The sequence below is a fragment of the Luteimonas pelagia genome (assembly GCF_054776035.1).
In genome coordinates this window covers 1-223,165 of sequence record NZ_BAAHCG010000002.1, presented here as the reverse complement: position 1 = coordinate 223,165, position 223,165 = coordinate 1, and the positions used below count along the sequence as shown (strand labels likewise).

Here is a 223,165-nt window from a genome sequence, read left to right as displayed (position 1 = left end):
CGCGCAGCGCTTCGCCGAGCGCCTGCTCGAGGAAGGCATCTACGCGATCGGCTTCTTCTTCCCGGTGGTGCCGAAGGGCCAGGCGCGCATCCGCACGCAGATGAGCGCGGCGCACACGCGCGAGCACCTGGACCGCGCGATCGACGCCTTCGTCCGGATCGGACGGGAACTGGGCGTCATCAAGGGCTGAGGGGCCGGCGAGCGCCGGCCGGCCGACCGCCCGCGCATGAAGCGCGGGAGGATCGACGCGAAATGCCGATCAGCGGGGCGGCGTGTCCGTGCCTTCCTCCGACGCGTCCTGCGCCTCCGCGTCGTCGGCGTCCGGCGCGACGTCCGTGGTCGGCACCGGCGTGGCCGGGACGGCAACCGACTCGGTCGCCGCGGCGGTCGATGCCGCGGTCGTCGCGGCCTGGGCCTCCGCCTGGGTCGCGGGCGTGGTCACGATGGTGGTCGATGCGCCAGCCTCACCCACCTGCCCCGCGGTCGCGGACGACCAGTTCGGCGGACGCCCGTCTCCGGTCGGGTTCTGGGCCGCGACCGGGCGCGCGGCGCCACGCGCGACGCGCACGCCCCGGGCCTCCATCCACGCGGTGAACTCGTCGGCCGTCATGCGCTTGCCGTCCTGCTCCATGTTGAAGCGCCACGGCGTGTTGTCGAATTCGGTCTTCGGCTGGTAGCTGGCCGGGTCCACCACGGCCTGGCCGGGCGGCGTGGTCGTCGCCATCGTTCCGGGTGCGGCCGGGACGATTGCCGACGCGGTCGCGTTCGCCGCCGCAGCCGCACCGGCGCCCGTCTCCACGGTGGCAGCGGGCATGGCCGGCGCGGCGACCGGGGTGCTGACCGTCGCCGCGGGCGCCACCGGCGCCACCGGCATCGCCGCGGCCGCGGGCGCCTGGACCGTGGTCGCCACCGTCGCGGACGCTGCCCCGCCCATCGCGACGCATTTCGACGCGGCCATCGCCTGGTCGAAATCCGGCTTCGTCGCTTCGGCCGCCGCCAGTTCAGGCGTGATCGGCGCCAGCGCGCCCTGCCCCGCGCCGGTCGTCGCGACGACGCCCTCGCAGGCGGCGTCGGGATTGGCGAACGCCGGCGCGCCCGCCAAGGCAAGCGAAACAGCGGCGGCTGAGATCAGTGGGCGCATCGGAACGTCTCCAGAAGTCTGGCCCGCAGTGTAGGTGCGCACCGGGTGGCCGACAACGGCCGGCACGCACACTTCGCGCGATGCGTGGACAGGGAGATGAATCCGTGCGGCACATGCCCGGATGCACGGACGTGCAATACGAAAAAACGAAGCCCGGCTTTCGCCGGGCTTCGCCTGTCACTCCGCGGGGATCCGTCGGGATCCCGCATCGAACGAACGTCAGTTCTGGACGTTCAGCTCGGTGCGGCGGTTGGTCTCGCTGCGGCACTCCGGATGGGTATCCGGGGTCATCTCGAGCGGACGGCTCTCGCCGTAGCCGTTCGGGCCGACCATGCGCGACGCGTCGATGCCGTTGCTGGTCAGGTAGTCGTACACCGCGACCGCACGACGCTCCGACAGGCCCTGGTTGTAGGCGTCGGTGCCGCACTTGTCGGTGTGGCCGGCCACCTCGACCCGCAGGTCGGGGTAACGCTGCAGGATCTGGACCGCCTCGTTCAGGATGGCGATCGCGTCCGGACGCAGCTCGTCGCGGTCGAAGTCGAAGTTCACGCCACGCAGGTCGATCGACACCGGCACCGGGCAGCCGTCCGGACCGATGGTCTGGCCAGCCTCGGAACCCGGGCAGCGGTCGTCGCAGTTGTTGACGCCGTCACCGTCGTCGTCCAGGTCCGCGCAGCTCGGCGCGACCGGGGCCGGGGCGACCGGGGCGACCGGCTCCGGACCCAGCGGGATGACCACGCCGATCGAGGCCAGCAGGTCGGCGAAGCTGTCGGCATCGTCGATCGAGCCGTCATAGGACGGGCTGACGGCGTTGTCGTCGAAGCTCACGCGGTAGGCCAGCTCGGTGCGGACGCCGACGCGACCCACGTCCGCCTGCAGGCCGACGCCGGCCTTGGCGGACAGGAAGCCGTCTTCACGACGCCCCGGGGAATTCGGGCTCGGGAAGTTGTCGAACTCCTCCTCGGCACGCTGGAAGCCGGCGCCGAAGACGATGTACGGCCACCAGTTGCGATCCACGCCGCGGAAATGGCGACGCGCGTCGAACGAGATGCCGTACTGCGACCAGGTCAGGTCGTTGTCGGCCGTCGGGTGGGTGTTGGTGTAGTTCAGCTCGCCGTCGATCGACCAGTACGGGTTGATGAACTTGCCGACGCCGACGTAACCGAACAGGTCATCCTCGGTGTTGCGGTCGTTGTCCTGGACGTTCCAGCCGCCGCCGCCGGTGATGTACCAGCGATCGTCGAACTCTTGCGCGGAGGCCGCCTGCGCAACGCACAGGCCGCTGACCAGCGCGGCGCAGAGGAGTTTCTTGTTCATGTATCAGCTCCTTGATCAGGGAAGAAACAGGTGTTGCGTGGTTGGGACGGCCGTTCCACACGCCATCTCGTCCAGAGTATGGGTCCCGGTGTGAAAGCCGTGTTAACGCTAGCATAACGATTTTGCCCCCGCCACAACGCGGGGGCACGCCTTTTTCGGGGCGGCCGGATGTTACACCCGGTACAGGTCGATGAAATCTGAAATCGACATGGCGTCCATCTCCTCCGGGGACGCTGCCAGGGCGACCAGGCGGTCCGCCTGGGCCGCGGGGAGGTGGGCGCGCAGGGCCTTTTCGGACTTCGCGAGCAGGACCGGAATCCCCTCGTCGCGGCGCTTGCGGTGGCCGATCGGATAGTCGATCGACACCAGGTCGGTCGAGGACCCGTCCTTGAAGAACACCTGCACCGCGTTGCCGATGTAGCGCTTCTCCGGATCGAAGTAGTCCTTCGTGAATGCGGGGTTTTCCCTGACGACCATCCGGTCGCGCAGGGCGTCGATCCGGGGGTCCGCGGCGACGTCGTCGTTATAGTCGTCGGCCGTGAGGCGGCCGAAGATCAGCGGCACCGCGACCATGTACTGGAGGCAGTGGTCGCGGTCGGCGTAATTCGCCAGCGGGCCGGTCTTGTCGATGATCCGCACCCCGGCTTCCTGGGTCTGGATCTCGATCCGCTCGATCTCGTCGATCCGGTCCTTCACCTGGTCGTGCAGGCGCAGGGCGGCCTCGACGGCGGTCTGGGCATGGAACTCCGCCGGGAAGCTGATCTTGAACAGGACGTTCTCCATCACGTAGCTGCCGAACGGGCGTTCGAACTCAAACGACTTGCCCTTGAAGGCGACGTCGTAGAAGCCCCAGGTCTTCGCGGACAGGGCGCTGGGATAGCCCACCACCTTCTTCCGGACCGCATTCAGGGCATGCGTGACCGCCCGGCGGCAGGCGTCGCCGGCGGCCCAGCTCTTGCGCGGGCCGGTGTTGGGCGCGTGGCGGTAGGTGCGCAGGACGCCGTTGTCGATCCAGCTGTGCGACACGGCGTTGACCACCTCCTCCTTGCTGCCGCCCAGCATGGCGGCGGCGACGGCGGTCGAGGCGAGGCGGACCAGGATCACGTGGTCGAGGCCGACCCGGTTGAACGAGTTCTGCAGCGCATAGACGCCCTGGATCTCGTGGGCCTTGATCGCCCAGCCGAGCACGTCACGCACCGTGATGGCCTGGCCTTCCTTGCGGCAGAGCCAGTCGGCCACCGCGAGGATCGCGCCCAGGTTGTCGGACGGGTGGCCCCATTCGGCGGCCAGCCAGGTGTCGTTGAAGTCCAGCCAGCGCACCAGCGTGCCGATGTTGAAGGCGGCCTGGACGGGATCGAGCTCGAACCCCGTGCCGGGGACCCGCGCGCCGCCGGGGATGTCGCCGCCATCGACCAGCGGGCCGAGGTGCTTCACGCACCCCTCGAACTTCATCGCGAGCATCGCGCAGGCCAGCGAGTCGACCAGCATGTACCGGGCGGTGTCGTAGGCCTCCTTGGAATCGATGGTGGCGTCGACGACGTAGTCGGCGATGTCGACCATCGGCTGGTCGGGGTCGGGACGGACGGCGGAACGGATGTCGGCGTGGCTCATCGGCGCGGGATCTCGTGGGGAAAAGGAAGCCGGCTATTTTGCCAGAGCGGACCGGCCGGGCATGGACCGGCTGGCGGTCGCGGCCCGGGCACGCGGGGCCTTTCCTGCCGATGGGATCAAAGCGGGGGCATGCGGCTGTTGCCCGCGCACACCGCCAACGTCCTTCCCTCCGGTTCGTCGCGGCCGCTGCCGGGCGTCCGTCGGCCGTCCTGCCCGGGACGAACAAGCTGGCGACCGTCGAGCCCGGCACGGTCGAGGCGACGGAGATCGGCATGCCCCGCGGGGACGCGCGCGCGCGGACAGCCCGCGGTTCGGCACCGACAGCAACACGCTGCCAAAAGGCAACCGTCCCAAGTGACATCACGGGCGTGAGAGCGCCGGCAATCCCGCGCCAGGGGTTCACGCTTCGTTTAGGTCCGTGTGGTACCGTGCGCGCCGATTTCCCGACGCCCCTTTGCGCGGGAACGGCCTTGGCCGCCGGTGGCAGCGCCCACCGACAGGTTTCGAGGCCCGGGCATCCAAGCGTGCCGTAGAGCCGCTGCCCTTCTTGCTGCAGACCACCGCAGCGCCCGGCCCCGCCGGTCGACGCCACCCGAGCAGTCAGTCGATCGCGATCCGCCGGACGACCCGCCATGCCGTTCGTTCCACGCCGTCCACCCGGGCGACGCGGGGACGCGCGGCGCAACGAGCAAGGAGCCGACCCGCATGAAACTGGCCTGGATCCTCTGGCTGTCGCAGGTGCTGCCGCAGCCGGCCGCAGACTCCCTGTGCCTGAGCACCACCCTGTACCTGGAGGCGCGGGACCAGTCCCTCGCGGGCCAGCAGGCGGTGGCCGAAGTGGCCCTGCGCCGCCGCGACAGCGGCCTGTGGGGCGACAACCTGTGCGACGTGGTCACCGCGCGCAGCCAGTTCGCGCCGGCGATCGTGTCCCCCAACACCCGGCTGCACAACACCGAGGCCTGGGCCGAGGCGGTCACCGTCGCGATGGAGGCCGGCCACAACTGGTCGCTTCCGGCCGGCGAACGCCGCGAGGTCGTGCCGGAGGCGAGCCACTTCTTCGCCCACAACCTGGTCAGCCCCACCTGGCGCAACGCGTACCGCGTCGCCGTGATCGGGGGCCACAGCTTCTATCGCGTGCAGAGCCTCGCGCCGCGCGGTTGACGCGACGCGCGCCGTGACGCCGCGTTGCGGCCACGGCGGCGACCATCCGGACGGGCCGGCGGGAAGACCGCCGGCCCGTCGTCGTTTCCACGCAAGCCCGACGGCTTCACCTTCTCCCGGCATCGAGGACCCTGCATGAAGCTCTATACGAAACCCGGCGCCTGCTCGACGGCGGACCACATCGCGCTCGAATGGACCGGCGCGCCGTACGACGTGGAGGTCCTGGACGCGGCCGCGATGAGAGCCGACGCGTACCGCGCCATCAATCCGGCCGGCGCCGTGCCCGCGATCGTCGACGAGGCCGCGGACGGTGGCCGCTTCGTGCTGACGCAGAACGCGGCGATCCTCGGCTACATCGCGGACCTGCATCCCGGGGCGCGCCTGGCCGGCGACGGGAGTCCGCGCCAGCGCGCCGAGGCCAACCGCTGGCTGGCCTTCGTCAATTCCGACGTGCACCCGGCGTTCAAGCCGATCTTCGGCCCGTCGGCGTTCCACCCCGACGAGGCCGAGCGCGACGCGGTCAAGGACGCGGCGCGCAAGCGCCTGCGCGGGCTGTTCGAGACGGCCGATCGCCAGCTGGCCGGCCGCGAGTGGATCGCGGGCTTCCGCAGCTATGCCGATCCCTACCTGTACGTGGTCACGCGCTGGGCGAAGAAGGCGGGCGTCGACCTCTCGGGGCTGGACAACCTCGAGGCGTTCTTCCAGCGCATGCAGGCGGACGCGGGCGTGCTCTCGGCGCTCGAGACCGAAGGCCTGCAGACGCTCTAGGCAGATGACCCCAGGGCTTGCGGATCGCCGCCGCACGCCGATGCCGGGGCATCGCTCTTCCCTCGGTCAGGGCATCCTGCCCTGACTCGGGCGCTGGCCATCCCTGGCCAGCTTGACGCGACGCCCCGGCATCGACGCACGGCTCCCGGGCATTTCGGCGACACGTCTTGGTCATTGACCGACAGCGTCGCCGTCGTCGCCTCTGGGGAAGCCGTGCCCGCGCGTCAGCGCTTGTCGATCGACACGTAGTCGCGATCTTCGGGGCCGGTGTAGTTCGCGCTCGGGCGGATGATCTTGCCGTCCTCGCGCTGCTCGATGACGTGCGCGGCCCAGCCGGTGGTGCGGGCGATCACGAACAGCGGCGTGAACATCGGCGTCGGGATCCCCATCATGTGGTACGCGCTGGCGCTGTACCAGTCGAGGTTGGGGAACATCTTCTTGGTGTCCATCATCAGCGTCTCGATGCGCTCGGACACGTCGAACAGCACCTTGTTGCCGCCGTCGTCGCACAGCTTGCGGCTGATCTCCTTGATGATCGGGTTGCGCGGGTCGCCGATCGTGTAGACCGGGTGGCCGAAGCCGATGATGATCTCCTTGCGCCCCATCCGCTCGCGGATGTCCGCCTCGGCGGCGTCGGCGGTGTCGTAGCGGCTGATGATGTCCATCGCCACCTCGTTCGCGCCGCCGTGCTTCGGGCCGCGCAGCGCGCCGATCGCGCCGGTCAGGCACGAGAACATGTCCGAACCGGTGCCCGCGATGACGCGCGCGGTGAACGTCGAGGCGTTGAACTCGTGCTCGGCGTACAGGATCAGCGAGCGGTCCAGCGAATCGGCATGCAGGTCGCTCGGCGGCTCGCCGTGCAGCAGGTGCAGGAAGTGGGCGGCGACCGAATCGTCGTCCGTCTCCGTGTCGATGCGGCGGCCGTTGCGGGTGAAGTGCCACCAGTACAGGAGCATCGAACCGAAGCTGGCGACCAGGCGGTCGGCGATGTCGCGGGCCTCGGAGGCCGGATGGCCCTCGCGCTCCGGCAGCACCGTGCCCAGCACCGAGCAGCCCGTGCGCATCACGTCCATCGGGTGCGCGTTGGCCGGCACCAACTCCAGCGCCTCCTGGACGATCGCCGGCAGGCCGCGCAGGCGGCGCAGCTTGGCCTTGTAGGCCTTGAGCTGCGAGGCGGTCGGCAGCGCGCCGTGCACCAGCAGGTGCGCGACCTCCTCGAAGGTCGACTTCGTGGCCAGGTCCTTGATGTCGTAGCCGCGGTAGTGCAGGTCGTTGCCGCTGCGGCCGACGGTGCACAGGGCGGTGTTGCCGGCGGCGGTGCCCGACAGGGCGACCGATTTCTTGGGCTTGGGCAGGGTGCTGGTCTCGCTCATCGTCTTACTCCTTGTCGTTGCCTTGCGCGAACAGGGCGTCGAGCTTGTCCTCGTAGGCGTGGTAGCCGAGGACGTCGTACAGCTCGGCGCGCGTCTGCAGCGCGTCGATGATGTGTTTCTGCGTGCCGTCGCGGCGCACCGTCTCGTAGAAGTGCATCGCGGCCTTGTTCATGGCGCGGTAGGCGCCGCAGCAGTACAGGGCGATGTCGACGTCGGCCGAACGCAGTTCGTCGACGGTGAAGAACGGGGTCGAGCCGAACTCGGTGAGGTTGGCGAGGATCGGCACCTTCACGGCCGCCTTGAAGCGCCGGTAGTCGTCCAGCGTCTTCATGGCCTCGGGGAAGATCATGTCCGCGCCGGCCTCGACGTAGGCCACCGCGCGCTCGATCGCCGCGTCGATGCCCTCGACCGCCGCGGCATCGGTGCGCGCCATGACCACGAACCCGTCGTCGGTGCGGGCGTCGACGGCCGCCTTGACCCGATCGACCATCTCGCCCGTCGGCACGACCTCCTTGCCCGGGCGGTGGCCGCAGCGCTTCTGGCCGACCTGGTCCTCCATGTGCACCGCCGCCACGCCCACGCGCTCGAAGGAACGGATGGTGCGCGCGATGTTGAACGCCCCGCCCCAGCCGGTGTCGATGTCGACCAGCAGCGGCATGCCGGTGGCGTCGACGATCCGGCGCGCGTCGGTGAGCACGTCCTCCATCGTGCTGATGCCGAGGTCCGGCATGCCCAGCGAATTCGCGGCGACACCGCCGCCGGACAGGTACAGCGCGCGGTAGCCGGCGCGGCGGGCCATCAGGCCGGCGTAGGCGGTGATCGCACCCATGACCTGCAGGGGCGACTCTTCCTGGATCGCGGCGCGGAACCGGGCGCCGGCGGCGTGGTGTGTCATGCGGATCCTCGGGAGCGGCCTCGGGGGCCGTCAGGCGGCGAAGGCGGCCGGAGCCGCCTTCGCACGTGTCAGAGCAGGTGGGCGACGCCGGCGCGCTCTTCCTCGAGTTCGGCCAGGGTCTTGTCCATGCGCTCGCGGCTGAAGTCGTCGATCGGCAGGTCGCGGACGATCTCGTAGCGGCCGTCCTTGGTGGTCACCGGAAAGCCGTAGATCACGCCCTCCGGGATGCCGTAGCTGCCGTCGGACGGCACGCCCATGGTCACCCATTCGCCGCCGCTGCCCAGCAGCCAGTCGCGCACGTGGTCGATCGCCGCGTTCGCCGCGGAGGCCGCCGACGACAGGCCGCGCGCCTCGATGATCGCCGCGCCGCGCTTGCCGACCTTCGGGATGAAGTCGTTCGCGTTCCAGTCGGTGTCGCCCACCTTGTCCGACAGCGAGGCGCCGCCGGCGGTGGCGAAGCGGTAGTCCGGGTACATGGTCGGGCTGTGGTTGCCCCACACGACCAGCTTGCGGATGTCGCCGACGGGCACGCCGGCCTTGTTCGCCAGCTGGCTGAGCGCGCGGTTGTGGTCCAGGCGCAGCATGGCGGTGAAGTTCTCCGCCTTCAGGTCCGGCGCCGACTTCATCGCGATGTAGGCGTTGGTGTTGGCCGGATTGCCGACGACCAGCACCTTGACGTCGCGGCTGGCGACGGCGTTCAGGGCCTTGCCCTGCTCGGTGAAGATCTTCGCGTTCTCGAGCAGCAGGTCCTTGCGCTCCATGCCGGGGCCGCGCGGCCTGGCGCCGACCAGCAGGGCGACGTCGGCGTCCTTGAAGGCGACCATCGGGTCGTCCGTGCCGACCATGCCGGCGAGCAGCGGGAACGCGCAGTCCTCCAGCTCCATCATCACGCCGCGCAGCGCGGCCTGCGCCTTGTCCATCGGCAGCTCGAGCATCTGCAGGATGACCGGCTGGTCCTTGCCGAGCATCTCGCCCGAGGCGATGCGGAACAGCAGGGCGTAGCCGATCTGGCCGGCGGCGCCGGTGACGGCGACTCGGATGGGGGATTTCATGGAACGACTCCTTGCGATGGATGGCCGGGCCGGGGGTTCGCCGGCACGCGGGAGAAGCAGGTCCCTCGCTGCGCTCGGGACGACAGGGGGTCAGGCGAGTTCGGAGAAGAACTCCTTGATGCGCTGCATGCCGGGGACCAGCTGCGGCGTCGGGCAGGTGTAGCTGATGCGCATCGCGCGCGGCTCGCCGAAGGCCGAGCCCGGCACGCAGGCGACGCCCTTGGCTTCGAGCAGCGCCGCGCAGAACGACACGTCGTCCTCGACCCTCAGGCCCGTCGGCCCGTGGGTGCGGCCGAACGCGCAGCTCACGTCCGGGAACACGTAGAACGCGCCCTGCGGCCGCGGGCACACCACGCCCGGGATCGACCGCAACACCTCCAGCACCTGGTCGCGCTTGGACTCGAACTCCGCGCACTTGGCCTCGGGCACGTCCTGCGGCCCGGACAGCGCCGCCACCGCGGCCGCCTGGGTGATCTCGGGGATGTTCGTGATGTGGTTCGAGTTGAGCGTCACCACCGCCTGGGCGACCGCCTCGGGACCGGCCATCAGGCCGACGCGCCAGCCCGGCATGCCGTAGGTCTTGGACAGCGAGTCGACGAAGATCACGCGCTCCTTGAGTTCGGGGCGCGCGTGCACGAAGTTGTGGTACCCGACGCCGTCGAACACCATCCGGTTGTAGATGTCGTCGGTGATGATCCAGGTGTCCGGGTGCTTCACCAGCACGTCCGCGAGCGCCGAGATCTCCTCGCGCGAATAGACCATGCCCGTCGGGTTGGACGGGTTGTTGAACAGGAACACGCGCGGCTTCTTCGCCAGCGCCGCGTCGAGCTGCGCGGGCGTGAGCTTGTAGTCCTGCTCGGGCGGGCACGGCAGCAGCTCGACCTTCGCGTCGACGATCTCGGCGATGTCGAGGTAGCTGGTCCAGTACGGCGTCGGGAAGGCGATCGCGTCGCCCTCGTCCAGCAGCGCCTCTGCGAGGTTGTAAAGCACGTGCTTGGCGCCGATGCCGGTGGCCAGGTTGGCGCGGGTGTAGCCCTCGAGCCCGATCTCGGCGATGTGCGCCAGGAACGCGTCGAGCAGCGCGTCGCTGCCGCGGTTGCTGCCGTACTGGCCGGAGTCGTGCTGCAGCGCCTCGCGCGCGGCGGCGTACACGTGGTCGCCCGGCAGGAAGTTCGGCACGCCGATCGAGAAGCTGATGATGTCGCGGCCTTCGGCCTTCAGGCGCTTGGCCTTCTCGGCGATCTGCATGATCGCGCTGGGCTTGGCGCGACCGATGCGCCGGGCGAGCTGGGACATGCTTGACCTCTCGGAAATGGAGCTGGACGGGACGTGCTGTGCCGGGGCGCGCCGGCCGCGCGAATCCGCTCGGCCGGCGGCCGTTCGCGATGCCCATCGGGCCGCGGTCAGCCGCGAAATTCTAGCATGCGGGCCCCGCGCGACCCGGACCCGGAAACGACGACGCCCGCGGCTGCGGGCGTCGTGGCGGCGCGTCGGGCGGCGGCCCTCAGGCGTTGGCGTCGAGCGTCCGGTTCCAGTCGGCCACGCGGTCGGCCTTCGCGGCGAGCGCGGCGTCCACGTCGCCCTCGATGGTGACCGAGCGGATCGTGTCGCCCTGCTCCACCTTGTCGACGACTTCCTGGCCCTCGAGCACCTTGCCGAATACGGTGTGCTTGCCGTCCAGCCACGGGCAGGCCACGTGGGTGATGAAGAACTGGCTGCCGTTGGTCGCCGGTCCGGCGTTGGCCATCGACAGGACCCCGCGCTCGTGCGAGAGGCCGTTGCCGGTCTCGTCCTCGAAGCGGTAGCCCGGGCCGCCGGTGCCGGTGCCCAGCGGGCAGCCGCCCTGGATCATGAAGTCGCTGATGACGCGGTGGAAGGTCAGGCCGTCGTAGAAGCCCCGGCGCGCGAGGTTGACGAAGTTGGCGACGGTCAGCGGCGCCTTGTCGGCGGCCAGTTCGATCCGGATGGGGCCGCGATCGGTCTGGAAGTTGGCGGTGAGGCTCATGGGGTCGTTCCTGAAGCGTGGGGGATCGCCCGTGCCCGGCGCCGCCCCGGGCGGCTTCCTGAACGGGGCCGCCAAGGATACCGCATGGACGGGGGCGGGCCGGCACCCGCGTCCGCGGACCGCTATAATGCGCGGCTTCCCTTCACTGCCTTCGCGCCCGCCGCGGCGCGCCGTCCGCATGTCCGCATCCCCGTCCGTCGAACGCCTCCGCAACATCGCCATCGTCGCCCACGTCGACCATGGCAAGACCACCCTCGTGGACCAGCTGCTCAAGCAGTCGGGCACGCTGAACGAGCGCGCGGTCGTCCCGGACCGCGTCATGGACAGCAACGACCTGGAGAAGGAGCGCGGCATCACGATCCTGTCCAAGAACACCGCGATCCGGTGGAAGGACAAGGACGGGGAGACCTGGCGCATCAACATCGTCGACACCCCGGGCCACGCCGACTTCGGCGGCGAGGTCGAGCGCGTGCTGTCGATGGTCGACTCGGTGCTGATCCTGGTCGACGCGATGGACGGCCCCATGCCGCAGACGCGCTTCGTGACCCAGAAGGCCTTCGCGATGGGCTTCAAGCCGATCGTGGTGATCAACAAGGTCGACCGCCCGGGCGCGCGCCCGAGCTGGGTGCTCGACCAGACCTTCGACCTGTTCGACCGCCTCGGCGCGACCGACGAGCAGCTCGACTTCCCGGTCGTGTACGCCTCCGGCCTGCAGGGTTTCGCCGGCCTGTCCGAGGACGTGCGCGACGGCGACATGACCGCGCTGTTCGAGGCGATCTGCGAGCACGTGCCCGCGCCGCCGGTCGATCCGGAGGGCCCGTTCCAGATGCGCGTCACGAGCCTGGACTACAACAACTACGTCGGCATCATCGGCGTGGGCCGCATCCAGCGCGGCAAGGTGCGCACCAACATGCCGGTGACGGTGGTCGACCGCGAGGGCGCCACCCGCCAGGGCAAGGTGCTGCAGGTGCTCGGCTTCATGGGCCTGGAGCGCGTCGAGGTGCCGCAGGCGCAGGCCGGCGACATCATCGCGTTCTCCGGCATCGAAGGCATCGGCATCTCCGACACGCTGTGCGACCCGTCCGCGGTCGAGCAGTTGCCGGTGCTGGCCGTCGACGAGCCCACGATCTCGATGACCTTCCAGGTCAACGACTCGCCCTTCGCCGGCGTCAAGGACCGCAGCGGCGGCAAGTTCCTCACCTCGCGCCAGCTGCGCGACCGCCTGACGCGCGAGACGCAGCACAACGTCGCGCTGAAGGTCGAGGACACGGGCGACGCCGACAAGTTCAAGGTCTCCGGCCGCGGCGAGCTGCACCTCTCGATCCTGATCGAGACGATGCGCCGCGAGGGCTACGAGCTGGCCGTCTCGCGCCCCGAGGTCATCATCCGCGAGATCGACGGCGTGATGCAGGAGCCGTACGAGCAGCTGGTCGTGGACCTGGAGGAACAGTTCCAGGGCGCGGTGATGGGCCGCCTGGGCGAGCGCAAGGCGCTGCTGCAGAACATGGAGCCCGACGGCAAGGGCCGCGTGCGCCTGGAGTTCATCATCCCGGCGCGCGGCCTGATCGGCTTCCAGACCGAGTTCCGCACACTGACGGCAGGCACCGGCCTGCTGTTCCACGTGTTCGACCACTACGGCCCGAAGGCCGAGGGCGACATCGGCCAGCGCATCAACGGCGTGCTGATCTCCAACGGCACCGGCCCGTCGCCGGCCTACGCGCAGATCGCCATGCAGGAGCGCGGCCGCCTGTTCATCGAGCCCGGCGAGGAGATCTACGAGGGCCAGGTGGTCGGCATCCACGCCAAGGACAACGACCTGACCGTCAACGCCCTGCGTGGCAAGCAGCTGACGAACTTCCGCGCCGCGGGCACCGACAAGGACGAGGGCCTGACCCCGCCGATCAAGCTGTCTCTGGAGCAGGCGCTGGAGTTCATCGACGACGACGAGCTGGTCGAGGTCACCCCGAAGCAGATCCGCCTGCGCAAGAAGCTGCGGACCGAGGTCGACCGCAAGCGCGCCAGCCGCGCCGCCTGACGCGGTGGCCGGCTCGCTGTTCGCGGGCTGGCGACCGGGGGCGGATGGCCGCGGCGTGCTCGCGGCCGTGTCCCAGGCCCTGGCGGCGGCCCGTCCCGCCGACGCGCCGCGCATGCGGTGGCGGCGGCCGGACCAGTGGCACGTGACCCTGTGCTTCATCCGCCGCGACGGCGACGCCGGCACGGCCGCCGACGCCGCGCGTGCGCTCGCACCGGTGGCGGGCATCCTCCCTGCGCACTCGATCGACTTCGAACGCGTGGCCTACTGGCCGCGGTCCGGCGCGGTCGTCGCCCTGCCCCGTCGCGACGCGCGCCTGCAGGTGCTGTGCGACGCGACCGCCGATGCCCTCCGGGCGGCCGGCATCACGCCCGAGGGCGCCACCACCGAGCCGCACGCCACCCTCGCCTTCCTGCCGCGCGGGTTGCCGCCGCAGGCCTGGCTGGAGGGCATCACGGTGGACGCTCGGCCCGTCCGCGTGGACGGGTTCGAACTTCTGTCGAACGTGGGCGGGCGCTATGCGCCGGTCGATGCGTGGCGGCTCGCGGACGAGGGCCCCGCCGGCGACGCGTGACGCCGCCGCGCCCGGCGCTTCAGCCGCCCAGCCGCGCGGCCGCCAGCTGACCCTGCTTGCGCACGATCAGCATCGCGGTTTCCAGCGCCTGCTCGTAGTTGAGCCGCGGGTCGACCGTGGAACGGTAGGCGCGCGACAGGTCGCGCTCGGTGAGCTCGCGCGCGCCGCCGAGGCACTCGGTGACGTCCTCGCCGGTCAGTTCCAGGTGCACGCCGCCCAGGCGCGTGCCGGCGGCGGCATGCAGGTCGAACGCCTGCTCCAGCTCGCGACGGATGTTGGCGAAGCGCCGCGTCTTGTAGCCGCTTGCCGTGCCCTCGGTGTTGCCATGCATCGGATCGCAGATCCACAGCACGCGCCGCCCTTCGCGCCGCACCGCTTCGAGCAGCGGCGGCAGCGTGTCGGCGACCCGGTCCGCGCCCATGCGGTGGATCAGCGCGAGCCGCCCGGGTTCGTCGTCGGGGTTGAGCACGTCGACGAGCCGCAGCAGCTGGTCCGGCGACACCGAGGGACCGATCTTGACCGCCACCGGGTTGCGGATGCCCCGGAAGTACTCCACGTGCGCGCCCTCGAGCGCGGCCGTGCGCATGCCGATCCACGGGAAGTGGGTGCTGAGGTTGAACCACCCCCACTGGCGCGGCACCTGCCGCGTGAGCGCCTCCTCGTACGGCAGCAGCAGCGCCTCGTGCGAGGTATGGAAGTCGACGCGGTTGAGGTTGTGCACCTCGCTGCCCGACAGCGTCTCCATGAAGCGCACGGCGTCGCCGATGCCGGCCACCATGCGGTGGTATTCGTCGGCGAGCGGCGAGTGCCCGACCCAGCCCAGGTCCCAGTACTCCGGGTGGTGCAGGTCGGCGAAGCCGCCGTCGATCAGCGCGCGGACGAAGTTCATGGTCATCGCCGAGCGCGCGTGCGCCTTGACCATGCGGCGCGGATCGGGCGTCCGGGCCGCCGCGTCGAACTCGGGCGCGTTGACCATGTCGCCGCGGTAGCTCGGCAACGTGACGCCGTCGCGGGTCTCGGTGTCCGCGCTGCGCGGCTTGGCGTACTGGCCGGCGAAGCGCCCCACGCGCACGACCGGCATGCGCAGCCCGTGCACCAGCACCAGGCTCATCTGCAGCAGCACCTTCAGCCGGTTGGAGACGACGGCCGAACTGCAGTCCGCGAAGCTTTCCGCGCAGTCCCCGCCCTGGAGCAGGAAGCGCTTGCCCTCCTGCGCCTCGGCGAGGTGGCGCTTGAGCGACAGGATCTCCCAGGAGGTCACCAGCGGCGGCAGGCCGCGCAGCTCGACGAGCGCCGACTCGAGCGCGGCCGGATCCGGATAGGCGGGCAGTTGCAGCGCCGGCCGCGCGCGCCAGCTGTCCGGGGCCCAGCCCTGTGGCAGGTGGACCGGTCGCGGACGGGCGTCTTGGCTTGCCATTGCGGGAGGCTCGGTGCGTGTCTGGCCCGCGCCGGGCGCGGGCCGGTCATCTTGGCGTGGCGCCGGCGGGGTCGCAACCGGCGCGGACGGCGCGTTCAGGCCCGCCGGAACGCGGCGACCAGGGCCCAGCCACCGAGCAGGACGAACCAGGCCAGGCTCCAGGCGGGCATCGACAGGCCCAGGAACGTCCAGTCGACCTCCGCGCACTCGCCCGAACCCGTGAGCACCTCGCGGACGACGCCGAACAGCGGCGTGGTCTCGAGCATCCATTCCAGGCCGGGACCGCAGGCGGGCACCTCGTCGGCCGGTAGCCCCTGCAGCCAGACATGGCGCCCCGCGATCGCCGCACCCACCAGCGCCGCCAGGCCGGCGAGCACGCCCCAGGCCCGGCGGCCGGCGGCGCCGCGCGGCGAATGCAGGCCGCCCAGCAGGAACACGATGCCCAGCGCGGCGAACGCCACCCGCTGGAAGATGCACAGCGGGCAAGGCAGCAGGCCGCCGTTGAACTGGGTGTGCAACGCGTACGCGATGAGCGCGGCACAGGCGAGCGCACCGGCGATGAAACGGGCGCGGAAGGAGGTCGGCATCGGGCGTCGGGTCATGCCGGCATTATCACCGGACGTCGCCGCGCTCGGGAATGGCCGGGCACGGGCGCCGGCAACGAAAAGGCCCCGCGTCGCGGGGCCTCTCCATCCGGTGCGACGGGAACGCGCGGGTCAGTCCGCGGCGTCCTCGGAGACCTCCGGGCGGTCGACCAGCTCGACGTACGCCATCGGGGCGTTGTCGCCGGCGCGGAAGCCGCACTTGAGGATGCGCAGGTAGCCGCCCGGGCGCTCGCGGTAGCGCGGGCCCAGCTCGACGAACAGCTTGCCGACCGCTTCCTTGTCGCGCAGGCGCGAGAAGGCCAGGCGGCGGTTGGCGACGCCGTCGGTCTTGGCCATCGTGATCATCGGCTCGGCGACGCGGCGGAGCTCCTTGGCCTTCGGCAGCGTGGTGCGGATCAGCTCGTGCTTGAACAGCGAGGCGGCCATGTTCGAGAACATCGCGTCGCGGTGCGCGCTGGTCCGGTTGAACTTGCGGCCGGATTTCTGGTGGCGCATGGCAGTGGTTCCTTATCGAAGAATGGTGGTGCTGTTGGACATCGTTGTCGCCATCCTGGCGCTGGAGCTTCGGACTGCGGATGGTCCTCGCCGGCCTGTGCTCCCTGGCCGGGCGGGCCGCGGACATCGGGGTCCGTCGGCGGGTGGGTGCTGCACAAGGCCGAAGCCGCGCGCGACACCACTCGATGGATCATGGCTGCCATCCATGGCGGTGCAACACGGGCTCCGGAGAGCCCTGCCCGGCCAATCCGTGGCCGGGCGTTCGCCGACGCGCGAACTGCCGATAGGGCAGTTCGCAAGCGCGTCGGCTTACCCCATCATCCCGTGCGAGGCGACGCCGGCCGGCGGCCAGTTCTCGAGCTTCATGCCGAGCGACAGGCCACGCTGGGCGAGCACTTCCTTGATCTCGGTGAGCGACTTCTTGCCCAGGTTCGGGGTCTTGAGCAGCTCGACCTCGGTCTTCTGGATCAGGTCGCCGACGTAGTAGATGCTCTCGGCCTTCAGGCAGTTGGCCGAACGCACGGTCAGCTCGAGGTCGTCGATCGGACGCAGCAGCACCGGGTCCACGCCCGCCGTCGCCGGCTTGGCGGCGCCGCGGTCGCGCTGGGTGAAGTCGCCGAAGACGCTCAGCTGGTCGGTGAGGATGTCGGCGGCGGTGCGCACGGCTTCCTCGGCGTCGATCGTGCCGTTGGTCTCGATGTCCAGGACCAGCTTGTCCAGGTCGGTGCGCTGCTCGACGCGCGCGGCCTCGACCGCGTAGGCGACGCGGCGGACCGGCGAGAACGAGGCGTCCAGCATCAGGCGGCCGATCGCACGGGTCTCCTCGTCCGGACGGCGGCGGGCGGCGGCCGGCTGGTAGCCGTAGCCGCGCTCGATCTTCAGCCGCATGTTCAGCGCCATGTCCTTGGTCAGGTGGGCGATGACGTGCTCGGTGTTGAGGATCTCGACGTTGTGGTCGGTCTTGATGTCGCCGGCGGTCACGACGCCCGGGCCGGTCTTCTTCAGCTCGAGCGTGGCGGCGTCGCCGGTGCCCATGCGGATGGCGACGTCCTTGAGGTTGAGCAGCACCTCGAGCACGTCTTCCTGCAGGCCCTCGACCGTGGTGTACTCGTGCAGCACGCCGTCGATCTCGACCTCGGTGATCGCGAAGCCCGGGATCGAGGACAGCAGCACGCGGCGCAGCGCGTTGCCGAGGGTGTGGCCGTAGCCGCGCTCGAGCGGCTCGATGACGACCTTGGCGCGGTTGCCGGCGAGGCGCTCGATCTGGGGGCCGCGGGGGCGCAGAACCTGGTTGGCGGTAACCGTCATGTTTGTCGCTTCTCCTGCGATGGCCCGCCCGGCGTGGCGCGAGGGCGGGTGGCGTATTCGCTGCTGGAACCCCTTGCGGGGCGTCCGGTCCGCGCGACGGACCGGCCAGTGGGGGATGGACGGGGGCGCGGCACCCGGTCGGGCGCCGCGGCCACCACGGCCATTACTTGCTGTACAGCTCGACGATCAGCGCTTCGTTGATGTCGGCCGGCAGTTCGCCGCGGTCCGGGACCGCCTTGAACACGCCGGCGAACTTCTTGGCGTCGACCTCGACCCAGGACGGCGACAGGTCCATCTGCTGGGCGACGTTGAGCGACTCCTGCACGCGCAGCTGCTTGGCGGCGCGCTCGGACAGCGCGATCGCGTCGCCCGCCTTGACCTGGTAGGACGGCAGGTTGACCGGCTTGCCGTTCACGGTGACGCCGCGGTGGCTGACCAGCTGGCGCGCGGCCGGGCGGGTCACCGCGAAGCCCATGCGGTAGATGACGTTGTCCAGCCGCGTCTCGAGGAGCTGCAGCAGGTTCTCGCCGGTGTTGCCCTTCCGGTTCGACGCCTTCTTGTAGTAGTTGCGGAACTGCCGCTCGAGCAGGCCGTAGATGCGCTTGACCTTCTGCTTCTCGCGCAGCTGGGTGGCGTAGTCGGACAGCTTGCCGCGACGCGCGGTCGGGCCGTGCTGGCCGGGCTTCTGCTCCAGCTTGCACTTCGAGTCGAGCGCACGGGCGGCCGACTTCAGGCCGAGGTCGGCGCCCTCGCGACGGGCGAGCTTGCAGGTGGGACCAATGTAACGTGCCATGTTCTGCTCCTCAGACCCGGCGCTTCTTCGGCGGACGGCAGCCGTTGTGCGGGATCGGCGTGACGTCGATGATGTTCACGATCTTGTAGCCGACGTTGTTGAGCGAACGCACGGCAGATTCGCGGCCCGGGCCCGGGCCCTTGATGCGAACTTCCAGCGACTTGACGCCGTAGTCGAGCGCGGCCTTGCCGGCCTTCTCGGCGGCGACCTGCGCGGCGAACGGGGTCGACTTGCGCGAGCCGCGGAAGCCCGCGCCGCCCGACGTCGCCCAGCTCAGGGCGTTGCCCTGGCGGTCGGTGATCGTGATGATGGTGTTGTTGAACGAAGCGTGGACATGCGCGATGCCGTCGGTGACGACGCGCTTGATCTTCTTCTTCGTCTTGGCTTGTGCCGGCTTGGCCATGGTCGGGGTTCCTTACTTCTTGATGGCCTTGCGCGGGCCCTTGCGGGTGCGCGCGTTGGTCCGGGTGCGCTGGCCGCGCAGGGGCAGGCCGCGACGGTGGCGCAGGCCGCGGTAGCAGCCCAGGTCCATCAGGCGCTTGATCGACATGCCGATCTCGCGGCGCAGGTCGCCCTCGACGACGTACTTGCCGATCTCGGCGCGGAGCGCCTCGACCTCGGGCTCGGACAGGTCGCGGATCTTGGTCGTCGGGGTGACCCCGGCGGCCTCGCAGACCTGCTGCGAACGGGTACGGCCGATGCCGTAGATGCTTTGCAGGCCGACCCAGACGTGCTTCTGGGCAGGCAGGTTGACGCCGGCAATACGCGCCATGACGCGGTCTCCAAACTGGTAGGCGGCCGGGGCCCGAAGGCGACCGGCGGAGTGAATCGGAAATTTTAACAGGGTCTCGGGTCGTCAGGAAGCCCCGGGCGCTAGCGCCCGTGGCCACGGCATGGGGAGCGTGCCCATGCTCCGGCGAAGGCCCCGGCCTGCCGGCCCGGCGGTTGCCCGCCGGCCCCGGCGCCCGCGCTCCTCAGGCGCGGGCATGGGTCCGGTGCCACCCGCGCGCGAGACCGCCGCCCGGGTCGCCCATTTGCCGTCCCGGAGCATGGCCGGGACTGGCGGTATCACCGCCCTCCCCTTCGGGAGGGCCCGCCCGGGCCTCGCCCGGACGGTCGGCGGGGTCAGCGCGTGCGCGCCCCGCCTTTCAGGTTGGCCTTCTTCAGCAGGCTCTCGTACTGGTGCGACATCAGGTGGGCCTGGATCTGGGCGATGAAGTCCATCACCACGACCACCACGATCAGCAGCGAGGTGCCGCCGAAGTAGAACGAGGTGCCCAGCTCCGCGCGCATGAACTCCGGCAGCAGGCAGACCAGCACCAGGTACACCGCGCCGGCCGCGGTCAGCCGCGTCAGCACGCCGTCGATGTAGTCGGCGGTCGCCCGGCCCGGACGGATGCCCGGGATCAGCGCGCCCGACTTCTTCAGGTTGTCCGCGGTCTCCTGGGCGTTGAACACCAGCGCCGTGTAGAAGAACGCGAAACCGGCGATCAGCGCGGCGAACAGCACCAGGTGCAGGGGCTCGCCCGGCGCCAGCGCCTGCGCCGCGCGCTGCATGAAGGTCGCCGAGCCGCCGCTGGCGGCCTGGCCGAACCAGGTCGACGCGGTGGCCGGGAACATGATGATCGACGACGCGAAGATCGCCGGGATCACGCCCGCCATGTTGAGCTTGAGCGGCAGGAACGAGGTCTGGTTCATGTACGCGTTGCGACCACCCTGGCGCCGCGCGTAGTTCACCGTGATGCGCCGCTGCCCGCGCTCGACGAACACCACGAAGTAGGTGAAGGCCAGCACGATCACCGTGATCAGGATCACCGCGAGCGGCGTGATGTCGCCGTTGCGCGCCTGCTCCAGCGTGCCCATCACCGCGCCGGGCAGCCCGGCGACGATGCCCGCGAAGATGATCAGCGACACGCCGTTGCCGATGCCGCGCTCGGTCACCTGCTCGCCGAGCCACATCAGGAACATCGTGCCGGCGGTCAGCGAGACGATGGCCGTCATGATGAAGCCCGGGCCCGGGTTGTAGACCACCGGCAGGCCGCTGCCCGCCGCCTGGCCCTGCAGGGCGGCCGCGATGCCCGCAGCCTGGAAGATCGCCAGGAACACCGCGCCGATGCGCGAGTACTGGGTGATCTTGCGCCGACCGGACTCGCCTTCCTTCTGCATCGCCTTGAGCGACGGGAAGATCTGCGCGCACAGCTGCATGATGATCGACGCGGAGATGTACGGGATGACGTTCAGCGCGAACAGGCTGAAGCGCTCCAGCGCACCGCCGGAGAACATGTTGAACATGTCCACGATGGTGCCTTCCTGGGCCTCCATCAGCTGCAGCATCGCCGCCGGGTTCACGCCCGGCACGGGGATGTAGCAGCCGATCCGGTACACCAGCAGCGCACCGAGCACGAACAGCAGGCGCTGCCGCAGCTCGGTGAACTTGCCGAGGCCGCCACCCAGGCCGGCCATCGTGCTCGCGCTCCGCGCCATCGAGCCCTTACTCCTCGACCGAGCCGCCGGCGGCCTCGATCGCGGCGCGGGCGCCGGCCGTCGCGGCCACGCCCTTCACCACGACCTTGCGGCCGATCTCGCCCTTGTTGACGAGCTTGGCGCGCTTGGCCGTCGACGGGACCAGCTTGGCCTTGCGCAGCGCGGCGAAGTCGATCGTGTCGCCCTCGACCAGCGCCAGCTTGTACAGCATGACCTCGGCGCAGTCCTTGGCGGTCTTCGAGCGGAAGCCGATCTTCGGCAGGCGCATGTGCATGGGCATCTGGCCGCCTTCGAAGCCGGGCTTGATCTTGCCCTTGCCCGAACGCGCGAAGCTGCCCTTGTGGCCGCGGCCGGCGGTCTTGCCGAGGCCGGAACCGATGCCGCGGCCGACGCGGGTGCGCTCCTTGCGGGCGCCGTCGGCGGGCTTGAGGGAATTGAGTCGCATGATGGTCACTCCTCCACGCGGACGAGGTAGTGGAGCTGGTTGATCAGGCCGCGAACCTGCGGGCTGTCCTTGAGCTCCCGGACGTCGTTGAGCTTGTTCAGGCCGAGCGCGCGGACCGACAGGCGGTGGCGCGCCTGGGTGCCGCGCAGGCCGCGCACCAGGCGCACCTTCACGGTCCCGGACTGGGCGGCTTCGTTCTTCTTAGCCATTGACCAGGTCCTCCACCTTCTTGCCGCGCTTGGCCGCGATGGACCGCGGCGAATGCATGCCGGCGAGGCCCTTGACCGTGGCGCGCACCAGGTTGATCGGGTTGCGCGAACCGACGGCCTTGGCCAGCACGTTCTTGACGCCGACCGCCTCGAGCACGGCGCGCATCGCGCCGCCGGCGATCACGCCGGTACCCTCGGACGCCGGCTGCATGTACACGCGCGCCGCGCCATGGCCGGCCTTGACCGGGTGCCACAGCGTGCCCTGGTTGAGGTCCACGCGGCTCATGTTCTTGCGGGCGTACTCCATCGACTTCTGGATGGCGACCGGCACCTCGCGGGCCTTGCCGTAGCCGAAGCCGACCTTGCCGTCGCCGTCGCCCACCACCGTCAGCGCGGTGAAGGTGAACTGGCGACCGCCCTTGACGGTCTTGCTGACGCGGTTGACGGCGATCAGCTTCTCGATCATGCCGTCGTCGATTTCCTCGCGGTTGCGGTTGCGATCCCGGTCGCGACCCCGCGGCGAACGATCCTCTGCCATTTCGATGTGTCCTGTAACGAAGGGAATTTGCGGCTTGGCCGCTTATGGTTGTGGTCTGTCGCGGGTGTTCCGCGCCACCGGGAACCCGGTGGGGCGTCCGGCACGGGCCGTGCCGGCGGCTGGCAAGGCGTGGGGCCTGCGCCCCGCGCCTTCAAGGCTCAGAACTGCAGGCCGCCTTCGCGGGCCGCGTCGGCGAGCGCCTTGATGCGGCCGTGGTAGCGGTAGCCCGAGCGGTCGAACGCGACCTTCTCGATCCCCGCGGCCCTGGCCTTCTCGGCGATCGCGCGGCCGACCTTGGCGGCGGCCTCGAGGTTCTTGCCGCTCTTCAGGCCGTCCTTGACGCCGGACTGCACGGTCGAGGCGGAAGCCAGGACCGTCGCGCCGTCCGGCGTGAAGACCTGGGCGTAGAGGTGCTGGCCGGTGCGAAGCACGGACAGGCGCGGCACGCCGAGCTCGCGGATGTGCGAGCGGGTGGACTTGGCGCGGCGCAGGCGGGCGGTGTTCTTGTTCATGGTCTGCTCTCCGGAAGCTGAAGCGCCCTCAGGCCTTCTTGGCTTCCTTGCGGATGATGGTCTCGCCGGCGTACTTGACGCCCTTGCCCTTGTAAGGCTCCGGCGGACGGAAGGCGCGGATCTTCGCCGCGACCTCGCCCACGCGCTGCTTGTCGGCGCCCGACACCAGCACTTCGGTCTGGGTCGGCGTGGAGATCGTGATCCCCTCGGGCGCCGGGAACACCACCGGGTGCGAGAAGCCCAGCGCCAGGCTGAGGTCCTTGCCCTGCATGGTGGCGCGGTAGCCGACGCCGACCAGCTCGAGCTTGCGCTCGAAGCCCTCGGTGACGCCCTTCACCATGTTGGCGGTGATGGCGCGCAGGGTGCCGGTCAGCGCGACCAGCTCCTCGTTGGCGGCGGACAGCACGGCGTGGCCGTCCTCGACCTTCAGGTCGATGCCGGCCGGCTTCGGCACGCTCAGCGTGCCCTTCGGGCCCTTGACGGAGATGGAGTCCGCCTGGACGTTGATCTCGACACCCTTCGGCAGGGCGATCGGCTTCTTGGCGACGCGGGACATGGTCGTTTACTCCCTTAGGCCACGAAGCACAGGACCTCGCCGCCGACGCCCTGCTGGCGCGCCTGCGCATCGGTCATGATGCCCTTCGAGGTGGAGATGATCGCGATGCCCAGGCCGTTGAGGACCTTGGGCAGCGCGTCCTTGCCGCGGTACTGGCGCAGGCCCGAGCGCGAGACGCGCTGCATCTTCTCGATGACGGGCTTGCCCTCGTAGTACTTCAGCTCGATCTCGAGCTCGGCCTTGGCGCCGTTCTCGGTGACGCGGGAACCGAGGATGTAGCCCTCGTCCTTCAGCACCTTGGCGATGGCCACCTTGGTCTTGGACGACGGCATCTTCACCGTCGGCTTGCCGACCGCGGCCGCATTGCGCATGCGGACCAGCATGTCGGCGATGGGATCAGTCATGCTCATTCGAATTCACCTTATGAGTCGCACCGATATCCGCTTTCGCGAAAATCCGTAGGGAGGCGTGCCGCGGACGGCCCGCCGGGGAAATCACCAGGACGCCTTGCGCAGGCCCGGCACGTCGCCGCGCATCGTCGCCTCGCGCAGCTTGTTGCGGCCCAGGCCGAACTTGCGGTACACGCCGCGCGGGCGGCCGGTCAGTTCGCAGCGCAGCGTCAGGCGCGCCGGCGACGAGTCGCGCGGCAGCTTCTGCAGCTTCACCACGGCCTCCATCTTCTCCTCGTAGGAGGCGGTGGGGCTCGAGATGATCGCCTTGAGCGCCTCGCGCTTGGCGGCGTGGCGCTTGATCAGCTTCTCGCGCTTCTTCTCGCGGTTGACCATCGAGGTCTTGGCCATGATGTGTTGTCCTGTCAGTTCCGGAACGGGAAGCGGAAGGCTTCCAGCAGCGCCTTGGCTTCGGCGTCGGTCTTGGCGGTGGTCGTGATGGCGATGTCCATGCCGCGGATCGCGTCGACCTGGTCGAAGTCGATCTCCGGGAAGATGATCTGCTCCTTCACGCCCATGTTGTAGTTGCCGCGGCCGTCGAAGGAACGGCCCGACACGCCGCGGAAGTCGCGCACGCGCGGCAGCGAGATGTTCACCAGGCGGTCCAGGAACTCGTACATGCGGTTCCGGCGCAGGGTGACCTTGCAGCCGATCGGCCAGCCGTCGCGGATCTTGAACGAGGCCACGGACACGCGCGACTTGGTGACCTGCGGCTTCTGGCCGGAGATCTTCGCCATGTCGGCGACCGCGTTCTCGAGGATCTTCTTGTTGGTGGCCGCCTCGCCCACGCCCATGTTGAGCGTGATCTTGGTCAGGCGCGGGACTTCCATCGGGTTCGAGTAGCCGAACTGCTTGGTCAGCTTCGGAACCACTTCGTCCTTGTAGAACTTTTCAAGCCGGGTCATATGGGCATTCCTCAGGCGTCGACCGCCTCGCCACTGGAGCGGAACACGCGGATCTTGCGTCCATCCTCCAGGATCTTCGTGCCGATGCGCTCGCCCTTGCCGGAGGCCTGGTTGAACAGCATCACGTTGGAAATGTGGATCGGCGCCTCGCGCTCGACCACGCCGCCGGGCTGGCCGGCCTGCGGGTTGGGCTTGGTGTGCCGCTTGACGATGTTGACGTTGGACACGACGACCTTGTCGCCGATGACGCGCACGACGTCGCCGCGCTTGCCCTTGTCCTTGCCGGTGGTCACGACGACCTGGTCGCCCTTGCGAATACGGTTCATATTCTGTTCCTCCGCTCAGAGCACTTCAGGCGCGAGCGAGACGATCTTCATGAACTTCTCGGAGCGCAGCTCGCGGGTCACTGGCCCGAAGATGCGGGTGCCGATCGGCTCCTGCTTGTTGTTCAGCAGCACGGCCGCGTTGCCGTCGAATCGGATCAGCGAGCCGTCCGGGCGGCGGACGCCCTTGCGGGTGCGGACCACGACGGCGTCGTAGACCTCGCCCTTCTTGACCTTGCCGCGCGGGATCGCGTCCTTGACGGTCACCTTGATGATGTCGCCGATGCCCGCGTAGCGGCGCTTGGAGCCGCCGAGCACCTTGATGCACATCAGCTCCTTCGCACCGGAGTTGTCGGCCGCCTGCAGGTAGGACTGCATCTGGATCATGGTCTGTCCTCCTTACTCGGCCGCGCGCGAAACGATTTCGACGACGCGCCAGTTCTTGGTCTTGGACACCGGCGCGGTCTCGGCCAGGCGCACGGTGTCGCCCTCGTTGCACGCGTTCTCCGCGTCGTGGGCGTGCAGCTTGGTCGAGCGGCGGATGTACTTGCCGTACAGCGCGTGCTTGACCTGGCGCTCGACCAGGACGGTGACGGTCTTGTCCATCTTGTTGCTGACGACCCGGCCCTCGACCGTGCGCAGCACCTTCTCGATCTTCTTCTCGGTCATGGCTGCCGATTACTCCTTCGACGCCGACTGGGACTGGCCCAGGAGCGTGTTGACGCGGGCGATCTCGCGGCGCACGCGGCGGGCCTCGTGCGTCTTGGCCAGCTGGCCGGTGGCCGCCTGCATGCGAAGCGCGAAGCGCTCCTTGTGCAGCTCGGTCAGGTGGGCCTTCAGCTCGTCGGCCGACTTCTTGCGCAGTTCGTTCGCGTTCATCAGCGCACCGTCCGGGTCACGAATTGGGTGGTGACCGAGAGCTTGGCGGCGGCCAGGCGGAACGCCTCGCGCGCGACTTCCTCGCTGACGCCCTCGATCTCGTAGATCATGCGGCCGGGCTGGATCTGGGCGACCCAGTACTCCACGTTGCCCTTGCCCGAGCCCATGCGGACCTCGATCGGCTTCTTGGTGATCGGCTTGTCCGGGAACACGCGGATCCACATCTTGCCGCCGCGCTTCACGTAGCGGCTGATGGACCGGCGCGCGGCCTCGATCTGGCGGGCGGTGAGCTGCCCGAACGCGGTCGCCTTCAGGCCGTACTCGCCGAAGCTGACGGCATTGCCGCTCCAGCTCAGGCCCTCGTTGCGGCCCTTGTGCATCTTGCGGTACTTCGTACGCTTGGGTTGCAGCATGGCTGGTTACTCCCTCGCCTCGCGCTCGCGGCGCGGGCCACGCGGACGGTCGCTGCGGTCACGGTCGCCGCGCGGGCCGTCGTCCTGCTTCTCCTGGCCGACCTGGCTGAAGTCGAAGACCTCGCCCTTGTAGACCCAGACCTTGATGCCGATGATCCCGTAGGTCGTCTTGGCCTCGGCGAAGCCGTAGTCGATGTCGGCGCGGAGGGTGTGCAGGGGCACGCGGCCCTCGCGGTACCACTCCGAACGCGCGATCTCGGCGCCGTTCAGGCGGCCGGCGACGTTGACCTTGATACCCAGCGCGCCCAGGCGCATCGCGTTGCCGACGGCGCGCTTCATCGCGCGGCGGAACATGATGCGGCGCTCGAGCTGCTGCGCGATCGACTCGGCGACCAGCTGCGCGTCGAGCTCGGGCTTGCGGACCTCGGTGACGTTGATGTGCGCCGGGACGCCCATCATGTCGCTGACTTCCTTGCGCAGCTTCTCGATGTCCTCGCCGCGCTTGCCGATCACCACGCCCGGGCGGGCGGTGTGGATCGTGACGCGCGCGTTGTTGGCCGGGCGCTCGATGACGATCTTCGAGATGCCGGCCTGCGACAGCTTCTTGCGGAGCATGTCGCGGACCTTGAGGTCGGCGGTCAGGTACTCGGCGTACTGCTTCTTGCCGGCGTACCACTTGGACGTCCAGTCCTTCGAGATGCCGAGGCGGATGCCGGTGGGATGAACTTTGTGACCCATGATTACTTGCCCTCGCCGACGACGACGGTGATGTGGCTGGTGCGCTTGAGGATGCGCGTGCCACGGCCCTTTGCGCGCGCCATGAAGCGCTTCAGCGTCGGACCCTCGTCGACCATGATGGTGCGGACCTTGAGCTCGTCCACGTCCGCGCCCTGGTTGTTCTCCGCGTTGGCGATCGCCGACTCGACGACCTTGCGGATCATGTGGGCGGCCTTCTTGTCCGAGAACTTGAGCAGGTTCACGGCGCGCTCGGCCGAAAGCCCACGCACCTGGTCGGCGACCAGGCGGGCCTTCTGGGGCGAGATGCGCGCGGTGCGCAGGATTGCCTTGGCTTCCATGGTCATCTCCTTACCTGCTCTTCTTGTCGCCGCCGTGACCCTTGAAGGTCCGGGTGAGGGCGAACTCGCCGAGCTTGTGGCCGACCATGTTCTCGTTGATCAGCACCGGGATGTGGTTCTTCCCGTTGTGCACGGCGATGGTGTAGCCGACCATCTCCGGCAGGATCATCGAGCGACGCGACCAGGTCTTGATCGGCTTCTTGTTGCTGGCCGCCGTCTCCACCTTCTTCTGCAGGTGGTGGTCGACGAACGGGCCCTTCTTGAGTGAACGTGCCATGGCCTATCAGCTCCTGCGGTCGCGCACGATGAACTTCTGGGTGCGCTTGTTCTTGCGGGTCTTGTAGCCCTTGGTCGGGACGCCCCACGGGGTGACCGGATGCGGGTTGCCCTGGCCGGCCTTGGCCTCGCCACCGCCGTGCGGATGGTCGACCGGGTTCATGGCCGCGCCGCGGACGGTCGGCTTGACGCCGCGCCAGCGCTTGGCGCCCGCCTTGCCCAGCTTCTCCAGGTTGTGCTCGTCGTTGCCGACCTCGCCGATCGTGGCGCGGCACTCCGACGGCACCCGGCGCATCTCGCCCGAACGCAGGCGGAGCGTAGCGTACACGCCTTCGCGCGCCACCAACTGGACGCCGGCGCCGGCCGCGCGGGCCAGCTGCGCGCCCTTGCCCGGCTTCATTTCGATGCAGTGCACCGTCGAGCCCACCGGGATGTTGCGCAGCGGCAGCGTGTTGCCGGTCTTGATCGGCGCGTCGCGACCCGCGATCACCTGGTCCCCGGCCTTCAGGCCCTTGGGCGCGATGATGTAGCGGCGCTCGCCGTCGACGTAGCACAGCAGCGCGATGTGCGCGGTGCGGTTCGGGTCGTACTCGATCCGCTCCACGCGCGCCGGGATGCCTTCCTTGTCGCGCTTGAAGTCGATGATGCGGTAATGCTGCTTGTGGCCACCGCCGATGTGGCGGGTGGTGATGCGGCCGTGGTGGTTGCGGCCGCCGGTCTTGCCCTGCTTCTCGACGAGGGCCGCGTGCGGCGCACCCTTGTGGAGGTCGGGCGTCACCACGCGGACCGCGCTGCGGCGGCCGGGCGAGGTGGGCTTGAAGGTCATCAGTGCCATGGGTCCGGATCCTCTCGTCAGGCCGTGGCCATCACGTCGATCGACTGGCCGTCGGCCAGCGTCACGTATGCCTTGCGCCAGTCGCCGCGACGGCCCTGGCGGAAACGGAAGGCCTTGTTCTTGCCCTTCACGTTCACCACGTTGACCGCCTCGACCTTGACGTCGAACAGCTTCTCGACCGCCACCTTGATGTCGGCCTTGGTCGCGTCCGTCGCCACTTCGAAGACGTACTGGTTGGAAACTTCCTGCAGCCGGGCGGTCTTCTCGGACACGCGCGGCGCACGGATCACGCTGTAGAGCTTGGCGTCGTTCATGCCAGCCACTCCTCGATCTTCTTCACCGCGTCGGCCGTGACCAGGACGGTGTCGGCGCCCACCAGGGCGACCGGGTCCAGGCCCTGCACGTCGCGGACCTCCACGTAGGGCAGGTTGCGCGCGGACAGGTACAGGTTCTCGCTCGCCTCCTCGGTGACCAGCAGCGGACGCTTGCCGGCCTCGAGCTCCTTGAGCTTGCCGATCATCGCCTTCGTCTTCGGGGCGTCGATCTCGAACGACTCGACGACCTTCAGGCGGCCCTGGCGGTTGAGCTCCGACAGGATCGCGGCGATCGCGGCGCGGTACATCTTGCGGTTGACCTTCTGCGCGAAGCTGCGCGGCTTGGCCGCGAAGGTCACGCCGCCGCCGACGAAGATCGGGGCCGTCAGGGCGCCGTGACGCGCGCCGCCGCCCTTCTGCTTCTTCGACTTCTTGGTGGTGCCGGCCACTTCCGAGCGCGTCTTCTGCGCCTTGGTGCCGGCGCGGCCCGCGTTGCGGTACGCGACCACGACCTGGTGCACCAGGTCCTCGCTGAAGTCGCGACCGAACACGGCGTCGGAGACCGTCAGCTTGTTCTTGCTATTGGTGATGGCGAGTTCCATCGTCATCTCCTCCTCAGGCCTTGCTCGACGGGCGCACGACGACGTCGCCGCCGGGCGCGCCCGGGACGGCGCCGCGCACGGCGATCAGGCCACGCTCGGCGTCGACCTTGACCACGCGCAGGCGCTGCGTGGTCTGGGTCTCGGCGCCCATGTGGCCGGACATCTTCTTGCCCGGGAACACGCGGCCCGGGGTCTGGCGCTGGCCGATCGAGCCGGGCGAGCGGTGCGAGAGCGAGTTGCCGTGGGTGGCGTCGCCCATGCGGAAGTTCCAGCGCTTGATCGTGCCCTGGAAGCCCTTGCCCTTCGTCACGCCCTGGACGTCGACGATCTGGCCTTCCTCGAAGATGTCGGCCTTGATCTCGCCGCCCACTTCGAAGTCGCCGATCCTGTCGTCCGCCACGCGGAGCTCCCACAGGCCGCGACCGGCTTCCACCTTGGCCTTGGCCAGGTGGCCCGACTCGGCCTTGCTCAGCAGCGAGGCGCGCTTGACGCCGGCGGTGACCTGCACGGCGCTGTAGCCGTCGGTCTCGACGGTCTTGATCTGGGTGATGCGGTTGGGCGTGGCCTCGATCAGGGTCACCGGGATGGACTTGCCGTCCTCGGTGAAGATCCGGCTCATCCCGGCCTTGCGGCCGACGATGCCCAACGAATGCTTCTTCGCGGTCATGGGGCCGTCCTCAGGTCAGCTTGATCTGGACGTCGACGCCGGCCGCGAGCTCGAGCTTCATCAGCGCGTCCACGGTCTTGTCGTTGGGGTCGACGATGTCGAGCACGCGCTTGTGCGTGCGGGTCTCGTACTGGTCGCGCGCGTCCTTGTCGACGTGCGGCGACACCAGCACGGTGTAGCGTTCGATCTTGGTCGGCAGCGGGATCGGGCCGCGCACCTGCGCGCCGGTCCGCTTGGCCGTTTCGACGATCTCGCTGGCCGAACGGTCGATCAGGCGATGATCGAACGCCTTCAGCCGAATCCGGATCTTCTGGTCCGCCATGACGGAATTCCTCGTAGAAAGAGCGACGGGCCGGACGGCTTGGGTGCGCCCGGCCCCGGTTTGGCCTGTTGCCTGGAATGGAGCCCCGCCAGGCGGCGGATCCGGCGGTCCAACGCCCCGCCGCGCGGGACCCTGAAAAACCGAAGGCAGGCCGGAGACCGGCCCGCCCAGAAAGGGAAATCGCGAACGCGCCGAAAGGCCCCGCCAGATGTGTCCCGGGAATTCCCGGAACGGACGAGGCCCTGCCGCGCGACATCTCCCTGTCTGGCGAAGACGAGGCGCATCCTGCACCTCATTTCGCTGGACCGCGGCCCCTGGAAGCCAGGAAGCCGCGGTGGTCGTGCATTCTAGCCGGGTTCGGAGCCCTTTCGCAACCCCTTCACCCAACGAATAACGGGGCGAGCCCCGTTATTCCTCCCCGGGGTTATCCGGCGCCGGGCGCCGGATCAACCGCGGGCTGCTTCCTGGCGCCGCCGGAGGTGGATCCCCGCCTTCGCGGGGATGACCTCCCGGCCGCGCCGGGAGGTCACTTGAGGATCTTCGCCACCACGCCGGCGCCGACCGTGCGGCCACCCTCGCGGATCGCGAAGCGCAGGCCCTCTTCCATCGCGATCGGGTTGATCAGCTCGACCTTCATCTTCACGTTGTCGCCCGGCATCACCATCTCGGTGCCCTCCGGCAGCGTCACCGCGCCGGTGATGTCCGTCGTGCGGAAGTAGAACTGCGGGCGGTAACCCTTGAAGAACGGCGTGTGGCGGCCACCCTCGTCCTTCGACAGCACGTACACCTCGCCCTCGAACTCCGTGTGCGGGGTGATCGAACCCGGCTTGCACAGCACCTGGCCGCGCTCCACGTCGTCACGCTTGGTGCCGCGCAGCAGCAGGCCCGCGTTGTCGCCCGCCTGGCCCTGGTCCAGCAGCTTGCGGAACATCTCGACGCCGGTGACCGTCGTCTTGGTCGTCGGGCGGATGCCCACGATCTCGATCTCGTCGCCCACCTTGATCACGCCGCGCTCGATGCGGCCCGTCACCACCGTGCCGCGGCCAGAGATCGAGAACACGTCCTCGACCGGCATCAGGAACGCCTTGTCGATGTCGCGCTCCGGCTCCGGGATCCAGCTGTCCAGCGCCTCCACCAGCGCGATGATCGACGGCACGCCGATCTCCGACTGGTCGCCTTCCAGCGCCTTCAGCGCCGAACCCTTCACGATCGGGGTGTCGTCGCCCGGGAACTCGTACTTGCTCAGCAGCTCGCGGACTTCCATCTCCACCAGCTCCAGCAGTTCGGCGTCGTCCACCATGTCCGCCTTGTTCAGGTAGACCACGATGTACGGCACGCCCACCTGGCGGGCCAGCAGGATGTGCTCGCGCGTCTGCGGCATCGGACCGTCAGCGGCCGAGCACACCAGGATCGCGCCGTCCATCTGCGCCGCACCCGTGATCATGTTCTTCACGTAGTCGGCGTGGCCCGGGCAGTCCACGTGCGCGTAGTGGCGCGACGGGCTCTCGTACTCCACGTGCGCCGTCGAGATCGTGATCCCGCGCGCCTTCTCCTCCGGCGCCGCGTCGATCGCCGAGTAGTCCTTGAACTCGCCGCCGAAACGCTCCGCGCCCACCTTCGTCAGCGCCGCCGTCAGCGTCGTCTTGCCGTGGTCAACGTGACCGATCGTGCCCACGTTCACGTGGGGCTTGGTGCGCTCGAACTTGCCCTTGGCCATTGTCAGTAACTCCGTGGTGCGTGATTGATGTTTCTTGTGTCTTCGAGGACGGGCCCGGGGCCCGTCAGTTCTTCTTGACCACGGCCTCGGCGACGTTGGTCGGCGCCTCGGCGTAGTGGTCGAATTCCATCGTGAAGGTCGCGCGGCCCTGCGACATCGAGCGCAGCGCGGTCGCGTAGCCGAACATCTCGCCCAGCGGGATCATCGCGTTGATGATCTTGCCCGACGGGCTGTCGTCCTGGCCCTGCAGGATGCCGCGGCGGCGGGACACGTCGCCCATCACGTCGCCCAGGTAGTCCTCCGGGGTGACGATCTCGACCTTCATCATCGGCTCGAGCAGCACCGGGCTGGCCTTGTTGAAGCCTTCCTTGAAGCCCATCGAACCGGCGATCTTGAACGCCATTTCGGACGAGTCGACCTCGTGGTACGAACCGTCGACCAGGCGCACCTTGACGTCCACGATCGGGTAGCCGGCCATGATGCCGTTGGCCACCGCTTCCTGGATGCCCTTGTCGACCGCCGGGATGTACTCCTTCGGCACCACGCCGCCGACGATGGCGTTCTCGAACTCGTAGCCCTTGCCCTGCTCGTTCGGCGAGATCTCGAGCCACACGTGGCCGAACTGGCCCTTGCCGCCCGACTGGCGGACGAACTTGCCTTCGGCCTTGACCGGCTTGCGGATGGTCTCGCGGTACGCGACCTGCGGCTTGCCGACGTTCGCCTCGACGTTGAACTCGCGCTTCATGCGGTCGACGAGGATGTCCAGGTGCAGCTCGCCCATGCCGGAGATGATCGTCTGGCCCGATTCCTCGTCGGTGCGCACGCGGAAGGACGGGTCCTCCTGCGCCAGGCGGCCGAGGGCCATGCCCATCTTCTCCTGGTCGGACTTGGTCTTCGGCTCGACGGCCATCGAGATGACCGGCTCCGGGAACACCATGCGCTCCAGGGTGATGACGTGGTCCTGCGCGCACAGCGTGTCGCCGGTGGTCACGTCCTTCAGGCCGACCGCGGCGGCGATGTCGCCCGCGCGCACTTCCTTGATCTCCTCGCGGTTGTTGGAGTGCATCTGCAGGATGCGGCCCACGCGCTCCTTCTTCGACTTGACCGGGTTGTAGACCTGGTCGCCGGAGTTGAGCGTGCCGGAGTAGACGCGGAAGAAGGTCAGCGAACCGACGAACGGGTCGGTCATGATCTTGAAGGCCAGCGCGGAGAACGGCTCGGTGTCGAGCGCCTTGCGCGAGTCGGCCTGCTCGTCCTCGTCCACGCCCTGCACGGGCGGACGGTCGGCCGGCGACGGCAGCAGCTGGACGACGCCGTCGAGCATCGCCTGCACGCCCTTGTTCTTGAACGCGCTGCCGCAGAACACCGGGATGACCTCGGTCTTCAGGGTGCGCTCGCGCAGGCCGCCCAGGACGTCGTCCTCGGACAGGTCGCCCTCCTCGAGGTACTTCTCCATGAGCTCCTCGGACGCCTCGGCGGCGGCCTCGACCATGAAGCTGCGCGCCTCGGCGGCGGCGTCGGCCATCTCGGCCGGGATGTCGCGGTACTCGAAGATCGTGCCCTGCGAGGCGACGTCCCAGTGGACGTACTTCATCTTGACGAGGTCGATCACGCCCTCGAACTGGTCCTCGGCGCCGACCGGCAGCTGCATCGGCACCGGGTACGCACCCAGGCGCGACTTGAGCTGCTCGACGACCTTGCCGAAATTCGCGCCGGTGCGGTCCATCTTGTTGACGAACGCCAGGCGGGGCACCGAGTACTTGTTGGCCTGGCGCCACACGGTCTCGGACTGCGGCTGGACGCCGCCGACCGCGCACAGCACGAACACCGCGCCGTCGAGCACACGCAGCGAGCGCTCCACCTCGATGGTGAAGTCGACGTGGCCCGGGGTGTCGATGATGTTGAGGCGGTGTTCCGGCATGGACTGGTCCATACCCTTCCAGAACGCCGTGGTCGCGGCGGACGTGATGGTGATGCCGCGCTCCTGCTCCTGCTCCATCCAGTCCATGACCGCGGCGCCGTCGTGCACCTCGCCGATCTTGTGGCTGACGCCCGTGTAGAACAGGATGCGCTCGGACGTGGTGGTCTTGCCGGCATCGATGTGGGCCATGATGCCGAAGTTGCGGTAACGCTCGATGGGAGTGGTGCGCGCCACGGTGCTGTCTCTCTGTTGAGTCCACGCGACGCCAGGGCGTTGCGCGCGGAGTGTCTGGATGGCCCGATGCCGCCTTGCGGCGGCATCGTGCTTCGGCCGGGGCCGGCCCGGCGTGCGTGGCGCCTGGCGCCACCCGGCCCGGTCAGGGGCCGGTGGACATCGCCGGGATTACCAGCGGTAGTGGGCGAAGGCCTTGTTGGCCTCGGCCATGCGGTGCGTCTCTTCGCGCTTCTTGATGGCGCCGCCGCGGTTCTCCGAGGCGTCGATCAGCTCGCCGGCGAGCTTGCTCGGCATGCTGTTCTCGCCGCGCTTGCGGGCGGACTCGATCAGCCAGCGCATCGCCAGCGCCATGCGGCGGGAGGCGCGGACCTCGACCGGGACCTGGTAGGTCGCGCCGCCGACGCGGCGGGACTTGACCTCGACGGTCGGCGACACGTTGTCGAGCGCCTTCTCGACCAGCTCCAGGGCGTTGCCGCCCTTCTTGTCCATGACCTCCATGGCGCCATAGACGATGCGCTCGGCGACGGACTTCTTGCCGCTCTTCATGATCATGTTGATGAAGCGCGCGATGGTCTCGCTGCCGTGCTTCGGATCGGGCAGGACGGCGCGCTGCGGGGCGGAACCCTTGCGTGACATGTTCGATTACCCCTGGATCAGGACTTCGGGCGCTTGGCGCCGTACTTGGAACGGGCCTGGCGGCGCTTGGTGACGCCGGCGGCGTCGAGCGAGCCGCGCACGGTGTGGTAGCGCACGCCCGGCAGGTCCTTGACGCGGCCGCCGCGGATCAGGACCACCGAGTGCTCCTGCAGGTTGTGGCCTTCGCCGCCGATGTACGAGATGACCTCGTAGCCGTTGGTCAGGCGCACCTTGGCCACCTTGCGGAGCGCCGAGTTCGGCTTCTTCGGGGTGGTGGTGTAGACGCGCGTGCAGACGCCACGGCGCTGCGGGCAATCCTGCAGCGCGGGCGACGTGCTCTTGTAGGTTTCCGGGCGCCGGGGCTTGCGCACCAGCTGGTTGATGGTTGCCATCGGATCGGGACTCTGGTTCGCGGGAGGGACGCGTGCCCCTCGTGAAAACGACGGCAGGCCGATGCTTCCGGCCTGCCGAGACGGAAAAGTATAGCCCGCGCCTCGACGTAGCGTCAACGCGCGGCACCCTTGTCATCCCGCCCTTCCGTGGGCCGAACACGAGGCGGATCCGTCCGCCTCATTTCGGGGTCTGTGGGCGGCCCGGGGGCCGCCCGTGGCGCGGATCACTCCGCCGCCTGGTCCTCGCCGTCCTGGGCGGCATCGCCGGCCTCGACCATGGCCGCCTCGGCGGTCAGGCCACCGGTCAGCGCGGCCATCTCGGACTCCGTGAGACCGGAGGCCGTCCGGCGGCGCTGCTCGTGGTACGCGAGGCCCGTGCCGGCCGGGATCAGCCGGCCGACGATCACGTTCTCCTTGAGGCCGCGCAGCGTGTCGCGGGTGCCGCGGACGGCCGCCTCGGTCAGCACGCGGGTGGTCTCCTGGAAGGAGGCCGCCGAGATGAACGACTCGGTCGCCAGCGAGGCCTTGGTGATGCCCAGCAGCACCGGGTCGAAGCGGGCCACGATCTCGCCCTTGCTCTCGTGGCGGGCGTTGTCCTCGATGACGCGCTGGCGCTCGGCCTGCTCGCCCGCGAGGAAGCGGCTGTCGCCGGCGTCGGTGATCTCGACCTTGCGCAGCATCTGGCGAATGATCACCTCGATGTGCTTGTCGTTGATCTTCACGCCCTGCAGGCGGTAGACGTCCTGGATCTCCTTGACCAGGTACGCGGCCAGCTCCTCGACGCCCTTCAGGCGCAGGATGTCCTGCGGACTCGGCTCGCCGTCCACCACGGTCTCGCCCTTCTCCACGTGCTCGCCCTCGAACACGATGATCTGGCGGTACTTCGGGATCAGCTCCTCGTGGTCCTCGCCGTCCGCGCCCTTGATGATCAGGCGCTGCTTGCCCTTTGTGTCCTTGCCGAAGCTGACGACGCCGGACTTCTCGGCCAGGATCGCCGGGTCCTTGGGCTTGCGGGCCTCGAACAGGTCCGCGACGCGCGGCAGGCCGCCGGTGATGTCGCGGGTCTTCGAGGCTTCCTGCGGGATCTTCGCGACCACGTCGCCGACGCCGACCGCGGCGCCGTCCTGCAGGTTGACGATCGACTTGGGCGGCAGCATGTACTGCGCCGGAAGGTCGGTGCCCGGGATGTTGAGGTCGTTGCCCTTCTTGTCGACGATGCGGACGATCGGGCGCAGGTCCTTGCCCGCCGAGCCGCGGCGCTTCGGGTCGGTGATCTCGCGCGAGGCCAGGCCGGTCAGCTCGTCGGTCTTCTCGATCACCGTGACGCCGTCGATGAAATCGACGAAGCGCACGAAACCGGCGACTTCCGAGACGATCGGGTGGTTGTGCGGATCCCAGGTCGCGACCGTCTGGCCGGCCTTGACGGCCGCGCCGTCCTTGACCTGCACGGTGGCGCCGTAGGGCAGCTTGTAGCGCTCGCGCTCGCGGCCGTGCCCGTCGAGGACCGACAGCTCGCCCGACCGCGACACCGCGACCAGGTGGCCGCCGGCGTGCTGCACGTGCTTGAGGTTGTTGAACTTCACCGAGCCGGTCGTCTTGACGGTGACGTTGTCGACCGCCGCCGCGCGCGACGCCGCGCCGCCGATGTGGAAGGTCCGCATCGTCAGCTGGGTGCCGGGCTCGCCGATCGACTGCGCCGCCACCACGCCCACGGCCTCGCCGTGGTTGACGATGTGTCCCCGGGCCAGGTCGCGGCCGTAGCAGTGCGCGCACACGCCGAAGGCGCTTTCGCAGGTGATGGTCGAGCGGACCTTGATCGCCTGCACGCCCGCGTCCTCGAGCTTCTGCACCCACTGCTCGTCGAGCAGCTGGTTGCGCGTGACGATCGGATCCTCGTCCTCGCCCGGCAGGTAGACGTCCTCGGCCACGATGCGGCCGAGCACGCGCTCGCGCAGCGGCTCGACGACGTCGCCGCCCTCGACGATGGGGGTCATCGTCAGGCCGTTGGCCGTGCCGCAGTCGTCCTCGGTGATGACCACGTCCTGCGCCACGTCGACCAGGCGGCGGGTCAGGTAACCGGAGTTCGCGGTCTTCAGCGCGGTGTCCGCCAGGCCCTTTCGGGCGCCGTGGGTCGAGATGAAGTACTGCAGGACGTTCAGGCCCTCGCGGAAGTTCGCGGTGATCGGCGTCTCGATGATCGAGCCGTCCGGCTTGGCCATCAGGCCGCGCATGCCCGCCAGCTGGCGGATCTGCGCCTGCGAACCACGCGCGCCGGAGTCGGCCATGATGTAGACCGAGTTCATCGACTTCTGGTCGACCATCTCGCCCTTGGCGTTCTCGACCCGGTCGGTGCCGATCACGTCCATCATCGCCTTGGCCACGCGCTCGTTGCAGCGCGACCAGATGTCGACGACCTTGTTGTAGCGCTCGCCGGCGGTGACCAGGCCCGACTGGTACTGCTCCTGGATCTCGTTCACCTCCGCCTCGGCCTCGTCGAGGATGCCCTTCTTCTCCGACGGGATGGTCATGTCGTCAATGCCGATCGAGACGCCGGCGCGGGTCGCGAACGAGAAGCCGGTGTACATCAGCTTGTCGGCGAACACGACCGTGTCCTTCAGGCCCAGGCCGCGGTAGGACGCGTTGATCAGCCGGCCGATGTTCTTCTTGGTCAGCTCGAGGTTGACCAGCTCGAACGGCAGGCCTTCCGGCAGGATCTCGGCCAGCAGCGCGCGACCGACCGTCGTGTCGACGATCGAGGTCTTCTTCTCGCGGGTGCCGTCCTCGTGGATCACCGTCTCGGTCACGCGGACCTTGCAGCGCGCGTGCAGCTCGACCGCGCGGTTGTCGTAGGCGCGCTTGACCTCGGCGACGTTCGCGAACGCCATGCCCTCGCCCTTCTTGTTCTCAAGGGCGCGGGTCATGTAGTACAGGCCGAGCACGACGTCCTGCGACGGCACGATGATCGGCTCGCCGTTGGCGGGCGACAGGATGTTGTTGGACGACATCATCAGCGCGCGCGCCTCCAGCTGGGCCTCGAGGCTCAGCGGGACGTGCACGGCCATCTGGTCGCCGTCGAAGTCGGCGTTGAACGCGGTGCAGACCAGCGGGTGCAGCTGGATGGCCTTGCCCTCGATCAGCACCGGCTCGAACGCCTGGATGCCCAGGCGGTGCAGGGTCGGCGCGCGGTTCAGCAGGACCGGGTGCTCGCGGATGACCTCCTCGAGGATGTCCCAGACCTCCGCCTCTTCACGCTCGACCAGCTTCTTGGCGGCCTTGATCGTGGTGGCCAGGCCGCGGCGCTGCAGCTTGGCGAAGATGAACGGCTTGAACAGCTCGAGCGCCATCTTCTTCGGCAGGCCGCACTGGTGCAGCTTGAGGTACGGGCCGACCACGATGACCGAGCGGCCCGAGTAGTCGACGCGCTTGCCGAGCAGGTTCTGGCGGAAGCGGCCCTGCTTGCCCTTGATCATGTCGGCCAGCGACTTGAGCGGGCGCTTGTTGGTGCCGGTGATGGCGCGGCCGCGGCGGCCGTTGTCCATCAGCGCGTCCACCGACTCCTGCAGCATGCGCTTCTCGTTGCGCACGATGATGTCGGGCGCGTTGAGCTCCAGCAGGCGGCGCAGGCGGTTGTTGCGGTTGATGACGCGGCGGTACAGGTCGTTGAGGTCGGAGGTCGCGAAGCGGCCGCCGTCCAGCGGGACCAGCGGGCGCAGGTCGGGCGGCAGCACCGGCAGGACGGTCATGACCATCCACTCCGGGCGGTTGCCCGACTCCAGGAACGCCTCGACCAGCTTGATGCGCTTGGTCAGCCGCTTGAGCTTGGTCTCCGAACCGGTGGCGGCGATCTCCTCCTTCAGGCGGAGCATCTCCGACTGCAGGTCGATCGTGCGCAGCAGGTCGAACACCGCCTCGGCGCCCATCGCGGCGTCGAAGTCGTCGCCGTGCTCCTGGCGCGCCTGCATGAACTGCTCCTCGTTGAGCAGCTGGCCGCGCTCGAGCGGGGTCAGGCCCGGCTCGGTCACGCAGTAGGCCTCGAAGTACAGGATCCGCTCGATGTCGCGCAGGGTCATGTCGAGCATCAGGCCGATGCGCGACGGCAGCGACTTCAGGAACCAGATGTGCGCGACCGGGCTGGCCAGGTCGATGTGGCCCATGCGCTCGCGGCGCACCTTGGCCAGCGTCACCTCGGTGCCGCACTTCTCGCACACCACGCCGCGGTGCTTCATGCGCTTGTACTTGCCGCACAGGCACTCGTAGTCCTTCACCGGCCCGAAGATGGCGGCGCAGAACAGGCCGTCGCGCTCGGGCTTGAAGGTGCGGTAGTTGATCGTCTCGGGCTTCTTGACCTCGCCGAACGACCACGAACGGACCATGTCCGGCGACGCCAGCGCGATCTTGATCGCGTCGAAGTCGAGGACGGGCCGCTGCTGGTTGAAGAGGTTGAGCAGGTCTTTCATGGGATTCTCCGGGAAGAGGAAGGTCTGGTTCGGGTGGTGCTACCGGCGGGCGGCGGCCAGGCCGCGCCCGCGTTCCCGCCTCAGTGCTCCTCCAGTTCCATGTTGATGCCGAGCGAGCGGATTTCCTTCACCAGCACGTTGAAGGACTCCGGCATGCCGGCCACCATCTCGTACTCGCCGTCGACGATGTTCTTGTACATCTGGTTGCGGCCCTGCACGTCGTCCGACTTGACGGTCAGCATTTCCTGCAGGGTGTACGCCGCGCCGTAGGCCTCCAGCGCCCAGACTTCCATCTCGCCGAAGCGCTGGCCGCCGAACTGCGCCTTGCCGCCCAGCGGCTGCTGGGTGACCAGCGAGTACGGGCCGGTGGAACGCGCGTGCATCTTGTCGTCGACCAGGTGGTTGAGCTTCAGCATGTGCATGTAGCCCACGGTCACCGGGCGCTCGAACGCCTCGCCGGTGCGGCCGTCGAACAGCCGTGCCTGGCCGCCCTCGGGCAGGTCCGCCAGCTTCAGCATCGCCTTGATCTCGGACTCCGCGGCGCCGTCGAACACCGGCGTGGCCATCGGCACGCCGTCGGTCAGGTTGCGCGCCAGCGCCAGCAGCTCCTCGTCGCTGAACTGCTTGAGGTCCACGCGCTGGCCGGCCATCGACGCATCGTGGTTGTAGATGTCGTCGAGCAGCTTGCGCAGCTCGGTGACCTTCGCCTGCGCCTCGAGCATCCGCTGGATCTTCCGGCCCAGGCCCTTGGCGGCCCAGCCCAGGTGCGTCTCGAGGATCTGGCCGATGTTCATTCGGCTCGGCACGCCCAGCGGGTTGAGGACGATGTCCACGGTCTCGCCGTCGGCCATGTAGGGCATGTCCTCGACCGGCACGATCGTGGAGATGACGCCCTTGTTGCCGTGGCGGCCGGCCATCTTGTCGCCCGGCTGGATGCGGCGCTTCACGGCCAGGAACACCTTGACCATCTTCAGCACGCCCGGGGCGAGGTCGTCGCCCGCGGTGATCTTGCCGCGCTTGTCGGCGAAGCGGCGCTCGAACTCGGCCTTGTGGACCTCGATCTGCTTCTGCGCGCGCTCCAGCGCCTCGGCCGCGTCCTCGTCCTTCATGCGCAGCGAGAACCAGTCCTTCCGGGCCAGGCCGTCGAGGACCAGGCTGGTGACGGTCTCGCCCTTCTTCACGCCCGGGCCGCCGCTGGCGACCTTGCCGAGCAGCTGGCCGCGCAGGCGGTCGTAGATCGCCGCCTCGAGGATCCGGAACTGGTCGTCGAAGTCCTTCTTGACGTCGCGGATCTCGGACTCCTCGATCTGCCGCGCGCGCTTGTCCTTCTCGATGCCGTCGCGGGTGAAGACCTGCACGTCGATGACGGTGCCGTCCATGCCCGGCGGCACGCGCAGCGAGCTGTCCTTCACGTCGGACGCCTTCTCGCCGAAGATCGCGCGCAGCAGCTTCTCCTCCGGGGTCAGCTGCGACTCGCCCTTCGGCGTGACCTTGCCGACCAGGATGTCGCCGGCGCGCACCTCGGCGCCGATGAACACCACGCCCGACTCGTCCAGGCGGCCCAGGGCCTGTTCGGACACGTTCGGGATGTCGGCGGAGATCTCCTCCGGGCCGAGCTTGGTGTCGCGCGCGACCGCGGTCAGTTCCTCGATGTGGATCGTCGTGTAGCGATCCTCCTCGACCACCCGCTCGGAGAGCAGGATCGAGTCCTCGAAGTTGTAGCCGTTCCACGGCATGAACGCGACCAGCATGTTCTGGCCGAGCGCGAGCTCGCCGATGTCCGTCGACGGACCGTCGGCCAGCACGTCGCCGCGCGCCACCACGTCGCCCACCCTCACCAGCGGACGCTGGTTGATGCAGGTGTTCTGGTTGGAACGCGTGTACTTGATCAGGTTGTAGATGTCGACGCCGGCGTCGGTGTCGCCGGAGATCTCGTCGTCGTTGGCCTTGACCACGATGCGGGCCGCGTCGATCTGCTCGATCACGCCGCCGCGCCGCGCGTTCACGGTCACGCCCGAGTCGCGCGCCACGGCGCGCTCGATGCCGGTGCCGACCAGCGGCTTCTGGGCACGCAGCGTCGGCACGGCCTGGCGCTGCATGTTCGCGCCCATCAGCGCGCGGTTGGCGTCGTCGTGCTCGAGGAACGGCACCAGCGCCGCGGCGACCGACACGGTCTGCATCGGCGAGACGTCCATGAAGTCGACTTCGCTCGGCGGCTTGAGCAGCGACTCGCCCTGGAAGCGGCAGGCGACGAACTGGGCGGTCAGGCGGCCCTTGTCGTCCTGCGTGGCGTTCGCCTGGGCGATGACGTACTCGTTCTCCTCGATCGCCGACAGGTACTCGACGTCGTCGGTGACCTTGCCGTCCACGACCTTGCGGTACGGCGTCTCCAGGAAACCGTACTGGTTGGTGCGCGCGAACACGGCCAGCGAGTTGATCAGGCCGATGTTCGGGCCTTCAGGCGTCTCGATGGTGCAGACGCGGCCGTAGTGGGTCGGGTGGACGTCGCGGACCTCGAAGCCCGCGCGCTCGCGGGTCAGGCCGCCCGGGCCGAGCGCCGAGACGCGGCGCTTGTGGGTGACCTCCGACAGCGGGTTGTTCTGGTCCATGAACTGCGACAGCTGCGAGGAGCCGAAGAACTCCTTGATCGCGGCGGCCACGGGCTTGGCGTTGATGAGGTCCTGCGGGGTGAGGCCGTCGGCCTCGGCCATCGACAGGCGCTCCTTGACCGCGCGCTCGACGCGGACCAGGCCCACGCGGAACACGTTCTCGGCCATCTCGCCGACGCTGCGCACGCGGCGGTTGCCCAGGTGGTCGATGTCGTCCACGGTGCCGCGGCCGTTGCGGATCTCGGTCAGCACCTTGATCACGTCGAGGATGTCGGAGCCCTCGCCGTACTGCTCGCGCAGGGCGACCGACTCCTCGTCCTTGCGCTCGGCGAAGTAGCGCTGGTCGTACAGCACCGAGGCGCCCACGGTTTCCTTGCGGCCGATGCGGCGGTTGAACTTCATCCGGCCGACCGACGACAGGTCGTAGCGGTCGAAGGTGAAGAACAGGTTGTGGAACAGGTTCTGCGCGGCGTCCTTGGTGGGCGGCTCGCCCGGGCGCATCATCCGGTAGATCTCGACCAGGGCCTCGAGCTGGGTCTTGGTCGCGTCGATGCGCAGGGTGTTGGACAGGTACGCGCCGCGGTCCAGGTCGTTCACCCACAGGGTGCCGACCGCGTCGATGCCGGCCTTGCGGAAGGCCTCGAGGTGGTCCTCGGTGATCTCGTCGTTGGCCGAGGCGACCAGCTCGCCGGTGTTCGCGTCGACCACGTCGTGCGACAGGATGCGGCCGACCAGGTACGCGTCGGGCACCGCCAGCGCCTCGATGCCGGAGGCCTCGAGCTGCTTCACGTGGCGCGCGGTGATGCGCTTGCCGGCCTCGACGATGACGTTGTCGCCGTCGGCCAGGTCGAAGTCCAGCGTCTCGCCGCGCAGGCGCTCGGGCACCAGCTCGAGCTGCACGCCCTCGGTCGGGTCGACGTGGAAGGTGTTGATCTCGAAGAACTCGTTGAGCATCTCCTCGTTGGAGTAGCCCAGCGCGCGCAGCAGCACGCTGACCGGCAGCTTGCGGCGGCGGTCGATGCGGGTGAACAGCGCGTCCTTCGGATCGAACTCGAAGTCCAGCCACGAGCCGCGGTAGGGGATGATGCGGGCGCTGTACAGCAGCTTGCCCGAGCTGTGCGTCTTGCCGCGGTCGTGGTCGAAGAACACGCCCGGGCTGCGGTGCAGCTGGCTGACGATGACGCGCTCGGTGCCGTTGACGATGAAGGTGCCGTTGTCGGTCATGAGCGGGATCTCGCCCATGTAGACCTCCTGCTCCTTCACGTACTTGATGGCCTTGCTCGACGACTCGCGGTCGTAGATCACCAGGCGCACGGTCACGCGCAGCGGCGCGCCGTAGCTCATGCCGCGCTGGCGGCACTCGCGCTCGTCGAAGGCCGGCTCGCCCAGCTTGTAGCTCACGTACTCCAGCGCCGCGTTGCCGCTGTAGCTGGAGATCGGGAAGACCGACTTCAGCGCGGCGTGCAGGCCACGGTCCTCGCGCTTGTTCGGCGCGGCGTGCTCCTGCAGGAACTCACGGTAGGAATCGACCTGGATCGCGAGCAGGAAGGGCACCTCGAGGATGGACCGGCGCTTGCCGAAGTCCTTGCGGATGCGCTTCTTCTCGGTGAGGGAATAGGTCGTGGACGCTTTGCTCATGGGGCTGCCGCCTCTCTAGTGCGGGGTACGCGCGTCCCTGGCGGACGGCCGGCGGTGGCCGGCGTGGACGAGCCGGCCGGTGGCCGGTCCTGGTGCCTGGTGTCGCGCATCCCCCGGAAGGGGAACTGTCAGTTGGAAGCCGCGGGTATTGCCGGCACCCGCACGCCCTCTGCCTCTGCTTCCAACTACCAACTCGGTTGGGTTTTCGTGACGCTCTGCAACGACCGAAGGCCGGGGGCATTCGCCCCCGACCCCGGTGGGCGCCGCCGGCGGATGCCGGCGGCGCGGGGACCGCTTACTTCAGCTCGGCGGTGGCGCCGGCGGCCTCGAGATCCTTCTTGATCTTCTCGGCGTCGGCCTTCGGCAGGCCTTCCTTGACGTCCTTCGGGGCGCCTTCGACCAGGTCCTTGGCCTCCTTCAGGCCCAGGCCGGTGACGGCGCGGACGACCTTGATGACCTCGACCTTCTTCTCGCCGGCGGCCTTCAGGACGACGGTGAACTCGGTCTGCTCCTCGGCGGCGGCGGCGGCGCCGGCAGCCGGGGCGGCGGCGACGGCGACCGGGGCGGCCGCGGAGACGCCGAACTTCTCTTCCATCGCCTTCACCAGCTCCATGACCTCGACGAGGGTCTTGCCGGCGATCGCTTCGATGATCTGCTCGTTGGAAAGGGACATCGTGATTTACCTCGGTTATCTGGATTGGATACGAATGATTCGGAAACGGTTGACCGAACTGGTGTCAGGCCGCCTTCGCCTGGCCCGCCGCGTTGATGACGCGGGTGACCTGCGAGGCCGGTTCGCTGAGCAGGCGCACGAGCTGCGTGGCCGGCTGCACCATGACGCTGAGCAGCATCGACAGCGCTTCGTCACGGGTGGGCAGCGACGCCAGGAAGTCCACGTGGGACCCCGGGTACATCTGCCCGCCCAGCGACACCAGGCGCGGCTTCAGCTTGTCGTTCGACTTGGCGAACTCCTTGATCAGGCGTCCGGCGGCGCCGGGGTCCTCCTGCGAGAAGGCGTAGAGCAGCGGACCGGTCAGCGCGTCCTTCACGACCGCGTAATCGGTGTTCTCCACTGCGCGCGAGACCAGCGTGTTCTTCGCAACCTTCAGGAACACGCCCGACTCGCGGGCCTTCTTGCGCATGTCGGTCAGCTGACCGACCGACAGACCCGCGTACTCCGCGGCGACCAGCGAGTGCGCCTTGCCGGCGACCTCGGCCAGTTCGGCAACGACTTCCTGCTTCTGGGTCAGATTGAGAGCCATTGCATTCCTCTATCGGATCCCGCCATCGGCACGCCGGCGGCGGGGCTTCCTTCGACGCCATCCCGGCTCCAGCCGGGATGGACCATGGGCGACGCCGTTCCTTCGGCGCCGGGATGCCCGGGGGCATCCCTTGCGGTGGCCGTTCCCGGATCCTTCGATCCCGGAGGGTGGGCACCATCTACGCAGGTCGTCCTCGCGGAGCGATTAAGCGACCCGGCTGGGCGGCGACGGCGGTTCCATGCCATTCCGAGCTTCCGTGCCCGTCGTCGTCGCGTCCGGACCGCACCTGCGGTCTTTGACGGCGATCGCGTCGGCGCGAGCCTCGGCGATGCCCTCAAAATTTTCCGTCCCGGTCATGGCGGCTGGCCGCCGGTGCCGGAACCCATCGAATGTCGTTCCGAGTGGAACGAAGAACCTGCTGTCGCGCTTGCCTGCGTTGGCCTAGCGCTGAAGCGGATCCCTCGCTTCGCCCGGGATGACCTCGCGTCGTCGCGAGGTCACTTGTTCAGCGAAAGGCTCGACTGGTCGATCGTCACGCCCGGGCCCATCGTCGAGCTCAGCGCGATCTTCTGCAGGTACTGGCCCTTCGCGGTCGCCGGCTTGGCCTTGACCAGGTCCGCCAGCAGCGCGTGCAGGTTCGACTTCAGCTTCTCGGCGTCGAAGTCGGCCTTGCCGATCGTGCAGTGGATGATGCCGGCCTTGTCGGTGCGGTAGCGCACCTGGCCGCCCTTGGCGTTCTTCACCGCCTCGCCCGGGTTCGGGGACACGGTGCCGACCTTCGGGTTCGGCATCAGGCCGCGCGGGCCGAGCACCTGGCCGAGCTTGCCGACCACGCGCATGGCGTCCGGGGTGGCGATCACGACGTCGTAGTTCAGGTCGCCGGCCTGCATCTTCTCGGCCAGGTCGTCCATGCCCACGATGTCCGCGCCGGCGGCCAGGGCCTCGTCGGCCTTGGCGCCCGCCGGGCAGAACACCGCCACGCGGACGGTCTTTCCGGTGCCTTCCGGCAGCACGGTCGAGCCGCGGACCTGCTGGTCCGACTTGCGCGCGTCCACGCCCAGGCGCACCGCGACGTCGACCGCCTCGGTGAACTTCGCCTTGCTGTTGTCCTTGATGATCTTCAGGGCCTCGTCGATGGCGTAGGCCTTGCCCGGCTCGACGGCCGCCTTGATCGACTTCTGTCGCTTGGTCATCGCCATCGTCTTAACCCTCCACCACCAGGCCCATGGAACGGGCCGAGCCCGCGATCGTGCGCACCGCTGCGTCCAGGTCGGCCGCGGTCAGGTCGGGTTCCTTCGCCTTGGCGATGTCCTCGAGCTGCTTGCGGGTGACCTTGCCCACCTTCTCGGTGTTCGGGCGCTTGGAACCGGACTGGATGCCCACCGCCTTCTTCAGCAGGATCGACGCCGGCGGCGTCTTGGTGACGAAGGTGAAGGTGCGGTCCGAGTACGCGGTGATGACCACCGGGATCGGCAGGCCGGGCTCGAGCTTCTGCGTGGCGGCGTTGAACGCCTTGCAGAACTCCATGATGTTCAGGCCGCGCTGGCCGAGGGCGGGGCCCACGGGCGGCGACGGGTTGGCCTGGCCGGCCTTGACCTGCAGCTTGATGTAACCGACGACTTTCTTAGCCATGTGATTGCTCCTGCGAGTGCTTGCGCCTGCACGCCATCGGCTGCGGGGCTCCTCGCGTCAGTGCCGTGGCGGGCGCTCCGCCCCGGCGGGTGTGCGGTCAGGCCTGCCCTTATCAGGCTTTTTCGACCTGGCCGAATTCCAGCTCGACCGGCGTGGACCGGCCGAAGATCAGCACCGCCACGCGCAGGCGGCTCTTCTCGTAGTTGACTTCCTCGACCACGCCGTTGAAGTCGTTGAACGGGCCATCGGTGACGCGGACCATCTCGCCCGGCTCGAACAGCACCTTCGGGCGCGGCTTGGTGACGCCTTCCTGCACGCGGTTGAGGATCGCGTCGGCCTCGTGGTCGGCGATCGGCAGCGGCCGGTCGGCGGTGCCGCCGATGAAGCCCATCACCTTCGGCGTTTCCTTGATCAGGTGCCAGCACTCGCTGTCGATGCGCGGGATGGCGCCTTCGTCATGCGTGGCGATCTGCACCAGCACGTAGCCGGGGAAGAACTTGCGCTCGGAACGGCGCTTCTGGCCGGAGCGCATCTCCACCACTTCCTCGGTCGGCACCAGCACGTCGCCGAAGCGGTCCTGCATGCCCTCGCGCGCGATGCGGTCGCGCAGCGCCTGCGCCACCGACTTCTCGAAGCCCGAGTACGCGTGCACCACGAACCAGCGCTTGCCGGCACCGGCGTTCGCGTCCTGCGGCATGTTGTCCTGTTGCGTTTCCATCGAACCCGCGTACTCCGTCAGCTGCCGAGCAGGGCCGACACGCCCAGCTTGATGAACCAGTCGAACACGCCCAGCAGCAGCGCGATCACCACCACCGCGATGATCACGACCCACGTCGTGCGCATCGCCTCCTGCCGGGTCGGCCAGACCACCTTGCGCAGCTCGAAGCGCGACTCGGACAGGAACTCGCGCGTCTGCGCGCCCTTGAAGCTGGTCAGGAAGACCGCCGCGCCGGCCACCAGGCCCGCGACCACGGCCACGACCCGCAGCGCCGTCGGCCACTGCTGGAACCAGTAGAACGCGAACAGGCCGCCGATCACGCACAGCAGCGCGACCGCGTACTTGACCGCGTCGCCACCGGGGGCGGCGCCGCCGGGCTGTTCGACCTTGCTGTTCATCCGTTCTCGCATTCCGGTGTGGCACGCCAGGAGGGACTCGAACCCCCAACCTGCGGTTTTGGAGACCGCTGCTCTGCCAATTGAGCTACTGGCGTACGTGTTCGGTTTTTCGTTTTCCCCGAAACGGCGACGGCGGCCTCCGCCGCCCTCGCCTGTTCCGGCACTCCCCCGGGGTTATCCTGCGCTCGCGCCGGATCAACCGCGGGCTGCTTCCTGGCGCCGCCGGAGGTGGATCCCCGCCTTCGCGGGGATGACCTCCCGGCCGCGCCGGGAGGTCACTTGAGGATCTTCGCCACCACGCCGGCGCCGACCGTGCGGCCACCCTCGCGGATCGCGAAGCGCAGGCCCTCTTCCATCGCGATCGGGTTGATCAGCTCGACCTTCATCTTCACGTTGTCGCCCGGCATCACCATCTCGGTGCCCTCCGGCAGCGTCACCGCGCCGGTGATGTCCGTCGTGCGGAAGTAGAACTGCGGGCGGTAACCCTTGAAGAACGGCGTGTGGCGGCCACCCTCGTCCTTCGACAGCACGTACACCTCGCCCTCGAACTCCGTGTGCGGGGTGATCGAACCCGGCTTGCACAGCACCTGGCCGCGCTCCACGTCGTCACGCTTGGTGCCGCGCAGCAGCAGGCCCGCGTTGTCGCCCGCCTGGCCCTGGTCCAGCAGCTTGCGGAACATCTCGACGCCGGTGACCGTCGTCTTGGTCGTCGGGCGGATGCCCACGATCTCGATCTCGTCGCCCACCTTGATCACGCCGCGCTCGATGCGGCCCGTCACCACCGTGCCGCGGCCAGAGATCGAGAACACGTCCTCGACCGGCATCAGGAACGCCTTGTCGATGTCGCGCTCCGGCTCCGGGATCCAGCTGTCCAGCGCCTCCACCAGCGCGATGATCGACGGCACGCCGATCTCCGACTGGTCGCCTTCCAGCGCCTTCAGCGCCGAACCCTTCACGATCGGGGTGTCGTCGCCCGGGAACTCGTACTTGCTCAGCAGCTCGCGGACTTCCATCTCCACCAGCTCCAGCAGCTCGGCGTCGTCCACCATGTCCGCCTTGTTCAGGTAGACCACGATGTACGGCACGCCCACCTGGCGGGCCAGCAGGATGTGCTCGCGCGTCTGCGGCATCGGACCGTCAGCGGCCGAGCACACCAGGATCGCGCCGTCCATCTGCGCCGCACCCGTGATCATGTTCTTCACGTAGTCGGCGTGGCCCGGGCAGTCCACGTGCGCGTAGTGGCGCGACGGGCTCTCGTACTCCACGTGCGCCGTCGAGATCGTGATCCCGCGCGCCTTCTCCTCCGGCGCCGCGTCGATCGCCGAGTAGTCCTTGAACTCGCCGCCGAAACGCTCCGCGCCCACCTTCGTCAGCGCCGCCGTCAGCGTCGTCTTGCCGTGGTCAACGTGACCGATCGTGCCCACGTTCACGTGGGGCTTGGTGCGCTCGAACTTACCCTTTGCCATGGCTGCGTCTCGATGTCGTTTGGGGCGGTGCCGCGGCGTGTGGCGATGCCGCGGCGGGAATGGTGCTCACGAATGGAATCGAACCATCGACCTCTTCCTTACCAAGGAAGTGCTCTACCGACTGAGCTACGTGAGCGTGTGTTGTGCCTGGCGGCGTCCGCGTCGCGGGATCAATGGAGCGGGAGACGGGAATCGAACCCGCACCATCAGCTTGGAAGGCTGAGGTTCTACCATTGAACTACTCCCGCGCCGCCCGGCTTGCGCCGGCGTGACCGCCTGGGTGTCGCGCCGTCCGGTTGGTGGGCCGGACGGTGTTGGAACTGGTGGAGGGAGGTGGATTCGAACCACCGAAGGCGTAAGCCAGCAGATTTACAGTCTGCCCCCGTTGGCCGCTTGGGTATCCCTCCGGATCGTCCTTCCCCGCCCTGCCTGGCCCGGATCGACCGGGGCATGGCTGCCGGAGAGAAACAGCCCGCGATTTTGGCGTGCCCCGCGATCCCTGTCAACGGCGCGCGACGGCCGGGGCACCGCGAGCGGCGTGCCCCGCCCCCTGTTCAGACGTTGAAGCGGAAGTGGAGGACGTCGCCCTCGCGGACGCGGTACTCCTTGCCCTCCAGGCGGAGCTTGCCGGCGTCCCGGGCACCCGCCTCGCCGCGGTAGCGGACGTAGTCCTCGAACGCGATCGTCTCGGCGCGGATGAAGCCCTTCTCGAAATCGGTGTGGATGACCGCCGCGGCCTGCGGCGCGGTCGAGCCGGCCTTCACGGTCCAGGCGCGGACCTCCTTCGGGCCGGCCGTGAAGTAGGTCTGCAGGCCGAGCAGCCGGTAGGCGGCGCGGATGACCCGGTTCAGCCCGGGCTCGTCCAGGCCCAGGTCGGCGAGGAACGCGTCCCGGTCGGCGTCTTCCAGCTCCGACAGCTCCTCCTCGATGGCGGCCGACACCGGCACCACCTCGGCGCCTTCGGCCTTCGCGCGCTCCCGCACCGCCTCCAGGTGCGGGTTGCCCTCGAAACCGTCCTCCAGGACGTTGGCCACGTACATGACCGGCTTGAGGGTCAGCAGGAAGAGGTCGCGCAGCTCCGCGCGGTCCTCGTCGGACAGCTCGAGCGCGCGCGCCGGGCGGCCGGCGTCCAGGCCCTCGCGGACCCGGCCGAGCACCTCGGCCCGGACCTTCGCGTCCTTGTCGCCGCTCTTGGCCGAGCGCTCGGCGCGGGCGAGCGCCTTCTCCACCGACTCCAGGTCCGCCAGCGCCAGTTCGGTGTCGATGGTGTCGATGTCCGACAGGGGATCGACCTTGCCCGAGACGTGGACGATGTCCCCGTGCTCGAAGCAGCGCACCACGTGGGCGATCGCGTCGACCTCGCGGATGTGCGCCAGGAACTTGTTGCCCAGCCCCTCGCCGCTGGCCGCGCCCGCGACCAGGCCGGCGATGTCGACGAACTCCATCGCCGTCGGGATGAGTTTCTGAGGCTTCGCGATGTCGGCCAGCTCGGCGAGCCGCGGGTCCGGCACGGGCACCACGCCCACGTTCGGCTCGATCGTGCAGAACGGGAAGTTCGCCGCGGCGATGCCCGCCTTGGTCAGCGCGTTGAACAGGGTCGACTTGCCGACGTTGGGCAGGCCGACGATGCCGCATTTGATGCCCATGGGGCCTTGCTCCATCGGGCGGGTCGGCCGGGGCCGCCCCGCGTGTGTGTCAGGCGCGCGGCGTGTGCAGCCGCTTCATCGCCTCGTTGAAATCGCCGGCCACCGCCAGCGGCAGCACCGCGAGCGCGTCGTCGACGGCGCGCAGGATCGCGGCCTCGTCGTCGCGCCCCGGGCGCCCGAGCACCCACGGGGTGACCCGGTCCTTGTGGCCCGGATGGCCGATGCCGATGCGCAGCCGGTGGAAGCGGCCGTGGCCCAGCAGGCGCATCGTGTCGCGCAGGCCGTTCTGGCCGCCGTGGCCGCCGTCGAACTTGAGCCGCGCCGCGCCGGGCGGCAGGTCCAGGTCGTCGTGCGCCAGCAGCGCCTGTTCCGGCTCGATCTTGAAATAGCGCAGCGCCGCGCAGACCGACTTGCCGGAGAGGTTCATGAAGGTCGCCGGCTTGAGCAGCCAGACCGGCCGCCCGCCGACGTCGACCTTGCAGGTCTCGCCGAACAGCTTCGAATCCAGCCCGAAGCGGCCGCCCTGCGCCTCGGCGAGGGCGTCCACAAGCCAGAACCCGGCGTTGTGCCGGGTCCTGGCATGCTCGGGGCCGGGATTGCCCAGCCCGACGACGAGTCGGAGTCCTTCCATCGCGGTGGGCCGGGCGGTGCGAGGGGTGTCCGTCGTGCCGCCGCGGGGGCCTGGGGGCCGTGCGGCGGCTGGAGCGGATCCCTCGCTTCGCTCGGGATGATCGTCCGCTAGCGGACGATCACTTCTCCTCGGCGTCCGACGCCGCGTCGCCCTCGCCCGCCTCGTCGGCGTCGACCTTGGCGGCCGGCACCTCGGCGGACGCGGCCTCGGCGGCCGGGGCCTCCTCGTCGGCCTCGACGCGGCCGGCCTTGGCCACGACCACGGCGACGTCGTGCTCCTTGCCCAGCTTCAACTCGGGGATCTCGACGCCCTTCGGCAGCTTCAGCTCCGACAGGTGGACGATGTCGCCCAGCTTGAAGTCGGCCAGGTCGATCTCGATGAACTCCGGCAGGTCCTTCGGCAGGCAGCTGACGTGGACCTCGTTGAGCTCGTGGGTGATGACCACGTCCGCGGCCTTGCCGGCCGGCGACTTGTCCTCGTTGAGGAAGTGCAGCGGGACCGAGGTGCGGATCGCCTGGTTGGCGTCCACGCGCTGGAAGTCCAGGTGCATGATCAGCTGCTTGTACGGGTGGCGCTGCATGTCGCGCAGGAGCACCTGCTCGGACTTGCCCTCGACGTCGAGCGTCAGGATCGACGAGTAGAACCACTCGTTCTGGCTGGCCAGCCAGGTCTTCTCGTGGTCGAGCTGGATGCTGCGCGGGTCGCCCTTTCCGCCGTAGACGACGGCCGGGATCTGGCCGGCGCGACGCAGGCGGCGGCTCGCACCCTTCCCCTCGTCGCTGCGGCCGGTGGCCTGGATGGTGTGTTCGGTTGCCATTGCTTGTTACTCGCTGTTGCTTGCTTGGGCCGCCTCGCGGCGGCATCGGTGACTCACCCGCGACCAGGTGAGCCGGTGGTCGCGCCGCGGGCCTGGGCCCTGCGGCGCGGATTCGGGGTCAGTCGACGTAGAGCGAGCTGACCGATTCGCCGAACGCGATCCGGCGGATCGTCTCGGCGAGCAGTTCGGCCACGCTCAGCTGGCGGATGCGGCCGCTGGCGCGCGCCGCGTCCGACAGCGGGATGGTGTCGGTGACCACCAGTTCGTCCAGCGACGAACCGGAGATGTTCTCGATCGCCTTGCCCGACAGCACCGGGTGGGTGCAGTAGGCGACGACCTTGGTGGCGCCGTGCGCCTTGAGCGCGCCCGCCGCGGCGCACAGGGTGCCGGCGGTGTCGACGATGTCGTCGACCAGCACGCAGGTCTTGCCGGCGACGTCGCCGATGATGTTCATGACCGTGGCCACGTTCGCCTTCGGGCGGCGCTTGTCGATGATCGCCAGGTCCGCGTCGTCCAGGCGCTTGGCGATCGCGCGGGCGCGCACCACGCCGCCCACGTCCGGGCTGACCACGATCAGGTTGTCGGTGCCGTGCGCGCGCCAGATGTCGGCGAGCAGCAGCGGCGAGGCGTACACGTTGTCGACCGGCAGGTCGAAGAAGCCCTGGATCTGGTCCGCGTGCAGGTCCACCGTGAGCACGCGATCGGTGTCCACCGCGGTGAACATGCTCGCCGCGACCTTGGCGGTGATCGGCACGCGTGCAGACCTCGGGCGGCGGTCCTGCCGGGCGTAGCCGAAGTACGGCACCACCGCGGTCACGCTGGCGGCCGAGGCGCGCTTGAGCGCGTCGATCAGCACCAGCAGCTCGACCAGGTTCTCGGCGCTGGGCGCACAGGTCGGCTGCAGGACGAACACTTCCTGCCGGCGGACGTTCTCCTCGATCTCGACCTGCACCTCGCCATCGGAGAAGCGGCCGACCAGCGCCTTGCCCAGTCGCGTGCCAAGCTGCTTGCACACGGCCTCGGCGAGCGGGCGGTTCGCGTTGCCGGTGAATACCAGCAGGTTTCGATCTTCGGGGATGCTCATGACCGCTGCGCTCTGACCGTGGCGGGGGGATGCTGCTGGGGTGGCAGGGGCGGCAGGATTCGAACCTGCGAATGCCGGGATCAAAACCCGGTGCCTTGGACCTCTTGGCGACGCCCCTCCGGTGCGGGCGCCCTCAACCGGGGAGCCGGTTCCCGCCGCCGGCACCCGCATCGAACGACGCGAGGGCGTCGAGCAATGGCGAGCGCGTGGCGCCGGCCGCAATCCATGCGTCGACGCCGCGCGGCAGGGCCGCGAGCGCCGATTCCGCCGCGTCGCGCGAATCGAACGCGACGAAGCATCCGCTGCCGGTGCCGGTCAGCTGCGGCGTGCCGACGCGCGCCAGGGCCTCGAAGGCGGCCTCGACGGCCGGTTCGCGGCGGCGCAGCAACGGCTCGAACGCATTGTCCGAGACGGCACCGGAAACGAAGTCCGCTATTGTCGCGGGGGCTGCATCCCGCGTCAATTCAGGGGTTTGGAACAGCGCACCGGTCGCGCTGTGCACGCCGGGATCGACCAGCAGGTACCAGGCCGGCGGCAGCGCGACGGGCCGAAGCACCTCCCCCACGCCCTCGGCCCAGGCGTTCCCGCCCCGGACGAAGACCGGCACGTCGGCGCCCAGCGCCAAGCCCAGGCCCGCGAGCCGGTCGACGCCGAGGCGGCAGCCCCAGAGCCGGTCCAGCGCGCGGAGCACGGTGGCCGCGTCGGAGGAGCCGCCACCGAAGCCCCGCCCGGCCGGAATCATTTTTTCGACGACGATATCCACGCCTTGGGGGCATTTCGCTTCCGATCGAAGCAATTCTGCGGCGCGCACGGCGAGGTCGTCCGCGGCCGCCACGCCGGGCGCGCCCGCGCCCACGCGCACGATCCGGCCGTCCCTGCGCACCCGCAGGCGAACCGTGTCGCCCCATTCGAGCAGGCGGAAGACGGTCTGCAGCCGGTGGTAGCCATCGGCCCGGCGGCCGACGATCCGCAGGAAGAGGTTGAGCTTGGCCGGGGCCGGCCACGTGCTCCAGCCGGCGCCGTCCCCCGCCGCGCTCATCGCGCCGCGCCGTCGCCCCAGGCGTCGACCAGCAGGCGCACGCGCGCCGCGCCCCGGGTGGCCTCGATCCGGTGGGGCATCGCCGGCCCGTCCGTTCCGCCGGGTGCGCCCTCCGGCAGGCCCCAGCGGTCGAACGTGATCCGCCAGCCCGCCTGTTCGAGCACCGCCAGCCGGCCGTCGGCGCCGAATTCCATCCGCGCCGGCTCGCCTTCGGCACGCACGCCGCGCAGCCACGACGGCAGGGCCTCGACCGGGATGTCCCAGCCGGTCGACTCCAGCAGCAGGCGCCCCGCGTCCGGCCCCTGGCGCGGCCCGCCTTCCAGCCCTTCGATCACGGCGCCCGACGGCCCGTCGCGCAGGCGCCAGCTCTGCCGGGTCACCGGCGCCGACAGCGCCACTTCGGCCGTGTCGCCGGCCTGCCGCCAGTCCAGCCGCCCGCTGCCGCCCCGCTCGCCATTGGTGAGCGCGACCCGCCCGGCCAGCGACCAGTCGCCGTCGGCGCGCAGGCCGGCCTCGCGGGCTGCCTGCCGTGCCTCGGCCTCGCCTGGGGCGACGGGCGGCGCCTCGCGAACCGGTCGTCCGGCGCAGGCCGACAGCAGCAGGACGAGGGCCACCGCGGCGGCCTTGGAAAGTTGCCATCGGGTCATGTCACGCTCCGGTCTGTTCGAGCGCGCGGCGCAGCGCGCGGTTCTCGGGATCGATGCCACGGGCGCGATCGAACCACTCCCGCGCCTCGTCGCGGCGCCCCAGGACCCAGAGCACTTCCGCCACGTGCGCGGCGATCTCGGCGTCCTTCTGCAGCGCGAACGCACGCCGCAGCTCGACCAGCGCGTCCTCGTGCCGCCCCAGCCGGTAGAGCACCCACCCGTAGCTGTCGATGATCGCGGCGTTGCCCGGTTCGGCGACGCGCGCGCGGTCGATCAGCTCGAGCGCTTCCTCGTGGCGGTCGGTGCGGTCGGTGAGCGTGTAGCCCAGCGCGTTGAGCGCGGCGACGTTGTCGGGTTCGGCCACCAGGATCCTGCGCAGGTCCGCCTCGGCGCGCGCGATGTCGTCTCGCCGTTCCCACGCCAGGGCGCGGCCGTACAGCAGCGCGCTGTCGTCGGGATAGGCGGCCAGGCCGCGCGCGTACGTCGCGATTTCCGCCTCGGCGTCCCCCGCGTCGCGATGCAGCTCGGCCTCGAGCAGGTAGGCGTCGCGGCGCGCTCCCTCGTGCGCCTCGGCATCCGCCTGCAGCGCGTGGAGCGTGTCCATGGCCTCGTCGGCACGGTCGAGTTCGTTCAGGACGTTCGCCGTCCGCAGCCGCGCCTGCAGGCGCTGGGGACCGCCCGCGACGCTGTCGTACCACCGCAGCGCCTCCCCGAGGCGCTCGAGGAATTCGGCGACCTGCCCGAGCAGCAGCCGGCGCTGCGGATCCGGGTCCGTCGATCCTTCCTGCAGCGTCGCGTAGAGATCGGCGAGACCGTCGCGATCCTCCGCCTGCGCCAGCAGCGCGGCGCGCAGGCCCAGCGTCGACTCGTCCTGCGGTCCGCGCGCCAGCACGGCCGCCGCCCTGCCGGGCTCGCCCAGGCCCTCGTATTCGGCCGCGAGCGACATCCGCAGAGACTCGGTGCCGCCGGCCGACGACTCCAGGGCCGCGAGCGTCGCCAGCGCGTCGTCCCGGCGACCGGCCTCGCGCAACTGGCTGGCACGCAGGAGCGCCACGCGCGGTTCGTCCGGGAAGCGCTCGACCACGATCGCCACGATCCGCTCGGCGAGCGCCGGCTGGTCGAGCTGCTGCGCCAGGCCGCCGTAGGCCAGCCAGGCCTGGAGCTGGTCCGGGACCGCGCGCGCCTCGACGATCGCGGACAGCACGCGCCCGGCGAGCGCCATGTCGCGGCTGCCGCTGCTCAAGGCCACCAGTGCGTGCCGCCAGCCGTCGTCCGGGCGGCGGACGAGCGCGAGCAACGCCCGCCGCGCGGTGGCCTCCTGCCCGCGCCGCAGCGCGAGGATCGCTTCGGCCGCCTGCAGGTGGATCGAATCCGGGGCGCGCGCCTTCCATAGCGCGACGGCGTCGGCCGCGAGCGCATCGTCGTCGGCGAGCAGCGCGATCCGGCTCGCGCGCGCGGCGAGTGCCGCGTCGCCTTCCGCGCCGCGCGCGGCGGCCAGGTACCAGCGCGCGGCATCGTCCAGCTTGCCCGCCTGGAGGGCGAATTCGCCGGCGAGGCCGGCCTCGATCACCGCCTTCGGGGCCGGCGCGGGCACGGGGTCGTCGGCGGCGCCGGCGAGGCCCGGCACGACCATGCACGCGGACATGAGCACGGCGGCCAGCGGCCAACCCGTCCGCGGGCGTGGCACCCGTGCGGGGCCGGTAGAATGGCGGTCCTTCGACATCCGGCCAGCTTAGCGCACGCCCCTGAACTGATGAGTGGCGCCCCCGCCAGCCTGGAGCCGTCCGGCTCCGACGCCCGCCGCGCCCGCCTGCACGTCCTCGGCATCAACCACCAGACCGCGCCTGTCGACCTGCGCGAACAGGTGGCGATCGCCGGGGAAGCCGTGCCGGTGGCGCTGGCGTCGCTGCGCGCGCTCGAGGGCGTGCGCGAGGTCGCGTTGCTGTCCACCTGCAACCGGACCGAGCTCTACGCGCTGGCCGACGCCGGCGACGTCGCGCTCGCCCGTTGGCTCGGCAACGCGGGCCGCCCCGGCGGCGACGCGTCCGCGCCCCTCGACGCGTATCTCTACCGGCACAGCGACGAGGACGCGGTCCGCCACCTGTTCCGCGTCGCCACCGGGCTGGATTCGCTGGTGCTGGGCGAGCCGCAGATCCTCGGGCAGGTCAAGGACGCCTGGCTCGCCGCGCGCGGCGCCGGCACGCTGGGCGGGCACCTCGACAGGCTGTTCCAGCACGCGTTCGCCACAGCCAAGCGCGCGCGCACGGCCACGCGGATCGGCGCCAACCCGGTGTCGGTCGCGTCGGCCGCCGTGCGACTGGCGCGCGAGTCGTTCGCGCCGCTGCCCGAGTCCACCGCCCTGCTCGTCGGCGCGGGCGAAACCATCGAACTCGCCGCGCGCCACCTGCGCGAGGGCGGCATCCGCCGGTTGCTGGTGGCGAATCGCACGCTCGCCCATGCGCAGGAACTCGCGTCCCGCCACGGCGGCGTGGCGCTGCCGCTCGACGCACTGCCCCGCCACCTGGAAGAGGCGGACGTGGTCCTTTCGGCCACCGCCAGCCGCGAACCGGTGATCGCCGCCGCCCACGTGGCCGAGGCCCTCGCCCGCCGCCGCCACCGCCCGATGCTGCTGCTCGACCTGGCCGTGCCGCGCGACGTCGAACCGGCGGTCGCCGGGTTGCGCGACGCCTTCCTCTACACGGTCGACGACCTCGAGCGCGCGGTCGAGGACAACCGCCGCGGCCGCCGCGAGGCCGCCGCGGAAGCCGAATCGATCATCGACCTGCAGGCGGGGCGGTTCATGGAATCGCTCAACGCCGGCCAGCGGCTCGCACCCCTGCGCCAGCTCCGTGCGCACGGCGAGCGCACGCGCGACGCCGTGCTCGCGCGTGCCCGCCAGCAGCTCGCGGCCGGTCGCGACCCCGCCGAGGTCCTCGACCAGTTCGCGCGCCTGCTGACCAACCGCCTGCTGCACGCGCCGACCACCGCGCTGCGCGACGCCGCGCTGCGCGGCGACGGCGAACTGGCCCGCGCCGCCGAACGCCTGTTCCCCGCCGATGCGGAGCAGCTCGACGTGCATCCGGCCGACGGCGCGCCGGATCCGGCCGCGGACGCGACCTTGGACGCCGACCGCCGGGATCCCCCGGCGTGACGCCCGGGCTTCGTCGCAAGCTCGAGGCGCTGGCGGAGCGCCGCGAGGAGCTCGAGCGCCTGCTCGCCGAGCCGGCCGTCGCCGCGGACGCCGAGCGGTTCCGCGCCCTCTCGCGCGAGTTCGCGCGCCTCGGCCCGGTGGCCGACGCAATCGCCGAGGAGACGCGCGTGCGCCGCGACCTCGCCGCCGCCGAGGCGATGCGCGACGACCCGGAACTGCGCGCGCTCGCCGAGGAGGAGATCGCGGCCGCGCGCACCCGGCTCGAGTCCCTGGACGCCGAGCTCATGGCGCACCTGGTGCCGCGCGACCCGCGCGACGACGGCAACCTGTACCTCGAGGTGCGCGCCGGCGCGGGCGGGGACGAGGCGGCCATCTTTGCCGGCGACCTGTTCCGGATGTATTCGCGGTTCGCCGAGCGCAACGGCTGGAAGGTCGAGGTCGAGTCCGCGAACCCCGGAGAGCACGGCGGGTACAAGGAGATCGTCGCCCGCGTGGTCGGCGACGGCGCCTACTCGCGGCTGAAGTACGAATCGGGCACCCACCGCGTGCAGCGCGTGCCCGCGACCGAATCGCAGGGTCGCATCCACACCTCGGCCGCGACGGTCGCGATCATCGCCGAGGACCCGAGCGAGGTCGCCGTCGACCTCAATCCCGCGGACCTGCGCGTGGACACGTTCCGCTCGTCGGGCGCGGGTGGCCAGCACGTCAACAAGACCGACTCGGCGATCCGCATCACCCACCTGCCCTCCGGACTGGTCGTCGAGTCGCAGACCGAGCGCAGCCAGCACGCGAACCGCGACAAGGCGATGAAGCGCCTGCAGGCGATGCTCGTCGATGCCGAGATCGCGCGGCGCGACGCGGCGCAGGCGGCGGAGCGCAAGCTGCAGGTCGGCAGCGGCGACCGCAGCCAGCGGATCCGCACCTACAACTTCCCGCAGGGGCGCATCACCGACCACCGCGTCGAGGGCCTCACCCTCTACGACCTGCCAGACGTCCTCGAGGGTGCGCTGGAGCCGCTGGTGGACCGGCTCGCGCGCGAGGACCAGGCCGACGCGCTGGCGCGCCTGTCCGCCGGGCAGTGAGCCGGCGGCGCGCCTACACTGCGGCGATGGGACCCGCGCCATGACCAACGACGCCGACACGGCCTTCCTCCCGCTCTCGCTGTGCGTGCTGACGGTGTCGGACACGCGCACCGTCGCGCAGGACACCTCGGGCGACTTCCTCGCCAACGCCCTGGTCGAGGCGGGCCACCACCTGCACGCACGCGCGCTGCTGCCGGACGACCGCTACCGCCTGCGCGCGGAAGTGTCCGCGTGGATCGCCGACCCGGCGGTGGACGGCATCCTGGTGACCGGCGGCACGGGCTTCACGGGGCGCGATTCCACCCCCGAGGCGCTGGTCCCGCTGCTCGACAAGCAGATGCCCGGATTCGGCGAGCTGTTCCGTGCGCTGAGCTTCGAGGAGATCGGCACGAGCACGCTGCAGTCGCGCGCGTTCGCCGGCCTGGCGAACGGGACGTTCCTGTTCGCGCTGCCCGGCTCCACCGGCGCGTGCCGCACCGCGTGGGAGCGGATCATCCGCGCGCAACTGGACGCGCGGACCCGGCCCTGCAACCTCGCGCAGCTCCGCCCGCGCCTGAAGGAATAGCGCCGGCGTCAGCCGGTCGAGAACCCCGCCGCGACGTCGGCCGGTTCGATGGCCTCGCGCGTCACGCTGTCCACCCGCGCACTCGGCGGCCCCTCGGCGAGCCAGGCCGCGAGCGCGTCGAGGGCGGCCGCGTCGCCGGCGGCGACCACCTCCACCCGGCCGTCCGGCAGGTTCAGCGCCCGGCCGCGCAGGCCGAGGGCCTGCGCCCGCTCGCGGGTCGAGGCGCGGAAGAACACGCCCTGCACGCGACCGGACACGAGGAAGCGCGCGCCCGCGTCCATCAGCCAGCCGCGGCTTCGCCCTGTCCGGCGGGAACCGCGGGCCCACCGGCCGCCGCGATCGCCGCCTCGACCTCGGCCGCCGTCACCGGACCCAGGAACCGCTTCGCCACCGTGCCGTCCGGCGCGAGGAGGTAGGTCATCGGCAGGCCGCGGGGCGTCTCGAAGTCGGCCGGCGGGTCGTACACGTCGACGATGGCGACGGGATAGACGACCGGTCGCGCCTCGAGGAACGCGCGCATCGCGGCGACGTCGATCTCCTCGTAGGCCAGCCCCACCACCACGACGTGCTCGCGCATCGCGTCGAGCGCCGAGAGTTCGGGCATCTCCTTCAGGCAGGGCGCGCACCACGTGGCCCAGAAGTTCACCACGACCCAGCGCCCGGCCTGGTCGCGCAGGTCGAACACGCCGTGGTCGAGCGTCTCCACGCGCAGCGCCGGCGGTGACGCGTCGGCCGCCGGCGCGTCCGCGGACGGCGCGGGCACGGTGGTGTCGGCAGGCGCGGCGGCGCCGGAGGCGGCCGCCCCGGCGGCGTCCTCCGTCGCGGCCGGGCGGTCGCCGCCGCATGCGGAAAGGACCAGCATGAGCAGCAGGAGTGGCGCCGGCATCCAGGGCTTCCGATCGGTCATGGCGTGGTTCCAAGGTCCTCGTAGATGCCGCCGACGCGGCGCTTGAGCAGTGTGCGCAGCGGCACGCGCAGTTCGTCCAGCGCCTCGACGGCGGCATGGCCGAGCGGATCGTTCCGGCACGGCAGGTGCGCCTCGGCGATCGGGATCCGCAGCCCGCACGTCTCGTACAGTTCCGCGAGGCTCAGGTCGTCCAGGTCGCGCGACAGGATCCACTCGCCCGACTCGGCGCGGCTGAGCAGCCGGATGTCCTCCAGCTGCGCCAGCAGCTGCTGGATCAGCGCGTCGGTGAGCATCGGCTCCATGCGCTGGATGTCGTCGCTGTGCAGGCCCTCGCCGCGCGCGCGCGCCTGGGAGAACCGGCCGAGCATGCGCAGGATGCCGTAGAGCTCGTAGCCCTCGGGCAGGCGCATGGTCGCCGGCTGGTAGCGGAAGGCCGACAGCGACGACGCCAGCGAGGCACCCAGCAGGATGACCACCCAGCCCAGGAAGATCCACAGCAGGAAGATGGGGATCGCGGCCAGCGTCCCGTACACCCTGTAGGCCGGGAAGTTGCCCACGAACAGCCCCAGGCTGCCCTTCACCACCTCGAACAGCACCACGGCCAGCAGCGCGCCCGCGAACGCGTGGCGCCAGTGCACCGTCCGGTGCGGCACGGTGCGGTAGATGGCGGTGAATGCGAGCAGTTCGATCGCGACCGGGGCGAACCGCAGCATCAGCGACTCGATGGCCTGACCCGGCTGGGTCGAGAACACTTCCAGCGCGAACAGCTGCGTGGACAGCGCGAGCGACGAGGCGGCGACCAGCGCGCCCAGGGTGAGCACCGTCCAGTACACGAGGAACCGGCCGAAGCTCGGCCGGGGCGCCCGCACGCGCCAGATGCGGTTGAACGCCGCCTCGACGCTGCCCAGCGTGATCAGCACGGACACCACCAGCGCGATCACGCCCGCGGCGGTCAGTTGCCCCCGCTTGCCGGGATCGATGATCGCGAAGATGTACTGCTCGACCTGGCTGGCCGAACTCGGCACGAAGTTGGAGAAGACGTAGGCGCTCAGCTGCGCGGCGAGCGCATCGAACGCGGGGAAGGCCGACAGCACGGCGAACACGACCATCGCCAGCGGCACCAGCGCGAACACCGTCGTGTAGGCGAGCGCACCGGCCGCCTCGAACAGGCGGTCGTCGAGGAAACGCGTCCAGAGGAAGCGGAAGAACGAGCCCGTCCGCGCGCGGTCGCGCGCGAGTTCGCTCCACCGTTCGATGAAGGGCTGGGGACGCATCGGGCGGAGGGTAACCGATGGTGCGGGCGCCGGGCGCAACGGTGCGCCGGCCACGCGGGCGTCGGCTATCCTGCCGCGATGCGCGAGATCCTCGTCCTGTACTACAGCCGCGGCGGTTCGGTGGCCAACCTGGCGCGCCACGTCGCGCGCGGCGTGGGCGAGGTCGAGGGGATGGCCGCGCGCGTGCGCACCGTCCCGCCGGTCGCCCCCGCCACCGAGGTCGCGGCGCCGCCGGAGCCGGAATCGGGCGCGCCCTACGTCCTGCGCGAGGACCTGGCCGAGTGCGCGGGCCTGTTGCTCGGCAGCCCGACGCGGTTCGGCAACATGGCCGCGCCGCTCAAGCACTTCATCGACGGCCTCGGCGGCGAATGGGCCAGCGGCACCCTGGTCGGCAAGCCGGCCGGCGTCTTCACCTCGACCGCGACCATGCATGGCGGCCAGGAGGCGACCCTGCTGTCGATGATGGTGCCGCTGCTTCACCACGGCTGCGTCATCGCCGGGATTCCCTACACCGAACCGGCGCTGCACCGCACCCAGGGCGGTGGCACGCCCTACGGTGCGAGCCACTTCGCGGGCGCGCGCGACGATCCGGAGCCCTCGCCCGACGAGGCCGTGCTGGCGCGCGCGCTCGGCCGGCGCGTGGCGATGCTGGCGGCGCGGCTGGCATGAGCGCACGCCCCGACGGCGAGCCGCCGCGCGGTCGCCGCGTGGCCGCCGCACTGGCGGCGCTGGCGGCCCTCTACGTCGCCTGGTTCGGGATGCGGTCGGACGTGGTGGCGATCGTCGTGTTCGCCCTGCCGCCACTGCTGCTCGCGGCGCGGACGGTCGCGCGGCGCGGCGCGGGCCGCGCGCCCTTCTGGGCGGCGGTGCTGTCGCTGGGCTGGTTCAGCCACGGTGTCATGGTCGCCTGGAGCCGCCCCGCCGAAGCACTTTTCGCGCTGGGCGCGGTCGCGCTGTCGCTCGCGGTGCTGTTCGCCGTGACCCTACCGGCGTTGCGTGCCCGCTCGCGGTCACGGGACGCGGGGCGGCGCGGCCTATAATCGCGCGCTCCCGCACACCCCGCGCACGCCATGGACCATCTCTGCGTCGTCACCACCGGCGGCACGATCGACAAGGTCTACTTCGACGACAAGTCCGACTTCCAGGTCGGCGAGCCGCAGATCGGCCGGATCCTCGAGGAACTCGGCGTCGCGTTCCGGTTCACGGTCGTCCCGATCCTGCGCAAGGATTCGCTGCACCTGGACGATGCGGACCGCGAGCTGGTCCGCGCGACGGTCGAGGCACAGGCGGCGCGCCACGTGCTGGTCACCCATGGCACCGACAGCATGGTCGACACCGCGCGCGTGCTGGCGACCATTCCCGGCAAGACCATCGTGCTGACGGGTGCGCTCAACCCGGCGCGCTTCCGCGGTTCGGACGCGGAATTCAACATCGGTACCGCGGTCGGCGCCGTGCAGACGCTCCCGCCCGGCGTCTACATCGCCATGAACGGCCGGATCTGGGATCCCGCCCGCGTGCGCAAGAACGTGGCGGCGAACCGGTTCGAGGCCACCGGCTGAGCCTGCCCGGGCACGACGCGGGCCGTCCCGCCGTCGTCACGCAGGAAAGAAAAAAGCGTGGCCCCCGGAGGGGCCACGCTGCCTGCTGCACATTGCACGTCCCTGTGGCAGGCGTCCTTACGGGCGGGTCAGCCAGAAGCTGTAGTTCCCGCTGCCCGAGTACGACTCCACGCGCCAGTAGTAGTAGCCGGCGCTGCCGTTGTAGCTGATCGACTCGCTCGATCCCGACGACAGCGAGCTGGCGACCTGGCTCCAGGCGGACCCGTTCCAGCGGTACAGCCGCAGGTCGAAGTCGGTGCCGGAGGCCCCCTCGAGCCAGCCCTGGTGCGTGCCGGACGCGCTGTAGTAGTAGTTCCCTTCGGGCTGGACGTCGTAGTCGCCGTTGCCCGTGAGCGAACCCGTGTACAGCGTGCAACCGGTGCACGGCGCGCCGCCGCCGCCACCACCGCCGCCGGCGGTGAAGCTGGCGGTCAGCGTCATGCCGGAGTAGCTGCTGTAGCCGCGCAGCATCACGTACCAGTCGCCGGACTGCGGCGTGGCGAACGTGCAGGTCTCGTTGTTGCCGCTCTTGTACGGGCGGCAGTCATAGGCGCTGGTGGTCGGCTGCGAGCCCTGGCGCACGTACAGGTCGGCGTCGCCGCTGCCGCCGCTGGTCACGATCGACAGGTTGGTGGCGCCGGAAGGCACGGCGATCTTGTAGAAGACCTCCGAACCCGATGCCCCGGACAGGCCGGAGACCGGTACGCCGTTCTGCAGGTCGGTGACGCCGCCACCACCGCCGCCGCCACCGCCACCGCCGTTGAACAGCGAGTTGAGCAGCAGGTTGGGCGAGCCGGAACCGGGGTTGGTCACCTTGTTCGGGGTCGCGCCGCCGAGGATGGCGGAGGTGACCTGCGTCGGGGTGGCCGACGGATTCGCGGCCAGGTACAGCGCGGCGACGCCCGCCACGTGCGGGGACGCCATCGACGTGCCGCTGATCGTGTTGGTCGCCGAGTTGCTGGTGTACCAGGCCGAGGTGATCGACGAACCCGGGCCGAAGATGTCCAGGCAGCTGCCGTAGTTCGAGAACGACGAGCGCGCGTCGGTGTTCGTCGTCGAACCGACGGTGATCGCCACCGCGGCGCGGGCCGGCGAGTAGCTGCACGCGTTGCCGCTGTCGTTGCCCGCGGCCACGACCACGGTGACGCCGGCGTTGTGCATGCGCGCGACCGCGTCGTCGGTCGCCTGCGAGGCACCGCCGCCCAGGCTCATGTTGGCCACGGCCGGCTTGACGTGGTTGCTGGCGACCCAGTCCATGCCGGCGATCACGCCGGAGTTCGAGCCCGAACCGGAGCAGCCGAGCACGCGGACCGGGTGCAGGGTGACGCCCTTGGCGACGCCCCACGTCGCGCCACCGACGGTGCCCGCCACGTGCGTGCCGTGGCCGTTGCAGTCGCTGGTGCCGTTGCCGTCGCTGATCGCGGTGTAGCCGTTGCCGACGCGGCCGCCGAAATCGTTGTGGCTGGCGAGCACGCCCGTGTCGACGATGTAGGCATGCACGCCCGAGGCCGTCGTGTTGTAGGTGTACGTCCCGCTGAGCGGCAGGTTCGCCTGGTCGATGCGGTCCAGGCCCCAGGTCGCGTTGCTCTGGGTCGCGTCGATGCTGACGAGGCCGTCCTCTTCGACGTAGGCCACGCGCGGATCGGCGAGCAGGCGCTCCAGGGCCCGGCCGTTGGCGCGTACCGAGAAGCCGCGCAGGGCGTTGCGGTACGCATGCACGACGGTGGCGCCGTGCGCGCGCGCCATGTTCCGGGCGACGTCCGGGACCTGCGCGCGGCTCACGCCGGCGTGGATCCCGTATTCATTGGCGAGTGCCGCGGCGTCCTCCTTCAGGACCACGATGTACTGGCCCTGGATCGGCGCGCCGCGCGCGCGCAGCAGTTCGGCCGCTTCCGCGGCGCTGGCGCCGAAGGTGGAAACAGCGACGACGCAGGCGGTGGCGGCGGCGAGCGGATGGCGCCGCAGCCACGACTGGCTGGCAGATGACATTGAGAAACCCCCACGAGTAGGTAAACGTCCAGTTGATGTGTCCCCGCCCCCCTGAGGGACCGCCTGCCGGCGGGTGCCGCATCCCCTCTCCTGGATGCCGGCCCCGGTCCCCGGCCGCGGACCTGGCGGAGCCGGACCGGCCGCACGGGGCGGCCCGGTCCTGCGTGCACGGTCCTTCCTGCGACCGTGTCCCCCCGGTGTAGGCGACAGTTCCACCGCGATGCTTCTCCGGGTGCCTCAAAAAAATCTCAAATGCGGCTCTTTTCGTGACGCATGTCACATTTCGAACGTCTGGCGCGTGCCCGCTCCGCGGCATCCTCACCGTTCCTGCATGCCGAGTCGGCCGTCCCCGGCCAACCGCGCTAGCATCCGGGCGGAGACTGAGGGGACTGCCGTTGAGCACGCCAACCCGACCCCGGTCCACGCCCCCCGGGGTGGACGCATCGCGCCTGCAGGTGGGCGACCTGGTGGTCGACCTGCGCTATCGGCGCGTGATCCGTCCGGACGGCCAGTCCGAACTCCCGCAGCGGATGTTCGACCTGCTGCAGCTGTTCCTCGAGGAACCACACGTGCTGCACGGCCGCGCCGACCTGTTCCGGCGCCTGTGGCCCGGCGTGGTGGTCGAGGACGCGAACCTCTCGCAGAGCGTGTGGATGCTGCGCAAGGCGCTTGGCCCGCAGCGACGCCACTGGATCCGCACCGTCTCGAAGTCCGGCTACGTCTTCGAGCCCCCGACCGCCATCGTCCCGCTCGCCGCGACGGGCGCCGGCAACGCGCCTGAAGGGCGCGTCGCAACGGCCACGCCCCGGACACCGGTCGACCGCGCTGCGGCCGACGGCGACGCGCCTGGCGCCACCCGCCCGGCCGAAGTTTCCCGACGTCGCGGGCAAGCCGCTCCTCGCATCCCGCGGATGGCCGCGGGCCTCGTCCTCGCGGGGGCGCTCTGCGCCGGCCTGGTCGGCCTCGCCTGGCGCGGCGGGCCGGAGGGCGGCACCGCCGCGGTCGCCGCGACCGCCCCCGCGGAAGTCGCGCTCATCGGCGTGGGGGACGATGCCGCCCCCGCCGACGACACCTGGCCCGCGCGCCTGCTCCATGCCTGGCTGGCCTGGAAGCTGGACCTCTCGCCCGGCGTGGTGCGGCTGAGCGAAGCGCACCTGGCCTCGGGCACGGTCGCGGGCACGCCCCACCTTGTGCTGGTGTCCTCCGGCACGGTCGCAGGCACGGGCGACATGTTCATCCGCGCGCGCGTCGGCCACGGCGCGCAGAGCCGCCAGTTCGAGCGCCGCGGCCCTCCGGGCGAGATGCCCGCGCTGGTCGACGCCCTCTCGCAGGCGGTCGTCGACGCGGTGGCGCCCGCCAGCGCCGCGGGGGCATGGGGGCCGCTGGACATCTCCCCCGATGCCGCGCGCACCTATGCGGACGCCTACGACGCCTACGAGGCGCGTGCCTGGCCGGCGGCGGCCGACCAGCTGGCCAGCGTCGTGCGGCACGCACCCGGTTTCCCGCCCGCCCGCCTGCAACTGGCCGACGCCCGGATGCGCATGGGCCAGAGCCTGGCGGCCCGCGACCAGGTCGACGCGATGGAGGCCGTGCCAGGGCAGGTCCCGGAGGCGGCCCGGCCCGTGCTCGCCGCCCAGCTGCTCGCGCTGGACCCGCGGCGCACGCTGTCGGCCGCCGAGGCCTTCGGCACGCTGTCGGCGGACTACCCGCACCGGCATGACTTCGCCCTGCGCATGGCCGCGCTGTTGGCCGACGCAGGCCGGTCGCAGGAGGCGCTCGACGTCCTCGCCCGCCCGGTCTGGCGTCGCCAGCCTTCGGCGGTGCGCATCGAGCACTACCTGGCGACCGCGCAGGGCCACTTCGGGCTGGGCGACCTCGAGCGCGCCCGGGAAGCGGCGGTGGGCGCGCTGCGACTGGCCAGGGAGGCGGGCCCGGGCTGGGCGCGCGAGCACGGCCAGGTCTTGCTGGCCCTGGCGCAGGTGGACCAGGCCCTGCGCGGCGAGCAGGCCGACGCGAGCCTGTTCGAACAGGCCGCGCGCCAGTTCGAACTCGCCGGCAGCCCGGTCAACGCGATGTTCGCCCGCTACGTCGGCGGGACCTACGTCGACCCCGCCGAGGCGGATGGCGACGTGCTGGAGACGCTGCTGGCCGAAGCCCGCGCGGGCGGCTACCTCGGGATCGAGATCGACCTGCTGCGCAACGCGGCCCTCGCCCACTACATGGCCGGCCGCCACGACCGCTACCGCGCGCGGCTGGAGGAGGCGGTGACCGTCGCCACCAAGGCCGAGAACCCGCTGTGGCTGGAGCAGCTCGGCCTGGACCTGCTCGCCGACGACGTGCTGGCCGCCGACCTGCGCAGCGCGGACGAGCGCATCCGCCAGCTGCGCGACGGCGCGCTACAGGGCGAGGGCGCGGTGCAGGTCGAGGAGTACGCCGCGTTCCTCGCCGCCACGCGCGGGGAGTTCGGGCGCGCCATGGCCCTGCTCGACGGCGCCGCGCGTGGGCCGGACGTGCCCCGCCTGACGGTCGCGCGCCTGGCGTGCGCGCGGGCCGACCTGCACGCGCAGCAGGGGCGGCTCGCGAAGGCACGCGAATCGCTTCGCACGTGCGGCGCGCCCGACCTGCCCGAGCACCGCGACATGGTGGCGCTCGGGACCGCCTGGATCGACCTGCTGGCCGGCGATCGCGCCGCGGCCCTCGCGCACCTGGAGCCGCTGGGGGAACGGACGGACGTGGCGGACGGACCGGACGCCTGGTGGACGACGCTGCAGCTGGGTTACCTGTGGTCGCGCGCGGGCGCGCCCGCGCGCGCCGAACCGCTCTTCCGCGCCGCGCGCGAACCCGCGCGGGCCGCCGGCTACCGGTGGATGGTCGCGCTGGCCGACGTCGGCCTGGCCGAGACCCGCACCGCGCGTGGCGACTGGGACGCCGCGCAGGCGCACCTCGACGCGGCCCGAGCACACACGCCGGAAGACGCGTGGCTGCTGACCAGTCGCATCGAACAGGCCGCCGCCGCCGTCGAGTTGGGGCGCGGGGACGCCGACGCCGCCCATGCGCGCTTGCGCGCGGTGCACGCGGCCGCGCATGCGCGCGGCGACGTGGTGGCGCAGGTGGAGACCCATGCCCTGCTGCCGCGCGAGGGCGATGACCGGCCATGCGCGCGCGACGGCCTGCTGGCGTCCCGCGGCCTCCGGGGCGCCAGCCTCGACTGGCTGTTCGATGCCGCATCGCGCGTGCGCGCGCCCCTGGCGCAGGCCGAGGTCGCATTGCCGGACTGACGCAGGCCGCGCCGCCTCGGCGGTCAGAGCATCCCGGTCTCGAGCCGCGCGGCCTCGGACATCATCGAGCGGTTCCACGGCGGATCGAAGACGAGTTCGACATCCGCCTCCGCCACGGTCGGGATCAGCTCCAGCTTGCTGCGGACGTCGTCGACCAGGATCTCGCCCATGCCGCAGCCGGGCGCGGTGAGCGTCATCCGGACTTCCACCATCCGCGCACCGTCGCGCGCCGCGTCCGGCTTCACCGTCGCCTCGTAGACGAGCCCCAGGTCGACGATGTTGATCGGGATCTCCGGGTCGAAGCAGGTGCGCAACTGCGACCAGACCAGTCGCTCGATCTCCGCGTCGCCCGCGCCCTCCGGCAGTTCGATCGGGGCCGGCGGCTCCTTGCCGATCGCGTCCCCGTCGCGGCCGGCCACGCGGAACAGGTTGCCCTCCACGAACACCGTCCAGCTGCCGCCCAGCGCCTGGGTGATGTAGCCGATGCTGCCCGCGGGCAGGGTCACGGCGTCGCCCTGCGGCACCAGGACGACGTCGCAATCGCGCTCGAAGCGCACCGGTTCGCTGCTGCGGGAATACATGGGGGACGTGCGCGTTTCGACGGGAGCGGGACGCATTGTAACGGGGCGTCCGTCCCCGCCCCGCGAGCCGGCGGCGGCGACGCACTATGCTGTGCGGCCCTTCGAGCCCACCCCCCCGGATGACCACTCCGCTCCCCCATCGCCCCCAGGGCCGGTTCGCCCTGCCGCTGCTGGCCCTGGGCGTGGCCGGCTTCGCGGCCGGATGGATCGCACTCGGCGCGCTCACGGGCCGGATGTGCGGCTGGATGGCGGTCCTGGCCGCGCTCGACGCGGCGCTGCTGCTGCGCCTGGGCGGGATGGCGCCCGGCTGGCGCCGGGCCGCCTGGGGCACGGGCGCGACCGTGCTGATGATCCTGCTGGCGAACTGGGGCATCGTCGCCACGCAGGTCGGCGTGCCGCTGGGCCTCGATCCGATCACCTCCGCGGCCAAGCTCGGCCCCTCGCTGGCCTGGCTGATGGCGCGGCTGGGCAACAGCGCGCTGGACGCGGGGTGGCTCCTGGCGGGCGTGGCGATCGCGGCGATCGCGTCGCGCTGACGGACATGCCGCCGCGGCTCAGTGGCCGCCGTCGAGCGCCTTGAGCTCCGACACCAGCGCCCCGGCCATCTCCGCGCCGTCGCCGTAGAGCATGCGGGTGTTGTCGGCGTAGAACAGCGCGTTCTCGATGCCGGCGAAACCGGTGCCCCGGCCGCGCTTGATCACCACCACGTTGCGCGCGTCCACCACGTCCAGGATCGGCATCCCATGGATGGGCGAGGACGGATCGGTCTTCGCCACCGGGTTCACGACGTCGTTGGCGCCGATCACCAGCGCCACGTCGGTGGTGGCGAACTCGGGGTTGATGTCGTCCATGTCCGCGATGAGGTCGTAGGGCACGCCGGCCTCGGCGAGCAGCACGTTCATGTGCCCGGGCATGCGCCCGGCGACGGGATGGATCGCGAACTTCACCTTGACCCCGCGCTCGGCCAGCTTCTGCGCGAGCTCCCAGATCTTGTGCTGCGCCTGGGCGACGGCCATGCCGTAGCCGGGCACGACGACCACGCGTTCGGCATAGGCCATCATCGCCGCGACGTCGCCGGCCTCGATCGGCTTCTGGCTGCCCTCGATGGCCTGCCCCTGCCCGCCCCCGCCGAAACTGCCGAACAGCACGTTGCGGATCGGCCGGTTCATCGCCCGCGCCATCAGCCGCGTCAGCAGCAGGCCGGCCGCGCCGACCATGGTGCCGGCGATCACCAGCGCCTCGTTGCCGAGCACGTAGCCCTCGAACGCGACGGCCAGGCCGGTCATCGCGTTGTAGAGCGAGATCACCACCGGCATGTCCGCGCCGCCGATGGGCAGCGTCATCAGCACCCCCAGCGCGAGCGCGGCGACCAGGAACCCGACGATCCACGGCATGCCGAGCGACTGCAGCGCGAACGCGCCGAGGGCGAGCGTGGCGAGGAACACCAGCGCGTTGAACACCTGCTGCCCGGGGAACGCGTAACGCTTGTCCATGCGCCCGTCGAGCTTCGCCCACGCGATGACCGAGCCGGAGAGGGAGACGGCACCGATCAGCGCGCCGAGCGCCGCCAGCACCAGCACCACGCGCGACGGCGCGGCCCCGGCGGCGGAGAAGCGCAGCAGTTCGACCGCACCGATCGCTGCCGCGGAACCACCGCCCATGCCGTTGTACAGCGCGACCATCTGCGGCATGTCGGTGATCGGCACGCGCTTGCCGGACACCCACGCGAGGACCGTGCCGGTCACCAGCGCGATCGCGATCAGGCCGAGATTGTGCAGCCCAGGCAGCGCGAACGTCGCGGCGGTGGCCAGCAGCATGCCCAGGCCGGCCCACTGGATGCCGCTGCGCGCCGTGCGCGGCGAGGCCATGCGCTGCAGGCCGAGCAGGAACAGCGTGGCGGCGACGAAATAGGCGGTGGCGACGAGCCAGGGCAGCCAGCCCCACGCCCCGCCGCTCATCGCGTCGCCCCCGGCCTGTTGGACTTGAACATCTCCAGCATCCGCTCGGTGACGACGTAGCCGCCCGCGGCGTTGCCCGCGCCCAGCAGCACCGCCACGAATCCGATCGCCTTCTCCAGCGTGGTGTCCGCGTGGCCGAGCACGACCATCGCGCCGACAAGCACGATGCCGTGGATGAAGTTGCTGCCCGACATCAATGGCGTGTGCAGGATCACCGGCACGCGCGAGATGATCACGTGGCCCGCGATCGCGGCCAGCATGAAGATGTAGAGCATCAGCAGCGTTCCGTCGGTCATGCGCCACCTCCTTCCGCGTCGCGCGGGGGCCAGGCCGTCGCGGCGACCAGGTCGTCGTTCCAGTCCACGTCGAGTCCGTCCGCGCCGAGCATCGGCAGGACGAAGTTCATCAGGTTGCGCGCGAACATCTCGCTGGCGTGCACCGCGCCCATCGACGCGAGGTCGCGCGGGCCGGCGACGGTGACGCCGTGCACCACGACCGTCTCGCCCGCGCGCGTGCTCTCGCAGTTGCCGCCGGATTCCGCAGCCAGGTCGACGACCACGCTGCCGGACCGCATGCCCGCCACCATCGCGTCGCTCACGATGCGGGGCGCCGGCCGGCCGGGCACGGCGGCGGTGGTGACCACCACGTCGACCGACTTCAGGTGCTCGGCGAGCGCGCGCTGCTGCGCGGCGCGCTCATCGTCGGTGAGCTGCCGCGCGTAGCCGCCCTCGCCCGCCGCGCTGACGCCCAGGTCGAGGAAGCGCGCGCCGAGCGACTCGATCTGCTCGCGCGTCTCCGGGCGCACGTCGAAGCCCTCGACCTGCGCGCCCAGGCGCCGCGCGGTCGCGATCGCCTGCAGGCCCGCCACGCCCGCGCCGACGACCAGGACCTTCGACGGGCGGATCGTGCCGGCGGCGGTCGTCAGCATGGGGAAGAAGCGCGGCGCCAGCGTGGCCGCGAGCAGCATCGCCTTGTAGCCGGCCATGCCCGCCTGCGAGCTCAGCACGTCCATCGCCTGCGCGCGCGTGGTGCGCGGCAGGCGCTGCAGCGGGAACACGGTCATCCCGCGCGCGCGGACCACCCCGGCGACATCGTGCGAGTCCCCGGGGTCGAACTGCCCGACGACGAGCGCGCCTTCGGCGGCACGCGCAAGGGCGTCGGCCGGCGGTGCATGGATGCAGAGCACGAGGCCCGCGCCTTCGAACGCGGTGGCGGCGTCCGGCACCAGTTCCGCGCCGGCCGCGGCGAGCGCGTCGTCGTCGATCGCCGCGCCTCGGCCCGCGCCTTCTTCGATGGCGATCCGCGCGCCTGCGGCGACCAGCTTCCGGCAGGTTTCCGGGGTGATGGGAATGCGGCGCTCGCCCGGCCGGCGCTCGCGCGCCACGCCGATCCGGACACCACCGGTGTTCGCTTCGTCCGCCATGCCGTTCCCCTCGCCGCCCGCCGCATCCTAGCCGAACGCGCGCGGGGGATGGGACGCGGGGTCAGTCCTGGCCCACCGCCCGGTCGAGGCGCGCGTGCACCGCCCGCATGGCCTCGTCGAACGGCGCGGCTTCCGCGTCGACGACGAGGCGGCCGGCCGCGGACAGCTCCGCGAGCTGCTCGGCCGATGCCACCAGCACGCGCACGCCCCGGCGGTTGACCAGCAGGAAGCGCGCGGTGAGCGGACTGATCCAGGCGATCTTGGCCGAGCTGGCTTCGCCCTGGGCATCGTGCAGCCGCACCCAGTCGCCGGGCACGAGCCGGCGCATGCGCTCGGCCACCGCGGGATCGTAATCCAGCGTGTCGGTGCCACCGGCGAGCGCCAGGTGGCCGGCATCCGGCTCGTCCTCGGCGATCTGCGGCCGCGGATTGTCGTGCCGGATGCGTTCCGCGTCCGGGTCGGCGAGCACGCGCACCAGGCCGGCGAACAGGTCGTGCGCGGCCTGTTCGTCCAGGCCCGAGCTGGCCAGGCAGTCCGCGAACGCGGGCTGCAATGCGATCAGGTGGTCAGCGACCGCGGCGCCGGGCGCCTGCGCCGCCGCGCGGTCGACGTCGACCAGCGCGTCTCCCAGTGCGAGTGCCTCGCCGTGGCGTTCGGAACCCAGGCCGTCGCGCAGCAGCACCTGCACCACGTGGTGCTGCCAGTGCTGCACGAGGAACTCGCCGACCGCGGCGGTCAGTGGCGCCGCACCCAGGCGGCGTCCCAGCGCCGTGGCCGCCTGCAGGCGCGCCTGCAGCAGTCGCTCGCGGCCGTGCACGGCCTCCGACGCACGGCGCTCCACGGCCTGCGCGCGGGCGCGGTGCTGGTCCAGCAGCGCATCGAGCTCGGCGTGCGCCAGCTGGAAGATCTCGAGGTCTTCCTGGTAGTCGGCGACGATCCGCTGCGAGGCCGCCGCCGCGCGCTCGAGCAGCTCGCGGTCGAGCGCGTTGATGCCGTCGTTCCCTTCGCAGGCCTCGGTGATCGCGTCCAGCAGCTGCCGCGCGGGGTGGTTCCGGCGCAGGAAGAGATCGTCGTCCTTCAGCGCGACCTTCAGGTAGGGCATGACCAGCCGCGCGTACAGCCGTCGCGACCGGTCGAGCAGCGCATGCGTCCTGAACAGCGACTCGAAGAGCATCGCGACCAGGTCGATCGCGTCTTCTTCGTTCTCGTCCAGCCGGGTGTGGTCCGGATCGATGCCGAGCCGGCGCGCGCCATCGGACAGCTGGTCGCGGATGACCTGCGCGAGCTGCCCGCCGCCCGCCAGGGCGCGCACGTAGGGCTCGGGTGGATCCGCCTGCAGCAGCGAGGCGACGCTCGCGACCTCGGCGGCGCCCAGCGCGCGGCGCTCGGGCATGCGCCGCGCCGGCGCGGCGTCGGCATCGGTCTGGCAGCCATCGAGCACGCCGTTGCGCCACGCGTGGAGCCGCTCGCGCAGTTCGCCGAGCGACCTTCGCGCGCCGGCATCGGGGGTGCCGTCGGCCACCATGCGCGAAGGGCCGGGCAGCACGGTGCGTTCGGCGGGCTGCTCGGTCCCGGTCGCGCGGGTGCCCGCGGCATAGCCGGCGGACGACAGCAGCGTGTTGACGCGCCCGTACAGGTCGCCGAGCACCACCGACAGCGCGTGCTCGTACTGGCGGAACAGCAGCGGGCGCAGAGACTCGGGCAGCTCGGCGTCGCGGAACGTGTTGATGAACACGCCCGCCAGGCGTGCGGCGCCGATCGGGTTCGAGGACGGCGGCTGGTCGAGCGCGCGCGACAGGCATTCCATGCGCGCGTCGAGCATCTTCAACGGCTGCTCGTAGCGCTTGCCGATCGATTCGGCGAGGCGCTGGCCGGCGAGGTGGTAGTCGAGCTGCCTGTCCTCGACCAGGCCGAGGGGCAGGCCGTCGGCGCGCGCGGACAGGGGCAGCGCGCGGAACTGGTCGAAGCCCTGCGCGACCAGCTGGCGGTAGCGCATGACGTACGCCGAGCCGCGCTGGCGCAGTTGGAGCAGTGCGGCGAGTTCGAGTTGCCGGCCACCGGCCTGGTCGTTGCGCGCCATCGCGTGCAACGCTTCCTCGATCGGCTGGAACAGCGCGCCGGGCACGGAGCCGAGCTGCTCGACCGCGAGCCGCTTGAGCTCGCCGAGCACCTGCACGGGATCCTGTTGCTTCACATGGAGTGTGTCGAGCACGTGGCCTGGCATGGGCGACCTCGATCGCGGCGCGTCCTGGCGACCATCCGCGGCGGGAACTGACAGGACTTGGAGGATAGTGGCAACTTTGGTCATGCAATGGGCGGTTATGCTCTTTTGTGACCGGATTCGCAGTCCGGGCGCGCAGGGGCGGCAGGATCGACCGCCCCCCACCCTCCACCGGAAGCCCCGCCTTGCCGCACCCCGACCCCGCCGCCAGCCTCCGGGCCCGACGTTCCACCCCAGCGCGCCAGCTGGGCGAGCCGGGACCCGACCATGCCACCCTCCTCTCGATGCTCGCCGCGGCGGTCCGGGTACCCGACCACGGCAGGCGCGTGCCCTTCCGTTTCATCCGCATCGCGGGCGATGCGCGGCATGCGCTCGGCGCGCGTGTCGCGGCGCGCAGCCTGGCGCGTGATCCCGCGGCCTCTGATGCGGTGCTGGAGAAGGCCCGTTCGCGGTTCTCCCATGCACCGCTCGTGCTGGTGGTGGTCGCCGCGACGGGGCCCGACGAGAAGATCCCGTGGACCGAGCGCTTCTCCACCGCGTCGTGCGTGTGCTTCGCCCTGCTCCAGGCCGCGCAGTCGTTCGGCTTCGGCGCGCAGTGGCTGACCGGCTGGGCGGCGTACGACGACGACATCCGCGCCACCCTGGGGATCGGGCCCGCCGAGCGGATCACCGGGTTCATCCATCTCGGCACCCCGTGCGTGGACGCGCCCGAGCGCGACCGGCCGGACCCGGCCACGCTGCTGTCCGACTGGACGGGGGCACGGGAATGAGCGCGGCGATGGCGCCCCCCGTCTACCTCGTCGACGCGAGCCTCTACGTCTTCCGGGCCTGGCACTCGCTGCCGGCCGACCGCTTCGTGGACGCGGACGGATGGCCGGCCAACGCGGTGCACGGCTTCGCCCGTTTCCTGCTCGAACTCATCGAGCAGGCGCGCCCCCGGCACGTGGCCATCGCATTCGACGAGGCCCTCGATTCGTGTTTCCGCAACAGGCTGTATCCGGCCTACAAGGCCAACCGGGAGAGTGCGCCCGAGGAACTGCGCCGCCAGTTCGCGCAGTGCCGGGCGCTGTGCAGGGCGCTGGGGCTGGCCGTGCTCGCCGATCGCGAGTACGAGGCGGACGACCTGATCGGCAGCGCGGTGCTGGCCGCGCGCCGCGCCGGGCGAAGCGCGGTCATCGTGTCGGCCGACAAGGACCTGTCCCAGTTGCTGGCCACGGGCGACGTCCAGTGGGATTTCGCGCGCGGGCAGAGATGGGACGCGGACGGCGTCCGGGGGCGGATGGGCGTGCGCGCCGACCAGGTCGCCGACTACCTCGCCCTGACGGGCGACGCGATCGACAACATCCCCGGCGTGCCGGGCATCGGCCCGAAGACGGCGGCCACGCTGCTGGCGCATTTCGGCACGCTCGACGCGCTGCTCGCGCGCATCGAGGAGGTGCCGTTCCTCCGGTTCCGCGGCGCTGCCCAGGCGGCGGCGCGACTGCGCATGCACGCCGAACAGGCGCGCCTGTGCCGCCGCCTGACCACCATCGCCTGCGATGCGCCGCTGGGCCCGTGGTCGGACGGCGCCTTCGCGCGCGGCGAATGCACCCACCCGCCGATGGCCGCGGTCTGCGACCACCTCCGCTTCGGGCCGATGACGCGCCGTCGCCTGCACGAGGCCGCGGGGCTGGCGTTCCAGCCCGCGTGACGCCGCGCGCGCCGCATCGACGCGGCGCGCGCTAGCATCGCGGCATGCACGACGACGCCCGCGACGACGGCCCGGCCGAGACCCTGTACGAAGGCAAGTGGCTGCGGCTGCGCCGCCGCGGCCGATGGGAGTACGCCGAGCGCACGCATGCGGACGGCATGGCGGTGATCATCCTGGCGATGACCCCGGCCGGCGAAGTCCTGTTCGTGGAGCAGGAACGCGTGCCCGTCGGCGCGCGCACCATCGAGATGCCCGCGGGCCTGGTCGGCGACCAGCCCGGCGAGGACAGCCTCGAGGCCGCCGCGCGCCGCGAGCTCGAGGAGGAAACGGGCTGGCGCCCGCGCGAGGTCGACGTCCTGCTGGTTGGCCCGACGTCCTCGGGCATGAGCAACGAGCGCGTCGCCTTCGTCCGCGCGCGCCACCTCGAGAAGGTCGGACCGGGCGGCGGCGATGCCTCCGAGGACATCACCGTGCACGCGGTGCCGCTCGCCCGCGCCCCGGCCTGGCTGATGGCGCGCCATGCCGAGGGCTATGCGCTGGACCTGAAGCTCTGGGCAGGCCTGTGGATGCTCGAGCGCGCGCCCGACGGCACGCCCCTGGCCGACTGATCAGCCGGCGAACGCGTCCGTCGCCCGGACCAGCGCGTCGACGTTCTCCGCCTCGAACGCGGAATGCCCCGAGGTCGGCGTGATGAGCAACTGCGCCTTGGGCCAGGCCTTGTGCAGGTCCCAGGCGTTGCGCAGCGGGCAGACCACGTCGTAGCGCCCATGCACGATCACGCCCGGGATGTCGGCGATCCGGTCCGCGTCGCGCAACAGCTGGTCCTCGACCTCGAAGAAGCCGCCGTTGACGAAGTAGTGGTTCTCGATGCGCGCGAAGGCCAGCGCGAAGCGCGCGTCGGCATGGCTGGTCGCGAAATCGTCGTCGATGCGCAGGAAGCTGGTCGCGCCCTCCCAGACGCTCCAGGCGCGCGCCGCGTCGAGCTGCGCGGCCTCGTCCCCGCCGGTGAGGCGGCGGTGGAAGGCGGAGATCAGGTCATGACGCTCGACTTCCGGGATGGGCGCGACGTAGCGCTCCCAGGCGTCCGGGAACAGGTTCGACGCGCCTTCCTGGTAGAACCATTCCAGCTCCCACCGGCGAAGCATGAAGATGCCGCGCAGGACGAGTTCGGTCACCCGCTTCGGGTGGGACTGCGCATAGGCCAGCGCGAGCGTCGACCCCCAACTGCCGCCGAATACCTGCCAGCGCTCGATGCCGAGGTGCACCCGCAGCTTCTCGATGTCCTCGACCAGATGCCAGGTCGTGTTGTCGACGAGGTCCGCGTGCGGCGTCGAGCGCCCCGCCCCGCGCTGGTCGAACAAGATGATCCGGTAGCGCTCGGGGTCGTGGAACCGGCGCATCTTGTCGCTGCAGCCGCCGCCCGGTCCGCCGTGCAGCAGCACGACCGGCTTGCCCTCGTGGTTGCCGCACTGCTCGTAATGGAGCTTGTGCCGCGAATCGACCTCGAGGACGCCGCTGTCGTACGGCTCGATCTCCGGGTAGAGCTTGCGCATGGGCGGTCCTTCGTTCGGAGCGGCCGCCCAGTCTAGCGGCCGTCAGCCCGGCATGCGGCCGAGCGTCACGCGGTCGCGCCCTTCCAGATCGCGGGCCGTGTCGACCTCGACGATGCCGCGCGCTTCCATCAACCGGCGGACCGCACCGCCCTGGTCGAAGCCGTGCTCGAGCAGGAGCCAGCCGCCTGCGACGAGGTGCGCGGGGGCGCCGTCGACGATCTCGCGGATGGCGTCGAGCCCATCCGCGCCCGACGCCAGTGCATCGCGTGGCTCGAACCGCAGGTCGCCGCGGTCGAGGTGGGGGTCGCCCTCGGGGATGTACGGCGGATTGCTCGCCACCAGCTCGAACCGGCGCGCGCCCAGCGGCCGCCACCAGTCGCCCTGCAGGAACGCGACGCGCGATGCGTCGAGCCCGAGCGCGGTGGCATTGCGCGCCGCGACCGCCAGCGCCGCCGCGCTCGCGTCGGTCGCGACCACGCGCGCCCGCGGCCGCTCGTGCGCGATGGCCAACGCGATCGCGCCGCTGCCGGTCCCCAGGTCGGCGACGTCGACCAGCCGGTCGGCGGGCAGCCGTTCGAGCGCCAGTTCGACGAGCCGTTCGGTCTCCGGCCGTGGCACGAGCGTCGCCGGCCCGACCGCCAGGTCCATCGACCAGAACCCGCGCCGGCCGGTCAGGTATGCGACCGGCTCGCCCGCGCGGCGGCGGCCCGCCAGCGCCTCGATGCGCGCCAGTTCACCGGACTCCAGGACCGCGTCGCCATGCGCGAACAGCCAGCCACGGTCGCGCCCGAGGGCATGCGCGAGCAGGCACTCGGCGTCCCCGGATTCGGGCAGTTCGGCGCGGAGGCGCCGCAGGACGTCGTCGAGACAGGGGTTCATCACTCGGGGGCGGGCAAGTCAGTCGGCGGCAGCAACGGATTTGAAGCAGGTCGATAGATGCCATCTATTCAATTAATGGAACCTATCGATTTGATCCAATCGATTCGTTTCCCTACCCTATGCGGACTTTCTTGGCCCGCCGGCGACGGCGGGCTTTCTTCACGCAACCCCACAGGAGTGCGCACCCCCATGATCAATTCCAGGATCAAGCCCTTCAAGGCCCAGGCGTTCCAGGCCGGCAAGTTCCGCGAGGTGTCCGAGGCCGACCTGCTCGGCAAGTGGTCCGTCGTCTTCTTCTACCCGGCCGACTTCACCTTCGTCTGCCCGACCGAGCTCGAGGACCTGGCCGACAAGCAGGACGAACTGCAGAAGATGGGCGTGGAGATCTACAGCGTCTCGACCGACACCCACTTCTCGCACAAGGCGTGGCACGACAGCTCGGAGTCGATCGGCAAGATCCGCTACACGATGATCGGCGACCCGACGGGCCTGGTGACCAACAACTTCGGCGTGATGCGCGAAGGCCAGGGCCTGGCCGACCGCGCCACCTTCGTGATCGATCCCGAGGGCGTGATCCAGGCGGTGGAGATCACCGCCGAGGGCATCGGCCGCGACGCCGACGACCTCGTCCGCAAGATCAAGGCCGCCCAGCACGTCGCCGCGAACCCGGGCGAGGTCTGCCCGGCGAAGTGGAAGGAAGGCGAGAAGACGCTGAAGCCGTCGCTCGACCTGGTCGGCAAGATCTGACCCCGACGCCGCGCGCGGAGCGATCCGCGCGCGGCACGGCGGTCTCCCCGGAGGCCGCTTGCACCAGCGGCCCGGGCCGCGTGCCGGCTTCCCGTCCCCCCACGGGCTCCACCGGCTCCCTCCCCCCGGTCCGGGCCGCTCCTGCAAGCGACTTCATCCCGCGATCCCCGCCCTTTCCCCCCGGAGGCATCGATGCCAGAGACGGAAATCCTCGACACGGAAACCAGGGCGCAGCTGCAGGCGTACCTGGAGAAGGTCGTCCAGCCGATCGAACTGGTCGCCTCGCTCGACGACGGCGACAAGTCGCGCGAACTCGACGCGCTGCTGCAGGCGATCGCCGGCATGTCCGCGCACATCGCGTACCGCCGGGACGACGACGCGGACGCGCGCAAGCCGTCGTTCGCCATCGTGCGCGAGGGCACCGACATCGACGTGCGGTTCGCCGGCATTCCCCTCGGCCACGAGTTCACCTCGCTGGTGCTGGCGCTGCTGTGGGTCGGCGGCCATCCCCCGAAGATCGACGACGCGCTGGCCGCGCAGGTGCGCGCCATCGAGGGCACGTTCCGTTTCGAGACCTTCATGTCGCTGTCGTGCCAGAGCTGCCCGGACACCATCCAGGCGCTCAACCTGATGGGCGTGCTGAACCCGAACATCCGCCACGTGGCCATCGACGGCGCGCTGTTCCGCGACGAGGTCGAGGCGCGCGAGGTGATGTCGGTGCCCACCGTGCTGCTGGACGGCAAGGCGTTCGGCACGGGGCGCATGACCGTCGAGGAGATCCTGTCGCGGATCGACACCGGGGCCGCGACGCGCCAGGCCGAGGCACTCGCCGGCAAGGCGCCGTTCGACGTGCTCGTCGTCGGCGGCGGGCCGGCCGGCGCATCGGCGGCCATCTACGCGGCGCGCAAGGGCATCCGCACGGGCGTGGTCGCCGAACGCTTCGGCGGGCAGGTGCTGGACACCATGGGCATCGAGAACTTCGCCTCGGTGCCGTACACCGAGGGCCCGAAGCTCGCCGCGCAGCTCGAAAGCCACGTGCGTGACCACGACGTGGACGTGATGCAACTGCAGCGCGCGTCGAAGCTCCTGCCCGCCGGGCGCGACGGCTTCGTGTCGATCGAGCTCGAGGGTGGCGCGACGCTGAGGGCGCGCTCGATCGTGCTCGCGACCGGCGCCCGCTGGCGCGAACTGGGCGTGCCCGGCGAGGCCGATTACCGGAATCGCGGCGTGGCCTATTGCCCGCACTGCGACGGCCCGCTCTTCAAGGGCAAGCGCGTGGCGGTGATCGGCGGCGGCAACTCCGGCGTCGAGGCGGCGATCGACCTGGCCGGCATCGTCGCGCACGTGACCCTGGTCGAATTCGACGACGCGCTGCGCGCGGACGAGGTCCTGCAGCGGAAGTTGCGCAGCCTGCCGAACGTGGAGGTGGTCACCGGCGGCCAGACCACGGAAGTCCTCGGCAACGGGCAGAAGGTGGAAGGCATCCGCGTCCGCGACCGCAAGGGCGGCGGCGAGCGGACGATCGCGCTGGAAGGCGTGTTCGTGCAGATCGGCCTGCTGCCGAACACGGAGTGGCTGCGCGGCGCGATCGACCTCTCGCCGCGCGGCGAGATCGTCATCGACGACCGCGGCGCGACCTCGATGCCGGGCGTGTTCGCCGCCGGCGATGCGACCACGGTGCCGTACAAGCAGATCGTGATCGCGATGGGCGCCGGCTCGACCGCGGCCCTGTCGGCCTTCGACCACCTCATCCGGACATCGGCACCCGCCGAGGCCGCGGTCGCCGAGGCCGCCTGACACCCCGCCACGCGAGGGCAACCACATGAACCTGCGCGACCTCCGCTACCTCGTCGCCCTGGCGGACCACCGTCACTTCGGTCGCGCGGCGGAGGCGTGCTTCGTCAGCCAGCCGACGCTCTCCACCCAGATCCGCAAGCTGGAGGAGGAGCTGGGCGTGACGCTGGTGGAACGCGCGCCGCGCAAGGTCATGCTCACGCCCGCCGGCCGCGACATCGCCGAACGCGCGCGGCGGATCGTCGCCGACGTCGAGCAGATGAAGGAGGCCGCGCGCCGCAGCCAGGACCCCGAGGCCGGCACCGTGCGCCTCGGCATCTTCCCCACGCTCGGGCCCTACCTGCTGCCGCACGTGGTCCAGCGCATCCGAGCGCGTTTCCCGCGCCTGGAACTGCTGCTCGTCGAGGAGAAGAGCCCGGAGATCCTCGCGCGCCTGCGCTCGGGCAGGCTCGACGCCGGCCTGCTCGCGCTGCCGCTGCACGACGACCAGCTGCACGCCGAGTTCCTGTTCGAGGAGCCGTTCATGCTCGCGGTGCCGCGCGGCCATGCGCTCGCCGACCGCGCGCACCTGCGGATGCAGGACCTGCGCGACGAGCGCCTGCTGCTGCTCGAGGACGGGCACTGCCTGCGCGACCAGGCCCTCGACGTGTGCGAACTCGCCGGCGCCACCGAGAACGCCGGCTTCCAGGCGACCAGCCTGGAGACCCTCCGCCAGATGGTCGCCGCCGACGTGGGCGTCACCCTGCTGCCCGCGCTCGCGGTGCGGCCGCCGGTGCCGACCTCCCCGGCCATCCGCCTGCTCGAATTCGAGGGGCGCACGCCCAGCCGGCGCATCGCCATGGTCTGGCGCCGCAGTTCCGCGATGGCGGGTTTCCTGGAGCAGCTCGCGGGCGTCTTCCGCGAACTGCCGCCCGAGCTGCTCGCCGTGCCCGGCCATCCGGTTGGCGCCGCGGCGTCGGATCGCGCCGCCGGCTAGGCGCCCGTGCCCACGGGGCACGACACCCCGGTGCCGCCCAGTCCGCAGTACCCGCCCGGGTGCTTCGCCAGGTACTGCTGGTGTGCGTCCTCCGCGTAGAAGAAGGGCGGCGCGGGATGGACGATCTCCGTGGTGATCGCGCCGAGCCCCGCGGCCGACAGGCGCGCGGCATAGCGGTCGCGGCTGGCGGACGCCCCCGCCTGATGGGCCGGCGTCGCGCAATGGATCACCGAGCGGTACTGCGTGCCGACGTCGTTCCCCTGCCGCATGCCCTGGGTCGGGTCGTGCCCCTCCCAGAACCGCGCCAGCAGGGTCTCGTAGCCGACGGCGCCGGGATCGAACACGACCAGCACGACCTCGGCATGTCCGGTCAAGCCCGAGCACACCTCGTGGTACGTCGGGTTCGGCGTCGCGCCGCCTGCATAGCCCACCGCCGTCGTGTGCACGCCGGGAATCGACCAGAACAGGCGCTCGGCGCCCCAGAAGCATCCCATCCCGAACACGGCGCGCGCCAGTCCCTCGAAGTCGCCCCGCAACGGCCGGCCGTGCACGAAATGCCGGTTCTCCAGCGGCACGGCATCGTGACGCCCGGGGAGCGCGTCGCCGGCGCGCGGCATGCGCTGCCCGTGCGCGCCGATGGACAGCAGTCGGTCCAGCATCGAGGCCATGGGGTCCACCCGTCGGGATTGCGCCGCCCGGCGCGGCGGCTCAATAGAACACGGCGGGCGCGACGCTGACGCGATTGCGACCGGCGCGCTTGGCCGCGTACAGGGCCTTGTCGGCGCGCTGCACCGTCGCGGCGGGCGCGTCCTCCCGGTCCAGGCGGGTCGCCACGCCGATGCTGGCCGTGAGCGGGATCCGGCGGCCCTCGCATTCGACCTCCTCGCGCTCGACCGCGCCGCGGATGCGCTCCCCCAGCTGCCTGGCCGCGTCGCCGCTGCGACCCGGCAGCACGACGATGAACTCCTCGCCGCCATAGCGGCCCAGGAGGTCACCGGGCTCGAGCTCGCGGCGCAGCGCTTCGGCCACGTGCCGCAGGCAGGTGTCCCCGCAGGCGTGGCCGAACGTGTCGTTGACCGACTTGAAGTGGTCGATGTCGACGAACAGCACCGCCAGCGCCTGGCCGTGGCGGTGCGCCTCGGTGAAGCTGCGCGCCAGCCACAGGTCGATCGTCCGGCGGTTGAGCGCGCCCGTGAGCGCGTCGAGTTCGGCCGAGCGCCGCAGGTTGAGCGCGGTGGCGGCTTCGTCCGCGTGCTGGATGGTCAGTCGGCCCAGTTCGCTGGCCAGCAGCAGTTCGTCGTGCGTGAACGGGTCGTCGCCGCGCCGTTCCAGCAGCAGCACGCCCCAGCCCGGCGCGCGGATCGGCAACGGGACCACCGCGTGGACGTGGCGTGGCGCCGCGCCCGCCCCGCCGCCCGGGGCGCCCTCGCCCGCCGCGGCCGGCCAGGTCCCCGCGGCCGGGTCAGCGTCGTCGAGCGGCAACTGCAGCGGCGCCCGGGTACGCGCCAGGCCCTTCATCATCCCGATCCGGTTCGACAGCAGCGCCGCGAACCGGTCCTTGCTCTTGAGCGGCTCGGCCAGCAGCAGGTCGAAACCGTGGTAGCCGTAGGCGATCAGCGACCCGGCCTCGAGCCGCAGCGTCGGGAGCAACTGGTCGAACAACGCGCGGAACGCCGCCCATTCCATGTCGCCCGGCGGGAGCTCGCGGAGCTTGTCGCGCAGCGTCTGGATGAGGTCCGCCCGCGCCGACTCGCGCTCCAGGCGGCGCTCGGTGTCGTCGCGCGCAAGGCGGTCGCGTTCGCCCGCGGCGCGGAACTCGGTGATCCGCCCGATGAGGCCGATGGCCAGGGTCACCGCGGTGGCGACGAACCCGACCTGGTAGGCATGCCGCACCCAGAACCCGCCGGGCAGCCAGCCGCGCAGCATCGCCTCGTGAGCCAGGCCCGCGCCCGTCAGCAGCAGGAGCACGACGAACAGCGGCAAGGCCATCCACGTGCCGCGCCGCACCGCGACGCCCACCGCGCCCAGGCAGGCCAACGCCGCAGCGATCCAGCCGATCCCCGCCAACGCCTTCGCCGCGTCGCCCCATCCGGGCGGCCGCAGCAGGCACAGCGCGGCGAACCCGAGCAGCACGGGGGCGAGGAAGAACAGGACGCGATCGAGCCGCGGCGCGTGGCGGGCGGATTGGGTGTACAGCTGGACCAGCCAGACGCCCGCCGCGGCCGTGGCGAGGATCAGTGCCCAGATCCCGAACGCATCCCAGAACGCGTAGCCGCGCAGCCACGGGATCGCGTAGAGATGGCCGTTCACCGCGGACAGCAGCAGCATGCCGCCAAGCAGGAACACGACAAGCGCGAGATAGGCCCGGTCGCCCGTCGCCATCGACAGCGACGCGGCGATGAGCACCAGCAGGCCGAGGCAGGCATACATCGCCCCGTAGACCGCGATCGCCCGGTGCTCGAGCATCATCGCGGCCTCGGCCGTCACCAGCACCGGACGGATCACGTAGGGCCCGATCGACTCGACCTCGAGCTGCACGCTGCGCTCGCCCTGCCAGTCGTGCGGCAGGGGGAAGTCGAAACTGCTCGGCAATGCCCCCTCCGCCTCGCCGGGTGCGAAGAACCGCAGCGTTCCCCCCGGCCATCCGGCCGACCAGGCCTGGATGCGCGTCAGGCTGTCGCGGTCGATCCGGAGGACCCACTGTTCGCCCGGACCCGCGGCCGCGGGCACGGTGAAGCCGAGCGTGGCGCGCGAAACGCCCTGGCCTTCGATCCGGAGCGCGCCACTGGAGGGGTCCGCCTCGACGTGCGTCGAACCGGCCGCGGCCTCGACGTGCACCGCGCGGTCGTCCGCCATGGGGAGGTCCCACGCGCGCGCCGGCAGCGCCTGCAGCGCGACCACGGCGACCGCGAGGAAGGCGGCGAGCCCCGGGCGCCGGCGCCGGATCGCCGCCTCAGGCGGGGACGGGCGCACCGTCGCTCCCCTGCAGGGGATCCCGTCCGGCCGACGCGCCGAGGTCGAGCGCCTCCACGACGGCGCGCGCCTCCGGCCAGGCCGCCGCCGGCACGAGCACGGCGACCAGGCCGCCCGCCGGCAGCTCGCCGATCCCGCCGACCAGCGCTTCCCCGCGCACGTGGGCCGGGATGCCGGCCGCCTCCAGCGCGTGCCTCACCAGGTGCGCATCGACCAGATGCGCGGCCTCGTACACCACCTGCATGCAACCCCCTGTCGTTGCGTGCGGTTCCGCCGGCAGCATACGACACGGTCGGTGCGTCTCGTCGGGCGGAACCTGCCGTCCAGCGGCTAAACTGCGATCCACGCCGCCTTTACCGCGCCCCGCATGCCCCCCGCCCACGAAATGCCGGCCGACGACGCCACGGTCGACGGTCGCCACCGCAACGACTTCATCCGCCAGATCGTCCGCGACGACCTCGCCTCGGGCCGCCACGGGGCGGTGAAGACGCGCTTCCCGCCCGAGCCCAACGGCTACCTGCACATTGGCCACGCCAAGGCCATCTGCCTGGACTTCGGCATCGCCCGCGAGTTCGGCGGGGTGTGCAACCTGCGCCTGGACGACACCAACCCGGCGAAGGAGGACCCCGAGTACGTGCGCGCGATCCTGGAGGACGTGCGCTGGCTCGGGTTCGAGTGGCACGACCTCCGCCACGCATCGGATTATTTCGAGGTGTTCTACCTGGCAGCGGAAAAGCTCGTCCGCCAGGGCGACGCGTTCGTCTGCGACCTGACCGCCGACCAGGTGCGCGAATACCGCGGCACGCTGACCGAGCCGGGCCGCCCCTCGCCCTGGCGCGACCGCGGGGTGGAGGAGAACCTCGACCTGCTGCGCCGCATGCGCGCGGGCGAGTTCGCCGACGGCAGCCGCACGCTGCGGGCGAAGATCGACATGGCCAGCGGCAACATCAACCTGCGCGACCCGGCCCTGTACCGGGTCAAGAAGGTGCCGCACCAGAACACCGGCGACGCCTGGCCGATCTATCCGATGTACGACTTCGCGCATTCGCTGTCCGACGCGATCGAGGGCATCACGCACTCGCTGTGCACGCTGGAGTTCGAGGACCACCGGCCGCTGTACGACTGGTGCGTGGACCGCGTCGACCTCGCCGGCACGCCGGACCTGCTGGCGCCACTGGCCGCCCGGGGCCTTCCGTTCGAAGCCGCGAAGCCGCGCCAGATCGAGTTCTCGCGCGCGAACCTCACCTACACGGTGATGAGCAAGCGCAAGCTCATGCAGCTCGTGCAGGCCGGCCTGGTCGAGGGCTGGGACGATCCGCGCATGCCGACCCTGCAGGGCATCCGCCGCCGCGGCTACACGCCCGCGGCGCTGCGCCTGTTCGCCGAGCGCCTCGGCGTCAGCAAGCAGAACTCGCTCATCGACTTCGCCGTGCTCGAGGGCTGCCTGCGCGAGACGCTGGACGACGCCGCGCCCCGGCGCATGGCGGTGCTCGAGCCGCTGCGCGTGGTGATCACCAACCTGCCTGACGACCATGCCGAGACGCTCGCCTTCCCGAACCACCCCAAGGTCGAGGCGATGGGCACGCGCGGGGTGTCGTTCTCGAACGCGCTGTGGATCGAGCGCGGCGACTTCGCCGAGGATCCCCCGAAGGGCTGGAAGCGGCTGGTGCCCGGCGGCGAGGTCCGCCTGCGTGGCGCCGGCATCTTCCGTTGCGACGAGGTGGTGAGGGATGCCGACGGCCGCCCGGTCGAGCTGCGCGGCACGCTGGACCCGGAATCCCGCCCCGGGATGGAGGGCGCGAACCGGAAGGTCAAGGGCACGATCCACTGGGTCGACGCCCGCACGGCGGTGCCCGCGGAAGTGCGCCTGTACGACCGGCTGTTCTCGGTGCCCGACCCGGACGACGCGCCCGCCGGCGGCAGCTTCGTCGACAACCTCAACCCGGACTCGCGCCAGGTCGTGCGCGCCTACGTCGAAGCCGCGGCCGCCGACGCGGCGCCCGAGGCGTCGTTCCAGTTCGAACGCACCGGCTATTTCGTCGCCGACCGGAAAGAACACGCGCCGGATGCCCCTGTCTTCAACCGCAGCGTCGGGCTGCGGGATACCTGGACGACGCGCTGAGACCGGTGAGGAGGGACACATGATGTTCAAGCGGACCCGAGCCGGGCGCACAGGCGCCCTCTTGTTCCTGGCGGCCGCGCTCGCGGCCGGCGCGGTGGGCTGTGCGGAGGGCGGTCCGGGTCCGGACGACCGCGCGACCGTCGCAACACAGGACGCCCCGCCCCCCGCCACCGCGGGCGACGCCTCCCCGGCGCCGGACACACCGCCCCCGTCGGACGCCCCTGCGCGCCCGCCCGCGGACCTCGTGCCGCCACGGATGTCCGATCCGCTGCCGCCCAGGCGCGTGCCCGGGCCGGTGGCGCTCGACCGCAGTTGCCGCACGGACGCCGATTGCACGATCAAGGACGTCGGCAACTGCTGCGGTGCCTATCCGTCGTGCGTGAACGTCGACAGCCCCACCGACCCCGACGCGGTCCAGGCCCAGTGCGCGGCCGAGGGCATGGCGTCGGTCTGCGGCTTCCCCGCGGTCACCGGCTGCAGTTGCGTCGAAGGCCAGTGCCGGGACATCACCGCGTCGGTGCCCGCGGCCGAATGACGCGCGCCCCCGCCCAGGTCCTGCTGTCGCTGCCGGCGTGGAGCCTCGAGGTCGCCCGGCCCGGCACCCGCATCCCCGGCGACGCGGCCAAGGTCGCCTTCGCGATCGAACTCTCGCGCCGCAACATCGAGGCCCGGACGGGCGGTCCCTTCGGCGCCGCCGTGTTCGGGCCGGACGACGGGCTCGTCGCGGTGGGCGTCAACCGCGTGCTGCCGGCGTCGTGCTCGGTCGCGCACGCGGAGACGATGGCCTTCATGCTCGCCCAGCAGGCCACCGGGCGCTCGCGCCTGAACCGCGACGACGCGACCGGCGCCCACCTCGGCGCGTATGTGCTCGCGACCTCGGCCCAGCCCTGCTGCCAGTGCTACGGGGCCTGCTTCTGGGCGGGCATCGACCGGCTGCTGGTGGGCGCGCGCAGCGAGGACGTCATGGCGCTGACCGAATTCGACGAGGGCCCCCTGCCCGCGGACTGGGCGGGCGAACTCGAGCGCCGGGGCATCGCGCTGGTGCGCGACCTCCACCGCGGACAGGCCCGCGAGGTCCTGCAGGCGTACGGCCGGGCCGGCGGCACCTTCTACTGACGTGGCGCCGGCACTGCTCTTCTATTGCCGCGCCGGGTTCGAGCCGGACCTGGCCGCCGAGCTGGTGGAGCGTTCGGCCGCCGCCGGCGAGCCGGGCCATGCACGGGCCGAACGCGGCAGCGGCCACGTGCTGTTCTCGCCTGCGGATCCGTCGCGGACCGATGCGCTCGACCGCGCCCTGCCCTTCGCCTCGCTCGTGTTCGCGCGGCAGAAGTTGCGCGTCGTCGCCGAGCTGCGCGAGCTGCCGCCACGCGACCGGATCTCCCCGCTGCTGGCCGCCCTCGAGGCCGCGCCAGGACTGCCGGACCGCTTCGGCCAGCTCTGGACCGAACACCCGGACGCCGACCAGGCGCGACCGCTCGCCGGACTGGCGCGGAGCTTCGGGAACGCGTTCCGCCCGGCGCTCCGCCGCGCCGGCCACCTTGCCGCCCGGGACGAGCCGCGGGCCCCGCGCCTGCATGCCTGCTTCCTGGCCGGGGACCACGTCCTGCTCGCGACGTCCCGGCCCGACGACGGCGCACCGTGGTTGATGGGGATCCCGCGCCTGCGACTGCATGCCGACGCGCCGTCGCGCTCGGCGCTCAAGCTGGAAGAGGCGCTGCTCGTGCTGCTGGACGACCGCGCGCGGGCCAGCCTCGCGCCGGGCATGCATGCCGCCGACCTGGGCGCGGCCCCCGGCGGCTGGACGTGGGTGCTCGTGCGCCACCACCTCCGCGTCGCCGCGATCGACAACGGGCCCATGCAGCCGGCCCTGATGGACTCGGGGCTGGTCGAGCACCTGCGCGCGGACGGCTTCACCTGGCAGCCTCCGCGGCCGCTCGACTGGATGGTCTGCGACATGGTCGAGCAGCCCCGCCGCGTGGCCGCGCGCATGGCGGACTGGCTGCGGAACGGGTGGTGCCGGCGCACGGTGTTCAACCTGAAACTGCCCATGCGCAAGCGCTGGCAGGAGACCCGGGACTGCCTGGCGGCATTCCGGGACGCCGCCGGCGGGCCCGTGGACGTGCGCGCCCGGCAGCTCTATCACGACCGGGAAGAGGTCACGGTCTTCGCGCGGCCCGCCGGATGACCGTTCAGCCGGCGTTGGCCCGGTTGACAAGCGCTTTACCTGCCGCGCACTAGCGTCGTCGACCTTCCCCACGGAGGTCCCCGCATGAGCACCACCCCGCGCACCACGCTCGCGATCGCCCTGCTCGCCGCCCTCGGCATGTCGGGCGTTGCTTTCGCCCAGGTCGAGGCCCCGCGCCCGCCGGCCGAGGAGTCGGCCGAGGAAAGCCGCGACGACGCCGTCGAGGCCGCCGTCGAAGCCGAGGCCGAAGCCGAGGCCGCCGCCTCCGCCGCCAACGTCGCCGAGGCCGTCGCCGAGGGCATTCCCGCCCCGACGGTGGAAGGCGAGGTCGCCGCCGAGGCGAACGCCGACGTCGCCGCGCAGGCGTCCGTCGACGCCGTGCAGGCCGCCCAGGAGGCCCAGGACGCGTCCGATGCCGCCCGCTCCGCGCGCGCCGCCGCCGAGAGCGGTTCGGATCCGACCAAGGCCGCGCTGGAGGCCGAGCAGGCCGAACGCATGGCCGAGCAGGCCAGCGCCGAAGCGGCGTCCGCCGCGATGACCGCGGAGGCGGCCGCCGGCGCGGCGCTCGACGCCGTCTCCCCGCCGCCGGTGCCCGCGCCGGCACCCGCCGCCCCTGCCGCTGCCGTGGCCACGACCCAGGTCGTGACGGTCAATTCGATGCCCAACGACCCGATCAAGGCGCACTTCGGCAAGACCGACGCGGACGGGGACGGCATGGTCACGACCGCCGAGGCGGCCGCGGAAGCCGAGCTGACCACGCACTTCGCGCGCTTCGACGCCGACGCCAGCGGCTCGCTGACGATGGCGGAGTACAAGGAATACCGGGACTGGAAGTGACGCGCTGACGTCAGCCCGCACGGGGTCCGGACCTCGTCCGGCCCCGCCATGGATGGCACGGTCCAACGACCACGACGCCCGCCTTGCGCGGGCGTCGTGCCGTTCGCGCATCACGCCATGCGGGAGGGATCGCCCGCGGCCTCGCGCAGCAGCAGACGCGCGAGCGGTGGCACGCGCCCGGCCAGGCCGAGGATCGGGCCGCGCAAGGCGGTCGCGACCGGATGGGTGTTTCCGAAAGTCCGTTCGACCAGGTCGAAGGCGTGGGCGGCCGTCGCATTGGCACTGCGCCGCGCACGTGCCCACCGCGCCAGGTGCACCGGCCCGTCCCACGCCCGCCCGGCGGCTGCGGACGCGCGCATCGCGGCGACCAGCGACGACACGTCCCGCAGCCCGAGGTTCACGCCCTGCCCCGCGAGCGGATGCACGACGTGTGCCGCGTCGCCGACGACGAGCACCCGCCCGCGCGCCTGCGTCTCCGCCAACTGCCGGCGCAGCGGGAAGGCGACGCGGCGCGACACCGGGACCAGCGCATCGAGCGTCCGGTCGAACGCCCGCGAGACCGCGTCGCCGAACGCCGCGTCCTCGAGCGCGAGGACCCGCGTGGCCTCGGCATCGGGCAGCGTCCACACGATCGAGGCGGCATGGCCCGGCGCGACCCCGGGCAGGTCGCCGCAAGGCAGCAGGGCGAGCGGACCTGTGGGAAGGAAGCGCTGCCAGGCGGTCGCGGCCATCGGCGCACCCGTCGCGACGTACGCCACGACGCCGCGCTGCCCGTAATCCCGGCCCGACGTCGCGATGCCCGCCGACGCGCGCAGCGGGGACGCGGCGCCGTCGGCGGCGATCGCGATGCGCGCGGCGATCGTGGATCCGTCCTCGAGCGCGACGCGCACCCTCTCCGCCTCCTCGACGACGCCAGTCACCCGGGCGGGACAGCGCACCTGGACCCCCGCGGCATCCAGCGCCTGCCAGAGGCGGTCGACGAGCAGGCCGTGTTCGACGATCCAGCCCAGTTCCGGTCGCGCCAGGGCGTCGGACTCGAAGACCAGTGGGTGGCCGCCGGCCGCATCCCAGACGCGCATGGTGCGATACGGTCGGGCGCGCGCCGCACGCACAGGCCACCAGGCGCCCACCCGGTCGAACAGCGCGGCGCTGTCCGGGGCGATCGCGTAGACCCGCAGGTCCGGCCGGTCCGGGGACCAGGCGTCGGGTCGCGCGGCCTCGACCAGCGCGACCTCGCGCCCCTCGCGCGCGAGCGCGAGCGCGCACGCCGCGCCGACCACCCCGCCCCCGGCCACGACCACGTCGATCGCGTCGCGGGAACGCGTGCGCGGGCGTCCGGTCACGTGGCCTCCGGGCGGCACAGCGCGGGCACGTCGGCGCGATAGCCCATCGCCCCGCCGACCAGCCAGCCCTGCAGCGTCGGGGCGCGATCGGCCGCGACCAGGCCGGCGGACCGCAATGCGGAAGCCATCGGCACGGGGTTGGCCGTCAGCGTCGCCAGTCCGTGCGAAAACGCGATCGTGCGCGCGCGGTCCTCCGCGCGGCGGGCCGCATGCGCGGCGAGCAGATCCCGGCCCCCCGGATCCGCCGAGGCGTCCTCCTTCCTCGCCTGCCCGATCAGTTCGGCGAGGGTGAGCGCGTCGCGCAGGCCGAGGTTGAATCCCTGCGCGCCGATCGGATGCAGCGACTGGGCGGCGTTTCCCACCAGCACGGCGCGCTCGGCGGTCAGGCCGGCGGCCACCTGCCGCGTCGCGGGATACGCGCTGCGCGGGCCGCTTTCCAGGAATCGCCCCGCGCGCCAGCCGAACACCGACTGCAGTCGCGCCAGCCAGTCGACGTCGTCCATCGCCTGCACCCGCGGCGCGTCGTCGCGCGCGACCGAGTGGATCGCGCCGAAGTGGCCGTCGGCGCGGGGCAGCAGCGCGTGCGGCCCATGGGCGTCGAACCGCTCCCACGCCGTGCCGTCCGGCGGCCTGGCGCAGCGCACGCGCGAGACGAACAGCGTCTGTCCGTAGTCGTGCGCCACGGTCCGGATCCCGAGCGCGTCCCGCACGCTGCTGGCCGCGCCATCGGCGGCGACCACCAGCCGCGCGCCGAGCACGAGGTCCCCGCCGTCCGCCGACAGCCGGACGCGTCGCAGGCCGTCGTCCACGGCGTCCAGTCCCAGGAACCGGGCGGGGCGATAGCGCACGAGGCGCGTGCACGCCCGCAGCCGGGCCTCGAGCGCGTCGCCGAAGTCCCGGGCCACGACCACCTGCCCGAAGGCCTCGCGACCGTACGCGCGCGCATCCAGGCGCACGCGCCCGAAGTCGCCCCGGCGGCTGACATGGATCCGCCGGATCGGCGCGCCGGGCGTGCGCAGCCGCGCGAGCACGCCCAACGCACCCAGCGCGTGGACCGTCGCCTCCGCGAAGCTGAGGTTGCGCTGGTCGAAGACCGCCGGGAGCGTGCCGTCGGGCGTCGCTTCCACCAGCGCCGCGTCGATGCCGGCGCGATCCAGCGCGATCGCCAGGCTCGACCCGACCAGGCCGCCGCCGACGACCAGCACGTCGTGTATCCGCTGCATGCCGGGATGATACGCGGCGCGCCGTCCACCCGGCCCCGCGCGGGCGCCATCCGTTAGACTCTGCGATCCGTTCCACCGACCTGCCGCGATGACCCCGAACCACGACGACTCCCGCTTCGCCCCCGGCCCCTGGGTCCTCGCCGGCATGATCGTGCTCGCGGCGCTGACGCGCGTGCTGCCGCATCCGCCGAACTTCTCGCCGGTCGAGGCGATGGCCCTGTTCGGCGGCGCCTACTTCGCCGCGCGCCATTGGGCGGTGCTGGTGCCCCTCGCGGGCATGCTCGTGTCCGACCTCGCGCTCGCCCTCCTGCACGGCGGGCTGTACATGGAGTATTTCCTCGGCGTCGGCTTCTGGCTGGTCTACGGCTGCATCGCGCTGACCGCGGTGATGGGCTTCGGCCTGCGCGGCCGCGTGGGCGGCGGCCGGGTGCTGGCGTATTCGCTGGCCGCATCCGTGCTGTTCTTCCTGGTCACCAACCTCGGCGTCTGGGCGGGCGGCACGATGTACCCGAAGTCGCCGGCGGGGCTGGGCATGGCCTACGTCGCCGGCATCCCGTTCTTCCAGTGGACGGTGCTGGGCACGCTCGCCTACGCCGCGCTGCTGTTCGGCGGCTTCTCGCTGCTGCGCCGCCGTTTGCCGGCACTGCGGCCGCAGACGGTCTGACGCAGGCGTCGACGGCCAGCGCCTGCGCATGGGCAACCGCCTGTCGAAGATCTACACCCGCACCGGTGACGACGGCACGACCGGCCTGGGCGACGGCAGCCGTGTCGGGAAGGACGCGGCGCGGGTGGTCGCCTACGGCACGGTCGACGAGGCGAACAGCGCGATCGGCCTGCTGCTCGCCAGCGAGCTGCCGGAGGGAATCCGCGCCCTGCTGACCTCGGTGCAGCACCAGCTGTTCGACCTGGGGGGCGAGCTGTGCATCCCCGGGCACGCGGCCATCGAGGACGCGGACGTGGACGCGCTCGAACGCGTGCTCGACGCGCACAACGCGGACCTGCCGCCGCTGAAGGATTTCATCCTCCCCGGCGGCGGCGAGGCGGCCGCGCGCTGCCACCTGGCCCGCACGATCGTCCGCCGGGCCGAGCGCGAGACGGTCGCGCTCGCGCGGCTCGAGCCCGTCCGCGCCCAGCCGATCCGCTACCTCAACCGGCTTTCCGACCTGCTGTTCGTGCTCGCGCGCGTGCTCGCGCGCGCCAGCGGACACGGCGAGGTGCTCTGGAACCACGAGCGGCGCAAGCCGCCCGGCTGAGCGGCACGTGGCGACGGTCCGCCTTCTCACGCACCCCGCGTGCCTGTCGCACGACACGGGCGCGGGCCATCCGGAACGCGCGGCCCGGCTGGACGCCGTGCTCGACGCCCTGGCCGTTGCGTTCCCGGACCTGGAACGCACCGAGGCGCCGAGGGCCACCCGTGCGCAGCTCGTGCGCGTGCACGCACCGGCCCTGGTGGACGGGATCCTCGACGCGCGGCCGGATGGGCTGCTCGCCCTCGACCCGGACACGATGCTTTCGCCCGGCTCCGCCGAGGCCGCGCTGCGCGCCGCCGGCGCCGGGATCGCGGCGGTGGACGCTGTCATGGCCGGCGACGCGCGACGCGTGTTCTGCGCGGTGAGGCCGCCGGGGCACCACGCGGTCGCCGACACGGCCATGGGGTTCTGCCTGTTCAACAACGTCGCCGTGGCCGCCGCGCATGCACTGGAGGCCCATGGGCTGGATTGCGTCGCGATCGCCGACTTCGACGTGCACCATGGCAACGGCACGCAGGCCATCTACCTGCGCGAGCCCCGGGTCTGCTTCGCCAGTTCCCAGCAGCTGCCCCTGTATCCGGGCAGCGGCCACGCGGACGAGCGCGGCGCGGGCAACATCTTCAATGCGCCCCTGCCGCCGGGCGCCGACGGCGCGGCCTTCCGTGCCGCCTGGCGGGAGGTGCTGCTCCCGGCAATCGACCGGTTCGCGCCGCAATTGCTGTTCGTGTCCGCGGGCTTCGACGGGCATCGCGACGACCCGCTCGCCGGCCTCGCGCTCGGCGAGGCGGACTTCGGTTGGGTCACCGGCGAACTGGTGCGGCTGGCCGGGCGGCACGCGGAGGGGCGGCTGGTGTCCCTGCTCGAGGGGGGCTACGACCTCGGCGCGCTTCGCGCCTGCAGCGTCGCGCATGTCGCGGCGCTGCTCGATTGACCCGGTCCCTCAATCCGCCGCGGGTTGGAAATCCAACGCGGCCGAGTTGATGCAGTAGCGCAGGCCGGTGGGCGCTGGACCGTCGGGGAACACGTGGCCGAGGTGGGATTCGCACCGGGCGCAGCGCACTTCCGTCCGCCGCATGCCGTGGCTTTCGTCCACGACCTCCTCCACGGCGGCCGGCTCGGCGGGCCGGGTGAAGCTGGGCCACCCACTGCCCGAGTCGTATTTGTCCCCCGAGTCGAACAGGCGTGCGCCGCAGGCGACGCACGCGTAGGTTCCCTCGGCCGCGTGGTCCCACCATCGCCCGGTGAAGGGCGGCTCGGTCGCCGAACACCTGCAGACGGCGTACTGGGCCGGCGTCAGGCGCGCGCGCCACTGCGCGTCGGTCTGCTCGATCCGGTCGGGTCGCGCCCCGGGGCCGGGGCCATGCTCGCGCTCGCTCATGGTTGCCTCCATCCCGGCCGGCGATCGGTCAGGTGCCGGATCCCGCGCCGGTCCGCGCGGAGTGTGGTCGCCTCCTGTTGCCGGCCGCGTGAAGCCGCCGTTCGCATTGCCGCCCCCGGGTACATGGGGCAAGCTAGCCGGCGTTTTCGCCCACGGACTCCGACGCGTGCGACCAGCCGTCCGCCTGCTCCCGCTTCCGATGTGCATCGCGCTTGCACTGACCGCCCACGCACAGGACGCGCCGCCGGACTACGCGCTGTGCCCGGTCGAGGACGCGATCCCCGCGTTCGGCGAGGCGCCCACCGCGCTGCCCGGGCCCGTCGATCGCGAGGACCTGCCCACCGACATCGAGGGCGACCGCTTCGCCGGCACGCGCGACGAGCACACCGTCTTCCAGGGCAACGTCCACCTCCAGCGGGGCGACCAGTTCCTCGGCACCGACGAACTGACCTACGACACGGAAACCGGGCGCTACGTCGCCGAGGGCAACATCCGGTACCAGGACGCGGGACTGCGCCTGGTCGCCGATCGCGCGGACGGCGACCAGCAGGCCGACAGCCACCGGCTCCAGGACGTGGAGTACCAGCTGGTGTCGCGCCGCGGCAACGGCCAGGCCGACGAGATCGCGCTGCAGGGCACGACCGGCCTGCTGCGCGGATCCACGTACTCGACGTGCACGCCGTCCGACCGCCAGTGGGAACTGCGTGCGCAGGAGATCGAGGTCGACCTCGAGGACGGCATGGGCACCGCGCGCAACGCGACCCTGCGCATCGGCAACGTCCCCGTGCTGTACGTGCCGTGGCTGATGTTCCCGGTCGACGACCGCCGCCGCACGGGCCTGCTGTATCCGTCGATCAGCAATTCCAGCCGCAATGGTTTCGACTGGAAGCAGCCGATCTACTTCAACCTGGCGCCCAACTACGACGCGACCCTCACGCCCCGCCTGATGACCGAACGCGGCCTGATGCTGGGCGGCCAGTTCCGTTGGCTGGTGCCGGGGGGGCGCGGCACCGTCGAGGGCGCGTTCCTGCCCGGCGACGACCTGGCCGCGCGCGAGCGCGACGAGGAGATCGCCGCGGGCATCCCCGAAGAGAACCGGCGGCGCGACGACCGCGGCCAGTTCCGGCTCAACGCGGTGCAGGCCCTGCATCCGAACTGGCAGGCGCGCGCCAACCTCAACTGGATCAGCGATCCGCGTTACGTCGAGGACTTCAGCAGCACGCTGGACAACCTCTCGCCGGTGTACCTGGCCAGCTCCCTCGGCGTGTTCGGGCAGGGCCCCACCTGGACGGGCGGCATTGCGGGCAACTACTACCTGCTGTCGGACTACACCCTGACCGAGGGCTTCCTGCCCCACCATCGCCTGCCACGTGCGTGGTTCTCCTGGGAGAAACCGCTGCAGGAATGGCTCGTCGCCGGCCTGGACGCCGAAGCGGTGCATTTCGAGCACGACACGCGTCCCGGCGGCACGCGGGTCGACCTCAAGCCGTGGATCAGCATGCCGCTGGAAGGCGCCAGCTGGTTCGTCAGGCCGACGCTGGCCTGGCGCCACACGACCTATCGCCTCGACGAGGGCTTCGGCCCCGGGGTCACCGACGACGCGCCCACCCGCTCGCTGCCCATCGCGTCGCTCGACGCGGGCCTGTTCTTCGACCGCGAGACCCGCCTGCGCGGGGAGCGCTACCTCCACACCCTCGAACCGCGCCTGTTCTACCTGAACGTGCCGTACGAGGACCAGTCCGGCCTGCCGCTGTTCGACACCCGGCCGATGACCTTCAGCTGGGGCCAGCTGTTCCGCGACAACCGCTATTCCGGCGCCGACCGCCAGGCGGATGCCAACCAGCTCACGGTCGCGCTCACGACCCGCCTGATCCGCGAATCCGACGGGCGCGAGAAGCTCTCGGCGAGCGTGGGCCAGATCCGCTATTTCGAGGACTCGCTGGTGACCGCGCCGGGCGAGGTCCCGGTGGAGAAGGGCGAATCGTCCTGGGTCGCCGACGCCAACTGGGCGGTGAACGACCGCTGGAGCCTGGGCGCCTCCTACCAGTGGGATCCGAAGTTCCGCCGTGAGGACCTGGTCTCGGTGCGCTCGCAGTACCTGTTCGGCGACGACGGCGTGGTCAACCTCGGCTACCGCTACCGCCGCGAGCTGCTCGAGCAGGCCGACGTGTCCTTCCTGTACCCGCTGTCGCCGACCTGGAGCGTGGTCGGGCGGTACTACTATTCGCTCGAGGACGACAAGCTGCTGGAGGCCATCGGCGGCGTGCAGTGGGACAGCTGCTGCATGGCGGTGCGCCTGGTGGGCCGCCGGTACGTCCGGAACCGCGATGGCGAGCTGGACAACGCGATCCTCCTGGAGATCGAACTGAAGGGCCTGGGATCGGCCGGCCGCGACGCAAGGGGCATCCTGCGGCGTGCTATCCTCGGCTACTACCGCGACGACCTCTACCTCGTGCCGCCGCCCGAAGTCGACGGCGGCGACGACAGCGCCCCGGACCCCTTCGAATGACCCCTCGCCTCCCCGCATTCCTCGCGGCCGCCCTCGCGCTGGCCGCCCTCCTGCCGGCCGCGCCGGCGCCTGCCCAGCAGTTGCAGCCCGTCGACGGGATCGTCGCGGTCGTGGACGAGGACGTCGTCCTGCGCAGCGAACTCGATCGGGCGATGCGGAACGTGCTGTCCCAGTACGCCGGGCGCGAGGCGCAACTTCCGCCCCGCGACGTGCTCGAGCGCCAGGTGCTCGAACGCCTGGTGCTGGTCAAGCTGCAGGTGGCGCGTGCGCGCCAGACCGGCGTGCAGGTCGGCGACGCCGACGTCGACCAGGCCACCGCGGCGATCGCGGCCCAGAACGGCCTGTCGCCCGAGCAACTGGCCGCCCAGCTGCAGGCCGACGGCGGCACCATGGCCGGCTTCCGCGAGACCCTGCGCGACGAGATCATGATCCAGCGCCTGCGCCAGCGGTTCGCGCAGAGCCAGGTCCGCGTCAGCGACGCGGAGGTCGACGCCGCGCTCGCGGCCGATGCCGCCGGCGGCAGCCAGTACCGCCTGGCGCACATCCTGGTCGCCCTCCCCGAGGGCGCGACCCCCGAACAGATCGCGCTGGGCGAGCAGAAGATCGCCGGCGTGAAGGCACTCATCGACCGCGGCGAGATGGACTTCGCGGCCGCGGCGGTCCGCTACTCCGACAGCCCCAACGCCCTCGAGGGCGGCGACCTGGGCTGGCGCAGCCTGGACGAGATCCCGGCAGCGTTCGCGCAGGCCGTGCGCCAGATGCAGCCGGGCGGGATGATCGGCCCGGTCCGCGGGCCGACCGGCTTCCAGCTGCTGCAGCTCCGCGAGGTCCGCGACGCCGCGCAGTCGTCCGCGCAGCCGGTGACGGAGTACCAGGCGCGCCACATCCTCATCCGCGTGCCCCAGGGGGCCGATCCGTCCGAGGCCAAGGCGCGGATCGACACCCTGCACGCCCGCCTGGCCGGCGGCGCCGATTTCGAGGCCCTGGCACGCGAACACTCCGAGGACGCCAATACCGCCAACCAGGGCGGCGACCTGGGCTGGTTCCCGGGCGGTGCGTTCGGTCCCGAGTTCGGCGCACAGTTGCCGGCACTGGCCGACGGCCAGTTCTCCGCGCCGTTCCAGTCCAGCGCCGGCTGGCACATCGTCCAGCGCCTGGGCACGCGCCAGGCCGACGCGGCCGACCTCAACCGGCGCGCCGCCGCCCGCGAGCGCATCGGCCAGCGCAAGCTCGAGGAAGAGTGGAACCGCTTCCTGCGCGAACTGCGCGGGCAGGCCTACGTCGATTCGCGCCTCGAAGGCGCCGACGAACCGGACGCCGGCGGCTGACGATGGCGTGTCCACGGCTGGCGCTGGTGCCGGGCGAGCCGGCCGGCGTCGGTCCGGAACTGTGCGTCCGCATCGCACAGGCCAACCCCCGCGACGATGCCCGGCTGGTCGCGTTCGGCGACCCCGGCTCGCTGCGTCGGGCGGCGACGGCCCTGTCCCTGCCGCTGCGCCTCCTGCCTGCGGAGTCCGCGCCCGAACGCGCGGGCGACCTGCCGCTCGTCGAGATCCCCCATCCTGCATCGACGGCGTTCGGCCAACCCGATCCCCGCAATGCCGCCTCCGTGATCGGCGCGCTCGAAGCCGCGGCGGATGCCTGCCTGCGGGGCCGGTTCGATGGCCTGGTGACGGGCCCGGTGCACAAGGCGACGATCAACGCCGGGGGCATCGCCTACACGGGGACCACGGAACTGCTCGCCCGGCAGGCGGGCACGCCGGTGGTGATGATGCTGGCCAACGACACCCTGCGCGTCGCCCTCGCCACCACGCACCTGCCGTTGCGCGACGTGCCCGCGGCAATCACCGACGCCGGACTCGAGCGGACGCTCGGGATCCTCCACGAGGCGCTGCGTGGCGACTTCGGGATCGACGCGCCCCGCGTCCTGGTCCTCGGGCTCAACCCCCATGCCGGCGAGGACGGCCACCTCGGCCGGGAGGAACTGGACGTGGTCATCCCGGTGCTCGAGCGACTCCGCGCGCGCGGCATGGACCTGCAGGGCCCGCTGCCCGCGGACACCGGGTTCCTGCCCGCCCGCCTGCGCACGGCGGACGCGGTGCTCGCCATGTACCACGACCAGGGCCTGCCGGTACTCAAGTTCAGCGGGTTCGAGCAGGCGGTGAACCTGACGCTCGGCCTGCCCTACCCGCGCGTGGCGGTCGACCACGGCACTGCGCTCGACATCGCGGGCACCGGGCGCGCCGACCCGTCAAGCCTGTCGGCGGCGGTCGCGACCTGCGCCAGGATGGCGAGCCGCCGCAGGGGAAGCGCGTCGTGAGCGGCGCCGCGTTCGACCCGCGCGCGAAGAAGCACCTCGGGCAGCACTTCCTGCACGAGCGCGGCATCGTCCAGAAGCTCGTGCTGGCGATCGACCCGCGCCCGGGCGATGCGATCGTCGAGATCGGCCCCGGGCAGGGCGCGCTGACCTTCCCGCTGCTGGAGGCGCACGGCGCGCTCACCGCGATCGAGTTCGACCGGGACCTGCTGGCGCCGCTCGCGGAGGCGGCGCGCGACATCGGCACGCTGGAGATCGTTCCCGGCGACGTCCTCGACGTCGACCTCGGTGCCCTGGCGCGCCGCGTGTCGCCCGACGGCCGGATCCGCCTCGTCGGCAACCTGCCGTACAACCTCTCCTCGCCGATCCTCTTCCACGCGCTCGCGCATGCGGACGCGATCGTCGACATGCACTTCATGCTGCAGAAGGAGGTGGTCGACCGGATGGCCGCCGGGCCGGGTAGCAAGACCTACGGACGGCTGGGCGTGATGCTGCAGGCGTACTGCCGCGTCACCCCCCTGTTCCGCGTGCCACCCGGGGCGTTCCGGCCGCCGCCGAAGGTGGATTCCGCCGTCGTGCGGCTGGTGCCGCGCGGCGCGGACGAGATCGGCGTCCGGGACCACCGGCGCTTCGCCGACGTCGTGCGCGCCGCGTTCGGCCAGCGGCGCAAGACGCTGCGCAACGCCTTGTCGGGCGTCGCCGGTCCTTCGCTCATCGAGGCCGCGGGACTGCGTCCCGACGCGCGTGCCGAACAGCTGTCGGTGGACGACTTCGTCCGCCTCGCGAACCTGCCCGCCGACGACGCATCCTGATCGTTCGCGCGCGCGTCGCGCCGTGTCCCCGGATTCACGCGCGCACCGTACACTCCACGCATGGACGATGCGCCCAGTTACGCCCTGTCGATCGACGTGGCGACCCGCTTCCTCGATGACCAGTCCGCGCCCGACGAGGACCGCTACGTCTTCGCCTACACGATCCGGATCCGGAACGACGGGAGCGTCCCGGCGCAGCTGCTCGCGCGCCACTGGGTGATCACCGACGGCAACGGCAAGGTCGAGGAAGTCGCGGGCGAGGGCGTGGTCGGCGAACAGCCCTGGCTCCGGCCCGGCGAGGCGTTCCAGTACACCTCCGGCGCGGTGCTGGAAACCGACATCGGGACAATGGAGGGCCGCTACGAGATGCTGGCCGACGACGGCACGCGCTTCGATGCCCCGGTGCCCGCGTTCACCCTGTCCATCCCGCGCACGCTCCACTAGCGACGTGGACCCGGCCACTTCCCGCGTCGAGACCGCCGCCGTCGCCTGCCCGGGGGCGTCGCCATGAGCGTCTGGGCGATCGGCGACCTGCAGGGCTGCCTGGATCCGCTGCAGCGCCTGCTAGAACGCATCCGCTTCGACCCCGCGGTCGACCGGTTGTGGTTCTGCGGCGACCTGGTGAACCGCGGCGGCGAGTCGCTCGAGACGCTGCGGCTCGTGCACTCGCTCCGGGAACAGTCCCACGTCGTGCTCGGCAACCACGACCTGTCGCTGCTCGCGATCGCGCAGCGCACCGAGGAGGAGCAGCAGCGCGTCAACCCGGACCTGCGGCGCGTCCTGTTCGCCGAGGACCGCGACGTGCTGGTGGACTGGCTCAGGCACCGCGAGCTGGTGCACGTCGACCGCGACCTCGGCTGGCTCATGGTGCACGCCGGCCTCGCGCCGAAATGGACCACGCGCATGGCCGAAGGGCATGCGCGCGAGGTCGAGGCGAAGCTGGCCGGCGACGGCCACGCGAAGCTGCTGAGGAACATGTACGGCGACCAGCCGGCGTGGTCGCCGCGGCTCGGCGGCACGGACCGGCTGCGGGCGATCATCAACGTCTTCACCCGCCTGCGCTACTGCTCGCCGAAGGGGCGGATCGCGTTCGAGGAAAAGGGCGTGCCGGGCACGCAGCAGGCCGGTCTGTATCCCTGGTACGCGGTCCCGGGCCGGGCCGAGCGCGACCTGAAGATCGTCTGCGGTCACTGGTCGGCGCTGGGGCTGTTCATCGGCCACGGCGTGCACGCGATCGACACCGGTGCCGTGTGGGGCGGCAAGCTCACCGCGCTCCAGCTGGACACCGACGAACTGCGGATCGTGCAGGTGCCGGGCCGCGACGTCCCCGCGCAGCCGCCCGGTCCGCGCCCGGGCCGTCGCCGCCGCCGGCCGCGTCGCCCGGCGGGAACGGCCTAGGCGCCGCCGTCGGGCCTGCGCACGTAGTCGACGAAGTCGAACGCGTGCGCGTGGCGCGTGTCGGCACGATGGTGCTCGCGCGCCACGACGCTCCAGTCGCGGGGGTCGAACCGCGGGAACCAGGCGTCGGCACCCTCCACCACCGTGTCGACCAGCGTCAGGTGCATCGCGCGTGCGCGTGGAAGGCAGAGCGCGTAGACCTCGCCGCCGCCGATCACCCAGAGCGTCCCTTCGCCGGACGCGATGTCGCGTGCGTGGTCGAGGCTCGGAACCGCCTCCATGCCGTCGAAGGGCACATGCCCGTGCCGCGTCAGCACGAGGTTGCGCCGCCCGGGCAACGCCCGTCCCAGCGACTCGGCCGTGCGCCGGCCCATCAGCACGGTGCCGCCCAGGGTGAGCGCCTTGAACCGCTTCAGGTCGTCGGGAAGCCGGAACGGCAGCGCGTTGCCCTTGCCGATCGCGAAACCGCGATCGATCGCGGCGATCAACGCGAGGTCGGGCATGCGCCCGCTCAGACCGCCACCGGCGCCTTGATCGCCGGGTGCGGGTCGTAGCCCTCGATCGCGATGTCCTCGAAGCGGAACGCGAACAGGTCGTCGACGTCGGGGTTCAGGCGCAGCGTCGGCAGGGGACGCGGCGTGCGCGCCAGCTGCTCGCGGGCCTGCGCCTCATGGTTGGAATACAGGTGCGCGTCGCCCAGCGTGTGGACGAAGTCGCCCACCCCCAGGCCCGTCACCTGCGCCACCATGTGCGTGAGCAGCGCGTAGCTCGCGATGTTGAACGGCACGCCGAGGAAGATGTCCCCGCTGCGCTGGTAGAGCTGGCAGCTCAGGCGGCCATCCGCGACGTAGAACTGGAACATCGTGTGGCAGGGCATCAGCGCCATGTCCGGCAGGTCGGCCACGTTCCATGCGCTGACGATGAGGCGCCGCGAATCGGGATTGCGCCGGATCTCGTCGACCACCCAGCGGATCTGGTCGACCTCGCGGCCGTCGGGCCCGGCCCAGCGCCGCCACTGCTTGCCGTACACCGGGCCGAGTTCGCCATCGGCGTCCGCCCACTCGTCCCAGATGCTCACCTTGTTGTCGCGCAGGTACGCGACGTTCGTCTCCCCGCGCAGGAACCACAGCAGCTCGTGGACGATCGAGCGCAGGTGCAGCTTCTTGGTCGTCACCAGCGGGAAGCCGTCGGCGAGCGGGAAGCGCATCTGCCAGCCGAACACGCTGCGCGTCCCGGTCCCCGTGCGGTCGTCCTTGCGCGTGCCCTGCTCGAGCACATGTCGCAGGAGGTCGAGGTACGCCTTCACGACGCGCCCCGGTCCGCGTGGCCGGCGGGGGCCGGCGCGAGCGTCGGCGCGCGGTGCGAGCGCCACAGCAGGAACAGGCCCAGTGCGACCAGCGGCAGGCTGAGCACCTGGCCCATCGTCAGCCACCCGAAGGCGAGGTAGCCGAGGTGCGCGTCGGGCTCGCGCACGAACTCGACCGCGAAGCGGAACAGCCCGTAAAGCAGCGCGAAGACACCGGACACCGCGTAGCGCGGGCGCGGCCGACTCGAGAACCACCACACGACGGCGAACAGGACGATGCCCTCGAGCACCACCTGGTAGAGCTGCGACGGATGCCGCGCGTAGGCGGCGAGCGCGCCGGCCTCGAACTGCGCGCGCAGGGCCGAGGGATCCATGCCGGCGAACTCGGCCGGCAGCGCGCGCGGGAACACGACGCCCCATTCGCCGCCTGTGGGCTTGCCCCAGAGTTCGCCGCCGATCCAGTTGCCCAGCCGGCCAAGGCCCAGGCCCGTCGGCACCAGCGGCGCGACGAAATCGACGGTGTCGAAGAAATGCAGCCCCTGGCGGCGCGACCACCACCAGCCCGCGGCGAGCACGCCCAGCAGCCCGCCATGGAAGCTCATCCCGCCTTCCCAGACGCGGAAGAGCATCAGCGGATCGCGCAGGAAGTCCCCGAACCCGTAGAACAGCACGTACCCGATGCGACCGCCGAGCACCACGCCCAGCATCCCGTAGAAGGCCAGGTCGCCGAACGCGGCCTCGTCCGTCCCGGGCAACCGTCCCGCGCGGATCCGGTGGCGGCCGAGGAACCACGCCGCCGCGAAGGCCAGCGCGTACATGATCCCGTACCAGTGGACCTGGACGGGACCGAGCGGGAGCGCGACCGGATCGATCTGGTGCAGGTACATGCGCGGGTCCGTGCGGGGCGACGCCCGGCATTGTGCCCGACCCGCGCCGCAGTGCGAGCTACTCCGGCTGGCGGTGCAGGCGCGCGCGGCGCTTGGCGAGCAGGTTCAGCACCTCCACCAGTGCGGAGAAGCCCATCGCCCCGTAGATGTAGCCCTTCGGGATGTGCAGGTCGAAGCCCTCGACCACCAGGTACAGGCCGATGAGCACGATGAAGGCCAGCGCCAGCATCTTGATGGTCGGGTTGCGGTCGATGAACTGGCCCAGCGGGCGCGCGGCCAGCAGCATGACACCCACCGCCATCAGGATGGCGACGACCATGACGGGCACGTAGTCGCCCGCCATGCCGACCGCGGCGATGACCGAGTCGAGCGAGAACACGATGTCGATCACCGCGATCTGCGCGATCACCATGCCGAAGGACGCCATGGGCTTGGTGTCGATGTCCTCCGCTTCCTCCTCGCCGGCGATCAGGTCGCGGATCTCCATCGCGCCCTTCACCACGAGGAACACGCCGCCGAGGATGAGCACCAGGTCGCGGACGGAGATGCCCTGGCCGAACAGCGAGAACAGGTCCGCCGTCAGTCCCGCCAGCCAGGCCAGCGTCAGCAGCAGGGCGATGCGCGTGATGCACGCCACCGCGATGCCGAACTTCCGCGCCTTCTCGCGCTGCGCGTGCGGCAGCTTGCTGACGGCGATCGAGATGAACACCAGGTTGTCGATGCCGAGGACGATCTCGATCGAACTCAGCGTGACCAGCAGGATCCACACCTGCGGGTCGGTCAGCATCTCCATTCCCATCGAATCGTCCGTCCCCCGCCGTCGCCGGCGCTGTTACAGGTAGCGGGGGCCGAGCACCAGCCCCCAGGTCAGCAGCACGTTGAGCATCGCCACGAACACCGCGGCCGATCCCATGTCCTTGGCGCGCCCCGAGAGCTCGTGGAACTCGGCGCCGTAACGCTCGATCACCGCCTCGATCGACGAGTTCAGCAGTTCCACGGCGAGGACGCCGAGGCAACTGCCCAGCAGCAGCGCGCGCTCCACGCCGTCGGCGCCGAGCCACACCGCGAGCGGGCCCATGACCGCGAGCAGGTACACCTCCAGCCGGAAGGAGGATTCGTGCAGCCAAGCCGCACGCAGGCCCTGGAGCGACCAGCGCGTCGCCTTCAGGATCCGCGCCGGCCGGCGCGGCAGGTGCCCGGTCTCGTCCGCCATCCGGGCCTCAACACACCGACGGCGGGACGATGACGGCGGCCACTCGGGCGGGCGTCTGGACGGGACGGGGCGGCGCGTGCATGCGGCGGGAGGCTCGGACTCGGATGGCCGGAAGGGTGGCGCGCGCCGGGCCGCCGAAGCGGCCCGGAAAGCGCGCCATTTTGCCACAGACCGGCGGCCCGGCCGTGCCTGGCCGGTCGTCGACCGTACGTGGGCGGATGGTCGGTTCAGGTCCCGTCGTCCCGGAAGATCGCGGTGCCGCGCCGGCCGTCCGGCCCGATCCACGCGCGGTACATCCCGGGCGTGTTGAAGGGCATGGCGATGTTGCCGTCGGCATCGAGCGCGATCGCGCCGCCGTCGCCGCCGAGCGACGGGACCACGCCGTTCACGACCGCCTCGGCTGCCGCCTGCAGGGTGTCGCCACGGTAGGCGACCCGGGCGCAGATGTCGTGCGCCACCGCGGCCCGGATGTAGTACTCGCCCCAGCCGGTGCCGGACACGCCGCAGCGCGCGTCCGCCCAGGTGCCCGCGCCGATGACCGGCGAGTCGCCGATGCGGTTCCACTTCTTGTTGGTCATGCCACCGGTGGACGTCGCCGCGGCGATGTGGCCGTGCGAATCGAGCGCGACGGCGCCGACCGTGCCGTAGTACGCGGCACCACCGGTCGGCGCGCCCGCCGTGCCCTGTTCCCGCGCCTGTGCCTGTCGCAGTTGCTCGAGGCGGCGCGGCGTGTCGAACCAGTCGTTGGGGACCCGCTCGATGTCCTGGCGCGTATCGGCGAACGCCTCGGCGCCGGCGCCGGCGAGCATCACGTGCGGGCTGTGGGCCATCACCGCGCGCGCCAGGCGCACCGGATGGCGGATGGTGGTGACGCCGGCGACGGCGCCCGCGCGCTGCGTGTGTCCCTCCATGACCGAGGCGTCGAGCTGGTGGCCGCCGTCGGCGGCGTACACCGCGCCGCGCCCGGCGTTGAAGCGCGGCGAATCCTCCAGCACGACGATCGCGGCCTCGACGGCGTCCATCGCGGTGCCACCCGACGCCAGCACCGCATGCCCCGCGTCCAGGGCCCGTGCCAGGTCCGCGCGCACCGCCCGCTCCTCGTCCGCGCCGAGCGCCTCGCGCTCGATGACGCCGGCGCCGCCGTGGATCACCAGCGCGGTACGGGGCGTGGCTCCAGCGGGCGCAGTGGCGGCAGGCGTGGCGGCGGCGGACATGGCGGCAGGCATGACGGCGGACAGGACGAGCAGGCAGGCGGCGAGTCGGCGCATCGTGGCATCCAATCGACGGGTGGCCTCGAAGCTTAGTCAGGGCCGGCATCGCACGCGACCCGCCCGCCGGTCAGGCGAGGCGGATGGTCGCGACGGTGCCTTGCCCGGGGGTGCTCTCGATCGACACCGGCCAGCCGAAGCGCTCCCCGAGCCGCCGCACGATCGACAGGCCCATGCCCTTGCCGCCGGCATCCGGGTCGACCCGGTAGAAGGGATCGAAGATGCGCTCGATCTTGTCGGCGGCCATGCCGATGCCCGAATCGCGCACCTCGATGCGGTCGCGTCCGACAGCGACCTCGACCCGCCCCTCGTCGGTGAAGCTCCACGCGTTCGCGAGCAGGTTGCCGAGCATCACCCCCAGCACGCGCGGCGGGGCATGGAGCGTCGGTCCCGCGTCGCCCGTGACGTCCAGGGCGACGCGATCGGACTTGGCGCGGAATTCTCCCGAGGCCCGGAGCTTCTCGACCTCCTCCATCACGACGTCCCGCGCGCGGAAGTCCTCCGCCTGCTGGCCGATGTCCGCCTCGCGCGCCAGGATCAGGAACGCGTCGATCACCTGCTCCATGTCATGTCCCGCACGCTGGATCCGCTGCAGCGAGCGCTGCGCGCGCTCCGGCAGGTCGGGATCGCCGATCAGCAGGTCGCTGGCGACGCGGATGACGGTCAGTGGGGTACGGAGTTCGTGGCTCGCATCCCGGGTGAAGTCGCGCTCGCGCGCCACGAAGGCCCGGACGCGCTCGCCCATCGCGTGGAGCGCGCCGGCGAGGTGCCGTGTCTCGATGTCCGCATCCTCGGGCAACCGGTCCGCGGCGAGGCTCGCCAGGTCGGGGTTCCGGGGGTCCCAGTGGCGCACCTCGCCGGCGAGCCAGCCGACCGGCGCCAGCAGCCGCTTGGCCATCCGGTACGTGAGCCATGCGCTCAGCACCACCGCGAGCAGCGCGAGCAGCATGGGCCCGAGCAGCAGCATCGCGGCCATCCACTGGATGCGGTTGCGCGGGTAGGACAGGTAGAAGCGTCCTTCGCGGCGTTCGTCCACGAAGACGTACTGGTCCTGCGGTTCGAGCAGGTGCAGGCCCGGGCCGAGCGTCCGGTACACGGCCGGCAGCATGGCCGCCGAGCCCCCCGGCGCCACGAAGTAGCCGCGGAACGCGAGCGAGCGCGGGGGCGGATGGGCCGGATCCGCGGCGCGCTGGTCCCAGAAATACGCCGCCTCGTCCTCCAGGGCCTGGAGGACGAGGCGTTCGGTCACCACCGAGCCGAGCATCAGCGCACCGGCGACGATCACGATGCTCGCGATCGCCACCTGCAGCAGGAACGCGACCTTGATCCGTCGCGGGAGTGCCTCGGTCATGGATCAGCCGGCCGGGGGCTGTTCGATGTCCGCGATGCGGTAGCCGGCACTCTGCACCGTGTGCAGCAGCGGCTTGTCGAATGGCTTGTCGATGGTCTTGCGCAGGTTGTACAGATGGCTGCGCAGGGTGTCCGAGTCCGGCAGGCTGTTGCCCCAGATCTCGCGCTCGATCTCCTGCCGGCTGACCACGCGCGGCGATTCGCGCATCAGGATCGTCAGCAGCTTCAGGCCGATCGGCGACAGCTGGAGTTCGGTCCCGCCACGGGTGACGCGCAGCGAGGCCGGGTCGAGCACCAGGTCGGCGACCTTCAGCACCTCCGCCCCCACCTGGCGGCGCTCGCGGCGGATCAGCGCGCGCAGGCGCGCCTCCAGCTCCTGGATGGCGAAGGGCTTGGTGAGGTAGTCGTCGGCGCCGGCCGACAGGCCGGTGAGCTTCTCGTCGAGGGTGTCGCGGGCGGTCAGCATCAGCACCGGGGTCGACTTGCGGGCCTCCTCGCGGAGGCGCTTGCAGACCTCGATGCCGTCCAGCCGGGGCAGCATCAGGTCCAGGACGATGACGTCATAGCTGTTTTCGGCCGCCAGCCGGTAGCCGTCCAGGCCGTCCGAGGCGAAATCGACCTCGAATCCCCGGCCTTCCAGGTACTCGCCGACCATCTCCGAGATGTTGCGGTTGTCTTCCACGATGAGCACCAGCCCCGCCGGTTCCTGTGCGCTGCGCATGTTGGCTCCTGCTTCCGATGTGAATGCGAGGAAGGCCGGCTTCACGACGCTGTCCGGACCTTCAGCTTTGTGAAAGGCTGCAGGGGCCGGGGTGCAGGGGCCGTGAAGGGGGTCGCGCGCGGGGCGAAGGGGTCAGGCGCGATTCAGCGTGTCGCGCGCCGGGACGTCAGGAGGGGACGCAGTGCGGGCCACACGTTGCGCAGCAGGCGGGGCTGGGCCTTCGCCGTGGGATGCACGCCGTCGGGCTGCATCAGCCCGGGTTCCAGGGCCACGCCGTCCAGCAGGAACGGGACGAGCGCCACGGACTCCGTGTCCGCCAGGTCGCGGTAGACGGCGGTGAACCGCCGGCGGTAGGCGCCGCCGTAGTTGGGCGGCAGGTCGATGCCCAGCAGCAGGACCCTGGCGCCGGCGTCCTCGGACAGGGCGATGATCCGGGCCAGGTTCCCGCGCAACTGCGCCGGCGGCAGGCCGCGGAGGCCATCGTTGCCGCCGAGTTCGACGATCACCACCGACGGCGCGTGCGCCGCGAGCAGCGACGGCAGCCGGCGCAGCGCCCCGGCGCTGGTCTCGCCGCTGATGCTGGCATTCACGACTTCCGGCGGTTGGTCGAGCTCGCCACGCAGGCGATCCTCGAGCAGGGCCACCCAGCCCGACCCGCGCGGCAGGTTATGTTCGGCGCTCAGGCTGTCGCCGAGCACGAGCAGCGGTCCTGCAGCCGCGGGAAACGACAGCAGCAGCCAGACGACGAGGACCTGGATGGACGAGGCGAGCGTGGCGCGGGGCGCGGCGGGCATGGGCATCGACGGGTCGGTGGTGGAACCGGCCATCCAATGCACCGGCGTGGGCAAGTCCGTGGCGGGGCCGGACGGGACGATCACGATACTGGACGGCGTCGAACTGGCGGTGAACCCGGGCGAGTCGGTCGCGATCGTGGGCGCTTCGGGATCCGGGAAGACGACCCTCCTCGGCCTGCTCGCCGGCCTGGACCTGCCGACCCGCGGCGAGGTGTCGCTGGCGGGCCACCGCCTGTCCACGCTCGACGAGGAAGCGCGCGCGGCGCTGCGCGCCGGCCAGGTCGGCTTCGTGTTCCAGAGCTTCCACCTGTTGCCCGCGTTGACCGCCGAGGAGAACGTCGCGCTGCCGCTCGAGCTCGCGGGCGGGGGCGGCGGGGCCGAGGACCGGGCCCGGGTCGACGCGGTGCTCGCGCTGGTCGGCCTGTCGGCACGCCGGCACCACGCACCGCGGCAGATGTCGGGCGGCGAGCAGCAGCGCGTGGCGATCGCGCGCGCGTTCGTCACCCGGCCGGCGATCCTGTTCGCGGACGAGCCCACGGGCAACCTCGACCAGGCCACGGGGCGCCAGGTCGGCGACCTGCTCTTCCAGCTCAACCGCGAGCACGGAACGACGCTGGTGCTGGTCACGCACGACCTCGGGCTGGCGCGCCGTTGCGCACGGGTCCTGCGGCTGGACGGTGGCCGCCTGGTCGAGGACGACCGCGCGGACGTCCCCGCATGAGGCTGCTGCCGTTCGCGTGGCGCGCGCTGCGCCGCGAGCTGCGCGGCGGCGACCTGCTGACCGTGGCGGCGGCGCTGGTGCTCGGCGTCGCGGTGATGACCGCGGTGGGCACGCTGGTCAACCGGGTGAACCTCGCGCTGGCGCGCAACGGCGCGGAACTCATCGGCGGCGACCTCGGGGTGGCGGGGCGCCAGGCGCCCCCCGACGCCTTCGCCGCGGAGGCGGCCCTTCGCGGCCTGGCCACCGCGCGGATCGTCTCGTTCCCGAGCGTGCTGTTCGCCGGCGAGCGCAGCGAACTGGCCGAGATCAAGGCGGTCGACGGCGGCTATCCCCTGCGTGGCGTGCTCGAGACCACGCGGGACCTCGCCGGGCTCGCGCCCGAAGCGTCCAGCGCGCCCGCGCCGGGCGAGGCTTACGCGGATGCGCGGTTGCTCGACGCGCTCGGACTGCGCCCGGGCGACGCGGTCGAATTCGGCGACGGCATGCTGCGGATCGCGCGCCGCCTGCATGCCGAGCCGGACGCCGGCGGCGGCCTCGTGCAACTCGCGCCCCGCCTGTTGGTGAACCTCGCGGACGTGGAGGCCGCCGGCCTCCTCGCCCCCGGCAGCCGCGTGTCGTACCGGCTGATGTTCGCCGGCCCGCCCGGCGAGGTCGCCGCGATGCGCGACTGGCTGCAGCCACGACTGGACGGATTCCGCCTGGTGTCGATCGAGGATGCGGAACAGCAGCTCCGCCGCGCCTTCGACCGGGCCGAGCGGTTCCTCGCGCTCGCCGCGTTGCTGGCGGTGCTGCTGGCGGGCGTGGCGACGGCGCTGGCGGCGAACCGGTTCGCGCTGACCCGCGTGGACACCGTCGCGATCCTGCGTTGCCTCGGCGCGCGACAGTCGCGCGTCCTGGGGGCACTGGCCGTGCAGCTCGTGCTGCTGGCCATTCCCGCCGCGGTGATGGGCCTGGCCCTGGGGCTCGTCGCGCAGGAAGCCCTGGTCGCCGCGCTCGGCACGCTGCTGCCCGAGCGCCTGCCCCTGCCGCAGGCGACGCCGGCACTCGCGGGCGTCGGCATCGGGGCCCTGCTGCTGTTCGGCTTCGGGCTCCCGCCACTGTTGCGCCTGCGCGGCGTGCCCCCGGTGCGGGTGCTCAACCGCAACCTCGGCCGCCAGCCCGCGCTACCCCTGCTCGTCTACGGCGTCGCCCTGGCCGCCGCGATCGCGCTGGTAGTGGTGGCCACCCGCGACCTGCGGCTCGCCGGCTACGTGCTCGGCGGCCTTGCTGCGCTCGCGCTGGTCGCTGCCGCGGCGGGCCACGCCCTGCTCGCGGGACTGCGGCGTCTGCAACGCCGGCTCCGCGGGGCGTGGCGCCTCGGCCTGGCCTCGCTGGCGCGGCGCCGCGGGCTGAGCGTCGTCCAGCTCGTCGGCCTGTCGCTCTCGCTGTGCGCGCTGCTGCTGCTCGCCGCGGTCGGACCCGCGCTGCTGCAGCAGTGGCGGGCGCAACTGCCACCTGACACGCCGAACTACTTCCTGCTCAACATCCAGCCGGACCAGCGCGAACCGGTCACGCGGATGCTGCGTGACATCGGTGTCCGGGACGTGACCCTCGAACCCTTCGCGAGCGGTCGCCTGGTGGCCATCAACGGCCGCGACCCGGAACGCATCGAGTTCGACGACCCCGACCGCGCCGACCGCCTGCAGCGGCCGATCAACTTCACCTGGCGCGAGGACTTCCCGGCCGCCAACCGCCTGGTCGAAGGCACGTTCTGGACACCCGGCGACACGCGCCCGCAGGTGTCGCTGGAGCGGGAGTGGGCCGAACGCTACGGCGTGGGCCTCGGCGACACGATCACGCTCGAAGTCGGCGCCGAACGCTACACCGCGGAAGTCACCAGCCTGCGCGAAGCGGACTGGGACAGCTTCCGCGTCAACTTCTTCGTGCTGCTCAATCCCGCCGCCCTCGCCGGCAACGCCGAGGCCTACAGCCTGGTCACCAGCTTCCACCTGCCGAAGGCGCGCGCGAGCGCCCTGGCCGCGATCACCCGCGCCCACCCGAACGCCTCCCTGCTGGACATCGACGCCGTGCTGGAACGCGTGCGCGAAGTCATCGCCCGCGTCGCCGAGGCCGTCCAGCTCGTCCTCGGATTCAGCCTCGCCGCCGGCGTCCTCGTCCTGCTCGCCGCGCTGCAGGCCACCGCCGGCGAGCGTCGCCACGAAGCCGCGGTCCTGCGCACCCTCGGCGCCCGCCGCGCCCAGCTGCGCGCCGCGGTGCTGGTCGAATTCACCGCGCTCGGCGGCGTCGCGGCACTGCTCGCCCTCGCCGGCGCCGCGGGCACGGGCTGGCTCGTCGCCACCCGCGTCTTCGAACTCCCACCCGCCCTGCCCTGGCCAGGCCTGCTCGCCGGCGCTGCCGGCGGCATCCTCGTCGCGCTGGTCGGCGGCTGGTGGGGCACCCGCCGCATCGTCCGCGTCCCGCCGGCGCACGCGCTGCGCGCCAGCTGAAGTCGTCAGCGGATGGAACCAAAGCCCTGAGGGAGCGCGATGCTCCTACGGTGGGGGTTGGCGACGCCTTTCCCGTCGCAGCGCGTGCGCCCGCGATCGACTGCGGCAGGCTCCAGAAGGTGCACCCCCATCCGCGGTCTCCGGCGATCGAGCCTGTAGAGGCGCTCCTACGGTGGGGTTCTCGACAACGCTGTTCCCGCCTTCACGGGACCGCGTTCGTGGCCGATCCCGGCAGCGCGCCCAGAGGATTCCAGGCATGTCGGGTGGCGTTTCCCGGTGCGGGACCGTTGGCGACATGGATGTCGCCATCGAGCCTACATGGACGTATTCACGGCGTGTCCCGCGCTGGGATGGGCCACCCGGCATGACAGCCTGCGAATCAACCCGCAGGTCAGTCCTGCCTGGGGGTGGCAGTGCAGCGCATGCGCTCAGAACCGCATACGACCGGTCAGGATGTCCCGGAACATCGCCCAGTCGCCCGCGAACGAATAGAACGGATGGCTGAAGGTCGCCGGCCGGTTCTTCTCGAAGAAGACATGCCCGACCCACGCGAACGCATAGCCCGACAGCAGCGCCGCCAGCACCCACCACCCGTTGCGGTCGACCACCGCCAGCGCGAGGAACGCGAGCGCCACGCAACTGCCGACGAAATGCAGCCGCCGGCACGTCCGGTTGCGATGCTCCCCGAGGTAGTACGGATAGAACTCGCGGAAACTGCGGAACGGCCCGGCCATCGCGTGTCTCCCGTCGAACCGGTCAAGCGGTCGCGCCACCATCACCGGGCGCCCCGCGCTCGGCGGCCTTGGCCCGGTCCCAGTAGCGATCCTGCGCGTCCAGCGGCAGGTCGGCAAGCGGCTCGCCGGCGGCGGCGGCCAGCGCTTCCATCGAACGGAAGCGACGCTCGAACTTGAGGTTCGCCCGGCGCAGCGCCGTGCCCACGTCGACCTTCGCGTGCCGGGCCAGGTTCGCGCACACGAACAGCAGGTCGCCGATCTCCGCCTCCAGCGCATCGCGCGCGGCCGCGTCGCCCGGCGCGGCCGCGACCGCATCGAACTCGGCCATGACCTCCCCGATCTCCTCGTGCAGCTTGGCCACGACCGGCGCGGGGCCCGGCCAGTCGAAACCGACGCGCGCCGCCTTCTTCTGCAGTTTCACCGCCCGCTGCCATTCGGGCAGTCCGCGCGGGATGCCCGCCAGGGCCGACGCGTCGGTGTCACCGGCGGCCTCGCGCTCGGCGCGCTTGTGCGCCTCCCACTCGCGCGTCTGCGCCTCAGCGTCCTCGACGCTCGCGCCCGCGAACACGTGCGGATGCCGCCGCACCATCTTGTCGCAGATCGACGCGACCACGTCGCCGAAGTCGAACGCGCCCGCCTCCTCCGCCATGCGTGCGTGGAACACGACCTGCAGCAGCAGGTCGCCGAGTTCGTCCCGCAGGTCGCCCAGGTCGTTGCGGTCGATGGCGTCGGCGACCTCGTAGGCCTCCTCCACCGTGTACGGCGCGATCGTCGCGAACGTCTGCCCGACGTCCCAAGGGCACCCGCGTTGCGGGTCGCGCAGCCGCGCCATGATCCGCAGCAGCGCCCCGATATCGCGATCCTGGCCGGCGTCGCGGTTCACGCGGGATCGCCGGCCCCGGCGGCGGCCGCGTCGCCCACCCACGCGCGCCACGGCAGGGCGGCGTCGCCCAGGGCGACGAATTCGCCGTTGAGCAGCGTGTCGCGCTGGTTGTAGCGGAACGGTCGCCCGGACAGGTCGACCACGATGCCGCCCGCGCCCTCGACCACGGCCTGCGCCGCCGCGGTGTCCCACTCGCTGGTGGGTCCGAAGCGCGGGTAGACGTCGATGCGCCCGTCTGCCAGCGCGCAGAACTTCAGCGACGAACCGACCGCGAACGGCTCGACCGGCCCCATGCGCCCGATGAAGTCGTTGGTGCGCGCGTCCCGGTGCGAGCGGCTCGCCGCCACCCGCAGCGGCGCCTCCGCCGGCTGCCTCACGCGGATCGGCCGCTCGTCGCCGTCGGCCTCGCGCAGGAACGCGCCCAGCGTCGCGCCGCCGTGCCAGGTCTTCCCGGTCACCGGTGCGCGCACGACGCCGAACGTGGCGACGCCGCCTTCCACGAGCGCGATGTTGACCGTGAACTCGCCGTTGCGCTTGACGAACTCCCGCGTACCGTCGAGCGGATCGACCAGCCAGTAGGTGTCCCAGCCGCGGCGCGCGTCGAACGCGGAATCGGACGATTCCTCCGACAGCACCGGGATGTCCGGGCTGAGCGCATGCAGCCCCTCGACGATGCAGCGATGCGAGGCGAGGTCGGCTTCCGTCAGCGGCGACGCATCGTCCTTGTGCTCGACGTCGAACTCGCGGTCGTACACCGCGAGGATGCGCGCGGCCGCATCGGCGGCGATGGCGATCGCCCCCTCCCGCAGTTCGCGCGACGACGCGCGCAGTCCATCCGGTCCGTTCATCGCTTGCGTAGCCACTCCCGTGTGACGAAGAGCGCCGCCAGGCTGCGGCCCTCGGAAAAATCCTCGCGCAGGGCGAGCGCGTGCAGGTCGTCCAGCTTCCAGGGCACGACCTCGAGTTCCTCCGGCTCGTCGCCGGGCAGGCGCTCGGGGTAGAGGTCCCGCGCGACGACCAGCGCCGTCTCGTGGCTCATGTAGCTGGGGTTGAGCGTGATCCGGCGCACGACCTCGAGCGATCGCGCGCCGTACCCGGCCTCTTCCTTCAGTTCGCGGTCGGCGGCCTGCTCCGGTGTCTCGCCGGCATCGATGCGCCCCTTCACCAGGCCCAGTTCGTAGCGGTGCACGCCCGCGGCGTACTCGCGCACGAGCAGGACCGTGTCGTCGTCCACCAGCGGCACCACGACCACCGCGCCGTGCCCGCGGCTGTGCAGGCGCTCGAAGCGGCGGCGCTCGCCATTCCCGAACTCCAGGTCCACGCGCTCGAGCCGGTACGGACCCGCCTCGTGTTCGGTCACCCCGTGCACCACGGGAAGCCGGCGGCTCACGCCGGGCCCCGGACGGCGCGCACGGCGCGACGCGCGATAATCGCGGAATGGAAGGACATGCTCACGATGACGCCATGATAGCGGAGGCCGAACGCTGGCTGCGGCGCGACCTCGCCGTGCTCTGGCATCCCTGCACGCAGATGCGGGAACACCCCGACACCCTGCCCCTCGTCCCGGTCTCGCACGGGGAGGGCGCCTGGCTCGTCGCCCAGGACGGCCGCCGGCTGCTGGACGCCGGGTCGAGCTGGTGGACGAACCTGCACGGCCACGCGGAGCCGAGGATCGCCGGCGCGATCGCCCGCCAGGCGCAGGCGCTCGAACAGGTGATCCTGGCCGGCTTCTCGCACCCCCCCGCGGTCGAGCTCGCCGAATCGCTGCTCGACATCGCACCCCGCGAGCCGGGCCGGGCGCCGCTGGCGAAGGTGTTCTACGCCGACAACGGGTCCGCCGGCGTGGAAGTCGCGCTGAAGATGGCGTTCCACTGGTTCCGCAACCGTGGCGAGGACCGTCGCACGCGGTTCGTGTCTCTCGCCAACGGCTACCACGGCGAGACGCTGGGCGCGCTCGCGGTCGGCGACGTGCCGCTGTACCGGCGGGTGTACGCGCCGCTGCTGCTCGAATCATTGTTCGCACCCACGCCCGATGCGTACCTGGCGGGCCCGGGCGAGAGCGCCGAGGACTGCGCGGTGCGCGCGGCCGACGCGCTCGAGGCCCTGCTCGAGCGCCACGCGGGCGAGGTCTGCGCGATGATCCTGGAGCCGCGGATCCAGTGCGCCGGCGGCATGCGCATGCACCATCCGCTATACCTGCGGCGCGCGCGCGACCTGTGCGACCGGCACGGCGTGTTCCTGATCGCCGACGAGATCGCGGTCGGCTTCGGCAGGACCGGGACGATGTTCGCCTGCGAGCAGGCGCCGCCGGCCCGGGCGGGCGACGCGCCGGGCATCCAGCCGGACCTGCTGTGCCTGTCGAAGGGCCTGACCGGCGGCTTCCTGCCGCTGGCGGCCGTGCTCGCGACGCAGCGGCTGTACGACGGTTTCCTGGACGACTCGCGCGAGCGCGCGTTCCTGCACTCGCACAGCTACACGGGCAATCCGCTGGCCTGCGCGGCGGCCCTGGCGTCGTTGCGGGTGTTCGAGGCCGACGACGTGCTGGCGCGCAATCACGCGACGGCGGCACGCATGGCGGAGTTGGCAGCGCCGTTCAATGCACTCTCCCACGTCGCCGACGTCCGCCAGGCGGGCATGGTGCTAGCGATCGAACTCGCCCGCGACGGCAACCGGGACACACCGCTGGATCCGTCGCTCCGCGCCGGCCTGCGCGCCTACCGCGCGGCCCTCACGCGGGGCGTGGTACTCCGGCCGCTCGGCGACATCCTGTACTGGATGCCGCCGTACTGCATCGACGACGCCCAGCTCGACCTGCTGGCCGACACCACCCGCGCGGCGATCCTCGAGGCCACCGCATGCGCCTGACCCGCATCCACGTCGACACCCCGCTCGCCGGCGGGCTGCGCGTGCCACTCCCGGACGCGGCCGCCGGCCACCTCGTGCGCGTGCTCCGGCTGAAGGAAGGCGACGCCTGCGTGCTCTTCAACGGCGACGGGCAGGACTATCCGGGCCGCGTGGCCAGCATCGGCAGGAAGGAAGTGCTGGTGGACGTGGAGGACGGGACGCAAGCGGGCCGGGAGTCGCCGCTGCGCGTGACCCTGCTGCAGGGCGTGGCGCGCGGGGAGAAGATGGACTGGATCCTGCAGAAGGCCGCGGAACTGGGGGTCGCCGCCGTCCTTCCGGTGGAGAGCGAGCGCAGCGAGGTGAAGCTGGAAGGCTCGCGGCGCCAGCGTCGCGTGGCGCACTGGCAGGGCGTGCTGGCCTCGGCCTGCGAACAGTGCGGACGGGCGCGGGTGCCGGAGGTCGCGCCGCTCAGGCCGCTGGCCGAGGCCCTGTCGGGACTTTCGGCCTCCGACGGCCGGCGGCTGTTCCTCGACCCCGATGCCCGGCTTGCGCTGCCCGACCTGCGCCTGGAGGACGAGCTGCCGCTCGCGGCGGTCCTGGCGGTCGGTCCCGAAGGCGGCTGGTCGCCGGGTGACCGGAACGCCCTTGCCGCGGCCGGATTCGAAGGCCTGAGACTCGGACCGCGGATCCTGCGGACGGAGACCGCCGGGATCGCCGCGCTCGCGGCGCTCCAGGCGCGCTGGGGGGACCTCGGCTGACCGGTCGCGCGGCGCTCAGGCCGCGTTCGCGAGCGCGTCCGCCAGGAGGGCCTCGACCCGGTCGATGTCGGGCAGGAGCGCCTCGTCCTCGTTGAGCCGCACCGCGGCATGCACCCCGTCGGGCAGTTCGCCCCCGTCGACTTCCACCAAGCCCTCGCGCGACACGGTGACCAGGCGGGGGAACCCCTGCGTGAGCAGGGCGAAGAACGGAAGCTTCGCGTTCCCGCCGAACGCCTTGACCACCAGGACCTTGCTGCCCAGGCCGCCCTGTTCGTCCGACGCGGTGCCGGTCAGGCGCGAGAAGGCGACCAATGGCAACTGCCAGCCACGCCAGCGGATGCGGCCGAGCAGCCAGTCCGGCGCGTCGGCGACCGGCTCCGGGTCCGCATAGGAGAGCACTTCGGCGATCGTCGCGTTCGGAAGCAGGAGCCGCCCGCCCGCGACCTGGATCAGGACGCCGCGGATGTCGGCGTCGACGGCCCGCGCCTCGGGTGCGGCGGTCCGGCGGATCTCGACGGCTGGACCGGCGTCCGCTGCCTCCCGCGCTTCCGCCGACGCGTCATCGTCCGGCCCGCCGGCGGCGGCGGATGCCACGGCGTCGGCCACGTCCGCTTCGACCGCCGTGTCCATGGACGCGTCGTCGGTCGAGGGACCCGCCTTCGCCGCTGGAGCCCCCTCCGGCTTCGCCTGCTGGGGCGCGTTCCGCCCACCCCGACGCTGCTTGTTGCGCTTGCCCATTGCCTGTCCGTTCCTAAGCGTTCCAGCGCGCAACGAGTTGCTGCGCGAGTTCTGCCGGCCGGCCCGACGGCCCGCCGCCGGCCACCACCGCCTCCGGCGCGGCGGCGTCGTAGCACTCCCCGGGTGTCTGGCCGGCGACGTACGCACCGTCGCCCGCCAGCCGCATCGCCGCCTCGACCAGCCCCGCGTCGCTGCCGCTGAAGACCAGCACCGCGCTGTCCGCCGCCGGCAGGGCGTCGATCGCGGTGCCGGCGTCCCCGGCCGCGAAGGCGATCCCGGCGCCGCCCGGCGCGATCGTCACGTCCGGCGGCAGGATGTAGACCGTGCCCGGTCGGGCATCGCGTCCCGCTTCCGCGAGTTCGACCGGGAGGCTCGTGGCCCGCGACATCTGCTGCACGAGGCGGTCGTGGCGCGCACCGTCGAGCCGCTGCTGCACCAGCACCGGCCTGGGGAAGCCGGCGGGCAGCCCGCCGATGAACTGCCGGACGGCGTCCGGGCCGCCGATGCCGGCGAGCACCAGCACCGCACCGGACGCATGGACGGCGCCCCCGTCCGAGGGGGTCGTACCGGCGTCCGGACCATCTTCCAGCGCGAAGGCGGCGATCCGCCGCTCGATGTCCGCGAGGTCCCGGGCCCTGGGCTGGCGATCCGCCGTCGGGGCGTGCGTCGCCGGTGACGCGGGCGCGTCGTGCTCGGCGAGCGAGAGGGTCAGCCCGGCGGAAGCCGGCGCCGCGGGTGTGCCCGCGTCGACTTCGGCGTCCGCCCGGTCGGAGGCGTCGACCCGCTCGGCCATCGCGTCTTCCGCGACGTCGTCGACGGCCGCGTCCCGGGCCCAGGCCGCACGGGTGTCCTCGAATTCGAATCCGGAGGCGTCGGCCGGACCGGCATCGTCGGCCGCGTCGTACTCCGCGGCCACCGGATCGAAGCGCGTCGCCTCGGGGATGCCGGTGGCCAGGTCGGTCGCGCCGGCCAGGTCGAACGCCTCCAGCCCGGGCTCGGACAGCTCGGCCGGGCTGGGCGGACGGCCCGGGCCGGGCAGGGAGTCGTCGTCGTCGCCGGGACCCGGCTCGGTGCCCGGGGGCAGCACGTCCCCGTGCCTGAGCAGCTTCGCCGACAGGTGCCGGGCCCAGCGCGCGGCATCCCAGCCTTCGCGCGCCACCGCCAGGTCCGCTTCCTCGAACAGCACGTCGATGCCGGGATCGGCGAGGACCGCGTCGAACCGCTCGAGGGCGTCCTCGACCACGGGGTCGAGGACGACGACGAGCACGTCGGGCGCGGCGTCGGCCAGCGCGCCGGGCTCGGTGGCCAGCGGATCGGCAGACAGGACCGGCGTGACGCCGATCCCGCCGAGGGCGTCCCGCAGGCGATCGGCGGCCGCGCCCGGCCGCGCGAGCAGCGCGACGCGACGGACGGCGGCGCCGGCGTCAGTCACCGGCGGCCACCCGTGCCGTCGCCGTGCCGGGCGCGTGCTCGGACAGCAGTTCGAACACGTTCCTGAGCAGTTCGTGCTCCTGGTACGGCTTGCCGAGGTAGCGTTCGACGCCGAGCGCGAAGGCGCGCTCGCGGTGCTTCTCGCCGGTGCGCGAGGTGATCATCATGATCGGGATCTCGCGCAGGCGGGGGTCGGCCTTCATCTCGGTCGCCAGTTCGTAGCCGTCCATGCGCGGCATCTCGATGTCGAGCAGCATCAGGTCCGGCACACGCTCGGCCAGGCGCTCCAACGCGTCCACGCCGTCCTTCGCGGTCATCACCTCGAAGTTGTGGCGTTCGAGCACGCGCCCGGTGACCTTGCGCATGGTGATCGAGTCGTCGACCACCATCACCAGCGGCACGCGCCGGGCCGGCTCGGCGGGTTCGACCGGTTCGGCGTCGCGCGGCAGCGCGGCCTGGCGGCGGACCAGCGGCGCCACGTCGAGGATCACGACGACCGAGCCGTCACCCATGATGGTCGCGCCGAAGATGCCGGGCAGCGACGCCACCTGCGGACCGACGGGCTTGACCACGATTTCGCGGTTGCCCAGCACCTGGTCCACGCTGACCGCGGCCCGCAGGTCGCCCGAGCGCACCAGCAGCAGCGGCATCTGCAGTTGCCCCTCGGCCTTGGCCGGGGCGTGGCCCACCAGCCGGCCCAGGTCGTGCAGCGCGTAGTCCTCGCCACCGTAGCGGTAGATCCCGCCCTCCGCCTCGAGCGCGTCGCGCTCGACGCGGCCCACGCCGCGGACCGAGGCGATCGGCACGGCGAAGGTCGTCTCGCCGATGCGGACGAACGCCGCCTGGGTGACCGCCAGCGTCTGCGGCAGGCGCAGGACGAAGTGCACGCCCCGCCCGGGCATCGAGCGGATGTCGAGCGAACCGCCCAGCTGGCGGACCTCGCTGGCGACCACGTCCATGCCGACGCCGCGGCCCGCGAGCCGGCTGACGTTCTCGGCCGTGGAGAACCCCGGCTCGAGGATCAGCGCGTCCAGGTCGCTGTCGGCGAGGACCGCGTCCTCGCGGATCAGGCCACGTTCGACGGCCCGCCGGCGGATGCCGTCGCGGTTCAGGCCGGCGCCGTCGTCGGCCACTTCGATGACCACTTCCGAGCCTTCGCGCCGGAGCGCCAGGCGCACGGTGCCCTCTTCCGGCTTGCCGGCCTTGCGGCGCGCGTCCGGCGCCTCGATGCCGTGGGCGATCGAGTTGCGCAGCATGTGCTCCAGGGGCGCGGTCATGCGCTCCAGCACGTTGCGGTCGAGTTCGCCCGCCGCGCCGTCCAGCTTCAGCTGGACCTGCTTGCCCGTCTCGCCGGCGGCCTGCCGGAGCACGCGCCGCAGCCGGGGCACGAGTGCCTCGAACGGCACCATGCGCGTGCGCATGAGGCCTTCCTGCAGTTCGGAACTCACGCGCGACTGCTGCAGCAGCAGCGTCTCGTACTGGCGCGTGAGGTCCTCCATGGATCCCTGGAGGCTGGTCAGGTCGTTCGCCGACTCGGCCAGGCCGCGCGAGAGCTGCTGGAGGTTGGAGAAGCGGTCGAGCTCGAGCGGATCGAACGTCCGGTCGGAGGCTTCTTCGCGCTGGTAGCGCGCGATGATCTGCGCCTCGGTCTCGATGTCGAGGCGGCGGAGCTGGTCCCGCAGGCGGGTGTTGGTCTGCTCCATCTCCGACATGGCGCCGCGGAACGCACCCAGCTGCTGCTCGAGGCGGGCGCGATAGATGGCGACCTCGCCCGCGTAGTTCACCAGGCGGTCCAGCAGGTCGGCGCGGATGCGGACCTGTTCCTGGGGCGCGCGGACGCCGATTTCTTCCTCGTCCATGTCGTCGGCGCCCATCGGCGCCGACAGCGGCTTGAGCGCAGGCATCGGCTTGCGCAGCGCGGGCGCCGCGTCGCCGGCGGGCAGCGCGACGCCGCGTGCCCGCGCGTCGAACTCCGCGATCAGGGCGTCCGGCATGGCGATCGCGCGACGCTCGCCGACGCGGGTCACCATGGCGTGCAGGCGGTCGAAGCCGCGCTCGAGCGCGTCGATGCCGTCGACGCCCAGGTCACGCTTGCCGTCGGCGACCGCCTCGAGCAGCGATTCCATCGTGTGGCCCAGCTCGCCGACGGCCATGATGCCGGCCATTCGCGCGCCACCCTTGAGGGTATGCAGGTCGCGCTGGAGGCCGACGACCGCTTCGCGCTCGTTGGCGTCCTCGCGCAGGCGCGCGAGCAGGCCGTCGGAATGGTCGAGGAGGTCGACGCCCTCCTCCACGAAGATGTCCACCAGCTCGGGGTCGAGGTCGCTCAGGTCGAAGGGCTCGTCCGGATCCTCGACCGACGCGGCGGCCTCGACCTTCGGCATGGCGGCGGCACGGGCGCGCGCCTCGGCCCTCGCCTGCTCGATGCGCGCCTGCTCGAGGCGCTCCTGCTCGAGGCGTTCCTGCTCGGCACGTTCCTGCTCGGCACGTTCCTGCTCGGCACGTTCCTGCTCGGCACGTTCCTGCTCGGCGCGTTCCTGCTCGAGGCGTTCCTGCTCGAGGCGTTCCTGCTCGAGGCGTTCCTGCTCGAGGCGTTCCTGCTCGAGGCGTTCCTGCTCGAGGCGTTCCTGCTCGAGGCGTTCCTGCTCGAGGCGTTCCTGCTCGAGGCGCTCCTGCTCGAGGCGCTCCTGCTCGGCACGCTCCTGCTCGGCACGCTCCTGCTCGAGGCGCTCCTGTTCCGCGCGCTCCTGTTCCGCGCGTTCCTGCTCGGCACGTTCCTGCTCGGCACGCTCCTGCTCGGCACGCTTCTGCTCGAGGCGCTCCTGTTCCGCGCGCTCCTGTTCCGCGCGCTCCTGCTCGGCACGTTCCTGCTCGGCACGCTCCTGCTCGGCGCGCGCCTGTGCGACGCGTTCCGCGGCCTCGGCTTCAGCCAGCGCGGCGGCCTGGGCCTCCGCGGCAAGCGCTTCCGCGCGGATCCGCTCGGCTTCCAGCAATCCGGCTTCGCGTTCGCGGGCGCCGGCTTCGTCCACGGCCTGCACGTCGACCAGGTCGGTGAACGCCCGCATGTCGACCGCCGCCAGGTCCTCGTCGGTGACGTCCACGGCCTCCGGGACGTCGGTGGGCAGCACCGGCTGGCGGACCTCGGGCAGCGTGTCGCGCAGGGCGACCATGCGCGCGGCGAGTTCCGCGAACACCGGCACGCGCGGGCGCTCCTGCTGCAGCGCGTCCAGCGTCCTGCGGATCGCTCCGGCCACGTCCTCGAGGGCCGAGACACCGGCGTCGTCGGAGGGAACGCCCGCGACCAGCAGGCGCTTCACCCAGGCTTCCGTCGGCGTGATCACCTCGGTGATCGACGGGACTTCGGTCATCGCGAAGGCGCCGTTCATCGTGTGCACGGCGCGGAGCAGCCCGTCGTCGGCCTGGCGGGGCGCGGCGCGGGCGGCGTCCAGCCAGGCTTCGATCGTCAACAGGTGGCCCGCCGCCTCGGCGGCGAGGATTTCCAGCAGGACCGGGTCGACGCTCGCCTCGACGGTCTCGACGGCGTCGACGTCGACGCCGACGTCCGCGGCGGTCCCGTCCTCCATCGCTCCGGTCGATCCGGCGGCGTCCCCGTCCATCCGACCGGCGGCCACCTCGGCCTCGGCCTGCCCGGCATCGGCGAGCGGTTCCGGGTCGGGCCGCGGCGCGGCATGGAAGGCTTCCTCGCCGGCGGCCACGCGGTCGGCGAGTGCCTCCAGTCCGGCCAGGTCGGCGGTGAGGGTGCCCTCGCCCTTCAGCGCGGCGTGCAGCTGCGGCAGGGTGAGGAAGGCCTGGTCGACGAGCGCAATCACCGCCGGACTGGCGGGGCGGGTGCCGTCAAGCACCCGGTTGAGCATGTTCTCCACCTTCCAGCTGAACTCGCCGAGGATCTTCGCGCCCACCAGCCGGCCGCTGCCCTTGAGCGTATGGAACACGCGGCGGATCGGCCGCAGGCGCTCCATGTCGTCCGGCGCCGCCTTCCAGCCGGGCAGCATGGCGTCGAGGTTTCCGATCTCCTCCTCGAATTCCTCGAGGAAGACCTCCCGGATCTCGTCGTCGATGTCTTCGTTCGATTCGAAGCCGCCCGCCAGCCCGGTGCCCACGGGCGCCGGCACCGGCGTGGCGTCCTCCGGCGATTCGACGGGGGCCGGGGCGGCGTCGCCCGCCGGCGCGGCGGCCTCGGTCGCCTCCGGGGCCGGGACATGCGCGTCCTCGCCATGCGCCACGCCCGTGTCCTCCTGCCGCTCGGGCGAGGCGGGTTCGGACGGGACGGCCGGCTCGGATCGCGGTGCTTCCATCGCGTCGGCGCCGGCCTCGATCGCCTCGTCCGATCCGGTCTCCGCATCGGCTTCCGGCAGCGGCCAGTAGCGCAGGCCTTCCAGGCTCTGCCGGGCGATGTCGAGGATGTCGCCCCGGTTGGGCCGCTGGTCGCGGAGCGCTTCGAGGTAGTACTCGAGGCTGGCGAGCGCATCGGCCAGGGTGTCCAGCTGCTGGCCGTTCGGCACCCGCTTGCGGCCGATCAGCTCGACCTCGGTGTAGCGGCGCACGCCGGCCAGGTACCCGGCCGGCTGCGGCAGTTCGAGGATCCGCAGGGCGCCGGCGACTTCCTCCAGCAGGCGCGGGACCTCGGCCAGTTCGGCGTGGTCCCAGCTCGTCTCGACGAACGCGACGAACGCCTGGCGCGCGTCGCTGAAGTTCGAGATCGCCTCGCGCACGAGGATGTCCAGGACCTTGCGCGCCTCGCCGGCGGCCATGTCCTCGCCAGGGGCGTCGGGCAGGCCGAGGCGTGCGACCTGGTCGTCGAGCGACGCATCCACGTAGAGCAGCGCACCCGCCACGTCCAGCAGCGCGCCCTCGTCCGCCGTGCGGCTGCCGAAGACGATGTCGTGCATCGCGTCGCGCTGCTGCAGGACGACGTTGCGCGCAACGCCCAGGCCCATCATGCCCAGCGTGTCCGCCACGCGGCCCAGCGCGTCGACCTGCGGCTGCAGTTCGGAGACGCCGGCCTGTCCCGAGCGGAGGTGGAGGTCGAGCGCGTCCTTGACGCGCAGCAGGTCCTCCTTGATCGCCGCCGCCACGGTGTCCAGCAGTGCGCGGTTGTGCCCGCTCATGCTGCCGCGCGCGTGCGCCAGTTCCGATTCGCTCGGCGCCTGGCGGTTGAGCGCGAAGGTGTCGCGCAGCCGGTCCAGCGACGGGTGGGCCGCGTCCCCGTGGGCGACGTGGTAGAGCAGCTGGCGGGTCGGCTCGAAGGTCGGTTCGGCGCGCGGCGCGCTGAAGCCGTTGTCGTCCGACATCCGGCGCGCCTCGCGCTCGACGGCCGCGAACGCCTGGCGCAGCGACGCGGAGGAGGCGAGCGCGCCGTCGCGGATCGCCTCGGCCACGCCTTCGGCGACCCACAGCATGCGGCGTTCGGCTTCGTGGCCCGCGCTCGCGAGCAGCCCGTCGATGGCGGCCGCGAGCGCGGCGGCATCGGCGGGCGCGCCATCCTCGGGCCACTGCGCCAGCGCGTCGCGCAGCGCATCCAGATGGCCCGACTGTTCGGCCTGGCGGGCCTGCCGCGGTTGCGGCGTGGGCGCGGCGAGCGTCTCGGGGAGCGGCCGGTCAAGGTCGGGCGAGAACAGCACGCTTTCCGACAGGCCGCCTTCGCCACGCGCGGCGCGCAATTCGTTGAGCAGCGGCAGCAGCACCACGGGGATGTCGCGGTGGCCGCCCTGCAGGCGCTCCAGGTAGTCCGGCAGCTGGACCACGCCGCGCATCAGCGCCGCGCAGGCGTCCTCGTGGTCCGGCACGCCCGGCCCGGCCAGCGACTGCGCGAGCCGCTCCATCTCCTCGGCCACCATGGCCGGGGCGTACAGCTCGACCATCCGCAGCGTGCCGTGCACCTGGTGCAGGAACCCGGCGCAGAAGCGCATGCGGCTGGTGTCGCTGGGCTCGTCCGCGAAGGCCTCGATCTCGTGCCGGGCCTGGCGCAGGGTCTCGTCCAGCTCCGGCTTGATCCAGCCGAGCGTGGTCGTGTCGATGGCGTCGCTGATCGCGCTCATCGCCCGCCTCCCTTGCGGTCGGTCGGGGCGTCGCGCGTCGCGCTGCGTCCGGGTGCGGTACGGCTCATCCTGGCGAACGTCCCCGCGGTCAGGCCGGCAGCTTGAAGTCGGCGACCGAGCGACGCAGGTCCGCGGCGAGCTGGGCCAGGTTGCCGATCGACTCGGCGGTCTGGCTGGCGCCCTGCGAGGTCTGCGTCGTGATCTGCTGGATGGTGTTCATCGCCTGGGTGATGTTGGCCGCCGCGCCGGACTGCTGCTGCGCCGCGGTCGAGATGCCCTGGATGAGGTTCGACAGGTCGGACGACACCTTTTCGATCTCGCCCAGCGCGGTACCGGCGTCCTCGGCCAGCCGGGCGCCCGCGACCACCTCGGAAGTCGTCTGCTCCATCGAGCTGACGGCTTCGTTGGTGTCGGCCTGAATCGTCTGCACCAGCGTCTCGATGCGCTTGGTCGCGTTGGAGGCGCGCTCGGCGAGTCGCTGCACTTCGTCGGCGACGACCGCGAAGCCGCGGCCCGCCTCGCCCGCGGACGCCGCCTGGATGGCCGCGTTCAGCGCGAGGATGTTCGTCTGCTCGGAGATGTCGTTGATCAGTTCGACGATCGAGCCGATTTCCTGGGAGCTTTCACCGAGTCGCTTGATCCGCTTCGACGTCTCCTGGATCTGGTCGCGGATCGAGTCCATGCCCGCGATCGTCTGGCGCACGACACCGGCGCCGTTGGTCGCGATCCGCACCGAGCGCTGCGCCACCTCGGCCGATTCGGCGGAGTTCTTCGAGACCTGGTCGATGCTGGCCGCGATCTCGGTGATCCGGTTGGACGCGGAGTTGATCTCCTGCGCCTGGTGCTCGGCGGCCTCGGCCAGGTGCATGGCGGTGGCCTGCGTCTCCTGCGCGCTGGACGCCACCTGCACCGAGGTGTCGGTGATCGTCTGCACCAGGCTGCGCAGCTGCTCGACGGCGAAGTTGATCGAGTCCGCGATCGCGCCGGTCATGTCCTCGGTGACCGTGGCCTTGACGGTCAGGTCGCCTTCCGCGAGCGAGCCCATCTCGTCCAGCAGGCGCATGATCGCCTCCTGGTTGCGGTCATTGAGCTCCTTGGTGGTCTGGTAGCGCTTCTGCTGCTGGCGGTACAGCGCGAACAGCAGGCCGGCGATGGACACCAGCAGCGCGATGCCGGCCGCGACGCCGATCCAGAAATTCGGGAACGGCCGGGTGTCGCGCACCGAACCGAAGGCGGTGAACGCGTCGAAGAGGTTGCGCGCGTCCGCGAGCAGCTGGTCCGAGCGCGCGGTCAGCGACTCGGCGGCCGCCTGCGCCGCGAACAGGTTCTGCGAGGCGGCGAGGATGGCGTCCAGCGCCTCCTTCATCTCCGTCCACACGGTGTTCGCCTGGTTGAGCGAGGCGACGGCGCCGCCCGCGGTGACGCGGTTGTCGCCCTCGCGCAGCGCCGCCATGTTCCGGTCGAACAGCGCGGCGTCGCGCGCCAGCGCATCGCCCGCGAGCGGCGCGCCGGCGCCGCCGGCCTGGATCTCCGCGATGCGGCGGGCCATCGCCGCCGACGTCACGACCATCTGCAGCGCGTTGTAGACCTGCGCCGGCGGGGCGCCGCCGGCCGACAGGCCGCGGACCGCCTCGTTGAGCTGCGCCTGCAGGTCGGGGACGCGGGCGTTGAACGTCTGCGCGTTGCCGGCAAGGCCGAGCACCGCCTCCTGCGAGGCGAGCAGCTGTTCAGCGCTCTCGGCCATCGGCGCCCAGGTCTGCGCCGTCTCGGCGATCTCGCCACCGACGCCGGGCTCGTTGCCGTAGCGATCCTGGAGCGTCTTCACGTCCTGGTCGATGGCCTGCTTGGTCTCGCGGAAATCGGCGAACGCCTCGGCGTCGCCGGCGACCGATTCCTGGCCCTGGATCGCGAGCTGCTGCGAAAGCACCTGCAGGTCGGCGGCGGACGTGCTCGCGCCCGCCAGGCGACCGCCCTGCCAGGTCGCGACGCCGGTATTGGCGGCCAGCACCACGACGGAGATCGCCAGCACGATCAGCCAGAAGTTGACCCCGAGGTTGCGGGCCTTGCCGGTAACGTTGTCCATCGTGGTGCTCATGGGTCTGACCTCGTTGCTGCGTCTTGTCGGCGGCTCAGGCCGCGGCTTGTCTGAACTCGGGCGTGCGGGCCAGCCGTTCCAGGCTGAACACCCCCCAGGGGTGGTCTCCGAGCCGGTAGGCACGGTCGACGAAATGGGCGTAGCGGCCGGTGGCGACCTCGGCGGCGTCGATCATCTGCGGCTCGTTGAAGCTGCGCTGGCCGTACAGCTCGTCGATCAGCACCGCCACGTCGCCGCCGGGCTGGCGCACGACGAGCATCCGCTGCCCCTCGTGCACGACGGTCCGCTCGCCTTCCAGGAACTGCTTGAGGTCGACGACCGGCAGCAGGTTGCCGCGGACGTTGGCGACGCCGAGCATCCACGGCTGCGAGCCGGGCACGGGCGTGACCACGGGCAGGGTCAGGATCTCCACCACTTCGCCGAAGCCCGACGCCAGGCGCTGGCGGCCGATGCGGTAGCCCACGCCGCGCCACAGGCCGGGCGCGTCGAGCTGCTCCGGCAGGCCGGCGACATGCGCCAGGCTCTTGCGCTCGTAGTCGGCGACGATCTCGAACGGCGTGGCGCCGCCGCGGGGAGTCCGGTCGGCCATGTCAGCCGCCGAGGAGCTCGTTGATCCGGGCGATCAGCGCGTCCTCGCGCGGCGGCTTGACGATGTAGTCCTTCGCGCCCTGGCGCAGGCCCCAGGCCTTGTCGGTCTCCATCCCCTTGGTGCTGACGATCAGCACCGGGATGGCGCTGGTCGCCGCGTCGCGCGACAGCGCGCGGGTGGCCTGGAAGCCGTTCATGCCCGGCAGCACCACGTCCATGAGGACAAGGTCCGGCAGCTCGCGCTTGCACATCGGGATGCCGTCCTCGGCGCTCCCGGAGGTCAGCACCTGGTGGCCGTTGCGCTCGAGCAGCTGGGTGAGCACCGCCGTGTCGGTCGGCGAGTCCTCGATCAGGAGAATGCGTGCCATGCGATTGCCTGCCCCCCGGTCAGGCGTTGACGTGCTTGCGGATCGCGTCGAGGAGCTCCTCGCGCGTGAACGGCTTGGTGAGGTACTGCTCGGAGCCGACGATGCGGCCGCGCGCCTTGTCGAACAGGCCGTCCTTGGAGGACAGCATGATGACCGGCGTCTGCTTGAACAACTGGTTGTTCTTGATCAGCGCGCAGGTCTGGTAGCCGTCCAGGCGCGGCATCATGATGTCCACGAAGATCAGCTGCGGCTGCTGGTCGGCGATCTTGGCCAGGGCCTCGAAGCCGTCGGTGGCGGTCACCACCTCGCAGCCCTCCCGCTTGAGCAGCGTCTCGGCCGTGCGCCGGATCGTCTTCGAATCGTCGATCACCATGACCCGCAAGCCTTCGAGGCTGCTGGGCCGACCCTCGTCCTGCATCGTGTTTTTCCCCTGGAACGCGACCCGGTCGGCGTGCGCCGGCATCGCGAGAACGACCGTCTATATCCCAGTCCGAAGGCGACGTGTCAAGCCGCGCCCCGCTCGCGCGGGAACCTGAACGCGGCGATGCGACCCGGCTCACGCCACGGGCCCGGTGGGCGCCGCGCGGGCCTTGCTACGATCGCGCCTCCCGCGATTCCGGACCGGACCGCATGGCCAGCGCAGCGCCGCCCGACGTGGTCGTGGTGATGGACCCGATCGGGTCGATCAACACCGCCAAGGACTCCACCTTCGCCATGCTGCTGGAGGCGCAGCGCCGCGGCTGGCCCGTGCATTACGTGCTGCCCGGCGGCCTCTCGCTGGCCGGCGGCGAGGCGCGCGCGCGCGTGGCGCCGCTGGCGGTCCGCGACGATCCGGCGGACTGGTACACGCTGGGCGACGCGTCGACCCGCGCCTTCGGCGCGAACGACCTGGTGCTGATGCGCAAGGACCCCCCGGTGGACGCCGACTACCTGCACGACAGCCTCGTCCTGGGGATCGCGCAGTCGCAGGGGGCGCGCGTGGTCAACGACCCGCAGGGGCTGCGCGACTACAACGAGAAGCTCGCCGCGCTGCTGTTCCCGCAGTGCTGCCCGCCGACCCTGGTCAGCCGCCATGCCAGCGACCTCAAGGCGTTCGTCCACGCCCACCGGGACGCCGTGCTCAAGCCGCTGGACGGCATGGGCGGGCGCTCGATCTTCCGTGCCAGCCACGGGGACGCCAACCTCAACGTCATCCTCGAGACGCTCACCGCGGGCGGCCGGCACTTCGCCATGGCCCAACGGTGGATCCCGGAGATCAGCCAGGGCGACAAGCGGATCCTGCTGGTCGACGGCGAGCCGGTCGACCACTGCCTGGCGCGCATCCCGCAGGGCGACGAGTTCAGGGGCAACCTCGCCGTGGGCGGACGGGGCGTGGCGCGGCCGCTCAGCGAGCGCGACCGCTGGATCGCGGCGCAGGTGGGGCCCGAGATGCGCCGGCGCGGGATGCGGTTCGTGGGCCTGGACGTCATCGGCGACTTCCTGACCGAGGTCAACGTCACCAGCCCCACCTGCATCCGCGAGATCGACGCGGCGACCGGGTCGAACATCGCCGGCATGCTGTTCGATGCCATCGAGGCGGCTCACCGCACCCCGTGACCTCGGCCCACGCCCCGCCCCTGCCCGCGCCCGTGCCGCTCGGCGATGGCCAGCGCCTGGGCGCGACCACCGTGCTGTCGCTGCTGCTGCACGCGATGGTGGTGCTGGGGGTGGGCTTCGCCCTCGAGGACGCCGCCCCCGTGGTGCCGACGCTCGACGTGATCCTGACCGGCACGCGCAGCGCGCTGACGCCCGAGCAGGCCGACTTCCTCGCCCAGGCCAGCAACGTCGGCGGCGGCGAGCACGAGACCCCGCGCCGGCCGCGCGACCCGCAGGCCGGACAGGTGCCCCGCGAGACCCCCGGCGACGCGCCCCTGCAGCAGCGCGCGCAGTCGCCTGCCCCGCAACCGCCGCCGCGCGACCGGCTGCTTGCCAGCACGCGCGGCGCCGAGGCGATGCCGACGCCCCGCCAGACGCCGCCCGAGACGGACGTGCGTCCGCTGCCCGAGGGACGCGAGAAGATCGAACGCGACCAGGCCATGGCGCGGCTGGCGGCCGAGATCCACATGCGGACCGAACGCTACGCCAAGCGCCCGAAACGCAAGTTCGTGTCCGCCAGCACGAAGGAATACGCCTGGGCGGGCTACCTGCGCGAATGGGTGGACCGCGTCGAGCGGATCGGCAACCTCAACTACCCGGACGAGGCCCGGCGCCGGCGGCTGGCCGGCCAGCTGGTGATCAGCGTGGCGATCCGGCGCGACGGCTCGGTCGAGCGCGCGGACGTGATCCAGTCGAGCGGCCACCGCCTGCTCGACGACGCCGCATTGCGCATCGCCCGCCTCGCCGAGCCCTACCCGCCGCTGCCGGCGACGGTCGAGGACATCGACGTGCTGCACGTCACCCGGACCTGGCAGTTCCTGCCGGGGGGCGGGCTGGTCGACCGGTGAGCCCGGGCGGGCCGCGCCGCTCAGCGGCCTTCGCGCGCCCGTGCCTGTTCGACGAGCGTGAGCGCGACGCGGTTGCGCAGGTAGGCCGGCTCGACGCGTTCGGGCGCGAGCAGTTCGCCGCGCGCGGCCGCATGGGCCCCGAGGCGCGCGACATCCGCGGCCCGCGGCAGCGACTTCGCGTCGACCGCCGCCAGGCGCGCCTCCAGATGCTCGCGGAGCGCGCCATCGACGGCGTCGAAACCCGTGCCGACCCCGTGCCACCCGCCTGCATCGCCGGGCGGTTCGACCGCGCCGGGCGGATCCACCCGTTCGCCGGCGAGCGACCGGGGCTCGCCGCCCACGCATTCGTACGCATCCCAGTAGACCTCGCCCATGCGCGCGTCGATGGCCGCCAGCACGCGCGCGCCCCGACCCTGCATCGCGAGCGCCGCGAGCGTGGACACCGGCACCACCGGCCGGTCGAGCGCGAGCGCGATGCCCTGCGCCATCGAGATCCCGAGGCGCACGCCGGTGAACGCACCGGGACCCCGGCCGACCGCGATCGCGTCCAGCTGGCTGCGCGCCAGGCCCGCCTCGTCGAGCAACGCCTGGGCCCAGGGCAGCGAGAGTTCGGCATGCCGGCGCGGCGCGACCTCGAACCGCTCGCGCACCTCGCCGTCGAGCCACAGCGCGACGGAACAAGCTTCGGTCGAGGTCTCGAAGGCGAGGAGTCTCATTCGCGGGAACCGGGCGTGCGGCCGGTCACGGGCCGGCCGGAGAGGATACGCCGCCCGCCGCGCGCGGGCGCGCGTCGTCGCGGTGGAAGAACGCCGCCACGTCGTCCACAGAACGCGTCCTGGGCAGCGGCGGCAGCGAATCGAGGAACACGCGCCCGTAGGACTTGCCGACGAGGCGGGGATCGCAGAGCACGAGGATGCCGCGGTCGGTCTCGGTGCGGATCAGCCGGCCGACGCCCTGCTTGAGCGCGATGACCGCCTGGGGCAACTGCTCGTCGCGGAACGGGTTGCCGCCCGCGCGGCGGATCGCCTCCAGCCGCGCCTCGAACACCGGATCGTCCGGCGCCGCGAACGGCAGCTTGTCGACCACCACGACCGACAACGCGTCGCCCGCCACGTCGACGCCCTCGCGGAAGCTCGCCGCGCCCAGCAGCACGCCGTTGCCCGAGCCGCGGAACTGCTGCAGCAGGAGGTGGCGGGGCCCCTCGCCCTGCACGAACAGGGGCCAGGGAGCCTTCGCCTCGCGCAGCGCCGCGGCCGCCTCGCGCAGCGCACGGTGCGACGCGAACAGCAGGAACGCGCGTCCGGCCGATGCCTCCAGCACCGGCCAGACCGCGTCGACCACGGCGGACGTGTAGCCGCGGTCCATCGGCGGCGGCATGCGGGTGGGCAGGTAGCACAGCGCCTGCCGTGCCCAGTCGAAGGGGCTTGGCTCGAGCAGCGTCGCGGGCGACGACAGGCCCAGGCGCGCGGCGATGTGGTCGAAGCCGCCGGCCACCGACAGGGTCGCGGAGGTGAACACCCAGGCCGCGCGCGATTGCGCGCGGTGCGCGGCCAGCGGGGCGGAGACGTCGAGCGGCGTGCGGCTGAGCCTGAAACCGCGTGGCGTCAGCTCGAACCAGTGCACGGAAATGGGGTCAGGTTCGTTTTCCTGTGATGGCGTGTCTGCTGCGACGCTGTCGGACGAAGGTGAACCTGACTCCCTTTCCCCCATTTCCTCCTCCCCTCGCCAGCGGGCCAGGCGGGTGGCGAACTCGCGCGCGCGGGCGTGGCAACCCTCCATGCCCGGGGAGGCATCGCGGAGCGGCCCCAGTGATTCGGCAAGACCGGCGAGCGCCTCGCCCAGCGTGTCCAGTGCCGCGACGACGTCGCCGGCCGACAGGGCCTGCGACCGCGTGCCACGCTGCGGCAGCGGTTCCATCGCCGCGCGCAGCGCGCGCACCGACTGCTCCAGTCGCATCGCCGGCGCCTGCAGCACGGCCAGCGCGCCGGGGACGTCGCGGCATTCCCCGAGCGCGTCGCGCGCGAGCTCCACCAGCGGCCGCGCGCTCAGCGCCTCGCCGAAGAACTGCGCCGCCAGGTCCGGCAACTGGTGGGCCTCGTCGACCACGAACGCCTCCGCCCCGGGCAGGATCTCGCCGAAGCCCTCCTGCCTGAGCGCGAGGTCCGCCAGCAGCAGGTGGTGGTTCACCACCACGAGGTCGGCGGCCTGCGCGCGCTGGCGGGCCTGGACGACGAAGCACTCGTCCCAGAAGGGGCATTCGGACCCGAGGCAGTTGTCCGCCGTGCTGGTGACCAGCGGCCAGAGGGGCGAATCCTCGGGAAGCGACTCGAGTTCGGCCAGGTCGCCGGCGCGCGTGCGGCCCGACCACGCGACGATGCGCTGGAACTGGGCCACCTGCTCGCGCGAGGCGAGCTTCGGCTCGCCCTTGGCCTGTTCCAGCCGGTAGCGGCACAGGTAGTTGGCACGCCCCTTGAGCAGTGCCGTCTTCAGCCCCGTTCCGAGCGCGTCGCGCACGCGCGGCAGGTCGCGGTGGTAGAGCTGGTCCTGCAGCGCACGCGTGCCGGTCGACACGATCGTGCGCAGCCCCGAAAGCAGCGCCGGTACGAGGTAGGCGAACGTCTTGCCCGTTCCGGTGCCCGCCTCGGCGAGGAGTTCCCCGCGCGACTCGAACGCGGACGCGACGGATCCGGCCAGTCGCTGCTGCGCCGGCCGCGGCACGAAGCCCGGCAGGTCGCCCGCGAGCGCACCCCCCTCGGAGAGGGCGGCGCGCGTGGCTTCGGTCAGTTGGGACATCTGGAGTGCACGGGCGCGCATGGCGCGCCGTTCATCACGGGCAGGACGGGCATGCCGCGCTCAATAGCGGGGCGGGCGTCCGAGCGTGCACGCACCGATCGCGGCCTTCGCTTCCGCCGCGCCGTCCGCGTCCCCGGCGACCAGCCGCGCCTGCTCGACCGTCGCCCAGTGCCGGCGGCACAGGGGGCCGACCTTCGACCCCAGGCCCCACGCCTGGCGCGCGAGCCGTTCGGCATCCGCCGGCTGCCCCAGCAACAGGGCGACTTCGGCGCGCTCCTGCAGCAATTCGGGGTCACCCGGTGCGATGGCGAGCGCCTCGTCGATGGCCGCGGCGGCGTCCGCGGGCTGGCCGGCGCGCTCGGCCGCGGATGCGCGGGCACGCAGGTCGCCGATGCGCGGGTCACGCAGGGGCGCGACCGCCAGCTCGGTGTCCTCGACCCCCGCGACGGCACGGACGGCCGCCACCTGCTGCGCGGGCGTCGCCGTCGTCAGCACCGGCGCCTCGACCGGCGGGGGTGCCGATGCGCATGCTCCCAGCAGGAAAGCGAATCCAATGACTGGCAGCCAAGCACGCATCACGGCACGAACTCCTCTTCCGGCGCCGGTGCCGGCGCGGGCTCGGGCGGCGCGGCCTCGGCCTCGCGTGCCGGATCACGCCGGTCGCCCCAGCCGAACCAGTCGCGCCAGCTCCGGCCTTCCTCCGACTCGCCGTCGTAGTAGGGATCGGGCTGCGGCACGTAGCACGGCTGGTACGGCGGCACGAAGCCCTCGACGAACGCGAAGCGGCGGGCCTGCGGGCAGTCGGCGTCGGTGGCGTTGGACTGGACCACCCAGGCCCATTCCAGGCCGTCGTCGCCGACGTCGAGGGTCCGGCTCGGCAGCCGCGCGAACAGCGCCGACCAGACGCGCATCGCGCCGGTCGCGCCGTACAGGCCCGTGGCCTCGTTCTTGTCGTTGCCGACCCACGCGACCGCGAGGTGGTCGCCGGTGTAGCCGGCGAACCAGCTGTCGCGGCCGTCGTTGCTGGTGCCGGTCTTGCCGGCCGCCTTGAGGTGGCCGAGGCCGTCGCTGACCAGTTGCCGGCCGGTACCCGAGGTGACCGCATGCTGCAGCGCCAGTGTCACCAGGCGCGCGGCGATCGCGTCGCCCTCCTGCGCCGGCGCCGGATCGGTGTCGTAGCGGTTGAGGGCGCGGCCTTCGGCGTCCAGCACGCCGCGCACCGCGCGCAGCGGCTGGATCTCGCCGCCGGACGCGAGGAACTGGTACAGCTGCGCCATCGCGTACGGGCTCTGGTCGGTCGAGCCGAGGATCAGCGACGGGTTCGGCTCGGCTTCGACGCCCGCGAGCGTGCGCACCAGGTCCGCCAGCCGCTCCGGGTGCACCTGCATGCCGACGCGCACGGTGGCCTGGTTGTACGACCGGGCGAGCGCGTCGATCAGGCGGACGGTGCCGTGGCTGCGGCCATCGGAATTGTCGGGCGACCAGCGCCGGCCGTTGCCGAGGGTGACGGTGACGTCCGAATCATCGACCCAGCTCGCCAGCGACCACTGGCCCGGCTGCGCGAGCGCGAGCAGGTAGACGAACGGCTTGAGCAGCGAGCCGACCGGCCGCTGCGCCTCGACCGCGCGGTTGAAGCCGGGCTTGTCGAAGGTCCGGCTCCCCACCACCGCGACCACCTGGCCGCCGTGCACGTCGGTGACCACCACGCCTGTTTCCAGCGGCGGCCGGTTCTGCTTGTCGAGCGCCTCGAGCGTGCGCCGCACGGCACCCTCGGCATACGCCTGGGCCGACGGGGACATCGCGGTCATCACCCGCAGGTTGGCGCCGGCCAGCGCGTCGGCCGGGAACTCGCGCGCGAGCTGCCGGCGGACCAGGTCGACGTACGCGGGGAAGCGGTTGGCGACGCTGCCCGGCTGCTCGGTGACCCCGAGATCGTCGTCGATCGCGTCGGCGTGCGCCTCGGCGTCGATCAGCCCGGTCTCCAGCATCTTGTCGAGCACGAAATCGCGGCGTTCCTTCGCGCGCTCGGGGTTGCGGCGCGGGTCGTAGTACGAGGGCCCGCGGATGATGCCGATCAGCAGCGCCACCTGGCTCGTGGTGAGGTTCGACAGGTCGCGGCCGAACCAGAACTCCGATGCCGCAGCGACGCCATGGATCGCCTGCGCGCCCCGCTGCCCCAGGTACACCTGGTTGAGGTAGGTCTCGAGGATCGTGCGCTTGTCGTAGCGCGCCTCGATCAGCATCGCGTACAGGATCTCGTTGAACTTGCGCGTGTAGGTCACCTCGCGCCCGATGCCCAGCAAGCCGCTGCGCGCGAGCTGCTGCGTGAGCGTGCTTGCGCCCTGCACCGTCTCGCCCGCGCGCAGGTTCGCCCACAGCGCGCGCGCGATGCCGCGCAGGTCGATGCCGTTGTGGTCCTTGAAGTCGCGGTCCTCGACGGCCTGCAGGCCGGTCACCAGCAGCTCCGGGACCTCGTCGAGCGCGACGAGGCGGCGCTCCTCCTGCTTCTGCCCGTACAGCGTCGCGATGCGTGCCGGGTCCAGGCGCGCGGCCTCGAGCGCCTGGTCGCGCGCGGCATCGGCCACGGAGGCGACGCGTCCGCGCGACAGCCGGACGGCGATGCGGCGCGGCGCGACGGCGCCGTCGACGTCGTGGTAACCCCGGCTGGCGATCAGCCAGCGGCCTTCGTTGCGCGCGTAGCTCCCGGGCCGCACGCCCGCGCCGTCCTCGAAGTAGCCGGCCGCGTCGAGCTCGGTCTTGAGGGTCGCCGCGTCCATCGCCAGCCCGTTGCGCAGTTCGAGCGGACGCGCGAACACGCGGGTGGGCAACTGCCACTGCAACTGGCCGAACCGCTCCCCGACCTGGTGGTTGAGGTAGAGCATGTACGGCACGAGGAAGCCGAGCCCGAGCCCCGCGGCCGCGAGGGCCCAGGTCAGCAGCCTGCGGCGCCAGTCCGGCGCGCCGGCGCCGTCGTCGTCGTCGAAGTCGTCCGGATCGTTGCGGGCCACGGAAATGCGACAATGGCAGGACGGGCCTGCGGAAGCGCGAGTCTAGCGCAGGGGCGGCGGACACACGGAACGCCGGGGCGGCGGCGCGGTGTCCATCCATTCACCAGGCACGGACGACGTGTACCCCGAGATCCTGTTCCACGAACTCCTGTTCCAGGTCCGGCGCGCGCGCGCGACCTTCCACCGGTTCGCCGGCAGCGTGCACGCGCGTGGCTGGCGCGCCACGATCGCGCGCGCCCGGCACGGCACCCCGCTTCCCGGCCATGCCGCCGCCCGCGGCACCCCCCGCCACGACCCGCGCCGGCCGCTCCTCGTCGTCGTGGAATCCGAACTGCCGCGCGAGGACCGCGACTCCGGTTCCGTCCGCCTCGTCCACCTGCTCCGCCTGCTGGTCGCGGATGGCTGGCAGGTCGTCATGGTCGCGGATGCCGGCGGCGATGCGGACGCGGAGCGGATCCTTGCCGGGATCGGCGTCGGCGTGGTGTCCCATGCGCCCCGTCGCTGGCTCGCACGCCACGCGCGCGACATCCGGGCGGCGATCGTCGCCCGGCATGGCGTCGCCGGCCATTGGCTCCCGTACCTGCGCGCGATCGCCCCCGGGGCGCGCCTGGTGTTCGACACCGTCGACCTGCACCACGTCCGCGAAGGACGCGAGGCGGCGCTCAACGGCCTCGGTGGCCTCGGGCGGCACGCGCGGCGCACGCAACAACGCGAGCTGGCGCTGGTCCGGATGGCGGATGCGACCTGGGTCGTGAGCGACCACGAGCGCGAGGCCCTGCGTGCCGCGTGCCCCGGCGCCCGCGTGGGGATCCTTTCGAACATCGTCGCCCGCACGACACCGGGGCGCCCGTACGACGAACGCGAAGGCATCGTGTTCGTCGGCGGGCACCGGCACCCGCCCAACACCGACGCCTGCCGGTGGCTGGTGCGTGAGCTCTTCCCGCGCGTGCGCGAGGCGCTTCCCGGCGTCGAACTCCACCTCATCGGCGCCGGCATGCCCGCCGACCTCGCCGCGGCGGCACGCGGGGTCGCCGGGATCCGCGTCCATGGCCACGTCCCGGACGTCACGCCGTGGCTGGAGGGCTGCCGGGTGGCGCTCGTGCCGCTCCGCTTCGGCGCCGGCGTGAAGGGCAAGGTCAACGCGAGCATGGCGCACGGGCAGCCGGTGGTGACCACGCCCTGCGGCGCGGAAGGCATGGGGCTGGCGGACGGCCACGACGTGCTGGTCGCGTCCGACGCGGACGGACTGGTGGACGCGGTCGTGCGCGTGTATCGCGACCGCGCGCTGTGGGATTCGATTTCGCGCAACGCGTTGCAGGCCGTCGCCGGGCGGTTCTCCGCCGAGTCCGCGCGTGACGTCGCGCGGCGCGACCTCGGCCGCCCGGAGGCCTGACGCGATGCGCATCCTCCTGGTCGCCTACGAGTTCCCGCCCAGTCCGTCGCCGCAGTCGCTGCGCTGGGCCTACCTGTCGAGGGAGCTGGCGCTGCGCGGACATGAAGTGCACGTGCTGACGATCGACCTCGGGGGCGCGTCGGTGGGGCTGCCCGACCTGCCCGGCGGCGTGCGGGTGCACCGCACCCACGCGGGACTGTTCCGTGGCCTCGTCGCGTGGCGGAGGAACCGGCGCATGCGCGCCCGGGCGTCGAGGTTGCCGGCGGCGCCGACGGCACCGCCGGCCCGAGCGTCGCGTGGCGGGCTCAAGCACCGGGTATCGCGGATCCTGCAGGCGCTCGCCGAGCGCCTCTGGTATCCCGACCTGCGGGGCGAGTGGCGCGCCATCGCGTTGCGCGCGCTGCCCGACGTGCTCCGGCACTTCCGCCCCGACGTCGTCATCGCCTCCCACGAGCCGGCGACGAGCCTCGAAGTCGGACTGGCGGCGCGCGCCGCGGGCCATCCGCTGGTCGCCGACCTCGGCGACCCGGTGCTGGCGCCCTACACGCCGCGCCATTGGCGCCGGCGCGCGCACGCGCTCGAATCGTCCGTCTGCGCCGGAGCCGACCATGTGCTGGTGACGACCCCGGATGCCGCCGCCCTGCTGGCCACGCGCCATGGCCGCCACGCGGGCGTCACGGTCCTGACGCAGGGCTATGACGCCGCCCCCGCACCCGCCGACGAGGGCATCGTGGACTTCGATCCCGGGACGCTTGAACTGCTCTACACCGGCAGTTTCTATGCGTTCCGCACCGCCGGCGCCCTCGTGGCGGCGGTGGAGGCGGTCGACGGCGTCCGCCTGAACGTGGCGTCGATCGCCTTGCCCGACGTCCTGCGCGACGCGTGCCGCCGGGATCCGTCGCGCTTCCGCGCCCTCGGTTTCCTGCCGCACCGCGAGGCACTGGCGGCGCAGCGGCGCGCGGACGTGCTCGTGAGCATCGCGAACGACGACGCCGCCCAGGTCCCCGGCAAGTTCTACGAGTACCTCGGGGCGAACCGTCCCGTCCTGCACCTGGCGCCGCACGTCGACAACGATGCCGCGGCGGCGCGGCTGGCGGCGCTGGGCCGGGGCGTCACCTGCGCGCAGACACCGTCGGCCATCGTCCCCCGCCTGCAGTCGCTTCTCTCGGCCAAGCGCTCCGGCACGCTGGATCACGGATTCGCGCTCGGCGCCGATGACGTCGCCGCGCACGCGTGGCAATCGATCGCCGCACGCCTCGAAACGGTGCTGCGCGAGGTCGCGTCGCACGAATCGCGCGGCTGAGGCCGTCGCTCAGCGCCCCGCCTGCGCGCGGTCCACGCGCGCGGCGAATTCCCGCAGCCCGGGGGCATCCGCGTCGAGCGCGCGGGCGCGTGCGAGGGCGCGCCGCGCGTTGTCCAGTTCGCCGGCACCCAGCCGCTCGTCGCCATGGGCGATCCAGCGCGAAGCGAGGACGCCCCGGTCGGCGGCCAGCCGGGCGGGATCGTCGCCGAGTTCGCCGCGCAGCGACAGGCACTCGCCCGCGCGCGCCAGCCGGTTCGTCCGAAGGCCGTCGGCGAAGCATGCCGTCGCGCCCGCGCGCAACCGTTCGCCTGCGCGTGCGACGCGCGGATCGTCCGGCGCGAGGGTCCGCGCGACGCGCAGCCGGTCGTATGCGCTGTCGCCCGGCGGCGCGAGCCATTCGTTCCGCGCGGCCGCCCGATCGATGCCGTCCAACGCGTCCTCGAGGCGCACGGCGGCCCGTGCCGTGGGCCGTTCGCCGACCGGCCGAAGCCGCGCATGCGCCGCCCGTGCCTGGCGGAGGTCGTCGGCGGCGCGCGCGACCTCCGGCGCCTCGGCATGCACCTCGCGCGCCTTGTCCAGCGCTTCGACCGCGGGTGCGAACCTGAAATCCGCCGCCAGCCGCGAGGCGCGCCCCGCCCACGCCGCCGCCACGCGCGCCAGCCCCGTGACCGCACGGCCGTCGTCCGGGTCGGCGAACAGCACTTCGCGGTAGGCGTGCACCGCCGCGTCCAGGCGCCCCGCCTCCAGCGCCGCATCGGCCGCGTCCCGCCGTCGTTCCACGGCGGCGGCCAGCGTGGCCTGGCTGTCCGGCAGGTCCGGGTGCGCCGCATCGAAGCCGCGCGCGCGACGCAGGTGGTCCACCGCCTCGGCGACGCGCCCCAGGCCCGCGGCGTCGCGGGACCGCTCCAGCAGGTCGGCGACCGCATCCTCGCGACCCGCGAGCGCGGTGGCATGCCCGGGATGCAACGCCAGGACGCGCGCGTACAGCGGCAACGCGGAGCCTGCGCGTCCCTCCAGGTCGCCGGCGGCCCGTGCCCGCGCGGCGCGTTCGAGCAGCGCTTCGGTGTCCGCCCCCTGGGCTTCCCGCAGGCGCAAGGCCTCCGCGACCGGCGCCACGGCATCGCGCGGCGCGTCGAGCCCGCGCGCGAGCGCGAGCGCCCGGTGCGCGGCGCCGTGGTCGCCGCGCTCGACCGCCTCGCGGGCCTGCGCGACGGCGGCGTGCGCGACCCGGGCCAGCCCGGCCCGCGGTTCGACGTCGTCCGGATCCAGCGCCTGCGCGGCTTCGAAGAGCTCGCGGGCACCGGTGCCATCCGCGGCGGTGAGCCGGCCATGCGCCAGCGCCTCCCCGGCCGCGACCAGCAGCGTGTCCGCACGCGACCGTGGCCACAGCCGCTCGGCCAGCGGCACGCGCACCGCGAGCAGCAGCACGGCCGCGAGCACGAGCAGCGGCACGATCCATGCCCACGGCCATTCGCGCACGGCACCCCATGCCACCGGCACCGGACGCGGCGATCCGCGCCCGTGCCACGCACGCCTGCGAGGCGGGACCGTCAAGCGACACCTCCCGCGCGCGGCACCCGACTCACGCCCGGTGCGCCTCCTCGACGCCGGGCAACGCGGCCAGCTTGCCGAGCACGCCGGAGAGCTGGCTGAAGTCGCCGACCCGCAGGCGCATGTTCAGGCGGACGCGCCCGCCGCCGCGCAGCGGTTCGCCCCGGATCGTGCCGACGTGCACGTCCGCCTGGGCGATCGCGTTGCTCACGTCCTTGAGCAACCCCTTGCGGTCGACCGCGACGACCTGCACGTCCACCTCGTGTCCACCGTCGCGCGCGCCCCATTCGACCGAAAGGACGCGCTGCGGCTGCCGCGCGGCCAGCCGGGCCAGCGCGGCGCAGTCGGCGCGGTGCACGGTCACGCCGCGTCCGACGGTGAGGTAGCCCGCGATCGCCTCGCCCGGCAGCGGCTGGCAACAGCGGGCCACCTGGACGAGCAGGTTGCCCACGCCCTGCACGTCGAAGTCCGTGGCGCGTCGCGCGGGCCGCGCGGGACGCGCCGGCCGCGCCTCGCGTTCCGGGGTGGCGCCTTCGCGCCCGCGTTCGTGTTCGGAGAGCGCGCGCGCCACCGCGTGGGGCCCCACGTCGCCGAGCGCGAGCAGGACCAGCAGGTCGTCCTCGGTCGAGACGTTGAAGCGCGCCAGCACCGGGCCGGTGTCCGCGCCGAGCAGGCCCATCCGGCGGAATTCGCGCTCCAGGATCTCCCGGCCGTCGTGCACGTTGCGGGCGCGGTCGAGCTTGTGGAACCAGCTGCGCACCTTCTCGCGCGAACGCGCGCTGGCCAGGAAGCCGTTCGACTCGACGAGCCAGTCGCGTCGCGGCTCGGCCACCTTGCCGGTCAGGATCTCGACGCGGTCGCCGCTGCGCAGGTGGTGGTCGAGCGGCACGATCCGCCCGTCGACCTTCGCGCCGCGGCAGCGGTGCCCGACCTCGGTGTGCACGTGGTAGGCGAAATCGAGCGGCGTGGCGCCGGCCGGCAGGTCGATCACCTCGCCGCGGGGCGTGAGCACGTAGACGCGGTCCTCGGCGAGCTCGCTGCGGATCTCGCCCATGAGGTCGGCCGCGTCGCCCTCGGCCGGCGCCTCCAGCAGGCGGCGCATCCAGGCGATGCGCTTCTCCATCGCCGCGTCCCCATGCCGGCTCGACCGGCCGCCCTCCTTGTACTTCCAGTGCGCGGCCACGCCCAGTTCGGCCTGCTGGTGCATCGCGTGGGTGCGGATCTGGACTTCGAGCGTCCGGCCCTCCGGCCCCACCACCGCGGTGTGCAGCGAACGGTAGTCGTTGCGCTTGGGCCGCGCGATGTAGTCGTCGAACTCGCTCGGGACCGGCGTCCACAGCGCATGCACCACGCCGAGCGCGGCGTAGCAGGCCTGCACGTCGTCGACCAGCACGCGCACCGCGCGCAGGTCGTAGAGCTCGCCGATCGGCACGCCCTTGCGCTGCATCTTCTTCCAGATGCTGTAGATGTGCTTCGGCCGGCCGGCGACGTCGCCGCGGATGCCGTGCGCCGCCAGCGACGCCTCCAGCGCCGCGCGGGCCTGCGCGATGTGCCGCTCGCGGTCGGCGCGCTTCTCGTCGAGCAACCGGGCGATGCGCTGGTAGGTCTCCGGCTCCAGGTGGCGGAAGGCCAGGTCCTCGAGCTCCCACTTCAGCTGCCAGATACCCAGCCGGTTCGCGAGCGGCGCATGGATGTCGCGCGTCAGCGCCGCCAACGCGCGGCGGTCGGCTCCGGGCAGCGCCGGCGCCTCGCGCAGCCGCGCCAGCTGGCGCGCGAGCAGGATCGGCACCACGCGCAGGTCGCGGACGATGGCGAGCAGCAGCCGGCGCAGGCCCTCGGCACTGCCCGCGCCGCGCTGTTCGGCATGCAGCGACCAGACCCGGGCGGCGGCCTGCTGCCCCTCGACCAGCGCGACGATCGCCGGATGATCGCGGTCGAAGGCGTCGCCGAGCCGTCGGTGCAGGTCGGGCAGCGCGCGCAGGATGGCGGCGGCGACCACCTCCTCGTCGGCATCGAGCCGGGCCAGGGCTTCCAGCGTGCCCGCCAGCACCGCGGGCGGATCGGAGACCGGGATGGGCGCGTCCGCGGCCGACAGCAACGCGTCCCGCAACGGGCCGCGCAGCGCCGCGGCGTCCGGCGCGTCGAGCAACGCGCGGAAGCCGGCCGGGTCCAGGGGCGGCAGCGGGGAGGCGTTCACCTCGACTGCGTCCGGTGTGGGGAACTCCGTACACTAGCCGCCGACCGTCCCGAGGAACAGGCCATGCCGATCCGCAGTCTCGCCGTCTTCGCCCTTGCCCTTGCCTTCGCCCTGCCCGCCCTGGCGCAGCAGCCGGCGCCCGCCTCCGATGCGCGCCCGATCGAGCAGCGGATGTCGCCCGAGGAATTCCGCGCCGCCGGCCTGGACAAGCTGAGCCCCGAGGAGCTCGCCAACCTCAACGCCTGGATGCGCGGCACGCTGCAGGTGGAGACCACGCGCGCTGCCCAGGCGGCCGAGCAGCAGGTGAAGGACACGCACCGCGGCTTCCTCTCGTTCGGTTCGAGCGATCCGATCGTCGCGCGCGTGGTCGGGGAGTTCACCGGCTTCGGCCGCGGCAAGCGCTACACGCTGGACAACGGCCAGGTGTGGGAGCAGGTCGACAGCGCGCGGATCCCCGGTGCGCGCAAGGCCAACCCCGAAGTCACCATCAAGCCCGCCGTGCTCGGCGAGGCCTGGTACATGCGGGTCGAGGGCTACAACACCAATGCGAAGGTGAAGCGCGTCAAGTAGCCTCCCCGTCGTCCCGAGCGCCGCGAGGGACCTGCTTCCCGCTTTTTGCCGGGAGTAGCAGGTCCCTCGCTTCGCTCGCGACGACAGCCTGTGCCGACGTTCAGCCTGTGCGTGGCCGGCCTTCCGGTGGTTGCAGGGCCCCCAGGCGCGCGGCGAGCTTCTTCGGCGATACCCCGCCACGTGTACCGAGTTCCTGCGCGAACAGCTGCACGCGCAGTTCCTCCAGGTCCCAGCGCAGTGCCTGCCAGCCGGGCGCGTCCGCGACGCCCGCGCCACGCGCGGCCGCCAGCGCGTCGGCGAACGGCTTGAGTTCCAGCATTCGGGTCTGGTCGCGTGCCGGATCGCGCATCGCGCGCTCGGCACGCAACGCGATGGCCTTGAGCCAGCGGGGGTAGTTGGCGAGCGCGTCGGACGGGACGTCGCGAAGGAATCCGGGACCGACCAGCGCGCCCAGCTGCGCGCGCATGTCGTCCAGGTTGCCGCCGGCCCAGCCCATCGGCCCGCCGTCGAGCGCCCCCCGCGCCTCCGCGAGCGCATCGAGGATCGCCTCCGCCTGCGCCAGCCGCGCGACCGCTTCGGGGAACAGGGCCCTGGCGACCGCGTCCCGCGCCGCGTCGAAGGCCTCCGGCGTGCGCACGCCGGCAAGGGTCGCGTCATCGGTGATCGCGAGGAACGCGCCCTCGACCAGGTCCTCGCGCAACGCGTCGCCTTCGCGACGGTCCGCGGAGGCTGCCGTGGCCTCGATCGCCGCGTACACGAGGCCCGCCTTCGGCTTGACCGGAAGCTGCCGCCGCGCCTGCCGCAGGCGATCGGCCAGCGCGATGCGCAGCAGGCGGCGCACGCCGGCCGGATGCGCGGCCTCGGCCTTCGCGCGGTCGGCGTGCACGCGCAGCGAGACGCCGTCGCCGGTGTCGTGCAGCGCGGGGAATGCCGGCACGCCGCCCGCACCGGGCACCGACGCGGGGATGGGCTCGTCCGGGAACGCGTCCAGGCGCGCGCGTGGCAGGCCTTGGGCCGCATGCGCCGCGAACGCCTTCGCCGCACGCTCGGCGAAGCGGCGGCGCAGGTCGCCGAGCTCGCGCGACTCGGCGAGGACCGTGCGGCCGTCCGCGTCCAGCAGCCGCAGGTTCGCGCGCAGGTGCGGTTCGAGCGCCGGCTCGTCGAAGTCGTGGGGGCCGACCTCGGCACCGGTGGCCTTGCGCAGGAACGCGGCGAGCACCTCGACCAGGGGGTCGTCCGAGCCGACCGCGTGCGCCTCGGCGAATGCGCGCGCGAAGTCCGGCGCGGGCACGAAGTTGCGTCGCAGCGCCTTCGGCAGGCCGCGGATCAGCGCCGTCGCCTTGTCCGCGACGAACCCGGGCGCGAGCCAGGACAGGCGCGCGGGTTCGAGGGCGCCGAGCAGGTGCAGCGGTACCGTGAGCGTCATGCCGTCGTCGGGCGCGCCGGGTTCGAAGCGGTAGGTCACCGGGAGGCGCGCGTCTCCCAGCGCGATGTGCGTCGGGAAGCGCGCGGCGTCGCTCTCCTCGCCGACCAGCAGGTCGTCCCGCGTCCACTCCAGCAACGCCTTCGCGTCCTTCGACAGCCCGCGGAACCAGGCGTCGAGCGCCTGCGCGTTGTGCACGTGCGCCGGCAACCGGTCCAGGTACCACTGCACCATCCAGTCCTCGTCCACGACCAGGCCGGTCCGGCGCTGTCGGGCCTCCTCCTCCTTCGCGGCGGCGAGCGTGGCGAGGTTGCGCGCGAGGAACGCCGACCGGGTGTTGATCTCGCCGGTCACCAGCGCGTCGCGCGCGAAGATCCCGCGCGATTCCTCCGGGAACAGGGCGCCGTAGTGCACGGGCTTCTTCGGCGCCAGCACCAGGCCGAACAGGCTGACCTGTTCGCTGCCGACCACGCGTCCCTGGGAGCGCGCCCAGCGCGGGTCGTGCTGCCGGCGCGCCAGCAGGTGGGGCAGTTCGTCGATCGCCCACTCGGGCTCGATCGCCGCGTTGGTCATCGCCCACACCCTCTCGGTGTCGAGCAGCGTGGCCGACAGGACCCAGGGCGGCGGCTTCGACGCCAGCGTCGACCCCGGGAACAACTGGAAGCGGCGGCCGCGCGGTCCTTCGTAGCGGTTGCGCTCGATGCGGTGGCCGATGTGCGTGGGCAGGCCGGCGATCAGGGCGCGGTGCAGCGCCGCGTACGACGCGCGGTCGACGCCGTCGCCGGTGTCGCCGGGCTTCGCGGCATGCGCCGTGTCCCAGCCGAGCGACTCGCACAGGAGCTTCAGCTGGCGGTGCAGTTCGCGCCACTCGCGCAGGCGCAGGAAGCCGAGGAAGTGGCGGTCGGCCCACTTGCGCAGGCGGGACTGGGTCAGGTCCTCGTGCGCGGCGCGGAACGCATCCCAGAGTTTCAGGATGCCGACGAACTCGGACTTCGGGTCGGCGAAGGCGGCGTGCGCGGTGTCCGCCGCGGCGCGTGCGTCGGCCGGCCGCTCGCGCGGGTCCTGGATGCCGAGGAACGCGGCGATCGCCAGCATCTCCGGCAGGCAGGCATGCTTGCGCGCCGCCACGAGCATGCGCGCGAGCTTCACGTCGACGGGCAGCTTCGCCATCGTCCGGCCGGTGTCGGTGAGGCGGCGCTCGCCATCAGTCGCCCCGAGCTCGGACAGTTGCTGCCAGCCGTCGGCGATCGCGCGCGGGTCGGGCGGGTCGATGAAGGGGAAGCGCTCGACCAGCGCGGGATCCGCGTCCCGCGCGCGGCCGCGACGCTTCCTTCCCCCACCGCCGATGCGGTCCAGGCCCAGCGTGAGCATGCGCAGGATCACGCCGGCCAAGGCCGCGCGGCGGATCTCCGGGTCGGTGAACTCGGGGCGCGAGAGGTAGTCGGCCTCCGAATACAGGCGGATGCATGTGCCGGGCGCGACGCGGCCACAGCGGCCCTTGCGCTGGTCGGCGCTCGCGCGGCTGACCGGTTCGACGTGCAGGCGGTCGAGCTTCAGCCGGGGGCTGTAGCGCTTCACACGTGCCAGGCCCGGGTCGACGACGTAGTGGATGCGCGGGACCGTCAGCGAGGTTTCCGCGACGTTGGTGGCCAGCACGATGCGCCGCCGCGGACCCGGGTTGAACACGCGGTCCTGGTCGCGCGCGGACAGGCGCGCATAGAGCGGGAGGACGTCGACGTGCGGGTAGCGGCGGCCCTCGAGCGCGCGGTGCACCTCGCGGATCTCGCGCTCGCCGGGGAGGAAGACCAGGACGTCGCCGGGGCCGTCGGCGCGGCGCTCGGCCATGATTTCGTCGCAGGCGGCGACGATGCTGGAAACGGGGTCGGGTTCGTTCCTTCCGGACGAGCCACGTGCCGATCGGACGTCGGGAGGAAATGAACCCGACCCCTTTTCGATCTCTTCCGGCGGGCGCCAGCGGACCTCGACGGGGAAGCCGCGCCCCTCGACCTGCACGACGGGTGCGCCACCGAAGTGCTCCGAGAACCGGGCGGTGTCGATGGTGGCCGACGTCACCACGACCTTCAGGTCCGGCCGCCGCGGCAGCAGCAGCTTGAGGTAGCCGAGCAGGAAGTCGATGTTGAGGCTGCGCTCGTGCGCCTCGTCGATGATCAGCGTGTCGTAGCGCGACAGCCAGGGATCGGACGCGATCTCCGCCAGCAGGATGCCGTCGGTCATGAACTTCACCGCCGTGCGCTCGCCGACCTGCTCGCTGAAGCGGACCTGGTAGCCGACAGCGCCGCCCAGCGGCACCTGCAGTTCCTCCGCCACGCGGCGCGCGACGGCGCGCGCTGCGATGCGCCGCGGCTGCGTGCAGCCGATCATGCCGGCCGCGCCGCGTCCCGCCGCCAGGCACAACTTCGGCAGTTGGGTCGTCTTCCCCGAGCCGGTTTCACCGGCCACCACGACAACGGGATGTTCACGGATCAACGCCACAATGCGGTCGGCTTCGCGGGCGATGGGGAGCGACGGATCCACCGGCGCGGACGGCAGTGCGGCGGCGGCCGATTCACGCGCCTCGATCGACGACTGCAGGGCCTCCTCGAAGCGGCGGGCCGCTTCGCCGTCCGAAGGCCGCTCCCGCCACCGCGACCACAGGCCGAGCAGCCGACCACGGTCGCTCGTCCGCGCGCGGTCGACATCCGCGCGACGTGCCTGCAAACGGTCGCTTCCCGAGGCGATAGCTTTCATCGATTGCCGCGAACCAGACAATTCATTTCACAAACCAATCGGCGCCGCCTATTGTCGTCGATGGATTCCATCGAAGGAGAACAGTCCATGTCCAAGCAGAAGGCCGCCAAGACGAAACCGACCGCGCAGCCTGCCGCCTCGCCCGCCCCGGGCTCGAGCGCGCCCGCCATCGACATCGGCATCTCCGCCGGCGACCGCAGGAAGATCGCCGAGGGCCTGTCGCGCTTCCTCGCCGACAGCTACACGCTGTACCTGAAGACGCACAACTTCCACTGGAACGTGACCGGGCCGATGTTCAACGCCCTGCACGTGATGTTCGAGACCCAGTACACCGAGCAGTGGGGCGCGCTGGACGAGATCGCCGAGCGCATCCGCGCCCTGGGCTTCAACGCCCCGGGCTCCTACGCCGAGTTCACGCGATTGTCGTCGATCCCGGAGGAGCCGGGGCTGAGCGACGCCGCCGACTGGCGCGAAATGGTCCGCCAGCTGGTGGTCGGCAACGAGGCGGTCTGCCGCACCGCGCGCAAGGTGCTGGAAACCGGCGAGAAGGGCGGCGACGACCCGACCGTCGACCTGCTCACCCAGCGGCTTCAGACCCACGAGAAGTACGCCTGGATGCTGCGTTCGCTGCTGCAGTGACCGTCCTCCTCGCGCCGGCCACCGGGGCCGGCGCGGCACGCCCCTGCGCGGCGATTTCCTACCCGCCCGGGTGACCGTGGCGCCGGGGCGGGGCCCCGCCCGCTGGTACCCTGTCGCGGCATGACCGCCGCGCCCCTCGACACCCTCCGCCACGTCTTCGGCTACGACAGCTTCCGCGGCGACCAGGCCGCGATCGTCGACCACGTGGTCGGCGGCGGCGACGCGCTGGTGCTGATGCCCACCGGCGGCGGCAAGTCCCTCTGCTACCAGTTGCCCGCGCTGCTGCGCGAGGGCACCGCGATCGTGGTCTCGCCGCTGATCGCGCTGATGCAGGACCAGGTCGAGGCGCTGCGCCAGCTGGGCGTGCGCGCGGCGTTCCTGAATTCCTCGCTGGACGCGCGCGCGGCGGGCGAGGTCGAGCGCGACTGGCAGGCGGGTGACCTGGACCTGCTGTACGTGGCGCCCGAGCGCCTGCTGACGCCGCGCTTCCTGTCCCGGCTCGAGCAGGTGCGGCCCGCCCTGTTCGCGATCGACGAGGCCCACTGCGTGTCGCAGTGGGGCCACGACTTCCGCCCGGAGTACCGCGAACTCGCGCTGCTCCACGAACGCTGGCCGGAGGTGCCGCGCATCGCGCTGACAGCCACGGCGGACGCGCCCACGCGCGCGGAGATCGTGGAGCGGCTCGCACTGCAGGAGGCGCGACAGTTCACCGGCTCCTTCGACCGCCCCAACATCCGCTACGACGTGGTGCCGCGCGACGACGGGCGCCGGCAGCTGCTCGCCTTCCTGCGTGACCACGCGGGCGACAGCGGCATCGTGTACTGCCTGTCGCGGCGCAAGGTCGAGGAGACCGCGGCCTGGCTCGAGGACCAGGGCATCACCGCCCTGCCCTACCACGCGGGCCTGGACGCCGCGACGCGCGCCGCGCACCAGCGCCGCTTCCTGCGCGAGGACGGCGTGGTCATGGTCGCGACGATCGCCTTCGGCATGGGCATCGACAAGCCGGACGTGCGCTTCGTGGCGCACCTGGACCTGCCGAAATCGATGGAGGGGTACTACCAGGAGACCGGCCGCGCCGGACGCGACGGCGCGCCGGCGACCGCCTGGCTCTGCTACGGGCTGGGCGACGCGGTGCTGCTGCGCAGGATGATCGATTCCGGCGACGCCAGCGAAGACCGCAGGCGGCTGGAACACCGGAAGCTGGACGCGCTGCTCGGCTACTGCGAATCGACGACGTGCCGGCGCCAGTCGCTGCTGGGCTACTTCGGCGAGGCGCATCCCGGCGACTGCGGGCGCTGCGACAACTGCATCGCCCCGCCGCGCAGCCGCGACGGCACGGTCGATGCGCAGAAGGCGCTGTCGTGCGTGGTCCGTACCGGACAGCGCTTCGGCGCCGCGCACCTGGTCGACGTCCTGCGGGGCGCGGACACCGCGAAGATCCGGCAGTTCGGGCACGACGCGCTGCCGACCCACGGCGTGGGCACCCACCTGGACGCCAGGCAGTGGCGCAGCGTGTTCCGGCAACTCGTGGCGGGCGGCCTGCTGGAGGCGGACGTCGCGGGCCACGGGGCGCTGCGGCTCACGGAGGACGGCGCGGACCTGCTGCGGGGCCGCCGCGGGATGACCCTGCGCGAGGACCCGCCTTCGCGCTCGCGTCGCCGGGACCGGAGCGGCGGTGCGTCGGCCGATGCCGTGGCCGACCTGCCGCCGGACGCCGTGGCACGTTTCGACGCATTGCGCGCGTGGCGCGCGGACACGGCACGGACCCAGGGCGTGCCGGCCTACGTGATCTTCCACGACGCCACGCTGCGCGCGATCGCCGTGGCGGCCCCTTGGGACCTGGATGACCTGGCGGGGATCAGCGGCGTCGGCGACCGCAAGCTCGAGCGTTACGGCGAGGACGTGCTGCGGGCGATGGCGGACGTCGACGTCCGCGCGGCGTAGCCGGCGAGGTGAACCATGCGGCGCGCGCCGCTGATGCAATCGAACCGCCCGCGCTCTTTGAATGGTGGGCCGTGATGGATTCGAACCATCGACCAGCGGATTAAAAGTCCGATGCTCTACCGACTGAGCTAACGGCCCACGGAACACCCGGCCTTGCACCGGGTCGCGCATTCTAGCGCACGCCCTCAGGCGTAACGCGTCGGATCGGGCACGCCGGCCGCGTCGAATCCCTCCGCGCGGAGGCGGCAGGCGTCGCAGTGGCCGCATGCCTGTCCGGCGGCATCGGCCTGGTAGCACGACACGGTCATCGCGAAGTCCACGCCGAGCCGCGCGCCCTCGCGCACGATGTGGGCCTTCGACAGGTGCTGCAGCGGTGCGTGCACGCGCAGCCCCGCGCCCTCGACGCCTGCTTTGGTCGCCAGGTTCGCGAGCCGCTCGAACGCCGCGACGAACTCGGGGCGGCAGTCCGGATAGCCGGAATAGTCGACGGCGTTGACCCCGCAGAACAGGTCCGCCGCGCCCAGCACCTCCGCCCAGCCCAGCGCCATCGACAGCATGATCGTGTTGCGCGCGGGCACGTATGTCGACGGGATCCCTTCGCCGATGGCGTGGCCGTCGTCGTCGGTCGGCACGCCGATGGCATCGTCCGTCAGCGCGGAACCACCGATGCTGCGCAGGTCGACGTGAACGGTCTTGTGCTCGACCGCACCGAGCGCCCCGGCCACGCGCGCCGCCGCCGCCAGCTCGGACGTATGCCGTTGTCCGTACGCGACGCTCAGCGCGTGGCAGTCGAAGCCCTGGGCCCGGGCGATGGCGAGCACGACGGCCGAATCCATCCCGCCCGACACCAGCACGACCGCGCGCCGCCGCGTCCCGACCATCTCAGCGTCCCGGCTCGTCGTTCCACAGCAGCTTGTGCAGCTGCACCTGGAAGCGCACCGGCAGACGGTCCGCGACGATCCAGTCGGCCAGCGTGCGCGCGTCGAGCTGGTCCTTGCTGGGCGAGAACAAGACATCGCAGCGCGCGGACAGGTCGAACTCGACCAGCTTCGCCACGGCCCAGTCGTAGTCGGCGCGGTCGCACAGGACGAACTTGACCTGGTCGTGCGGCGTCAGCAGGTGGACGTTCGACCACAGGTTGCGGTCGACCTCGCCGGACCCGGGGGTCTTGAGGTCCAGCACCCGCGACACGCGCGTGTCGACCGGCGCGATGTCGATCGCGCCCGACGTTTCCAGCGACACCGCATGGCCCGCGTCGCACAGGCGCTCGAGCAGGCCGATGCACCGCTTCTGCGCCAACGGCTCGCCGCCGGTCACGCAGACGTGCCGGACGCCAAGGCGCGCGACCTCGGCGAGGATGTCGTCCACCGTCCACCACGCGCCGCCATGGAAGGCGTAGGCCGTGTCGCAGTACCCGCAGCGCAGCGGGCAGCCGGTCAGCCGCACGAACACGGTCGGCCGGCCGCTGTCCCGGGCCTCGCCCTGGAGCGACAGGAAGATCTCGGTGATGCGCAGGCGGTCGGCGGCCCCGGGGCCGGCGACGCCGGGCTCGGGCGCGACGGAATCCATCGCGCCATTGTACGCCGCGGGTGCGGGCCGCCTGCCCGGGGATGGGCGACGGCGGCCCTTCGGCGGTTACCGTCCGGTGGTGAGCCCGATCGCCCGCAGGCGCTCGTCGGCGATCCGTGCCGCGTCCGTGCCGGGATAGCGCGCGACCACGTCGGCCAGCGTGCCGGCCGCCGCGTCCATCCGCTGCTGGCCGTACTGGGCAAGGCCCACCTTCAGCAGCGCACCGGGCGCCTTGTCATGGGTCGGGTAGCGGTCGAGCAGTGCCTGGAACTGATCCTCGGCCAGCGGATAGTTCTGCGTCACGTAGTAGCTTTCGCCGAGCCAGTACAGCGCGTTCGGTGCGTAGCTGCCCGACGGCCAGGTGGCGAGGAAGTCCTGGAACGCGCTGGCGGACGCCACGTAGTCGCCGGACTTGAGCTTGTCGAAGGCGGCCAGGTATTCGCGCTGCTCGTCCTCGCCGCGCGCAAGCACGCCCGGATCGCCATGGATCGCGGGCGGCGGATCTTCGGCGGCGTCCGCGGGCGGCGGTACGGCCGGCGACGGCGACTCCGTGGCCGGCACGTCGATCGGCGGCGACGCGCCGGCCGCCGGCGCCTGCCCGGACAGGCGGGCGATCCGGCTGTCGAGGTCCACGTACTGGGCGCGGGCCCGCTGCGCCTGCTGCTCCTGCGCCTGCTGCAGCTCCTCGAGCTGGGCGCGCAGCGCACGCAGTTCGTCGCGCAGCTGGGTGATCTGGTTGAGAAGTTCCACGTTGCCCTGCTGCCCCGCGGCCTGCTGTTCGAGCGCGGCGACCCGCTCGCCGAGGCTGGCGCGTTGGGCGGCGGCGGGCGTCGCGACCAGCATCGCCGCGAGTGCGAGCGGCGCGAGCCGGGCGGAGCGGAGGAAGGGCGCGGCGTGTCGGTGGGCGGTCATGGCGCGATCCTGCGGAACGGAATTCGAGGCGGGCAGCCTAACGCGTCCGGGCTGTCCGGAAGATGGCCGGGGCCATCAAGACGACGGCCCCGCGGCGCACGAGCGTCGCGGGGCCGTCGATGGTGCACGTGGTTCGTGGAAGTGGGCCGGGTCCCTTGTCCCGGCCCGCCGCCATCAACGCACGGTGTAGACGACCTCGACCCGGCGGTTGCGGGCCCAGCACTCCTCGTTGGAGGACGTGCAGACCGGGCGCTCCTCGCCGTAGCTGGTCACGGTGATCTGGCTGCCCGAGCCACCGTTGGCCTGCAGCGCCGAGGACACCGCGTTGCCGCGGCGCTCGCCGAGGCCCAGGTTGTACTCCCGGCTGCCGCGCTCGTCGGCGTTGCCCTCGAGGGTCATGCGCGCGGACGGACGGTCACGCAGGTACTTCGCGTGGCACGCCATCGCGGCCTGGAATTCGGGGCGCAGCACGTCCTGGTCGAAATCGAAGTAGATCGTGCGGGTCTGCAGGCACGGATCGGTGTCCAGGTCGGCCGGGGTGTAGGCGCCCGGGACGCCGGTCGTGTCGGTCACCGGCGGCGGCGTGGTGTCGGCCGGCGGCGGGGTTTCCTCGCGGACGCGCTTGGAGCAGGCCATGGCGGTCACGCAGAGCGTGGCGATCGCCAGGACGCGCAGGGTCGGAGCAGTGGTCTTCATCGTCGATCCTCGGGGTTGAGGGGTTGTTCAGGGTGACCGCGGATGCGTGGACGTCACGTCAGCGCTGCGGGCGCTGTCGGTACGGGCCCCACGCCGGCTCGCGGACGTCGCCGTCGGCCAGTACCAATCGTTGCCGGACCCGGCCATCGGCCGAGACCGCGTACAGCACGCCGCGCGCACCTTCCCTCGCGGCGTACAACAGCATCCCCGCATTCGGCGCGAAGCTCGGCGACTCGTCCAGCGAGCCGGGCGAGAGCGTGCTCCAGCGGGGTGACCCGGTGCCGCGGTCGAGCAGCGCCACCCGGTAGTTGTTGCCATTGCCCTGGGCGACCGCGACCTGCTTGCCGTCGTAGGAGACGTCGGCGGTCGCGTTGTAGCTGCCCTGGAACGTGATGCGCTCGGCACCGCCGCCGGACGCGGACACGCGGTAGATCTGCGGCCGGCCGCCGCGGTCGGAGGTGAAGTAGAGGCTCGCGCCGTCCGCGCTCCAGACCGGCTCGGTGTCGATGCCGTAGTGGTCGGTCACCTGGCGCAGCGCGCGGCTGCCCAGGTCCATCACGTAGATGTCGGGGTTGCCGCCCTTCGACAGCGTGAGCGCGAGGCGGCGCCCGTCGGGCGAGAACGCCGGCGCGCCGTTGATGCCGCGGAAGCTCGCCACCGCTTCGCGCGAGCCCGAGCCGATGTCCTGGATGAAGATCTCGGAGTTGCCCCGCTCGAAGCTGACGTAGGCGACGCGATTGCCGTCCGGGCTCCACGACGGGGACAGCAGCGGCTCGGCGGACCGCACCACCGTCTGCGGATTCCAGCCGTCCGAGTCGGCGACCACCAGCGCGTAGCGGGTGTCGCGGCCGACGCCGCTCGCCGTCACGTACGCGATGCGCGTCCAGAACGCGCCCGGCACGCCGAGGATCTTCTCGTAGATGGCATCCGCGATCTGGTGCGAGACGTCGCGCATCGCCGAACCGGGCGCGGTCATCGCCAGCCCGATCAGTCGCGTCTGCCGCGCCACGTCGAACAGTTCGTACTCCACGCGGTAGCTGCCGCCGCCGGCGTCCAGCACGCGCCCCACGACCAGGTAATCCTGGCCCGCGGCGCGCCACAGCGGATAGGCGACGTCCGCGCCGCGGCTCGGGGGCGGGTTCGGCGCGGCGATCTGGCGCACCCGCTCGGCCGGCATCACGTTGAACTTGCCCGAGCGGTTGAGGTCGGCCGACACCACGGCCGAGACGTCGGTTTCCGGTGCGCCGGCGCTGCCCTGGTAGGGCATCGGCGCCACGGTGATGGGCAGCGCGGAGGCATGGCCGCCCACGATGTCGATCTCCAGACCCTGCTGCTGGGCGCTGGCGGCCAGCGGGAGCCACAGGAAGGCCAGGACGAGGGCGAACAGCGCAGCGAGGTGCGCGGGCCGGCGGACCAGCCGCGAGGGTCGGTTCATGGTGCTCCTTGCGGGTGCGTTCAGCAGGATGAAAGCGTGTAACAGCTTGAGCGTTAACACCGTCTCAAAGATGAACGGGTGCTGTCGGGTTTTCCGGGAGCATGCCCCGGACCGGCGCCGGCTTCAGCGGTCCTGCGCCTGGAAATTGATGATCAGCGTGCGCTCGAAGACGGATTCGAATCCCGCGTAGGGCAGCGGCTGCGCCTTCAGCACGGCGGCCTCGACCGAACGCCGCCCCTGCGCGTCGTACGGACAGCTCGGGTCGACCTCGGCATCGATGACCTCGCCACCCGGGATCTGCCGGATCACGATGCGGCAGCGCTGCCCGATCGGCACGGTGTCCGGCCGCGTCCACTGGCGGAGGATCGCCTGCTGGATCGCCGCCGCGTAGCGCGCGCGCAGGTCGTTGTCGGTGCCCTCGTTGCCCGACGGCTGGCTGGCCTGCGCGTCGGCGCGGGCCGCCTCCTGCGCGGCAGCGAGCTGGCGGAGCTTGCGCTCGGCCTCCTTCGCCTCCTGCTCCAGCTCCGCACGGCGACGGCGGATCTCGGCCAGCTGCGCCTGCCGCTGCCGCTCCATCTCGGTGCGCCGCTCGCGGCGTTCGGCTTCCTCCTGCCGCTCGCGTTCCTCGGTGAGGTCGATCTGCTCCTGCCGGCGACGCGCCTCCTGCTCGCGTTCGGCGGCCTCGCGCTGCGCGATGGCCTCGCGAGAGACGCGTTCCTGCTCGCGGGTGTCCGGCTCCGGGACGCGCTCCTGCGGGCGCGGCTGCGGCGGCACCGGGGATTCCTGCGGCGACGGCTCCGGCTCGGGTTGCGGCGGCGGCGTGGTGTCCTGCTCGACCGGCTCGGGTTCGGGCGGCGGCGGCACGGGGTCCTCGAGCGGCTCGGGCCGGTCGCGGAGCACGCGCCGCATCTCGGCGGACAACGCGTTCGCGTCGACCAGTTCCGCCTCGATGACCGGGCCGGCGGCGGACGTCGGCGCGTCGGTCCGCGTCCACCAGATCCCGAGGAAGGCGATCGCGAACAGCAGGGCGTGCAGGCCGATCGCGAACAGCGTCGCCTGCACCGTGTCGGCGCGGCGCTCCCTCATCCCACGCCCCCGCGCGATCCGGCGGGCGCCCGGCCGTGTGGCGTGGCGCGCATGCTCAGCCGCCGTCGCCCGCGGGCTGGCTCATCAGGCCGGCGCGTTCCACGCCCGCCTGCGTCTGCAGCGCCGTCAGGACCTCGTACACGACCTGGTAGGGCGTGTCGCGGTCGCCGGCGACGTAGACCGCGACCTCCGGGTTCTGCGCGACGAACGCGCCGACCTTCGCGGCCATCTCTTCCGCGCTCACGGCTTCCTGTTCGCCACCCGCGACGGTGACGAACAGGTTGCCGTCGCGGTCCACGCTGACGATCACCGGGTCCTGCTTCTGCTCCAGCGGCCGTGCGTCGGACTGCGGCAGTTCGATGTCCACGCCCAGGTTCAGCAGCGGCGCGGTGACCATGAAGATGATCAGCAGCACGAGCATCACGTCGATGTACGGCACGACGTTGATCTCGTTCTTCAGCTTGCGCCGGCGGTGGCGGCGCGCGGAGAGGACGGACATGGCGGGACTCGGCGGTTCGAGGGGGCTTCGTGCGCGCGCCGCTTCAACGGCGCGCCGCGGCGGCCGGGGTCAGTCGTCGAGGTGGGCCTGGCGTTCCAGGATCGAGGAGAACTCGTCGCCGAAGGCCTCGTAGCGGCCGGCGATGCGCTCGACCTTGGTCGCGTAGCGGTTGTACGCCCAGACCGCCGGGATCGCGGCGAACAGGCCCATGGCCGTCGCGATCAGCGCCTCGGAGATGCCCGGCGCGACCGTCGCGATGGTCGCCTCCTTGACGTTCGCCAGGCCCTGGAACGAGATCATGATGCCCCAGACCGTGCCGAACAGGCCGACGTAGGGCGCGATCGAACCGACGTTGGCCAGGAACTCGAGGTTGTGTTCCAGCCCGTCGAGCTCGCGCGAGGTCGCCACGCGCATGCCGCGCTGCGCGCCTTCCAGGTGGCTGCGCGCGTCGGCGCCGCGGCGCTGGCGCTGGCGGGAGAACTCGCGGAAGCCGGCCTCGAAGATCGCCTCCAGGCCCTCGACCTCGCGGTTGCGCTCGGTCGCGGCCGCGTAGAGCTTGTTCATGTCGGAGCCGGACCAGAAGCGCTCCTCGAACCGGTCGGCTTCCTTCTCCGCGCGGTCGAGCATGCGCTTCTTGCGGAAGATGATCACCCACGACGCGATCGATGCGAACAGCAGCAGCAGCATCACCAGCTGCACCGGCAGCGAGGCGTGCAGGATCAGCTGCAGCATGTCCAGCTCGTTGCCGGCGGTGCCGGGCACGGACTGCGCCGCGGCAAGCACCTCGGCGGTGGTCGCCTCCTCCGGCAGGGCTTCGACGGTGGCCTGCAGGGCCATGGCGGTTCGACTCATTCCAGGTGTCTCCGTGGTCATGCTGCCCGGCGCCGTGCGCGGGCGGTGTGTCGTGTGTCGCGGCCGGCCATCGACGCGACGGCCGCCTGCGTGTCCCGGGGGTTGTCCTGCGTGCTATCCGGTCGCCAGTCGCTTCAGTTCGTCGTGCAGCGCGCGGGGGATGGGCCGCGGGCGGAAATCCGCCGCGCCCAGCGCGGCCAGCCGGACCTCGGCGTCCAGCAGGACCTCGCCGTCCCTCCGGATCGACTGGCCGACCACGAGGCTCGCGCCGCGGCAGGCCGCCAGCGACACGGTGACCTCCAGCAGGTCGTCCAGCCGCGCCGGCGCGCGGAAGTCGATCCGCATCGCCCGCACCGCGAACACCAGGTCGTGCTCCGCCCGCAGCAGTTCCTGGCCCCGGCCGAGCGCGCGCATCCATTCGCTGCGCGCCCGTTCCAGGAAGGCCAGGTATTGCGCGTGGTAGACCACGCCACCGGCGTCGGTATCTTCCCAGTAAACGCGGACCGGATGGCTGAACATTCGTTAAGACTTCCCTCGCGAGGCGGGCTGGCAGCGGCCTGGCGCCGCGCTCAGCCGGCCGGATCGGCGAACAGGTCCACGTCCCCGGCCCGCGGCTTCAGGCCGAGGTGGCGGTAGGCCTTCGGCGTGGCCATGCGGCCGCGCGCGGTGCGCACGAGGTAGCCCTGCTGGATCAGGTAAGGCTCGATGACGTCCTCGAGCGTGCCCCGCTCCTCGCTCAGCGCCGCGGCCAGCGACTCCACGCCGACCGGGCCGCCGTCGAAGCTGTCGACGATCGTGCGCAGCAGCCGGCGGTCGAGCTCGTCGAAGCCCTGCGGGTCGACCTTGAGCATCTTCATGGCCGCGTCGGCGATGTCGCGGTGGATGATGCCGTCGCCCTTCACCTGCGCGTAGTCGCGCACGCGTCGCAACAGGCGGTTGGCGATGCGCGGCGTGCCGCGGGACCGGCGCGCGATCTCCCCGGCGCCCTCGGCGTCGCAGGCGATCCTCAGGATCTGCGAGGAACGCTCCACGATCCGGGTGAGTTCGCCCGCGCTGTAGAACTCGAGCCGCTGGACGATGCCGAAGCGGTCGCGCAGCGGCGCGGTCAGCAGGCCCGCGCGCGTGGTCGCGCCGATCAGGGTGAAGGGCGGCAGGTCGAGCTTGATCGAGCGCGCCGCCGGGCCCTCGCCGATCATGATGTCGATCTGGAAGTCCTCCATCGCCGGATAGAGGATCTCCTCGACGACCGGCGACAGCCGGTGGATCTCGTCCACGAACAGGACGTCGTGCGGCTGCAGGTTGGTCAGCAGCGCGGCGAGGTCGCCGGCCTTCTCGATCACCGGCCCGGAAGTCACCCGGAGGTTGACCCCGAGCTCGTTGGCGATGACATGGCTGAGCGTGGTCTTGCCCAGCCCGGGCGGACCGAAGATCAGCACGTGGTCGAGCGCCTCGCCCCGGCCCTTCGCGGCGTCGATGTAGATCCGCATCTGTTCGCGGACCGGCTGCTGGCCCAGGTAATCGTCCAGCCGCTTGGGGCGGATCGAGGCCTCGACGGCGTCGTCCTCGCGGGTGGCGTCGGCGTCGATCAGGCGGGCGTCGTCCATCCGGCTATGGTCGCACGCGCGCCCGGCACCGGCACCATCCCGGCACCCCGCGCGGCAGGCCCGGGCTCAGATCTCCACCTGCGCGCCCAGCTCGACCAGCCGGTTGCCCGGGATGCGGAAGAAGTTGCTGGCCGGCGCGGCATTCCGGTGCATGATCGAGAAGAGCTTGTCGCGCCACATCGGCATGCCCCGGCGGCGGCGCGCCGCGCCGGCCACGATGGTCTCGCGGCTGGCGAAGTACGTCGTGTCCATGGGGTCGAAATGGATCCCGCCGGCGTCGCAACTGCGCATCAGCGCCAAGGGCACGTCCGGGGCCTCCATGAACCCGAAGCGCACGATCACGCGGTAGAAGTCCTCGCCGGCGATCGAGTCGATCCGCAGTCGGTCGCCGATGGCCGCGTAGGGCTTCTCCAGCGTCTCGACGGTCAGGAACACGTTCCGCTCGTGCAGCACCTTGTTGTGCTTGAGGTTGTGCATCAGCGCATGCGGGACCACGTCCCGGTCGGCCGTCAGGAAGATCGCGGTGCCCGGGACGCGCGTGGGCGGGGCGAGCATCAGGCCGGGCAGGAAGGTATCCATGCCGATGCCTTCCTGGCGCACTTCCTCGTGCAGGATCTGCCGCCCGTGGCGCCAGGTGCGCAACAGGGTGAACAGCGCGATGCCCAGCACCACCGGGAACCAGCCGCCGAGCAGGATCTTGGCCAGGTTGGCGGTCACGAAGCCCAGGTCGATGACGAAGAACAGCACGCACAGCGGCAGCACCCACAGCCGCCACCGCGGCCAGAGCGCGTAGGCGACCAGCGCGAGCAGGCCGGTGTCGATCAGCATCGTCAGCGACACCGAGATGCCGTAGGCGGTCGCCAGCGCGGACGAGCTGCCGAAGCCGACGACCAGCCCCACCACGATCACGAGCATCGACCAGTTGATCGCCGGGATGTAGATCTGGCCGATCGTCTCGCGCGAGGTATGCAGGATCTGCATCCGCGGGATGTAGCCGAGCTGCATCGCCTGCCGCGCCACCGAGAAGCCGCCGGTGATCACCGCCTGCGACGCGATCACCGTGGCCGCCGTGGCGAGGGCGACCATCGGCATCCGGCCCCATTCGGGGACGCCGAGGTAGAACGGGTTGCGCACCGCCGCCGGGTCCTCGAGCACCAGCGCCCCCTGGCCGAGGTAGTTGAGCATCAGCGACGGCAGGACGAAGAAGTACCAGGCGTAGCGGATGGGCCTGGCGCCGAAGTGGCCCATGTCCGTGTAGATCGCCTCGCCGCCGGTGACCGCCAGCACCACCGCGCCGAGGATGAAGATGCCGCCCCAGTGGTGGTCCGCGAAGAAGCCCAGCGCCCAGGCAGGGTTGATCGCCTGCAGGACCTCCGGTTCGTGGGTGATGTTGACCACGCCGAGCACCGCGAGGACGGCGAACCACACCACCGTCACCGGGCCGAAGACGCGGCCGACCTTCTCGGTGCCGTAGCGCTGCGTCGCGAACAGCGCGACCAGCACGATGAGCGAGATGGGGATGACCCAGTCGCTGAGCTGCGGCGCGGCCACCTCCAGCCCCTCGACCGCGGACATCACCGAGATCGCCGGCGTGATCACCCCGTCGCCGAAGAACAGCGAGGCGCCGAAGACGCCGAGGATGCCGACCACGTACGCCGCGCGCCCGCCGCGCGGCAGGCTGCGCTGGGCCAGCGCCATCAGCGCCATGATGCCGCCCTCGCCGTCGTTGTCGGCGCGCATCACGATGGTCACGTACTTGAGCGTGACCACCAGCATCAGCGCCCAGAAGATCATCGACAGCACGCCGAGCACCGTGTCGTGGTCGGCGACCAGCCCGTAGTGCGGGCTGAAGGCCTCGCGGATCGTGTACAGCGGGCTGGTGCCGATGTCGCCGAACACGACGCCGATCGCGCCGACCACCAGGCCGAACAGCCCGATCCTCGCGTGCGCACCGTGCCCGGCGTGGGTGGTGTTGGATGCCATCTCGCGTCCCCTGTCAGCGTGCGATGGATCGTGCTCGCCGCGCGTCAGCGCAGCGCGGCCTGGAGGGCCTTCCGGATGATGGTGGCGGCGTCGTCTCCCGCGGCCGTGGCGTCGCGCGCCATGCGGGCGGCCTCGGCGGGCTTGTAGCCGAGCTGCTGCAGCGCGACGACGGCTTCGCCCTGCGGATCCTGCGGCACGCCGCCCGCCCCGCCGGTGATGGCGCCCGCGCCGGCGAAATCCGCCGCCCGGTCGCGCAGCTCGACGACCATGCGCTCGGCGGTCTTCTTGCCGATGCCCGGGATGCGCGTCAGGGCCGTGACGTCGCCGGCCTGCACCAGCCGCGCGAATTCCTCGACCGGCACGCCCGACAGCACCGCCAGCGCGATCTTCGCGCCGATGCCCGACACCTTCTGCACGTCGCGGAACAGGCGCCGCTCGGCCTCGCGCAGGAAGCCGTACAGCGACACGCTGTCCTCCTTCTGCGCGTAGTGGGTGAACAGCGCGACCTCCCGGCCGACGTCCGGCAGGTCGTAGAACGTGCTCATCGGCGCCTCGAGCTCGTAGCCCACGCCGCCCACGTCCACCACCAGCCACGGCGGCTGCTTGTGCACGACGATGCCCTTCAACCGTCCGATCACATCGATCCTCCCGCGAATGACCCCTCCCCCTGCAACCGCAGGGGGAGGTTGGGAGGGGGTGCCCCTGGCCGCGTGGGCGAAGAGCACCCCTCCCCGGCCCTCCCCTGCATTCGTAGGGGAGGGCATCGCTGTCCGGCCATCATCGCCGCCTCAGCATGGCCACGCTGATGCCGGCGCGGCCGGCGGTCGCGCTCATGTGCGCATGGGTAAGCGCGACCGCGAGCGCATCGGCGGCGTCCGCCTGCAGCTTCGAATCGCCCAGGTCCAGCAGCAGCCGCACCATGTGCTGCACCTGCGTCTTGTCCGCGGCCCCCCGGCCCACCAGCGACTGCTTGACCACGCGCGGCGGATATTCGCTGACGCCCAGGCGCCTGCGCACGACCGTGGCGATCGCCGCGCCGCGCGCGTGGCCGAGCTTGAGCGCGGAGGTCGCGGACTTGTCCATGAACACGGTTTCGATCGCGACGTGGTCGGGCGACCAGGCGTCCAGCACGCGCTCCAGCCCCTCGCACAGCAGGCCAAGGCGTTGCGGGAAGTCCTCGGCGTCGAGCAGGCGCAGCGCCTCGCAATGGACGAAGCGGGACTTGCCGGTGGCGTCGACGTCGATCACGCCGACGCCGGTGCGTTGCGACCCCGGATCGATCCCCAGGATCCTCACGCGCGGGCTCCGCGCACGCGGCGGGCGGCGCCATCGCGCCACCGGGCGGCGGCTCGCGCGCCGGGGGGCGTCATTCGCCGGGAGGACATTCGCTTGGGAAGGTGGAGCACGTCGACAGGCTACGCCCTTCAGGCGTAGGCGTCCTCGCCCAGGTCGGCATTGGAGTAGACGTTCTGCACGTCGTCGAGGTCCTCGAGCCAGTCGAGCAGCCTGGCGACCTGCTGCGCGGTCTCGCCCGCCACCGCCACGTCGTTGTCCGCGCGCCAGGTGACTTCCGCCTGCGCCGGCGCCAGGCCGGCGGCCTGCATCGCGTCGCGCACCGCGGCGAAGTCGTCCGGCGTGGCCAGCACGTCGATCGAGCCGTCCTCCGGATAGGGCACCACGTCCTCGGCGCCGGCTTCGATGGCGGCCTCGGTCACCGCCGCCTCGTCGCTGCCGGGCGCGAAGCTGATCACGCCGACCTTGTTGAACATGAAGGCCACCGAGCCGTCGGTGCCGAGGTTGCCGCCGAACTTGCCGAACGCATGGCGGACGTCGGCCACGGTCCGCACCTTGTTGTCGGTCAGGCAGTCGACGATCACGGCGACCCCGCCCGGGGCGTAGCCTTCGTAGCGGATCTCCTCGTAGCTGACGCCCTCGAGCTCGCCGGTCGCCTTCCTGATGGCGCGCTCGACCACGTCCTTGGACATGTTGTTCGACAGCGCCTTGTCGATCGCCGCGCGCAGGCGCGGGTTGTTCGACGGGTCACCGCCGCCGGCGCGCGCCGCCACGGAGATCTCGCGGATGATCTTGGTGAACATCTTGCCGCGCTTGGCGTCCTGCGCGCCCTTGCGGTGCTGGATGTTCGCCCACTTGGAATGGCCGGCCATGGGGGGTCTGGCTGCTCGGGCAAGCGCGGGATTATAGGGATCGGGGCCGCGCGGTTGAACCGCCGCCGCCCCGTCAGCGACGGAAGCGCCCGGTGCGCAGGAAGGCCTCCACCTGCGCGGCGACTTCCGCCGAGAGCAGCATCGTGCTGTGGCTGGCGGCCACGACCACGTGGTCGGCGAGGCCCTCCAGCCGCGTCTCGTCGACCCCCACCGTGCCGTCGCTGTCGCCCGCGAAGCCGGCGAACACGCGCCCCAGGCCCAGTGGCATGCGCCCGGCGACCATGCCCACCTCCGCCGCGCCGCGCCACGGACCGCAGCCCCGGCCGAGGAGCGCGGCGCTGCGGCCGAGCGCCCGGCCGAGCACGAAATGCCGCGCCAGGCCGCTCGCCGCGGCGCTCCCGCACAGGGGCGAGCCCAGGCACACGACCCGGCGCACCGGCAGTCCCGGCTCGCATTCCAGTGCCCGCAGCGTGACCAGCCCGCCGAGGCTGTGCGCCACGATGTCGCGCATGGGCCCGCCCCGCAGGCGGTCGGCGAGGCGCCCGATGGCCGCCTCGGGACCCCGGAGCACCGCGTCGTAGCCGAACAGGGACGTCTCGAAGCCCGCCTTCGACAGGCGGCGCGCCAGCGGCTGCATCGCTAGCGCGGGCATCCACAGGCCGTGGACCAGGAGGACCCCGGGGGGCGCGTCGGCGGAATCGTGCGCGATCGGCATGCGCGGCCGATTGTGCCGCAGGCGCCCGGGTCAGGCGTCGGCGGGGCGCCGCAGGATGAACTCGCGGTCCCGCACGCGGCCGACGGGGAATTCGTACTCGCCGACGTGTTCGAACCCGTGGCGGGCGTACAGCCGCTGCGCGCCGAGGTTCTCCGACCACACGCCGATCCAGAGCGTGCGCGCACCGTCGGCCAGGAGCCAGTCGAGGGCCACGCGGCACAGGCGCGTGCCGCGGCCGCCGCCCTGGTGCGTGCGCAGCACGTACAGGCGCTTCAGTTCGCCGTCGCCGTGCGCGACGTCCGGATGCGGGAGCGTGCACGGGCCGGCGGCGGCATGGCCCACCGCCTCGCCATCGCGCTCGAGCAGCCAGGCGGCCTGCGCGGGGTCGGCCAGCAGCGTCGCCTGCCGGGACTCCGGATAGGCGAGCGCGAGGAACGCATCGAGGTCCTCGCGCGGATACAGGTGGCCGAAGGTCTCGGTGAAGGTCGCGGCCGCGAGCCGGGCGAGGACGCCGGCGTCGGCGGGCGTGGCCCGCCGGATCGCGTAGCCGTCCCCGGCGCCGGTCACGCCGGCCCGCCGGCCTTGGGGCGCACCTGCACGTGCACCTCGGCCAGCTGCGCGTCGTCGATCGGCGACGGCGCGCCGGTCATCGGGCACTGCGCGGTGGTGGTCTTCGGGAAGGCGATGACGTCGCGGATCGACTCGGTGCCGGCCATCAGCGCGGCGATGCGGTCGATGCCGAACGCGATGCCGCCGTGCGGCGGCGCGCCGTACTTCAGCGCGTCGAGCAGGAAGCCGAACTTGGCCCGCTGCTCGTCGGCGCCGATGCCGAGCAGTTCGAACACCGCCGCCTGCATCTCCGGCCGGTGGATGCGGATCGACCCGCCGCCGATCTCGTTGCCGTTGAGCACCAGGTCGTAGCCGCGGCTCACCGCGGTGCGGGCGTTGGCGCGCAGGTCGGCGATGTCGTCGACCGCCGGCGCGGTGAACGGATGGTGCAACGCCACGTACCGCTGCGCCTGGTCGTCCCACTCGAACATCGGGAAGTCGGTGACCCACAGCGGTTTCCAGCCGTCGCCGACCAGGCCCAGGTCCCTGCCGAGCTTCAGGCGCACGGCGCCCATGAAGTCGGAGGCGGTCGCGGCGGGACCGGCGCCGAACAGCAGCAGGTCGCCGGCCCGTGCGCCGGCCGCGGACACGATCGCGTCCACCGTCGCGTCGTCGAGGAACTTGGCGATCGGCGAGTTGACCCCGCCCGTGCCCTGCCCCGCGGCCTCGACCTTCATCCACGCCAGGCCCTTGGCACCGTACTTGGCGGCGTGCGCGCCCAGCTCGTCGATCTGCTTGCGCGACAGCGACGCGCCACCCGGCGCGCGCAGCGCGACGACGCGGCCGCCGGCGTCGTTCGCCCAGTCGGCGAACACCTTGAATTCGCAGCCCTTGACCACCCCGGCGATGTCGACCAGCTCCAGGTCGATGCGCAGGTCCGGCTTGTCCGATCCGTAGCGGCGCATGGCTTCGGCGTAGGTCATGCGCGGGAACGCGCCGAGGTCGACGTCGACGACCTCCTTGAACACGTCGCGAACCATGGCCTCGACCGTGTCCTGCACGTCGCGTTCGCCGACCCACGCGAACTCCATGTCCAGCTGGGTGAACTCGAGCTGGCGGTCGGCGCGCAGCGCCTCGTCGCGGAAGCAGCGCGCGATCTGGTAGTAGCGGTCGAAGCCCGCGACCATCAGGATCTGCTTGAACAGCTGCGGGCTCTGCGGCAGCGCGTAGAACTCGCCCGGGTGCATGCGCGCCGGCACCAGGAAGTCGCGCGCGCCCTCGGGCGTCGCCTTGGTGAGGATCGGGGTCTCGATGTCCTGGAAGCCCCGCGCGTCCAGCCAGCGGCGCAGTGCCTGCACGAGCCTGGTGCGCGTGCGCATCTTGCGCTGCATGTCCGGGGTGCGCAGGTCGAGGTAGCGGTACTGCAGGCGGATGTCCTCGCCCGGGTTCTCGTGGGCGTGGAACGGCAGCGGCGCGGCCTTGTTGAGTACCTCGATGCGGCGCGCGACGACCTCGACCTGGCCGGTGGGGATCTTCGGGTTCGGCGACTCGCGGGGGCGCACGACGCCGGTGATGCGAAGGCAGTCCTCGTAGCCGACGTCCGCCGCGGCGGCACGCGCCTCGGCGTTGCCCTCGACGCCCGCCTCGGGCTCGGCCACGACCTGGACGATGCCTTCGTGGTCGCGCAGGTCGATGAAGACCAGGTGGCCGAGGTCGCGGGCGACGTCGGCCCAGCCGCACAGGGTGACGGTCTGGCCGACCATGGCCTCGTCGATCCGGCCGCAGAAATGGGTACGCATGCAGGCTCCAGGGGTGCGCCCGGCGGCAACGCGCCGCGGGCCCGGCGGGACGCGCCGGAAAGCCGCCTAGTCTAGCGTGGCGCCGCGCGCGGACCGAGCGGCGGGGCCGTGGCCGCTCAGGCCGGCTTGGCGCCCGCGTCGGCCTTGGCGGGGGCGGCGGCCTTCGCGGCGGGAGCCGCCTCCTTCTTGCCGCCCGCGTCGGGCTTCGCGGCGGCGTCGCCCGTGGAACCGGCCGCCTTGGCCCCCTCCCCGCCCTCGCTGCCGGCGAGGTTGCGCTTGCGGTCGCCGTCCTTCTTGAAGTCGGTCTCGTACCAGCCGCTGCCGGCCAGGCGGAAGGCGGGCGCGGTCAGCTGCCGGCGCACCGCGGCCTGGCCGCAGGCGGGGCATTCGGCCGGGTCGGGGTCGGACAGCTTCTGGAGGCGGTCGAAGTCGTGCCCGCAGGCGGCGCAGGCGAAGGCGTAGATCGGCATGGTCGGTCGTTCTGTCGGCGGGGTCGACCCGCGCTCAGTCGCGCATGGTGGGGGCGCCGCCCGGGGCTTCAACCCCTTCGGGCGGCGCGGGCCTGGGCGCCTCGGCCGCGGCCGGCAGGGCGTCCTCGGGGTGCCGCAGGTCGCGGTCGTCCAGCGGGTCGATGTCGAACGGCGCCCGCAGCAGCAGCGAGGGCAGCATCGTGTTGATCACCGTGTAGAGGATCAGCGCGCCGATCAGCGCGTCGTCGACGGCGAAGCGCGTCTGCAGGATGTGCGCCAGCACCAGCGTGAACACCAGCGTCGGCGCCAGCGCCACGGCGACCCGCAGGTTGCTGCGGCCCCGCTTGCCGAACACCAGCCGGCGCTGGACCCAGACGATGCCGACCCGCAGCGGCACCACCACCGCGGTCAGCGCCACGCCCATGCCCAGCGCCTCCCACGACAGCGCCGCGCGCGACACCTCGGTGCCGGCATGGAAGAAGTAGAACGGAACGAAAAACGTCGCGAACAGCCGGAGCGCGTGCAGGTTGTCGTCGGAGGCCAGCTTCGGGATCCGCGTGTGCAGCAGCCGCGCGGCCAGGCCCGCCACGAACGCACCGGTCAGGTAGTACACGCCGAGCTTGTAGGTAACGTAGGCGGCCACGAGCCCGACCATGACCAGCAGCGAGAACTCCGAGCCCGGCGCATGCGGCATCACCCAGCGTCCGAGCGCGATGAACAGGAACGGCAGGCCCACGACCAGGCCGACCATCGCCGCGGACGAGATGCCGAGCTGCACCGGGTCGTCGGCCAGCAGCACGAAGAACAGCGCGCCCAGCGCCAGCAGTTCGCCGGCGATCGCCTTGCTGGTCACCCAGAAGCGCTCTTCCTTGTCCAGGCCCAGCCGCTCGAGCGTGTCGAGGATGAAGCCCGTCGAGGGCGTCAGCAGCGCCAGCGCCACCAGCGCGGCCGCCTGCCAGCCCAGCCCGAGGTACGCCCAGCCCAGCCACGCCACGCCGGCCAGCGTCGCCAGGCGGATGGCCAGGTGCATCAGCAGTGGTCCGATGCCCTGCCGCAGCTGCCGCGTGTCGACCTCCAGGCCCGCGAACAGGAACAGCGACGAGATGCCGAGCGTCGACAGCAGGACGACCACCGGGTCCTGCGTCTCCTCGCCGAAGGCCAGCATCGCGCCCACGCCCAGCAGCAGGGCCGTGATCGGCGCGGGGATCTTGAACCGCTGCAGGATGCGCGGGATGACCAGCAGGGCGAAGATCAGCAGCAGGTAGATCAGTTCGCGGCTCATCGGTCCCGGCATCCCCACGCGCGGCGCGGCGCGCGCCCGGCCCGGGCATGGTCGCGGCCACCGCGGGCGGTGGCAACCCGCGGCGCCACCCGGGTCACCAGCCCCATGGTGCCGCCGGCGGCGCGATCGGCGCCGACAGGTCGAACCCGACCTGGAACAGCCGGCCACCGGGTCGCGAGAGTTCGTAGACGAAGCGCTCGCCCGGTTCAATCTCCATTGCCCAGGTGTTCGTCACCGACGCCGACAGGCCTTCCCGCCGGAACATCGCGATGGACTCGGCATCGACCAGGAACGCCTGCCGCACTTCGGTCCCGGGTCCGGCCGTGTCGCCGCCGTACATCGTCACCGCATCGTCGGTGCCGTCGGCGTGGCGGTGGTCGTGCTTCAGCCGCAAGCCGTCGGCGGTGCGCGTGAGGATCCACGTCCGGGAGCGGTCGTCGCCGACGTGGAACGGGATCTCGATCCGCCGCGCCGGGTCGTCGCAGCCGCGCACGTGCATCACCAGCGGCTTGCCGGCGAACGGATCGTCGCCGGTCGGCGCGGGCCGGTCGGCGATGACACGGCCGGCGAACGCCTGGCCGCAGTGGCGGGCGATCCGAGCCAGGAACGCATCGGCCGGGTGGACCGCCGGACGCGTGGCGTCGACGCCACGCGGCGCATGCGCGCAGGCGGCGGCCGCGGTGGCCAGGGCGAGGACGCAGGCGCGCGCGACGGGTGCCATCACGCCGCCTCGTACAGCGACAGGAGTTCGGATTCCGCGGCGTCGAGTTCGCCGCGCAGCTTCGCCTGCTCGCGCGTCAGGTCCGCGGCACGCGTCCCTCCCCCGGCGTAGGCCCCTGGATCGGCGAGCGCCTGCTCGACGTCCGACAGCCGCGCCTCGAGGCCGGCGACCCGCGCCTCGGCCTCGCGCAGCTTCTGCGGATTAATCTTGACGGCCCTGCCCGCGGAAGCGGCGGGTGCGGCCGGCGCGGCCGGCGCGGGCGCCGGCGCGGATGGCGCGACCGGGCCGGTGCGCTCGGCATCGCCGGCCCCCGACCGCAGCCACGCCGTGTATTCGTCCAGGTCGCCGTCGAACGGCGCGACGTGGCCGCGCGCGACCCGCTCGTATCGGTCGCTGACCAGACCGATCAGGTGGCGGTCGTGCGAGACCAGCACGATCGCGCCCTCGAAGTCCGCCAGCGCCTCGGCCAGCGCCTCGCGCATGTCCAGGTCCAGGTGGTTGGTCGGCTCGTCGAGCAGCAGCAGGTTCGGCTGCCGCCAGGCGAGCAGCGCGAGCGCCAGCCGCGCGCGCTCGCCGCCGGAGAAGCCGTCGATCGACTCGAACGCGCGGTCGCCGGCGAAGTTCCACTTGCCGAGGAAGTCGCGGAAGGCCTGCGTCGCGGTGTCGGGCGACAGGTCGCGCAGGTGGTCGATCGGCGACTGCCCGGCGTGCAGCGACTCGACCGTGTGCTGGGCGAAGTAGCCGATCCGCAGTTCCGGGTGGGCCAGGCGCTCGCCCGACAGCAACGGCAATTCGCCCACGAGCGACTTCACCAGCGTCGACTTGCCCGCGCCGTTGGCGCCGAGCAGGCCGATGCGGTCGCCCGCCTCCAGGGTGAAGCCCACGTTGCGCAGGATGGTGGTTGCCGCGCCGGTCGCCGCGTCGCGGTAACCGCAGTCCGCCTCGCGCAGCTGAAGCAGGGTGTGCGGCACCTTCGCCGGCTCCGGGAACGTGATCCGCAGCGAGCGCTCCGCGCGGACCGCCTCGGTGCCGGCGAGCTTGGCCAGCCGCTTCATCCGCGACTGGGCCTGGCGCGCCTTGCTGGCCTTGGCCTTGAACCGGTCGATGAACTTCTGCAGGTGCGCGCGCTCGGCCTGCTCCTTCTCGAAGGCGATCTGCTGCTGGCGGAGCTGTTCGGCGCGCTGGCGCTCGAAGGCCGTGTAGTCGCCCACGTAGAGCTTCGCCCGGCCGTCGTGCAGGTGCAGGGTGTGGGTGGTGACGTTGTCGAGGAACTCGCGGTCGTGGCTGATGACCAGCAGCGTGCCGTCGTATCGGCGCAGCCAGTCCTCCAGCCAGACGACGGCGTCGAGGTCGAGGTGGTTGGTGGGCTCGTCGAGCAGCAGCAGGTCGCTGGGCGTCATCAGCGCGCGCGCGACGTTCAGGCGCACGCGCCAGCCGCCCGAGAAGTCGGAGACCGGGGTCTCGTGGGTGTCGGCGGGGAAGCCGAGACCGTGCAGCAGCTTGCCGGCGCGTGCCGTGGCGTCGTAGCCGCCGACCTCCTCGAGCCGGTGGTGCGCCTCGGCGACGGCCTCCCAATCCTCCGCCTCGACCGCCGCGGCCTCGGCGCGCACCGCGTCATGGACGACCCTGTCGCCGGACAGCACGAAATCGAGCGCCGAGTCGGGCAGCGACGGGGTCTCCTGCGCAACCCAGGCGATGCGGGCCTTGCCGGGCAGGTCGATGTCGCCGCGGTCGGGCTCCAGTTCGCCCATCAGGGCCGCGAACAGGCTCGACTTGCCGGTGCCGTTGCGGCCGACCACGCCCACCCGGTAGCCCGCGTGCATCGCGAGGTCGACGTCGGACAGCAGCAGGCGTTCACCCCGGCGCAGGGCGAAGTTGCGGAAAGCGATCATCGGCGCATTCTACCGGCCGGCGACCGGGGCGCCCGGCGGGCGGGAGGGCGCGCGGGCGGAGCGCCCCCTCCCCAGCCCTCCCCCGCAAGCGGGGGAGGGAGCCCGGGGTCCCTTCGGCCGCGAGCGGGGGAGAGAGCCCCGGGTCCCTTCGGCCGCGAGGGGGAAAGGAGCCCCCGAGTCCCTTCGGCTGCACGCGGGGAGGGCGCCCTGTCTTCCTCCCCCCGCTTGTGGGGAGGGGGAGGGCCGCGGTTCCTTTCCCCGCCTGCGGGGGACGTGCCCGGAGGGCGATGGGGGCAATTCGCCCGCGCCGGCTCAGGCCTTCGCGAACACCAGCTGGCCACCCTCCGCGGCGACCCGGATGGTGTCCCCGCTGCCGAACTCGCCGGCCAGGATCTTCTGCGCCAGCGGGTTCTCCAGTTGCTGCTGGATCGCCCGCTTGAGCGGCCGCGCGCCATAGACCGGGTCGAAGCCGACGTTGCCGAGCAGCTGCAGCGCCGAGTGCTCCAGCTCGATGCGGATGCCCCGCTCCGCCAGCCGCCGGCCGAGGTACTGGGTCTGGATCCGGGCGATCTCGCGGATCTGCGCCTTGTCGAGCGGGTGGAACACCACGATCTCGTCCAGCCGGTTGATGAACTCCGGCCGGAAGTGCGCCTGCACCGCCCCCATCACCGCCGCCTTCATCTGCGTGTACGACTCGGCCGAGTCGTCGCCGGAGAGTTCCTGGATCATCTGGCTGCCCAGGTTCGAGGTCATCACGATCACGGTGTTGCGGAAGTCCACCGTGCGCCCCTGCCCGTCGGTCAGCCGCCCGTCGTCGAGCACCTGCAGCAGCACGTTGAACACGTCCGCGTGCGCCTTCTCGACCTCGTCGAGCAGGATCACGCTGTACGGCCGGCGCCGCACCGCCTCGGTCAGGTAGCCGCCCTCCTCGTAGCCCACGTAGCCCGGGGGCGCGCCGATGAGTCGCGCGACCGAGTGCTTCTCCATGAACTCCGACATGTCGATGCGCACCATCGCGTCGGACGAATCGAACAGGAACTCCGCCAGCGCCTTGGTCAATTCGGTCTTGCCCACGCCTGTCGGACCGAGGAACAGGAACGAGCCGCTGGGCCGGTTCGGATCCGACAGGCCCGCGCGCGAGCGGCGCACCGCGTCGGACACGGCCTTGACCGCCTCGGCCTGGCCGACCACGCGCCGCTGCAGCTGTTCCTCCATCTTCAGCAGCTTCTCGCGTTCGCCCTCGAGCATCTTGGAGACGGGGATGCCGGTCCAGCGCGACACGACCTCGGCGATCTCCTCGGCGGTCACGCGGTCCTGCAGCAGCGTGAAGCCCTGCTGTTCGGCCTCCTGCGCGGACTTGAGCTCGGCCTCCAGCTGCGGCAGCTGGCCGTACTGGATCTCGCTCATGCGCGCGTAGTCCTGGCGGCGCTGCGCGGCCTCCAGTTCCAGGCGGGCCTGCTCGATCCGCTCCTTGATCTTCGTGGCGCCCTGCAGGGTCGCCTTCTCGGCCTTCCAGACCTCCTCGAGGTCGTTGTACTCGCGCTCGAGGGTGGCGATCTCCGCCTCCAGGTCCGCGAGCCGCTGCTTCGACTCGGCGTCCTTCTCCTTCTTCAGCGCCTCGCGCTGGATCTTGAGCTGGATCAGCCGGCGTTCCTTGCGGTCGAGCTCCTCTGGCTTGGAATCGATCTCCATGCGGATGCGGGAGGCCGCCTCGTCCATCAGGTCGATGGCCTTGTCCGGCAGCTGGCGGTCGGCGATGTAGCGGTGGGAGAGCGTGGCCGCGGCGACGATGGCCGGGTCGGTGATCTCCACGCCGTGGTGCACGGCGTACTTCTCCTTGAGCCCGCGCAGGATGGCGATCGTGTCCTCCACGCTCGGCTCGCCCACCAGCACCTTCTGGAAGCGGCGCTCGAGGGCCGCGTCCTTCTCCACGTACTTGCGGTACTCGTCGAGCGTGGTCGCGCCGATGCAGTGCAGCTCGCCGCGCGCGAGCGCCGGCTTGAGCATGTTGCCGGCGTCCATCGACCCTTCGGCCTTGCCCGCGCCGACCATCGTGTGCAGCTCGTCGATGAACAGGATGATCTGGCCCTCGTTCTTCGACAGGTCGTTGAGCACGCCCTTCAGCCGCTCCTCGAACTCGCCGCGGAACTTGGCGCCGGCGATCAGCGCGCCCATGTCCAGCGACAGCAGGCGCTTGCCGCGCAGGCCCTCGGGCACCTCGTTGTTGATGATGCGCTGGGCCAGGCCCTCGACGATCGCGGTCTTGCCGACGCCGGGCTCGCCGATCAGCACCGGGTTGTTCTTGGTGCGCCGCTGCAGCACCTGCACCGTGCGGCGGATCTCCTCGTCGCGGCCGATGACCGGGTCGAGCTTCCCGGATTCCGCGCGCGCGGTGAGGTCGATGGTGTACTTCTCCAGCGCCTGGCGCTGGTCCTCCGCGTTCTCGCTCTGCACCTTCTCGCCTCCGCGCATGGCGTCGATGGCCGCCTCGATCTTCTGCTTCGTCGCGCCCGCGGCCTTGAACGCGCGGCCGGCCTCCCCGCCATCGTCCAGCGCGGCCAGCAGGAACAGTTCGGACGCGATGAAGGCGTCGCCGCGCTGCTGCGCCAGCTTGTCGGTCACGTTCAACAGGCGGGCCAGGTCGTTGCCGAGGCTGACCTGCCCGGCCTGCCCGGACACGGCGGGCAGCTTCTCGAGGATCTCGCCCACGCGTTCGCGCAGCAGCGGCACGTTGACGCCGGCCTGCGACAGGAGCGGCCGGGTGCCGCCGCCGGACTGGTCCAGCAGTGCGGCCAGCAGGTGCGCGGGTTCGATCAGGTTGTGGTCGCGGCCGACGGCGAGCGACTGCGCGTCGGCGAGCGCGTGCTGGAAGCGCGACGTCAGCTTGTCCATGCGCATGGAGGGTCCTCGGATGGGGGCCGGCCCGGCCGGCGACAGCCTCAAGGTGCGGGCGTGAAGCGCGGATGCAAGTGACCGAACCGCGGCGCGGGCCGCGTTTTCGCCGCTGAGACCGGCCTGCGCCGGTGGGAAGCGGCGCATGCGACTGATCCGCGAACTGGCCCGCCGCAAGGTCCTGAAGGTGGGCGCGGTCTACCTGGGCATGGCGTGGGTCCTCCTGCAGCTGGCCGACATCCTGGCGCCGGCGCTCGCCCTGCCCGACTGGACGCTGCGGCTGGTCCTGTTGCTGCTGGCGCTCGGCCTGCCGCTGGCACTGCTGCTCGCGTGGCAGTTCAACCTCACGCCGGAGGGGCTTGCACCGGAAGGCCGCGCTTCCGATGCGCCCGCGGCACCCGCGACCGCGCGCAAGCGCGACTGGGCCCTGCTGGTGGCGATCGCCGTGCTGGGTCTGGGCGCGGGCATGGCGGCGCAGCGGCTCATGGTGCCCGGGACCGGTGCCACGGCAGGCGCGGCGGCCGACGCGGGGCCGGCGTCGCCCCAGCCGAGCATCGCCGTGCTCCCCTTCGTCAGCATGAGCGAGGTCCCGCAGGACGGCCATTTCGCCGACGGCCTGTCGGAGGAGATCCTCAACTCCCTTGCGAATGTGCCCGGCCTCAAGGTGGCCGGGCGCACGTCGTCGTTCTCCTACCGGGGCGAGGAGCGCGACCTGCGCCAGATCGCGCGTGAACTCGGGGTGGCCCACGTCATCGAGGGAAGCGTCCGTCGCCAGGGGGACACGCTGCGCGTCACCGCGCAGCTGATCGAGGCCGAGGGCGGCTTCCACCTGTGGTCGCAGACGTTCGACCGCACGCTGGACGACGCGCTGGCGATCCAGAGCGAGATCGCGACCACGGTGGCGCAGAAGCTGCGGCTCAGCATCCTGCCCGCGCCCGCCGCGGCGGCGACGCTCGGCGCGGCGTCGCAGCACGCGTACCTCGAGGCGCTCGGACTCATCGGTGAAGGCGGTGACGACTCGATGCAGCGTGCGGTCGCGCTCCTGCGGCCCGTCGTCGAACGCCACCCGGAGTTCATCCCCGCCTACCTGCCGCTCGCCGACACCGTGCAGCGGCTGGGCTGGTACGGGCGGATCCGCTGGCAGGACGCCGTGGAGGAGATGGCGGCGCTTTCCCGAGAGGCCAGCAGCCGCGCACCCGACCACATCGATGCCCGCGTGCTCGCGGCGCTCGTGCCGTTCGCGCGCAACGACCTGCGGCCGACGCATGCAGGCTACGAGGCCGTGCTGGCGGCCCACCAGGCCCTGGCCGAGGAGGCGCCGAACCACGCGCTGCTGCAGCTCAACACGGCGGACGCCGCCCGCATCCTCGACCGCGGCGAGTTGGCCCTGCGGTTCGCCGAACGCTACATCGCCCTGGAGCCGCTCGACCCGAAGGGGTACGCCACGCTCGCCGACATCCACCACGACTTGGGCGATGAGCCGGCGACGATCCGCGTGCTCGAGCGCGCCATCGACATCGCGCCGCGCCACTACCCGCCGTACTTCGACCTCGCGCGCCTGCACGTGCGCGCCGGCCGCTACCCGCAGGCGCTGGACGTGGTCGAGCGGTGCCTGCGCGCCGGGGCATACGGCTGCACCGGCCCGCTGTACGACATGTACAACCTGCTGCGGCAGGACGCGCTCATGGAAGCGGTCGCGCGCGGTTCCGACCACCCGCTGATGCGCGACTACCTCACCATGCTGGAAGCGCGACGCCGCGAGGGCTACGTCGGCGCGGCACGGTTCCTCGCCACGCGGCCGGGCCTGGAACAGCAGTTCGCCGACGACTTGGCGTCCGCCGCGCTGGAATCGGGCGAGCACCAGGCCCTGCTCGACCTGCGCGCACGGCTCACGCCGGACCTCGTCGACCCGGAGGCCCGCCTCCTCGCCTGGCAGGCCGATGGCGCGAACGAGGTCTGCATCGCGCTCCACCGGCTGGAGCGGGCGGACGAGGCACGCCGCTGCTTCGTCCGGGTCGAGGAGGCCGCCCGGCAGGGTGCACGCGCTCTGGGCCGGCCCGCCCAGTTGCCCCGCGTGGCCGCGCTCGCATGGCTCGGGCAGGGCGATGCAGCGGTGGCACTGCTCCGCGAGGAAATCGCCCGGGGCTGGCGCAGCGAGCGCTACCTGCAGGAAACGTTCGCCGGCCAACCCGATCCGCTCGTCGAGCCGCTGCGCGGCCGTGCGGACTTCGCCGCCCTGATGGCGGAGGTGCGCGCGGGCAACGCGCGGGACTTCGCCGCCCTGCGCGACAGCGGGCGCACGCTGGTGCCCCCGGTGCCGACGCGCCAGGCCGGCGGACCGTAGGCCGCGCCGTGTCCTTCATCGCCGAACTGCGCCAGCGCAAGGTCGCCCGCGTGGCGACGGCCTACCTCGTGGTCGCCTGGGTCGCGATCGAGGCGGCCTCCATCGCGCTGCCCGCGTTCGAGGCCCCGCCGTGGGCGCTGCGCGTGCTGATCCTGCTGTTCGCGCTGGGCTTCCCGCTGGTGCTGGCGCTCACCTGGGCGCTCGAACTCACGCCCGATGGCGTGCGGGTCACCCGCGGGCGGGTGGGCAACAAGCGGATGGCGTCGGCGGTCGCGGCGCTCGTCGCGCTGGCGATCGGCTGGTACCTGTTCGGCCAGCCCGCCTACCGCGGGGGCGCCTCCGCGCCGGATCGATCGATCGCGGTGCTTCCGTTCGTGAACATGAGCGGCGACCCGGCGAACGAGTACTTCTCCGACGGCCTGGCCGAGACCACGCTGGACATGCTCGCCCAGGTGCAGGACCTGAAGGTGGTCGCGCGCACGTCCTCGTTCGCGTTCAAGGGCACGAACACCGACGTGCGCGAGATCGGGCGCCGCCTCGATGTCGCGCACCTGCTCGAGGGCAGCGTGCAGCAGGCCGGCGACACGGTGCGGATCACCGCGCAGCTGGTGCGCACCAGCGATGGCAGCCACGTCTGGTCGCGCCGCTTCGACCGCCGGCTGGCGGACGTGTTCGCGATCCAGGACGAGATCGCGACCGAGGTGGTGGCCGCCCTGCGCCTGGCCCTGCCCGAGGAGGAACAGGCCCACCTGCTGCGCCGTCCAACCACGGACGTGGCCGCCTACCAGGCCTACATGCAGGGCCTGGCCCTGCTGCAGGGGCGCCGCGTCGCGGACATGCGCACGGCGGTCACCCATTTCGAGAAGGCGCTCGGCATCGATCCCGGATTCGCCCGCGCGCACGCGGCCGCCGCGACCGCGCTCAGCCTCATCGACACCTACGCGACGCTTGACGAGGCGGGCCGCCAGCGCCGGTCCTTCCACGTGGAGCGGGCCCTCGAGCTGGCGCCCGACCTCGGGGAGGCGCATGTCGTGCGCGCCGCGGAATTCGAGCGCCGGCGCGAACTCGACGCGGCCGAGCAGGCGTTCCGCAGGGGCATCGCCCTCGCGCCGGGGTACGCCACGGGACAGCAGTGGTTCGCCGAGTTCCTGCTCTACGAGCGCGGCGACGTGCAGGGCGCGCTCGATGCCTTCTCGCGTGCCCGCGCACTCGATCCCCTGTCGCCGGTGATCCGCAACGAGCACGCATACGCGATCGCCGTCTCGGGGCGGTTCGACCAGGCGCTGCGCGAGAATGCGGCGCTGATCGCGGATCGCCCCGATTTCGCCGCGGCCCACGGCGTGCGCGCGGAACTGCTCGAAGTGCAGGGCGATCTCGTTGGCGCGTTGCGCGCCATGCAGGCACAGGAAGCACTCGACCCAGACGCGTTCGCGAAGCGCCTGCAACGCTGCCGCACCCTGCAACGGTTCGGTGCGCTCGAGGAATCCCGGGCCTGCGCCGAGCGCGTCCTTGCGCTCGCGCCCGGGCACCGGTTCGCAGCCGACGCCCGGTCCGACATCCTGGTGCTGTCGGGCGACTTCGCGGGCGCGCTCGCGATCGTCGAGCAGGGCGACCCGGCCGACGAATGGGCGCGCGCCGAGCTCCTGCTCGCCAACGACCGGGGCGACGAGGCGCGCGCGATCCTCGAGGGCCTCGTGCCCGAGCTGTTCCGGACGCCGTTGCCCGACCTCGCCGGACGGCCGGCGGTCGACAGCCTGCTGGTCGCCGGCGCACTGCTCCAGGGCGACGACGAGCGCGACCACACGCATGCGCGCCGCCTGCTCGCACGGCAGCTCGAGGCCAACGTGGGCCGGCCCCATGCGCAACTGACCTTCCACGGCCGGGGATGGAGCGACGCGCTCGCCCACGCGCTGTTCGGGGATGTCGGGGCGAGCTGCGACGCGCTGCGGGAGGCGGTGGCCGCCGGCTGGATCCTGGACATCCCGTGGCTCGACGTCGCGCCGCCGATGGCGCTCGTGCGCGCCGATTCCTGCTACGCCGCGGCCCTCGCGCCCGGCCGGGCGCGGACCCGGGCGCAGGTCGAGGCGGCGCGCAACGCGGGCCTGCTCTGACGGGACGCCGCGCCGGGTGACGGCGGCATGGACCCGCTGCTAACACGCGACTTCCCACAATGCGCGGCATGCCGGGTTCCTCCCCTGCCATCCGGCCGCGCCCGCCGGCGCCGGCCGACGACTGGGCGCTGTTCCTCGACGTGGATGGCTGCCTGCTGGACTTCGCGGCGACGCCGGAGGGCGTCGTCGTCCCGCCTGCGCTGCTCGAAGCACTCGACCGGTTGCGCGCGCGCCTGGACGGGGCGCTGGCGCTGGTGAGCGGACGTGGCCTGGACACGGTGGACGCGCTGTTCGCGCCGCTCCGTCTGCCCACCGCCGGCCTGCACGGACTGGAGCGCCGCGACGCCGCCGGCCACGTGAGACGGTCCGACGCACCGCCTTTGCGCGACGACGTCGCGCGCGCGCTTGGCGCCGCCGTGTCGCAGCATCCCGGCGCGTCGATCGAGCGCAAGGGCGCGGCGATCGCGCTGCATTGGCGCGGAGCTCCCGCCGCCGCCGATGCGTTGTCGGCGGCCGCACGCATGGCCCTCGACGCGTTGCCCGGCTACCGGCTGCAACCCGGCGACCACGTCGTCGAACTCCGTCCCGCGGGTGCGGACAAGGGCGACGCGATCGCCGCGTTCCTCGAGACATCCCCGTTCCGAGGCCGCCATCCCGTGTTCGCAGGCGACGACCTGACCGACGAGCATGGCTTCGACGTCGTCAACGCGCGCGGCGGCACCAGCGTGCTCGTCGGCCGCCGCGTGCGTAGCGCGGCGCGCCATCACCTCGAAGGCCCCGGCGCCGTGCGCGCCTGGCTCGCTGCAGGGAGCGCCCCATGATCCCCGACACCCGGTCGAACCTCGACCTCGGCCTGGTCGGCAATGGCAGCTTCGGCGCCCTGGTCGACGCGCGGGCGCGCATCGTCTGGAGCTGCCTGCCGGCCTTCGACGGCGACCCCGCCTTCTGCGCCCTGCTTGAACCGGCTCGCGGGGGCGGCGACTGGGCCATCGAGCTGGAGGACTTCGCCGGCAGCGAACAGCGCTACCTGCACAACACGGCGGTGTTGCGGACGGTGCTGCGCGACCGCCATGGCGGCGCGGTGGAAATCACCGACCTGGCCCCGCGCTGGCGGCAGTACGGCCGCTACTACCGGCCGGTGATGCTCTCGCGCAGGATCCGGCCGCTGGCGGGCAGCCCCCGTATCCGCGTCCTGCTGCGGCCACTGGCCGAGTGGGGCGCGCGCGAACCCGACAGGACCTGGGGCAGCAACCACATCCGTTACCTCTTGCCCGGGGTCACCATGCGGCTCACCACGGACGCGCCGCTGCGCCTGCTTCGCGACGGGCTGCCGTTCGTGCTCGACCGCGAAGTGCACTGCGTTCTGGGTCCGGACGAGACGCTGCTCTCGCCCATCGACCAGTTCGTGCGCGATGCCGAGCGCCAGACGATCGGCTACTGGCGTGACTGGGTGCGCTACCTCTCGATCCCGCTGGAGTGGCAGGACGCCGTGATCCGCAGCGCGATCACCCTCAAGCTCTGCCAGTACGAAGACACGGGCGCGATCATCGCCGCGCTCACGACCTCGATCCCGGAGGCACCGCACACGCCGCGCAACTGGGACTACCGCTACTGCTGGCTGCGCGACGCCGCGTTCGTCGTGCGTGCGCTCAACCGCCTGGGCGCCACGCGCACGATGGAGGAGTACATCCGCTACATCCTCAACCTCGCCACCGGCGAGGACGGCGCGCTGCAGCCCGTATACGGCATCGGCTTCGAACATGCGCTGGAGGAGTTCGAGGTCGAGGGCCTCGCCGGCTACCGCGGCATGGGCCCGGTGCGGCGCGGCAACCTCGCGTGGGTGCAGAAGCAGCACGACGTATACGGTTCGGTGATGCTCGCCGCCGCGCAGCTGTTCCACGACCGCAGGCTGGACCGGCCCGGCGACCGTGCGCTGTTCGAGCGCCTCGAACCGCTGGGCGAGCGCGCGTTCGCCCTGCACGATCGGCCCGACGCGGGCCTGTGGGAGTTCCGCGGGCGCGAGGAGGTGCACACCTATTCGTCGGTGATGTGCTGGGCCGCCTGCGACAGGCTGTCCAGGATCGGCCGCACGCTGGGGCTGGATGCGCGCGCCGTGCTGTGGCGCGGGCGCGCGGACGCGATCCGCGCGCGGATCCTCGATGCCGCATGGGACGCCGGGCGCGGCCATTTCGTCGATGCATTCGGCGGCCATCGGCTCGACGCGTCGCTGTTGCTGCTGGCCGATGTGGGGTTCGTCGCGCCGGACGACCCGAGGTTCGTGGCGACGGTCGAGGCGATCGGGCGCGCACTGCGCCACGGCGACGGCCTGTACCGCTACGTGGCACCGGACGACTTCGGCACGCCAGAGACCAGCTTCACGATCTGCACCTTCTGGTACGTGGACGCGCTGGCGGCCATCGGGCGCGTGGAGGAGGCGCGCGCGCTGTTCGAACGCGTGCTCGCGCGGCGCAACCCGCTGGGCCTGCTCTCGGAGGACCTGGCGTTCGAGGACGGTGAGGCCTGGGGCAACTTCCCGCAGACGTACTCGCACGTGGGGCTGATCATCGCCGCCATGCGCCTGTCGAGGCCATGGACGGACGCGACATGAGCCGCCTGGTGGTCGTGTCCAATCGCGTGGCGCTGCCCGGCAAGGCCAGCGCGGGCGGCCTGGCCGTGGCCCTGCGCGCCGCGCTGCAGGAGGAAGGCGGCCTGTGGTTCGGCTGGAGCGGCCGCAAGCGCCGACATGCGGACGGCAGGGTGCACACGGTGCGCGAGGGCGCGATCGAATACGCCACGCTCGACCTCACCCCGGCGGACCACGCCGCCTACTACAACGGCTTCGCCAACCGCACGTTGTGGCCGCTGCTGCATTTCCGGATGGACCTGGTCGACTTCGACCGGGACACCTGGGCGGGCTACCGGCGGGTCAACGCGATGTTCGCCGACGCCCTCGCGCCGCTGCTGCGCGCGGACGACGTGGTGTGGGTACACGACTACCACCTGATCCCGCTGGCGCAGCGCCTGCGCGAGCGCGGCATCGGCAACCGGATCGGGTTCTTCCTGCACGTCCCGATGCCTTCGTCGGACCTGCTGGCCGCGCTCCCCGACCATGCGCGCCTGCTCGACGCGCTGTCGGCCTACGACCTCGTCGGCTTCCAGACCGAGCGCGACCTGGCGCGATTCCAGGACTACGTGCGGCTGTTCGGGCATGGCCGGGTCGTGAGCGACGGCGACCTGCGGTCGCCGGAGGGACGGGCCTTCCGCGGGGCGGCCTTCCCGATCAGCATCGACACCGATTCGATTGCGCGACAGGCGGCCGAGGCCGCGCAGCGCGGCCCCGTGAAGTCGCTGCGCACGAGTCTGGAGGGCCGCGCGCTGGCGATCGGCGTGGACCGGCTGGACTACTCCAAGGGATTGCCCGAACGGTTCCGCGCGTTCGAGCGCCACCTGGAGCGCCATCCGGACCAGCGTGGCGCGCTCACCTACCTGCAGATCGCCCCGCCCTCGCGCAGCGACGTGCCCGAGTACCGCGCGCTGCGCCGCGAGCTCGAGGGCCTGGCCGGCCACATCAATGGAGCGCACGCGGACCCGGAATGGACGCCGATCCGCTACGTCAACCGGAACTACGACCACGCCGTGCTCTCGGGCTTCTACCGACTCGCGCGCGTTGGCCTGGTCACGCCGCTGCGCGACGGGATGAACCTGGTGGCCAAGGAATTCGTGGCTGCGCAGGATCCGGAGGATCCGGGGATGCTGGTCCTGTCGCGCTTCGCCGGCGCGTCGTTCGAGCTGCCCGAGGCGCTGCTGGTCAATCCCTACGACCTGGACGGCGTGGCCGACGCCATCGCCCGCGCGTGCACGATGCCACGCGGCGAGCGCATCGAACGCTGGCGCGCGATGATGGACACGCTGTCCACGCACGACATCACCGCATGGCGCCGCGGCTACCTCGCGGCGCTCGCGGACTGCTGACGCAAGGGGCCGCGCGGCGTCGCGCGCGTCACGTGCGCCAGGCGAGCGTCGCCATCCGCCCGGTGCGCGCGTCCCTGCGGTGCGAGAAGAAGCGCGCGGGGTCGGAGATCGTGCACCACGCGCCGCCGTGCGCGGCGTCCACGCCGGCGGCCGCGAGGCGCCGCCTGGCGAGCGCATGCAGGTCCACGTGCCAGTGCCCGGGCCGCGTGGGCGCGAATGCGGTGCGCGCCCCCGGATCGCGGTCGACGAAGGCGTCGTACACCTCCCGCCCCACCTCGTAGGCGGACGGACCCGCCGCCGGTCCGAGCCAGGCGACGATGTCGCCGGCCGGCGCCTGCATTGCCGAGAGCGTGGCCTCGAGGACCCCCGCCGCCAGGCCACGCCAGCCGGCGTGGGCGGCGGCGACTTCGCCCCCGTCACGCGAAGCCAGCACCACGGGCAGGCAGTCGGCGGTGAGGATCGCGAGCACGACGCCCGCCGACGACGTCACGGCGGCATCGGCCTCGGGATCCTCCGCGTCGCCGGGGGGTCCATCGAACCTGGCGACCCGCGTGCCATGCACCTGCCGGAGCCAGCGCGGTGCGGAAGGCAGCCCCGCAAGGTCGTGCAGCACGGCGCGATTGCGCGCCACCACGCCCGGGTCGTCGCCGCTGCGCAGCCCCAGGTTGAACGCATCGAACGGCGGTTCGGACATCCCCGCGCCATGGCGGAGCGTGGTGAAGGCGACCACGCCGGGGGGCGCCGGCCAGTCGGCCTGCAGCAGCGCGGGCCCGCCGCGGGTCACCGGCCTGCCGCCACCGCCGCGCGCTGGTCCGCCTCGAGCAGGCGCAGCAGTTCGCGCATGTCCTCCGGCAGCGGCGCCTCGCTACGGACCGGCATGCCCTCGACCGGATGCGCGAACTCCAGGACCTCCGCGTGCAGGGCCTGCCGGCGGAATCCACGCAGGGCGTCGACAAGTTCAGGCGTCGCGCCTTTCGGCAGCTTCAGCGGACCGCCGTAGAGCGGATCCCCCACGATCGGATGCTTGAGGTGCGCCATGTGGACGCGGATCTGGTGGGTGCGCCCGGTTTCCAGCCGGCATTCGAGCGCGGTGTGCGCGCGGAAGCGGCGGCGCAGGCGGAAATGGGTCACCGCTTCACGCCCGTCGTCGCGCACCGCCATGCGGATCCGGTCGCGCGGGTGGCGGTCGATCGGCGCGTCCGCGGTGCCACCCGACACCAGCGCACCGACGACCACCGCCAGGTACTGGCGGTGGACCTCGCGCGCGGAGAGCTGCGCGACCAGCGCCGTGTGCGCCTGCAACGTGCGGGCCACGACCATCGCGCCCGAGGTGTCCTTGTCCAGCCGGTGCACGATGCCGGCGCGCGGCAGTTTCGCGAGTGCGGGGTCGTGGTGCAGCAGGGCGTTGACCAGCGTCCCGGCCGGGTTGCCGGCGCCGGGATGCACCACCAGGCCCGCGGGCTTGTCGATGACCAGGACCGCCTCGTCCTCGTACAGGATCCGCAGCGCGATCGGTTCAGGCGCCGCGTGGGTGGCGGTTTCCTCGACGATCCGCAGGGTGACCGACTCGCCACCGCGCACCGCGTCGCGCGGGCGGGCTTCCGCCCCATCCACGCGGACGTCGCCGGACTTGATCCAGGCCGAGAGCCGCGAACGCGAGAATTCGGGGAACAGTTCCGCGAGCACGGCGTCCAGGCGCCGGCCGGCGGCGCCATGCGGGATCGTGGCTTCGCGCAGGGCGGCGTCGGCGTGGGCGTCGCGTCCGGGGGGGACTGGGGGGGTCTCGGGCATGGCGGGCATCGCATGGTCCGGCCGGGCAGCGCGGGAGGCGGCACGGGCCGGGCGGACGGGTCGGGGCGGACTGCTATTATCGGCGCTTCATGCCCCCGGCGTCCGTCGAAGTGCCCATGCCCACCGGAACCCCCGCTCGAACCGTCCCGACCCTGCTCCTTCGCGGGACCGCGCTGCTGCTCGCCGTCCTGGTCGCGACCGGCTGCGCCAGCATCAGGAACATGTTCGGCGGCGACGACGACGAGGCGGAGGGCGTGCCCGTGGAGACGCTCTACGCGCGCGGACACGACTCGATGCGCGGCGGCAACTGGGACACCGCGGAGCGCAACTTCGACCGCCTCGTCGCCCAGTACCCCTACGGCCCCTACACCGAGCAGGCGCTGATGGAGACGGCTTACGCGCAGTACAAGGCCGGCAAGCACGAGGAGGCGATCTCCACGATCGACCGCTTCATCCGCACCTACCCGACCCACCGCAACATCCCCTATTTCTACTACCTGCGCGGCCTGTCGAACTCCAACCGCGACGCGATCTTCCTCCAGCGGGTGTGGACCCTGGACGCCAGCCGGCGCGACCTGGCCGCGCCGACGCAGGCGTTCAACGACTTCAAGATCGTCACCGAGCGGTATCCGAACAGCCGCTACGCGGAGGATGCGCGGGCCCGGATGGCCGCGCTGACGAACCTGTTCGCGCGCCACGAACTGGAAACCGCCATCTACTACATGCGCCGGGAGGCGTGGGTCGCCGCGGCGGGCCGTGCGGAGTACCTGCTCGAGACCTACCCGCAGAGCATGTACCGCAACGACGCGGTGGCCGTGCTGGCGGAGGCCTACACGCAGCTGGGCAACGAGACGCTGGCCGCCGATGCGCGCCGCGTGCTGCAGGAGAACGAGCCGGACCATCCGTGGTTCAGCGGCGACTGGCCCGACCACCCCTGGGCGATCCGCAAGCTGAACCCCTTCGCCGGCGAGAAGTCCGCGCTCGACAACGACTGAGCGCGCGGGGCGCGGGCGCTCAGCCCGCGTAGCCGTTGGTGATCGGGTAGCGGCGTTCGCGCCCGAACGCGCGGCGCGAGACCTTCGGGCCCGGCGCGGCCTGGTGGCGCTTCCACTCGCTGATCCGCACCAGTCGCAGCACCCGCGCGACGGTGTCGCGGTCGTAGCCGGCCGCGACGATCTCCTCGCCCGACTGCTCCTGGTCGACGTACCGCAGCAGGATCCCGTCGAGCACGTCGTAGGGCGGCAGCGAATCCTGGTCCTTCTGGTCGTGGCGCAGCTCGGCCGACGGCGGGCGCTCGATCACGCCCTGCGGCACCACCGGGTCGCCCACCGTGTTTCGCCAGCGGGCCAACTCGTACACCTCGGTCTTGTACAGGTCCTTGAGCGGCGCGTAGCCGCCGCACATGTCGCCGTAGATCGTGGCGTAGCCGACCGCGTACTCGCTCTTGTTGCCGGTTGTCAGCAGGAGGCCGCCGAACTTGTTCGACAGCGCCATCAGCATCGCACCCCGGATGCGCGACTGCAGGTTCTCCTCGGTGGTGTCCGCGGCGCGGCCGTCGAAGGTGTCGGCCAGCGTCGCGAGGTAGGCCTCGAACGGCTGTTCGATCGGCAGGGCCAGGAGCCGCACGCCCTGCGCCGCGCACTGCTCGGCGGCGAGGTCGTTCGACATGCCGGCGGTGTAGCGCGAGGGCATCCGCACCGCGGTGACGTTGTCGGCCCCCAGGGCATCGACCGCGATCGCCAGCGTCACCGACGAATCCAGCCCTCCGGACAGGCCGACCCACGCCTTCCGGAAGCCGTTCTTGGTGCAGTAGTCGCGCGTGCCGCGGACCACGGCGCGCCAGGCGAGCGCGTCGCGGCTTTCGTCCCCGTCGTCGATCCACTGCACGGGCGCGAAGCGGCGTGACGGCGGGTCGTAGTCGACCACCAGCCACTGGTCCATGAAGGCCGCGGCGGACGGATGCACGGTGCCGCCCGCGTCGGCGACCAGCGACCCGCCATCGAACACCACCGCGTCCTGGCCGCCGGTGCAGTTCACGTACGCGACGGCCACGCCAAGCTCGCGCGTGGCCTGTTCGAGCAGCCGGTCGCGGCGCCCGCGCTTGTCGCGCTCGAAGGGCGAGGCGTTGATGGAGAGGATGAGCTCGGCGCCGGCCGCTGCGGTCGAGTGCAGGGGCTCGGCGAACCACATGTCCTCGCACACCAGCAGGCCCAGCCTGACACCCTCGAGCTCGAACACGCAGTCGCCGCCGTCGGGGTCCACGACGAAGTAGCGACGCTCGTCGAAGACCGCGTAGTTGGGCAGCTCGCGCTTGCGGTAGGTGCGCTCGATGACGCCGCACCGCAGGATGCTGGCGGCGTTGTAGACCACCGACCCGGCCGGCTCCGGCCAGCCGACGACGGCGGTGATGCCGGTCGCCGCGGCGGCGATGCGGTGCATCGCGGCCTCGCAGTCGCGCAGGAAGCCCGGTCGCAGCAGCAGGTCCTCGGGCGGGTAGCCCGACAGCGCGAGCTCCGGGAACAGGACCAGGTCCGCGCCGTGCGCGTCGCGCGCCTCGGCGATCATCGCCATGATCCGTTCGGCGTTGTCGTGGACCGCGCCGACCGGGAAGTCGAACTGGGCCAGTGCGATGCGCAGGGGTCGGGTCATGGCGGCGTCTGTCGGGCGCGGACCGGCATTATCGCCGACGCACCGTCGCGCCCGGAAAAACAAAGGGCCACCCGGAGGTGGCCCTTCGCGTGGCGCATCCGGCGTGTGTCAGGCCAGCTTCTTCGCGAGCGCGGCGCCCAGGTCGCCCGGCGACTTCACCGTGGTCACGCCCGCCTTCTCCAGCGCGGCGAACTTGCCCTCGGCCGTGCCCTTGCCACCCGAGGCGATCGCACCGGCGTGGCCCATGCGCTTGCCCGGGGGCGCCGAGGCGCCGGCGATGAACGCCACCACCGGCTTGGTCACGTGCTCGGCGATGAACTCGGCCGCTTCTTCCTCGGCGGTGCCGCCGATCTCGCCGACCAGGATGATGCCCTCGGTCTGCGGGTCGTCCTGGAACAGCGACAGGCAGTCGATGAAGTTCATGCCCTGGATCGGGTCGCCGCCGATGCCAATGCAGGTCGACTGGCCGAGGCCGGCGTCGGTGGTCTGCTTCACGGCCTCGTAGGTCAGCGTGCCGGAACGCGACACGATGCCGACCTTGCCCGGCCTGTGGATGTGGCCCGGCATGATCCCGATCTTGCACTCGCCCGGGGTGATGATGCCGGGGCAGTTGGGGCCGATCAGGGTCACGTCGTCGTACGCGGCCAGCGCGTGCTTGACGCGCAGCATGTCCAGCACCGGGATGCCCTCGGTGATGCACACGATCACCCGGATGCCGGCGTCGGCGGCCTCGAGGATCGCATCGGCCGCGAACGGCGGCGGCACGTAGATGACCGAGGCGTCGGCGCCGGTCTCCTCGACCGCGTCGGCGACGGTGTTGAACACCGGCAGCCCGAGGTGCTCGGTGCCGCCCTTGCCGGGCGTGACGCCGCCGACGACCTTGGTGCCGTACTCGAGCATCTGCTCGGCGTGGAAGGTGCCCTGCGTGCCCGTGAAGCCCTGCACGATGACGCGGGTGCTCTTGTTGACCAGAACGCTCATTTCGATTCGATTCCCTTGGATGTCGTCCCGGGCGCAGCGAGGGACCTGCTTTTCATCGCCCCCAGGGGCGCGCGTCGTGAAGCAGGTTCGTCGCCTCGCTCGGCACGACAGGATTGTCAGGCGGCCTTGACGGCCTCGACGGCCTTCTTCGCGCCGTCGTTGATGTCGTCGGCGGCGATGATCTTCAGGCCGGAATTGCGCAGCAGTTCCTTGCCGGCCTCCACGTTCGTGCCCTCGAGGCGGACGATGACCGGCACCTCGACGCCGACCTCCTTGACCGCCGCGATGATGCCCTCGGCGATCATGTCGCAGCGGACGATGCCGCCGAAGATGTTGACGAAGATCGCCTTCACCCGGTCGCTGGACAGGATGAGCTTGAACGCCTCGGTCACGCGCTCCTTGGTCGCGCCGCCGCCCACGTCGAGGAAGTTCGCGGGGGAACCGCCCTCGAGCTGGATGACGTCCATGGTCGCCATCGCCAGGCCCGCGCCATTGACCATGCAGCCGATGTCGCCGTCCATGGTCACGTAGTTGAGGTCGTGCTGGCTGGCCTGGACCTCGGTCGGGTCCTCCTGGCGGATGTCGCGCATCGCGACCAGTTCCGGGTGGCGGAACGCGGCGTTGTCGTCGGAGTTGACCTTGCCGTCGAGCACCGCGAGGTCGCCGCTCTTGAGGATCGCCAGCGGGTTGAGCTCGACCAGCGCCAGGTCCTTCTCGTTGAACAGGCGGAACAGGCCCAGCATCAGCTTGGTGAGCTGGTTGACCTGCTTGGCGGTCAGGCCCATCGCGAAGCCGAGCTCGCGGCACTGGTAGGGCTGCAGGCCGGCCACGTAGTCCACGTGCAGGGTCTTGATCGCGTCCGGGTTCTCCTCGGCGACCGTCTCGATCTCCACCCCGCCCTCTGCCGACGCGATGAAGGTCACCGCGCGCGCGGAGCGGTCGACCAGCATCGACAGGTACAGCTCCTTGGCGATATCGGTGGCCTGCGTGACCAGCACGCTGTCGACCGGGAGCGCGACGCCGGCGGTCTGGTAGGTGGACATCTTCGAACCGAGCATCGCGTCCGCGTGCTGGCGCACCTCGTCCAGGCTGCGGCAGAGCTTCACGCCGCCGGCCTTGCCGCGCCCGCCGGCGTGGATCTGGGCCTTCACGACCCAGAAGTCGCCGCCGATGGCCTTGGCGGCGTCGACGGCCTCCTCGGCGGTGCGGGCGACGCGCCCGGGCGGAACGGGGATGCCGAAATCGGCGAGCAGCTGCTTGGCCTGGTACTCGTGGAAGTTCATGGGTCACCGGTGGGAGGGGGGAGCGGCCGGCCGCGGCGCACGGGCCGCGGCGGCGATCCGCGCCTGCGCCTGGCGGCGTGCGCGGTGGCCGGCCATTGTCGCCGATGGGCGCCCCCCGGGCAAAACCGCCGGCCCGCCGCCCTATACTCCGGGCACCTTGCAGGGGACCGGGCTTGCCGCGCAGCCACGCCGACGCCGTCGATCTGGACGCCGCGCTGCAACGCGAGCTCCACTCCTTCGCGCTCTACCGCGTGCTGGAGGCGGCGCTGCTCGCGCTGGTGGTGTTCAGCCCCGCGGGTGCCCTGATCGACACGCCGGCGCACCTCGGCCTCGGGCGCGCGGTCGCCGTCGCCTACCTCACGGCCGGCCTGCTCTTCCTGCTGACCACGCGCGGCGGCTTCCGGCTGCGGACTCAGGCGCTGCTGGGCATCGCGGTCGACATCGTCGTGGCGGTGCTGGCGACGCATGCGCTCCCGGAGTCCGGCTCCGGGATCGCGCTGATGCTCCTGTTCAACGTCGGCGCCGCGGCACTGCTCCTCCCGCTGTCCCTGGGCATGGGCGCCGCGGTCCTGGCGGCCGCGGGGCTGGTCGCCCAGCAGGTCTTCGCGACCATCACGGGCATGAGCCCGCAGCGCCCGCTGGCCGAACTGCTCATGTTCGCGGTGAGCTTCCTGGCCATCGCCACGCTCACCCACCTGTTCGCGCGGCAGATGCGCGCCAGCCACGTGCTGGCCGAGCAGCGCGGCCTGCGGGCCAGCAGCATGGCGGAGATCAACGAACTGATCATCCGCCGCATGCGCACCGGCGTGCTGCTGGTGGACGGCGACGACCACCTCCGGCTCGCCAACGAGGCCGCGCTCGCCCAGCTGGGCGGGCCCGCCGAGGCGCAACCGGCGCTGGCGACCGCGGCCCCGGAATTGGCGCGCCGCCTGCGGCGCTGGCGGGCCGAGGGCAACACCGACGACGCGCCGATCCGCTTCGCGTCCGACCAGACCGAGGTCATCCCCCGCTTCACCCGGCTGCTGGCCGACCAGGAGCACGTGCTGGTGTTCCTGGACGACGCGTCGATGCTGTCGCGGCGCGCCGAGTCGATGACGCTGGCGACGCTCGGCCGGTTCTCCGCGAGCCTGGCGCACGAGATCCGCAACCCGCTCGCGGCGATCAACTACGCAGCGCAGCTGCTGGAGGAATCGCCCGACATCCCGACGTCCGACCGCCGGATGCTGGAGATCATCCACCAGCAGTGCATGCGGATGAACGCGATCGTCGAGAACGTCCTCGGGTTGGCGCGGCGCGAGCGTGCGCAACCCGAGCACGTCGACCTGGTCGCGATCGGCCGCCGGTTCGTCGAGGAGTACCTGGCCAGCCATCCGATCGAGGGCGACATCCTGCAGCTCCGCCACGACCAGGGCTCGGTGCCCGCGCTCGCGGATCCGCGCCAGCTCCACCAAGTCCTGACGGCGCTGGTGTCCAACGCGCTCGCCTACGGCCGCGTACCGGGGGAGCCGGCGCGGGTCACGGTCCACGTGCGTGGCGGCGCCGGGGCGCCGACGGTCGACGTGCTGGACCGCGGACCGGGCATGCCCGAGTCCGTCGCGGCCCAGCTGTTCAGGCCCTTCTTCACCACCTCCGAGCACGGGACGGGCCTGGGCCTGTACATCGCGCGGGAGCTCTGCCGGGCGAACCAGGCCAGCCTGGAGCACGTCGCGATGCCCGGCGGGGGCACCTGTTTCAGGATCCGCCTGCCCGCGCCCCACGCCCTGCTCCCGGCGTGACGGCCCGGGATTGGCCGCGACCCGGCCTTGGGCTAAGGTGCCCCGCGAAGAGGGCGACGCATGAGTGATCGACGCAGCGCGCTCGTCGTCGACGACGAGCGTGACATCCGGGAACTGCTGGTCCTGACGCTGGGGCGCATGGGCCTGCGGACCGACACCGCCGCGAGCCTCGCGGACGCACGCGCGCAACTCGCGCAGGCGCGCTACGACCTGTGCCTGACGGACATGCGCCTGCCCGACGGCTCGGGCATCGACCTGGTGGCGGAGATCTCCCGCGACCATCCCGACACGCCGACCGCGGTGATCACCGCGTTCGGCAACGTCGAGGCGGCGGTCGACGCGCTCAAGGCCGGCGCGTTCGACTTCGTCTCCAAGCCGGTGGACCTCGCCGTGTTGCGCGGCCTCGTGCAGCACGCGCTCCGGCTCGACCAGGCGGGCCCCGCCCCGGCCGCCGCGGCGACCGGCGGCCCGCCCCGCCTGCACGGCGACTCGCCCGCGATCGTCGCGTTGCGCGAAACGATCGGGAAGGTCGCGCGCAGCCAGGCACCGGTGTACATCGTCGGCGAATCGGGCGTGGGCAAGGAACTGGTGGCGCGCACGATCCACGAGCAGGGCGCGCGCGCGTCGGGCCCGTTCGTTCCCGTCAACTGCGGCGCGATCCCGACCGAGCTCATGGAGAGCGAGTTCTTCGGCCACCGCAAGGGAAGCTTCACCGGCGCGCACGCGGACAAGCACGGCCTGTTCCAGGCCGCCGACGGCGGCACGCTCTTCCTCGACGAGGTCGCCGAGCTGCCCCTGCAGATGCAGGTCAAGCTGCTGCGCGCGATCCAGGAGCGCTCCGTCCGCCCCGTGGGCGCGAATGCGGAAGTGCCCGTGGACGTGCGGATCCTGTCCGCCACCCACAAGGACCTCGGCCAGCTCGTCGACGACGGCCGGTTCCGGCAGGACCTCTACTACCGCATCAACGTCATCGAGCTGCGGGTCCCCCCCCTGCGCGAGCGCGGCGAGGACCTCGCGGGGCTGGCCGCCGCGATCCTGAAGCGGCTGTCCGCGGGGCAGCACCGGGCGCCGCCGGCGCTGGACGGCGACGCGCTCGAGGCGATGCGCGCCTACGCCTTCCCGGGCAACGTGCGCGAACTCGAGAACATCCTCGAGCGGGCGCTCGCGCTCACCGAGGGCGAGACGATCGGCCGGGAGGACCTGCGCCTGCCGTCCGCCCGGACGGCGTCCCCACCCGCGGCCTACCCGCCGGGCCTGCGCGATCCGTCCACGATCGATCCGAGGGAGAGCGCCGCGAGCGCGCTGCCGAGCTACATCGAGGAGATCGAGCGCAACGCGATCCAGCAGGCGCTCGAGGACAACAAGTACAACAAGACCAAGGCGGCCGCGCAGCTGGGGATCACGTTCCGCGCGCTGCGCTACAAGCTCAAGAAGCTCGGGATCGACTGATCCCCCGCCCGGTGGCGCCGGCGCGCATCGGGCGCGCCGGACCGCACTCCACCATCAACGTCCGTCGACGGCCACGTAGTCGCGCTGCGCCGCGCCCGTGTAGACCTGGCGCGGGCGGCCGATGCGGTTCTCCGGGTCGTCCTGCTGCTCCAGCCAGTGGCTCACCCAGCCCGCGGTGCGCGCGATGGCGAACATCACGGTGAACATCTCGGTCGGGATGCCCAGCGCCTTGTAGATGATGCCGGAGTAGAAGTCGACGTTCGGGTACAGCTTGCGCTGCACGAAATAGTCGTCCTTGAGCGCCGCCTCCTCCAGGCGCATCGCCACGTCGAGCAGCGGGTCGTCCACGCCCAGCTCGTCGAGCACCTGGTGGCACATCTCGCGGATGATCTTCGCGCGCGGGTCGAAGTTCTTGTACACGCGGTGGCCGAAGCCCATCAGGCGGAAGCCGGACGCCTTGTCCTTCGCCTTCGCGATCGCGTCGCCCACGTTCTCCGGGCGTTCGATTTCCTCGAGCATCTTGAGCACGGCCTCGTTGGCGCCGCCGTGCGCGGGCCCCCACAGCGCCGCGACGCCGGCGGCGACGCACGCGTACGGGTTGGCGCCGGTCGAACCGACCAGGCGCACCGTCGAGGTCGAGGCGTTCTGCTCGTGGTCCGCGTGCAGGATGAACAGCAGGTCCATTGCCCGCGCCGCGACCGGGTTGAGCTCCAGCGGCTCGCTCGGCACTTCCTTGAGCATGTGGAGGAAGCGCGTGGTGTACTCGAGGTTGTTGCGCGGATAGCGCAGCGGCCAGCCGATCGAATAGCGGTAGCACGCCGCCGCGATCGTCGGCACCTTCGCGATCAGGCGGATCGCGGCCATCCGGCGGTGCTCGGGATCCTCGATGTCCAGGTCGTTGTGGTAGAAGCTCGCCATCGAGCCGAGCATGCCCACCAGCATCGCCATCGGATGCGCGTCGTGCCGGAAGCCGCCGAGGAACTTCTTGAAGGCCTCGTGCATCATCGTGTGATGCGTGACCTCGTGCTCGAACGTCGAGAACGCGCCCGCCGACGGAAGCTCGCCGTGCATCAGCAGGTACGCGACCTCGAGGAAGCTCGACTTCTCGGCCAGCTGCTCGATCGGGTAGCCGCGGTACAGCAGCACGCCGGCATCGCCGTCGATGTAGGTGATGGCCGACTTGCAGCTGGCGGTCGCGCCGAAGCCCGGGTCGTAGGTGAAGCAGCCGGTCGCCTTGGGGAGCTTCGCGATCTCGATGCACGGGTTGCCGAGGACCGGCTTGACCACCGGCAGGTCCACGGAGGCATCGGCGGCGTTGAGGGTCACCTGGTCGGGCGCTGTCTGTTCGGGCACGGGGGCTCCTTTCCGGATCTTCGGCGTCATCGTCGGCGTCGCGCCGCTCGGCTGACGCCCGGGGGGTTCGACATCGCGGCGGCGCACGGCTGCGCGGCCACGGAAACCGCCATTATCGCATAGGGTCGCGCAGCGGTCGGGCACCGCGGGGCGGCGCGGCGCCGTGACCGCCGCCCTGAAACGCGAACGGCCGCCCTTCGGCGGCCATTGCGTCCCACGTCCGGCAGGGCCGGCGCGGTGCGTCGATTACTTCTGCGCGTAGCGCTTGCGGAACTTGTCCACGCGACCGCTCGTATCGACGATCTTGTGCTGGCCCGTATAGAACGGGTGCGAGGACGAGGAGATCTCGACCTTGACCAGCGGGTACTCGTTGCCGTCCTCCCACTTGACCGTCTCCTTGCTGGAGAGCGTCGAGCGCGTGAGGATCTTGAAATCAGAGGTCACGTCCTGGAACACGACCTCGCGGTATTCGGGATGGATGCCGGCCTTCATGGCTGCCACCAAAGTGCACGGGGAAAGCGCGGCAGTATAGCGGACGATTCCCGGCCGCCGCAAGCGCCCTGTCCGCCTGGTTCAGGCCGCCGGGAGGCCCAGGGCGGCCTGGAGCCGGGCCTCGAACGCGGACTGGTCGTAGCTGGCGAGGATGGCCACGTTGTCGGGCGCCCCGCCCCGCCGTTCCCAGTCGACCACCGTGGCGCCCCGGGTATGGCGGCCGTCCAGTTCCACGCACATCGGCCGGGGCACGAGCGCCCCGCCGGACGGCGCGAGCGCCTGGGCCATGGCGAGTGCGTCCGCGGAATGCCAGCGGTCGCCGCGGCGGTCGACGGCCCGCGCCCGCGCCTGCCGGGAGATCGCGTCGTAGAAGCGCGCCGCGCCGGTGTCCGCCGCCAGCCACGCCTCGAAGTCGGCGAGCGGGAACCCGTGGCGCAGGACCGCCTCCCAGTCGACCAGTTCGATCCGTGGGCCATCCGGGCCCGGCGGGAAGCCCTCGAACACGATCTGCGCCGCCTCCGGGTCCACCGCGATGTTGAACTCGGCCGCCGCGGTGATGTTGCCCCGCGCGGTCACCGCGCCGCCCATGACCACCAGGCGGGCGATGCGCTCGTGCAGCGTCGGGTCGAGCTTCAGCGCCAGCGCGATGTTGGTGAGCGGCCCGAGCGCGACCAGCACCAGCCGCCCCGCGTGCGCGTGCGACAGGCGCAGGATGGCGAGCGAGGCATGCTCCGGCTCGACCGTGCCCGGCGGTGCCGGCAGCCCGGCGTCGCCGAAGCCGTCCTCGCCATGGACGAAGGCTGCGTCCTCCGCCGGGTGCAGGAGCGGCTCGGCGCAACCGGCGAACACGGGCACGCTTTCCCGGCCCGCGGTCTCGCGAAGCTTCAGCGCGTTGCGCAGCGTGTGCTCCAGGCCGACGTTGCCCGCCGCCACGGTCAGTCCGACGACGTCGTGCGCGTCGTCGGCGAACGCCATGAGGATCGCGAGGGCGTCGTCGATGCCCGGGTCGGTGTCGATGAGCAGCGGGATGCGGTTGGCCATCGCCGGATTATGGCCGATGCGCCGCGCCGCTCAGGCGCCCGCGAAGCGCGAGGCGCCGCCGACCCAGCGCTCGACGATGCGGTCGGCCAGCGCCGGCTCCCCGGCGAGGAGCGCGTCGGCCAGCGCGTGCACGCGCGGTAGGAGCGCGGCATCGCGCGCGAGGTCGGCGACGCGGAACGCCGCGAGCCCGGTCTGACGCGTGCCGAGCAGCTCGCCCGGGCCGCGCAGCTCGAGGTCCTTCTCGGCGATCACGAAACCGTCGCTGGTCGTGCGCATCGTCTCCAGCCGCTCGCGGGCCAGCGCGGACAGGGGCGGCTGGTACATCAGCACGCAGCTCGAGGCCGCGCTGCCGCGGCCCACCCGCCCGCGCAACTGGTGCAATTGCGCCAGGCCGAGGCGCTCGGCGTTCTCGACGATCATCAGCGACGCGTTGGACACGTCGACGCCGACCTCGATCACCGTGGTCGCGACCAGCAGGTCGACGGCGCCGTCCTTGAACGCGCGCATGGCCGCCTGCTTCTCGGCCGCCTTCATCCGCCCGTGCACGAAGCCGACGCGCAGGCCGGGCAGCGCGGCGGTCAGCGATTCGAAGGTCGTCTGCGCCGCCTGCGCGGTGACCTCGTCGCTCTCGTCGATCAGGGTGCAGACCCAGTACGCCTGCCGCCCCTCGGCGCAGGCGGCGCGGATGCGTTCGACCAGCTCCGGTCGTCGGCCGGCACCGAGCACGACCGTCTGCACCGGCGTGCGGCCCGGCGGCAGCTCGTCGATCGCGGACACGTCCAGGTCCGCGTAGGCCGACATCGCCAGCGTCCGCGGGATGGGCGTGGCGGTCATCACCAGCTGGTGCGGGACGGCGCCGTCGTCGCCTCCCTTGTCGCGCAGCGCGAGTCGCTGGTGCACGCCGAACCGGTGCTGCTCGTCGACGATGGCGAGCGCGAGGTCGTGGAACCCGACGCCCGCCTGCATCAGCGCGTGCGTGCCGACGACCACCTGCGCCTCGCCGGACGCGACCCGCTCCAGCGCGCGCGCCCGCGCCTTGCCGGTCACCTTGCCGGCCAGCCATTCGACCTCGACGCCGAGCGGCGCCAGCCAGCCCCGGAGGTTGGCCAGGTGCTGTTCGGCGAGCAGTTCGGTGGGCGCCATCAGCGCCGCCTGTTTCCCCTGCTCCACCGCCAGCAGCGCCGCGAGCGCCGCGACCACGGTCTTGCCGGAGCCCACGTCGCCCTGCACCAGCCGCAACATCGGCCTGGGGCGCGCGAGGTCGGCGCGCACCGCGTCGAAGACCCGGTCCTGCGCCGCCGTCAACGCGAACGGCAGCGCGTCGCGAAGCCGCCCGGCAAGGACGCCGGGGCCCGCCAGCGGCGCCGCGTGGTGCGCCTGCAGCGCGATGCGACGTCGCCGCAGCGAAAGATGGTGGGCGAGCAGTTCCTCGATCGCGAGCCGTCGCTGCGCGGGATGCGTGCCGGCCAGCAGGGCCGCCACGTCCGCGTCCGGCGGCGGTCGGTGCACCGTGAGCAGCGCCTCGCGGAGCGACGGCAGTCCGAGCTCCGCGCGAACGGACGCGGGCAGCAGTTCGAGTGCGCCGTCGTCCGGCAGGCGGTCGAGGGCGGCGGCGATCAAGCGGCGCAGGCTGGCGGGGCCGATGCCCTCGATCGCGGGGTAGACGGGATCCAGTCGGTCGCTGGTGTCCTCCCCAGGGCCGCCAAGCAGGCGGTAGCTCGGGTGCACGATCTCGAGGCCATGCTGCCCGGGTCGCGGCGTGCCGTAGCAGCGGATCCGCGCGCCCGGCGCGAACTGCGCGGCCTGCGACGCCCGGAAGTGGAAGAAGCGCAGCACCAGGGTCGAGCGCGAGTCGTCGCCGATCGCCACGCGCAGGACGGGGCGGTAGCGGAAGCCGCGCTCCACGGCCTCCACCCGCCCTTCCACCTGTGCCGCCTCGCCCGGCCTGAGGTCGCGGATCGGCGTGATCCGGGTGCGGTCCTCGTACTGCCGCGGCAACTGCAGCCAGAGGTCCTGCAGCCGGGTCATGCCACGCGCGGCGAACTTCTCCGCGACGCGCGGGCCCACGCCCGGCAGGGACGACAGCGGGACTTCCCCGGCGGGCATGAGCGCCGGGGCGTCCGCGCGCGCGCGCTGGCGGCCCCGCGGCACGGCTCAGCCGGTGACCAGGACCGCGTCGACCTCGAAGCGCGCCCCCTTGGGCAGCGCGGACACGCCGATCGTGGAGCGCGCCGGGTACGGCGCCTCGAAGTATTCGGACATCACCGCGTTGACCGCGGCGAATTCCGACAGGTCGACGAGGTAGAGCCCCAGCCGCTGCACGTCGCCGAGCGTCCCGCCGGCGGCCTCGCAGACCGCACGCAGGTTGTCGAACGCGCGCCGCGCCTGCGCGGCGATGTCGCCGTCCACCAGTTCGCCGGTCGCGGGGTCGAGCGGGATCTGGCCCGACAGGTAGACCGTGGCGCCGGCGCGCACGGCCTGCGAATACGGGCCGATCGCGGCGGGTGCGCGGTCGGTCTGGATCGGGGATCGGGGCATGGTCGTCGCCTTCGGGGATGCCCCGCGATTCTAGGCGAGCGGCGCGCGCGGTGCGCGCGGGTCAGAGCCGCTGCACGCCGTGCACCGCACCGAGCCTGCGGACGCGGCGGATCACGTCCGCGAGGTGCTTGCGGTCGCTGACTTCGAGCGAGAACCGCATCACCGCCACGTTGGTGTCGCGCTCCAGGTACTCGATGCCGTCGATGTTCGACTCGGCCTGCGCCACCGAGGCGGCCACCTGCGCGAGCACGCCGGGGCGGTTGTCGACTTCGATGCGCAGCGCCGCGTGGAAGTCGCCCGAGACCTGGCGGTCCCAGCCGATGCCCACCCAGCGCTCCGGCGACTTGCGGTACTCGGTGACGTTGGGGCAGTCCATGCGGTGCACGACGATGCCGCGCCCGGCGGTGTGGTAGCCCATGATGTCGTCGCCGGGAATGGGCATGCAGCAGTTGGCGAAGCTGATCACCCCGCCCTCCTGCCCGGTGATCAGGATGCGCTCGCCGCCCGCGGTCGCCTGCATCGCATCGACCAGGTCGGGCGTGTCGGGCGCCAGCCGCACCAGCACCTGCGCGACGTGTGCCGGCATCCGGTTGCCCAGCGCGATGTCCGCCAGCAGCGCCTCCAGCCGCGGATAGCGGTGTTCGGCGAGGTAGCCGTCCAGTCGCCCGACGGGCAGGCGGTCGAGCGAGGTGCCCAGTGCCTCCAGCGCGCGGTCGAGCATGCGGTGGCCCAGCTGCACCGCGTCCTCGTGCTCGAGGTGCTTGAGCTGGTGCCGGATCGCGGTGCGCGCCTTGCCCGTGACCACCACCTCCAGCCACTGCGGCTTGGGCGAGGCGGACCGGGCGGTGATGATCTCCACGCGCTGGCCGCTCGCCAGCTTGGTGCGCAGCGGCACCAGCTTCTTGTCCACGCGCGCGGCGACCGCGTGGTTGCCGATGTCGGTGTGCACGGCGTAGGCGAAGTCGATCGCGGTCGCGTTGCGCGGCAGCGACAGGATCTCGCCGCGCGGGGTGAACAGGTAGACCTCGTCCGGGAACAGGTCGACCTTGACGTTCTCGAGGAATTCGAGCGACGACCCGGTCGACCGCTGCGATTCGACGAGGTTGGCGATCCAGGCATGCGCCCGCGCCTGCGCGCTGTTCGGCGCCTCGCCCCCGTGCTTGTACGACCAGTGCGCGGCCACGCCGCGCTCGGCGATCAGGTCCATCTCCTCGGTGCGCAGCTGCACCTCGACCGGCGCGCCGTACGGCCCGAACAGCACCGTGTGCAGCGACTGGTAGCCGTTGGCCTTCGGAATGGCGATGAAGTCGCGGAACCGCCCATCCAGCGGCTTGAACACCGAATGCACGATGCCGAGCGCGTGGTAGCAGTCCGCGACGGACCCGACCACGACCCGGAACCCGAACACGTCCATGACCTGGTCGAAGGACTTCCCCTCCGCGCGCATCTTCGAATAGATGCTCCAGGGCGACTTCACCCGGCCGACCAGCCGGTGGCGCAGGCCTTCCTTCGCCAGCCGCTGCGCGAGCTGCGTCTCGATCTTCGCCAGTGCCTCGCGGCGGACGACGGGCTGGGTGCGGATGCGCTTCTCCAGCACGGCGTGGCGCCACGGGTGCAGCGCGCGGAACCCGAGGTCCTGCAGCTCGGCCTTGATCAGGTTCATGCCCAGCCGCTGGGCGATCGGCGCGTGGATCTCCAGCGTCTCGCGTGCGATGCGGCGCCGCGCCTCCGGGCCCTGCGCGCCGAGCGTGCGCATGTTGTGCAGGCGGTCGGCGAGCTTGATCAGGATGACGCGCAGGTCGCGCGACATCGCCAGCAGCATCTTGCGGAAGCTTTCCGCGGCGGCTTCCTGCCGGTCGCGGAAATGCAGCTTGTCCAGCTTGGTGACGCCGTCGACCAGGTCCGCGACGGTCTCGCCGAAGCCCGAGGCGATCGCCTCGTGGGTCAGCGGGGTGTCCTCGATGGTGTCGTGGAGGATGGCGGCCGCCAGCGTCTCCACGTCCAGGCGCATGTCGGCCAGCACGCGGGCGACGGCGACCGGATGGGTGATGTACGGCTCGCCGGACTTGCGCGACTGCCCGGCATGCGCGGCCGCACCCACCGTCCAGGCGCGATGCAGCAGCGCGCGCTGCGCCTCCGGGAGGTAGGCGGTCGCGGTCTCGAACTCCCGCATGTAGTCGGGCAGCGGATCGCCCCCGCCGTCCGGGCGGGGATGCGCGCCGGGCAGGGCTTCGACGACGTTGGCGGACTTGCGGGCCATGCCGGCAGCGTAGGGCAAACACCCGTGGGCGGGTAGCGAAATGCCGTTCCGGGCGCGACCCCGAAACGCAACGACCCCGCCGGGGCGGGGTCGTCGGTCGTGCCTGCGGCGGGGCCGCGGGCTAGAGGTCGTCGTTCTTGTCGTCGTCGGCCACGACTTCGGCGGCTGCCCACTCCAGCGCCTCGCGCTCCTTGCGCTCGCGCTCGGACTGCTCGACCGCGTCGATGAACCCGGCGTCCACCGCCCGCGCGGCGATCTCGCGCAGCGCCAGCACGGTCGGCTTGTCGTCCGCCTCGCTGTTGTCGATCTTGGGCTCGACGCCGTTGGCCAGCTGGCGCGCGCGCTTGGCGGCCATCATGACCAGTTCGAAGCGGTTGTCGACCACTTCCAGGCAATCCTCGACGGTGATGCGGGCCATGCGTGCTCCCTGCGGCCCGGGGGCCGGCAGATGGGTTCTTGAGGGGACCGCGGATTGTAGCGGCAGGCGGGCCGCCCGTGCAAGCTTCCCTTCCGGATCAAGGGCTTGGCAAGCGACCCGGCCCGTCCGGATCAGGCGTCCCCGGCCAGCAGGGCGTCGATCAGCGCGGCGTGGCGCCGCGCCTGCACCGGCCGCCGCAGTCGGCTGGCGGCGAACACCGCGCACATCTCGGCCACGGCGGCGTCGAAGTCCTCGTTGACCACCACGTAGTCGAACTCGTCGTAGTGGGCCATTTCCTCCCGCGCCGCCGCCAGCCGGCGCGCGATGGTCTCCTCGCTGTCCTGGCCGCGCTTGCGCATGCGCTCCTCGAGCGCGTCGCGGGACGGCGGGAGGATGAACAGGCTGACCGCGTCCGGCACCTTCTCCCGGACCTGCCGGGCGCCCTGCCAGTCGATCTCCAGCAGGACGTCGTGGCCCCCGGCCAGCTGCGGCTCGACGGACTGCCGCGCCGTGCCCTTCCAGTCGCCGTGCACCAGCGCGTGCTCGAAGAAGTCCCCCGCGGCGACCATCCGCTCGAACTCGTCGGCGCCGACGAAGTGGTAGTGCTCGGCATGCCGCTCGCCCGGTCGGGGCGCGCGGGAAGTGAACGAGATCGACAGCCGGATGTTCGGGTCGCGCGCCAGGCACGCGTTGACCAGGCTCGACTTCCCCGCCCCCGAGGGCGCGGCGACGATGAACAGCGTGCCGCGGGTCATGCCGCCCACCGGCGCACCGCCCCGGCGGCCCTCGATGCGTGCTCGCGTCCGGGCCGGTTCATTCGATGTTCTGCACCTGTTCGCGGACCTGGTCGATCAGCACCTTCAGTTCGACCGCCGCCGCGGACGTGCGGGCGTCCACCGATTTCGAACCGAGCGTGTTCGCCTCGCGGTTGAATTCCTGCAGCAGGAAGTCCAGCCGCCGGCCGACGGGCGCGTCGCCGCCGAGCGCGCGGCGCAGCTCGGCGACGTGGCTGTCCAGGCGGTCGAGTTCCTCGTCCACGTCCAGCTTCTGCAACCACATGACCAGCTCCTGCTCCACGCGCCCGGGTTCCACCGGATGCGGCAGGTCGGCCAGCCGCGCCTCCAGCTTCTGGCGCTGGCCGGCGCGGATGGCCGGGATCAGGGTGCGGACCTCGCCGGCGATCCGCTCGACCTGGTCCACGCGCTCGGTGATCGCGGCCGAGAGCTTGTCGCCCTCGCGCCCACGCGCCCGCAGGAAGGCCTCCAGCACCTCGTCCAGCAGCGCGAGGGCCTCCGCGGCGATCGCCTCCGGATCGGCCGCGCGGGTCCGCAGCACGCCCGGGAACTGCAGCAGGTCTGTGAACCCGACGCGCATCGCCGGGAACCGCGCCTGCAGGTCCAGTGCCAGCTCCGAAAGCGTGGCGACGCGGCCCGGGTCGAGCTGCAGCGACTCCCCGCCCTCCGGCGGCCGCAGGCGCATCGCGAGGTCGAGCTTTCCGCGCGAGACGCGGGCACCGACCCGGTCGCGCAGCGCCGGCTCCAGCGCGCGCAGCTCCTCCGGCAGGCGGACGCCCAGTTCGAGGAACCGGTGGTTGACCGCGCGCAACTCGCAGCCGAGCACGCCCCACGGGGTGGCGCGCTCGCCCGAGGCGAAGGCGGTCATGCTTCGGATCATCGCAGGGCCCCGCGGAATGGCCGGGAAGTATGCCATCCCCGCCGCCGGGGCCGGCCCGGACGGGCCGCGTTGGTAGACTGCCGCCCCCCATGCAGGACGCCCCATGAACGACGTTTCCCGCCCCAGCGGCCGCGCCCCGGCGCAACTGCGCGACATCCGCATCGAACGCGGCTTCACCCGCCATGCCGAAGGCTCGGTGCTGGTCGCGTTCGGGGACACCCGCGTGCTGTGCACCGCGAGCGTCGAGAACCGCGTGCCGGGCTTCCTGCGCGGCAAGGGCGAGGGCTGGGTGACCGCGGAGTACGGGATGCTCCCGCGTTCGACCAACACCCGGAACGACCGCGAGGCCGCCCGCGGCAAGCAGGGCGGGCGGACGCTGGAGATCCAGCGCCTGATCGGCCGCTCGCTGCGGGCGTGCGTCGACCGCGGGGCGCTGGGCGAGCGCACGATCACGCTCGACTGCGACGTGCTGCAGGCCGACGGCGGCACGCGCACCGCGGCGATCACAGGCGCCTACGTCGCGCTCGTGGACGCCGTCCGATGGCTGCAGAAGCGGGGCGACGTGGTGCGCGAGCCCGTGCACGGCGCGGTGGCGGCCGTCTCGGTGGGCATCTGGAACGGCGTGCCCGTCCTCGACCTGGACTACCCCGAGGACTGCGCCTGCGACACCGACATGAACGTGGTGATGAACGACGGCGGCGGTTTCATCGAGCTGCAGGGCACGGCCGAGGGCCACGCCTTCCGCCGCGACGAGCTCGACGCGCTGCTCGCGCTGGCCGAGGCCGGTTGCCGCGACCTGTTCGCCGCCCAGCAGGCCGCACTGGCCGCGCCCCTGCCGGGACGATGAACGCGCCGATCGACCGCCTGGTCCTTGCCAGCGGCAACGCCGGCAAGCTGGCCGAACTCCGTGCGCTGCTGGACGGCAGCGGCATCGAGGTCGTGCCCCAGGGCGACCTCGGCATCGGCGACATCGAGGAAACCGGACTGAGCTTCGTCGAGAACGCGCTGCTCAAGGCGCGCCATGCCGCGCGCGAAAGCGGGCTGCCCGCGCTGGCGGACGATTCCGGCCTGTGCGTGGACGCGCTCGGCGGCGCGCCCGGCCTGTACTCGGCGCGCTACGCGGGGGCGCACGGCGACGCCGCGGCCAACATCGACAAGCTGCTGGCGGCGCTGTCCGACGTGCCGGAGGCCGGGCGCGGCGCCCGGTTCGTCTGCGCGCTGGCGCTGCTGCGGCATCCCGGCGACCCGCATCCGCTCATCGCGGAGGGGTGCTGGGAAGGGCGTATCCTGCGGGCGCCGCGCGGCGACGGCGGTTTCGGCTACGACCCGGTGTTCCTGGATCCGGCCAGCCGGCGCAGCGCGGCCGAACTCGCGCCGGAGGCGAAGCACCGCGCCAGCCATCGCGGGCAGGCCCTCGCGCAGTTGCGGCGACGCCTGCACCCCTGACCACCCGCGCCGTCGGACGCCGACGCGCCGACACCGCATGACCGCCCTGAGCCTCCCGCCCCTGTCGCTGTACGTGCACCTGCCCTGGTGCGTGCGCAAGTGCCCGTACTGCGACTTCAACTCGCATGAATTCCGCGGCGAGGGCGGCCCGCCGTTCGCGGCGTACGTCGATGCGCTGCTGGCGGACCTGGACCACGACCTGCCGCTCGCCTGGGGCCGCACGGTGCACAGCGTGTTCTTCGGCGGCGGCACGCCCAGCCTGTTCCCCGCCGACGCGATCGACCGGTTCCTGCAGTCCGCCAGTGCCCGCCTGCGCTTCGCGCCGGGCTGCGAGATCACGTTGGAGACCAATCCCGGCACCGCAGAGCACGGGCGCTTCGGCGACTACCTGCGCGCGGGCGTGAACCGGTTGAGCTTCGGCATCCAGAGTTTCCACGACGGGTGCCTGGCGCGGCTGGGGCGGATCCACGACGCGGCGCAGGCGCGCGGCGCGGTCGCCCTCGCCCGTGACGCCGGCTTCGACAACTTCAACCTCGACCTGATGTACGCGCTGCCGGGGCAGGACCTGGCGATGGCGCTGGAGGACGTGGAGCAGGCCCTGGCGCTCGAACCCGCGCACCTGTCCCACTACCAGCTCACGCTCGAGCCCAACACGGTGTTCGCCGCGCGCCCGCCCGAAGGCCTCCCCGGCCACGACGACGCCTGGGACATGCAGGAGGCCTGCCAGGCCCGCATCGCCGAGGCCGGATTCGCACAGTACGAAGTCTCGGCGTACGCACGCCCGGGCCGCGAATGCGCGCACAACCTCAACTACTGGCGCTTCGGCGACTACCTGGGCATCGGCGCGGGCGCGCACGGCAAGCTGAGCCTGCCGGCGGGGCCCGGCGACGGCGACGCCCCGGGGCCGGAGGGGACCATCCTCCGCCGCTGGAAGCACAAGCACCCCGCGACCTGGATGGCGCACGCCGGCGGCCCCGGCGCGATCGGGGGCGACGAGGGGCTGGCGGAGGACCGCCGGCCGTTCGACTTCATGCTCAACGCGCTGCGGCTGGTGGGCGGATTCGGGCTGGACCTGTTCGAGGCGCGCACCGGCCTGCCGCGGACTGCGATCGCGCGCGAGCTCGAGCAGGCCCGCGCGGCGGGTTGGCTGCGGATCGACGGGGACCACGTGCGCCCCACCGACCTAGGCCAGCGCTTCACCAACGACGTGGTCGGCCTGTTCCTGCACGACTGATCCCTGCACGACTGGACCGGCACGCGCCGTCCGTCGGCACGACCCGCGATCGCCCCGCGGCTTCACGCGAGGCGCGCCCGGCGGGTGCAAACGTGGCCCCATGTTCGAAGCCTGCATCGTGTCCTGTCCGTACTGCGGCGAATCGTTCGAGGCGCTCGTCGACCCGGGCGCGGACGACGCGCGCTACGTCGAGGACTGCCCGGTCTGCTGCCGGCCGATCGAGATGGCGCTCGCGCGCGATCCGACGCATCCCGACGGCTTCGCGCTGCAGACCGACCGCGACGACTGACCCGGGGTGGCCCGTACGTCGCGCTCGTGCTAATAACGTGTCCCGGACCCCTCGTCCGGCCCGCGAGCGCCCGATGCCCGTTCCGCCCGATTCCAAAGGCAGCGCCAGGCACCACAAGGGCAGGCCGGAGGACGGTCCGTCCGGCGCCCACCACGCCGACGCCCGGCCCGCGACGCCCACGACCCTCGCCACCGCCCGCCTGCCACGCCGCGTCCGCGACGTGCTCGAGCAGTTGCTTTCGATGGTGTCGGAGGAACTCGCCCGCCAGCTCGCGCTCATGCTCGACGACTTCGAGCAGCAGCTCTTCCGCCTGGCCGACCACGCGCGCAACCCGAGCCTGCAGTCCGTGCACCTGGATACGTTGCGCACGCTGCGGCTCAACCGCGCGGACCTGATCCCGAGCTACCTGGTCGGCCTGGAATCGGGCCTGGCCGGGATCCGCGACGGCGGCCCCGGTGGCGCGCATGGCGGTGCGCGCGACCTGCCGTTCCGCAGCCTGAGCCTGGTCGACGACCAGGACCTGGACGAGGATGCGCTGGTCGCGGAGATCGCGCTGCGCCACGAGGCCCGGGCCAGCCTGGCCCTGCACCTGCTCGGCCAGCGGTTCGGCGTCCTGGCGGGCACGCCCGCGTTCGACGCGGAGCGGCTGCCGGTCGGCCCGCGTGCGCTGTGCGAGGTGCTGCGCCGCGCGAGCCGCACGCTGCAGATCGGCCTGGAGCCGCGCCTGCTGCTGTTCCGCACCTTCGATCGCCAGGTGATGCAGCACCACGCGCAGCTGGCCGACATGATGAACGCACTGCTGGCGAAGGGGCAGGTGCTGCCCAGCCTCGCATTCGTGCCGTTCCGCGCGCGCCCCCGTGCCCAGCAGGTCGAGGCGCCCGCGCCCGCCGACGCGCCGCGCGAGGAACAAGCCGCGCCGCCCCCCCGGCGGCGGGACGGCGGTGCCACGGGCACGCGGACGCTGCTGTCGCGAGACGGCCGCGACGCACAGCGGCCACACACGGGCTGGTTCGGCGAAAGCGACCCCGCCTCCGGCGACTTCGACGAGAAGGCGGCCTTCGCCCTCCTCCAGCAACTGCTGTCCGGTCGCCGCGAGCTGCTGGGGAAGCTCCGCCCGGAGACCGGCGGCCGGGAGCGCACGCCGCTTCCCACCGGCGACGTGGTGCGGAACCTCGGCGCGGTGCGGCGGCGCCCTTCGCGTTCGGCGGGCAGCGAGGGCATCACGGAGATCCGACAGGCCGTCCTGGCCCAGGCGCGGCAGCAGGTCGGCGGCGCCGCGTCGCTGTCGCGCGAGGACAGCGACACCTTCGAACTGCTCGGCATGCTGTTCGGCCAGATCGACCGAGAAGTCCGCAAGGATGCGACCGCGCGCCGCCTGGTGGCCGACCTGCAGGCGCCCCTGCTGTCGGTGGCGCTTCGCGACCGGGCGTTCTTCGTCCGGCCGCAGCACCCGGCGCGCCAGCTGCTGAACATCGTCGCCGAGTCCGGCGCGACGTGGATGACCGACGACGACATCGATCCGCAGCTCGCGAACCACATCGAGCGCGCGGTCGACCACGTCGTCCGGCACGGGGCGGAGGATCCCGCGGCGTTCGAGGACGCGAACCGCGAACTGCAGGACCAGCTGCAGCTGGTCGCGCGGCGCGCGGAGGTGTCGGAACGCCGGCACGTCGAGGCGGCGCGAGGCAAGGAGAAGCTCGCGCTGGCCAAGCGCCGCGCCGCCGAAGTCATCGAGGGCGCAGTGCGCGACCAGCGGCTGCCCAAGTTCGTGCGCGCGCTGCTCAACCAGGCCTGGGCCGACGTCCTGACGCTGACGATCCTGCGCCATGGCGAGGATTCCGAGGAATGGAAACGGCAGCTGGAGGCGACGTCGAAGATCGTGGCCACCGCCGGACGCGACGGCGCGCAGCCCGACCCCCGCCTCGCCGGACAGATCGAGGGCGCGCTGGTCCAGGTCGGCTACCACGTCGACGAGGCCTCGGCGATCGCCGGCCGCCTGGCGACGGGCCTGGGCGAGGACGAGGACGACCCCGCGTCGCGCACCGAACTGGCGATGAAGCTCAAGGCGCGCGCGCGCCTGGGCGAGGAAACGGTGGTGGCCAAGGCGAAGCTGCCCCCGCGCAGCGCGCAGGAGCAGGCCGCGTACGACCACCTGCGCACGCTGCCGTTCGGCACCTGGTTCGAGTTCACGACGAACCAGCAGGGCGACTGGGTCCGGCGCCGGCTGTCCTGGTACAGCCCGGTCACCGACAACGCGCTGTTCGTCAACCACCGCGGCCAGCGCGTCGCCGAGCATTCGCTCGACCAGCTGTCGCGCATGGTCGCCAGGGGCCAGGCGAAGGTGGTCAACGCGGACCGCGGGCGGATGATCGACCGTGCTTGGCACGGCGCGCTCAACGCGCTGCGCAGTTTCGCCAGCAGCGGGCGGACGGCGGAGGCCGCGCCATGATCAACGAGTTCCGCCGGAGCCGGCGGCGCAAGGTCGCCAACACCATCCTGGTCGTGGATGCGATGACCGACAGCGTGGTCGGGCGGCTGGGCAACCTGTCGGAAACCGGGATGCTGCTGATGGCCAACGCCGCGCTGGCGGAGGACGCGCTGTTCCAGTTCCGCTTCACCCTGCCGGGCGACGAGGCGGGCGAAACGCCGGTCGAACTGGGCGCGCACCTGCTCTGGCAGGAAACCGCGGGGGTGTCCGGGCAGGCGTGGAGCGGCTTCCGGTTCATCACCGTGCCCGAGGACGACATGGTCCGCCTCCGGGCCTGGATCGACGCGCCCGGCGGCCAGTTCGAGTAGCGCGCCGGCGCGGCTCAGCCGCGCTGGAACAGGACCGGTTCGGGGCGGTGCAGCGCGAAGCCCTGCGCGTAGTCGACGCCGATCTCCACCAGCGTCTCGATCAGCGACTCGTTCGACACCCACTCCGCGATCACGTCGAGTCCGCGCTTGTGCCCGATGTCCGTCACCGCGCGGACGATCGCCTGGCTCATGGGGTCGTTCACGAGGTCGCGGATGAAGCTGCCGTCGATCTTGATCATGTCCACCGGCAGGTTCTTGAGGTAGCCGAACGAGGACATGCCCGCGCCGAAGTCGTCCAGCGCGACCTTGCATCCGGCCTGCCGCAGGCGCTGCACGAAGTGGCTCGCCTGCGCGAGGTTGCGCACGGCCACGGTCTCGGTCATCTCGAAGCAAACGCGCGAGGGCTCGATGCCGTGGCGCGCGATCAGCTCGAGGACCAGTTCGACCAGCGACTCGTCCTCGATGCTGGCACCGCTGAGGTTGATGGTGCACAGGCCGAGGTCGGCCCCCTCGCTGTGCAGGCGATCGAAGTTGGACAGCGCGGTCTCGACCACCCACCGGTCGATGCTCGGCATCAGGCCGAAGCGCTCGGCGGCCGGGATGAACGCGCCCGGCATCACCACCCGCCCATGCTCGTCGCGGAGCCGCAGCAGGAGCTCGATGTGCGGCGCGCCATCGGCGTCGGGCGCGAGCGGCCGCAGCTCCTGGTAATCGAGCAGCAGGCGGCCCTCCTCGAGCGCCCAGCGAAGCCGGCTCACCCACTCCATCTCGCTGCGCCGCTGCGCGGTTTCGTCGTCCTGCTCCGAGTAGAAGTGCACCCGGTTGCGCCCGCTTTCCTTCGCCATGTAGCACGCGGTGTCCGCGCGGGCGAACAGTTCCTTGAGGTGGACGTCCGGATCGTCGATCAGCACGCCGCCGAAGCTCGCGGTCACGGTGTACGTGCGCTGCTCCCAGACGAACACGTAGCCGTCGATCTGCTCGCGCATGCGTTCGGCCACCAGGCGGGCGCCGTCGATGTCGCGCACGTCGGCGGCGAGCACGCCGAACTCGTCGCCGCCCAGGCGCGCGAGCACGTCGCCGGCGCGCAACTGCTCCCGCAGGTTCGCGGCCAGCTGCGTCAGCAACTGGTCGCCGGCGATGTGGCCGGAGGTGTCGTTGATCAGCTTGAACTGGTCCAGGTCGATGTAGAGCAGCGCGAACGGCGGCCCACCCGCGGACACGCGGGCCAGGGCGCGCTCCACCCGGCGCTCGAACTCGCGGCGGTTGTAGAGTTCCGTGAGCGCGTCATGGGACGCCTGGTAGGTGAGCAGCTCGGTCAGCTGCCGCTGCTCGGAGATGTCCGACGCCACGAGCAGGAACTTGGGCTTGCCGCCGACCACGACCGGCGAGATCGAGACGTTCGCCCAGAACCGGTCGCCGTTCGCGCTGAGCAGGGCGGATTCGACGTTGGACATCGCCGGGTCCGCCTGGCCGAGGCGCTGACGGACCGCGGCGTCCTCGAAGAACGAGGACAGCTCGGCGTCCACCACGCCGTCGCCCAGGCGGTTGCGCGCCGCCTCGTTCGCGTAGGTGATCCGCCCGCCGTCCTGTTCGGCGAGCAGGACCAGCGCCGGAAGCAGTTCGTTCAGGGCACGGAACCGTTCCTCGCTCTCGCGGAAGCGCCGGCTCATCCGCCAGCCGAGTTCCAGCGCGCGGCGGCGCGTGGTCGCCACGCTCCATACCAGCAGGGCGAGCAGCACGCTGGCCGACAGGCCGGGGATCCACAGCCCCCAGTCGACGCCGGCCTGCTGCACCTCCACCGGGTGCATCGCGACCTGCCAGGTCCGGCCACCGAAGTGGAGGTCGCGATTGAACCGGACGCGCACGTCGGGATGGTCGTTGCCCACGTCGGAGTCGAACAGGACGACGGGCGCCTCGCCGCTCGTGTCCCGCACCTCGATGTGCAGCGACTGGGTCACGTCCGCCGGGAGGCCCTGCTCGATCAGGGTCCGGATTCGGAACGAGGCCGCGATCGAACCGCGCATGCGCGCGCGCCGCTCCTCGACGTCGGCCGGTGGCGGCCCGGGACTGTAGACGGGCAGGCGCAGCGTGACGCCGTCCACCGGGCCCGACCCGGCCAGCTGGGCGAGCCGGAAGGGCGCGGACAGTTCCGGCCGGTCGCTGTCGCGCGTGCGGATCACCGCCGCCAGGTTGCCCGGCTGGGTGTTCACCACCAGCCCCTCGATCGCGGCGTTCTCCGGCAGCGGCGCCACGAGCGTGGTGACGTACCGGTCCTCGCCTCCCGCCTCGGGGATGCGGCTCGCGTAGGCCAGGGCCTGCAGGCTCGGGAACGTCTCGCGTGGCCGGAGGTTCGCGTAGACGTTCGCGAACTCGCCGGGCGTCACCGCCTCCGACGCGAGGAACACGCTCTGCACGGAGCGCACCAGCAGCGCGCAGGCATCGAGCTCCGCTTGCAGCGCGGTGTATCCGTTGCCTGCGATGTCCGCCAGTGCCGCGCGCCGATCCGCGTCGAGCCCCGCCGCCTGGATCCGCGCCGCCCATGCCGTGGCCGCCACGCCGAGAAGCAGCGCGAGCAGGCTCCATGCCCATGCGGGCAGGCCCAGCGGCGCGCGTCCCGCCGACTCGGAGTCGACCTGCAGGTCGCGCGCGAATCGGTCAGAATCCTTTGACCCCCGCACAGGTGACTCCATGGATACCCCCGACACCGCGATCCTATACCGGGAACACGTGTCCCGGATGCGTGCCCGTGCCGACGAGGCGCTGCAGCGGGGCGGGTTCGACCACCTCGTCGTCCCCAGCGGAACGCTGCACTACCAGGCGTTCGACGACCGCGATTATCCGTATGCCGTCAACCCCTGGTTCAAGGCGTGGGTGCCGCTCACCCGGAACCCCGGGAGCTGGATCGCCTACACGCCCGGCGACCGTCCGAAGCTGGTGTACCTGCAGCCGGCCGACTACTGGCACGCCGTGCCGGAGGCGCCCGCCGGCTACTGGGTGGACGAATTCGACGTCGTGGTCGTCCGCACGCCGGACGAGGTGGCCCGCCACCTGCCTGCCGACGCGGCCCGGTGCGCGATCCTCGGCGAGCCGCAGAGCGCGCTGGCCGACGGCGCCTTCGCACCGAACAACCCGGCCACCGTCGTCGACTACCTGGACTTCCACCGCGCGTGGAAGACGCCCTACGAGATCGCCATGATGCGGCGCGCGAGCGCCCGAGGCGTGCGCGCGCACCGCGCGGCGGAACGCGCGTTCCGCGCGGGCGCGAGCGAGTTCGGCATCCACCTCGCCTATTGCCAGGCCGCCGGCCAGGATCCCTTCGACCTGCCCTACGCGAACATCGTCGCGCTCAACGGGCATGCGGCGATCCTGCATTACACCGAGCGCGACCGCGTCCCGCCGCGCGAGCACCGGAGCTTCCTGATCGACGCGGGTGCCAGCCACGCCGGCTATGCCTGCGACATCACGCGCACGTACGCGATGGACACGTCGCACGAGTTCCAGGCCATGGTCGAGGCGGTGGACGACGCCGAGCGATCGCTCTGCGACCGCGTGCGCGCCGGGGTCGACTACCGGGACATCCACCTGGAGGCGCACGTGTCGATGGCGCGCATCCTCAAGGATTTCGGCGTGATCCGCGTCGACCCGGAGGTGGCCGTGGAGACCGGCGTGAGCCGCGCCTTCTTCCCGCACGGCATCGGCCACGGCATCGGCCTGCAGGTGCACGACGTGGGGGGGTTCGCCGCGTCCGACCGCGGGGGCACGATTCCCAAGCCCGAGGGCCACCCGTACCTGAGGCTCACGCGCACGCTCGAGCCCGGGATGGTGGTGACGATCGAGCCGGGCATCTACTTCATCGACCTGCTGCTGGAGGACCTGAAGGAACGCGGCCTGGGCCCCGGCGTCGACTGGGACCGGGTGGACGCGTTCAGGCCCTTCGGCGGGATCCGCATCGAGGACGATGTCGCCTGCACCGACGGCGACCCCGAGAACCTCACCCGCGACGCTTTCGCGGCCGCGGACTGACGGCGGTGTCCCGCGGCGCGCTCAGCGCGCGCCGCCGTCCATCGCGGCCTCGATCTCGTCCGCGCTGCGTGCGAGCCCGTCCGTGAGCACCTCGTGCCCGGTCCGGGTCACGAGGATGTCGTCCTCGGTGCGCACCGCGATCCCGCGCCACTTCGCCGGCACGCCGCGCTCGCCTTCGCCGATGTACAGGCCCGGTTCGATGGTGAACACCATGCCGGGCTCGAGCAGGCGCGACTCGCCGTCCACCCGGTACTCACCCACGTCGTGGACGTCCAGGCCGATCCAGTGACCGGTCTTGTGGCGGTAGAAACGCTTGTACGCGCCATCGGCGATCGCTTTCTTCAGCGTGCCCTTCAGCAGGCCGAGGCGCAGGAGTCCGTCGGTGAGCACCTCCACCGCCGCGTCGTGGCCCGCGCCGTACGGGACGCCGGGGCGCGCCTGCGCCAGCGCGGCGGCCTGGGCGGCGCCGACCAGGTCGTGCACCGCACGCTGCTCGCGGGTGAAGCGGCCGTTCGCCGGGAACGTCCGCGTGATGTCGGCGGCATAGCCCCGGTACTCGGCGCCCGCGTCGACCAGCACGAGGTCGCCATCGCGCACGGGGCCGTCGTTGGCGACGTGGTGCAGCACGCAGCCGTTCGCACCGGATCCGACGATGCTGCCGTAGGCCGGCCACGCATCGCTGGCGCGGAACACGCGCTCGAGTTCGGCCTGCAGCTGGTACTCGCGCATGCCCGGGCGCACCGCCGCCATCGCGGCGCGATGCGCCTCCACCGTGATCGACGCCGCGCGCCGCATCAGCTTCAGTTCGTCGCGGTCCTTGAACAGGCGCATCTCGTCGAGCAGGTGCCCCAGCTCGAGGAATTCGTGCGGCGGCTGCGCCCCGCGCCGGACCTGCGCGCGCACGCGGTTGACCCAGCCGATGAGCTTGAGGTCGAACTCCACGTCGCGACCGAAGTGGTAGTAGACCCGCAAGCGGCCCTCGAGCAGGCCCGGCAGGATCTCGTCGATGTCGGCGATGGGATACGCATCGTCCATCCCGTACGCGTCGACGGCGCCTTCCTGCCCGACGCGCGGCCCGTCCCAACCCTCCCGGTCGGGGTCGCGCTCGCGGCAGAACAGGATCGACTCCCCCGCACCGCGCCCGGGCACGAGGACGAGCACCGCCTCCGGCTCGGGGAATCCGGACAGGTACCAGAGGTCCGAGTCCTGCCGGTAGGGATAGTGGGTGTCCCGGCTCCGGACGCGCTCGGGCGCGGCCGGCACGATGACGATCGCGTCGCCACCCGCCTGGCGCATCAGTTGCCGGCGTCGTCGTGCGTACCGGGTGGCCGGGATTCCGGTGCCGGTCCCCGCGCCCCCGGCGGCCATCAGTTCAGGCCCCGCCGATGCCGGGCGGCCAGCACGCAGTCGCCGTGCAGCAGCAACGCCGAAACGCGGACGAACTCCTCGATCTCCGCGAGTGCCTCCTCGTCCGCGGCGTCGCCGTCTTCCTGCGCGGTCGCCGCCGCGAGGCGGGCCAGGTCCTCGAGCGCCTCCCGGCTCTCGGGCGAGAGCCGGGCATCGGCGCCCGACGCCAACCCGAACCCGCCGAGGAAACCGCGGCACCAGTCGAACAGCGCGCCGCTGCGCGCGGCGAGCGACGCGTCCTCGGGCGGCAGCAGCAGCTGGAGGCCGAAGTCGCGGTCCTCGAACTGGCGGAGGGTGGCGTCGCGCAACCGGCCGATCGCCGACGCCGGGGCCGGATCGGCGATCGCGCCGTCTGCCATCACCCGCCCCAGCCAGCCGTCGCCATCATCGCCTCCGCCCGCGCACCAGCCGCAGACCGCACCGTGGAGCTCGGACGCATCGATGGACAGGCCGGCGGCGGTGATGGCGTCGGCAACCTCGTCCTGGCGGGGCAATGGCGGCATGGGTTCGCTTGGAATGGGCCGTGGGCAGTCTAGCAACGCGCTGCCGCGGTTTACCGCCGCGCGTGTTGCTGCCGGCGAGTCCGCATGCCTAAACTTCCGCGGTATTCGACCGCGACGCGGTGCCCGTGGGTGATTCCGCTTCCGCCATCGACGCCCGGATCCGCAGGCACGCGCGATCCCCGGGCGTGATCCGCGCGCCGGGCGCGGTGCCTGCCGTCCTGCTTGCCGTCCTCTTCGCGATGCTGGCCATGGCCGCCCCCGCGCGGGCCGACGTCCGGGAATTCTTCTTCGAACGGCTCGGGAGCGAGCAGGGGCTCGCCCAGAACACCGTGACCTCGCTCGCGCAGGACGCGCACGGCTTCGTGTGGGTCGGCACCCAGGGCGGCCTGCATCGTTACGACGGCCAACGCTTCCAGCCGTTCCGGCATGACCCGCGCCGGCTCGGCGGCCTGCCCGACAGTTTCGTGACCGCCCTGGCGACCTCGGACGACGGGGTCCTCTGGATCGGCACGTATTCCCAGTACGTCACGCGGCTGGACCTGCGCTCCGGCACCTTCCGGACCTATCCCGGCGCGGCTTCCCCGGGCGCGGAGCACGTGCGCGCGCTCCTGCCCCACGACGGGCACGTCTGGGTCGGCACGAGCCTCGGCCTCGAGCGCCTCGCGCCCGCCTCGGGCGTGCGCGACCTCGTCCTCCGCATCCCCGCCAAGACCGGCGCCCAGCGGGCGCAGGCGCTGGTCGCGGACCGCGCCGGTGCGGTCTGGTTCGGGAGTTCGGCGGGGCTGCACCGCGTCGGCCCGCGCGGCGGCATCGAACGCGTCGGCCCGGCGGTCGAGGTGAACGCGCTGCTGCTCGACGCCGAAGGGCGCCTCTGGGTCGGCCGCGACGATGGACTGCACAGGCTCGCGGACGGTGGCCGGTCGCTGGTCCCGGTGTGGCCCGCCGACGGGCGCCGGGCCCCGGTCGTCGCGTTGGCGCAGGCGCCGGACGGGATGCTCTGGGCGGCGGTCCCCCAATCGGGCCTGGTCCGGCTGGCGCCGGATGGCGGCCAGGTGACCCTCGTCGCCGAGGATCCGGCCATTCCCGCCAGCCTCCACGAGAACAGCATCCTCGCCCTGATGGTCGACGACGGCGGGCAGCTGTGGGCGGGGGGAAGCTTCCGGGGCATCGCCGTCGCCGATCCGCGCGGCGCGCGGTTTCCCTACGCGGTCCACCTGCCGGAAAGCATGCGCGCGGGTGCGATCGCCGAGAGCAGCATCCGTTCGGTCGCCCAGGACGGCGCGGGGCGGGTCTGGCTGGGGACCGACGCCGGCCAGTTGCTGCGTTTCCTGCCGGAAGACGCCAAGTTCGAGGACCTGACGCGCCTGCTCCCGGGCCAGGACGGCGGGCCGTCGACCCTGCGCGTGATGGGCTTCGCCCGCGCCCCCGGGGGCCAGTTGTGGATGGCGACCACGCGGGGCCTGATGCGGCTGGACCCCGACGCGCCCTCGCTGGTGCCGATTCCCCTGGCGGGGATGCCCGCCCCGAACCTGCGCAGCATCGCCGGCGACCGGCGCGGCAACGGCGTCTGGCTCGGCACGACGCAGCACGGCCTGTTGCACTTCCGCCCCGACACGGGGCAGGTGCGCCCCGTGCCCGGGACGGGCCACCGGACGGGGGGGCTGGTGCAGGCGATCCACGCGATCCAGGTCGACGACCGCAACCGCGTCTGGTTCGGCACCGGCGACGGCCTGGGGCTCCACTTCCCCGGTAGCGATCGCACGCGCCTGTTCCGGCACGACATCGCCGATCCGCACAGCCTGTCCGGCAACCTCGTGCGGGCGCTCCACCAGGGCGCCGCGGGCACCGTCTGGGTCGGCACGCACGCGGGCCTCAGCCGCGTGGTCGAAGACCCGCAGGGCCTTCGCTTCGAACATCCCCTGCTGGGCGACGTGGGTGGCCCGATGCCGCCGACCGTGTTCTCCATCGCCGAGTCGCCCGCGGGCACGCTGTGGATGGGCACGGACGACGGCATCCTGCGTTTCGACGTACCGGCCAACCGCATCCGCCGGTTCCCGCTCGAGGCCGGTCTCCAGGACCTGGAGTTCAACGGCGGCGCGGCCACCGTCCTGGACGACGGCCGGGTGCTGCTCGGTGGCGTGCGCGGCTTCAACCTGTTCCGGCCCGAGGCCCAGGCCCGCGCCGGCACGATCCCGCCGGTGCGCGTGCTGTCGGTCCGGATCGGCGCGCACGGCGCCGAGGGCGAAGCGCTCCTCTGGCAGCCCGGTCGCATCGTGGTGCCGGGCGATGCCGGGATCCTCCGCCTGCGCGTTGGCGCGCTCGACTTCGACCCCTCGGCCTCGCTGCGCTACCGGTACCGCATGTCGGGGTTCGACGGCGACTGGATCGACAACGGGTACAGCGGCGAGATCACCTACAGCCGGTTGCCGCCGGGCAGCTACGTGCTCCAGGTGCAGGCGGGCCGCGGTGACGCGTGGGCGGACACGTCGCTGTCGCTCCCCGTGCAGGTCGAGCCTCCCGCCTGGCGCCACCCGCTCGCGCTTGCGGCCTACGCGCTCCTCGCCCTGCTGGTGGCCGCGGCCGCGGCCTGGCAATGGCACCGCCGGCGCCAACGCGAACGCGGCTTCTTCCGCCAGATCCAGGAGCGCGAGGAGCGGCTCAAGCTGGCGCTGTGGGCCTCGGGCGAGCAGTTCTGGGACTACGACCTGGCACGCGGCGAACTTCACTGGATGCGCGCGGACGACGAGACCGGCGCGAAGCCCGACATCGACGTGCACACCGACGTCGAGGACGAGCACGAGATCCACCCGGAGGACCTGCCGACGGTGCGCGACCGGCTGCGCCAGCACCTGCGGGGCCAGAGTCCGCTGTTCCTGTCCGAGCACCGGGTCCGCAAGGACGACGGGAACGGTTGGCTGTGGGTCCGGGCGCGTGGCCGCGTGGTCGACCGCGACGCCGCGACCGGCCGCGCCCGCCGCGTCGCCGGCACCGCGCGTGACATCACGGTCAGCCGCCGCGCCGAACGCGAACGCCGCATCGCCAGCGAGGTCCTGCGCAGCATGACCGAGGCGGTGGCGGTGTTCGACCGCGACTTCCGCTTCGTCGCGGTGAATCCGGCGTTCTCCCGGATGAGCGGCTACGGCGAGGCCGAGGTGGTCGGCCGCTCGACGAGCCTGCTCGACAGCAGCCAGCACGACCCGGGCTTCTACACGCAGATGCGCGCGGAGCTCGAGCGCACCGGCCGGTGGTCGGGCGAGATGTGGCAGCAGCGCAAGGACGGCGACGAGTTCCTGTGCTGGATCCACAGCGGCGTGGTGCACGACTCCGGCGGCCAGCGCAGCCATTACGTGGCGGTGCTCACCGACATTACCGACCAGAAGCGCGCGGAGCAGGAACTGCGGTACCTGGCGAACTACGACACGCTCACCAGCCTCCCGAACCGGGCGCTGCTCTCGGAGCGGCTCTCCCAGGCCATCGTGCGCGCCCGCCGCACGGGCCGCCGCATCGCCGTCCTGTTCCTCGACCTGGACCGGTTCAAGGACATCAACGATTCGATGGGCCACGCCGCCGGCGACCGCATCCTGCGCGCCGCGGCCGCGCGCCTGCAGCAGACGGTGGGCACGCAGCACACGGTCGCGCGCCTGGGCGGCGACGAGTTCACCGTGGTGCTCGAGGATCTCGCCACGCCGGAGGAGGCCGAGAAGGTCGCGCGGGAGGTCATCACCGCCTTCGAGGCGCCGCTGGAGATCGACGAGAACCAGGACGTCGCCATCTCCCCGTCGATCGGCATCAGCCTGTACCCGGACAACGCCCAGGTCCCGACCGACCTGCTCAAGCACGCCGACACCGCGATGTACCAGGCCAAGGCCGCCGGACGCCGCACGTTCATGCGCTACACCGAATCGATGGACGTGGCGATCCGCCACCGCGCGACGGTGTCGGGCGCACTGCGGAAGGTCCTCGATCGCGACGAACTGCGGCTCGTCTTCCAGCCTCGCCTCTCCCTGCCCCAGGGCCGCATCACCGGCGTGGAGGCGCTGCTGCGCTGGTCGAGCGGGGAGCACGGCGACATCCCGCCATCGCAGTTCATCCCGCTGGCGGAGGAGAGCGGGCTGATCCTGGAGATCGGCGAGTGGGCGCTGCGCGAGGCGTGCCACACCCTCAAGCGCTGGCGACTGCATGGCCTGGAGGATGTCTCCATGGCCGTCAACGTGTCCGCGCTGCAGCTCCTGCGCGGCGACTTGCCCAGCGTGGTGGCCCGGGTGCTCGAGGACACCGGGATCCCGCCGGACCGGCTGGAGCTGGAACTCACCGAGAGCGTCATCATGGCGAATGCCGAGAGCACCATGACGACCCTGCAGGCCTTCCGGAAGCTCGGCGTGTCGCTGGCGATCGATGACTTCGGCACGGGCTACTCGTCGCTCGCCTACCTGAAGCGCCTGCCGATCAACACGCTCAAGATCGACAAGGAATTCATCGGCGACCTGACGCGCGACCCCGACGACGAGGCGATCACCAGCACGGTCATCACGATGGCGCATTCGCTCGACCTGAACGTGGTGGCCGAGGGCGTGGAAACGGAAGCCCAGGTGGAGTTCCTGCGCCAGCACGGCTGCGACGAGATCCAGGGGTACTGGCTCTCGGTGCCCCTGGAGGCGCATCGCTGCCTCGCGCTGATCCGCACCTGGTCGGCGCCCGCCCTGGCACCCAGCGACTCGCCGGCGCCTTGACCGCTGGCCGCCGGCCTCCCTATCGTGCCGGCATGAACGCGCCCAAGGAGTCCGGCGGGACCGGAGCCGACGCCGCCGACCCGGTGGAGCGCCTGCGCGTGCTCGCCTCCCGGGTCGACGCGCTCGTGGCCCACGCGCGGCGGCTGGCGGACGAGAACCGCAGCCTCCGCCACCAGCAGGAGCAACTGGCCAGTGAACGCGTCCAGTTGCTGGCCAAGAACGAACAGGCGCGGGCCCGGGTCGAGGCGATGATCGCGCGCCTGAAGTCGCTGGAGCAGAACACGTGAGCCAGGCGACCGAGCCGGTTTCCGTGCGCATCCTCGACCGCGAGTACACGGTGGGTTGCGCGCCGGACGAACGCGACGGCCTGCTGGCCGCGGCACGGCAGCTGGACGCGCGCATGCGCGAGATCCGGTCGGGCAACCGCATGGCCGCGCTGGACCGCGTGGCGGTGCTCGCCGCGCTCAACCTCGCGCACGACCTGCAGCAGTTGCAGGATCGCGAGGGCGATCGCGAGCGCGCGTTGCGTCGCGCGCTGGACGCCATCGAAGGCAGCCTCGATTCGGCGCCCGACGCCCCTCGCTGAACCGGGCCGCGCCGTGCGACCGGCGGCACGGCCGCGTACCCGACGCGCACGTTATACTTCGCCCGCGTCCTCTGCCGTGCCCGACGGCGTGCGCAAACATTCGCCTTGTCCCTTAATGACGACCACGGGGATGCAGCGGATGCCGGGTGTGCAGGTCCGCCGTGAAGCGGGAAGCCCGAAGGCATCCAGGCATGCCCACTTGAACCCCGGGTTCAAGGTCGTTTCGCACGCATCGTCATGGCGGAGGACCCACCCTGATGCCCGCGCCGGCAACGGCCCGGGCATTTTTCTTTCCCGCGGGGGCACGTGACATGGAAGACGACGCGCGCGCCGGACTCCGAGGCGCACTCCGCGCCCGCCGCCGGGCGATTCCACCCGCGGAGCGGATCTCCGCCGCGGAGGCACTCGCCGCGCGACTGGCTTCATTGGCGTTCTCGCCGGCACGCGGCCACGTCGCGGGCTACTGGGCGATGGACGGCGAGATCGCGCTGCATGCCTGGCAGCTGCAATTGCCCGCCGAGGCCACCTACTGCCTCCCCGTGCTGAACGAGGACGGCCGGCTGCGCTTCGCGCCATGGCGTCCGGGCGACCCGCTGGTCGCCAACCGCTTCGGCATCCCCGAGCCCGACCTCCCGCCCTCGCGCATGCTCCCGGCGGATGCCATGACGCTCGTGGTGATGCCGCTGGTCGGGTTCGACGACCGGGGCCACCGGCTCGGGATGGGGGCCGGCTGGTACGATCGCACGTTCGCCGGGAGACTCGACGCGCCCGCCCCGCCCTGGCTGGTCGGCGCCGCGTTCGCCACGCAACAGGTCGACGACCTCGAGGCACGCCCCTGGGACGTGCCTGTCGATGCGGTCTGCACGGAGCGGGCAACCCATCTGTTCACGCCGGGCACGCGCGCCCGGTCCGGAGACCCGAGCGCAGGATGACCGCACGCAAGCGCTACTGGCTGATGAAGTCCGAGCCCACCGACTTCTCGATCGACGACCTCGAGCGGGTCCGCACCGAACCCTGGACCGGGGTACGCAACTACCAGGCGCGCAACTTCATGCGCCAGATGACGCCCGGCGACGGCGTGCTGTTCTATCACTCCAACTGCGAGGTGCCCGGGATCTACGGGATCGGCGAGGTCACGAGCCTGCCCTACCCCGACCCCACGCAATTCCAGCGGAAGTCGAAGTACTTCGACCCGAAGGCGACGCGCGAGGAGCCACGCTGGCAGCTCGTGGACGTCGGCTACGTGCGCACGTTGTCGCGGCCGCTCGCCCTTGCCGAGCTGCGCGAGCACCGCGACGCGCTCGGCGAGGAATTCGCCCTGCTGCGCACCGGCTCGAGGCTGTCGGTCATGCCGGTCACGCCGGCGCAGTGGAAGCACCTGCTGTCGCTCGAATGACGCCCCGGCGCGACCGCGCCACCAAACCACGCATCGGAAAAGAGCAACCATGAGCGAAGCCAAGCGGTTGGCCGCCGAGAAGGCCATCGATTTCGTCGAGGACGGCATGATCGTCGGCGTCGGTACCGGTTCGACGGTGGCCTACTTCATCGATGCACTCGCGCGCCTGAAGCATCGCATCGCGGGCACCGTGTCCAGCTCGGAGCAGAGCACCCGGCGGCTGCGCGACCACGGCATCGAGGTACTCGAGCTCAACGACGTCGCGCCGCTCGCCCTCTATGTCGACGGCGCCGACGAATGCGATCCGGGCAAGTGCCTCATCAAGGGCGGCGGCGCGGCATTGACGCGCGAAAAAGTCATCGCGCAGGCCGCCGAACGCTTCGTCTGCATCGTCGACCCGAGCAAGCAGGTGCCGGTACTGGGGCGGTTCCCGCTTCCCGTCGAGGTGATCCCGATGGCGCGAAGCCTGGCGGCCAGGGAACTGGTCGCACGCTGCGGCGGCCAGCCGGTGTGGCGCCAGCGCGAGGACGGAAGCCCGGTGATCACCGACAATGGCAACTGGATCATCGACGTTCACGGACTTTCGATCACTGACCCCGAAGCGCTGGAGCGCGAGCTCGAGCAGATCCCCGGCGTCGTGACCACGGGGCTTTTCGCCCGCCGGCGTGCCGATGTCGTCATCGTCGGAGGGGAGCCCCCCTCACTGCTCTAGGGAACCCGGCGCGGTCCGGAGTATCTGTCCGGGACGCGTTAAAAAACCGTCGGCCCAAGGAAAAACCCCGCCTTTTGGGCGGGGTTTTTGGTATGAAGCTCCTGGCGATGACCTACTCTTGCATGCGGATGCACACTACCATCGGCGCGGCTGCGTTTCACTTCCGAGTTCGGGATGGGATCGGGT

General features: G+C 71.9%; 205 protein-coding genes, 6 tRNA genes, 1 rRNA gene, 1 other RNA gene and 1 pseudogene (1 of these 214 cut by a window edge). 67 read left to right on the top strand and 147 right to left on the bottom strand.

Annotated features, from left to right (window positions below):
* On the top strand, positions 1-190 hold the end of the coding sequence (gene kbl / locus ACYU7H_RS06165) for a glycine C-acetyltransferase (RefSeq protein ID WP_460813279.1). Its footprint begins 1,004 nt before the window's first position; 190 of the gene's 1,194 nt are visible here — the last part of the coding sequence; the start codon falls outside the window, past its left edge; it ends in the stop codon at positions 188-190.
* 69 nt (positions 191-259) lie between these two features.
* Here kbl and ACYU7H_RS06160 read toward each other — a convergent pair whose 3' ends face one another.
* Positions 260-724 carry a hypothetical protein gene (locus ACYU7H_RS06160; RefSeq protein ID WP_460813278.1) on the bottom strand — a complete coding sequence of 155 codons (465 nt, stop codon included), beginning with the start codon at positions 722-724 and terminating at the stop codon, positions 260-262.
* Between ACYU7H_RS06160 and ACYU7H_RS06155 the strand changes: the two genes are divergently transcribed.
* Positions 711-1,175, top strand: coding sequence for a hypothetical protein (locus ACYU7H_RS06155; RefSeq protein WP_460813277.1), 465 nt, complete (start codon positions 711-713; stop codon positions 1,173-1,175). The two genes, ACYU7H_RS06160 and ACYU7H_RS06155, sit on opposite strands and share 14 nt — an antisense overlap.
* A 185-nt stretch (positions 1,176-1,360) precedes the next feature.
* Here ACYU7H_RS06155 and ACYU7H_RS06150 read toward each other — a convergent pair whose 3' ends face one another.
* Both ACYU7H_RS06150 and ACYU7H_RS06145 read right to left on the bottom strand, forming a co-directional pair.
* Positions 1,361-2,458, bottom strand: coding sequence for an OmpA family protein (locus ACYU7H_RS06150; protein ID WP_460813276.1), 1,098 nt, complete (start codon positions 2,456-2,458; stop codon positions 1,361-1,363).
* A gap of 171 nt (positions 2,459-2,629) precedes the next feature.
* Positions 2,630-4,069: a bifunctional 2-methylcitrate dehydratase/aconitate hydratase gene (locus ACYU7H_RS06145; RefSeq protein WP_460813275.1), complete on the bottom strand. Its 1,440-nt coding sequence runs from the start codon at positions 4,067-4,069 to the stop codon at positions 2,630-2,632.
* A 705-nt stretch (positions 4,070-4,774) separates the two neighbouring features.
* Between ACYU7H_RS06145 and ACYU7H_RS06140 the strand changes: the two genes are divergently transcribed.
* The gene (locus ACYU7H_RS06140) at positions 4,775-5,230 is read left to right on the top strand and encodes a cell wall hydrolase (RefSeq protein ID WP_460813274.1); all 456 of its coding nucleotides are present in this window, start codon (positions 4,775-4,777) and stop codon (positions 5,228-5,230) included.
* A gap of 135 nt (positions 5,231-5,365) precedes the next feature.
* On the top strand, positions 5,366-5,998 hold the full coding sequence (locus ACYU7H_RS06135; protein ID WP_460813273.1) for a glutathione S-transferase family protein: 633 nt from the start codon (positions 5,366-5,368) through the stop codon (positions 5,996-5,998).
* A gap of 224 nt (positions 5,999-6,222) precedes the next feature.
* On the opposite strand, the gene prpC is transcribed toward ACYU7H_RS06135, so the two are convergent.
* The 5 genes from prpC to ACYU7H_RS06110 form a co-directional block, all read right to left on the bottom strand.
* Entirely contained in the window at positions 6,223-7,371 is a 1,149-nt protein-coding gene (gene prpC / locus ACYU7H_RS06130) for a bifunctional 2-methylcitrate synthase/citrate synthase (RefSeq protein ID WP_460813272.1), read from the bottom strand.
* A 4-nt stretch (positions 7,372-7,375) separates the two neighbouring features.
* The gene (prpB, locus tag ACYU7H_RS06125) at positions 7,376-8,266 is read right to left on the bottom strand and encodes a methylisocitrate lyase (protein WP_460813271.1); all 891 of its coding nucleotides are present in this window, start codon (positions 8,264-8,266) and stop codon (positions 7,376-7,378) included.
* A 68-nt stretch (positions 8,267-8,334) separates the two neighbouring features.
* Positions 8,335-9,318, bottom strand: a complete 984-nt coding sequence (locus tag ACYU7H_RS06120; protein WP_460813270.1) for a malate dehydrogenase — start codon at positions 9,316-9,318, stop codon at positions 8,335-8,337.
* Positions 9,319-9,408: 90 nt separating this feature from the next.
* The gene (locus ACYU7H_RS06115) at positions 9,409-10,614 is read right to left on the bottom strand and encodes a pyridoxal phosphate-dependent aminotransferase (RefSeq protein ID WP_460813269.1); all 1,206 of its coding nucleotides are present in this window, start codon (positions 10,612-10,614) and stop codon (positions 9,409-9,411) included.
* A 208-nt stretch (positions 10,615-10,822) separates the two neighbouring features.
* The gene (locus tag ACYU7H_RS06110) at positions 10,823-11,323 is read right to left on the bottom strand and encodes a peptidylprolyl isomerase (RefSeq protein WP_460813268.1); all 501 of its coding nucleotides are present in this window, start codon (positions 11,321-11,323) and stop codon (positions 10,823-10,825) included.
* Between the two features lie 178 nt (positions 11,324-11,501).
* Here ACYU7H_RS06110 and typA point away from each other — a divergent pair, with 178 nt between their 5' ends.
* The gene (gene typA, locus ACYU7H_RS06105; protein WP_460813267.1) at positions 11,502-13,358 is read left to right on the top strand and encodes a translational GTPase TypA; all 1,857 of its coding nucleotides are present in this window, start codon (positions 11,502-11,504) and stop codon (positions 13,356-13,358) included.
* A 4-nt stretch (positions 13,359-13,362) separates the two neighbouring features.
* Complete coding sequence (locus ACYU7H_RS06100) at positions 13,363-13,929, top strand: 2'-5' RNA ligase family protein (RefSeq protein ID WP_460813266.1); 567 nt, start codon at positions 13,363-13,365, stop codon at positions 13,927-13,929.
* 19 nt (positions 13,930-13,948) lie between these two features.
* Here ACYU7H_RS06100 and ACYU7H_RS06095 read toward each other — a convergent pair whose 3' ends face one another.
* The 54 genes from ACYU7H_RS06095 to ACYU7H_RS05830 all read right to left on the bottom strand — a co-directional run bounded on the left by ACYU7H_RS06095 (position 13,949) and on the right by ACYU7H_RS05830 (position 56,929).
* Entirely contained in the window at positions 13,949-15,346 is a 1,398-nt protein-coding gene (locus ACYU7H_RS06095) for a class II 3-deoxy-7-phosphoheptulonate synthase (RefSeq protein WP_460813265.1), read from the bottom strand.
* A 95-nt stretch (positions 15,347-15,441) separates the two neighbouring features.
* Positions 15,442-15,948, bottom strand: coding sequence for a disulfide bond formation protein B (locus ACYU7H_RS06090; protein WP_460813264.1), 507 nt, complete (start codon positions 15,946-15,948; stop codon positions 15,442-15,444).
* Between the two features lie 114 nt (positions 15,949-16,062).
* Complete coding sequence (rplQ, locus tag ACYU7H_RS06085; protein WP_460813263.1) at positions 16,063-16,446, bottom strand: 50S ribosomal protein L17; 384 nt, start codon at positions 16,444-16,446, stop codon at positions 16,063-16,065.
* Between the two features lie 309 nt (positions 16,447-16,755).
* Positions 16,756-17,754, bottom strand: coding sequence for a DNA-directed RNA polymerase subunit alpha (locus ACYU7H_RS06080; protein ID WP_460813262.1), 999 nt, complete (start codon positions 17,752-17,754; stop codon positions 16,756-16,758).
* A gap of 163 nt (positions 17,755-17,917) precedes the next feature.
* The gene (gene rpsD, locus ACYU7H_RS06075) at positions 17,918-18,547 is read right to left on the bottom strand and encodes a 30S ribosomal protein S4 (RefSeq protein WP_460813261.1); all 630 of its coding nucleotides are present in this window, start codon (positions 18,545-18,547) and stop codon (positions 17,918-17,920) included.
* A 10-nt stretch (positions 18,548-18,557) separates the two neighbouring features.
* The gene (gene rpsK, locus ACYU7H_RS06070) at positions 18,558-18,950 is read right to left on the bottom strand and encodes a 30S ribosomal protein S11 (RefSeq protein WP_460813260.1); all 393 of its coding nucleotides are present in this window, start codon (positions 18,948-18,950) and stop codon (positions 18,558-18,560) included.
* Positions 18,951-18,962: 12 nt separating this feature from the next.
* Positions 18,963-19,319, bottom strand: a complete 357-nt coding sequence (rpsM, locus tag ACYU7H_RS06065; RefSeq protein ID WP_460813259.1) for a 30S ribosomal protein S13 — start codon at positions 19,317-19,319, stop codon at positions 18,963-18,965.
* Positions 19,320-19,672: 353 nt separating this feature from the next.
* Entirely contained in the window at positions 19,673-21,010 is a 1,338-nt protein-coding gene (gene secY, locus ACYU7H_RS06060) for a preprotein translocase subunit SecY (RefSeq protein WP_460813962.1), read from the bottom strand.
* Between the two features lie 28 nt (positions 21,011-21,038).
* A complete protein-coding gene (gene rplO, locus ACYU7H_RS06055) occupies positions 21,039-21,476 on the bottom strand; it encodes a 50S ribosomal protein L15 (RefSeq protein WP_460813258.1) in 438 nt (145 codons plus the stop codon).
* A 5-nt stretch (positions 21,477-21,481) separates the two neighbouring features.
* Positions 21,482-21,685 carry a 50S ribosomal protein L30 gene (gene rpmD, locus ACYU7H_RS06050; protein WP_460813257.1) on the bottom strand — a complete coding sequence of 68 codons (204 nt, stop codon included), beginning with the start codon at positions 21,683-21,685 and terminating at the stop codon, positions 21,482-21,484.
* Complete coding sequence (gene rpsE, locus ACYU7H_RS06045; protein ID WP_460813256.1) at positions 21,678-22,223, bottom strand: 30S ribosomal protein S5; 546 nt, start codon at positions 22,221-22,223, stop codon at positions 21,678-21,680. Before rpsE ends, rpmD begins: the two co-directional genes overlap by 8 nt.
* A gap of 158 nt (positions 22,224-22,381) precedes the next feature.
* Positions 22,382-22,735 carry a 50S ribosomal protein L18 gene (gene rplR / locus ACYU7H_RS06040; protein ID WP_460813255.1) on the bottom strand — a complete coding sequence of 118 codons (354 nt, stop codon included), beginning with the start codon at positions 22,733-22,735 and terminating at the stop codon, positions 22,382-22,384.
* Between the two features lie 28 nt (positions 22,736-22,763).
* On the bottom strand, positions 22,764-23,291 hold the full coding sequence (gene rplF / locus ACYU7H_RS06035) for a 50S ribosomal protein L6 (protein ID WP_460813254.1): 528 nt from the start codon (positions 23,289-23,291) through the stop codon (positions 22,764-22,766).
* A gap of 14 nt (positions 23,292-23,305) precedes the next feature.
* Entirely contained in the window at positions 23,306-23,701 is a 396-nt protein-coding gene (gene rpsH, locus ACYU7H_RS06030; RefSeq protein ID WP_460813253.1) for a 30S ribosomal protein S8, read from the bottom strand.
* An 84-nt stretch (positions 23,702-23,785) separates the two neighbouring features.
* The gene (gene rpsN / locus ACYU7H_RS06025; RefSeq protein ID WP_460813252.1) at positions 23,786-24,091 is read right to left on the bottom strand and encodes a 30S ribosomal protein S14; all 306 of its coding nucleotides are present in this window, start codon (positions 24,089-24,091) and stop codon (positions 23,786-23,788) included.
* A gap of 14 nt (positions 24,092-24,105) precedes the next feature.
* Positions 24,106-24,645 (bottom strand): 50S ribosomal protein L5, encoded by a 540-nt coding sequence (gene rplE / locus ACYU7H_RS06020; protein ID WP_460813251.1) that lies wholly within the window; start codon positions 24,643-24,645, stop codon positions 24,106-24,108.
* An 11-nt stretch (positions 24,646-24,656) separates the two neighbouring features.
* The gene (gene rplX, locus ACYU7H_RS06015) at positions 24,657-24,971 is read right to left on the bottom strand and encodes a 50S ribosomal protein L24 (RefSeq protein ID WP_460813250.1); all 315 of its coding nucleotides are present in this window, start codon (positions 24,969-24,971) and stop codon (positions 24,657-24,659) included.
* 15 nt (positions 24,972-24,986) lie between these two features.
* Positions 24,987-25,355 carry a 50S ribosomal protein L14 gene (gene rplN / locus ACYU7H_RS06010; RefSeq protein ID WP_460813249.1) on the bottom strand — a complete coding sequence of 123 codons (369 nt, stop codon included), beginning with the start codon at positions 25,353-25,355 and terminating at the stop codon, positions 24,987-24,989.
* 12 nt (positions 25,356-25,367) lie between these two features.
* The gene (gene rpsQ / locus ACYU7H_RS06005) at positions 25,368-25,637 is read right to left on the bottom strand and encodes a 30S ribosomal protein S17 (RefSeq protein ID WP_460813248.1); all 270 of its coding nucleotides are present in this window, start codon (positions 25,635-25,637) and stop codon (positions 25,368-25,370) included.
* Positions 25,638-25,646: 9 nt separating this feature from the next.
* On the bottom strand, positions 25,647-25,847 hold the full coding sequence (gene rpmC, locus ACYU7H_RS06000; protein WP_460813247.1) for a 50S ribosomal protein L29: 201 nt from the start codon (positions 25,845-25,847) through the stop codon (positions 25,647-25,649).
* The gene (gene rplP / locus ACYU7H_RS05995; protein WP_460813246.1) at positions 25,847-26,260 is read right to left on the bottom strand and encodes a 50S ribosomal protein L16; all 414 of its coding nucleotides are present in this window, start codon (positions 26,258-26,260) and stop codon (positions 25,847-25,849) included. Before rplP ends, rpmC begins: the two co-directional genes overlap by 1 nt.
* Before the next feature lie 6 nt (positions 26,261-26,266).
* On the bottom strand, positions 26,267-26,998 hold the full coding sequence (gene rpsC, locus ACYU7H_RS05990; protein ID WP_460813245.1) for a 30S ribosomal protein S3: 732 nt from the start codon (positions 26,996-26,998) through the stop codon (positions 26,267-26,269).
* Between the two features lie 2 nt (positions 26,999-27,000).
* Positions 27,001-27,336, bottom strand: coding sequence for a 50S ribosomal protein L22 (rplV, locus tag ACYU7H_RS05985; protein ID WP_460813244.1), 336 nt, complete (start codon positions 27,334-27,336; stop codon positions 27,001-27,003).
* A gap of 10 nt (positions 27,337-27,346) precedes the next feature.
* Positions 27,347-27,613, bottom strand: coding sequence for a 30S ribosomal protein S19 (rpsS, locus tag ACYU7H_RS05980; protein ID WP_460813243.1), 267 nt, complete (start codon positions 27,611-27,613; stop codon positions 27,347-27,349).
* Between the two features lie 6 nt (positions 27,614-27,619).
* The gene (gene rplB / locus ACYU7H_RS05975; protein ID WP_460813242.1) at positions 27,620-28,447 is read right to left on the bottom strand and encodes a 50S ribosomal protein L2; all 828 of its coding nucleotides are present in this window, start codon (positions 28,445-28,447) and stop codon (positions 27,620-27,622) included.
* A gap of 17 nt (positions 28,448-28,464) precedes the next feature.
* On the bottom strand, positions 28,465-28,761 hold the full coding sequence (rplW, locus tag ACYU7H_RS05970) for a 50S ribosomal protein L23 (RefSeq protein WP_460813241.1): 297 nt from the start codon (positions 28,759-28,761) through the stop codon (positions 28,465-28,467).
* Positions 28,758-29,363 (bottom strand): 50S ribosomal protein L4, encoded by a 606-nt coding sequence (gene rplD / locus ACYU7H_RS05965; protein ID WP_460813240.1) that lies wholly within the window; start codon positions 29,361-29,363, stop codon positions 28,758-28,760. Before rplD ends, rplW begins: the two co-directional genes overlap by 4 nt.
* Positions 29,364-29,376: 13 nt before the next feature.
* The gene (gene rplC, locus ACYU7H_RS05960; RefSeq protein ID WP_460813239.1) at positions 29,377-30,030 is read right to left on the bottom strand and encodes a 50S ribosomal protein L3; all 654 of its coding nucleotides are present in this window, start codon (positions 30,028-30,030) and stop codon (positions 29,377-29,379) included.
* A gap of 10 nt (positions 30,031-30,040) precedes the next feature.
* Positions 30,041-30,352: a 30S ribosomal protein S10 gene (gene rpsJ / locus ACYU7H_RS05955; RefSeq protein WP_005408208.1), complete on the bottom strand. Its 312-nt coding sequence runs from the start codon at positions 30,350-30,352 to the stop codon at positions 30,041-30,043.
* Between the two features lie 526 nt (positions 30,353-30,878).
* Positions 30,879-32,069, bottom strand: coding sequence for an elongation factor Tu (tuf, locus tag ACYU7H_RS05950; protein ID WP_460813228.1), 1,191 nt, complete (start codon positions 32,067-32,069; stop codon positions 30,879-30,881).
* Between the two features lie 64 nt (positions 32,070-32,133).
* On the bottom strand, positions 32,134-34,224 hold the full coding sequence (gene fusA / locus ACYU7H_RS05945; RefSeq protein WP_460813238.1) for an elongation factor G: 2,091 nt from the start codon (positions 34,222-34,224) through the stop codon (positions 32,134-32,136).
* 168 nt (positions 34,225-34,392) lie between these two features.
* A complete protein-coding gene (rpsG, locus tag ACYU7H_RS05940) occupies positions 34,393-34,860 on the bottom strand; it encodes a 30S ribosomal protein S7 (RefSeq protein ID WP_460813237.1) in 468 nt (155 codons plus the stop codon).
* 17 nt (positions 34,861-34,877) lie between these two features.
* The gene (gene rpsL / locus ACYU7H_RS05935) at positions 34,878-35,252 is read right to left on the bottom strand and encodes a 30S ribosomal protein S12 (protein WP_460813236.1); all 375 of its coding nucleotides are present in this window, start codon (positions 35,250-35,252) and stop codon (positions 34,878-34,880) included.
* A gap of 224 nt (positions 35,253-35,476) precedes the next feature.
* A complete protein-coding gene (gene rpoC, locus ACYU7H_RS05930; protein ID WP_460813235.1) occupies positions 35,477-39,709 on the bottom strand; it encodes a DNA-directed RNA polymerase subunit beta' in 4,233 nt (1,410 codons plus the stop codon).
* 80 nt (positions 39,710-39,789) lie between these two features.
* Positions 39,790-43,956 (bottom strand): DNA-directed RNA polymerase subunit beta, encoded by a 4,167-nt coding sequence (gene rpoB / locus ACYU7H_RS05925; protein WP_460813234.1) that lies wholly within the window; start codon positions 43,954-43,956, stop codon positions 39,790-39,792.
* A gap of 295 nt (positions 43,957-44,251) precedes the next feature.
* Entirely contained in the window at positions 44,252-44,629 is a 378-nt protein-coding gene (gene rplL, locus ACYU7H_RS05920; RefSeq protein WP_460813233.1) for a 50S ribosomal protein L7/L12, read from the bottom strand.
* Positions 44,630-44,693: 64 nt separating this feature from the next.
* Positions 44,694-45,218 (bottom strand): 50S ribosomal protein L10, encoded by a 525-nt coding sequence (gene rplJ, locus ACYU7H_RS05915; protein ID WP_460813232.1) that lies wholly within the window; start codon positions 45,216-45,218, stop codon positions 44,694-44,696.
* Between the two features lie 497 nt (positions 45,219-45,715).
* Positions 45,716-46,417, bottom strand: coding sequence for a 50S ribosomal protein L1 (gene rplA / locus ACYU7H_RS05910; RefSeq protein ID WP_460813231.1), 702 nt, complete (start codon positions 46,415-46,417; stop codon positions 45,716-45,718).
* 4 nt (positions 46,418-46,421) lie between these two features.
* On the bottom strand, positions 46,422-46,850 hold the full coding sequence (rplK, locus tag ACYU7H_RS05905; protein WP_460813230.1) for a 50S ribosomal protein L11: 429 nt from the start codon (positions 46,848-46,850) through the stop codon (positions 46,422-46,424).
* Between the two features lie 112 nt (positions 46,851-46,962).
* Positions 46,963-47,547 (bottom strand): transcription termination/antitermination protein NusG, encoded by a 585-nt coding sequence (nusG, locus tag ACYU7H_RS05900; RefSeq protein WP_460813961.1) that lies wholly within the window; start codon positions 47,545-47,547, stop codon positions 46,963-46,965.
* 38 nt (positions 47,548-47,585) lie between these two features.
* The gene (gene secE / locus ACYU7H_RS05895; RefSeq protein WP_460813229.1) at positions 47,586-47,966 is read right to left on the bottom strand and encodes a preprotein translocase subunit SecE; all 381 of its coding nucleotides are present in this window, start codon (positions 47,964-47,966) and stop codon (positions 47,586-47,588) included.
* Positions 47,967-47,985: 19 nt separating this feature from the next.
* Positions 47,986-48,061, bottom strand: a tRNA-Trp gene (locus ACYU7H_RS05890).
* A gap of 180 nt (positions 48,062-48,241) precedes the next feature.
* Positions 48,242-49,432, bottom strand: coding sequence for an elongation factor Tu (tuf, locus tag ACYU7H_RS05885; protein ID WP_460813228.1), 1,191 nt, complete (start codon positions 49,430-49,432; stop codon positions 48,242-48,244).
* Positions 49,433-49,492: 60 nt separating this feature from the next.
* Positions 49,493-49,568 (bottom strand) — tRNA-Thr (locus ACYU7H_RS05880).
* Between the two features lie 38 nt (positions 49,569-49,606).
* A tRNA-Gly gene (locus tag ACYU7H_RS05875) sits at positions 49,607-49,680 on the bottom strand.
* A gap of 73 nt (positions 49,681-49,753) precedes the next feature.
* Positions 49,754-49,839: transfer RNA gene (locus ACYU7H_RS05870), tRNA-Tyr, on the bottom strand.
* A 147-nt stretch (positions 49,840-49,986) separates the two neighbouring features.
* Entirely contained in the window at positions 49,987-51,078 is a 1,092-nt protein-coding gene (gene ychF / locus ACYU7H_RS05865) for a redox-regulated ATPase YchF (protein WP_460813227.1), read from the bottom strand.
* Positions 51,079-51,127: 49 nt separating this feature from the next.
* Positions 51,128-51,709 carry an aminoacyl-tRNA hydrolase gene (gene pth / locus ACYU7H_RS05860; protein ID WP_460813226.1) on the bottom strand — a complete coding sequence of 194 codons (582 nt, stop codon included), beginning with the start codon at positions 51,707-51,709 and terminating at the stop codon, positions 51,128-51,130.
* Positions 51,710-51,827: 118 nt separating this feature from the next.
* On the bottom strand, positions 51,828-52,526 hold the full coding sequence (locus ACYU7H_RS05855) for a 50S ribosomal protein L25/general stress protein Ctc (RefSeq protein ID WP_460813225.1): 699 nt from the start codon (positions 52,524-52,526) through the stop codon (positions 51,828-51,830).
* Positions 52,527-52,644: 118 nt separating this feature from the next.
* Entirely contained in the window at positions 52,645-53,604 is a 960-nt protein-coding gene (locus tag ACYU7H_RS05850; RefSeq protein WP_460813960.1) for a ribose-phosphate diphosphokinase, read from the bottom strand.
* A 47-nt stretch (positions 53,605-53,651) separates the two neighbouring features.
* A tRNA-Gln gene (locus ACYU7H_RS05845) sits at positions 53,652-53,728 on the bottom strand.
* A gap of 15 nt (positions 53,729-53,743) precedes the next feature.
* Positions 53,744-54,649 carry a 4-(cytidine 5'-diphospho)-2-C-methyl-D-erythritol kinase gene (gene ispE, locus ACYU7H_RS05840; protein WP_460813224.1) on the bottom strand — a complete coding sequence of 302 codons (906 nt, stop codon included), beginning with the start codon at positions 54,647-54,649 and terminating at the stop codon, positions 53,744-53,746.
* Positions 54,646-55,296 (bottom strand): lipoprotein insertase outer membrane protein LolB, encoded by a 651-nt coding sequence (gene lolB, locus ACYU7H_RS05835; RefSeq protein ID WP_460813223.1) that lies wholly within the window; start codon positions 55,294-55,296, stop codon positions 54,646-54,648. The genes ispE and lolB overlap by 4 nt, the downstream gene beginning before the upstream one ends.
* 1 nt (position 55,297) lies before the next feature.
* Positions 55,298-56,929, bottom strand: a complete 1,632-nt coding sequence (locus tag ACYU7H_RS05830; RefSeq protein WP_460813958.1) for a tetratricopeptide repeat protein — start codon at positions 56,927-56,929, stop codon at positions 55,298-55,300.
* A 120-nt stretch (positions 56,930-57,049) separates the two neighbouring features.
* Between ACYU7H_RS05830 and hemA the strand changes: the two genes are divergently transcribed.
* The 3 genes from hemA to moaB are packed head-to-tail and all read left to right on the top strand — an operon-like array spanning position 57,050 to position 60,094.
* On the top strand, positions 57,050-58,447 hold the full coding sequence (gene hemA, locus ACYU7H_RS05825) for a glutamyl-tRNA reductase (RefSeq protein WP_460813222.1): 1,398 nt from the start codon (positions 57,050-57,052) through the stop codon (positions 58,445-58,447).
* On the top strand, positions 58,444-59,529 hold the full coding sequence (gene prfA / locus ACYU7H_RS05820) for a peptide chain release factor 1 (protein ID WP_460813221.1): 1,086 nt from the start codon (positions 58,444-58,446) through the stop codon (positions 59,527-59,529). The genes hemA and prfA overlap by 4 nt, the downstream gene beginning before the upstream one ends.
* Before the next feature lie 40 nt (positions 59,530-59,569).
* On the top strand, positions 59,570-60,094 hold the full coding sequence (moaB, locus tag ACYU7H_RS05815) for a molybdenum cofactor biosynthesis protein B (protein WP_460813220.1): 525 nt from the start codon (positions 59,570-59,572) through the stop codon (positions 60,092-60,094).
* A gap of 8 nt (positions 60,095-60,102) precedes the next feature.
* Here the strand turns inward: moaB and ACYU7H_RS05810 are convergent, their stop codons facing one another.
* The 3 genes from ACYU7H_RS05810 to ACYU7H_RS05800 are packed head-to-tail and all read right to left on the bottom strand — an operon-like array spanning position 60,103 to position 62,275.
* Complete coding sequence (locus ACYU7H_RS05810) at positions 60,103-60,375, bottom strand: acylphosphatase (RefSeq protein WP_460813219.1); 273 nt, start codon at positions 60,373-60,375, stop codon at positions 60,103-60,105.
* On the bottom strand, positions 60,375-61,001 hold the full coding sequence (locus ACYU7H_RS05805; protein ID WP_460813218.1) for a TlpA family protein disulfide reductase: 627 nt from the start codon (positions 60,999-61,001) through the stop codon (positions 60,375-60,377). The genes ACYU7H_RS05810 and ACYU7H_RS05805 overlap by 1 nt, the downstream gene beginning before the upstream one ends.
* Entirely contained in the window at positions 60,998-62,275 is a 1,278-nt protein-coding gene (locus ACYU7H_RS05800; protein ID WP_460813217.1) for a YihY family inner membrane protein, read from the bottom strand. Before ACYU7H_RS05800 ends, ACYU7H_RS05805 begins: the two co-directional genes overlap by 4 nt.
* Positions 62,276-62,353: 78 nt before the next feature.
* Between ACYU7H_RS05800 and wrbA the strand changes: the two genes are divergently transcribed.
* Genes wrbA through ACYU7H_RS05785 form a run of 3 tightly spaced genes read left to right on the top strand, consistent with a single transcriptional unit; the run spans position 62,354 to position 63,834 of the window.
* Entirely contained in the window at positions 62,354-62,944 is a 591-nt protein-coding gene (gene wrbA / locus ACYU7H_RS05795; protein WP_460813216.1) for an NAD(P)H:quinone oxidoreductase, read from the top strand.
* Positions 62,941-63,315: a DUF2069 domain-containing protein gene (locus ACYU7H_RS05790; RefSeq protein WP_460813215.1), complete on the top strand. Its 375-nt coding sequence runs from the start codon at positions 62,941-62,943 to the stop codon at positions 63,313-63,315. The genes wrbA and ACYU7H_RS05790 overlap by 4 nt, the downstream gene beginning before the upstream one ends.
* Positions 63,316-63,345: 30 nt before the next feature.
* On the top strand, positions 63,346-63,834 hold the full coding sequence (locus ACYU7H_RS05785; protein ID WP_460813214.1) for an asparaginase domain-containing protein: 489 nt from the start codon (positions 63,346-63,348) through the stop codon (positions 63,832-63,834).
* A 117-nt stretch (positions 63,835-63,951) separates the two neighbouring features.
* Here the strand turns inward: ACYU7H_RS05785 and ACYU7H_RS05780 are convergent, their stop codons facing one another.
* The gene (locus ACYU7H_RS05780; RefSeq protein WP_460813213.1) at positions 63,952-65,862 is read right to left on the bottom strand and encodes a S8 family peptidase; all 1,911 of its coding nucleotides are present in this window, start codon (positions 65,860-65,862) and stop codon (positions 63,952-63,954) included.
* A 434-nt stretch (positions 65,863-66,296) separates the two neighbouring features.
* On the opposite strand from ACYU7H_RS05780, the gene ACYU7H_RS05775 reads away from it, so the two are divergent.
* On the top strand, positions 66,297-69,140 hold the full coding sequence (locus ACYU7H_RS05775) for a winged helix-turn-helix domain-containing protein (RefSeq protein WP_460813212.1): 2,844 nt from the start codon (positions 66,297-66,299) through the stop codon (positions 69,138-69,140).
* A 23-nt stretch (positions 69,141-69,163) separates the two neighbouring features.
* Here ACYU7H_RS05775 and sufT read toward each other — a convergent pair whose 3' ends face one another.
* Complete coding sequence (gene sufT, locus ACYU7H_RS05770) at positions 69,164-69,721, bottom strand: putative Fe-S cluster assembly protein SufT (protein ID WP_460813211.1); 558 nt, start codon at positions 69,719-69,721, stop codon at positions 69,164-69,166.
* A gap of 119 nt (positions 69,722-69,840) precedes the next feature.
* Here sufT and ACYU7H_RS05765 point away from each other — a divergent pair, with 119 nt between their 5' ends.
* Entirely contained in the window at positions 69,841-70,257 is a 417-nt protein-coding gene (locus ACYU7H_RS05765) for a hypothetical protein (RefSeq protein WP_460813210.1), read from the top strand.
* An 18-nt stretch (positions 70,258-70,275) separates the two neighbouring features.
* Here the strand turns inward: ACYU7H_RS05765 and ACYU7H_RS05760 are convergent, their stop codons facing one another.
* The 4 genes from ACYU7H_RS05760 to ACYU7H_RS05745 form a co-directional block, all read right to left on the bottom strand.
* The gene (locus ACYU7H_RS05760; RefSeq protein WP_460813209.1) at positions 70,276-71,679 is read right to left on the bottom strand and encodes an NAD(P)(+) transhydrogenase (Re/Si-specific) subunit beta; all 1,404 of its coding nucleotides are present in this window, start codon (positions 71,677-71,679) and stop codon (positions 70,276-70,278) included.
* Entirely contained in the window at positions 71,676-71,975 is a 300-nt protein-coding gene (locus ACYU7H_RS05755) for an NAD(P) transhydrogenase subunit alpha part 2 (RefSeq protein WP_460813208.1), read from the bottom strand. The genes ACYU7H_RS05760 and ACYU7H_RS05755 overlap by 4 nt, the downstream gene beginning before the upstream one ends.
* A complete protein-coding gene (locus tag ACYU7H_RS05750) occupies positions 71,972-73,102 on the bottom strand; it encodes an NAD(P) transhydrogenase subunit alpha (RefSeq protein ID WP_460813207.1) in 1,131 nt (376 codons plus the stop codon). The genes ACYU7H_RS05755 and ACYU7H_RS05750 overlap by 4 nt, the downstream gene beginning before the upstream one ends.
* A gap of 61 nt (positions 73,103-73,163) precedes the next feature.
* Positions 73,164-75,326, bottom strand: coding sequence for a DUF1631 family protein (locus ACYU7H_RS05745; protein ID WP_460813206.1), 2,163 nt, complete (start codon positions 75,324-75,326; stop codon positions 73,164-73,166).
* A 182-nt stretch (positions 75,327-75,508) separates the two neighbouring features.
* Here ACYU7H_RS05745 and ACYU7H_RS05740 point away from each other — a divergent pair, with 182 nt between their 5' ends.
* From ACYU7H_RS05740 to ACYU7H_RS05730, 3 genes are read left to right on the top strand one after another with little or no spacing between them, the layout of a single operon-like run.
* A complete protein-coding gene (locus ACYU7H_RS05740) occupies positions 75,509-76,093 on the top strand; it encodes a nitroreductase family protein (RefSeq protein WP_460813205.1) in 585 nt (194 codons plus the stop codon).
* An 8-nt stretch (positions 76,094-76,101) separates the two neighbouring features.
* Entirely contained in the window at positions 76,102-77,013 is a 912-nt protein-coding gene (locus ACYU7H_RS05735) for a 5'-3' exonuclease (protein ID WP_460813204.1), read from the top strand.
* Between the two features lie 44 nt (positions 77,014-77,057).
* Complete coding sequence (locus tag ACYU7H_RS05730; protein WP_460813203.1) at positions 77,058-77,621, top strand: NUDIX hydrolase; 564 nt, start codon at positions 77,058-77,060, stop codon at positions 77,619-77,621.
* Here the strand turns inward: ACYU7H_RS05730 and pip are convergent, their stop codons facing one another.
* Positions 77,622-78,566, bottom strand: coding sequence for a prolyl aminopeptidase (gene pip / locus ACYU7H_RS05725; protein ID WP_460813202.1), 945 nt, complete (start codon positions 78,564-78,566; stop codon positions 77,622-77,624).
* A gap of 42 nt (positions 78,567-78,608) precedes the next feature.
* Positions 78,609-79,445 (bottom strand): peptide chain release factor N(5)-glutamine methyltransferase, encoded by an 837-nt coding sequence (gene prmC / locus ACYU7H_RS05720; protein ID WP_460813201.1) that lies wholly within the window; start codon positions 79,443-79,445, stop codon positions 78,609-78,611.
* 189 nt (positions 79,446-79,634) lie between these two features.
* Here prmC and ahpC point away from each other — a divergent pair, with 189 nt between their 5' ends.
* The 3 genes from ahpC to ACYU7H_RS05705 all read left to right on the top strand — a co-directional run bounded on the left by ahpC (position 79,635) and on the right by ACYU7H_RS05705 (position 82,962).
* Positions 79,635-80,192, top strand: a complete 558-nt coding sequence (gene ahpC, locus ACYU7H_RS05715; protein WP_460813200.1) for an alkyl hydroperoxide reductase subunit C — start codon at positions 79,635-79,637, stop codon at positions 80,190-80,192.
* 207 nt (positions 80,193-80,399) lie between these two features.
* Positions 80,400-81,989, top strand: coding sequence for an alkyl hydroperoxide reductase subunit F (gene ahpF / locus ACYU7H_RS05710; protein WP_460813956.1), 1,590 nt, complete (start codon positions 80,400-80,402; stop codon positions 81,987-81,989).
* Positions 81,990-82,014: 25 nt separating this feature from the next.
* Complete coding sequence (locus ACYU7H_RS05705) at positions 82,015-82,962, top strand: LysR substrate-binding domain-containing protein (RefSeq protein WP_460813199.1); 948 nt, start codon at positions 82,015-82,017, stop codon at positions 82,960-82,962.
* Here ACYU7H_RS05705 and msrA read toward each other — a convergent pair.
* The 3 genes from msrA to ACYU7H_RS05690 form a co-directional block, all read right to left on the bottom strand.
* Entirely contained in the window at positions 82,959-83,609 is a 651-nt protein-coding gene (gene msrA, locus ACYU7H_RS05700; protein WP_460813955.1) for a peptide-methionine (S)-S-oxide reductase MsrA, read from the bottom strand. The genes ACYU7H_RS05705 and msrA overlap by 4 nt on opposite strands.
* Positions 83,610-83,670: 61 nt before the next feature.
* Positions 83,671-85,935 carry a sensor domain-containing diguanylate cyclase gene (locus ACYU7H_RS05695; protein ID WP_460813198.1) on the bottom strand — a complete coding sequence of 755 codons (2,265 nt, stop codon included), beginning with the start codon at positions 85,933-85,935 and terminating at the stop codon, positions 83,671-83,673.
* Positions 85,916-86,179: a putative signal transducing protein gene (locus ACYU7H_RS05690; protein WP_460813197.1), complete on the bottom strand. Its 264-nt coding sequence runs from the start codon at positions 86,177-86,179 to the stop codon at positions 85,916-85,918. Before ACYU7H_RS05690 ends, ACYU7H_RS05695 begins: the two co-directional genes overlap by 20 nt.
* Before the next feature lie 123 nt (positions 86,180-86,302).
* Here ACYU7H_RS05690 and ACYU7H_RS05685 point away from each other — a divergent pair, with 123 nt between their 5' ends.
* The 5 genes and pseudogenes from ACYU7H_RS05685 (at position 86,303) to ACYU7H_RS05665 (ending at position 91,079) form a co-directional block, all read left to right on the top strand.
* Positions 86,303-88,057 (top strand): glutamine--tRNA ligase/YqeY domain fusion protein, encoded by a 1,755-nt coding sequence (locus tag ACYU7H_RS05685; protein ID WP_460813196.1) that lies wholly within the window; start codon positions 86,303-86,305, stop codon positions 88,055-88,057.
* 310 nt (positions 88,058-88,367) lie between these two features.
* Positions 88,368-88,592, top strand: a pseudogene (locus tag ACYU7H_RS05680) (hypothetical protein); the annotation flags it as partial.
* On the top strand, positions 88,589-89,173 hold the full coding sequence (locus ACYU7H_RS05675; RefSeq protein WP_460813195.1) for a nucleoside deaminase: 585 nt from the start codon (positions 88,589-88,591) through the stop codon (positions 89,171-89,173). The pseudogene ACYU7H_RS05680 and the gene ACYU7H_RS05675, both read left to right, overlap by 4 nt.
* Before the next feature lies 1 nt (position 89,174).
* Entirely contained in the window at positions 89,175-90,242 is a 1,068-nt protein-coding gene (rlmM, locus tag ACYU7H_RS05670) for a 23S rRNA (cytidine(2498)-2'-O)-methyltransferase RlmM (RefSeq protein WP_460813194.1), read from the top strand.
* Between the two features lie 84 nt (positions 90,243-90,326).
* On the top strand, positions 90,327-91,079 hold the full coding sequence (locus ACYU7H_RS05665; RefSeq protein ID WP_460813193.1) for a hypothetical protein: 753 nt from the start codon (positions 90,327-90,329) through the stop codon (positions 91,077-91,079).
* A gap of 110 nt (positions 91,080-91,189) precedes the next feature.
* Here ACYU7H_RS05665 and ACYU7H_RS05660 read toward each other — a convergent pair whose 3' ends face one another.
* Together ACYU7H_RS05660 and ubiH are read right to left on the bottom strand one after the other, a co-directional pair.
* The gene (locus tag ACYU7H_RS05660; protein ID WP_460813192.1) at positions 91,190-92,422 is read right to left on the bottom strand and encodes an FAD-dependent oxidoreductase; all 1,233 of its coding nucleotides are present in this window, start codon (positions 92,420-92,422) and stop codon (positions 91,190-91,192) included.
* Positions 92,419-93,645 (bottom strand): 2-octaprenyl-6-methoxyphenyl hydroxylase, encoded by a 1,227-nt coding sequence (ubiH, locus tag ACYU7H_RS05655; RefSeq protein WP_460813191.1) that lies wholly within the window; start codon positions 93,643-93,645, stop codon positions 92,419-92,421. Before ubiH ends, ACYU7H_RS05660 begins: the two co-directional genes overlap by 4 nt.
* Before the next feature lie 88 nt (positions 93,646-93,733).
* Here ubiH and ACYU7H_RS05650 point away from each other — a divergent pair, with 88 nt between their 5' ends.
* The 3 genes from ACYU7H_RS05650 to ACYU7H_RS05640 are packed head-to-tail and all read left to right on the top strand — an operon-like array spanning position 93,734 to position 95,826.
* The gene (locus tag ACYU7H_RS05650) at positions 93,734-94,309 is read left to right on the top strand and encodes a DUF6580 family putative transport protein (RefSeq protein ID WP_460813190.1); all 576 of its coding nucleotides are present in this window, start codon (positions 93,734-93,736) and stop codon (positions 94,307-94,309) included.
* A 28-nt stretch (positions 94,310-94,337) separates the two neighbouring features.
* A complete protein-coding gene (locus ACYU7H_RS05645; RefSeq protein WP_460813189.1) occupies positions 94,338-94,898 on the top strand; it encodes a cob(I)yrinic acid a,c-diamide adenosyltransferase in 561 nt (186 codons plus the stop codon).
* A gap of 7 nt (positions 94,899-94,905) precedes the next feature.
* A complete protein-coding gene (locus tag ACYU7H_RS05640; protein WP_460813188.1) occupies positions 94,906-95,826 on the top strand; it encodes a histone deacetylase family protein in 921 nt (306 codons plus the stop codon).
* 9 nt (positions 95,827-95,835) lie between these two features.
* Here the strand turns inward: ACYU7H_RS05640 and msrB are convergent, their stop codons facing one another.
* On the bottom strand, positions 95,836-96,273 hold the full coding sequence (gene msrB, locus ACYU7H_RS05635) for a peptide-methionine (R)-S-oxide reductase MsrB (RefSeq protein WP_460813187.1): 438 nt from the start codon (positions 96,271-96,273) through the stop codon (positions 95,836-95,838).
* A gap of 166 nt (positions 96,274-96,439) precedes the next feature.
* On the opposite strand from msrB, the gene lptD reads away from it, so the two are divergent.
* From lptD to ACYU7H_RS05605, 6 genes are all read left to right on the top strand, one after another.
* The gene (gene lptD, locus ACYU7H_RS05630; RefSeq protein ID WP_460813186.1) at positions 96,440-98,782 is read left to right on the top strand and encodes an LPS assembly protein LptD; all 2,343 of its coding nucleotides are present in this window, start codon (positions 96,440-96,442) and stop codon (positions 98,780-98,782) included.
* A complete protein-coding gene (locus tag ACYU7H_RS05625) occupies positions 98,779-100,110 on the top strand; it encodes a peptidylprolyl isomerase (RefSeq protein ID WP_460813185.1) in 1,332 nt (443 codons plus the stop codon). The genes lptD and ACYU7H_RS05625 overlap by 4 nt, the downstream gene beginning before the upstream one ends.
* A 2-nt stretch (positions 100,111-100,112) precedes the next feature.
* Complete coding sequence (gene pdxA, locus ACYU7H_RS05620; RefSeq protein ID WP_460813184.1) at positions 100,113-101,102, top strand: 4-hydroxythreonine-4-phosphate dehydrogenase PdxA; 990 nt, start codon at positions 100,113-100,115, stop codon at positions 101,100-101,102.
* The gene (rsmA, locus tag ACYU7H_RS05615) at positions 101,099-101,911 is read left to right on the top strand and encodes a 16S rRNA (adenine(1518)-N(6)/adenine(1519)-N(6))-dimethyltransferase RsmA (protein WP_460813183.1); all 813 of its coding nucleotides are present in this window, start codon (positions 101,099-101,101) and stop codon (positions 101,909-101,911) included. The genes pdxA and rsmA overlap by 4 nt, the downstream gene beginning before the upstream one ends.
* 60 nt (positions 101,912-101,971) lie before the next feature.
* The gene (gene apaG / locus ACYU7H_RS05610) at positions 101,972-102,355 is read left to right on the top strand and encodes a Co2+/Mg2+ efflux protein ApaG (protein ID WP_460813182.1); all 384 of its coding nucleotides are present in this window, start codon (positions 101,972-101,974) and stop codon (positions 102,353-102,355) included.
* A 63-nt stretch (positions 102,356-102,418) separates the two neighbouring features.
* Positions 102,419-103,309: a symmetrical bis(5'-nucleosyl)-tetraphosphatase gene (locus ACYU7H_RS05605; RefSeq protein ID WP_460813181.1), complete on the top strand. Its 891-nt coding sequence runs from the start codon at positions 102,419-102,421 to the stop codon at positions 103,307-103,309.
* Here the strand turns inward: ACYU7H_RS05605 and ACYU7H_RS05600 are convergent.
* From ACYU7H_RS05600 to ACYU7H_RS05560, 9 genes are all read right to left on the bottom strand, one after another.
* Positions 103,306-103,812, bottom strand: a complete 507-nt coding sequence (locus ACYU7H_RS05600) for a dihydrofolate reductase (protein WP_460813180.1) — start codon at positions 103,810-103,812, stop codon at positions 103,306-103,308. The genes ACYU7H_RS05605 and ACYU7H_RS05600 overlap by 4 nt on opposite strands.
* Before the next feature lie 8 nt (positions 103,813-103,820).
* The gene (locus tag ACYU7H_RS05595) at positions 103,821-104,615 is read right to left on the bottom strand and encodes a thymidylate synthase (RefSeq protein ID WP_460813179.1); all 795 of its coding nucleotides are present in this window, start codon (positions 104,613-104,615) and stop codon (positions 103,821-103,823) included.
* Entirely contained in the window at positions 104,612-105,502 is an 891-nt protein-coding gene (lgt, locus tag ACYU7H_RS05590; RefSeq protein ID WP_460813178.1) for a prolipoprotein diacylglyceryl transferase, read from the bottom strand. The genes ACYU7H_RS05595 and lgt overlap by 4 nt, the downstream gene beginning before the upstream one ends.
* Positions 105,503-105,560: 58 nt before the next feature.
* Positions 105,561-106,301, bottom strand: coding sequence for a TerC family protein (locus tag ACYU7H_RS05585; protein ID WP_460813177.1), 741 nt, complete (start codon positions 106,299-106,301; stop codon positions 105,561-105,563).
* A 33-nt stretch (positions 106,302-106,334) separates the two neighbouring features.
* Positions 106,335-106,715: a diacylglycerol kinase gene (locus ACYU7H_RS05580; protein WP_460813176.1), complete on the bottom strand. Its 381-nt coding sequence runs from the start codon at positions 106,713-106,715 to the stop codon at positions 106,335-106,337.
* A gap of 227 nt (positions 106,716-106,942) precedes the next feature.
* Complete coding sequence (locus ACYU7H_RS05575) at positions 106,943-107,983, bottom strand: isoaspartyl peptidase/L-asparaginase family protein (RefSeq protein WP_460813175.1); 1,041 nt, start codon at positions 107,981-107,983, stop codon at positions 106,943-106,945.
* A gap of 70 nt (positions 107,984-108,053) precedes the next feature.
* Positions 108,054-109,334 (bottom strand): sensor histidine kinase, encoded by a 1,281-nt coding sequence (locus tag ACYU7H_RS05570; RefSeq protein ID WP_460813174.1) that lies wholly within the window; start codon positions 109,332-109,334, stop codon positions 108,054-108,056.
* 3 nt (positions 109,335-109,337) lie between these two features.
* Positions 109,338-110,054: a response regulator transcription factor gene (locus ACYU7H_RS05565; protein ID WP_460813173.1), complete on the bottom strand. Its 717-nt coding sequence runs from the start codon at positions 110,052-110,054 to the stop codon at positions 109,338-109,340.
* A 143-nt stretch (positions 110,055-110,197) separates the two neighbouring features.
* Complete coding sequence (locus ACYU7H_RS05560) at positions 110,198-110,848, bottom strand: arylesterase (protein WP_460813172.1); 651 nt, start codon at positions 110,846-110,848, stop codon at positions 110,198-110,200.
* On the opposite strand from ACYU7H_RS05560, the gene ACYU7H_RS05555 reads away from it, so the two are divergent.
* Together ACYU7H_RS05555 and ACYU7H_RS05550 are read left to right on the top strand one after the other, a co-directional pair.
* Positions 110,847-111,569 carry an ABC transporter ATP-binding protein gene (locus ACYU7H_RS05555; protein WP_460813953.1) on the top strand — a complete coding sequence of 241 codons (723 nt, stop codon included), beginning with the start codon at positions 110,847-110,849 and terminating at the stop codon, positions 111,567-111,569. The two genes, ACYU7H_RS05560 and ACYU7H_RS05555, sit on opposite strands and share 2 nt — an antisense overlap.
* A complete protein-coding gene (locus ACYU7H_RS05550; protein WP_460813171.1) occupies positions 111,566-114,055 on the top strand; it encodes an ABC transporter permease in 2,490 nt (829 codons plus the stop codon). The genes ACYU7H_RS05555 and ACYU7H_RS05550 overlap by 4 nt, the downstream gene beginning before the upstream one ends.
* A gap of 428 nt (positions 114,056-114,483) precedes the next feature.
* Here the strand turns inward: ACYU7H_RS05550 and ACYU7H_RS05545 are convergent, their stop codons facing one another.
* From ACYU7H_RS05545 to nudE, 4 genes are read right to left on the bottom strand one after another with little or no spacing between them, the layout of a single operon-like run.
* Positions 114,484-114,789 (bottom strand): Mpo1-like protein, encoded by a 306-nt coding sequence (locus tag ACYU7H_RS05545; protein WP_460813170.1) that lies wholly within the window; start codon positions 114,787-114,789, stop codon positions 114,484-114,486.
* A gap of 22 nt (positions 114,790-114,811) precedes the next feature.
* Positions 114,812-115,672, bottom strand: a complete 861-nt coding sequence (gene mazG / locus ACYU7H_RS05540; protein ID WP_460813169.1) for a nucleoside triphosphate pyrophosphohydrolase — start codon at positions 115,670-115,672, stop codon at positions 114,812-114,814.
* Positions 115,669-116,520 (bottom strand): 3'(2'),5'-bisphosphate nucleotidase CysQ, encoded by an 852-nt coding sequence (cysQ, locus tag ACYU7H_RS05535; RefSeq protein WP_460813168.1) that lies wholly within the window; start codon positions 116,518-116,520, stop codon positions 115,669-115,671. Before cysQ ends, mazG begins: the two co-directional genes overlap by 4 nt.
* Positions 116,517-117,062: an ADP compounds hydrolase NudE gene (nudE, locus tag ACYU7H_RS05530; RefSeq protein ID WP_460813167.1), complete on the bottom strand. Its 546-nt coding sequence runs from the start codon at positions 117,060-117,062 to the stop codon at positions 116,517-116,519. Before nudE ends, cysQ begins: the two co-directional genes overlap by 4 nt.
* Positions 117,063-117,109: 47 nt before the next feature.
* Between nudE and bioA the strand changes: the two genes are divergently transcribed.
* Both bioA and ACYU7H_RS05520 read left to right on the top strand, forming a co-directional pair.
* Positions 117,110-118,537 carry an adenosylmethionine--8-amino-7-oxononanoate transaminase gene (gene bioA, locus ACYU7H_RS05525; RefSeq protein ID WP_460813166.1) on the top strand — a complete coding sequence of 476 codons (1,428 nt, stop codon included), beginning with the start codon at positions 117,110-117,112 and terminating at the stop codon, positions 118,535-118,537.
* The gene (locus ACYU7H_RS05520; protein ID WP_460813165.1) at positions 118,528-119,274 is read left to right on the top strand and encodes a 16S rRNA (uracil(1498)-N(3))-methyltransferase; all 747 of its coding nucleotides are present in this window, start codon (positions 118,528-118,530) and stop codon (positions 119,272-119,274) included. Before bioA ends, ACYU7H_RS05520 begins: the two co-directional genes overlap by 10 nt.
* 15 nt (positions 119,275-119,289) lie before the next feature.
* Here the strand turns inward: ACYU7H_RS05520 and ACYU7H_RS05515 are convergent, their stop codons facing one another.
* The 7 genes from ACYU7H_RS05515 to pilG form a co-directional block, all read right to left on the bottom strand.
* On the bottom strand, positions 119,290-119,784 hold the full coding sequence (locus tag ACYU7H_RS05515; protein WP_460813952.1) for a chemotaxis protein CheW: 495 nt from the start codon (positions 119,782-119,784) through the stop codon (positions 119,290-119,292).
* Positions 119,785-120,025: 241 nt separating this feature from the next.
* Positions 120,026-121,444, bottom strand: a complete 1,419-nt coding sequence (locus ACYU7H_RS05510) for a chemotaxis protein CheB (RefSeq protein WP_460813164.1) — start codon at positions 121,442-121,444, stop codon at positions 120,026-120,028.
* Entirely contained in the window at positions 121,437-127,502 is a 6,066-nt protein-coding gene (locus ACYU7H_RS05505) for an Hpt domain-containing protein (protein ID WP_460813163.1), read from the bottom strand. The genes ACYU7H_RS05510 and ACYU7H_RS05505 overlap by 8 nt, the downstream gene beginning before the upstream one ends.
* A gap of 88 nt (positions 127,503-127,590) precedes the next feature.
* The gene (locus ACYU7H_RS05500) at positions 127,591-129,597 is read right to left on the bottom strand and encodes a methyl-accepting chemotaxis protein (RefSeq protein WP_460813162.1); all 2,007 of its coding nucleotides are present in this window, start codon (positions 129,595-129,597) and stop codon (positions 127,591-127,593) included.
* A 34-nt stretch (positions 129,598-129,631) separates the two neighbouring features.
* Complete coding sequence (locus tag ACYU7H_RS05495; protein ID WP_460813161.1) at positions 129,632-130,186, bottom strand: chemotaxis protein CheW; 555 nt, start codon at positions 130,184-130,186, stop codon at positions 129,632-129,634.
* A 1-nt stretch (position 130,187) separates the two neighbouring features.
* Complete coding sequence (locus ACYU7H_RS05490; RefSeq protein WP_460813160.1) at positions 130,188-130,553, bottom strand: response regulator; 366 nt, start codon at positions 130,551-130,553, stop codon at positions 130,188-130,190.
* A gap of 19 nt (positions 130,554-130,572) precedes the next feature.
* Positions 130,573-130,971 (bottom strand): twitching motility response regulator PilG, encoded by a 399-nt coding sequence (gene pilG, locus ACYU7H_RS05485; RefSeq protein ID WP_460813951.1) that lies wholly within the window; start codon positions 130,969-130,971, stop codon positions 130,573-130,575.
* A 212-nt stretch (positions 130,972-131,183) separates the two neighbouring features.
* On the opposite strand from pilG, the gene gshB reads away from it, so the two are divergent.
* Both gshB and ACYU7H_RS05475 read left to right on the top strand, forming a co-directional pair.
* Positions 131,184-132,149 (top strand): glutathione synthase, encoded by a 966-nt coding sequence (gshB, locus tag ACYU7H_RS05480; protein ID WP_460813159.1) that lies wholly within the window; start codon positions 131,184-131,186, stop codon positions 132,147-132,149.
* Entirely contained in the window at positions 132,146-133,036 is an 891-nt protein-coding gene (locus tag ACYU7H_RS05475) for an energy transducer TonB (protein ID WP_460813158.1), read from the top strand. Before gshB ends, ACYU7H_RS05475 begins: the two co-directional genes overlap by 4 nt.
* Before the next feature lie 20 nt (positions 133,037-133,056).
* On the opposite strand, the gene tsaB is transcribed toward ACYU7H_RS05475, so the two are convergent.
* Genes tsaB through mrcB form a run of 4 tightly spaced genes read right to left on the bottom strand, consistent with a single transcriptional unit; the run spans position 133,057 to position 138,837 of the window.
* Positions 133,057-133,752, bottom strand: coding sequence for a tRNA (adenosine(37)-N6)-threonylcarbamoyltransferase complex dimerization subunit type 1 TsaB (gene tsaB / locus ACYU7H_RS05470; RefSeq protein ID WP_460813157.1), 696 nt, complete (start codon positions 133,750-133,752; stop codon positions 133,057-133,059).
* Positions 133,753-133,777: 25 nt separating this feature from the next.
* Complete coding sequence (locus ACYU7H_RS05465; RefSeq protein WP_460813156.1) at positions 133,778-135,829, bottom strand: ATP-dependent DNA helicase; 2,052 nt, start codon at positions 135,827-135,829, stop codon at positions 133,778-133,780.
* Between the two features lie 60 nt (positions 135,830-135,889).
* Entirely contained in the window at positions 135,890-136,405 is a 516-nt protein-coding gene (locus ACYU7H_RS05460; RefSeq protein ID WP_460813155.1) for a tetratricopeptide repeat protein, read from the bottom strand.
* Positions 136,405-138,837: a penicillin-binding protein 1B gene (gene mrcB, locus ACYU7H_RS05455; RefSeq protein ID WP_460813154.1), complete on the bottom strand. Its 2,433-nt coding sequence runs from the start codon at positions 138,835-138,837 to the stop codon at positions 136,405-136,407. The genes ACYU7H_RS05460 and mrcB overlap by 1 nt, the downstream gene beginning before the upstream one ends.
* Positions 138,838-138,955: 118 nt before the next feature.
* Between mrcB and ACYU7H_RS05450 the strand changes: the two genes are divergently transcribed.
* Together ACYU7H_RS05450 and ACYU7H_RS05445 are read left to right on the top strand one after the other, a co-directional pair.
* Positions 138,956-140,230: a glycosyltransferase gene (locus tag ACYU7H_RS05450; RefSeq protein WP_460813153.1), complete on the top strand. Its 1,275-nt coding sequence runs from the start codon at positions 138,956-138,958 to the stop codon at positions 140,228-140,230.
* A 4-nt stretch (positions 140,231-140,234) separates the two neighbouring features.
* On the top strand, positions 140,235-141,533 hold the full coding sequence (locus tag ACYU7H_RS05445; RefSeq protein WP_460813152.1) for a glycosyltransferase: 1,299 nt from the start codon (positions 140,235-140,237) through the stop codon (positions 141,531-141,533).
* A gap of 9 nt (positions 141,534-141,542) precedes the next feature.
* Here ACYU7H_RS05445 and ACYU7H_RS05440 read toward each other — a convergent pair whose 3' ends face one another.
* Positions 141,543-143,012 (bottom strand): hypothetical protein, encoded by a 1,470-nt coding sequence (locus ACYU7H_RS05440; protein WP_460813151.1) that lies wholly within the window; start codon positions 143,010-143,012, stop codon positions 141,543-141,545.
* A 103-nt stretch (positions 143,013-143,115) separates the two neighbouring features.
* Positions 143,116-145,281, bottom strand: a complete 2,166-nt coding sequence (locus tag ACYU7H_RS05435) for a RelA/SpoT family protein (RefSeq protein ID WP_460813150.1) — start codon at positions 145,279-145,281, stop codon at positions 143,116-143,118.
* 63 nt (positions 145,282-145,344) lie between these two features.
* Between ACYU7H_RS05435 and ACYU7H_RS05430 the strand changes: the two genes are divergently transcribed.
* Positions 145,345-145,851, top strand: coding sequence for a hypothetical protein (locus tag ACYU7H_RS05430; protein ID WP_460813149.1), 507 nt, complete (start codon positions 145,345-145,347; stop codon positions 145,849-145,851).
* Between the two features lie 100 nt (positions 145,852-145,951).
* Here the strand turns inward: ACYU7H_RS05430 and hrpA are convergent, their stop codons facing one another.
* Positions 145,952-150,022, bottom strand: coding sequence for an ATP-dependent RNA helicase HrpA (gene hrpA / locus ACYU7H_RS05425; RefSeq protein WP_460813148.1), 4,071 nt, complete (start codon positions 150,020-150,022; stop codon positions 145,952-145,954).
* 87 nt (positions 150,023-150,109) lie between these two features.
* On the opposite strand from hrpA, the gene ACYU7H_RS05420 reads away from it, so the two are divergent.
* On the top strand, positions 150,110-150,661 hold the full coding sequence (locus ACYU7H_RS05420) for a Dps family protein (protein WP_460813147.1): 552 nt from the start codon (positions 150,110-150,112) through the stop codon (positions 150,659-150,661).
* Between the two features lie 120 nt (positions 150,662-150,781).
* On the top strand, positions 150,782-152,605 hold the full coding sequence (gene recQ / locus ACYU7H_RS05415; protein ID WP_460813146.1) for a DNA helicase RecQ: 1,824 nt from the start codon (positions 150,782-150,784) through the stop codon (positions 152,603-152,605).
* Positions 152,606-152,667: 62 nt separating this feature from the next.
* Here recQ and ACYU7H_RS05410 read toward each other — a convergent pair.
* The 23 genes from ACYU7H_RS05410 to clpB all read right to left on the bottom strand — a co-directional run bounded on the left by ACYU7H_RS05410 (position 152,668) and on the right by clpB (position 175,732).
* Positions 152,668-152,743, bottom strand: a tRNA-Lys gene (locus ACYU7H_RS05410).
* A 47-nt stretch (positions 152,744-152,790) separates the two neighbouring features.
* Positions 152,791-153,486 carry a 7-cyano-7-deazaguanine synthase QueC gene (queC, locus tag ACYU7H_RS05405; RefSeq protein WP_460813145.1) on the bottom strand — a complete coding sequence of 232 codons (696 nt, stop codon included), beginning with the start codon at positions 153,484-153,486 and terminating at the stop codon, positions 152,791-152,793.
* 1 nt (position 153,487) lies between these two features.
* The gene (queE, locus tag ACYU7H_RS05400) at positions 153,488-154,174 is read right to left on the bottom strand and encodes a 7-carboxy-7-deazaguanine synthase QueE (RefSeq protein ID WP_460813144.1); all 687 of its coding nucleotides are present in this window, start codon (positions 154,172-154,174) and stop codon (positions 153,488-153,490) included.
* A 66-nt stretch (positions 154,175-154,240) separates the two neighbouring features.
* Positions 154,241-155,017, bottom strand: coding sequence for a tol-pal system protein YbgF (gene ybgF / locus ACYU7H_RS05395; RefSeq protein WP_460813950.1), 777 nt, complete (start codon positions 155,015-155,017; stop codon positions 154,241-154,243).
* Positions 155,018-155,260: 243 nt separating this feature from the next.
* Positions 155,261-155,782 carry a peptidoglycan-associated lipoprotein Pal gene (gene pal, locus ACYU7H_RS05390; protein ID WP_460813143.1) on the bottom strand — a complete coding sequence of 174 codons (522 nt, stop codon included), beginning with the start codon at positions 155,780-155,782 and terminating at the stop codon, positions 155,261-155,263.
* Positions 155,783-155,840: 58 nt separating this feature from the next.
* Positions 155,841-157,217 (bottom strand): Tol-Pal system beta propeller repeat protein TolB, encoded by a 1,377-nt coding sequence (gene tolB, locus ACYU7H_RS05385; protein WP_460813142.1) that lies wholly within the window; start codon positions 157,215-157,217, stop codon positions 155,841-155,843.
* Between the two features lie 123 nt (positions 157,218-157,340).
* Positions 157,341-158,303, bottom strand: coding sequence for a cell envelope integrity protein TolA (tolA, locus tag ACYU7H_RS05380; RefSeq protein ID WP_460813141.1), 963 nt, complete (start codon positions 158,301-158,303; stop codon positions 157,341-157,343).
* A 55-nt stretch (positions 158,304-158,358) separates the two neighbouring features.
* On the bottom strand, positions 158,359-158,802 hold the full coding sequence (gene tolR / locus ACYU7H_RS05375; protein WP_460813140.1) for a protein TolR: 444 nt from the start codon (positions 158,800-158,802) through the stop codon (positions 158,359-158,361).
* A 69-nt stretch (positions 158,803-158,871) separates the two neighbouring features.
* Positions 158,872-159,654, bottom strand: a complete 783-nt coding sequence (gene tolQ, locus ACYU7H_RS05370; protein WP_460813139.1) for a protein TolQ — start codon at positions 159,652-159,654, stop codon at positions 158,872-158,874.
* A 114-nt stretch (positions 159,655-159,768) separates the two neighbouring features.
* Positions 159,769-160,173, bottom strand: a complete 405-nt coding sequence (gene ybgC / locus ACYU7H_RS05365; RefSeq protein WP_460813138.1) for a tol-pal system-associated acyl-CoA thioesterase — start codon at positions 160,171-160,173, stop codon at positions 159,769-159,771.
* A gap of 50 nt (positions 160,174-160,223) precedes the next feature.
* Positions 160,224-161,258, bottom strand: a complete 1,035-nt coding sequence (ruvB, locus tag ACYU7H_RS05360) for a Holliday junction branch migration DNA helicase RuvB (protein WP_460813137.1) — start codon at positions 161,256-161,258, stop codon at positions 160,224-160,226.
* A 66-nt stretch (positions 161,259-161,324) separates the two neighbouring features.
* A complete protein-coding gene (locus ACYU7H_RS05355; RefSeq protein ID WP_460813136.1) occupies positions 161,325-163,241 on the bottom strand; it encodes a potassium transporter Kup in 1,917 nt (638 codons plus the stop codon).
* A 44-nt stretch (positions 163,242-163,285) separates the two neighbouring features.
* A complete protein-coding gene (ruvA, locus tag ACYU7H_RS05350) occupies positions 163,286-163,879 on the bottom strand; it encodes a Holliday junction branch migration protein RuvA (protein ID WP_460813135.1) in 594 nt (197 codons plus the stop codon).
* A 139-nt stretch (positions 163,880-164,018) separates the two neighbouring features.
* Positions 164,019-164,537, bottom strand: a complete 519-nt coding sequence (ruvC, locus tag ACYU7H_RS05345; RefSeq protein ID WP_460813134.1) for a crossover junction endodeoxyribonuclease RuvC — start codon at positions 164,535-164,537, stop codon at positions 164,019-164,021.
* Between the two features lie 128 nt (positions 164,538-164,665).
* Positions 164,666-165,406, bottom strand: coding sequence for a YebC/PmpR family DNA-binding transcriptional regulator (locus ACYU7H_RS05340; RefSeq protein WP_460813133.1), 741 nt, complete (start codon positions 165,404-165,406; stop codon positions 164,666-164,668).
* Positions 165,407-165,479: 73 nt separating this feature from the next.
* Positions 165,480-166,121 (bottom strand): alpha/beta hydrolase, encoded by a 642-nt coding sequence (locus ACYU7H_RS05335; RefSeq protein WP_460813132.1) that lies wholly within the window; start codon positions 166,119-166,121, stop codon positions 165,480-165,482.
* A 30-nt stretch (positions 166,122-166,151) separates the two neighbouring features.
* A complete protein-coding gene (locus tag ACYU7H_RS05330; RefSeq protein WP_460813131.1) occupies positions 166,152-166,688 on the bottom strand; it encodes a GNAT family N-acetyltransferase in 537 nt (178 codons plus the stop codon).
* Positions 166,685-168,469 carry an aspartate--tRNA ligase gene (gene aspS, locus ACYU7H_RS05325; RefSeq protein ID WP_460813130.1) on the bottom strand — a complete coding sequence of 595 codons (1,785 nt, stop codon included), beginning with the start codon at positions 168,467-168,469 and terminating at the stop codon, positions 166,685-166,687. Before aspS ends, ACYU7H_RS05330 begins: the two co-directional genes overlap by 4 nt.
* 116 nt (positions 168,470-168,585) lie before the next feature.
* The gene (locus ACYU7H_RS05320) at positions 168,586-168,939 is read right to left on the bottom strand and encodes an FmdB family zinc ribbon protein (RefSeq protein ID WP_460813129.1); all 354 of its coding nucleotides are present in this window, start codon (positions 168,937-168,939) and stop codon (positions 168,586-168,588) included.
* Between the two features lie 34 nt (positions 168,940-168,973).
* On the bottom strand, positions 168,974-170,221 hold the full coding sequence (locus ACYU7H_RS05315) for a cation:proton antiporter (RefSeq protein ID WP_460813128.1): 1,248 nt from the start codon (positions 170,219-170,221) through the stop codon (positions 168,974-168,976).
* Positions 170,222-170,315: 94 nt separating this feature from the next.
* Positions 170,316-170,942 (bottom strand): hypothetical protein, encoded by a 627-nt coding sequence (locus tag ACYU7H_RS05310; RefSeq protein ID WP_460813127.1) that lies wholly within the window; start codon positions 170,940-170,942, stop codon positions 170,316-170,318.
* Complete coding sequence (locus ACYU7H_RS05305) at positions 170,942-172,834, bottom strand: ABC-F family ATP-binding cassette domain-containing protein (RefSeq protein WP_460813126.1); 1,893 nt, start codon at positions 172,832-172,834, stop codon at positions 170,942-170,944. Before ACYU7H_RS05305 ends, ACYU7H_RS05310 begins: the two co-directional genes overlap by 1 nt.
* Before the next feature lie 312 nt (positions 172,835-173,146).
* Positions 173,147-175,732 carry an ATP-dependent chaperone ClpB gene (gene clpB / locus ACYU7H_RS05300; protein ID WP_460813125.1) on the bottom strand — a complete coding sequence of 862 codons (2,586 nt, stop codon included), beginning with the start codon at positions 175,730-175,732 and terminating at the stop codon, positions 173,147-173,149.
* Positions 175,733-175,871: 139 nt separating this feature from the next.
* Here clpB and ACYU7H_RS05295 point away from each other — a divergent pair, with 139 nt between their 5' ends.
* The 5 genes from ACYU7H_RS05295 to otsA all read left to right on the top strand — a co-directional run bounded on the left by ACYU7H_RS05295 (position 175,872) and on the right by otsA (position 184,153).
* Positions 175,872-178,070, top strand: a complete 2,199-nt coding sequence (locus tag ACYU7H_RS05295) for a hypothetical protein (protein WP_460813124.1) — start codon at positions 175,872-175,874, stop codon at positions 178,068-178,070.
* Between the two features lie 8 nt (positions 178,071-178,078).
* A complete protein-coding gene (locus ACYU7H_RS05290; protein ID WP_460813123.1) occupies positions 178,079-180,181 on the top strand; it encodes a tetratricopeptide repeat protein in 2,103 nt (700 codons plus the stop codon).
* A 68-nt stretch (positions 180,182-180,249) separates the two neighbouring features.
* The gene (gene otsB / locus ACYU7H_RS05285; protein WP_460813122.1) at positions 180,250-181,002 is read left to right on the top strand and encodes a trehalose-phosphatase; all 753 of its coding nucleotides are present in this window, start codon (positions 180,250-180,252) and stop codon (positions 181,000-181,002) included.
* Positions 180,999-182,789, top strand: a complete 1,791-nt coding sequence (locus ACYU7H_RS05280) for a glycoside hydrolase family 15 protein (RefSeq protein ID WP_460813121.1) — start codon at positions 180,999-181,001, stop codon at positions 182,787-182,789. The genes otsB and ACYU7H_RS05280 overlap by 4 nt, the downstream gene beginning before the upstream one ends.
* Positions 182,786-184,153: an alpha,alpha-trehalose-phosphate synthase (UDP-forming) gene (otsA, locus tag ACYU7H_RS05275; RefSeq protein ID WP_460813120.1), complete on the top strand. Its 1,368-nt coding sequence runs from the start codon at positions 182,786-182,788 to the stop codon at positions 184,151-184,153. The genes ACYU7H_RS05280 and otsA overlap by 4 nt, the downstream gene beginning before the upstream one ends.
* Positions 184,154-184,181: 28 nt before the next feature.
* Here the strand turns inward: otsA and pgeF are convergent, their stop codons facing one another.
* Together pgeF and rluD are read right to left on the bottom strand one after the other, a co-directional pair.
* On the bottom strand, positions 184,182-184,937 hold the full coding sequence (gene pgeF / locus ACYU7H_RS05270; protein ID WP_460813119.1) for a peptidoglycan editing factor PgeF: 756 nt from the start codon (positions 184,935-184,937) through the stop codon (positions 184,182-184,184).
* Positions 184,934-185,944: a 23S rRNA pseudouridine(1911/1915/1917) synthase RluD gene (rluD, locus tag ACYU7H_RS05265; RefSeq protein WP_460813118.1), complete on the bottom strand. Its 1,011-nt coding sequence runs from the start codon at positions 185,942-185,944 to the stop codon at positions 184,934-184,936. The genes pgeF and rluD overlap by 4 nt, the downstream gene beginning before the upstream one ends.
* A gap of 116 nt (positions 185,945-186,060) precedes the next feature.
* Between rluD and ACYU7H_RS05260 the strand changes: the two genes are divergently transcribed.
* On the top strand, positions 186,061-186,939 hold the full coding sequence (locus ACYU7H_RS05260) for an outer membrane protein assembly factor BamD (protein ID WP_460813117.1): 879 nt from the start codon (positions 186,061-186,063) through the stop codon (positions 186,937-186,939).
* Positions 186,940-186,958: 19 nt separating this feature from the next.
* Here the strand turns inward: ACYU7H_RS05260 and ACYU7H_RS05255 are convergent, their stop codons facing one another.
* The 3 genes from ACYU7H_RS05255 to sucC form a co-directional block, all read right to left on the bottom strand.
* Positions 186,959-188,593: an NAD+ synthase gene (locus tag ACYU7H_RS05255; protein ID WP_460813116.1), complete on the bottom strand. Its 1,635-nt coding sequence runs from the start codon at positions 188,591-188,593 to the stop codon at positions 186,959-186,961.
* A gap of 108 nt (positions 188,594-188,701) precedes the next feature.
* Entirely contained in the window at positions 188,702-189,574 is an 873-nt protein-coding gene (gene sucD, locus ACYU7H_RS05250; protein ID WP_460813115.1) for a succinate--CoA ligase subunit alpha, read from the bottom strand.
* A gap of 116 nt (positions 189,575-189,690) precedes the next feature.
* Positions 189,691-190,857: an ADP-forming succinate--CoA ligase subunit beta gene (sucC, locus tag ACYU7H_RS05245; RefSeq protein WP_460813114.1), complete on the bottom strand. Its 1,167-nt coding sequence runs from the start codon at positions 190,855-190,857 to the stop codon at positions 189,691-189,693.
* A gap of 173 nt (positions 190,858-191,030) precedes the next feature.
* Here sucC and ACYU7H_RS05240 point away from each other — a divergent pair, with 173 nt between their 5' ends.
* The gene (locus ACYU7H_RS05240) at positions 191,031-192,632 is read left to right on the top strand and encodes a sensor histidine kinase (protein WP_460813113.1); all 1,602 of its coding nucleotides are present in this window, start codon (positions 191,031-191,033) and stop codon (positions 192,630-192,632) included.
* Positions 192,633-192,692: 60 nt separating this feature from the next.
* Positions 192,693-194,081, top strand: a complete 1,389-nt coding sequence (locus ACYU7H_RS05235; RefSeq protein WP_460813112.1) for a sigma-54-dependent transcriptional regulator — start codon at positions 192,693-192,695, stop codon at positions 194,079-194,081.
* 54 nt (positions 194,082-194,135) lie between these two features.
* Here the strand turns inward: ACYU7H_RS05235 and ACYU7H_RS05230 are convergent, their stop codons facing one another.
* The 9 genes from ACYU7H_RS05230 to ACYU7H_RS05190 all read right to left on the bottom strand — a co-directional run bounded on the left by ACYU7H_RS05230 (position 194,136) and on the right by ACYU7H_RS05190 (position 203,857).
* Complete coding sequence (locus ACYU7H_RS05230; RefSeq protein WP_460813111.1) at positions 194,136-195,434, bottom strand: citrate synthase; 1,299 nt, start codon at positions 195,432-195,434, stop codon at positions 194,136-194,138.
* Positions 195,435-195,680: 246 nt separating this feature from the next.
* Positions 195,681-195,926, bottom strand: coding sequence for a type B 50S ribosomal protein L31 (locus ACYU7H_RS05225; protein ID WP_460813110.1), 246 nt, complete (start codon positions 195,924-195,926; stop codon positions 195,681-195,683).
* A gap of 81 nt (positions 195,927-196,007) precedes the next feature.
* Complete coding sequence (locus tag ACYU7H_RS05220; RefSeq protein ID WP_460813109.1) at positions 196,008-196,967, bottom strand: nucleoside hydrolase; 960 nt, start codon at positions 196,965-196,967, stop codon at positions 196,008-196,010.
* 30 nt (positions 196,968-196,997) lie between these two features.
* The gene (gene recG, locus ACYU7H_RS05215; RefSeq protein ID WP_460813108.1) at positions 196,998-199,073 is read right to left on the bottom strand and encodes an ATP-dependent DNA helicase RecG; all 2,076 of its coding nucleotides are present in this window, start codon (positions 199,071-199,073) and stop codon (positions 196,998-197,000) included.
* Between the two features lie 48 nt (positions 199,074-199,121).
* A complete protein-coding gene (locus tag ACYU7H_RS05210) occupies positions 199,122-199,505 on the bottom strand; it encodes a RidA family protein (RefSeq protein ID WP_460813107.1) in 384 nt (127 codons plus the stop codon).
* Between the two features lie 61 nt (positions 199,506-199,566).
* Positions 199,567-201,678, bottom strand: coding sequence for a RelA/SpoT family protein (locus ACYU7H_RS05205; RefSeq protein ID WP_460813948.1), 2,112 nt, complete (start codon positions 201,676-201,678; stop codon positions 199,567-199,569).
* 208 nt (positions 201,679-201,886) lie between these two features.
* Positions 201,887-202,183, bottom strand: a complete 297-nt coding sequence (rpoZ, locus tag ACYU7H_RS05200; RefSeq protein ID WP_460813106.1) for a DNA-directed RNA polymerase subunit omega — start codon at positions 202,181-202,183, stop codon at positions 201,887-201,889.
* Between the two features lie 131 nt (positions 202,184-202,314).
* A complete protein-coding gene (gene gmk / locus ACYU7H_RS05195; protein WP_460813105.1) occupies positions 202,315-202,938 on the bottom strand; it encodes a guanylate kinase in 624 nt (207 codons plus the stop codon).
* Between the two features lie 58 nt (positions 202,939-202,996).
* Entirely contained in the window at positions 202,997-203,857 is an 861-nt protein-coding gene (locus ACYU7H_RS05190; RefSeq protein ID WP_460813104.1) for a YicC/YloC family endoribonuclease, read from the bottom strand.
* A 103-nt stretch (positions 203,858-203,960) separates the two neighbouring features.
* On the opposite strand from ACYU7H_RS05190, the gene rph reads away from it, so the two are divergent.
* The 6 genes from rph (at position 203,961) to ACYU7H_RS05160 (ending at position 209,622) form a co-directional block, all read left to right on the top strand.
* A complete protein-coding gene (gene rph, locus ACYU7H_RS05185) occupies positions 203,961-204,704 on the top strand; it encodes a ribonuclease PH (RefSeq protein ID WP_460813103.1) in 744 nt (247 codons plus the stop codon).
* Positions 204,701-205,303, top strand: coding sequence for an RdgB/HAM1 family non-canonical purine NTP pyrophosphatase (gene rdgB / locus ACYU7H_RS05180; protein WP_460813102.1), 603 nt, complete (start codon positions 204,701-204,703; stop codon positions 205,301-205,303). Before rph ends, rdgB begins: the two co-directional genes overlap by 4 nt.
* A gap of 37 nt (positions 205,304-205,340) precedes the next feature.
* The gene (gene hemW / locus ACYU7H_RS05175) at positions 205,341-206,537 is read left to right on the top strand and encodes a radical SAM family heme chaperone HemW (protein WP_460813101.1); all 1,197 of its coding nucleotides are present in this window, start codon (positions 205,341-205,343) and stop codon (positions 206,535-206,537) included.
* A 100-nt stretch (positions 206,538-206,637) separates the two neighbouring features.
* On the top strand, positions 206,638-206,826 hold the full coding sequence (locus tag ACYU7H_RS05170) for a CPXCG motif-containing cysteine-rich protein (RefSeq protein WP_460813100.1): 189 nt from the start codon (positions 206,638-206,640) through the stop codon (positions 206,824-206,826).
* Between the two features lie 73 nt (positions 206,827-206,899).
* Positions 206,900-209,275 carry a DUF1631 domain-containing protein gene (locus ACYU7H_RS05165; RefSeq protein ID WP_460813099.1) on the top strand — a complete coding sequence of 792 codons (2,376 nt, stop codon included), beginning with the start codon at positions 206,900-206,902 and terminating at the stop codon, positions 209,273-209,275.
* Positions 209,272-209,622, top strand: coding sequence for a PilZ domain-containing protein (locus ACYU7H_RS05160; RefSeq protein WP_460813097.1), 351 nt, complete (start codon positions 209,272-209,274; stop codon positions 209,620-209,622). Before ACYU7H_RS05165 ends, ACYU7H_RS05160 begins: the two co-directional genes overlap by 4 nt.
* 14 nt (positions 209,623-209,636) lie before the next feature.
* Here ACYU7H_RS05160 and ACYU7H_RS05155 read toward each other — a convergent pair whose 3' ends face one another.
* Positions 209,637-212,300, bottom strand: coding sequence for a bifunctional diguanylate cyclase/phosphodiesterase (locus ACYU7H_RS05155; RefSeq protein ID WP_460813096.1), 2,664 nt, complete (start codon positions 212,298-212,300; stop codon positions 209,637-209,639).
* 10 nt (positions 212,301-212,310) lie between these two features.
* Between ACYU7H_RS05155 and pepQ the strand changes: the two genes are divergently transcribed.
* Positions 212,311-213,645, top strand: a complete 1,335-nt coding sequence (gene pepQ / locus ACYU7H_RS05150; protein ID WP_460813095.1) for a Xaa-Pro dipeptidase — start codon at positions 212,311-212,313, stop codon at positions 213,643-213,645.
* Between the two features lie 21 nt (positions 213,646-213,666).
* Here pepQ and ACYU7H_RS05145 read toward each other — a convergent pair whose 3' ends face one another.
* A complete protein-coding gene (locus ACYU7H_RS05145) occupies positions 213,667-215,013 on the bottom strand; it encodes an aminopeptidase P N-terminal domain-containing protein (RefSeq protein WP_460813093.1) in 1,347 nt (448 codons plus the stop codon).
* Positions 215,013-215,555, bottom strand: a complete 543-nt coding sequence (locus ACYU7H_RS05140) for a UPF0149 family protein (RefSeq protein WP_460813092.1) — start codon at positions 215,553-215,555, stop codon at positions 215,013-215,015. The genes ACYU7H_RS05145 and ACYU7H_RS05140 overlap by 1 nt, the downstream gene beginning before the upstream one ends.
* 125 nt (positions 215,556-215,680) lie before the next feature.
* Here ACYU7H_RS05140 and ACYU7H_RS05135 point away from each other — a divergent pair, with 125 nt between their 5' ends.
* The 7 genes from ACYU7H_RS05135 (at position 215,681) to rpiA (ending at position 222,979) form a co-directional block, all read left to right on the top strand.
* Positions 215,681-220,285, top strand: coding sequence for an EAL domain-containing protein (locus ACYU7H_RS05135; protein WP_460813090.1), 4,605 nt, complete (start codon positions 215,681-215,683; stop codon positions 220,283-220,285).
* 32 nt (positions 220,286-220,317) lie between these two features.
* Entirely contained in the window at positions 220,318-220,572 is a 255-nt protein-coding gene (locus ACYU7H_RS05130; protein WP_460813089.1) for a TIGR02449 family protein, read from the top strand.
* Positions 220,569-220,871: a cell division protein ZapA gene (locus ACYU7H_RS05125; RefSeq protein ID WP_460813087.1), complete on the top strand. Its 303-nt coding sequence runs from the start codon at positions 220,569-220,571 to the stop codon at positions 220,869-220,871. Before ACYU7H_RS05130 ends, ACYU7H_RS05125 begins: the two co-directional genes overlap by 4 nt.
* A gap of 65 nt (positions 220,872-220,936) precedes the next feature.
* A non-coding RNA gene (ssrS, locus tag ACYU7H_RS05120) (6S RNA) lies at positions 220,937-221,122 on the top strand.
* Positions 221,123-221,182: 60 nt separating this feature from the next.
* Positions 221,183-221,803 carry a 5-formyltetrahydrofolate cyclo-ligase gene (locus ACYU7H_RS05115; protein ID WP_460813086.1) on the top strand — a complete coding sequence of 207 codons (621 nt, stop codon included), beginning with the start codon at positions 221,183-221,185 and terminating at the stop codon, positions 221,801-221,803.
* Positions 221,800-222,267: an EVE domain-containing protein gene (locus tag ACYU7H_RS05110; RefSeq protein WP_460813084.1), complete on the top strand. Its 468-nt coding sequence runs from the start codon at positions 221,800-221,802 to the stop codon at positions 222,265-222,267. Before ACYU7H_RS05115 ends, ACYU7H_RS05110 begins: the two co-directional genes overlap by 4 nt.
* A 49-nt stretch (positions 222,268-222,316) precedes the next feature.
* The gene (rpiA, locus tag ACYU7H_RS05105) at positions 222,317-222,979 is read left to right on the top strand and encodes a ribose-5-phosphate isomerase RpiA (protein ID WP_460813082.1); all 663 of its coding nucleotides are present in this window, start codon (positions 222,317-222,319) and stop codon (positions 222,977-222,979) included.
* Between the two features lie 99 nt (positions 222,980-223,078).
* Here rpiA and rrf read toward each other — a convergent pair.
* Positions 223,079-223,165: ribosomal RNA gene (gene rrf, locus ACYU7H_RS05100) — 5S ribosomal RNA — on the bottom strand; the annotation flags it as partial.

What these genes read in the sequence shown, in the direction of transcription:
- ACYU7H_RS05225 (WP_460813110.1), bottom strand. Translation starts at nt 195,926, where the DNA reads ATGAAGGCCGGCATCCATCCCGAATACCGCGAGGTCGTGTTCCAGGAC.
- ACYU7H_RS06095 (WP_460813265.1), bottom strand. Translation starts at nt 15,346, where the DNA reads ATGGCAAGCCAAGACGCCCGTCCGCGACCGGTCCACCTGCCACAGGGC.
- tolR (WP_460813140.1), bottom strand. Translation starts at nt 158,802, where the DNA reads ATGTCCGTCCTCTCCGCGCGCCGCCACCGCCGGCGCAAGCTGAAGAAC.
- sucC (WP_460813114.1), bottom strand. Translation starts at nt 190,857, where the DNA reads ATGAACTTCCACGAGTACCAGGCCAAGCAGCTGCTCGCCGATTTCGGC.
- ACYU7H_RS05570 (WP_460813174.1), bottom strand. Translation starts at nt 109,334, where the DNA reads ATGACCGAGGCACTCCCGCGACGGATCAAGGTCGCGTTCCTGCTGCAG.
- rplW (WP_460813241.1), bottom strand. Translation starts at nt 28,761, where the DNA reads ATGAACGACGCCAAGCTCTACAGCGTGATCCGTGCGCCGCGCGTGTCC.
- ACYU7H_RS05140 (WP_460813092.1), bottom strand. Translation starts at nt 215,555, where the DNA reads ATGCCGCCATTGCCCCGCCAGGACGAGGTTGCCGACGCCATCACCGCC.
- rplE (WP_460813251.1), bottom strand. Translation starts at nt 24,645, where the DNA reads ATGACCCGGCTTGAAAAGTTCTACAAGGACGAAGTGGTTCCGAAGCTG.
- ACYU7H_RS05145 (WP_460813093.1), bottom strand. Translation starts at nt 215,013, where the DNA reads ATGGCCGCCGGGGGCGCGGGGACCGGCACCGGAATCCCGGCCACCCGG.
- ACYU7H_RS05115 (WP_460813086.1), top strand. Translation starts at nt 221,183, where the DNA reads ATGGAAGACGACGCGCGCGCCGGACTCCGAGGCGCACTCCGCGCCCGC.
- rpsL (WP_460813236.1), bottom strand. Translation starts at nt 35,252, where the DNA reads ATGGCAACCATCAACCAGCTGGTGCGCAAGCCCCGGCGCCCGGAAACC.
- ACYU7H_RS05750 (WP_460813207.1), bottom strand. Translation starts at nt 73,102, where the DNA reads ATGGCGGACGAAGCGAACACCGGTGGTGTCCGGATCGGCGTGGCGCGC.
- lgt (WP_460813178.1), bottom strand. Translation starts at nt 105,502, where the DNA reads ATGTACCTGCACCAGATCGATCCGGTCGCGCTCCCGCTCGGTCCCGTC.
- nusG (WP_460813961.1), bottom strand. Translation starts at nt 47,547, where the DNA reads ATGCCGCAGGACGCGAACGCCGGTGCCGGCAAGCGCTGGTTCGTGGTG.
- pip (WP_460813202.1), bottom strand. Translation starts at nt 78,566, where the DNA reads ATGCGCAAGCTCTACCCGGAGATCGAGCCGTACGACAGCGGCGTCCTC.
- sucD (WP_460813115.1), bottom strand. Translation starts at nt 189,574, where the DNA reads ATGAGCGTTCTGGTCAACAAGAGCACCCGCGTCATCGTGCAGGGCTTC.
- rplL (WP_460813233.1), bottom strand. Translation starts at nt 44,629, where the DNA reads ATGTCCCTTTCCAACGAGCAGATCATCGAAGCGATCGCCGGCAAGACC.
- otsA (WP_460813120.1), top strand. Translation starts at nt 182,786, where the DNA reads ATGAGCCGCCTGGTGGTCGTGTCCAATCGCGTGGCGCTGCCCGGCAAG.
- pdxA (WP_460813184.1), top strand. Translation starts at nt 100,113, where the DNA reads ATGGCGTGTCCACGGCTGGCGCTGGTGCCGGGCGAGCCGGCCGGCGTC.
- ACYU7H_RS05495 (WP_460813161.1), bottom strand. Translation starts at nt 130,186, where the DNA reads ATGGCCGACCGGACTCCCCGCGGCGGCGCCACGCCGTTCGAGATCGTC.
- ACYU7H_RS05170 (WP_460813100.1), top strand. Translation starts at nt 206,638, where the DNA reads ATGTTCGAAGCCTGCATCGTGTCCTGTCCGTACTGCGGCGAATCGTTC.
- ACYU7H_RS05295 (WP_460813124.1), top strand. Translation starts at nt 175,872, where the DNA reads ATGCGACTGATCCGCGAACTGGCCCGCCGCAAGGTCCTGAAGGTGGGC.
- queC (WP_460813145.1), bottom strand. Translation starts at nt 153,486, where the DNA reads ATGGTCGGGACGCGGCGGCGCGCGGTCGTGCTGGTGTCGGGCGGGATG.
- ACYU7H_RS05565 (WP_460813173.1), bottom strand. Translation starts at nt 110,054, where the DNA reads ATGCGCAGCGCACAGGAACCGGCGGGGCTGGTGCTCATCGTGGAAGAC.
- rplP (WP_460813246.1), bottom strand. Translation starts at nt 26,260, where the DNA reads ATGCTGCAACCCAAGCGTACGAAGTACCGCAAGATGCACAAGGGCCGC.
- tsaB (WP_460813157.1), bottom strand. Translation starts at nt 133,752, where the DNA reads ATGAGACTCCTCGCCTTCGAGACCTCGACCGAAGCTTGTTCCGTCGCG.
- ACYU7H_RS05560 (WP_460813172.1), bottom strand. Translation starts at nt 110,848, where the DNA reads ATGCCCGCCGCGCCCCGCGCCACGCTCGCCTCGTCCATCCAGGTCCTC.
- ACYU7H_RS05235 (WP_460813112.1), top strand. Translation starts at nt 192,693, where the DNA reads ATGAGTGATCGACGCAGCGCGCTCGTCGTCGACGACGAGCGTGACATC.
- rplB (WP_460813242.1), bottom strand. Translation starts at nt 28,447, where the DNA reads ATGGCACTGATGACCTTCAAGCCCACCTCGCCCGGCCGCCGCAGCGCG.
- ACYU7H_RS05645 (WP_460813189.1), top strand. Translation starts at nt 94,338, where the DNA reads ATGGGCAACCGCCTGTCGAAGATCTACACCCGCACCGGTGACGACGGC.
- ACYU7H_RS05780 (WP_460813213.1), bottom strand. Translation starts at nt 65,862, where the DNA reads ATGTCATCTGCCAGCCAGTCGTGGCTGCGGCGCCATCCGCTCGCCGCC.
- rplN (WP_460813249.1), bottom strand. Translation starts at nt 25,355, where the DNA reads ATGATCCAGATGCAGTCCTACCTGCAGGCGGCCGACAACTCCGGTGCG.
- ACYU7H_RS05310 (WP_460813127.1), bottom strand. Translation starts at nt 170,942, where the DNA reads ATGGCACCCGTCGCGCGCGCCTGCGTCCTCGCCCTGGCCACCGCGGCC.
- ACYU7H_RS05255 (WP_460813116.1), bottom strand. Translation starts at nt 188,593, where the DNA reads ATGACCCGACCCCTGCGCATCGCACTGGCCCAGTTCGACTTCCCGGTC.
- moaB (WP_460813220.1), top strand. Translation starts at nt 59,570, where the DNA reads ATGACCAACGACGCCGACACGGCCTTCCTCCCGCTCTCGCTGTGCGTG.
- ACYU7H_RS05690 (WP_460813197.1), bottom strand. Translation starts at nt 86,179, where the DNA reads ATGCAGGTGGTGTACGAGGCCGCGCATCTGGTCGATGCGCACCTGGTG.
- ACYU7H_RS05430 (WP_460813149.1), top strand. Translation starts at nt 145,345, where the DNA reads ATGCCGATCCGCAGTCTCGCCGTCTTCGCCCTTGCCCTTGCCTTCGCC.
- bioA (WP_460813166.1), top strand. Translation starts at nt 117,110, where the DNA reads ATGGAAGGACATGCTCACGATGACGCCATGATAGCGGAGGCCGAACGC.
- ACYU7H_RS05500 (WP_460813162.1), bottom strand. Translation starts at nt 129,597, where the DNA reads ATGAGCACCACGATGGACAACGTTACCGGCAAGGCCCGCAACCTCGGG.
- queE (WP_460813144.1), bottom strand. Translation starts at nt 154,174, where the DNA reads ATGGATTCCGTCGCGCCCGAGCCCGGCGTCGCCGGCCCCGGGGCCGCC.
- ACYU7H_RS05205 (WP_460813948.1), bottom strand. Translation starts at nt 201,678, where the DNA reads ATGCGGGAGTTCGAGACCGCGACCGCCTACCTCCCGGAGGCGCAGCGC.
- ychF (WP_460813227.1), bottom strand. Translation starts at nt 51,078, where the DNA reads ATGGGCATCAAATGCGGCATCGTCGGCCTGCCCAACGTCGGCAAGTCG.
- rpsS (WP_460813243.1), bottom strand. Translation starts at nt 27,613, where the DNA reads ATGGCACGTTCACTCAAGAAGGGCCCGTTCGTCGACCACCACCTGCAG.
- ACYU7H_RS06110 (WP_460813268.1), bottom strand. Translation starts at nt 11,323, where the DNA reads ATGAGCCTCACCGCCAACTTCCAGACCGATCGCGGCCCCATCCGGATC.
- rpsK (WP_460813260.1), bottom strand. Translation starts at nt 18,950, where the DNA reads ATGGCCAAGCCGGCACAAGCCAAGACGAAGAAGAAGATCAAGCGCGTC.
- ACYU7H_RS05785 (WP_460813214.1), top strand. Translation starts at nt 63,346, where the DNA reads ATGGACCATCTCTGCGTCGTCACCACCGGCGGCACGATCGACAAGGTC.
- ACYU7H_RS05340 (WP_460813133.1), bottom strand. Translation starts at nt 165,406, where the DNA reads ATGGCCGGCCATTCCAAGTGGGCGAACATCCAGCACCGCAAGGGCGCG.
- ACYU7H_RS05790 (WP_460813215.1), top strand. Translation starts at nt 62,941, where the DNA reads ATGAGCGCACGCCCCGACGGCGAGCCGCCGCGCGGTCGCCGCGTGGCC.
- ACYU7H_RS05600 (WP_460813180.1), bottom strand. Translation starts at nt 103,812, where the DNA reads ATGCCCGACCTCGCGTTGATCGCCGCGATCGATCGCGGTTTCGCGATC.
- ahpC (WP_460813200.1), top strand. Translation starts at nt 79,635, where the DNA reads ATGATCAATTCCAGGATCAAGCCCTTCAAGGCCCAGGCGTTCCAGGCC.
- otsB (WP_460813122.1), top strand. Translation starts at nt 180,250, where the DNA reads ATGCCGGGTTCCTCCCCTGCCATCCGGCCGCGCCCGCCGGCGCCGGCC.
- prpC (WP_460813272.1), bottom strand. Translation starts at nt 7,371, where the DNA reads ATGAGCGAGACCAGCACCCTGCCCAAGCCCAAGAAATCGGTCGCCCTG.
- ACYU7H_RS05585 (WP_460813177.1), bottom strand. Translation starts at nt 106,301, where the DNA reads ATGGGAATGGAGATGCTGACCGACCCGCAGGTGTGGATCCTGCTGGTC.
- pilG (WP_460813951.1), bottom strand. Translation starts at nt 130,971, where the DNA reads ATGCAGGACGAGGGTCGGCCCAGCAGCCTCGAAGGCTTGCGGGTCATG.
- pal (WP_460813143.1), bottom strand. Translation starts at nt 155,782, where the DNA reads ATGAAGACCACTGCTCCGACCCTGCGCGTCCTGGCGATCGCCACGCTC.
- ACYU7H_RS05210 (WP_460813107.1), bottom strand. Translation starts at nt 199,505, where the DNA reads ATGCCCCGATCCCCGATCCAGACCGACCGCGCACCCGCCGCGATCGGC.
- rpiA (WP_460813082.1), top strand. Translation starts at nt 222,317, where the DNA reads ATGAGCGAAGCCAAGCGGTTGGCCGCCGAGAAGGCCATCGATTTCGTC.
- ACYU7H_RS05765 (WP_460813210.1), top strand. Translation starts at nt 69,841, where the DNA reads ATGACCACTCCGCTCCCCCATCGCCCCCAGGGCCGGTTCGCCCTGCCG.
- wrbA (WP_460813216.1), top strand. Translation starts at nt 62,354, where the DNA reads ATGCGCGAGATCCTCGTCCTGTACTACAGCCGCGGCGGTTCGGTGGCC.
- ACYU7H_RS05650 (WP_460813190.1), top strand. Translation starts at nt 93,734, where the DNA reads ATGACCCCGAACCACGACGACTCCCGCTTCGCCCCCGGCCCCTGGGTC.
- ACYU7H_RS05705 (WP_460813199.1), top strand. Translation starts at nt 82,015, where the DNA reads ATGAACCTGCGCGACCTCCGCTACCTCGTCGCCCTGGCGGACCACCGT.
- prmC (WP_460813201.1), bottom strand. Translation starts at nt 79,445, where the DNA reads ATGAACCCCTGTCTCGACGACGTCCTGCGGCGCCTCCGCGCCGAACTG.
- ACYU7H_RS05685 (WP_460813196.1), top strand. Translation starts at nt 86,303, where the DNA reads ATGCCCCCCGCCCACGAAATGCCGGCCGACGACGCCACGGTCGACGGT.
- ACYU7H_RS05260 (WP_460813117.1), top strand. Translation starts at nt 186,061, where the DNA reads ATGCCCACCGGAACCCCCGCTCGAACCGTCCCGACCCTGCTCCTTCGC.
- ACYU7H_RS05130 (WP_460813089.1), top strand. Translation starts at nt 220,318, where the DNA reads ATGAACGCGCCCAAGGAGTCCGGCGGGACCGGAGCCGACGCCGCCGAC.
- ACYU7H_RS05520 (WP_460813165.1), top strand. Translation starts at nt 118,528, where the DNA reads ATGCGCCTGACCCGCATCCACGTCGACACCCCGCTCGCCGGCGGGCTG.
- rplX (WP_460813250.1), bottom strand. Translation starts at nt 24,971, where the DNA reads ATGAACCGTATTCGCAAGGGCGACCAGGTCGTCGTGACCACCGGCAAG.
- ACYU7H_RS05580 (WP_460813176.1), bottom strand. Translation starts at nt 106,715, where the DNA reads ATGGCGGACGAGACCGGGCACCTGCCGCGCCGGCCGGCGCGGATCCTG.
- tolA (WP_460813141.1), bottom strand. Translation starts at nt 158,303, where the DNA reads ATGAGGGAGCGCCGCGCCGACACGGTGCAGGCGACGCTGTTCGCGATC.
- ruvB (WP_460813137.1), bottom strand. Translation starts at nt 161,258, where the DNA reads ATGGACGACGCCCGCCTGATCGACGCCGACGCCACCCGCGAGGACGAC.
- rpsJ (WP_005408208.1), bottom strand. Translation starts at nt 30,352, where the DNA reads ATGGCGGACCAGAAGATCCGGATTCGGCTGAAGGCGTTCGATCATCGC.
- ACYU7H_RS05110 (WP_460813084.1), top strand. Translation starts at nt 221,800, where the DNA reads ATGACCGCACGCAAGCGCTACTGGCTGATGAAGTCCGAGCCCACCGAC.
- ACYU7H_RS05800 (WP_460813217.1), bottom strand. Translation starts at nt 62,275, where the DNA reads ATGCGTCCCCAGCCCTTCATCGAACGGTGGAGCGAACTCGCGCGCGAC.
- ACYU7H_RS05280 (WP_460813121.1), top strand. Translation starts at nt 180,999, where the DNA reads ATGATCCCCGACACCCGGTCGAACCTCGACCTCGGCCTGGTCGGCAAT.
- rpsN (WP_460813252.1), bottom strand. Translation starts at nt 24,091, where the DNA reads ATGGCCAAGACCTCGATGGTCAACCGCGAGAAGAAGCGCGAGAAGCTG.
- ACYU7H_RS05625 (WP_460813185.1), top strand. Translation starts at nt 98,779, where the DNA reads ATGACCCCTCGCCTCCCCGCATTCCTCGCGGCCGCCCTCGCGCTGGCC.
- pth (WP_460813226.1), bottom strand. Translation starts at nt 51,709, where the DNA reads ATGGAAGGACTCCGACTCGTCGTCGGGCTGGGCAATCCCGGCCCCGAG.
- ACYU7H_RS06140 (WP_460813274.1), top strand. Translation starts at nt 4,775, where the DNA reads ATGAAACTGGCCTGGATCCTCTGGCTGTCGCAGGTGCTGCCGCAGCCG.
- secE (WP_460813229.1), bottom strand. Translation starts at nt 47,966, where the DNA reads ATGAACAGCAAGGTCGAACAGCCCGGCGGCGCCGCCCCCGGTGGCGAC.
- clpB (WP_460813125.1), bottom strand. Translation starts at nt 175,732, where the DNA reads ATGCGCATGGACAAGCTGACGTCGCGCTTCCAGCACGCGCTCGCCGAC.
- pepQ (WP_460813095.1), top strand. Translation starts at nt 212,311, where the DNA reads ATGGATACCCCCGACACCGCGATCCTATACCGGGAACACGTGTCCCGG.
- rplV (WP_460813244.1), bottom strand. Translation starts at nt 27,336, where the DNA reads ATGGAAGCCAAGGCAATCCTGCGCACCGCGCGCATCTCGCCCCAGAAG.
- tolQ (WP_460813139.1), bottom strand. Translation starts at nt 159,654, where the DNA reads ATGAGTCGAACCGCCATGGCCCTGCAGGCCACCGTCGAAGCCCTGCCG.
- ACYU7H_RS05675 (WP_460813195.1), top strand. Translation starts at nt 88,589, where the DNA reads ATGACGCGCGCCCCCGCCCAGGTCCTGCTGTCGCTGCCGGCGTGGAGC.
- rpsD (WP_460813261.1), bottom strand. Translation starts at nt 18,547, where the DNA reads ATGGCACGTTACATTGGTCCCACCTGCAAGCTCGCCCGTCGCGAGGGC.
- recQ (WP_460813146.1), top strand. Translation starts at nt 150,782, where the DNA reads ATGACCGCCGCGCCCCTCGACACCCTCCGCCACGTCTTCGGCTACGAC.
- ACYU7H_RS05460 (WP_460813155.1), bottom strand. Translation starts at nt 136,405, where the DNA reads ATGCGTGCTTGGCTGCCAGTCATTGGATTCGCTTTCCTGCTGGGAGCA.
- ACYU7H_RS05355 (WP_460813136.1), bottom strand. Translation starts at nt 163,241, where the DNA reads ATGGCATCCAACACCACCCACGCCGGGCACGGTGCGCACGCGAGGATC.
- rpsH (WP_460813253.1), bottom strand. Translation starts at nt 23,701, where the DNA reads ATGAGCATGACTGATCCCATCGCCGACATGCTGGTCCGCATGCGCAAT.
- ACYU7H_RS05730 (WP_460813203.1), top strand. Translation starts at nt 77,058, where the DNA reads ATGCACGACGACGCCCGCGACGACGGCCCGGCCGAGACCCTGTACGAA.
- rpsM (WP_460813259.1), bottom strand. Translation starts at nt 19,319, where the DNA reads ATGGCGCGTATTGCCGGCGTCAACCTGCCTGCCCAGAAGCACGTCTGG.
- recG (WP_460813108.1), bottom strand. Translation starts at nt 199,073, where the DNA reads ATGCCCGCCGGGGAAGTCCCGCTGTCGTCCCTGCCGGGCGTGGGCCCG.
- ACYU7H_RS05605 (WP_460813181.1), top strand. Translation starts at nt 102,419, where the DNA reads ATGAGCGTCTGGGCGATCGGCGACCTGCAGGGCTGCCTGGATCCGCTG.
- rplA (WP_460813231.1), bottom strand. Translation starts at nt 46,417, where the DNA reads ATGGCGATGACCAAGCGACAGAAGTCGATCAAGGCGGCCGTCGAGCCG.
- rplD (WP_460813240.1), bottom strand. Translation starts at nt 29,363, where the DNA reads ATGGAACTCGCCATCACCAATAGCAAGAACAAGCTGACGGTCTCCGAC.
- ACYU7H_RS05315 (WP_460813128.1), bottom strand. Translation starts at nt 170,221, where the DNA reads ATGAGCCGCGAACTGATCTACCTGCTGCTGATCTTCGCCCTGCTGGTC.
- ACYU7H_RS05445 (WP_460813152.1), top strand. Translation starts at nt 140,235, where the DNA reads ATGCGCATCCTCCTGGTCGCCTACGAGTTCCCGCCCAGTCCGTCGCCG.
- sufT (WP_460813211.1), bottom strand. Translation starts at nt 69,721, where the DNA reads ATGTATTCCCGCAGCAGCGAACCGGTGCGCTTCGAGCGCGATTGCGAC.
- ACYU7H_RS05855 (WP_460813225.1), bottom strand. Translation starts at nt 52,526, where the DNA reads ATGGCAACCGAACACACCATCCAGGCCACCGGCCGCAGCGACGAGGGG.
- rplR (WP_460813255.1), bottom strand. Translation starts at nt 22,735, where the DNA reads ATGAACAAGAACACCGCCCGCCTGCGCCGCGCCAAGTCCACCCGCTCG.
- rpoB (WP_460813234.1), bottom strand. Translation starts at nt 43,956, where the DNA reads ATGAGCAAAGCGTCCACGACCTATTCCCTCACCGAGAAGAAGCGCATC.
- ACYU7H_RS06150 (WP_460813276.1), bottom strand. Translation starts at nt 2,458, where the DNA reads ATGAACAAGAAACTCCTCTGCGCCGCGCTGGTCAGCGGCCTGTGCGTT.
- tolB (WP_460813142.1), bottom strand. Translation starts at nt 157,217, where the DNA reads ATGAACCGACCCTCGCGGCTGGTCCGCCGGCCCGCGCACCTCGCTGCG.
- ACYU7H_RS06115 (WP_460813269.1), bottom strand. Translation starts at nt 10,614, where the DNA reads ATGTCCCAGCTCGCCCGGCGCATCGGTCGCGCCAAGCCCAGCGCGATC.
- rplQ (WP_460813263.1), bottom strand. Translation starts at nt 16,446, where the DNA reads ATGCGCCACCAGAAATCCGGCCGCAAGTTCAACCGGACCAGCGCGCAC.
- aspS (WP_460813130.1), bottom strand. Translation starts at nt 168,469, where the DNA reads ATGCGTACCCATTTCTGCGGCCGGATCGACGAGGCCATGGTCGGCCAG.
- ACYU7H_RS05745 (WP_460813206.1), bottom strand. Translation starts at nt 75,326, where the DNA reads ATGCCAGGCCACGTGCTCGACACACTCCATGTGAAGCAACAGGATCCC.
- ACYU7H_RS05335 (WP_460813132.1), bottom strand. Translation starts at nt 166,121, where the DNA reads ATGCCGATCGCGCACGATTCCGCCGACGCGCCCCCCGGGGTCCTCCTG.
- ACYU7H_RS05490 (WP_460813160.1), bottom strand. Translation starts at nt 130,553, where the DNA reads ATGGCACGCATTCTCCTGATCGAGGACTCGCCGACCGACACGGCGGTG.
- apaG (WP_460813182.1), top strand. Translation starts at nt 101,972, where the DNA reads ATGGACGATGCGCCCAGTTACGCCCTGTCGATCGACGTGGCGACCCGC.
- ACYU7H_RS06090 (WP_460813264.1), bottom strand. Translation starts at nt 15,948, where the DNA reads ATGACCCGACGCCCGATGCCGACCTCCTTCCGCGCCCGTTTCATCGCC.
- ACYU7H_RS05505 (WP_460813163.1), bottom strand. Translation starts at nt 127,502, where the DNA reads ATGAGCGCGATCAGCGACGCCATCGACACGACCACGCTCGGCTGGATC.
- ACYU7H_RS05760 (WP_460813209.1), bottom strand. Translation starts at nt 71,679, where the DNA reads ATGAGCGGCGGGGCGTGGGGCTGGCTGCCCTGGCTCGTCGCCACCGCC.
- ACYU7H_RS06160 (WP_460813278.1), bottom strand. Translation starts at nt 724, where the DNA reads ATGGCGACGACCACGCCGCCCGGCCAGGCCGTGGTGGACCCGGCCAGC.
- rph (WP_460813103.1), top strand. Translation starts at nt 203,961, where the DNA reads ATGAACGACGTTTCCCGCCCCAGCGGCCGCGCCCCGGCGCAACTGCGC.
- ACYU7H_RS05190 (WP_460813104.1), bottom strand. Translation starts at nt 203,857, where the DNA reads ATGATCCGAAGCATGACCGCCTTCGCCTCGGGCGAGCGCGCCACCCCG.
- rpsE (WP_460813256.1), bottom strand. Translation starts at nt 22,223, where the DNA reads ATGGCAGAGGATCGTTCGCCGCGGGGTCGCGACCGGGATCGCAACCGC.
- ACYU7H_RS05810 (WP_460813219.1), bottom strand. Translation starts at nt 60,375, where the DNA reads ATGGACGCGGGCGCGCGCTTCCTCGTGTCCGGTCGCGTGCAGGGCGTG.
- ACYU7H_RS05755 (WP_460813208.1), bottom strand. Translation starts at nt 71,975, where the DNA reads ATGACCGACGGAACGCTGCTGATGCTCTACATCTTCATGCTGGCCGCG.
- rplF (WP_460813254.1), bottom strand. Translation starts at nt 23,291, where the DNA reads ATGTCCCGCGTCGCCAAGAAGCCGATCGCCCTGCCGAAGGGTGTCGAG.
- gmk (WP_460813105.1), bottom strand. Translation starts at nt 202,938, where the DNA reads ATGACCCGCGGCACGCTGTTCATCGTCGCCGCGCCCTCGGGGGCGGGG.
- rplJ (WP_460813232.1), bottom strand. Translation starts at nt 45,218, where the DNA reads ATGGCTCTCAATCTGACCCAGAAGCAGGAAGTCGTTGCCGAACTGGCC.
- ACYU7H_RS05735 (WP_460813204.1), top strand. Translation starts at nt 76,102, where the DNA reads ATGGCGCCCCCCGTCTACCTCGTCGACGCGAGCCTCTACGTCTTCCGG.
- ACYU7H_RS05305 (WP_460813126.1), bottom strand. Translation starts at nt 172,834, where the DNA reads ATGATCGCTTTCCGCAACTTCGCCCTGCGCCGGGGTGAACGCCTGCTG.
- ACYU7H_RS05465 (WP_460813156.1), bottom strand. Translation starts at nt 135,829, where the DNA reads ATGTCCCAACTGACCGAAGCCACGCGCGCCGCCCTCTCCGAGGGGGGT.
- ACYU7H_RS05830 (WP_460813958.1), bottom strand. Translation starts at nt 56,929, where the DNA reads ATGGTCGTGCCGGGCCTCGCCGGCGCCGCCGACGACCCCGTGCCCGCG.
- rpsC (WP_460813245.1), bottom strand. Translation starts at nt 26,998, where the DNA reads ATGGGTCACAAAGTTCATCCCACCGGCATCCGCCTCGGCATCTCGAAG.
- rpmC (WP_460813247.1), bottom strand. Translation starts at nt 25,847, where the DNA reads ATGAACGCGAACGAACTGCGCAAGAAGTCGGCCGACGAGCTGAAGGCC.
- ACYU7H_RS05165 (WP_460813099.1), top strand. Translation starts at nt 206,900, where the DNA reads ATGCCCGTTCCGCCCGATTCCAAAGGCAGCGCCAGGCACCACAAGGGC.
- rluD (WP_460813118.1), bottom strand. Translation starts at nt 185,944, where the DNA reads ATGCCCGAGACCCCCCCAGTCCCCCCCGGACGCGACGCCCACGCCGAC.
- typA (WP_460813267.1), top strand. Translation starts at nt 11,502, where the DNA reads ATGTCCGCATCCCCGTCCGTCGAACGCCTCCGCAACATCGCCATCGTC.
- rpmD (WP_460813257.1), bottom strand. Translation starts at nt 21,685, where the DNA reads ATGGCTAAGAAGAACGAAGCCGCCCAGTCCGGGACCGTGAAGGTGCGC.
- ACYU7H_RS05220 (WP_460813109.1), bottom strand. Translation starts at nt 196,967, where the DNA reads ATGGCCAACCGCATCCCGCTGCTCATCGACACCGACCCGGGCATCGAC.
- rpoZ (WP_460813106.1), bottom strand. Translation starts at nt 202,183, where the DNA reads ATGGCCCGCATCACCGTCGAGGATTGCCTGGAAGTGGTCGACAACCGC.
- rplO (WP_460813258.1), bottom strand. Translation starts at nt 21,476, where the DNA reads ATGCGACTCAATTCCCTCAAGCCCGCCGACGGCGCCCGCAAGGAGCGC.
- rpoC (WP_460813235.1), bottom strand. Translation starts at nt 39,709, where the DNA reads ATGAAAGACCTGCTCAACCTCTTCAACCAGCAGCGGCCCGTCCTCGAC.
- ACYU7H_RS05550 (WP_460813171.1), top strand. Translation starts at nt 111,566, where the DNA reads ATGAGGCTGCTGCCGTTCGCGTGGCGCGCGCTGCGCCGCGAGCTGCGC.
- lolB (WP_460813223.1), bottom strand. Translation starts at nt 55,296, where the DNA reads ATGACCCGATGGCAACTTTCCAAGGCCGCCGCGGTGGCCCTCGTCCTG.
- cysQ (WP_460813168.1), bottom strand. Translation starts at nt 116,520, where the DNA reads ATGAACGGACCGGATGGACTGCGCGCGTCGTCGCGCGAACTGCGGGAG.
- ybgC (WP_460813138.1), bottom strand. Translation starts at nt 160,173, where the DNA reads ATGTTCAGCCATCCGGTCCGCGTTTACTGGGAAGATACCGACGCCGGT.
- hemA (WP_460813222.1), top strand. Translation starts at nt 57,050, where the DNA reads ATGAGTGGCGCCCCCGCCAGCCTGGAGCCGTCCGGCTCCGACGCCCGC.
- rpsG (WP_460813237.1), bottom strand. Translation starts at nt 34,860, where the DNA reads ATGTCACGCAAGGGTTCCGCCCCGCAGCGCGCCGTCCTGCCCGATCCG.
- prpB (WP_460813271.1), bottom strand. Translation starts at nt 8,266, where the DNA reads ATGACACACCACGCCGCCGGCGCCCGGTTCCGCGCCGCGATCCAGGAA.
- msrB (WP_460813187.1), bottom strand. Translation starts at nt 96,273, where the DNA reads ATGAGCGAGCGCGAGCATGGCCCCGGCCCCGGGGCGCGACCCGACCGG.
- ybgF (WP_460813950.1), bottom strand. Translation starts at nt 155,017, where the DNA reads ATGCTGGTCGCGACGCCCGCCGCCGCCCAACGCGCCAGCCTCGGCGAG.
- ACYU7H_RS05665 (WP_460813193.1), top strand. Translation starts at nt 90,327, where the DNA reads ATGAGCACCACCCCGCGCACCACGCTCGCGATCGCCCTGCTCGCCGCC.
- rplC (WP_460813239.1), bottom strand. Translation starts at nt 30,030, where the DNA reads ATGACCGCGAAGAAGCATTCGTTGGGCATCGTCGGCCGCAAGGCCGGG.
- ACYU7H_RS05160 (WP_460813097.1), top strand. Translation starts at nt 209,272, where the DNA reads ATGATCAACGAGTTCCGCCGGAGCCGGCGGCGCAAGGTCGCCAACACC.
- tuf (WP_460813228.1), bottom strand. Translation starts at nt 49,432, where the DNA reads ATGGCAAAGGGTAAGTTCGAGCGCACCAAGCCCCACGTGAACGTGGGC.
- ubiH (WP_460813191.1), bottom strand. Translation starts at nt 93,645, where the DNA reads ATGCAGCGGATACACGACGTGCTGGTCGTCGGCGGCGGCCTGGTCGGG.
- rdgB (WP_460813102.1), top strand. Translation starts at nt 204,701, where the DNA reads ATGAACGCGCCGATCGACCGCCTGGTCCTTGCCAGCGGCAACGCCGGC.
- ispE (WP_460813224.1), bottom strand. Translation starts at nt 54,649, where the DNA reads ATGAGCGCGGCGGGGGACGGCGCCGGCTGGAGCACGTGGCCGGCCCCG.
- hemW (WP_460813101.1), top strand. Translation starts at nt 205,341, where the DNA reads ATGACCGCCCTGAGCCTCCCGCCCCTGTCGCTGTACGTGCACCTGCCC.
- ACYU7H_RS06120 (WP_460813270.1), bottom strand. Translation starts at nt 9,318, where the DNA reads ATGAAATCCCCCATCCGAGTCGCCGTCACCGGCGCCGCCGGCCAGATC.
- ACYU7H_RS05545 (WP_460813170.1), bottom strand. Translation starts at nt 114,789, where the DNA reads ATGGCCGGGCCGTTCCGCAGTTTCCGCGAGTTCTATCCGTACTACCTC.
- ACYU7H_RS06135 (WP_460813273.1), top strand. Translation starts at nt 5,366, where the DNA reads ATGAAGCTCTATACGAAACCCGGCGCCTGCTCGACGGCGGACCACATC.
- ACYU7H_RS06145 (WP_460813275.1), bottom strand. Translation starts at nt 4,069, where the DNA reads ATGAGCCACGCCGACATCCGTTCCGCCGTCCGTCCCGACCCCGACCAG.
- rpsQ (WP_460813248.1), bottom strand. Translation starts at nt 25,637, where the DNA reads ATGACCGAGAAGAAGATCGAGAAGGTGCTGCGCACGGTCGAGGGCCGG.
- hrpA (WP_460813148.1), bottom strand. Translation starts at nt 150,022, where the DNA reads ATGAAAGCTATCGCCTCGGGAAGCGACCGTTTGCAGGCACGTCGCGCG.
- tuf (WP_460813228.1), bottom strand. Translation starts at nt 32,069, where the DNA reads ATGGCCAAGGGCAAGTTCGAGCGCACCAAGCCCCACGTGAACGTGGGC.
- secY (WP_460813962.1), bottom strand. Translation starts at nt 21,010, where the DNA reads ATGGCCGGCCTGGGTGGCGGCCTCGGCAAGTTCACCGAGCTGCGGCAG.
- ACYU7H_RS05320 (WP_460813129.1), bottom strand. Translation starts at nt 168,939, where the DNA reads ATGCCGATCTACGCCTTCGCCTGCGCCGCCTGCGGGCACGACTTCGAC.
- ACYU7H_RS05420 (WP_460813147.1), top strand. Translation starts at nt 150,110, where the DNA reads ATGTCCAAGCAGAAGGCCGCCAAGACGAAACCGACCGCGCAGCCTGCC.
- ACYU7H_RS05575 (WP_460813175.1), bottom strand. Translation starts at nt 107,983, where the DNA reads ATGCGCCGACTCGCCGCCTGCCTGCTCGTCCTGTCCGCCGTCATGCCT.
- ACYU7H_RS06080 (WP_460813262.1), bottom strand. Translation starts at nt 17,754, where the DNA reads ATGACGGTTACCGCCAACCAGGTTCTGCGCCCCCGCGGCCCCCAGATC.
- rplK (WP_460813230.1), bottom strand. Translation starts at nt 46,850, where the DNA reads ATGGCTAAGAAAGTCGTCGGTTACATCAAGCTGCAGGTCAAGGCCGGC.
- gshB (WP_460813159.1), top strand. Translation starts at nt 131,184, where the DNA reads ATGGCCAGCGCAGCGCCGCCCGACGTGGTCGTGGTGATGGACCCGATC.
- ACYU7H_RS05805 (WP_460813218.1), bottom strand. Translation starts at nt 61,001, where the DNA reads ATGACCGATCGGAAGCCCTGGATGCCGGCGCCACTCCTGCTGCTCATG.
- ACYU7H_RS05555 (WP_460813953.1), top strand. Translation starts at nt 110,847, where the DNA reads ATGGGCATCGACGGGTCGGTGGTGGAACCGGCCATCCAATGCACCGGC.